Here is a 227609-nt window from a genome sequence, read left to right on the forward strand (position 1 = left end):
CAAGCGATAATACAGGTCTTCACGAAACAGCTTGTGCTCGATGGCTGCTTCCAGATCCACATGGGTGGCGGCCAAAATCCGCACATCGACGGCGATCGGCTGGCTGCCTCCGACCCGCTCGATGTGTTTCTCCTGCAGGAAACGCAACAGATTGGCCTGTAGCTCCAACGGCAGGTCGCCAATTTCATCCAGAAACAACGTGCCGCCGTGAGCCGCTTCGATCCGCCCGATCTTGCGCTGATGGGCACCCGTGAAAGCGCCTTTCTCGTGCCCGAACAATTCCGACTGGATCAAATGCTCCGGTATCGCGCCACAATTGATGGCAATGAACGGTTTGTTGCGCCGATGGGATTGGCGATGCAGCGTGCGCGCCACCAGCTCCTTGCCGGTGCCGCTTTCACCGCGAATCAACACTGGCGATTCAGCAGGTGCCAGCTTGCTCAACAATTTGCGCAGCTCCCGAATGGGTTTGCTGTCGCCCAGTAATTCATGTTCGGGCTCATTGATGTGAATCGAGCCCTGTCCGCGCAAACGCGCCATGCCAAAGGCGCGCCCCAGAGTCACCTGAACCCGGGACACGTCGAATGGCAAGGTATGAAAATCAAAAAACCACTCGCAGACAAAGTCCCCCACATTCTTCAGACGCAACACTTCCTGATTCAGCACGGCGATCCACTCGGTGCCGCTGCGGCTGATCAACTCCTTGACCGCCTCCGGCCGTTCCAGATGAAAAGGTTGAAGTCGCAACAGGCCCACATCGCACGTTCGATCGCCCGCATGTTCAAGGGAACAGCTCTCCACGTCCCAGCCAATGGTGCGTAATCCGGGCAACAGGCGATGGCAATCATCGCAGGGATCAACCACGAGCAGACGACGCGACGTACTGGCTTCGATCATGACTGATCCTTGGCGCCAAAATAAGGAATATGAGGAAAAACAGTCGTTTGGCGAACCTGCATGTAACAGTAGCAAGAAGTTGACACCTGCTTGTATCAATTGATTATCGAGTTCGCTTTAAAGTGGTTATAAGCGCGCGTTTCGTTAGTTGTCGCCCGCTTGAATCTTTCATCAAGCTTTCAAACAAAAGTCCAAAAGCCGGGTCTGAAAGAAAATCGAAATTTATTTAAGGAATGTGTGACCTGCCCCCCCTTACAAGACATCAGTACAAGTAACCAGCCGCCCGGTACGCCCAACCGACGGCACATCATTTGATTGGGCATACTTAAGAGATAACGCCATGAACGCCCCGCTCCGTATCAACGAAGCTCTTTTGATTGCCGACCGCGCCTTTCGTCCTTTTCAATGCGTGGCCTGGGCTCCACAAGACGGTAATGGTGAACTGAGCCTGACCGTCATTGACCGCACCAATACTCATATTGGCCGCACTCAGATTCCAAGCAGTGCCTACACCGACCCGGCCCAACTGGCTGACTGCTTGAAACAGGCCCGTGCCGAGTTGAGCCAGGAAGGCTACACCCTGCAATCCTGGTCCATGCCTGAGTAAATCCTTAGCGGTAAACCTGATGATGGATTGCAGGCTTTGCACTGGATCGAAAAGCCAGTGTTCTGGCACGATTCGCTGCTGTTTCTGCAGCGTCTGATAGTTGTGCATTGTCACATTCAGGGATTGAATGTTGCCCTCATGCAGTCGTCGCCCCTCCGGGCTTATCGACACGCAAGGAGAGGCATGCATGCTCGATCAAACCGCGTTTGCAATGCCGACGGCCGCAGCCTGTGCCGGCCAACTCGACCCAGGCTTTGCCGATAACGGTAAAGCCTGGGTGCATTTTACCGGTAGCTTCGGGAGCCGGACCACGGGCCTGACGGTCGATCATGCCGGAAGGATCCTGGTGGCAGCCCGGATCGAAACGACCGAAGGCAGCCGGTTCGGGCTTGCACGGCTCAACCACGACGGTTCGGCTGACGCGAGCTTCGGACACCATGGCTATGTGATCGGCTCTTTTGAGCGCGGCTTCGAAGCCACGGCAGGCAAGGTGATGGAATTACCCGACGGCCGTATCCTGCTGTCCGGTCTGCACTACGAAAACACCGACCGCACCCTGCCCGCCATCGCGCTGTTCGATCAGCAGGGCCGCGCCGTTCAAAGCTTCGGCAGCGCCGGGCGGCAGGTCATACGGCTGTGCGGCAATCTTTCCCAAGGTCTGCGCGACACCTGGCTCCCACCCGGCGTACCGGGTCTTGAAGCCTGCGACATGCGGGTGCAGGCCGATGGCCGGATCCTCATCCTCGCCAATCATCATTACCAATTATCTGACCATGTCGGCATCCTGATCCGGCTCCTGCCCGACGGCGCATTGGACACTTCGTTCAACAACCGCGGCTTTGTGATGGTCCGGCATCTGTTGAAAAACACTTGGCTGGGTTGTGTGGCGCTTCAGGCCGACGGCAGCATCGTGGTCGGCGGAGTGATTGACTTGCCCCAACAAGGTTTGATGGCCCGCTATGATCCCAGCGGCACACTTGATGACAGCTTTGGCGAGGACGGTTTCCTGTCCATCACGACCCAACAGCACAGCGTGATGGTCAGCCAGATCGTCCAACTTCCAGACGGTGATCTGCAAGCACTGGGCAGCAGCCGCGACCCGATGCATTGCCTGTCGCTAAGAGTGGGCAGGGACGGCAAACCGGACCCTCGCTGCAATCAAGGACAGTGTCAGTTCCTGAAATTTGGCAACAGCGCCAGTCAGTGGACGGCGGCCCAGCTTCAAGCAGACGCAAAGCTGGTGACCGCTGGGGCCACCATCGGCGGTATCGAAACTGACTTCGTTCTGGCCCGGCACTTGCCGGACGCCAGCCTCGATCCGGATTTCGGTGAGGGCAGAGGTTGGGTCCGCACTCGACTGGGCTACAGCCTCGACACCGCCACATCCCTGGCGCTGCAGGCAGACGGGAAGATCCTGGTGGGCGGCTATTCTCTGCATGGCAAGTATCGAGCAGTGGTGGTGCGGTACCGGCCCTGAGGATTTGCTTGGTTCATCGAGCCAGAATGAATCGCTCGATTGCCAGCGCCGCGCCGTCTTCGGTGTTGGCTGCGGTGATGACATCGGCCTGACGCTGAATCGCCTCCTCCGCCTGCCCCATGGCAATCGACAACCCCGCACGGTGAAACATCGCCGGATCGTTGCCACCGTCGCCCATGGCGGCAGTCTGTTCCAACGGCACCCCCAGGAACGCTGCCAGGGTCGCCAGCGCTTCACCCTTGTTTGCCCGCATCGCCGTCACATCCAGATAGATCGGTTGCGAACGCGAGACCTGAGCCTGGCCCTTGAGCAGCGGATGCAAACGCGCCTCCAGCTCAACCAGTAGCTGCGTATTGGCGCTGGTGGCGACGATCTTGTCGATACGTTCCAGGTAAGGCTCGAAACTCTCGACTTGCACCGGCGGATAGCCAAGCCCACGCGTCTCCACCGGCACCATCGGACCGTTGGCGTCGCGCACCAGCCAGTCACCGTCGGCAAACACCCAGACCTCGATATCAGGCTGGTCGGCGTACAAGGCCAGCGTCGCCAAAGCCGCCTCAGGTGGCAGGTAGTGCACGGCGAGGAAACTGCCGTCCGGGTGGACCAGCGTACCGCCATTGAACGCGGCGGTAGGCAGGTCCACGCCCAAGGCTTCGATCTGCTGCAACATCGCCCGGGGCGGCCGCCCGGTGGCGAGGCTGAACATCACGCCCGCCTCGCGCAACGAGCGAACGGCCTCGATGGTGCGCTGGTTGAGACTGTGGTCGGGCAGCAGCAGCGTGCCGTCCATGTCACTGAGTAAAAACCGGATGGGGTGTTTCACCTGATCACTCATCGAGCGCATGCCAAACGCGGCCATCGCGTGTCAGCAGGTCATCTGCGGCCGACGGACCATCTTCACCGGCCTTGTAGAACTGGACCGTCGCGTCCTGTTGCCAGGCATCGAGGAACGGCTGGACCACACGCCAGCCGTTTTCAATGTTGTCGGCACGCTGGAACAAGGTCTGATCGCCGGTCAGGCAGTCATAGATCAAGGTTTCGTAGCCCGTGGACGGTTGCATTTCGAAGAAGTCCTTGTAGGCAAATCCCAGCTCAATATTCGCCATGTCGAGGGTTGGCCCCGGCCGCTTGGCCAGCAGGTCGAACCACATGCCTTCATTGGGCTGGATCTGGATTCTCAAGTACGTAGGTTGCAGTTCATCGACTTCGGTATCGCGAAACTGCGCGTAAGGCGCCGGTTTGAAGCAGATGACAATTTCCGTGTCCCGCACACTCATGCGTTTGCCTGTGCGCAGGTAAAACGGCACCCCGACCCAACGCCAGTTATCGATCATCACCTTGAGGGCGACGTAGGTTTCGGTATTGCTGTCGGGCGCGACATTCGCTTCCTCGCGGTAACCATTGACCGGTCTGTCGCCGACGTGGCCTGCGGTGTACTGGCCACGCACCGAGTTGGCGCGGGCCTGCTCCACCGACCAGGGGCGAATGGCCCCGACCACCTTGGCCTTCTCACCACGCACCGCATCGGCGCCAAAGGCGGCCGGCGGTTCCATGGCCACCATCGCCAGCAACTGGAACAAGTGGTTGGGCACCATGTCCCGCAGGGCGCCGGTGTGTTCATAGAAACTGCCACGGGTTTCCACGCCAACGGTTTCTGCGGCGGTGATTTGTACGTGGTCGATGTAGTGATTGTTCCAGAAGGCCTCGAACAGGCTGTTGGAAAAACGGCTGACCAGAATGTTCTGCACCGTTTCCTTGCCTAGGTAATGGTCGATCCGGTAGATCTGTTTTTCGCTCATGACTTTGAGCAGGCAGGCATTGAGCGCTTCGGCGGTTTGCAGGTCGGAACCGAACGGTTTCTCGATCACCACACGCCGGAAGGCATCATCCTGTTCCTGAAGCAGCCCAGCCGCGCCAAGGCGGCGGACCACTTCACTGAAAAAGCGCGGCGCGGTCGCCAGATAGAAAACCGCGTTGCCGGTGCCACTGGCGGCGATTTTCGCCGTCAGTGCTTGGTAGGTGCTGTCGTCGAGGAAGTCACCCTGAACATAACTGATGCCCCGAGCCAGGCTGGCCCACAGCACCGGGTCGAGCGCCCGGTCGGCATCACCGCCCTTGCTCGCCGCCTGGTGACGGATGAAATCCTCGAGTTTCCGGGCGAAGTCCACATCACTGATAGCATTATGGTCAACGCCAATGATCTGCAGGCCATCCCCCAGCAGCCCGTCGCGACTGAGGTGGTACAGCGCCGGCATCAGCAGACGCTTGACCAGATCACCATGGGCGCCGAACAGAAACAGCGTGGTCGGCGGCGCGGGTTCTGCCTTGGATTTCCTGCCGATCGAGGTCATTTTTTCGGCGTCTCCACGTGACCACCGAAGCCAAAGCGCATGGCCGAGAGCATCTTGTCACCGTAGGTGCTCTGCTGGCGCGAGCGGAAACGGGCGAACAATGAACTGGAGAGCACCGGCACCGGCACCGCTTGCTCAATGGCCGCTTCGATGGTCCAGCGCCCTTCACCACTGTCGGCAACCTCACCGGAGAAGCCGTCCAGCTTCGGATCGCTGGCCAAGGCGTCGGCGGTCAAATCCAGCAGCCAGGACGACACCACACTGCCGCGACGCCAGACTTCGGCGATATCGGCCACGTTCAAGTCAAATCGCTGCTCAGGTGGCAGGCTTTCGCTGGATTTGGTCTTGAGGATGTCAAAGCCCTCGGCGAAGGCCTGCATCATTCCGTATTCAATGCCGTTGTGGATCATCTTCACGAAATGCCCCGAACCGGCCGGGCCCGCGTGGATGTAGCCGCGTTCAGCGCGATCATCGTCGGACTTGCGGTCCCGGGTGCGCGGGATATCGCCCATCCCTGGTGCCAGGCTGTCAAACAAGGGGTCCAGGCGCTTCACCACTTCGGCGTCACCCCCAATCATCATGCAATAACCGCGTTCCAGGCCCCAGACGCCGCCGGAAGTGCCGACGTCGATATAATTCAGGCCCTTGACCGACAACGCCTGCGCGCGACGGATGTCATCCTTGTAGTACGTGTTACCGCCATCAATGATGACGTCGCCCGGCTCCAGCAACTCGCTGAGAGCGTTAATCGTGTCTTCGGTGGGTGCGCCGGCAGGCAACATGACCCAGACAGCCCGTGGTTTTTCCAGACCGGCCACCAGTTGCGGCAGATCCGCGACGCCCGTTGCGCCCTCCTGGCTCAGGTTTTCAACAAAGGCGGCATTGCGATCGTAGACGACGGTGGTATGCCCATTGAGCATCAGGCGCCGCGCAATATTGCCGCCCATGCGGCCCAGTCCAATGATCCCGAGTTGCATGTGCTGATGCTCCCTACTACAAATAAAGGTGTGTCAAAGGTTTAGCTCAATCGACGAGTGGAGGTTAGTCCAGAGCATTGCTGCATAGTTTCCGGGTAATTCGAGCGATCACAAGGGATAACGCTCCAGATCCGGCCAAAGACACAGCGACCATGAAAAATAAAAAAGTTCCAATCACAAGCAAAAGAAATCAGAATCGGCGCCGATAGTAGAGGTGTCGACCAAATACTGGCGACATCTCTATAGTTGATGTACGCCATTTGCGAGGTGAGCAATGGACTCCGTAGTTACCGCACGTCCTCCCCAAACCCTTTACGTGACCATTCGTCGCGACGAATTACGCCTGCTCAAAGAAGAGCGTGATCTGCTGCTTGATGAGGTGACGCAATTGCGCATGCAGTTGCAACACTCCCAGCTGTCCCATCAGAGCCAGGCCCTGGCTCGGTAACCCCCGAGCAGAGGCGCGGCGCCGGAAGTGGCACTGGATAAACCGGTGTCATTTCCATGTGTACCCATTCGTGCCAAGGGCATGTGTTCTTGCCGCAACACGTAGCGGCCAGCCCCTGAGTGCGCGGTTTCAGTGCGTGAGGTTGCAACGCGAACACCGGAAATAAACCTCCTCGCCACAAAAAACGCCTTCGCCACAGCCCCCCGACATTCGTTTTGTAACCAAATATCTAACAAACTTTTCACACCCCCATCGCGATACTCCCGGCCTTTTAGGTAGTTCGGCGCATGTCTGTGGGCATCCATTGGGTGCCAGCGGCTTTGTCGACAGGAAGGCTGGAGCGCTTGATGAGTTTGTTCAAACGCAGCACAACGACTGCGAAAAGTTTTGACTGGGCCGGGTTTGGCTGGTTATTTCTGTTTTTCTGGTATTTCTCGGGCATTACCCAACTGCTCATACTGGTGACCGACACCTCTGGGTTCACCGGGTTTCGCCAGGCATTCGTGATGAGCGCGCTGTGGCTTGCGCCCATGCTGCTCTTTCCTGCCCGGACCCGTTTACTTGCTGCGCTGATCGGCGTGGTCCTGTGGGCTTGCTCCATGGCCAGCCTGGGCTACTTCTTCATCTATCAGCAGGAGTTTTCCCAGAGCGTCATCTTCATCATGTTCGAATCGAACGTTTCCGAAGCCGGCGAGTACATGACGCAGTATTTTGCCTGGTGGATGGTGGCGGCCTTCCTGGCCCATACCGCCGTCGGATATTGGCTCTGGACACGTCTGCGCCCGGTGTACCTGCCCCGCGGCCAAGCCATGGTCGCGGCGACTGCGATTGTGGTGGCAGTTGCCGGCTATCCGCTGGTCAAGCACACCCTGCGTGCAGGTACATTTGCCGGTGGCCTGGAGAAATTCGAAAGTCGCATCGAGCCGGCCGTGCCGTGGCAGATGCTGGTTGCTTACCGGCGCTATGGCGAACAACTGGAAAACATGCAGGGCATGCTTCACAGCGCCAGCAAGATCGCCCCCCTGGGCCACCTGAAGGACGCCATGGCCGACCAGCCCGCCACTCTGGTGCTGGTCATCGGCGAGTCCACCAACCGCCAGCGCATGAGCCTGTACGGTTACCCAAGGAAAACCACGCCGGAACTGGACAAGCTCAAGGACCAGCTCTCGGTTTTCGACAATGTCATCACCCCGCGCCCCTACACCATCGAAGCGCTGCAGCAGGTGCTGACGTTCGCCGATGAACAGAACCCAGACCTTTACCTGAGCACACCGTCCCTGGTGAGCATGATGAAGCAGGCCGGTTACAAGACCTTCTGGATCACTAACCAGCAGACCATGACCAAGCGCAACACCATGCTCACGACCTTCTCTCAACAAGCCGATGCGCAGGTATACCTGAACAACAACCGCAACCAGAACGCGGCGCAATACGACGGCGATGTGATCGCCCCGTTCAACCAGGCCCTGGCAGACAGCGCTGCGCGCAAACTGATCGTGGTGCACCTGCTCGGCACCCACATGAGCTATCAATACCGGTATCCGCCCAGCTTCAAGACGTTCACCGACCGCCAGGGCGTACCGGCGGGGGTACGTGACGACCAGGTCCCGACCTACAACAGTTACGACAACGCGGTGCTGTACAACGACTTCGTAGTGTCCAGCCTGATCAAGGACTACGCCAAAACCGACCCCAACGGCTTTTTGCTGTACCTGTCGGACCATGGCGAAGACGTGTTCGATTCGCCGGGCCACAGCACGCTTGGCCGCAACGAAGGCAAGCCGACCGCGCCGATGTACACCGTTCCGTTCATCGCCTGGGCCTCGCCCAAGTGGCGTGAAACTCATGACTGGAACTTCAGCGCTGACCTGTCACGCCCCTACAGCAGCGCTCACTTGATCCACACCTGGGCAGACCTGGCCGGTTTGAGTTTTGATGAACTGGACCGCAGTAAAAGCCTGGTGAGCGATGACTTCAAGGCCCGCCCGCTGTTGATCGGCAACCCTTATGAACACCAGCGCAAAGCCTTGATCGACTTCAGCCTGATGCAGCCCAAGGCGCCTGCGGTGCGGGTCGTGCAAAAATAACCGCACTGCCCTCGCCCGCTACCACAGGGGCGGCCTCTACAGGGGCTTTGTCCAGAACAGCATACGGCCATGGGCCGGGTCGAACATGCCAGGGGCAAAGCCAAACCTGGTATAGCTGGCCTGGGCGATGGCATTGCCTTCAAGCACTTCCAGGGTGATTTTGCAGCAACCACGCTGGCGGGCGATATCCTCGACCTTCTGCAGCATCTTCTGGCTCAACCCCAACCCGCGGAACGGCTTCATCACCACAACATCGTGGACATTGACCAGCGGTCTGCAGGCGAAGGTCGAAAAACCTTCGAAGCAATTGACCAGGCCCGCTGGTTCGCCGTTGACGAAAGCCAGTACGCTGAAGGCATGCGGGCGCTTGGCCAGTTCCTCGGGTAGATGCAGCAGCACTTCCGGCGGCAGCGACTGACCACCGCCCATTGGATCTTCGGCATAGCCGTTCAGCACATAACAGATTGCTTCGGCGTGGACTGCATTGGTGTAGCTGGCTTGCAATACAAGAATGTCCCTGGTTTCTTCCACGGCGTTCCATCTCACTTCGGTAGTACCGACGGCTCCGGTGCCGTCGGCGGGATACGGTCAGGCGGACTGACCAAAACGCTGCATTTGCATTTCCTGCAGGCGGCTGAGCGTACGACGAAACGGGAATTGCAGATAGCCCTCGGTGTACAACCGGTCCATCGGTACCTGTGCCGAAAGGTACAACGGCACCTTGCGGTCGTAGCATTCATCGACCAGGGCAATGAACCGTCGCACACCGTCATCATGAATGGACAACTGCGGCAACTCACGATCACCGGCCTCGACCCTTTCAACCCCGTCTTCGGTTCCACGGGCAATGCGCCCCTCGCGCTGCTCGGCGCTCAGATTGGGTACGTCGCTGATCAGAATGGCCTTGAAACGGTCGCACAGTGCCATGAAATCCATGGCTGAGAACGGCTGTTCGCACATATCCGCGTAACGACTCCAGAGCACCGTATCGCTGGCCCGCACGGGCTGAAGCAGACGATGGCCAACTTCAATCGGCAAACTGTTGGACGCCTGTCCTGCGGTCAACTGGGCAAAAACAGCCTCCAACGGATCGGGTTGTCCGCCGTCGCGTAGCCAGTAGCGCTGCTGCAATGCTCCCGGATGCTGGCGATGATCTTGCCATCCGTTCACCGGCACGACCCGCATGTGCTGCTTGATCGCCGTGATGGTGGGCAGGAATCGCTCGCGGTTGTGGCCGTTGGCATAAAGCTCCTCGGGCGGCAGGTTGGAGGTGCTGACCACCACCATGCCCCGCTCGAACATGACCTGAAACAGACGACCCAGAATAATGGCATCGCCAATGTCGGTGACGAACAACTCGTCGAAACACAACACCCTGACCTCTTGGCTCAGTTCTGCAGCCAATGCCTGCAAAGGGTCCGGCGTGCCCGTAAGCTGGAACGAGCGCTGATGCACCCAGGCCATGAAATGATGGAAATGCTGACGACGGGCCGGCACCCTCAGGCTTTCGTAGAAACGGTCCATCAACCAGGTCTTGCCGCGGCCGACCGGCCCCCAGAGATAAACGCCCTGGATCGACTTGCGCCCCTCGTGCAGTGCCTGGTGGCACTCTTGCAGAGCCATGATGGCCAGTTCCTGGGCTTCATCCTGGACAAAGCCATGGTGTTCGATGGCATGCTGCCAGGCGCTCAAGGGGGAGTCGAAAGTCATACGGCCCGGATCCGGAAAACGAGGTCGGGGAGTATGCCATGTCGGCGGCTTTGAGTGAGTGATCTCACCTGTCTGTGAACCCAAACAAAACCCTGTGGCGAGGGCGATTTATCCCCTCCCCACAGGTGTTGACGATCCAACGTGCAAACATCTAGATCGAGATATCCAGCCGACTGATCTTCCCCTGCTCGTCGAGCCGGAAGGTGTAGCGCAACTCCAGCGGGCTGCCGGGGAAAGTTCCGGAGATCAGGTTATGCACCAGCACCTTGCCGGTGCGTTGCTGCACATTGAGCACCTCGACCCGAGGCTGTAAACGCCGGGCGGTGTCTTCCATCCATTGAGCGATGGCCTGGGTGCCGGCGCGGTGCTGGCCTTCATCGAACACGTTGGCATCCTCGGCGAAAAAACGCGTCACCGCCGAACTGTCACGAGCATTGGCGGCTGCAATGTAGCCGGCAATGGCCGGGGCCAGGGAAGAGACGGGATTGGACATGGTAGGGCTCCTTGTTTTATCGATCTGACACCATGCTAGAACAGCCTTGTGTCAGTTTTTGTCAGGAGTGAAACGCCCCATTTCGTCCAGTTCCATCAGCTTGAACCAGGCGCGCAACAAGTCGCTGCGCCGGCCAGGATAGCGCTCGCCCTGCTCGGTGGCAGAAGCAATCCGGTCAGTGCGAAAGGTCCGATAGGCGCCGCGTAGTTCACACCAGGCAACCACTACCCGCGCCTCATTGAAAAAACCCAGGGCCAACGGCCAGATCAGGCGCTGGCTGGGGGTTTTGTTCACGTCGGCGTAATCGATATGCAGCTTGGCTTGGGCGCGAATGGCCTGGCGGTACACATTCAGCTCCACCGTATTCTGTGGATAGCCATAGCCAGGAGGCCCGGGCAATACCGTGGGGTTGCGCAGGGCATCCCGGACGTCAGGCGCCAGCACTGCGGCCACCTTGGCCAAAGCGTCGGCAGCAGCCTTGCCCAGCACCTCGTCGCCACGCTGATCAACGTAGCGCAGCCCCAGCACAATGGCTTCGATTTCATCAGCCGTGAACATCAATGGCGGCAGGAACAGGCCGCTGCGCAACACATAGCCAATGCCCGCCTCGCCCTGGATCGGCGCCCCCAGGGCCGAGAGTTCGGCGATATCGCGGTAGAGCGTGCGCTCGGACACTTTCAACTCGGCCGCCAATGTCGCAGCGGTAACCGGGCAGCGCTTGCCTCGCAAGACTTGCAATAATGTGAGCAGTCGAGTGGTACGCGACACGATGGACGATCCGGAAAAAAGATTGACGCAGATTAGCAGAGCCTGGTGTCAGAAACTGTCAGGAGCCATGAGCCCTGCCTGGATTGAACTGGACGGGAAACCGCGTGATGTGCGGTGGTTTGAGAGAAATGTGGGTTATCGTGCTCAACAGCTCGCCCGTTTGCCCTACCTATTATCGTGAGAGTTTATCCATGCGCAGAGCCCTCGGTGTGTCCCTTTTCCTGATGTTGCTCAGCCTGAGCGCCTGCGCCCTCTTCCCGCACCGCGATCCGCTGAACATCACCGTGGTGGGCATCGAACCGTTGCCCAGCCAGGAGCTGGAGATGCGCTTTGCCGTGAAACTGCGATTGCAGAACCCTAACGAAACCGCCATCGATTACAACGGTGTCGCGCTCGACCTCGAGGTTAATGGCCGGACACTGGCATCGGGGGTCAGCGATCAGACCGGATCCATCCCACGGTTCTCCGAGGCGGTACTGAGCGTGCCAGTGAGCATCTCGGCTTTCTCCGTGCTGCGCCAGACGCTGGGCCTGAGCCAGACCCAAAGCCTGGACAACCTGCCTTACGTACTCAAAGGCAAACTGGCCGGTGGACTGTTCGGCACCCTGCGCTTCGTGGATCGCGGCACCCTGGACTTGCCGGGTACCGCGGCCACTTGGTAAATCAGCGAGTGAAACGCACGCCGGGTTTGGCCCGCTCGTCCACCACCAGTTCGAACACATCTGGCCTGGCGTAATGGCCGACCACGTCATAGTCGTAGCGCGCCGGTACCAGTTCATCGGTATCGATTTCGGCGGTCAACAACCCGCTTGTGCCTTTAAGCGGACCGGCCAGGACGTCCCCCATGGGGCCGACAATTACACTGCCGCCGGCAATCAAGGGACGCTCGGCGGGCCAGTTCGCCACTTCAATGCCCAGCGCCTGAGGCGAGGCCTGAACCTGACAGGCGCTGACCACGAAACAACGACCTTCGTGGGCGATATGACGCATGGTCACCTGCCACATCTCCCGCTCATCCACCGTCGGCGCACACCAGACCTGCACCCCTTTGGCGTACATCGCGGTGCGCAACAGCGGCATCATGTTCTCCCAACACACCGCAGCGCCTACACGACCGACCTGGCTGTCGATCACCGGTAAAGTCGAGCCGTCGCCCTTACCCCAAATCAGACGCTCAGTGCCAGTGGGCATCAGCTTGCGATGCTTGGCCACCAGGCCGGCATCGGGCTCGAAATACAGGGCGGTGCAGTACAAGGTACTGCCGTCACGCTCAATGACCCCCACTACCAGACTTGCCCCCGTGCGCGCCGAAAACCCGGCCAAGGCCTCGGTTTCACTGCCCGGCACGTCGATGGCGTTGGCAAAATAACGAGCAAAGGCCTCGCGCCCCTCGGGCAACCGGTACCCCAGCTGTGTACCGAAGCGTTCTCCCTTCGGATACCCACCCAGCAGCGCTTCGGGCATCACCACCAAGCGTGCTCCGGCCTGGCGTACGGCATCTTCATAGGAAAGGATCTGCGCCAGGGTGTCAGCTTTGCCTCCGGGCAACGAGCCGATCTGCAGGGCAGCCACAATGGATTTGGGCATGGTTTTCAACTCCTCGATCATCTGGGGTTGCTGATTTTCAGGTGCCAGACGATCATGAATAAAGCCCCATACGCTGCTAAATGATATGAGTGTTATGAATATCGCGGATGTCGACCTTAATCTGCTCAAGACCTTCGAAGCCCTGCACGATGAATCCAGCGCCAGCCGCGCCGCGCTACGCCTGGGCGTGACCCAGTCGGCCATCAGCGCGGCGCTGCGCAGGCTTCGAAACCTGTATGACGATCAATTGTTTGTGCGCACTGGCCGCGGCCTGGCGCCGACCTTACGGGCCAATCAGCTCAAACCGGTGATCAGCGACGCACTGAATAAATGTCGCCAGAGCCTGGCGATGGTTGACCCCGATGCCAGTCACTACGAAGGTCGCTCGGTCATCGTCGGGTTGTCCGATGATTTCGAAATTGCCCATGGCCGGCGCTTGATCGAGGACGTGGCACGACGCGCGCCGGGGCTGCGATTGATTTTTCGCCAGACCCATAGCCAGATCGTCGGCCGGGCGCTGATGGAGCGCAGTTTCGATCTGGCGATCACGGCGGGAGGGTTTACCGAACGCTTGCTCAGCCGTCAGGTACTGGGCGAAGGCGACTACGCCTGTCTCGTCGACCCGGCCAGCCTGACGCAGGACCAGCAGACGCTGACCCTAGAGGCGTTCGTGGCCCGTGAGCATCTGCTCGTGTCTTCCGGTGGGTTCATCGGCATCACCGACGAAGGGTTGGCCGGCCTTGGGCTGAGCCGGCGGGTGTGTGCCTCGACCACCCACTTTGCCGCCCTGCCGTTCCTGCTCAAGGGCAGCCAGGCCGTGGCGACCATTCCGCTGCATGCCGCCGCGGCGATCGCCTCCCTCAGTGGCCTGGCGTTGCTGCCCTGCCCGCTGGACCTGCCCCGCTACCCGATCGAACTGGGCTGGCGAACCCATACGCAGATGGACCCGGCCGTGGTCAAGGTGCGTGAGGCTATCATCGCGACCTTTGCCTGAGGTTTATTTGTTGGCTGCCATCAGACGATTGACTTCACTGCGCACCATGTTGGCGTACTCAGGCGGCGACATGCCGTCCAGTTCGGCACGTACCCATTCGGACCACTTGCCCTTGCGCTTGGAACGCTCGCCGAACAACCGGGCCGCGTCACCCTTGGCCTTGCCCAGATTGTTTTGCCACAGTTCAAAAAGTCGGGACTTTTCGTCTTCCAGTGCCGCGCGCTCGGCCAGGGGCTTGTCAGCCAGATTGAAACTCATGGGAATTACCTGTTGCGTAAATATGCGCCATCTTACACCTTGAAGAGGCGCGTCTTAACCACGTTTTATGATCCACAGTGCTGCCGCTGCCAGACGCTGCAACTTTTGCTCAAGGGCAGCACTCCATTGTTCACTGCCATCATCAGCAAGGAGTACCTCAATGGCTCGCAAAAGCACGCTGCAAGGGAATGGAGAGCAAATCAAGGATCAAGCCTTCAGTGAACTGAAGGCTTTGATTGAGGAATCGGAAAAGCTGCTCAAAAGCAGCGCCTCACTGGTCGGCGAAGACGCTGAAAACCTGCGCGACCAGATCTCGCAGAAGCTGCAACAAGCCCTGGATTCGGTTGCCAGCGCACGGGAGCGGACCCGGCCGATGGTCGATGCCACCGAAGTCTATATCGGCGGACATCCATGGCAGACCGTGGCCATTTCCGCAGGCTTCGGCCTGGTGGTGGGGTTGTTGCTCGGACGCCGTTAAGCCCTTGGCAAAAACCTGTTTGAATGATCACTGATAGTGTGGCGAGGAGATTTATTTCCTCGCCACAGATGCGTGAACCGCCAGAGCCTCATCCGAAGCCGGCTTTACAAACCCGCCAACTCCCGCAACTGCGCCAATGTCTGCCCGTCCAGTGCGATCCCCCGCTCATTGGATTTGCTGCGCTCGTTGTGTCGACGATCACCCGGCAGCCGTCGCAACCCGACACCATGCATCTGCCTGACCAGCTCCTGGCTGCGCTCGGCGAAGTTCTGCCCGGCGGCCTTGCTCGGGTCGATCACGATCAACAACTGACCGGTCCAGGGTGTCTTGGCCCCAGGATGGTTGTGCCAATCGAACTCGAAGGAAAAGTTGCCACCGGTCAGGGCGGCCGCCAGCAGCTCGACCATCATCGACAACGCCGAGCCCTTGTGTCCGCCAAAAGGCAGGAGCGCCCCGCCTTCGAGAATCGCCTTCGGATCGCAGGTCGGCTGACCGAGGCTGTCCACCCCCATTCCTGGCGGTAGTGACTCGCCCTTGCGTGCAGCAATCTGCACATCTCCGTGAGCAATCGCGCTGGTGGCCAGGTCGAAGACAATCGGCTCACCATCGGCCCGTGGCGCAGCGAAGGCAATGGGATTGGTACCAAAGAGTGGACGGTCAGCACCGTGAGGCACCACGCACGTCATGCTGTTGACCACGCTCAATGCCACGAGACCTTCATAGGCAAACGGCTCGACATCCGGCCACAGGGCAGCGAAGTGATGGGAGTTGCGGATCGCCAACACTGCAATCCCGGCGCTGCGGGCCTTGGCCACCAGCAACGGACGTGCGGCGGCCAGGGCCGGCTGGGCGAAGCCGTTACCAGCGTCCACCCGTACAAACCCTGATGCCACATCTTCGACCGTGGGTACTGCCTGACCATTGACCCAACCACTTTTCAGCGTCGAGACATAACCGGGAATGCGAAACACCCCATGACTGTGGGCGCCATCACGTTCGGCTCCGGCGCAGTTTTCGGCCAGGGCCCGGGCGACCTCGGCCGACGTGCCGTGTCGCAGGAATATTTTCTCCAGCAAGCTCACCAAAGCGGAAAAAGACAGGGTGCTTGAACCGGCATGATCGGATAGCGCAGACATCTGAAGCTCCAGAGTGATTGTTGGAGGTAGCAACAGCGTAAGGGGAACCAGCCGGCTGATTAAACACCGCTTCACTGTCGGAGCAAAGCTTGCTCGTGCCGGATTACGCTGATCACCGCGCTTGGGTGCGGTAACTATGTACCACCTTGGCTCATTGATCGTTGCCTAGTCTGGCCGCTCATCCACCAAACGTGCCGCCTCGCGGCGCCTTGAGCGAGAAGCAACGATGACCACTGCAACTACGCCGTTATTATTTCCCGAGGTATTGGCCGCCAATAACCTGGAGGACTTGAACGCCCCCCACGGATTGACCCAGGCCGACCTCGACTGGCTGCACCACGTGTCCCTGTCCAACCACACGCTGCGCGCCGCACAGACGCCCCCCATGTCTGCCGAAACGATTCGCTTGCAGGTCGACGCAAACGCGCCGATCCCGCTGGCCGGCTGCCTTGTGCTCAAAGCGCTGACAGACGCAGACGCAGCGCAGACCCAGCCTGCGTTCCTCTACACGCCCTACGGCGGAATCAGAAAATTCGACAGCCCCGAAGCTCTCGAAGAGAAGATGGAAGCAATGCTGGACAGTCCAGCCGAGCGTGACGATCTTTTTCGGCTGTTATCGATTTCCCAGCGCGCCGAACTCAACAGCACCTCCGCGATCAGAACGACCCGGCAACGTATCGACGGTGACGTCTTCAACACCCTGGTCGAGTCCATCGAGTTCGCTCAAAGCCTCAACGCCCGAACAATGGTGGATGAACTGATCAAGTTACCCTCCCTCAGTACGATGCTTGACGCGATCTTGAATGAGGTGCTGTCCAACTTTGATCATCGACAGACCCGCGTAACCATGAGCACGTGGAGTAGCGTGGGGAGTCAGAAGGCAAGCCAGTTGACCAGAAGCATGACACTCAGCGAGGCGGTCCTGGCCTACTTCCACAGCCAGGGTCGGCCCGCCGGGCAAGACGTTGACTTCATTCATCCAGGCATCACCGTATCACCGCAAAACAAGCGTCAATGGGAGAGCGTGTTGAAGGTGACCGCCAGCAACCTGATCCCCAGCCTTGCCCACTGTATCGACGCTTATTGGGACGCCACCGGCCCGTTCAATACCTCGCGCCGGCGCTTTCTTTCCCAAGTTCTCAGCGATGCGCTACAAGCCACGATTCTGATCAAGCGGGAGAAAAGACAACTCACCGAGGCCCACGCCCAGGAACTGCTGCGGCTGTACAGGCCATCTCGCCCGGACGAACCGCTGCTGTTTATCGAAACCCTGCGTCTTTGGGAATATGAGCCGCTCTACGTAGAGCTGGCGGGTTCTTTGATGATCAGCGCCAAGGGACACTATCTCTATACCCCCAGTCACGGCCTTGAGAAAGTCGACAACTACCTGGGTTTCAAGGATGCACTGCTCAATACCCCCACCGGCGCAGGGCGAAAGGAAGAACTCTACAGTCTGCTCAGCCTGGAGGAGCGCAACCGCTTCCTGCGCTTTGACGATCCCCAGGTGTCAGGTAAGGCGGTGACGTGGCCGGTATTCGAGTCTCTGGCTGATGCGATCATCGGCAAACAGTCGAAAAACCTTCATTTCGCAATGGAGATGTCCCGCCAGGGGGACGTGGACGTCCACGCGCTCGTTGACAAGGCCCTGGACATACGCAGCCTGATCGGCAAAAACCTGCTGACGCAAAAAACCGCTGGACACTGGGGCACGCAGCCGGTTTTTTACGGGGACCTGCGCCCGTCCAATTTCATGGCTGATCAACTGGAGAGAAAGATCAAGAGCTACGCCAGTGTCGAAGAGGCCTTGAATGCCGAACTGAGCCGATTGCCACTCTCCAGCGACACCTCGCTGCGTCACGCATTGAAAGGCCTTCTTCCTAAACTGACCAACGTCTTTTCCCTGGGAATACGTGCAGAAGCCGAACTCAGAGAACTCAACGCAACCCTGTCTCCCGCCGCGCGCGACCTTATCGCCGCGGTCTTTGCCTTTGATGCCGAATATCCGGACCGCACTCAACGCATCGGGGTAAAGGGCTTCCGGCCCGATGTCTATTCGCTGAGGCTGGCATGTACCGAGGACGGCAAAACCGTCTCTTTGCCGCTGGCCAATTGTTTCCTGCTGACCGAACGCGGCGGGCTGGATACGCCTCATTCCGGCCTGGCAATTCTCTGGACACCGGCCGACGGTTTACAAGTGTTTGCCTCAGTCGAACTTGCCACCCAGCAATTGAATCGCCACCTGCTCGACTCACGAAAGCGCTCTGGTCTGCTCGCCAACCTCTGGCCCGCCCAACGCAAGCCCCATGGACGTTATCAACTGGATGTGTTTGAGCTGATCGAAGACAACGTGCTGCTCAATCGGATGAAGTCGTTCAACGCACTGTTCGAGGCCCAATACAGGTATCTGAGCACGCTAAAGAGCGGGGACTGGCAACTGACAGGGCCTGAACGGGTAAAAAGCCTGGGCACATTGCTTGAAAAGGCCGCGCCTACCAATCTGACACACGCCACACGTATCGCCCAGGCGATCCGCTTGCAACAGAAACTCCCCGCCTGGCTTGGCGCCGCACCACTTGAAGAACAGCGCCTACAGGTTGACCTGCTTGAGCAATACAGAAGCAGTGTCGACGATGACGAGGATTATCTGGACGGTATCGAGCCCCTGCACACCTATGTGAGCAAAAAGCTCAAAGCGCTCCTGGATGCGCGTTTCGCCGTAAAAGACCTGGATCCTGCCACCCTGTTGATCACCCCGAACCATGCGTTGGCGGGGCCCGCCAGCAGCTTGACCGAGTTCGCCCTCAATCATGCCGACTTCACTCAAAAGACAGGCTTCAGGGTGTCCTCGACCTCCGGGCGCGCGTTGCCCGACAGCCTGAACGAGACGGCTGTCAGACAAATGCTGCTGTCGTTGGACATACCCTCTGCCTATAAAAAGATCGTACTGGACGAACTCTCCACTACCTCGACCGATGGCCAGAAAAGAAAGCAGCGATTTCGCCGGCAGTTGCCCTGGCAACTGTTGCAACATGCCCACGCACTGCATCTACAACAGCACCTTTCTCCCACAGGGTTTGACTTGATTCGCCAGGTACTGGACATGCCGGATGCCATCGCACGCCAGGCAGTGGACGGCGCCAGCGCGTTGATTCGTCCACTGGAGCTGATCAAAACCCGGGGAGCTGCGGCGATCAAGGCACTGGGGCTCTACCTGATCGGATCAAGCACCGATGATACTGCCCCCCATGTGCTGTATTCCCCCTACCATGCGGGCCACAACTTCACCGAGTTCAAGGACCAGGGCAGCCTCATTGCAGCCTTCAACACGCCGGGCGCGTTGCAGGACCTGCTGATTCGTCGACTTCCCGAAAGCCAGCAAGCCACGTTCAAGAACCTGTTCGCCGCCACGGTCGGTTCTCTATCGGAAATCACCCTGGCTTCCAATCCGATCAAGACCAACCTGTTCGATGTATTGTTCAACGACAATACAACCCTGTTATCGGACATGCTGAGCGCACAAACAGAAAAAAACCGCCAGTTTGACTGGGAAACGGCCCTGCATTTGTTCAGCGCCGGCGTCAAACTGGTGGGGCGGCAGTTGCAAGGCAAACTGACGTTTATCGAAACGCTTTGGGAAAGTTACCAAGACTTCAAGGCCTCTTCTGAATCCCTGCAGCAGCATGACTGGAAAGCAGGCTTGCACGACTTCATCGCCGGCGCGGCAGAGATGGTCTCACTTGGCTTCCTGAATCGCGACGACACCTTCGGCCTGCTCGACCCGATAAGTCCCGGCACGCAGAACGCCTCCATGGCGACCCCGCCCCGCTGGAAAGACATCGCCTCCACCGCCCCGACGCGCACCAACCTGCGGGCCTTCGAAGCCACGGAGGTGAGCCTGCACAACCTGCAGAAGAACCGGATCGACGGAACCTACAGGGCCCCAGGGTCCGACAAGCTTTACGCACCTGTTGCCGGCATGGTTTTTCAGGTGGCCAAAGCCAATCAGGTCTGGCGCGTGGTCCATGAACAGGGAGAGGGCCCAATACTGAGGCAGTCGCCTGATAACCAGCAATGGACCGTAGACCCACAACGGCAGACCATTCGCTACGGCAAAGTGATGTCAACGCTGGCCAATTCCTACAGCGACTACAAGGCTTCAACGTCGCTCAACATTGAGGCTCGGGGCATGGCGCAAATACGCCGCAAATACCCGGCTTACGCAAACATGATCGAGCAGGCCCTGGAGGTGGCCAGGTATTACTCATTCAACGCCCTGCATAATCTGGATCAGATCAAACATCAGGTCCCGCCGGGCTCTCGGCTGGATACCTTCCTGAAGACGTTTTTTGGGGTGAGGACAGTCGACGCCAGCCTGATCAAGAAAATACACACCGCCGTCTCGCCGCTGTGCCGGGCATTGGCTGATCCGTCCTGGGAAACCCGCAACGCCAAGCGCCTTGTAATCGGCCGTTTGAAATACATGGACGATAGAGCCACCGCATTCGTGCTCGAACCGGAAAAGGCAGGAAGAATCTATCTGACCCAGTATTTCTTCGAGGTCGGATTGGATTGGTACAAGGACGCGGTCCCGGATTCCTTCAATGTCGATGCCCACGCCCAGGCCGCGGTGCTTATCCACGAAGTTTCTCATCAGCTTTTCGACACGCTCGATATTGTCTATCTGGACGCGGCACTGCCGTTTCTGGACCTGATTTCCAATGCCACTCAGTTCGGACATTCAAAATACAATTATCAAAAGGACCAGCAACGCAACGGGCTGTCGTTGACCACGCCACGATCCAAACTGTTCATGGGCTGGGACAGTGCAGCCGGCGGGCTCAAGAGCCTGGAGCTTTTCCCCGAGCATCGGGATATGGCCCGGGAAATCCTGAAGATGACCGGCGCCAGAAGCATGAGCGAGGCGCGCAGTATCTTTCTGGATCCAGGTTCACCGACAGCACGCATCGACGTGATCTTGCGAAACGCCGACTCCATGACGCTACTCATCTGTGAGCTGGGTCGACAGCTGGACTCCCCACCCTTGAGTCCCGCTGCCACGTTTTAAACGGTCTCTGCGAACGCTGCGCGCGGACGGGTCTTGATCTTTTTTTCACGAGATGTATGCCACGCTATAACCACGACATACCGGTGTTCGAGCCTTTGACCGGAAAAAACAGGCTTATTTTGATGTGCAAACGCCATGATGGCGGTTCTCGACAGGTCATGCCGAAGGTTAGAATGCGGCAAACCAGGAAGAGTCAATGACCGAACATACACTCTCGGAAGCCGAATACGACGCCATTACCGATGCGGCCGCGCATTGGTGCATGCGTTTGCACGCCGTCGACTGCACCGACGCCGAACGGCTGGCATTCAAACAATGGCACGATGCCGATCCCCTGCACGCTTTCGAATACCAAGCCATGCTGGAGATCTGGGCCGTGGCCGATCATCTTCCGCGTGTCGAAGCGGCACCATCTCCCGCGCCAATACCGCGACCTCGGTCCCGCTGGAGTCGGATGGCTGTCGCAGCCGCAGTGCTTGTGCTGGGCATACCCCTGGCCGCCTACACGGGCTGGAACCTGGGCTGGGTTGCCAACTCCTACGAACGATTCGAAGCGGATACAAGCGTGCGTCACATCACCCTGGGTGACGGCAGCCAGGTAGAACTGAACCTGGGCAGTGAACTGGTATTTGCCAATTACAAGAATGAGCGTCGGGTGACGCTGAAAAAGGGCGAGGCGTTTTTCGACGTCAGCCATGACACACAACACCCATTCGTTGTACGGGCCGGCCAGGGCCAGGTGCGCGTGACCGGCACTCGCTTCAATGTATGGATGTATCAGGATCAGGTCCGGGTGACGCTGGTGGAGGGCTCAGTATGGGTGACCAGCAACCAGGCACTTGCCAGTAACGGCTCGCAACTGTCGCCGGGCATGCAGGCCAGCTACAAAGCTGGCGACTACCAACCGCAAATCCGTGAAGTCGATGCCAACGACAGCTCGCTGGCGTGGCGCAACGGCAAGCTGGTGCTGGACAACCTTGCCCTCAGCGATGCACTCCCGCTGATCAATCGTTATCTCGAGCATCCCGTCATGCTGGCCGACAACAGCACGGGCGCCCTGCGTATCGGTGGTATCTACAACCTCAACGAAGTGAAGAACCTGGTGCCTTCGTTGCCCAAAGTCCTGCCGGTTTACCTGACGCAGAACCAGGACGGCAATCCAGTCCTCAACTCCATCGGTCAACGGCCGTCCAACTGAAAAAGCCGCGACCTGATCAGGTCGCGGCTTTTGTGTAAAACAACAGCGATCAGTGCGCGGCCACCCTGCCCGCCTCATCACGCTCACGGATGATCACCGCCTGATAGTGCGGATCGGCTTTGATCTGCTGTTCGGTGAACGGTAGCGCACTCCATTGCTTCTTCGAGAATGCCTGGGTCTGGTCGGCCGAATACGGCGATGCGGGGTCGCTGGAAATGGAAAATGCCAACAGACCTTCAGCCCGAGGTCCTTTGCCATCAAAACTCACCACTTGCAGATAGCTGGTGCCGCTGACCACTTCCCGTTTACCGTTGGCCCCTGGCACGCTCTGAATCGCGTTATAGATCCCCAGCTCACCGGGGCCGCCGTGGATTGGCGTCTGCCGGCTGCCACTGCTGGCAACCTGGATGTCCTGCCAGCGGCTATCCTTCGGCAATCCGGCGGCCTTCACAGAGGCCTGCGAGGCCAGCATGGCTTGACGCACAGCCTTGTGCACCGGGGCACGCTCAATCGCCAGGCCGTTTGGAGTATGTCGCGGGTCTTGCGGATCGAACGGGACACGCCATGAATCAGGCACCCCCTGCAACTGCGCCATGATGCGCTGGAAATGAATGAAGCCCAATCCGCTGTCCAGGCCAGCGGTTCGATCCCAGACCCTGAGATCGTTGCACACCTGGGTCAACGTCACGGCATCGGCCCCCAGGTCACCGGCACAAAAGCCCAGCAGGTCGGGCATCACCTGATCAGCAAGGTAGACCTGGTCGTCCATGACCATACGCTGCAAGTCATCGACCTTCACCGGCCCGTCCTTGGCCAGTTGACCCAGCCGCTGCAGAGCAAAACGCGCACGCAGGCCCAGCGGTTGGTCTTGCTGGCTGATCAAGGGCGAATAACCGGACAAGGGTTGTGAAGGGTTGACCATCCAGGCCGAATCGTTGGAATTTTGCACATAATCGCGGCGCAACAACTGCGGTAGCTTGTCGGCGGCGTAAATGCCTTTCTGCACGGCCTCGGGATCGATATCCCAGGCGCATTCGCCGCGTGAGCCGTCCAGTACGATGAGTTGCAGCCCTGCCCGCGGGTCGCTGCAGCGGGCCAACTTGTCGGCATCGACGTTCGGTACCACCGACACGTTCATGTAGAGACTTTGCCCCTGATCGTCCACCGCCAGGGTGTTGACCCATGGAATACCGTGGATCTCATGGACCGCACTCTGCAAGTCCGTGAGCGTGACGGCTTTGTTCATGGCGTACCACTGGGCGAGCACCCGATCATTTTCCCGGTTCGCATCGCGCAGGCTGTAGGCGAACTTGTCATCCCAGTCCAGCCGGCCGGGCCATTGCACGATCGGACCGAACTGCGAGCCGTAGACCACCCGCGAAACGCTCTGCACCTGGCCATCGGGTTGTTTGATGTCCACCGTCACCGTCTGTTGGCTCATCGGTACGGATTGACCATCGAGCAGGTAGCGGGTCGGGTCTTTCGGGTCGAGTTGCAGACGGTACAGCGTGAAATGTTTAGAGGTGTCGACGGTGTGGGTCCAGGCCAGGTGCTGGCTGAAACCGATGTTGATCACGGGCAAGCCTGGCAGGGCCGCGCCCATGACGTCCAGTTTGCCGGGAATGGTCAGGTGCATCTGGTAAAAACGCATGCCCCCCAGCCATGGGAAGTGCGGGTTCGCCAGCAACATCCCACGCCCGTTGAAGGAGCGCTCACTGCCGATGGCGACCGCGTTACTACCACGCTCCAGGGCGAAACGCTGCTGCCGGGTCGCAGCGCCTGCGAAACCTGTCCTCGGCTCGCCAGCGTCCGCCGTCGCTTGTGGCGGCTGAGCGCCCGCCAGGGCTTCGGCGAACTGGCCGACGCCACCTTCCACCAACAGGCGCCGGGTCAGTTTGACCAGGTCCAGCGCGGTGATCGGCCGCACCCACTCACTGGCACATTGCTCGGGCAGGCCGATGGCCTTGCGTTCGGCCAGCGCGCGGTTGAAACCCGCCACATAGCCTTCGACCAGTTGCTGTACTTGAGGCGTCTGGGCTTGCCAGAAACCGGAAACGGCTTGCGGCGTGTTGAGCCAGTTGAAAAATACATCGCTGACGCGGTTCTCCCGCTGTTCGAGCGTGACCTGCTCCGGGCCGAAGTAGCGCGAGCGTTGACCATTGACCGTGACGATCTCATTGGCCAGCAGGCATAAATTATCCTCAGCGTACGCATACCCGATGCCGTAGCCCAACCCGCGCTCATCCTGAGCCCGGATATGTGGCACGCCAAAACTGGTGCGGCGGATCTCGGCACTGGCCTGTTCTTTATCACTTTGAGCGCTGGCGACGCAGCTGAACCCCAGGCTCACTGCGAAAAACACACCTGCGAGGCCAAACCTCGATAACTGCCCGGACATTCTCACGTTCACTCCTGATCCAATACTTTCTAAAACCAGGACGGCTGCCTGGGAATTCACATACCGCGTGCCTGGCCGGAATGTGCCTCCCTTGAAAACGAATGGGATGAAAAAAAATTAATGGCCTGGCACCGCCTGACTACGGGCGTTTGATCGCCTCCAGACAAATTTTTCAGCTTTTTGCCTTCATGATTGGCCGCGTTCGTTCGTCCTATTACAGGAGAGTATCCGTGACCTTTTCTGAACAGGCTGGTAAGGAGTTTTTGCATGCATGACGCGCGTCAGCCCATGGAGGGCAAGCCCAGGTCGACCGGCGTTCCGGCGACAGCCACTCACAACCTGTTCGACAGGCCGGCAGAACGAGGTAGCAATGAACACATCAGGCTTTTGCTCAAGAGCTTCGGCCTCAGAACCAGCCTGATTCGCCTCAAGGTCATCGATGCATTGCTCAAGGCCGCCGATGAAAACCGCAGCCTGGGTGTGCGGGGCGTACACAGTCAACTGCTGGGGCTGGACATTCCATTGTCCTTCCTCAGCGTGCGCGAGGTGTTGAAGCGCCTGTGCAGCGAGGGTGTCGTCACCCTTAACCCCGATAAGACCTACAGTTTGCACCGCAAGGCCATGCACGTGCTCCAGGGCGGGGAGTGACGCCTGCGCTCAGGGCTTGACCTTGCGTCGCATCACGCCGTTGATCACGACCACGATGACCGCGACGGCAATCGCGATGTATTGAAACAGCTGCTCGCTGATCATGCCGTTGTTCTGCATCCAGGTCAGTCCCAGCATGATCGCCAGAACCACGAGGACCACCAGAATCGAGTATTTCAAACGTTGCGATTGAGTCATTGCCAATTTCCTGAATGTATCCGCTCTGTATCCCCGTGCTTGCCAGCCCCATACCGTGTTTTGGAAATAGCGGGCAGCAGACGGGGTCTCATGGTACAGCCGAACGGGCGTACTCACGCAACCGAAGCCCATCAGATTAATTACCTGCATCACCACAGAAGTCCGCCCCTGGCGGACTTTTGTCTTACAGAATTAACTCATATTTCTGCCACAAACAAAGGGGAAGACTTCTTTCGGCCCTGAATTCCCCCAACGTATTCTCGAATAAGAGGCGCTTACCTCCTTACCGAAAATCGACGTTGGAAATCATGCAAACCTTGCTGGCAACTCTTTCGCCAATACGATTGACAGGTTTTTGCCTGGCTATCGCTCTTTTCGAACTATTGACTTATCTGGCCAGCGACCTGGTCATGCCGGCCATGCTCGCGGTGACCCGGGAACTGGATGCGCCCGCGGATCAAATCCCCTACGCCTTCAATCTGTATCTATTGGGCGGTGTTCTGCTGCCGTGGCTGATCGGTCCGTTATCCGATCGCTATGGGCGTCGTGCATTCATGCTCGCCGGTTGTGCCGGTTTTGTCCTGGCTTGCGCAGCGATCACCCTGGTCACCCACATGCAGGGATTCAACGGGCTTCGTTTGATCCAGGGTATGGGGCTGGGTTTCGTGATCGCGGTCAGCTACCCGGCCATACAGGAAGTATTCAACGAGTCGGACGCTGTGAAGGTCATGGCGTTGCTGGGCAATCTCGCCCTCCTCTCGCCCTTGCTGGGGCCGCTGCTGGGTGGCTTGCTGCTGCAATGGCTGTCCTGGCGCGAGCTGTTCATGTTGCTGGCAGGCCTGGGGGCAGTGAGCTGGCTGGCCTTATGGACATTCATGCCCCGAAGCCCCGGTCTGGCGCACTCCTGCCCCCGGCAACCGGCCCTGGAGCCGTTCGAACTGCGCACACTCATCAGGCGCTATGGCGCGCTGCTGAGTCACTCCGGCTTCATGGCCGCGTGCGTGGCGCTGGGGTTGATGAGCCTGCCGCTGATTGCCTGGATCGGTCTGTCCCCCCTGTTGCTGATCCAGGACCAGGGCCTGTCGCCCCTGGTCTATGGCCTGTGGCAAATCCCGGTGTTCTCGGGCGTGATCCTTGGCAATCTCCTGCTCAATCACCTGGTGGAGCGGGTGGGCGTGCGCGGGGTATTGCGCTACAGCCTGTGGCCCTTGTCTACCGGCCTCATCGCACTGGTGATCGCCAGCCCGTTCAACCTTGGCGTACCCGCGCTGGTCAGCGGCCTGGCGCTCTACGCCCTGGGGCTGGGCATGGGCAACGCGGCCTTGTATCGATTGGCGCTGTTCGCCAGCGACGACAGCAAAGGGCTGGTCTCGGCCATGGTCGGGATGATTTCCATCGCAGTGATGAGCACCGCCGGCTCACTGCTCGCGCTGCTGGGCGCCGGAACAAGCCTGAACGCCTTTGCCTTGATGGTCGGCATTGCCGGGCTCAGCTGCCTTGTGGCGCTGCGTCTGTTCATGTCGCAACCGGCCGCTCACGTCTGAAAATCCCCTCCCTGAGGAACGTTACCCATGATTCATTTTCCCCACGCCGATGCGCTGTGTGCATTGGCGCAGCCTTACGATCCCGATTCGGTACCTGCTGGTCTGTTTGATCGGGCCATGGCCCAGATCAGCCTGTTCCATTGCCACCACACCCCCGGCTACGAACACTGGCTCAACGCCAACGGCCTGGCGGTAGAGGATCTGGAGCATTTGACTGACTGGTCGCGCTTGCCGCCCATCTACGCCAATTACTTCAAACAGCGCTTGTTGCTCAGCCCCACCGGCGAGAACGCGCTAGAGCTGACATCCTCCGGCACCAGCGGCCAGAAAAGCCGCATGCGCTACGACGAGCGCAGCATGGCCGCGGCCCAGGGCATGGTGGCGCGTATCTTTGAACATTACGGCTGGTTCACGCCGGATTCGCCCTGCAACTACCTGTTGTTCAGTCACGAACCGGAGAAGGTCAATCACGTCGGCACCGCTCATACAGACCAGTTCTTGCGCAGCTTCGCGCCGGCCAATCGGATTTTTCATGCGCTGCGGCGCACCGGAAAAGGTCATGAGTTCGATGTCTTTGGCGCGATCCGGGCCCTTCAGGAGTTCGCCGAAGAGGGCCTGCCGGTGCGGATCTTTGGCTTCCCGGCGCTGCTGTGTCATGCGCTTGAGCGCATGCGTGAAACCGCGACGCCGAACCTCAAACTTGCCCCCGACTCCCTGGTATTTCTGGGAGGCGGCTGGAAAAAACAGGCCGCCCAGGAGATCCCCCGCCACGAGGTCTATGAACACATCACCCGGCAACTGGGCATTGAGGCGCACCGCTGCCGCGACGGTTACGGTGCCGTCGAGCACGCCGTGCCGTACATCGAATGTGCGCATCACAGGTTTCATGTGCCGGTCTATTCGAAAGCTTTCATACGTCACCCCTCGAACTTCAGCGTCCAGCCCTTCGGCGAGGCGGGATTGTTGTCGTTCGTCTCGCCTTACATCTCTTCCAGTCCCGCCCATGCCGTGGTGATGAGCGACCTGGCGACCCTGCATCCGGCCAATTGTGAGTGCGGCCTGAACACCCAATGGTTCGAGCTGCACGGCCGGGCCGGCACCAGTGCCAGCCGAAGCTGCGCCATGGCCGCTTCCGAATTGATCAAGGAGAATTGATATGTATCTCATCAATGGCCAACTGCACGCTGATCTGCCCCTCGATACAGCCCTTGAACGCCTGCAGACGCAACTGCCTGCTCTTCTGGACGCACCGCCCCCCAGTGATAGCGTGCTCGATTGTGCGCAGGCGTTCGCACAGATGCTGCGGGCCCCAGAACAAACTCCGCTCCTGGACGACGACCAGCGCCAGGCACTGATCGCCTTCTGCGAACGCAAGCATTTGAGCCGCAAACTCGAACGGGAGCTGGGGGCGGACGCGCGCTCGCTGCGCCGAATCGACTATAGCGATGGCCCTTTCGAAAGCTGGCAACCCCTGGGGCTGGTGGTGCATGTCACCCCCGGCAATGCTCCGCTGCTGGGGTTCTTCGCGGCACTGGAAAGCCTGCTGGCGGGCAACGTCAACTGGCTGCGACCCAGCACGCGCGATGCAGACCTGACGGCGCGGGTGCTGGCGACGTTCCTCGATTGCGACCCAAGCGGCCAGTTGCGCGATTACGTTGCGGTGCTGCCAGTGCCCTACCACGAGTGCCGGCGTCTCTTCGCGCTGGCCCAGGGCGTCAGCGCCTGGGGTGGCGAGACAGCACTCAAGGCCATGCGTGACCAGCTTCCAAGCGGCTGCCGCTGGATCGATTGGGGACATCGCATCAGCTTCGCCTATGTCACGCCGCAAGCCGCCAACGAGCAGGCGCTGGACAGTCTTGTGGATGAGGTCTGCCGCCACGATCAGCAAGCCTGTTCCAGTCCCCAGTGGCTGTTGGTGGACAGCGATGAGCCGGTTCAGATGCAGGCACTGGGTGACGCCCTGGCTGACGCATTTGAACGACGCGCCGGACAATGGCCAGCGTTGGAAACCAGTGCAGCCGAAGCGTGCGAGATCACCACCCGCACGGCACTTGCCCGACTCGACCACAGCTTTACAGGACAAACCGGCCAGATTTGGGAAGGCCACGGTTGGCGCATTATTTGGGAGCATCACCGCGACCTGTTGCCATCGCCGCTGTTTCGCACGCTTTTGTTACGACCGGTGCCCCAAGGGCTGATCACACAAACCCTGCTGCCCTGGCGAAACGTGTTGCAGAGCTGCGCGCTGATCTGTGAACCGCAACGGGCGCCTGAACTGGCACGTTGCGTATTAGCCGCCGGCGTGACCCGCATCTCGGCAACCGCAGACATCCAGCAAGGCTACGAGGGCGAGCCTCACGACGGCGTCTACGCGCTGCAACGATTGAGTCGTCGGGTATCGGTCGGTCTTGAACCTGGTGTCGCCAGTCATCGTGTGACACTGGACGCCCCGCCGACCACAACACCCATTTCACCCTCGACGCCGATCATGAACAAAGCGGCATTCCTGGCGCTGCCTGCCGCCCCCCAGGCCCAGCTGTTTTTCCGTTCAGGTGGTAGCAGCGGCGCACCGGTGCTGTCGCCCTACAGCTACCGCGATTTTGATCGTCACATGCGGGCCGCCGCCGACGGACTGCGCGCGGCCGGCCTGGATCCGGCGAAGGATCGGGTCATGAACCTGTTTTATGGCGGCAACCTCTACGGCGGCTTCTTCAGTTTCTCGAAAATACTGGAGCACATGAACGCCGTGCATTACCCCATGGGCGCGACGTCAGATGCGGACTTCGAAGAGATCGCACGGATGATCGTCGCTCACAAGGTCAATACCCTGGTGGGCATGCCAAGTACCTTGCAGCGCCTGTTTTCCAGCCAGCGAGAAACCCTTCAAGGCTACGGCGGCGTGCGCAAAGTCATGCTGGGCGGCGAGCACCTGGGGCCAGGCTGCCGTCAGTTGCTTGAGGACTGCGGCGTGACAAGTATTCGCTCAGCCATCTATGGCAGCGTCGACGCGGGTCCCCTTGGCCATGCCTGCACTGCCAGCGGCGAGGGTGTATTCCACCTCATGGAGGACATTCAACACCTGGAGATCGTACAGCTGGAACTGGACGCTCCGGTCGCGTCGGGGGAAACCGGACGGCTGCTGTTCACTTCGCGCAGACGCCAAGCGCAGCCCCTTCACCGCTACGAAGTTGGTGATTGCGGGCGCTGGCTCACCGCTCCCTGCCCGTGTGGCCTGGAGTCACCCCGGTTCGAGTTGCGCCAGCGCCACGGCGCCCTGATACGCATCGTGACGTACCTGATCAATACCCACGAGCTGGCTGAGCAGGCACAAACGGCCATTCAGATCGTACTCGATTACCACAGCAGCGGCTGCGAACGCCTGTTGATTCGCGCCGATGGCGATGCACAAACGGTCCGGAGCCAGGTCATGGGCCTCGAACTGCTGTCCACGCTGGTGGAGTCCGAAATGCTCGTACTGGACGTGCAATCCTGTCCGGCGACAAGTTTCGAACATAACAAACACAGCGGCAAAGTACCGCTGGTGATTGATCGCAGAATCACCGCTTGATTGTTTTCCCGTGTAATTGAATAAGCGGACGTTAGAGTCCGAGAGAACCCTGATGAGCACCTCTTTACCATTCGAACAATGGCTCGCCCATATTCGTACGCATTCAACGTTCTACCGCAAGTCTTTACGGCATTTACCCGCGCAGAATTGCGCTCTGGAGGATTTCCCCATTGTCGACGTCGCCGACTATTGGGCCGGCAGTCATGACCTGGACCATTGGGACGTACTGACCGGCAAAGTCGAAGACGCGCTGATCTACAAAACCGGCGGCACGACCAGTCAGGGGAAACTGTCGGTGTACACCCGCGCTGAATGGCAGCGGATGCTCAACTGCTTCGGTCAGAGCCTGTCAGCGCAATTGAGGGCTGGTGATCGAATCGCCAACCTGTTCTTTTCCGGAGACCTGTACGCCAGTTTCCTGTTCATTCATGGCGCCCTTGGCAAAGTCGATGTAGCCATCACCGAATTCCCGTTCACCGGGGCGGTGGATCTCGACGTGCTGACCGAGGCGGTGACCGGCCACCGCATCAATGTGCTGGCCGGTGTGCCTGCGCACCTGCTGGCGTTTGCCGACCATTTGGATCAACAGGGACGAACGCTGCCCGGCATCACCACCGTGCTGTTCGGCGGAGAAAACCTGTTCGACAGCCAGTTGCCCGCGTTGCAGCGCGCCTTCCCACAGGCACGCTTCGCCTCCATCGGCTATGCCAGCGTCGACGCCGGGCTGGTGGGCGCCAGCGCACCGGACTGCAACCTGGGCGAGCACCGCGTGTTCGGCGAACAGATACGGGTAGAGATCATCGATGAACTGAGCGGTGAGGTCATCCAGGCGTGCGATCGGCCCGGCAATCTGGTGGTGACCAACCTCACCCGGACCCTGATGCCCATCGTGCGGTATCCGGTGGGCGACCGAGCGTGCTGGCGCGAGCCGGTTGGCACCCCGCGACGCAAGTTCGCGCTTCAGGGCCGCAGCGCGAAAAGCCAGCGAGTGCGGGTAGGCGTTTTCTCGCTGTTTTCGCAGGAAATCAGCGACATCATCCGCAGCATTGGCGGTGACCTTCAGTGGCAATTGATCATCGAGCACGCACAGAACAACGACCGCGTGTTGCTCAAGTGGGTGCCTGGCGGGCAAACCCAGGCTTGCCAGTCACTCTCCAACACATTGAAAGCTGCCTTGACCGCACAGTATCCGGGTATCGACCAACTCGACCTGAACGTCCAGGCCTGCGCCTTGCAAGCGTTGGAACGCCATCCACGCTCTGGCAAGCACCTGTCGATCATCGACCGCCGCACCTACGCTCCGTTGACAGCGAGGCACGCCGGATGAGCAGCGTGGTCATCCGAGCGTTCAGGCCCACGGATGGCGTCGGAACCAGCGAATTGTTCCGCCGGGTTTACGGCGATCACTACGTCTCACCAGACGTCTACCTGCCACACYTGATTGGCCTGCACAACCTGCTGAACCGTTGGCACTCCATGGTCGCCGTGGAGGATGAGCGCGTGGTCGGTCATGCCGCATTGTGTCGGCAGACGGCCGATGGTGAAGACGCGGAACTGGCCCTGATCGCGGTGGACCCCGCGGTGCAGGGCGGCCAGATTGCGACGCGCCTGGGGCAGCAATTACTCGACAGCTGCCAGGACCTCGGACTTGCCAGGCTGTCGATCAAGCAAGTCACCAGCCATTGCTACAGCCAGCGTCTGGCACAACGCCTGGGGTTCCATGACACCGGGCTGCTGCCTGACCATGTGCCCTCACCTTTCGCCACGGTCCACGCCGAAACCATCGTGGTCGGCAGCCAAGTGGTCAGCGGCCATCGCCGCCCGCTGCCGCACCTCAAATGGCCCGCGGCATGCCAATGGCTGACGCAACCCTTGGCATCGCTGTTTGGTACCTCGCTCGAGGCGCCCTTGCCTTCGGTACAGCCTTTTCAAATCCGACAGCTGCCCGGAAGAATCGACATTGTGGCCGGGTACATAGGCCTTCGCCTGGCCGGGCAACTGCTGCGCTTGCCGGCCCATTGGTCACTTTCAGTGCGACTCGGACTGCGTCAGCAATTCGCCGACGATTACCAACGATTGATGGACGCCGGATTCATCTTCACCGGGATCATGCCTGCCGAAGGCGACCCCGGCTGGCAGGCGCTGTTTCACCGTGGCGCCCTGGATCGCCCGCTCACCTTGCATTCGGAGCCGATGCAACGGCTCCACGAACAAGTGCAAGCCCAAGGGCACATCTGGAGGAGCGTCCAGGCAGGTTCGGCGGCGTAAAAACGGAGTATTCGGCGCTGTGGCCACGCAAAAAAGTCGCGCTGAAATGCTGGAAGATCGCGGCGTTCACGCTGCGATCTTTCCCGATCAGCGGTAATGTTTGCTATGTGGGCACCCCTCAAGCTGTCCAGCGACGGGCCGATAAAAATAAGTCAGGCCATTGCGCCAGCTCCCGAAAAACGCCTTCGAGCAAGGATTCCCACATGCCCGCATTTCGCACCATTCAGGCGCGCTACACGCTGTTCCTGATTTCATTCATCCTGTTGTTGTCCATCCTGACCGTCGTGGGTATCAGCTATCTCGTCGCGCCCAAACTGCGCCACACCGAAGAGCAAGTGGCGCTTAATCGCATCAGCGAAGTGGCCGAGCAGATCCAGGGGGAATTGAACAAGGTCCAGGCGCAGCAACGCAGCATCACCCAGACCATCCCGCTGCTCGACAGCGATGCCATAGACAGGGTCCTGCCTGGCTTGGTGGATCAGTACGGCGAGCTGAAAGTCTTTGGTGGCGGGATCTGGCCGCTGCCTAATCAGCGGGCCGAAGGGCGTAGCAAATTCAGCACGTTCTGGCACCGCGACGCCTCGGGCAAACTGGTGGTCAATACCTTCTGGAACAGCGACGCGGCGCCAAATTATTACGATCAACCCTGGCACAAGGGCGGCATGGCCACACCCGCCGGCAAGTGCGCCTGGGCCGCCGCCTATAAAGACGACGCCAGCGCTGAGCCGCGGACCAACTGCGCCATGTCCATCCAGAAGAACGGCGCGCCTTATGGCGTTTCCACCATCGACGTGACCCTGGGCTTCTTCAATGAGCTGGTGGCACGCAAGGAAGCCGAGCTGAGCGCCGAGATGCTGATCGTGGAAGGCGATGGCAAGATCATCAGCAACAGTTCGCGCATCAGCGGCCCCATCGTGCTGAAGAACATCAGCGAACTGGCGGCAACCTCGCCCTTCGCCGCACAGGTCAAGGCCGGCCTGGCCCAGCGAGACCAACCGCTGCAGCGGGTCGAATTTGATAACAAGGGTGAGGCCAGTACCTTTTTCATGCGGCCTATCGAAGGTTCGCCGTGGTTCCTGGCTACCGCCTTGCCAACCCGCCTGATCACCGCCCAGCGCGACGATGTACTGAGCACGTTAAGCCTGCTGCAGATCCCGATGGTGATCCTGCTGGTGTTGATGCAGTTGTACGCGATCCGTCAGTTGACCAACCGCATGAAGACACTCAAGAGCAACATCGATGCGCTGTCCACCGGCGATGCCGACCTGACCCGGCGCATCACCATCCGCGCCGAGGATGAACTGGGGGCGATCGGTCATTCGGTCAACGGCTTCATCGTTTACCTGCAAAACATGATCGGCGAAGTCACCCAGGCGACCGGCGCCATGGCGACAAGCCTGGACAACCTGCAACGGACCTCAGCCCACACCAGCGAAATCCTGATGCGCCACGCCTCGGAAACCGATCAGACCGTCACGGCCATCACCGAGATGAGTTCCACCGCCGAAAGCGTCGCGCAGAACGCCGCCGAAACCGCTGCGTTCACCCAACGCGCCAATGAACATGCCGACCATTCTCGGGTGGTTGTCGCAGAGGCGTCCAACAGTGTGGTGGCCTTGATCGATGAAGTCGCCAGTGCTACCCGCAAAGTCGAAAGCATGCAGCAGGACGCTCAACGCATCACCGAGATTCTCGGCGTAATCGGCGCCATTGCCGGGCAGACCAACTTGCTGGCCCTTAACGCCGCCATCGAAGCCGCCCGGGCCGGTGAGCAGGGTCGAGGCTTCGCAGTGGTGGCCGACGAGGTACGCGCCCTCGCCGCCCGCACCCAGGCCAGCACCTCGGAAATCAACGAAATGCTGACGCGCTTGACCCAGGGCGTGAGTTCATCGGTTTCGGCCATGGAAAACACCCAGGCCAGCTGCCAGTCGGCCGCCGACGCCACGTCCAGAGTCAATTCAGGACTGGATGAAATGGCCGGTTCCGTCAGCCAGATCAACAGCCTGAGCACTCAGATCGCCACCGCTGCCGAACAGCAGAGCGCCGTGACCGAGGAAATCAATCGCAGCATGGTGCAGATCCGCCATATGGTGGAAGAGCTGGTGGAAAGTGGCCTGGCCAGCGAGAACAACACCCGCCAGTTGCTGGAAGCCAACAGCCGGGTGAATGCGATCATGGGGCGGTTCAAGGTGCGCTGAAACGCCCCAGGCTGTTTGCATATGAACCTGAGGGAGCGAGCCTGCATGCGATGACGGCGGCAAGGTCGACACTGGCCAAGCTGAACCACCGCGATCGCGAGCAGGCTCGCTCCCGCAGGGTTCTGCGGTGGCGGGTGAATTTGCGCCGAACTTCGAATCAGCATCGCCCCCAACCTGACAACTCTGTAATCCGCCCCTCAGCCCACTGTCAGCTCACGCTCGCTACTCTGTTATCCTCCTCCCAAACTGTTCGACACGAGACTGTCCCCATGGCCAATCCCCTGCACCTGCTCGCCCTGAGCGCGTTTTTTGTCACCACCCTGGCCCAGGCCGCCGAACCGATCACCATTGACGTACACCGCGATGCCAATTGCGGTTGCTGTAAAAAATGGATTTCACATCTGCAAGAAAACGGCTTCAAGGTCAACGACCATGTTGAAACCGACATGAGTTCAGTCAAACAACGCCTGGGTGTTGCGCCAAACCTGCGCTCCTGCCACACCGCCCAGATCAATGGCAAATTCGTTGAGGGGCATGTCCCGGCCGACCAGGTCCTGGCGTTGAGCAAACGGAACGACCTGCTCGGTGTGGCCGCGCCTGGCATGCCCATGGGTTCGCCCGGTATGGAAACGGACGGCATGAGTGATGCGTATCAGGTGATCGGCCTGAAAAGCGACGGGACTCAAACCGTGGTGGCGGATTACCCGGCCCACTGATGGGCGAGGCTTACATCGGCTTGTTCCTGGCGGCATTCGGTGCCGCCACCTTGTTACCGCTGCAATCCGAAGCACTGCTGGTTGGGCTGTTGCTCAGCGAACGCTATGAAACCTGGCTGTTGCTGGGGGTCGCCACCGTGGGCAACGTACTGGGCTCGCTGGTGAACTGGTGGCTGGGCACACGCCTGGAGCAGTTCAAGGATCGGCGCTGGTTTCCGGTCAGTCCGGCGCATCTGGACAAGGCCCGCGTGCATTATCAGCGTTATGGGCGCTGGTCGCTGCTGCTCAGTTGGATGCCCATCATCGGCGATCCACTGACCTTGGTGGCGGGCGTGATGGGCGAGCCGTGGCGGCGCTTTGTGTTGATCGTGACCCTGGCCAAAGGGTTGCGTTATGGCGCACTCGCCCTCGCGACCCTGGGCTGGATGGGTTGAACGTTCGCGACTTTGGGTTGCCTGTGGTTAATGTCGCCATAATCGGGCCACGCCAGGATCGGCCGGATGCCCAAAGGAGATTGCCCATGTCGCGTTCCACTGCTCGCTGGTTACCCAGCCTGTTTCTGACGGCCGCCCTGCCGCTGTTCGCCCAGGCCGAAAACCCGCCTGAAGGCCCGGCCTATGGCCCGGAACTCCAAGGCTTCGAATACCCCTACACACTCAAGCACTTCCCCCTTCAGTCCCAGGGCCAATCGTTGCAAATGGGCTACATGGACGTGCCGGCCCAAGGCGAGGTCAATGGCCGCACCGTGGTGCTGATGCACGGCAAGAATTTTTGCGCCGCCACCTGGGGCGACTCGATCAAGACCCTCAGCGAGGCCGGTTACCGGGTCATCGCCCCGGATCAGATCGGTTTCTGTACGTCCAGCAAGCCCGCTCATTACCAGTACAGCTTCCACCAACTGGCAACCAACACCCAGGCCCTGCTCAAGGCTCTCGGGGTGCAGAAAAGCATTGTGCTCGGCCACTCCACCGGTGGCATGCTCGCCACCCGTTATGCCTTGCAGTTTCCCGATCAGGTCGAGCGGCTGGCGATGGTCAACCCCATCGGCCTGGAGGACTGGAAAGCCCTCGGCGTGCCCTACCGTACAGTGGACCAGTGGTACGAGCGCGAACTGAAACTCAGCGCCGACGGTATCCGCAACTACGAGCGCAAGACCTACTATGGTGGCCGCTGGAAACCGGAGTTTGAGCGCTGGGTGGACATGCTGGCCGGGCTGAACAAGGGGCCGGGGCACACGCAAGTCGCGTGGAATTCGGCGCTGATCTACGACATGATCTTCACCCAGCCGGTCTACTACGAATTCAAGGACCTGAAAGTACCGACGCTGCTGATGATCGGCACCTCCGACACCACCGCCATCGGCAGCGACATCGCGCCGCCGGCCGTGAAAGCCAAACTGGGCCGGTATGAAGTGCTGGGCAAGCAGGTGGCTCAATTGATTCCCCAGTCGACCCTGGTGGAGTTCGCCCATCTGGGGCATGCCCCACAGATGGAGGAGCCGGACCGGTTCCACCAGGCCTTGCTGGGCTGGCTGAACAAACCCATTCCCTGACGAGGTGTTCCATGGCGGTGCAAATAGCAGTCATCGATGATTGGCAGGACGTAGCGCGGGACGTGGTGGACTGGTCGGTGCTCGATAGCATCGGCCAGGTGACATTTATTCATGAGTACCCTGCCGAGCGCGACACCCTCGCCGCGCGCCTGCACCGCTTCGAAGTGATCTGCGTGATGCGTGAACGCACGCCATTCGACGAAGGCCTGCTGCGCCGCCTGCCCAACCTCAAGCTGTTGCTCACCGGCGGCATGCGCAATGCCGCCCTGGACCTCAAGGCAGCCGCCGAACTGGGTATCCAGGTATGCGGCACCGAAAGCTACAAGCACGCAGCCCCCGAGCTGACCTGGGCGCTGATCATGGCCCTGACCCGCAACCTGGTGCAGGAGGCCAATGCCTTGCGCGCCGGGCTATGGCAGCAAGGCTTGGGCGGCGACCTGCATGGCAAGACCCTGGCAATCCTCGGCCTGGGCAGCATCGGCACACGGGTAGCTCAGTTCGGCCAGGTCTTCGGCATGCGGGTGATCGCCTGGAGCCAGAACCTCACCGCTGAACGGGCCGCAGAAGTGGGTGTGACCTACGTGAGTAAACAGCAACTGTTCGAACAGGCTGACATTCTCTCGGTGCATCTGGTACTCAGCGAGCGCTCCCGCGGTTTGGTGGACGCCCAGGCGCTGGGCTGGATGAAACCCCAGGCGCTATTGGTCAATACCGCACGCGGTCCAATCGTCGATGAAGCCGCCCTGATCGACGCCCTGCGCGACAAACGCCTGGCCGGTGCCGCCCTGGACGTCTTCGCCGAGGAACCCCTGCCATCCGACCACCCGTTCCGATCCCTGGAAAATCTACTGGCCACACCGCACGTGGGTTACGTCACCCGGAACAATTATCAGAAGTTCTATTCCTTGATGATCGAAGACCTGCAAGCCTGGGCGGCCGGCAAACCGATCCGCCTGTTGACCCCCACTGGCGACTGAACACGTTTTAAGTGGGAGCAAGCCTGCTCCCACAGAAACAGCGTATTTCCGGGCCAACAATGGCCACTAAAATGCCTCTATTTCACCCGCCCCCTGATGGTGCATCGCGCCATTGCATCGCGCACGCCGATGAAACACCCCCCTTCCCCATACACCCATTACGTTTCCAGAAACTGCACTTCGTCGGTGCGTATCCCGCTTTGTCGTGTAAGACATTGCCGCCAACAAAGCTGATTGTCGGACAATTCGACGAAGCGCGCCGCACCGCTCTAGGTTCTGACCTAGACTGCCAAACCGGGGAGAAAACCGACCGGTCGTCCAGACGAAAAAAAGTGGAAACTTTTCGCAACGGCGACGGGTCAGGTTAGAGGTAGGGCAACAACGGCTGGTGCAGTCCTTGCAAGTCCTTGAAGCAGCCCCTTCACCTGATTCGCTTAACCGCATTGGGCAGCGCTTTGCTTACCTTGCGTAGCGCTTGTGCGCCTGGCCGCAGGATTCGGCCAATGAAACAACAGCTCTGGCGCTTGCCGGAAACAGATCGAGAAAATGGGAGAAAGTTATGATCAGTGCTGCCTTGGAACCACAGCAAGTCCGTTCTCAACTTCCGCTGGCGACTGACTCGCCGACGGCACCGGTGCTGGCCACCGGCGGCAAGGCACTGCTCCCGGTCGTCAGGCAGAATCCCAATCGCAAGAAGGTATTGTTCGTAACCTCGGAAATTGCCGACCTGGTCAAAACCGGCGGCCTGGGCGATGTTTCTTCCGCCCTGCCCCGGGCCATGGCCGGCCTGCATGACGTGCGAGTGCTGATCCCCGGTTACCCGCAGGTGATGAACAGCGGCAACCCGATCCACATCATCGGTGAACTGGGCGGCCACGCCGCGCTGCCGCCCTGCAAGATCGGGCGGATGGACATGGCCGACGGCCTGGTGATCTACGTACTGATCTGTCCGGAACTCTTTGCCCGTGAAGGCTCACCCTACGGGGCCAACAACGGTCGCGACTGGCCCGACAACCACATTCGCTTCGCCCGGCTGGGCCTGGCCGCAGCTGATATCGCCGCCAACCTCGCCCAAATCCACTGGTGCCCCGATCTGGTCCACGCCCATGACTGGCCGGCCGGTCTGGCGCCGGCCTATATGCACTGGCGTGGGCAACGCACGCCTACCCTGTTCACCATTCACAACCTGGCATACCAGGGCGTAGTGAGCCTGGCCTCATGCCCGGAGCTGGGTATCCCGGAGCACGCGCTGCAGCAGGAAGGCATGGAGTTCTACGGCAAGTTGTCGTTTCTCAAGGCCGGCATGGCCTACTCCAGTCATATCACCACGGTCAGCGCCACCTACGCCCAGGAAATCACTACCCCGGCATTCGGTTGCGGGCTCGACGGTTTTCTTGCGGCTAAAACACAACAAGGCCTGCTCAGCGGCATTCCCAATGGCATCGACGAGAGTTGGGACGCGGCCACCGATACGCACTTGTTCCGCCAGTTCGCCATGGGTGACTGGGATGGCAAAGCCGTGAACGCGGCTCATGTACGCGATCTGTTTGGTCTAGACGACTCCAGCGGCCCGCTGTTCGCCGTGGTTTCGCGCCTGGTGTACCAGAAAGGCCTGGACCTGACCGAAGCCGTCGCCGAGTTCATCGTCGAATCCGGGGGCCAGATCGCGATCATCGGTCGCGGCGAACCGGAGGAAGAGCAAGCCATGCGTGAACTGGCGCTGCGTTTTCCCGGACGGATCGGTGTACGCATCGGCTTCAACGAAACCGACGCGCGGCGGATGTTCGCCGGCAGCGACTTTCTGCTGATGCCTTCACGCTACGAGCCCTGCGGCTTGAGCCAGATGTACGCCCAGCGCTTCGGCTCGCTGCCGGTGGCACGCAATACCGGCGGGCTGGCGGACACCATCGAAGACGGCATCACCGGCTTCCTGTTCGATGAGTCCACCGCCGAAAGTTACAAACAGGCATTGAGCCGGGCCTTCAAGGTCTTCGAGTTCCCTGACCTGCTCAACGCGATGCGCTGCCGGGCTATGTCAGCGCCATTCAACTGGTGCAAGGCCGTGGAACCCTACGCCGAACTCTATGAACAGCTAGTGGCCAAGTCACTGGGTAAATCGGCCAGACAATGAGGTAACAATGCCGTCAAGGACGCCTGAAACCTGGACCCATGGCGCGGTCATGCTCGATGCCGAGCACACCCGCTTCGCCCTCTGGGCCCCGGATGCTTTTTTTGTGAGTGTCGAGCTCGACACTGGAGATTCAATACCGCTACTGCCCCAGGCCGATGGCTGGTTCATGATCCAGACCCGTTGCCCCGCCGGCACTCGTTATCGCTACAACATCGACGGCGAACTGGAGGTTCCCGACCCGGCGTCCCGCGCCCAGGCCGGTGACATTGACCGCCACAGCGTGGTGGTCGACCCTCATGCTTACCGATGGCGCCATACCCAATGGTCCGGGCGCCCCTGGCATGAAGCTGTGATCTATGAGTTGCACGTCGGCGCCCTCGGTGGTTTCCAAGGCGTCGAACAGCACCTGGCGCGACTGGCTGGATTAGGGGTAACCGCCATCGAACTGATGCCGCTGTCGCAGTTTCCCGGTGACCGTAACTGGGGCTACGACGGCGTCCTGCCCTACGCTCCCCAGGCCTCCTACGGCACGCCGGAACAGCTCAAGCACTTGATCGACAGCGCCCACGGCCACGGGCTGGCGGTGATTGTGGACGTGGTCTACAACCATTTCGGCCCCGACGGCAATTATCTGCACCGTTACGCAAAAGGTTTTTTCCGCGAAGACAAGCACACCCCCTGGGGCGCGGCAATTGACTTCCGGCGCCGCGAGGTGCGGGACTTCTTTATCGACAATGCGCTGATGTGGCTGCTGGAATACCGTTTCGACGGCCTGCGCCTGGACGCCGTGCATGCGATCGAAGATCCGGATTTTCTCCAGGAACTGGCCGCCAGGGTGCGCGAACAGGTAGATCCGGTTCGGCATGTCTGGTTGACCGTGGAAAACGAACACAACCAGGCCAGCCTGCTGGAGCACGGCTATGACGCCCAGTGGAACGATGACGGGCACAACGCCCTGCACGTGCTGCTGACCGGCGAAACCGACGCCTATTATGCTGACTATGCCCAAGAGCCGACGGAACAATTGGCACGCTGCCTCAGCCAGGGGTTTGTCTTCCAGGGCCATATCAACCGCCACGGCGAGCCCCGGGGCGAACCCAGCGGTCACCTGCCCCCCAGCGCCTTCGTGCTGTTTCTGCAGAACCACGATCAGATTGGCAACCGGGCACTGGGTGAACGCCTGCACCAACTGGCCCCGCCTCAGGCCGTGCAAGCGGCGACGGTCTTGTTGCTGTTGTCACCGATGATTCCGCTTCTGTTCATGGGCGATGAAGTAGCCGCCCGGCAACCCTTCCTGTTTTTCACCAGCCATCACGGCGAGCTGGCGGAGCTGGTTCGTGAGGGTCGGCGCAACGAGTTCAAGGCGTTCAGTGCCTTTGCCGATCCCGAAAAGCGTGAGCGCATCCCGGATCCTAACGCGGCTGATACCTTCGAGGTGTCGAGGCCTGAGCTGGAGGCGCAGCACGCTGAGCAACTAGCCAGTGAAACACTCTATCGACAACTGCTGAAAATCCGCCGTGAAGTGATCATCCCGCGCTTGCCCGGAGCCCAGGCCTTGGACGCCGAAGTGCTGGGCCATGGCGCAGTCAGCGCACGCTGGCGCATGGGCGACGGCAGCGTGTTGCGCATTGACCTGAACCTCAGCGATCAGCCGGTCAAGCATACCGCTCAAGAAGAGGCCGAGATTCTTTTCGAACATCCGCAGCACGCCATGGGTCTGTTGCAGCAAGGGGCCCTGGCGCCCTACAGCGCGCTGGTCAGTCTGACGCACGCGGCAAACTTGCCCAACATCACTGGAGAGCGCCTATGAGCGATGCGCAACTGGAAATTCTCGCCGGCCGAGCGGGCCTGGCGGTGGACTGGATCGACGCCAACGGCCGGGCGCAGAAAGTCTCGCCCGCCGTCTTGCGTTCAGTCCTCATCGGTCTGGGCCATCCAGCCGGGACCGCCCAGGAAATCGACGCCAGCCTGCTGCAATTGCAGCAGGACCAACAGAATCATCAATTGCCACCGCTGATCACCGCCGATGTCGGCGCCAGCGTGGATCTGAGCCGCTACTTCGAAGCCGCCACGCCCTGCGAAATCCAGCTCGAGGATGGTGCCACACTGAACCTGAAACTCGACGCCGACGCCAGGTTGCCGGGGATGGTTCCGGTGGGTTACCAGCACGTCAGCATCCAGGACCAGCATTTCATCCTGGCGGTCGCGCCAGCACATTGCTATAGCGTGGCCGATGCGGTGGATAATCCGACGCCCCGCGCCTGGGGCCTGAGCGCGCAGTTATATGCGCTGCGCCGCCCCGGCGACGGAGGTTTCGGTGACACCCAGGCCCTGGAGGAGTTGGTACGGGTCGCCGGCGAGCGCGGTGCCGACGCCCTGGCGATCAGCCCGATGCACGCGATGTTCAGCAGCGACACCGGCCGTTACAGCCCCTATTCACCGTCCAGCCGGCTCTTCCTCAACAGTCTCTATGCCGCGCCGGGCACCGTTCTCGGCGAACGCGCGCTGCGCGCGGCCATTGACGCCACCGGTTTGACCAACCAACTGCGCAATCTGGAAGAACAACCGCTGGTGGATTGGCCCGTGGCGGCCCAGGCCAAGCAGAAAGTCCTGCGCGCCCTTTACGACGGCTTCAGCCAGGGCGAGCATCCATTGCATGAGGATTTCAGCAGTTTCCGCCACACCAGCGGCGAACCCCTGGAGAATCATTGCCGCTTCGAAGCCCTGCAGGCCGAACGTGCGGCTCGGGGAGAGAGCCTGGACTGGCGCCATTGGCCCGAAGAATGGCGCAACCCGCGTAGTTCGACGTTGGCGCACTTTGCCGAGGAGAACGCCGACGAAATCGGCTTCTACGCGTTTTGCCAGTGGCTGATTACCCGGTGCCTGGAGCGCGTCCAGAGCGCGGCTAAATCCAGCGGCATGGGCATTGGCCTGATCGCTGACCTGGCAGTAGGCGCCGATGGTGGAGGCAGCCAGGCCTGGAGTCGGCAGGATGAACTGCTCGCCTCGTTGACCGTGGGCGCACCGCCGGACATCCTCAACCGCTCCGGCCAAGGCTGGGGCATCTCGGCATTCTCGCCAGAGGGGTTGGTACGCAATGGTTTTCGCGCGTTCATTGAGATGCTACGGGCCAACTTCGCCCACGCCGGCGGCTTGCGCATCGATCATGTGATGGGCTTGCAGCGCCTGTGGGTGATCCCCAACGACGCCCCGCCCAGCGATGGCGCCTACCTTTATTATCCGGTGGACGACCTGCTGCGTCTGCTGGCCCTTGAATCCCATCGCCATCAAGCCATCGTCCTGGGCGAAGACCTCGGCACCGTGCCCGAGGGGCTTCGCGAGAAGCTCAGCGCCCGATCGATCCTCGGCATGCGCGTGCTGTTGTTCGAACAGGACAATACCCACTTCAAACCCATCCTCGACTGGCCGGACAATGCCCTGGCCACGACCAGTACCCATGACTTGCCGACCCTCAATGGCTGGTGGCACGGTCATGATATCGACTGGAACGCCCGGTTGGACCTGATCGACTCCCACACCGAGATGGACTGGCGCAAACACCGCGAGCGTGAACGCGAAGGCCTAAGCAATGTGTTGAATCAGGACCCGCAGAACTTTCGTGAAGAACACCTGGATACCGACGAGATCCTCGACGCCAGTGTGCGTTTCCTCGGACACACCCGTGCGCCGCTGGTGTTGCTGCCGCTCGAAGACGCCCTAGGCATCGACGAACAGGCCAACCTGCCTGGCACCACCGATACCCACCCCAACTGGCGGCGTCGCCTGGCGTGTGACAGCCAGGTGCTGCTGGATGACCCGGGCGCCGCCCGGCGTCTGGAAATCCTCGCCTGCGCAAGGCTTCAGGCGAACGAGCGTGACCGATGAATCAGACGTTGATCCAACCATTGCGGGCGACCCTTCGCCTGCAATTTCATAAAGGCTTCACCCTGGACGATGCCATCCCCCAGGTGCCGTACTTCGCATCGTTGGGCATCAGCCATATTTACGCCTCGCCACTGCTCAAAGCCCGCGCCGGCTCCATGCATGGCTACGATGTGGTCGATCCGACCCAGGTGAACCCGGAACTGGGCGGCGAAGCGGCGCTTCGACGCCTGGTCGCCAGCCTGCGTGAGCACCGGATGGGGTTGATCCTCGATGTCGTGTCCAACCACATGGCCGTCGGCGGCAATGACAATCCCTGGTGGCAGGACCTGCTGGAATGGGGACGTTTGAGCCCCTTCGGCGAGTTTTTCGATATCCAGTGGCATTCTCCCGACCCCTTGATGGAGGGCCAACTGTTGCTGCCGTTTTTAGGCAGCGACTACGGAGTGGCCTTGCAGGAAGGCACCCTGAAGTTACGCTTCGATGCCACACAAGGCAGCTTCCTGGCCGAGCATTACGAGCATCACTTCCCTATCTGCCCCATGCAGTACGGCGAATTACTCAAACCTGCCGAAACGCTGCCATCCGAACAGGCCGAATCCCTCAAGGCGTTGGCCGAGCGTTTTACCACGCTGAACTACCAGACCGACGCCCATACCCTGGCCCGACCGCTGCAGCAGCAATTGCAAGAGCTGGCCAGCCAGCCAGGTATCCAGGCCACCATCGAAGAGAACTTGCGCGCCTACGACTCCCGGCAACCCGAGGGGTTCGAGCGTCTGCATCAATTGCTGGAGCGCCAGAGTTACCGGCTCGCCAGTTGGCGTACGGCGGCGGACGACATCAACTGGCGGCGCTTTTTCGACGTTAATGAGCTGGGTGGCCTGCGGGTCGAGCGCCCCGCGGTGTTCGAAGCCACCCACGCCAAAATTTTCGAATTGATCGCCGAAGGATTGGTGGACGGCTTGCGGATCGACCACATCGACGGTCTTGCCGATCCTCGCGGCTACTGCCGCAAATTGCGCAGGCGTCTTGATTCGCTTTCGCCCTCGCGGCACCTGCCCATTTTCATTGAGAAAATCCTCGGCGATGGCGAGAGCCTGCGTCGGGACTGGAACATCGACGGCAGTACCGGTTACGAGTTCATGAACCAGATCTCGTTGCTGCAGCATGACCCGGCCGGTGCCGAGCCCCTTGCCGAGTTCTGGAGTCGCCACAGCGAGCGACCGGCGCACTTCATCGAAGAAGCGCGTCTGGCCCGTCAACAGATTCTCAATGGTTCCCTGGCCGGAGACTTCGAAAGCGTCGCCCAAGCCCTGTTGCAAGTCGCGCGGGACGACGTGATGACCCGTGACCTGACCCTCGGCGCCATTCGCCGCGCGTTGCAGGAACTGATCGTGCACTTCCCGGTGTACCGCACCTACATCAACCCGCTCGGCCGCTCCAACGAAGACGATGTGTTTTTTCGTCAGGCCCTGGAAGACGCCCGACAGACCCTCAGCGAAGCCGACTGGCCGGTGCTCGACTACCTGGCCGACTGGCTCGGCGGCATGCCCTGGCGGGATCGCCCACGGGGTGGTCAGCGCAAACGGCTGCGCCATGCTTGCGTGCGCTTCCAGCAACTGACCTCGCCAGCCGCCGCCAAGGCCGTGGAAGACACGGCGCTTTATCGTTCGGCAGTACTGCTGTCGCGCAATGACGTGGGCTACAACACCGAACGGTTCAGCGCCCCGCCGCAAGCGTTTCATGACGCCTGCCTCGAGCGCCTGGAGCATTTCCCTGACAACCTGATGACCACCGCCACCCATGACCATAAGCGCGGCGAAGACACCAGGGCGCGGCTGGCGGTCATCAGCGAACGAGCTGATTGGTACATGGCGTGCGTGGACCAGTGGCGCATTCTTGCGCCATCGCTGCACAGCGACCCCGCCGCTCCTTCAGCCGGTGATGAACTAATTCTGTACCAGGCGCTACTGGGAAGTTGGCCGCTGGACCTGGATGTGCACGACCACACGGCACTGGCCGACTACAACGAGCGCATGTGGCAATGGCAACGCAAGGCTTTGCGCGAAGCCAAGTTGCAAAGCAGTTGGTCGGCCGTCAACGACGCTTATGAGCAGGCGACCCAACTGTTCCTGGAGCGGCTGTTGCTCGGTGATGAGGGGCTGCCTCTGCGCAACGCCCTCGCCGAAGCGGTCCAGGTCATCGCCCCGGCGGGCGCCCTCAACAGTTTGGCGCAAACCTTGCTGCGCATGACTGTGCCTGGTGTACCGGACCTGTACCAGGGTAATGAGTTCTGGGATTTCAGCCTGGTGGATCCGGACAACCGCCGCCCGGTGGATTTCCTGGCGCGCCGCGAGGCGATGCAAGCACCAGGCACCCCAGCGCAACTGGTAAGCACCTGGCGCGATGGCAGGGTCAAGCAAGCGTTGATCGCCAGGACACTGGCCGTACGCACCGAACACTTGCAACTGTTCCAGCAAGGCCGCTATCAGCCATTGCAAGTGGTTGGCGCGCAGGCCAAACGGGTCCTGGCCTTTATGCGTGAGCATGAGCAACAACGGGCAATCATAGTGGTACCGATCCATGCAGCTCGCCTGCTGGAAAACGGTGCCGTGCCGCTGGTGGCTGCATCGGACTGGGGCGACACCCGCGTATCACTACCGTTTGCCCGTGGGGATGAAAAACTGAAGGGACTTTTTTCCAGCGCGGCAGTCACACCCCAAAGGGAGCTGATGGTCAGCGACGCGCTGGGGGATTTCCCGGTCAATGTCTTTATCCAATCTTGAGTTCAGTCAGGAGCACTGCGATGAGTACCGACGATAAACGCATTCGTGAATTCGCCTATCAGATCTGGGAATCCGAGGGTAAGCCTGCCGGGCAGGAAAAACGCCACTGGGAGATGGCTCGCAAACTTGCCGAGGCCGAAGCCCTGGCACCGAGCAAACCCGCCAAGGCCGCCGGTAAACCAGCGGCGAGCAAGCCTGCCGCGACCAAGAGCACCGCAGCCAAGCCTGCCACGAAAAGCACTACGCCCAAGGCCAAGCCTGCAGCTAAACCTGCCGCTGTCAGCACCGCGGCGGAAAAACCTGTGGAGAAAAAGCCACGAGCGCCGCGCAAGCCGCCGGCTAACTGATCCATACCTGACATCCGCCTCAAGGGCATGCGCCCCCGTGCTGACAAGGGCGCGTGCTGACGCCACACCAGGCCGACGCCTGGATACGCGGTGTCGATCAATGGTGCCGCTAGGCGGCACAGCGGGAGCAAGCTGCCTCGCCACAGTGAAACGAATAGATTTTAAGTGAACAGCATTGCCGTATCTGTCTGTCTTTTGCAGGAGCAACTATGACCCATCCAAAAAACACTACGCCGCCGCCCGTTATCGAGGCTTCGCGGATTCGTGAAGGGCTGCCTTTCCCGCTGGGTGCGACGTGGGATGGCCTGGGGGTCAATTTCGCGCTGTTCTCAGCGAACGCCACCAAGGTTGAACTGTGCATTTTCGATGATACCGGCGAAGTCGAGCTCGAGCGTATCGAGCTGCCGGAGTACACCGACGAGATTTACCACGGCTATCTGCCTGACGCCCATCCGGGGATGATCTATGGCTACCGGGTCTATGGCGCTTACGACCCGGAGAATGGCCACCGCTTCAACCCCAACAAACTGCTGATCGACCCCTACGCCAAGCAACTGGTCGGCGAGCTGAAGTGGTCCGAGGCACTGTTTGGCTACACCATCGGCCACCCGGACGGCGACCTGAGTTTCGATGAACGCGACAGCGCGCCCTTCGTACCCAAATGCAAAGTCATCGACCCGGCCCACACCTGGGGCAACGACCAGCGTGTCAGTGTGCCGTGGGACAAGACCATCCTGTATGAAACCCATGTTCGCGGCATCAGCATGCGTCACCCCTCGGTACCGGAAAACCTGCGAGGCACCTTCGCCGGATTGATGGTGGACGATGTGCTCGAACACATCCGCAAGCTGGGAGTTTCATCGGTGGAGCTGCTGCCCGTCCACGCGTTCGTCAATGACCAGCACCTGCTGCACAAGGGCATGACCAACTATTGGGGCTACAACAGCATTGCCTTCTTCGCCCCGGACCCGCGTTACCTGGCCAGCGGCAAAATCGCCGAATTCAAGGAGATGGTTGCGCACCTGCACGAGGCCAACCTGGAAGTCATCCTCGACGTGGTCTACAACCACACCGCTGAAGGCAACGAGCAAGGCCCTACCCTGTCCATGCGCGGCATCGACAATGCCTCGTACTACCGGCTGATGCCGGATGACAAACGTTACTACATCAACGATTCCGGCACCGGCAACACCCTGGACCTGAGTCACCCGTGCGTGCTGCAGATGGTCACCGACTCCCTGCGCTACTGGGCCACGGAGATGCACGTCGACGGCTTCCGTTTCGACCTGGCGACTATTCTGGGTCGATACCACGATGGCTTCGACGAGCGCCACAGTTTCCTCGTCGCCTGTCGCCAGGACCCAGTGTTGCGCCAGGTGAAAATGATCGCCGAGCCGTGGGATTGCGGCCCTGGTGGTTATCAGGTGGGTGGGTTCCCGCCAGGCTGGGTGGAGTGGAACGACAAATTCCGCGACACGGTGCGCGCATTCTGGAAAGGCGACGACGGCCAACTCGCCGACTTTGCCAGCCGCATGACGGCCTCCGGCGAGATGTTCAACCAGCGCGGTCGTCGTCCATACGCCTCGGTGAACTTCGTAACCGCCCATGACGGTTTTACCCTGCACGACCTGGTGTCGTACAACGACAAACACAATGAAGCCAACGACGAAAACAATCAGGACGGCAGCAACAACAACCTGTCCTGGAACCATGGCGTCGAAGGCCCGACAGACGATCCTGAGATCAATGAACTGCGTCAGCGGCAGATGCGCAACTTCTTTGCGACCTTGCTGCTGGCCCAGGGCACGCCGATGATCGTCGCTGGCGATGAGTTCGCTCGGACCCAGCACGGCAACAACAATGCCTATTGCCAGGACAGCGAAATCGGCTGGGTCAATTGGGACCTCAGTGAGGATGGCGAGGCGCTGCTCAAGTTCGTCAAGCGCCTGATCAAACTGCGCCTGACCTACCCGATCCTGCGGCGCGGGCGGTTCCTGGTGGGCAATTACAACGAAGACCTGGGCGTCAAGGATGTCACCTGGCTGGCCCCCGATGGCAGCGAGATGACCACCGAGCAATGGCACGACGGCCACGGTCGGTGCCTGGGCATGCTGATGGACGGGCGCGCCCAGGAAACCGGTATTCGTCGCAAGGGTGGCAACGCGACCCTGCTTCTGGTGGTCAATGCCCATCACGACATCGTCAACTTCCGCCTGCCGGAAGTGCCCGAAGGCAGTTTCTGGACATGCATGGTCGACACTAACCAGCCGAAGGTGCGTGGCCAGGAGCGTTTCGATTTTGACTACGAATACTCCGTCACCGGCCGCTCGCTGTTGTTGTTCGAGTTGCAACGTGAGGAGGAGGAATAAACCTTCGATAAACGGGTGAAAAAACACAACCGCAGGGACGCGGTTTGTTCACCCGCTCAGTCCCCGCGCAGAAAAACAGCATTCGCAACAACATGGGGCGCGACGAATCGCCCAACATGATCAATACTTGGCGAGCGGTAGATTCCAGGATCGGAACATCGCCGCTCGCAGTCAGGCCCTGGTGGGCACCACCGGGCAATCGGCCCGGTGCATGGCTGAAAGATTGAATACAAACAGGGACGTCTCTCATGAAACTCGCTTCTCGCTTGCCAGGTCGACAGCATCCGCAAATATGGAACAGCGCCCCCCAGCTGGCCGACATTCCCATCATCAGTACCCAGACCCTTATTCCCGCTGGCGCACGCGCCGTGATCCTTGCTCCGCATCCGGGTGATGAGGTCGGCGCCTGTGGCGGTCTGCTCCAGTTGCTGAGCAATCTGGGTCATCCCATCTTGCTGATCTCGGTCACCGACGGCAGCATCAGCCATCCCGGCTCACCGCTGTGGACCGATGAGCGCCAGCATGCCTACCGCCCCCATCCCCAGGAAAGCGTGGACGCCCTGCATCGCCTTGGGGTACCGGCCCGTGGCATGCAGTGGGTGCGCGGTGGTTTCCCGGAAAAAACCCTCGCCGACCATGAGGCCCAACTGAGCGCTTTCATCGCTCGGTACTTGAAGCCGGGCGACGTTGTGTTCAGTACCTGGCGCAAGGATGGTGACAGCGACCATGATGCCGTTGGCCGCGCCGGGGCCCTGGCCGCCGAAAGCATCGAGGCAGTGTTCATTGAGCTGCCGGTGTGGGCCTGGCACTGGCCGGTCCGTGAGCAAAACAAGATCCCTTGGCACCGGGCCCGCAAGCTGCGCCTGGATATCTGGACCACCGCCCGCAAACGGCACGCCATGCACGCCTACGCCAGCCAGCTCAACGGTGAGCCCGCCAGCGGCATCGCACCGTTGGTGCCACGGGTCATTCTTGATCGCATGGGTTTGCCCTATGAAATTGTGTTCATCTGACCACCGCCAATCCAGTGTGAGGCATGTCACAAAAGCGATGCCCCCTACCCTGTGGGAGCGAGCCTGCTCGCGATAACGGTGGCTCAGCGGGTGACGTGATTGACCTGGCAACGGGGAAAAATCCGGAACTGCGGCAGCCACTATAAGTCGCATGAACAGGTACGTCTGATTCAGGAGTGAACGTGACTGGCGATCCCAACCGGCAAGCCGCCGAATCAACGCCTTTGGACACGCCCGCGGCGGTCCATCGGCTACGGGTTCTGACGGTCAATACCCACAAGGGTTTTACCGCCCTCAACCGTCGTTTCATACTGCCCGAGCTGCGTGAAGCGGTACGCAGCACCGGTGCCGACCTGGTGTTCCTGCAGGAAGTGCTGGGGGAACACGACCGCCACGCTTCGCGCTACGAGAACTGGCCGCCAATGTCCCAGTACGAGTTCCTCGCCGACAGCATGTGGAGCGATTTTGCCTACGGTCGTAACGCGGTGTATCCCGATGGCCATCATGGCAATGCCTTGCTGTCCAAATACCCGATCCGCGAGTTTCGTAACCTCGACGTTTCCATCACCGGTCCCGAGCGGCGCGGACTGCTGCATTGCGTGCTGGACGTACCCGGTCATGCCGAGGTCCACGGAATCTGCGTGCACCTGAGCCTTCTGGAAAGCCATCGCCAGTTGCAGCTCAAATTGCTCTGCCAATTGCTGGATTCGTTGCCCGAAGACGCCCCGGTGATCATCGCCGGTGATTTCAACGATTGGCAGTTGCGCGGCAATACCGCCCTCGCCCGTCGCCAATACCTGCACGAAGCCTTCGAGCACCACCACGGTCGTCCGGCGAGGACCTACCCGGCCCGCTTCCCCCTGCTGCGTCTGGACCGTATTTACCTGCGCAACGCCACCAGCCATGCCCCGCAAATCCTGGGTAGCAAACCCTGGACACACCTGAGCGATCACCTGCCGCTGTGCGTGGAAGTGCATTTGTGAGGCCAAACACTGCGCGACACCTGGCGTACGAATCAAATGGTGAGTCGGTGAACCAGAGGAGTTGAAACGGTTGATTGACGTCAATTCACTGATCTGGATAACCGAAAAAAATCAGTTATTTATTGGCACTGATTTCAGTTTGCCATTCATCGTTCATTTTCTTGACGCGACGGCACCGGTCTTCTTGACTACAACGTACTACCCCCGGAAATACAGTCAGGGGCAAGCCTCGGAACCCCGCTACAGCGGACGGCCCGAGGTTTGCCTCAATCCATTCGGTCGCCCCTCGTTCGGGGTAGGAGAGACGCCATAAGCGAGAAACGCATGCGATTGCAAGGCAGGCCTCCATGAAAACTTCCCTCCGTCCACAAGAGATCACTACCACTTTCTACACAATCTCGACTTCGTTGTTACTGTGTTCGTCCATGGAGGTATGGGCCTGGCCCGCCGAGCAGACGTCGCAACTCTGGTATGACCGAACACAGTCCGACAGCCAGGGCGCCGCCTCCATAAACGCTGACCCCACCTCCAGCAAGAGCCCCGCCCTCTTCACCTTGCGAAACGACAGCGGCCACACCCAACGCGTGGGCCTGATCAGTGGACAGAACCAGGTCATCACCCGCGTCAATGGCACGCTGGTGACTCCGGCCATGGCCGAGCCCGGCAAAGAAGCACTGAACCTGCAAGGCACCCATCTGGGCGCGTACTGGAGCCTGACCGGTCCGGCAGGCTGGCATGTGGATCTGAGTGCCAGCGGCGGGCGCGTCAACGGTTACAGCCGCACCGAGCAAGGCCAGCGTCAGGCCGCTGAAGGCAATGCCGTCACGTTGTCGGTCGAAGGCGGTTTTCCCATCGGTATCAGCGACCATTGGGTGGTTGAACCCCAGGCGCAACTGATCAACCAGCGCATCACCCTTGACAACCCCAATGCCGAGAACGGCTCCGGCAACGAACTGAGCACCTGGAGCGGGCGCGTCGGGGCACGCCTCAAAGGGACGTATCAGGTCAACGGCCTGGGCGTGGAACCCTACGTGCGCACCAACCTTTGGCACACGGTCCAGAGTGCCGACACCTTGACCCTGGACAAAGTCGACAAGATCAGCAGCAGCCGCAAATCTTCCACCGTCGAGGTAGGGCTGGGGTTGGTGGCACGGGTTACACCGGTGGTGAGCCTCTACATCAGCGCTGACTACAGCAGCGACGTCGACGACAACGACCTCAACGGGCTGATCGGCAGCCTGGGGGTACGGATGCGTTGGTAAACCAGCGCTTCAGGGCGGGTCGCAGCCATGTGTTGGCGACTCGCCATGCCAACCGACAATGAGTCCAGCCTGCCCGCCTCCACACCTGCCTGACGCCGATAAAATCCTGTCCCTCGCCCCCCGGCACTTAAAACGCACCGCCATTTGGGCGTATAACCCTAAAAGCGATTTACGCCTGAAAGCCGTCAGCCCATGGCTCATTTCATTGATGGAGTAACGACATGACCCAAGCCAACCTCTTCGCCAACCTGTTTCCCAGCGCTGCCGATATTCCGCAGGCCTACCGCCTCGAGGGACAGATCGAGCAGCGCGAATACCTGATCGATGGCGTGCTGCAAACCTGGCAAGGGCCACTGGCAGTTGTTCGCAGCCCGGTGTACCTGGCAGGCCCGCAGGGGGACGAACAAGTGATACTGGGCAGCACGCCGCTGCTGGATGCACAGACCGCGCTCACCGCCCTGGACGCAGCCGTCCGCGCGTATGACCGCGGCCAGGGCCAGTGGCCAACGATGCGTGTTGCAGAACGCATCCGCCATGTGGAGGCGTTCCTGGCGCGCATGCGCGAACAACGCGAGGCGGTGGTCAAGTTGCTGATGTGGGAAATCGGCAAGAATCTCAAGGACTCCCAAAAAGAATTCGACCGCACCTGCGATTACATCGTTGACACCATCAACGCCCTCAAGGAACTGGACCGCCGCTCCAGCCGTTTCGAGCTGGAACAGGATACGCTCGGGCAGATCCGCCGCGTGCCGCTGGGCGTGGCCTTGTGCATGGGCCCCTACAACTATCCGCTGAACGAAACCTTCACCACGTTGATTCCGGCATTGATCATGGGCAATACCGTGGTGTTCAAGCCGGCCAAGCTCGGCGTACTGCTGGTGCGGCCGCTGCTGGAGGCATTTCGCGACAGCTTCCCGGCTGGTGTGATCAATGTGATCTACGGCAGTGGCCGGGAAACCGTCAGCGCGCTGATGGCCAGCGGCAAGATCGACATCTTTGCCTTCATCGGCACCAACAAGGCTGCAAGCGATCTGAAAAAACTCCATCCGCGCCCGCACCGTTTGCGTGCCGCCCTGGGCCTGGACGCAAAGAACCCGGGCCTGGTGCTGCCGGATGTGGATCTGGACAACGCCGTCAGCGAGGCGCTGACCGGCTCGCTGTCTTTCAATGGCCAGCGCTGCACCGCATTGAAGATCCTGTTTGTCCACGAAGACCTGGCACCGGCATTCATCGAGAAGTTCAACGCCGGGCTGGCTGCCCTGAAACCTGGCATGCCGTGGGAAGATGGCGTGGCACTGACACCGTTGCCCGAAGCGGGCAAGGTCGATTATCTGCAGGCGCTGGTGGCCGATGCCGCCGCCAAAGGTGCGCAGGTGACGAATGAACACGGTGGCGAATCCCGCGGTTCGTTCTTCTATCCGGCCGTGCTCTATCCGGTGAACACTGCAATGCGGGTCTACCACGAAGAACAGTTTGGCCCGGTCGTCCCCATCGTGCCGTACCGCGACCTCAATACCGTGGTCGATTACGTGCTCGAGTCCGATTTCGGCCAACAGTTGAGCATCTTCGGCAACAACCCGGCCGAAGTCGGCAAACTGGTGGACATCTTCGCCAACCAGGTCGGACGCATCAACATCAACGCCCAATGTCAGCGTGGCCCGGACACGTTCCCGTTCAACGGCCGGAAAAACTCGGCCGAGGGCACGTTGTCGGTCCACGATGCGCTGCGCACCTTTTCGATCCGCACGCTGGTGGCGACCAAGTTCCAGGACAACAACAAGGCGCTGATCAGCGACATCATCCGCGGGCGGGACTCTAACTTCCTGACCACCGACTACATCTTCTGACCCGCGCCGAACGATGGGTTATGGCAGGGCTGGACGGCGCACCTTGATGCCCCAGCCCTGCTGCATTCCGGCGGCCGCCAGCAGGATCGCTGCCACACCCAGCCACTGCAGCAACTCGAGGCGATGACCGAAGGCGAACCAGTCGACGAAAATCGCCGCGATCGGATAGATGAACGACAACGCGCCGGTCACTGCGGTGGGTAGCCGTTGAATCGCGCTGTATAACAACACGTACATCACGCCGGTATGAACCATGCCCAGGGTTACCAGGCTAGCCCAGGCCTCGGGCTGCTGCGGCAACGCTGAAAAGTTCGCCCAGGGTGCCAACAGCAACACACCGGTGCTGACCTGAATCAGCGCGATCAAGTGCGGCGGTGTCCCGGTCAGATGCTTGATGATCAACGCCGCAATGGCGTACAGCAAGGCAGCGCCCAACGCCAGGGCGATACCCGTCAGATAGTCGCCGCCACCCTGCCCTTGCTCACCGTGGGCGCTGACGATGGCCAACATGCCGAGAAACGACACCGCCAGCCAGAACAGCTTTTGGGCGGTGATTTTTTCCCCCAGCAACAACGCCGCCAATCCCACCAGCATGAACGGCTGAACGTTGTACACCGCGGTACCGATGGCAATCGACGCGCGGGAGTACGAAGCAAACAGCAGCACCCAGTTGCCCACGATCGCCACGCCACTGAGCACCGCCAGCAAGAAGGTGGTACGCGTCAGGAGACCCGGACGCAAGAATCCGAAACCGGCGCAAATCAGCAGCAAGGTCGCAGCACCGAACACGCAGCGCCAGAACACCACGTCCAGCACCGGCACACCGGAAACCAGCACGAACCAGCCGATGGTTCCGGAAATCAACATAGCGGCGGTCATTTCCAGCGAACCGCGACGTAAGGTCTTGTCCATCTTCAGGCTCCTTCAGCAAGTGGGCACAGTATGCCGAGCCAAAGGGGCGCTCCTCCATGGCACGAGAAAGGCTAAACTGGCTTTCGACCTTTTTTATCAAGGCAACTTCGAGCATTGGCCTAACGGAGTGAAAAATGACTGACGACATCGACCAGATCCTCATCAGCGCGCTGATGGAAGACTCCCGACGCTCCCTCAAGGCCTTGGCAAACTTGAGCGGCCTGTCTTCCCCCAGCGTCGCCGAGCGCCTTCGAAGGCTCGAAGAGCGTGGCGTGCTCAGGGCGTACACCGTTGAAGTGGACCCCAAGTGCTTCGGCTACCAGCTCCAGGCGATTGTGCGTATTCGCCCGTTACCGGGGCAGTTGCAAGAAGTGGAACGGCAGATCCAGGCCATCGCTGAATTTACCGAATGTGACAAGGTCACCGGCGATGACTGCTTCATCGCTCGGCTGCATGTGCGTTCGATGGAGCAACTGGACACCTTGCTGGACAAGCTCAATGTTCTGGCAGAAACCAACACCGCCATCGTCAAGAAGACTCCGGTCAAGCGGCGACTGCCACCCATGGCATGAACCTGACCCGGCCTCGGTGTCATCCGAGGCCGGGATTTATGTTACTCGAGGTCTTCCAGCTCAGGACTGCGCTGCACTTTTTGCACCTCATCCTGAGGCGCATTGCTTGCTTTCATCAATTTTAGCGGCACGATTTTTTCGCAAGCATTCTTGCCATCGGCATAGACGCCACTGTGATTACATTTCCAGTCATAGAAGTTGGCCAAGGCCGCGGACAATTGCAGGCTGTAGTCCGTGCTTTGGGTGCCCGGCGTAAAGGGTTGGCCGGCGGGGATGTTCTGGAACCATTTCATCCACTCTTCAGTACCCGGCGCTGGTGGGTTGGCCTGGAAAGTCGGGTTCATGATCGCCAGTTGCTGGTATTCAGCGGTCATGTGACAGCTCAGGCATGAAGCCTGCGGGTTGTCCACCGGCCCATTGAGGCGTCCGTTCCAACCCAGGTGGGTCGGCGGCAGTTCTTTGGTATTGGCATTGATTGCGGTCTGCTTCAACGCAGGGTTGATTTTGGTTTCTGTCGGGGTCGGATTGGTGAACTCGCTGCTGGTCACTTCAGGGTCGTTACCCCACATGATTCCGACCGGCACCAGGTTTTCCCAGTCGCCTTTGCTTTTATCGATGCCGTTGTACTGAAAGGTCCCGAAGAGCCATCCGGTCTCGCTGACACGCGAGTCACGCACGGCAATGTCCATCTGGATCAATGCGACTTTTTTCACGACGCGATCAGTGGATGTAAACGTGACGGCGGTGTAGGCATCCAGCAGCAAGGGATTGGCCAATGACGGCACCGAATTGACATCGATGTCGGCATACAACGCCTTACACACCACGGTGCCGTTGGGGAAGCTCTTGGGCTTTGAAGTGAAGCTCGGGTCAGGGTTCTGCGGATCTTTCCAGACCTGGCCGATGGTAAAGGCACCGATATCGTTATAGATCCCCACCGCATAAGTCTGACCGGACTCCAACTGTGTGTGAGCGAGCTGTTTAGGCTGAATAGGCGCCTCTCGAGTCAGCCCGTGGATGCCTTCACGCCCGCTCGGCCCGTAATGCTGCCAGGGCATGTGATACCACTGGCGGACGGCGTTTTTCTGCACATTCCAGTTGGTCTCGGCGTTGCCCTCCAGACAGTATTGCTTGACGCCCTCCATATAGGCTCGCCAGGTTTCAAAATCATTGCTGCGTGTTGTTGGCAGAATCTTGAAGAACGCTGGCATCGACGCGGCGCCAGGGGCAGTGGTGGGATAGTTCTGGCTGAGCTGGAACGCAGGGCCGGAATATTCACTCTTGGGAGGGGCGAAGCCGAAATCAGGGAAGGTGCCGGCATTGGCCATGGACGACCCGCCGGCCAAGGTCATGAGTACAAGGATCTTTGCGTGGGACTTAATCATCGGTATCTCCTTATAGGGGCAACGCCTGCCAAATCATCGATCTCCTGATTGATGCGCAGGGCTTCCTTTGTTATTGGGCCAGGGCGCGTTGCCCCCGCCGGCTCACGGTTAACGCTCAGTGACGTGCGTACACCTCCTTGGCGCCTGAAAAACGGGCGCAATCAGACCTGGCTCGGATAGCCGAATGCGAACGATATTGGGGGGAACGTGGCGAAGATTTCGCGCGGTGGTTGACCGGTTTACCTCATGCCGCCCCTGGCAATGCAATCCCTTGTCATAGTTGTAGATCAATTATTCAAAGCCGCCATCACGATTCGGCTTTTTTGCGGGCAATTGGCCATAACGAAAAATCGGGGACGAAAAAAAGCCCGCCGAAGCGGGCTTTTCATATCACGCATGCAATCAGTCGTCGCGACCCATCAGGCCGAACAGCTGCAACAGGCTGACGAACAGGTTGTAGATCGATACATACAGGCTGATGGTCGCCATGATGTAGTTGCGCTCGCCGCCGTGGATGATGGCGCTGGTCTGATACAGGATGCAGACCGACGAGAACAGCACGAAGCCGGCGCTGATTGCCAGTTGCAGGCCGCTGATCTGGAAGAAGAAGCTGGCAACTACCGCACCGAGCAACACGAAGAAGCCTGCGGTGATGAAACCGCTCAGGAAGCTCATGTCCTTGCGGGAGATCAGCACGTAGGCCGACAGACCACCGAACACCAGCGCGGTCATGGCGAATGCCGAGCTGACCACTTCGGCGCCACCCTGCATTCCCAGGTAACGGTTGAGGATCGGGCCGAGCAAAAAGCCCATGAAGCCGGTCAGGGCGAAGGCCGAAACCAGGCCCCAGGCCGAATCGCGGAGCTTGTTGGTGAGGAAGAAAAGGCCGTAGAAACCGATCAGCACCACGAAGATGTTCGGGTAGCCGACGCGCATCTGTTGTGCAACGAAGGCCATCACACCGCTGAAAGCGAGCGTGAGTGCCAGCAGGCCATAAGTGTTGCGCAGGACGCGGCTAACCTCTAGCTGCTCAGCCTGCACGCTGTTGTTCACTGCGTAATCCTGTTCGCGCATGGCGACACTCCTCCGGTTTTGAAACATTCAGTGGCAAGGATGATAACAGACGCTCTGTAACAAGCTACGTAGAGAGTTTGACAGTGTGTTTCATTCGGGTATTATGGCGCCCGCAACGCAATACGGAGGTGTGGCCGAGTGGTTTAAGGCAACGGTCTTGAAAACCGTCGACTGTAACAGGTCCATGAGTTCGAATCCCATCGCCTCCGCCATCTTTATACGACAAAGCCCTGATTAATCAGGGCTTTGTCGTTTCTGGCGCATGCGTTTTCTGTTGTGCCACCCCGGTTCTCCCGACAGAAAACTACGCACCTGAGTTGGCGCTAGCGGTTATCCAATCGATCAGGCGCGAGGATCTCCTCAAGAAAATCAATGAACACATTGATCCGGCTGGAGCCCCGGTGATTGGGTAAATACAGGGCATTGATACAACTGCTCGCGCTGCCGGGATTGACTTCATAATGCTCCAGCAACCGTGCCAGCCGGCCGGCGGCGACGTCGTCACGTACCAGCCAGTCGGCCAGCAAGGCCACCCCGCCGCTGGCGATCGCCGCTTCACGCAGGATATCGGCGTTGTTGCTTTGCAGGCGACCGTGGACGTTGAGCTGGATGCTTTCGTCCTCGCCCTGGAACGTCCAGTGGTGGTGCGAACCACCGTAATCGAAGCGCAGGCATTGTAGCTCCAGCAAGTCACGGGGATGAGACGGCACCGCGTGACGACTCAGATAGTCCGGGCTGGCCACCACCCAGCGCTGGAAGGCCCCTACCCGTTTGCTGACGATATCCTCACTGACCACCGACGATCCGAGACGCACCGACACATCGATCTGTTCGCTCAGCAGGTCGCTGACCTGATCGCTCAACGACACGCTGATTTCCAGTCCTGGATGACGAGCAAGCAATCGACCCAGATGCGGCGCGATGATTCGTCGACCAAACTCCACCGGGACGCTGATCCGTAGGCGTCCCTGGGCCTCGATGCCACGGTCGGCGACTACGGCATCGGCTTGATCAATGGCATCGAGAATGGCGACGGCCTTCTCGAAATAGGTTTGCCCAGCGACGGTAACGCTGGTGTTGCGAGTCGTACGGTTAAGAAGACTGGCGCCCAACTCATTTTCGAGTCCTGCCACCTGGCGTGTCACCGAAGATGTCGAGATGCCGAGTTTGCGTGCCGCGGCGGAATAACCACCACAACGCACGGTTTCAACAAACATCTTCAATGCCAGCAGCTTGTCCATAGGTGCAATCCGGTCGAAAAGGAACGCAGACGATTGTGCATCACTCGTCTCGCGCCGTCTTGTACGAACGCACCTCACACCTTTCACCGACGCCTGGCGCTCAGGCCTCTGCCTTACGTCCCAGAAACATTAGCAAAGCCAGAGCAGGCAACAATGCCACCGTCACGGCAGACAGGTTCCAGCCGAAATGTTCATACAGTGGGCTCGCCACCAACGAGCCCAAGGCACCCCCCACGAAGATGCTGGTCATGTAAACCGCATTCAGGCGCGCGCGACTGTGCGGGTCGATGGCATACACCTCTCGTTGGCCCAGCACCATGTTCAGTTGCACGGCGAAATCCAGCAGCACTGCACACACCACCAGCCAGAGGTAACTGCTGCCAGGCAGCGCCGCGATCAATAGCGAGACGGGTGCCAACAGCAGTGCAGCCAGCGTCCCGCGGCGGCCATGCCCAGCATCGGCCAAGCGCCCGGCAATCGGTGCTGCCACTGCACCGACGGCTCCGACCAGCGCAAAAATCGCAACCTGCGCCTGACTGAACGCGTGGTTACGTATCAGCTCGATGGGCGCGAGGGTCCAGAAGAGGCTGAAGCTGGCGAACAATAAGCCCTGATACAACGAACGTTGCCGCAGAACCGGGTGGCGACGGGCAAGCGCAAACACCGAACCGATCAACGCCGGGTACGTGGCCTGATGAGTCGGCACACGCCGCGGCAGCGCAGTCGCCATAATCACGGCGATGACGGCCATCAGTGCCGCGGCGCTGAAAAACACCCCGCGCCAGCCGAACACTTCCACCAGCAGGCTCGACAGCGGACGTGACAGCAGAATGCCCAGCAACAGCCCGCTCATGATGTTGCCAACAACGCGCCCACGCGTTGCTTCCGGCGCCAGATGCGCCGCCAGCGGCACAAGAATCTGCACCGCCACTGAGGTAAGACCGATCAGCAAGGACAATATGAGGAACATCGACGGCGAATGCGTCAGACCGGCACACAACAGGGTCACGCTCGCAGCGAGGGTAAAACCCACGACAAGGCGTCGGTTTTCCATCAGGTCGGCCAGTGGCACCAGCAACAGCAGGCCCAACGCATAACCAAACTGTGTGAGCGAAACAATCAGACTGGCATTGGCGCTGGACAGGCCGATCTGCGGCGCGATCAGTTCGACAATTGGCTGAGCGTAATAAAGGTTGGCAACGACCGCGCCGCAGCAAAACGCCAGGAACGCGACCATCAGGCCAGAGAGTGAAGCAGATTGTTCGGCCTTGGCCGTTGCCGCCGGGTTACCCGTGAGCATGATGACACCTCGTTGAGTTCGAGAAAGTGGCGTCAAGGCTAAAGGCAGCGGTCGATCCGCAGAATCCACCCCATGAGCAATTGAGTGATGCGCCATATGCAACGCGCACTCGCCTTGCGCTTGGCGCAACAGGCTATTGCGCGATCCGCGGATACTCCAACAGCCACACCTTCCTTACCTTCGGCACTTGGCGCAGAGGTCTCTCCTCCGGCGCCCTTCCCAGGCTGACCGAGGAGCTGTTCATGACCCCCAACTCATCATCACTTGCGACCGCGCGTCTGCGGCACCGGGCATTTTCATGAAGGGCAGTTTCATCAGAGCCAAGCCGTTATGGATCAGCGCCGTGGTCCTGGCTTCGGTAGGCGCGATCGGGGCCGTGATGCTGATGTGGCGTCCGGCGATAGCTCCCATCGAGCGTCCGCGAACCTTCGATTCCGCACAATTGCAACGCGGTGCTCGCGTTGTCGAGGCGGGCGATTGTGCGGTGTGCCATACACGACCCGGGGGCCAATACATGGCGGGGGGCCTGCCGCTAAGAACGCCGTTTGGCACGCTCTACAGCACCAATATCACTGCGGATCCGCAGACCGGAATTGGCCAATGGTCGCTGCCGGCATTCGAGCGGGCGATGCGCGAAGGGATCTCACGCGATGGTCACTTCCTTTACCCGGCCTTTCCATACGTACATTACCGGCGCATGACCACAGACGACATCGCTGACGCCTATGCGTACTTGATGAGCGGCCCTGCCGTGGACTCACCGGCCATGCAAAACGACATGAACTTCCCGATGAACATCCGCCCGCTAGTCTCATTCTGGAATCTGCTGTTCCTGCACGCCAAGCCACTCACGCCAGTAGCACGACAATCTGAAGCCTGGAATCGCGGGCGTTATCTGGTCCAAGGGCCCGGCCACTGCGCAGGGTGTCATTCACCTCTGAACTTACTCGGTGCCCAGAAGAGCGGCGAAAGCCTGGCGGGCGGTTCCGTGGAGGGTTGGCAAGCGCCTTCGCTACTCGGCATGGCCCGTGGTGCAAACGCATGGAGCACTGAGCAATTGGTGCGCTACCTTCGCGCGGAAATCGTGGAGGGGCATGGCACCGCGGCTGGACCGATGCGTGCGGTCAGTCTTGGCCTGGCACGCATGCCGGTGGCCGATGCAGAGGCGATTGCCGAGTACTTGCTGAGTCTGCCCGGCAGGGCTGTGATCAGGGAAATCCATCCCGATGCTGCCAGCGCCGAGCCCGCCGCCCAAGCCAGTGGCGCCATGCTCTTCGCCAGCGCCTGTGCCGGTTGCCATGGCGCGGCGGCACCGATGCGCGAAATCGACGGGCGTCCGGCGTTGAATCGTACGTCAGCATTACAAGCCTCAAGCGCGCGCAACTTCCTGAAAACCGTACTCGATGGCATCCCGGCCATCCCGGGCGTGCCGGGTCCGGTGATGCCGCCGTTTGCCGCCAGCCTCGACAACGCCCAACTCTCAGCCCTGGCGTCATACCTGCGCCACCAGGCCAGTCCCGACCAACCCTGGACTGACCTTTCTGCCACCCTTGAAGCGATACGCCAGGAGACGAAATGACCCAAGTCACTCTCAATGTCAACGGCTCGCCCCAGACACTGGAGCTGGAACCTGACATGCCGCTGCTCTACGCGCTGCGCAATCACCTGGGGCTCAATGGCGCCAAATACGGGTGCGGCTTGGGCCAATGCGGTGCCTGTACCGTCATTGTCGATGACAAGCCTGTGTTTTCCTGCGTGACACCCTGCGCGGGCCTTGACGGCAAACAGGTTAGAACGGTTGAAAGCCTCGGCACCGTCGAGCGCCCCGGCCCTTTACAGAAGGCCTTCATCGATAAACAGGCGGCCCAGTGCGGCTACTGCATCGCCGGTATGTTGATGCGCGCCCAGGCATTGCTGGAAAGCAATCCGTCCCCGGACGAACAGACCATACGCCAGTACATGGCAGGCAACCTGTGTCGGTGCGGAACCCACCTGCGAATTATCGACGCGATCAGCCTTGTAGCCAGGCAAAACCGGAGTTCGCTATGACGCAGGTTAAAGAGATGACTCACAGTCGCCGCGCCTTCTTGAAGGGCGGCGCCTTGTTGATGGCATTCACCCTCGCGCCGATGACCCGACGCGCATGGGCAGACACCGAAGTTGATACGCTTGGCACGGTAGTGCGGGCGCCGGACCTGCCCGGCAGCCTGCGCACCAACCCCTATCTCGATGCCTGGATCCGGGTCGGCGCAGATGGCATCACCGTCTACACCGGCAAGGTTGAGTTGGGCACCGGCGTCAAGACAGCCCTATTGCAAATAGCCGCGGAACGCCTGGAAGTCTCCCCGGCGGCGATCAATTTGCTTACCGCCGATACGGCTCTGACACCTAACGAAGGCTACACCGCCGGTAGCCACAGTATTTTCGACAGTGGGACCGCGCTGTACAACGCGGCGGCGCAGGTACGTGAGTTACTGCTGGAGTCGGCCGGGCGTAGCTGGGAGGTATTGCCGGCACTGCTGAGCACCGAGCAAGGCATCATTCTCGGCCCCACCGGGCAGCGAATGAGCTATGCCGACGCCGTCAAGAATGTCGATCTGCACCTCTACGCCAAGGCCGAATCGCCGGTCATGCCGGCGACGCAATTCAAGCTGATCGGCCATTCGCTGCAAAGGCTGGATATTGCGGCCAAAGTCAGCGGCGGTGCCGCGTTCGTTCAAGACATTCGTCTGCCAGGCATGGTGCATGCGCGAGTCATCCGCCCGCCGCGTCCCGGCAGCAGGCTGGAGGTCTTCGATGCGAAATCGATCAAGATGCTGCCCGGGGTCGTGCAAGTGATTCGTGATGGTAATTATCTGGCCGTGGTGGCGCTTGATGAATGGCAAGCGATCAAGGCCATGCGCAGCGGATACGAATCGGCCTATTGGAGTGGTGGTCAGGCAATCCCCGAGTCTGGATCGATCCATACCTTGCTCGAACGGCTCCCCTCACGCCGTTATCCAATCAGTCATGAAGGTACCCCGCAAGACGTGCCCCACCATAGCTACCGCGCGCGCGTAACCAAACAGTATTTGATGCACGGCTCCATCGGCCCGTCATGCGCCGTGGCCTGGCTCAAGGACGGCACCCTCACGGTCTGGACCCACACACAGGGTGTGTACCCCCTGCGCGCCGGGATTGCCGAAATGACAGGACTGCCACCCGAGCGCGTTCGTTGTATCCACACCGAAGGCTCGGGTTGCTATGGTCACAACGGCGCGGACGATGCAGCGGCCGACGCGGCGCTAATTGCCATGCGACTACCGGGCACCCCGGTTCGGGTGCAGTGGATGCGCGAACAGGAAAATCTCTGGGAGCCCTACAGCTCGGCGATGATTACCGAGGTCCAGGCCAACCTTGATGCGCAGGGTCGACTGCAGGACTGGAACTGCGAGCTATGGACCACGCCTCATAACGAACGCATCGTCAATGCCGGACGCTTGCTGCCGGCGCGGCTGCTGGCCCGCCCTTTCATCTCTGCGCCTTCGGTGCCTATCGCACAACCCGAAGGCGACGGCGATCGCAACGCGGTGCCCCTGTACACATTGGGCTCGACGCGCATCGACATGAACTTCGTTACCGAGATGCCATTTCGCACATCGGCCATGCGTTCACTCGGCGCGCACATCAACATTTTCGCAATCGAGGCCTGCATGGATGAGCTGGCCATCAAGGCCGAAGTCGATCCAGTTGCCTTGCGCCTTGCCCATCTGACCGATCCCAGGGCGCGAGCCGTGGTGGAGCGAGTTCGCGACGCCATTGCCTGGCCGCAAAGAAGCAGCGCTCCTGGCGCGGGCATAGGTTTCGCGTTCGCCCGCTACAAAAACATCATGGGGTATTGCGCCATCGCGGTGCGCCTTCAGGTGCACCCTCAGACTGGCGAAGTGCAGATCGATCACGTCGTCACAGCCGTGGACGTTGGGCAGATCGTCAATCCCGACGGCTTGCGCAACCAAGTGCAAGGGGGGGTCGTCCAGTCAACCAGTTGGACGCTGTATGAAAAAGTCGCCTATGACCCCGGAGGCATTCGCAGCTACGACTGGAGTGGTTACCCGATCCTGCGCTTTTCGCAAGTGCCCAAAAAGGTCGACGTCCATCTGCTCGATCAACCGGGACAACCGTTTCTCGGCGCCGCCGAGATCGTCCAGGGACCAATGGCTGCGGCCATTGGCAATGCCATCGCGAATGCCACAGGGCGGCGCTGGTTGAACCTTCCCCTGACTCGCTCGCAGCAGCCGTCATGAACCCACGCTGCATTGCAAATCACGCAATGCAGCGTGGCGAAGTGTGTGGATTATCAGGCGTCATCGCGCCGTTTAACTTAAGTACAGCCAGTGCCTGGCCCAGGTCAGACGCCACCCTGCCTGCACTTTTCGATTATTGGAGAACACCATGACGCCACATCTGTTTCGTCCCATCGCATTAGGTCCGTACACACTTGCCCACCGTGTGGCGATGGCACCGCTGACACGCTCTCGCGCCGGGCAACCGGGCGACACTCCGACAGCGATGAATGCCGAGTACTACCGCCAACGTGCAAGCGCCGCCTTGATCATCACCGAAGCGACGCAAATATCCCGACAGGGCCAGGGTTATGCCTGGACGCCGGGCATCTACAGCGATGAACAGGTGCAGGCCTGGGGCGAAGTCAGCGACGCCGTGCATGAGGCGGGTGGTTTGATCTTCATGCAGCTTTGGCATGTGGGCCGCGTATCGCACCCCAGTTTTCAGCCCGACAACGCGCTGCCGGTTGCCCCGAGTGCATTACCCGTACCTGGCAAGACGTTCATTGTCGATACCGATGGTCACGGCGTCTGGGGTGATGTGCCGGTGCCACGAGCGCTGCAAACCTCGGAGCTCGCCGGCATTATCAGCGACTACCGCAAGGCTGCACGCAATGCGATGAACGCCGGAATGGATGGTGTGGAAATTCACGCGGGCAATGGTTATCTGCTGGATCAATTTATCAACAGTAACAGTAACCAGCGCACTGACCGTTACGGCGGCAGCCTGGAAAATCGTGCTCGCCTGTTACTGGAAGTGGTGGCTGCCGTAGTCGATGAGGTCGGTCCAGAACGCGTGGGCGTGCGTCTGACACCCATGGGGCGCTTCATGGGCATGGGTGATGAAACCCCTGAGGCTACATTCGGCCATATCGTGCGTTCGTTGAACCACTGGAACTTGGCCTACCTGCACCTCGTCGAGCCCGCCGTCGTCGGCACTGTAAAAGATGAGAACTTCGATCCGCGCTGGGATGCCATTATCGGTCAGTTGCGTGCAGCCTGGGACGGCGTACTGATGATCGCCGGCGGCTACGATCCAAAGACGGCAGAACAGGCGCTGATCGACGGCCGCGCGGACATCATCGCGTTCGGCAGGCCGTTTCTGGCCAATCCTGATCTGCCACGGCGAATTCGCGAAGGGTTGTCACTCAATGCGCCGGATCCGAGCACATTCTTTGGTGGCGACCAGCGTGGATATGTGGATTATCCGGTTCATTCCTGAGCTGTGACCGTTGTAATAGACCAAGCCAAAAGTCGGCCGCCACTGTGGCGGCTGACTTAATCTACGCCCGCCGCTAGCCTCCCACATCGCCCCGCCTCCTTAGCGCTACACTCACGTCATTGACGTACCACGCCATCGTTAGCAGGGAGCTCGACGTGCACCCAGGCAAAAGCAGACCCACGCCACCTATACAACACCAAACAAACACCCCACCCATCGTCCCATGCTGCGCAATCCTGCCTTATCTTGGGAACTCACCGATCTGCCCGGCCAATAGCCTTGACGGGAGGACCGTGTGACCACTCTCATCAAAAAATATAAATGGCCCGCCTTGTTGGCTGTCGCGCTTGCTGTGTTTTCGGCCTTGATATTCTTTTTAGTCAAATCCTACACCTACGACGCCTCCACCTATTTCGAATCCCGGGACTTCATCCGCCAACTCAAACAATCCGACGCCAACTGGAACGTCAAAATCCTGCGAAAGAAGATCGGCATCAATAACAACCTGTCGCTGACCCCGCCACCTGAAGCGGCCAGTCGATGGGCGCAGTTGGAGCAGCTCAACAATTCTGGTCCTTTGGCGGCCCTTTGGGCATCCAGGCGCCAGGGCTATGTGGAGGCGGTGAGGAACAAAAGCCTGCTGGTGGAGCAGTTCCAGCAACACAACACCCGCTTACGCACCGCTCTGGATGCGCTGCCACTTGCCGAGGACGACATCCAGACACGGCTCAGGGAGATGGACGCCGACACTCCGATAAACCGCCTAGAGATTGCCTCCAGTGTCCTTGACCTGACTCTGACAACGCTTGAGTACGCCCTTTATGTCACCTCGGACAAGGCCGAAGAAGTAAGGAGCCAGCTCAATGCGCTGGAGCAATACATGGCCCAACTGCCCCAGCCCTACCAGCCGTCCTTTACCACGCTGACACAACATGTCGAATCCATTATCCAGGAACAACCGATCGTCAATGACCTCATTGACCGCATCAGTGTGATCCCGGTCGCTCAAGAGCTGGACAGTATTAACGAGCTGTTGAACGAAACCCAACGCAGGACCGCCGAGACCGAACGCCAATATCACATCTATCTGGCTGTATGCGCCGGCCTCATGGCCATTTTGATGATCTACCTTGCTGCGCGGTTGGTTCGCAGTTCCGCGCTCATCACTCAGATTAACCAGGAACTGCAATTCTCCAATGAACGGCTGGAAGAACGGGTGGAAGATCGCACTCGCGAGTTGATGCAGGCCGAACGTGAGCTGGTGGAGGCGGCGCGAATGGCGGGAATGGCCGAGATTGCGACCAACGTGTTGCATAACGTGGGGAACGTTCTCAACAGCGTGAATATTTCGGCGGACCTGGTGACCCGCAAGTTGAAAAACAGCAAGACGCTCGGTCTGGGCAAAGCGGTAAAAATGATGAATGAGCATGCCGAGGATTTGGGCCGTTTCATTACCCTGGATGAAAAAGGCAAATTGTTGCCTCGTTATTTCAATGAGCTGGTCGAGTCCATCAATGCCGAACAGGGACTGCTCATTGACGAGCTGGCACAACTGACCAAGAGCATTGACCACATCAAGGAAATCGTCGCCACCCAACAAACCTACGCTGGCGCCGCGAGATTGATCGAGCCGCTCAATGTCAAGGATCTGTTCGAAGATGCGTTACGCATGAACGCAGGCGCGCTGAGCCGGCACCATGTCACGGTCATCAAGGATTTTCAGGACATCCCCACCATCCTGGGAGACAAGCACAGGTTGCTGTTGATCCTGATCAACCTGATCAGCAACGCCAAGTTCGCAATGTCGAATGTTTCCGGGCATCCGCGGGAAATCACGCTGGGGATCCAGATCGTCGCTGAGAGTACGTTACGCCTAAGCGTCAAGGATCGAGGCGAGGGTATTGCGCCGCAGAACCAGGCTCGAATCTTTAACCACGGGTTCACGACCCGCAAGGACGGCCATGGATTTGGCTTGCACAGCTGTGCTCTGGCCGCGGTTGAAATGAATGGTCGTCTCTACGCCCAGAGCGATGGGCCTGGTCAAGGGGCCTTGTTCACTCTGGAGATCCCGTTGGAACTGGCCAATACCTGAACCACTGGGGCGAGTTGGCTGCGTGCATAGCATCTTTCGGGTTGCGTGCGTGCAGCCAACTCGCCCCAGCGAACACGACCTTCTAGCGCTGCTATTTAGTGTTAGCCGATCGCTCGCTTCGGTTTCTGCGTACCGGCAACGCCGCCGCGTAAGCCAGCGCTTCCTCACGGGAAGCAAAGGAGCCAAGCCGGTCCACTTGGGTGCAGACCCGCCATGGGCCGCTGTTCACACTGAGTACGTCATAACCGTTGATGTGCACTTTCGTTAGCATCGCAGCACTCATAGTTACCTCCTGCCAGATAAACCTAAGGTACGCCCCTTACCTTACACTCAGTTGGCACCAGGGCATCAACCGGGCGTCGCAATTTCCCGGGAGCGGCATACTCGTCAGGGTGAGCCCGAACCCCACAACCTGTTCCACAACCCAGGCAGTTGCACCGGCTCGGTGCCGTCTTTGACGGTGCGAGCCAGCGCTGCTCGCTCAAGCGCCTGACGGTCGTCATAAAATGGCTTGGTGTCGGTCTTCACCCCAGTCGCCTGGGCAGCGTCGATCAGAATCTGCAGGTACTCCCGGGCGTGTCGCGCGGTGTAGCGATTGAGATCATGAAAGGTCACCACCACCGGAATGACCCCATCAACGGCAGGTATCTGCCCGACGGCGATACGTTCACGCACTTCGCTGAGCTGACGTATGAGGTTGATTCGCCGTCTCGGACTCGCCGTGATGCCCCAGACTTTGCCGTCGTTGGCACTCAGATCAGTGAGCAACATGTGCAGGCCATGGCGCCGATAGGCCTCGAAGGTGCGGGTGTCGAAGCTCCAGAACGGCGGCCTCACCAGCCTGGGAGCCGCCCCCGTGATAGCGGCAATGTCGGCGCTCCCATTGAGCAGCGACTGTTCCAGTTCATCTGGGCTGAGGAACCGGTGGTTGCTGTGCCCGGAGGTCGCGGTATGAAAGCCCAGCACATGCCCTTCCTGCTGTTCACGACGCATCACCGAACGCCCGATATCACTGCCACCGGCCCGCGACGCTCGAGTCTGCACAAAAAATACCGCCTTGATCCCCGGCTGCACCGGGTTTTGCGCCAGGGCATCGAGCACGCCCATGCTCGGGTTCCAGAAAGATGATGCGCTGGGCCCGTCATCGAACGTCAGCAGAAAGCGGATCGGCGGCTGCGTGCGAAGGCGCTGTTCGGTTTGCGCAGTCAGCTCGATAGGAGCGCCAATGCATCCCAGCAAAGCGCTGGCAAGGGCTACGAGAGACAACACCCTGGCGAAGATTTTCATTGTGTGCCTTTTATGGTGATCGCACTGACTCGCCTTCGATCCATGGCCCTTGGTGCCCAAGCCCAGCTTGGAGAAGGTTAACCGGGTTTGGTTCCCGGCCGCGAGCCTCGCCGCGCCCCCGATTTTGACCGTCTGGAGATCCGATGGAATTTTCCGCCCGCCTCTGCATCCATCCGTATAGAACTAATTAGGGAGGATTTATGGGCGGGCCATCGCTTTACATCATCGACTACATGCTCCATGGCGAGCCCAAGTCATTCATCATTCGTGCAGAAGTGATGAACAATTCCGAAGCCTGGCATTGGGCCAGTTGCGACGCGGGTGTCGGGCGCATCCCCAAATTCGGAAGGGAAAAGGTTAAGCGGGTGTCAAAACCACTGGCAGAAAAATACGGTATTACCGACGTGCGCTGGCGAGCCAGTGTCGCGCCGGCCTGGGTAAAAGAGTCAGGCTGAGTCCGCAACCCCTCTTTGGCGCACCGGCCGTCCGGCCGTGCGCCGTTTTCTTCGCCAGACCCGAAATAACTCAACTACGCTTAATTATCGGTACAACCCGCTGCTGGCGGGTTTTGTGCTGCCCTATACACACTCAATGGAGGTGCGACATGTCTGAAAAAGAGTCCATCACCACCGTGCTCACCTTGCTGGAATCGCGTCAGGCGCGATTGGCGGCAGCCTGCAAAGAAATCGCTGACTGGGTCGACCATCAGGGCGGGCACCCTACCGCCGTGCGCATCCGGGATCGTCTCAATGACATCGAAAAAGACGCCCCCTCTATCCAGAGCGCGCTGACGTCCCTCAAGCCCGCCGAGCGACCATTGCCCAAGTTCCGCTAACGCATTGCGCTGCACAGATTCTTCCCCACGCTCTACCGGTTGGAAAACCGATGGAACGCGGGCGTTCTTTGCGCCTCGATATGGATATGTATCGGAGCAAAGCCGCTAGAGGGAGAACACCATGTACGCCAGAATCCTGCTGTTGATCGCCTGTGCCTGCCCTGCCGTCGCCATGGCGCAAGGCTGCGATGTAATCACTCGGTCCCAGAGCCAGGCGATACCGAAGATCGAAACCCATAGTTGTTACGAATACAAAGGCGTGCCAGCCGAGGCGATTGGCTGGTCGTGCAGCAACGAAAGCAAAGGTGCACTGAGCACTGAAAAGAACCAGGTCGAACGTTGCGCCCAAGGCTATGTAGCGACGTGCCAGGCCCGGCTGACTCAGGAATCCCTGGCCAATCCGCACTCAACCAGCAAGGACCGTGGCGGCGAGTCAGCCAACATCCCTGACGATGCGCAAGTCACCCGGTACTACTACAACACCGAGCAACTGGCGCAAGCACAGAAAGATTGCGAAACCACCGGTGGGCGCTGGAAAAACCAATGAAGGGTCCCTAACCTTTGCTGTGCTCTGGCGACGACGGGCCTTCCTTCACACCGCGAGGGCCGGCAACGCCCCAGATGACCAGGCCCACCACAGGCAAGATGATCAACACCAGCGCCCATCCCGCCTTGGTCCCGACAGTCTTGTCACTGCGAAAGACACTGATGATCGCCCACAGATCCACAAGCAGCAAAAGCACCACAACGCCGATCCAGAAATAGCTGGCTAGTTCAGACATGGTCCAATCCTCTTAAGGTCTATGGTTTAGGCACACCCCCTGACGGTCCGTTCAAAGAATCTGCCATCGCGTCCCCCCGCCCGAACTTGCGTCTATCCACGCTCATTCAGATAGGCGACCCACCGTTCATAAGCGTCATGCTGGCGTTGGACGGCCTGCTCCCAAATCACCCCGCTCGTTTGATGTGCGTCGACGAGCGCCATCATTTCTGAGGTGGCCGCGTCCAGTTCCACGAGAAGCTCGTGGGATTTGATTTTGAAGTCTTCAACCGTGGTCATGTCTTCTCACTTCCCCTCTACCCGAGGTTGGCTATCCACCCAACATGGATACGTTTTTTCCAAGCTGATTCAGTCGAGGCGATGATCGGTTTAATGCCCAGTCCTGACAGATAGCGAGTGCAGGCTTGAAATGAAGTTCAGTCTTTCGCCGATTGCCGCGGTCGTACAGAGAGGCCCCGGTAAAAACTGTAGTGGACAGTCCGTATGACATCGGGCTCAAATATTGCAGTTATATTTCAATTTAATGACAGTCACGGATTGAGCAAGGCCATGAAAATTCGAGCGACCGTCATCTGCGAGGAAGATCGCCACATCTTGCTCGTGCGCAAGGCCAACAGCCGCTGGACATTGCCTGGTGGAACCGTTGAGCGCGGCGAAACCCATGCTGGGGCGGCACTACGCGAGTTGGCAGAAGAGACCGGGCTGGACGCGCACAACCTGCTTTATCTGATGCGCATCAGCGACGGTGAAACCGAACACCACGTGTTCGAAGCCGCGGTCACCGATTCAAAGACCGCCCGGCCACAGAATGAAATCAGCGACTGCCTCTGGCATCCGCTGGACGCTATCGCGCAACTGCAAATGAAAAAGGGCACCCGGGAGATTCTCGAGGCATTTCGGCGCAGGTTGTGAGCGCAGCTTGGATAAGGTGGTTTGACGGAGCAGAAACAAACAAGGGTTTGCATTAGCTTTCGCTCGCAAACCCTTGATTTTAGATGGTGCCCGAAGCCGGAATCGAACCGGCACGCCCTTACGAGCGGGGGATTTTAAGTCCTTAGTGGAAGTCAATCAGGCCGTGGCGTGCAATAGGTTTTCTGGTCCGCAATTAACCTAAAATCATTGCTATATCAGCCAATGTTTCCGCATCCCCTAAAATGATTGCGGACCGGAAATTACCCCCATTGCATCCCGAAACAGCCTAAATTTTATTAGCCATCTGGCCATTCCTTTATGCCGATCTTGCATAAATCCCCACCCTCCTGCGGCGTTCTGCCGACCGAACACCCTTACCCCGAACTGCTACGCTTATTTCTCCGAAGTAGGAGTCGCCAATGCAAAATCTCGACCTGCTCCCATCATTGCTTTCGAAGATCAACGAAAACCAGCGTGCCCTGGAAGCAGCCATCATGGAGCTGACCAATTGGGTAGATAGGCAAGGATCGAATCAGGTGGCCGCCAATGTGCGGGGAGCCTTGGCGACCTTGGACCTAAATGAAGAATTCATCAAAATGAGCCTGGCAGTAATGATGTCATCCGACTGAAAGGCCGCAGCTCGTCGCCCAGCCCTCGCCCGAATCATCGCCCCTCGATTACTGTATATCCAAACAGTATTCAGCAAGCGAACCCCAACCATGAACTTCGAACAGGCGAAAGCGCTAAGGCTCAAGCATTGGCGAGACACCCTCGATGACCACGATTTTCGGATGCAGTCTCCGGAGAGACATAGATCCACGCTACATGAGATATCAGCCCGACTGGTTGAAGAAGGCCTGATCGACCAGCTAGACCAGTTCGACATGGACGAGATGGCGAACGCTGCCTATTGGCTGGCCGTGGAGGAGTTGCAGGCATGTCCGATCCTCTACCGTCCGTCCTACGGCTATGACGTGGTGCCGAAAGGCGGCGGCCCTAGGTTTGGGAAAGTCTTTCATTCCATTTTGACGCTCGACAACAACCGGGGAAGCAAACTTCAACCCTATGACGGCAAGGTATGCCGGGATGGGACGGGCTTAATGCTGAAGTTCAGCTACGCCAATACCACTGGTCGCATCGATGGGCTGACCCTTACCCTGGATGACGGTCGGCAATTCGATCTGGTTGCGACAGAACGGATGGTCGAGGGCGTGGTGTACCCGGTCACACAGGACCCAGATGTGTACCGCTGGATGCTAGATGTGGTCCAGGTGGCTATGGAGAACAAGCACTTTTCAATTATGGAAAAGGTCAGGCCGTTTTTTGAGATGGCAAAGTTCCTTCCGTGCTCGGCATGCCAGGACCACTTTGGTAAGCGGGACGACTGTGCGGCTTGCGGTGGACTCGGCTTCACGCCGAAGCCTGAACCGCCCAGCTACACTCTAAAGCCGGAGGAATGAACATGTGCGGACGACTCTCCCAGTACACGGGCATTCACGACTTCGTGGCGGCACTGAGCATGCCGAACGCGGTGGTGAACGCAGTCGGTGACCAGCCGCTGGAACGGTATAACGGCGCACCGTCGCAACAGCTCGCTCTATTCCACCAGGAAGGCGACATCCTGCATGCCGACCTGGTCCGCTGGGGTTGGCGACCACACTGGGCCAAGGACCGCGCCGCACCAATCAATGCCCGGGTCGAGAAAGTCGCCCACGGCCCCTTCTACCGGGCGATCTGGCCGAACCGCGCTATCACGCCGATCAATAACTGGTTCGAGTGGGTCGATGAGGGTGGGCCGAAGAAACAGCCCTACCTGATCCGCAGGCGGGATCATGCCCCCATATTCTGCGCGGCCATCGGCCAGTACCCCACCGGTGACCATGAGCCAGATGAGCACGACGGCTTCGTGATCATCACCGCCGACAGCCAGGGCGGTATGGTCGACATCCATGATCGGCGACCGGTTGTGCTGGACGCAGACCTTGCCCGGGAATGGCTCGACCCGGCCACGCCCAAGGAGCGGGCTGAGCAAATTGTCTTGCAGCAGGGTGAGCCGGCCGAGGCCTTCGAGTGGTTCAAGGTGGACCGCGCCGTGGGCAACGTGCGCAACCAGGGCCCTGAACTGATCCGCCCTATCGCTGATTCACTTCCCTGACATACGCCTGGCAGGCTGCCAGGGCAATCAACCCCCGGTCGCCGGCGTCGGTGATGGCGATAATTCTTTGAGCATGCGCTGGGTCAAGTTGGGCTCGACGGGCTCCATGAACCATGCCGACGGCGCCGGCGGTGGCAGGCACTCCGTTGCAACTGGCTGGATCCTCGGCAAGGAGGACTGACAGCCGCAAATCAGCAGTGGCAAGGCGATCGCGCAGGCGAGTCTGGTTCGTTTGAGCATCGCTCAGTTCCTTGTGGTGGGTTTGGTCGTTGGCGGTCAGCCGCTGTTCCAGGGCTAGACGCTTGCCCTGCTCCGCCTGAACCTGGGCTGAGGCCGCGCTGCCGATTTTGTCCAGGTCGGATTGATGCAGGCCGGCCTGCTCCGCCAGTTTCATCCCGTAGCGCCAGTCCTGAACCTTCCATGTCGCGCTCATGGCCAGGATCATCGCCACCGCCACACCGGCGATCAGCAGCTTCAGCGTGGCGGGATTCATGGGACGTCCTTGAAGAAGATGTGGTTGCCCAGGCGGAAGGTCTCGGTTGCGTCCTTCGCCCAGGCCGGCGGCTTCGGCATGGTAGTGGCGTAGTAGTGGGTCGCGCCTTTGGTGATGTCGGGCTCCTGGCCGGAGATCACCAGGTCCGCCGCCCGCTGGGCCTGGGCGAACTGCTTCGGCGGGATCGGCTTGGCGCCGCTGAGGTGCGGATAGTTCGCGTCGTTCTTGTTCCAGCAACTGAACTGGTACGGCTTCAGGCAGACGCCGGCATAGCCTTCACCCCACCAGGACTTGGCCTTACCATCGTTCACGCGGTTGCGGATGACGCAGGCCACGGCCACCTGGCCAGCAAAACTCTCACCACGAGCCTCACCCCACAGCGTGCGCGCGAGGATGTCCCGATCTTTCTCGGTTGCAGTCATAACTGTTCTCCGGGCAAAAAAAATCCCGCTCGATGGCGGGTTACTGTGTTGGGTGAGCGCTAAATGGCTTCTGCCACAAGGCTCTCTGGCATTGGCGGTTGCTCAGCAGCTGGCATATTGAGTCGAACATCGATCCAGCTGTTGAGGGGAACGTCCATTGGCGCGCCTGGGCCCGGGATCATTTCCCCGTCGTCAGAGAGCGTCCAGCGCTGCTTGAACAGCTTTATTGTGACAGTACCGTCTGTGGCCTCTTCACTGACGCTCATCCCCAAGGTACGCCCCCCATCTGGCGAGCAAGGGTCCTGTGTACGCCACCCTTCCAACGCCAGGCCCAGGGCACCGGTGATGCGATATTCGCCGATGGATATACGCTGCACGTTCACACCCCGCGCCTCGTCGTTCGCCACGCCCCAATCCCCAGCGGCCTCGAAAGTCTGCTCCAACAAGTCGCCGCGCAGACTTCCCGAGACGCTGGCAACACGGACGATGGGCGAAGCAGCGGACAGCGCACCTCCCGATCCTCGAGTGGTATTCGCCGTATGGTAAATCTCATTCCAGGTGCTCCAGCCAGAAGCGCCGGTGATACGACGGAAACCTATTTTATCGGCGGCATAATCGATGGCGAGCTGCGTGCCATAGTTGCCATTGGCATCGTTGGCTAATGCCAAATTTAACAGCGAGCCGAAGTTACTAAAGGTCGGACGACCTACCGTGCTGCTGGTGTATCGATAGATGCCAGTCTGAGAGATCGGCGTGCCGTTAATGTCGGATGTCGCGGGAATCCCAGTGGTGAAACTGGCACCAAGACCAAACGCCCCCACTAACATTACGTTGCCTACGGCGGTACCGGTGTTTGCTGTTGCGGATGTCCCCAGGCCCAAGCCAGTTCGAGCCAATGCCTGCGTGTTACCGCCGGTGCCGCCCTTTTCCACTGGCACGACGTTTTCCACCGCCACAGCACCGAGACCAAGGCCGCCCCGTGCCGTCGCCTGAGTAGATCCTCCTGTGCCGCCCTGCGCTACGCTGAGCGCAGTGGTGAGCGCGGACAGTGAGGTGATATCGGAATTCGACCCGGACTTGGCTGCATTCAAGGTGGCTCTGGCGGCGTCATCGTCAGCGTCGTTAAGCATTCCCTGGATGAAGACTGAAAGATCATCGATCCCTGTTCCGCCCTTGCTCGTCGGCAAAATGTCGTAGTTCCCAGTCGTACCCAGCGCCGACAACTTAGCGCCGTAGGTATTCACGATCGCTCGCAATTGATCGGCAGAATCCTTGACATAGCCCTGCATCGGCGCCAATGCGTAGGCGCCAGCCGCTTCGGATGCACCTTGATACGGAGGATCTATAGCGAGCGCGGTGTCACTTGCCACGTTGATAATTTCGTACCAGCCGCCGTCGGGCCCTCGGAACGCATCACCGACCCGGCAATTAACGATAAACGCGGTGCCGGAACCGATCACGGAATTGGAATTTAGGGTGACGGAAACCGTCCCAGCTTTATACCAGGGCATAGAAAATCATCCTTTAAAGTTTTGCAAATACGGCGGGGAGAAAGAAGGAGAACGGATTGTTTGAACCTACAGTTAGCGCGTAAAGATTCCCGCCAGAAAAATCCCACCAGCAAGAAAGGGACCTGCTGAAAGGGTCATCATTAAGCATCGGCATGCTGAAAGTGTTTATCAGCATGTACTCACCAGCCGGAAAATTGAAGTTAACTCGATAATAATTCCGGGGCTGGCCTTGAGCCGTGGCATCTGTTTTTACGTAGGTCCAGTTCTGAAACGACCGGGTGAACCTGGCATAGGGAGTGCCGCTATCGAACAGCAACTTCGAGTTTCCATCCCACAACCTCATGCCGAAGCTGGCAAGCGCGGTGGCTGCGAAGCCGCAGGCGAAGTAAGCCCCGTTTGGCTGCAGCGTGTTCTCGTCATAAGCTCGAACATAGAAGCCGGTCCAGGCCCCAGGCGATCCAAGTACACGCATTAAACACAGGCCGGCAATCCCGCTGCTGCCAGCGGGGCGGATGAAAACAAGCGGTGGCTCTTGGCTTGTGATTGTTCGCGGAAACGAGGTGACCGACCCAAGCCCGGATTCCTGAGTGGGTTGGTAGGTTCCCTTGGCCAAAACTACGAGCCGCGTAAACTCAGAATCAACGGTCACTACGTTGCTGTCGTTTGTGAACTCCAATCCATATGCCATTAGGAAAACCTTATTACAATTAACCGCATTGTCGAACTGGTCGTGCTGCTGAACTGCTCCCTGCCTCGCATATAGCTATAGACCCGTACCGCGCCTGCTATAACTTCGGTCTCCAGTTGCATATCTACGCTCACGTTATAGCTACCAATTGGCACAACGAACGCGGCGCCATTCGTAGGCGTAAGCCCGGGCACAGAGATGGTCTGATAAGTCGCAGCGTTCGACCCTGTGACCACTCCGCTATATACAACCCGCATCGTGAATGACGACGGATCGAGAGTGACATTGCCATTCTCGTCCCGGATTTCCAGCCCAAAGCTCATGCGGATAGATCTCCAAGCTGGACCCGTTTCACACCGTTCTGGTCGTAGACCTTGATCGCACGGTTGGTCATGGTCAGGCGTCCGCCACCAGGTGCAGGACCGTTGAACTCGAGGTTGCCGGCCTTATCCAGTCGCCAGCCCTGCGTTCCAGCAACGTAGTTATCGGATTGCAGGTACTGGCCGATCTTCAGCATCGTGATGCTGCCGTCCTGGATGAATGCCGAGTTCATGAACACCTGGCCGCCCTGCACTGCAAACGGCACCGAAATGGCGCCGCCGGCTATGGTATTGACGATCGCGAACCGATCAGCGCTGACAAGGAACTGGCTTTGCAGTCCGGCGGCAGTGTTCTCGATACCCAGCCCGATACCAGCAGCCACGTACTTTCCGTCAGCCGTTAGCTGCATCTTCACGGACCACATCGTGCTCAGCTTGCCGCTAGTGTCCGCATAAGCCGTGGCCGTTTCCTGTATCGCCGCCGTGTTGTCGCCGACGGTGGCGGTGAGCTGATCAATCTTGGTCGCCGTGGCTGACTCGTTTGTGGCAACTACCTGCTCAAGCGTGGTCAGATTTGCTGAGTTCTCACCTATCCGCGCATCGAAAGTGGTCACCCGACGGGCCATGGCCTCATTTTCAGAAGCCCGAACACTGCTCTCCGAAGCAATCGCCGCCGTGCTGGTCCATCCCTTCAGCGCATCTGCGAGCTCACCCTCTCCGTTATCATCACGGTAGGAAGCCCTCAGAGCTTGGAAAGCCGTGGCCTGAGCTGTGACAACACCGTCAATTTCGGTGATGTCAGCGGTGTTAGTGGCCACCTGCTGCGCCAGACCGTTTGCCGTCTCGACCGACTGGCCGACATCAATCCAGTAGGCGGTGTTCGGTGGTGGCGTCTCGATCGGAACCTGGACTTTCGCCTGATAGATGCGGCCATCTCCGACAACCATTTCTCCTGGCTCATACACTTCAGCCGGCTTGTAGGCCGACAACCCATCAAGCGCATTGATCTGGTCCTGAAGGCCGGGAATCTTATTGATTTCATCCAGAATGTCCTGACCGAGCTCTGTCTCGCCGATTTGACCGGCGATCATGTCCAGGATCGGCCCCGCCTCCGAGCTCGACTGCCCCTGGACCCCAATCCCAACCGGATACCATGGTCCGATGTTGCCGATCCGATCCACCAGGCGCGCCCAGAAATAGAAGGTCACGCCAGCGGCCAGGCCCAGCAGGGAGAAATCGCTTTGTGGGTATGCCAGATCAGTGAGCTCGGTCGATGCCTCCTGATCCGTGGTTGGCCCGTACCAAATCTCCGTGCGCTGGGTGTCGCTCGATCCCTCGGGGAAACCCCATTTGAGATATATCCCGAACAGCAGCGGCGTTGCCGTCAAGAACGACACTGCCGGCGGCAGGCCATCCTTGCCCGCGAGTTCGGTCAGCACAGAGTTACGCCAGATCGACGAGATGTCGAACGCACTCACGGCACGGACCCGGGCAACGTAAGCACCCGCATAGATGCCCACCACGTCTACGTTGGTCGAGCCGGTGCGCTGCACCTTGATCCAGTTACCGCTGTCCTTACGCCATTCGATGTCATAGGCAACAGCCCCCTCCACCGCCGGCCAACTGATTGTCATAGTGGCCACCGCCAACCCCTGAACAACAGAGGAGACCGAGGCGACTGTAACGCTCGCAGGCGCCGGGACCACGGTGATAGGGATCACGCTGATTGGCCGGTCCTCAAGGCGTGCGCCGGTGTCGATGTGCGCAAACTTGCTCGGCTCGTACTGCAGGGCACTGATTTCAAAGTCGCCCTCGGTGGTGCGCTTGGTCCGCAGCACGCGGTAGAGCGGAATCGCCAGGTCGTCAGCGTCGAGCGCCCACTGAAGCTGCGCCCGCGGCGCTTCGCTGTAGGCGACGGTCACGGTCACGGCGCGGCCGGCGACACTCTGTACTGTGCGACCTTCGGCGCGGCCGCCGGGCAGGTTGATGATCAGTCGGTCGCCAACCTTCGCCAGGGTGTCACGGTCCAGCGTCACAACGCGACCGGCAACGGCTGAGATACGCCCGCCAATCTCCCGGCCAGCCAGCAGCGAATCGGCCACAGGGATGATGTGGCCCGGGAGCGGAAGTACGCCCTCCATACCTGTCTTGAAGGTGACGGTGCGGTCCAGGTTGTTGCTCAGGATCGCCCACTTGCCCCGGCGCTGGGCCTCGGATGCGCGGGTGCAACCGATGGCGCTCAGCTCGGTTGGCCGGTCCCCGTAGCGGCGCTGGAGGTCCAGATCCGAAAACGGAATGACGTCGGTGTCGTAGTTGTTCGCCGGGTTGTCGTAGCTGACCAGGGCCCGGGTGTAGCGGGTCTTAGCCGAGGCGCTGCCGTAGGAGAATTTCCCGTCGATGACGTTCGCCCGGGTGAAGACATAGTCGAAGTCCTGGGCGCGCGGCATGTCGGCCTGCATGATGAGCTGGCCCTGGGCCCAATAGGTCATCCCGCGGTAGATGCCGGAGATATCCCGCAGCAGCGTCCAGGCGTCGGCCTTGCCCTGCAGGTTCATGTCACAGAGGAAGCGCGGCTCGGTACCGCCCAGGCCATCGGGCACCAACTGGTCGCAGTACTGGGCGATCCGGTACAGCTCCCACTTGTCGACCATGAACGTCTTGATGCGCTTGCCCAGGCCGAAACGATCCTCGGTGCAGATGCCGTAGGTGATCCACGCAGGGTTGTTGGTCCAGGCCAGCTTCATGCTGCCGTCCCAGGTGCCGGTGTAGGTGCGGCTGATCGGGTCGTAGTTGCTCGGCACCTGCCATTTCCGGGCCTTGCACTTCACGGTGACGGCCGGAATGTTGGTGAACTGCTCGGCGTCGAACTCGATGTACAGCAGCGCGGTGTTCGGATACCGAAGCTTGGCGTCAATCACCTCAGTGAAGCCAGCGATCAGCATGGTGTCTGCGATCTTGTTGCTGTTCTGGTTGGCTGTCAGACGGCGCACGCGGATCTGCCAGCCGGTGGTGGCCTCGGGCAGGTCAACACGCTTGGAGCGCTCATATCGGGTGGTGGTCTTGCCGTCCACAGCATCGGTCAGAACTTGCTGATAGGCTCCGCCGTCGGTAGCCACGTCGATGGCGTACTCGATCCGGTAGCCGCCAATGTTGCCTTGGTCGTCCTGGCGCTGGAGCGCGGGCCAGGCGAACCGCAGGCGCACGGCAGACAGTTGGATGTTCGTGACAGAGCGAACCCAGGCCGCATCGCTGCGAAGCTCGATGTTCAGCGAGGTCTCGTTCTCTACCGACGGAATCCCCGGGATGTAAGTCTGATCGACCGATCCGGAGCGCCAATCCCACTTCACGTTCGGGAAGTTGACGTTGCCGCTGGCATCGTTGATGGGGGTGTTGTCGAGAAAGATGTTCGCTGCAGTGGGAGCCTCCTCAAACTCGCCCTCGCCCACGGCGATCAGCAGCTTGGCAATGTTCGTGGAGCGCAGGTTGTCGCTGGCCTCGGTCGGGGACTTGGGCTTTTTGTCTCCGCCTTTCGCGCCGTGAATATCGATCTTGCGTGCTGCGCCCATGCTTTCCTCCAGGCGAAAAAAACCACCTCATGGGTGGTCTGTGTATCTGTACAGCGTGGATGAAATGTCAGTAACCCCACGGCTCTCAGCGGTAGTAGCGTTGCGCTTTCAAAAACAAGGAGCGGTCATGTCAATCAGAAGCCTCGCTGGAAACCTTCCGAAAGACCCAGATAACGCTGGTTCCGTACTCGGCTGGGGTGTCGTGCAAGGCTCTCCGTGGCGGTTCGTCGATATCTACGCCTCGAAGGATGCGGCTGAAGCCGAGGCCAAATCACGCGGGCCTAGATATCGAGTCGAATACGGCTCTCACCGGCTGGGCTCTGACGATTTTATGGGTGGCTTGGAAGAGCCTTTGCTGGGTCATTCAAGCTGAAACCCATGCGGCAGTTGCCGGATATCAGGGCAGCGGTAAGCCCGGGCTTGCCGCGATACTTCCTCGTGTAGCCGCCTGGCGATATGCATTTGCCAAAGAAGCGCTCGCGGTGGATCTCATGCCCGTCATCCAGAACCGAAACCACCGCTTCGTCGCTGCAAATCAATCCGCCTTCAAGCCGGTGCAGGCCGTGGATCGTGATGCTGTAGGTGACTTTGCTCATGCCTTGTCCTCCGCGTAGATGCTCGCGCTGATGATCATCCCGCCCCACCGGCGCTCGCCAATGCAGATCGGCACGGGGTTACCGCTTGCCGTGGTGTTCTTGGCGCTGCCAAAGGCGTAGGACGGAGCATTCTCGGGGCCGGCGCTTTGCTTGAGTCCAGAGGCCTGGGGGCTGAGCATCTGGATGACGCCGCCGGCAACGAGAGCAATACCGACTGGCGCCAGCGCCTGGAAGCCAGGGATAAACGACGCGGCAATTAATACGGCGCCGATGATGGTCTGGAGAAGTCCGGCGCGCTTGCTGCCAGAAATAACAGGGACAATCCTGATTTCCTCGGTACCGCCCAGCGCGAACTCCTTCTCAGCCACGTTCTTCCGATTGCGGAAAATGGCAAACCGCATTCCTCTCCGCTCAAGATCCTTGATGGCCGTCTCGAAGCCTTCGATTGTGCATTTCAGCGCCTTGAAGGCCTCGCCTACCGATTTACTACCAAGCTCGCGCCGGTGGACCCTGCCAAACAATTTGATCAGCGGACCTGACAACAGGATGGTGGTCATTGTTTGATGGCTGGAAGTGATTGCTGACATGGTTTTCTCCGGGCATGAAAAAGCCGCCCGGAGGCGGCCTTGTGTACTTCGTTTCGATTTACAGACAGCTTTTCACCGCCTGCTCCATATCGCTACGCCCATAACCTGGCGCCCAGGCCATGCGCTGGTACAGCTTTACAGCGCTGCCCTTGGACGTCTTGCGGATGCTCAGCAATTCGTCGGTCATGTTGTTGGTCGCAGCAATCAGCCGATAGCCATACTCCGTCTCGGACATGGTCACGTCGCTGCGCGCGTCCTGCCATCTCGGGAGAACGCAAAGCGCGTACCGCTTCGGGTCCTTCCCTGTACTGGCCGAAATGCTGGGATCCTTCGACTCCAGTTCGCCAGGGGAAACACACCCCGCCAGCAAAGCAATAGCTACCGCGCCTACGAACAATCTCATGAGGTCACTCCTGTGGAAGATGGCTACAAGATATCACTGTTTGCCGCTGTACGAATCCGCAGTAACGCCTCGCCTCGCTCCGATAGTAGCCTCTTGCCCTCATGCAACGGATTTCCCAGTCCTTCGCCTGCAAGCCCAAGGACTGGGATTGCGCCAATCTCGGCGCGTTTATGACCTGGAGGTCACCGATGAGCAAGATCCCACTATCGTCGTTTGAGGCTGGCGTTATGTCCGCTCTTGGAGCGATATCCCTCTACCTGCGGTCTCGTCCTGATTACGACCAAGCCGAACTTACCAAGTATGTCGACTTTTTCAAAAATACCCGCCAACCAGACGCGGAGTCTTCGGCATTCAATCTGCCGCTTGACGCGGTTGGCGGCGACCTGAGCAATGTGCAGGAAGCGATAAAAGCAGGCGCTGGCTCTAAGCCGATGTAATTTCCGGCAGCGCATTGTCGCGAATCGCAACCCCGACAATGCGCACTTTACCGTCCTCCGTCACTTCAAATGGCTGACTCATAACTATCTCCCGCGGCCATGCCGCTTTATGTGGTTGGTGGTGCATCTTTGTGCCTGAGAATCAGGCGTGTTCGGTCGAGCCAGGGCCCGCCGAAGACGATGATCTCGCTCGGGCGCCCGTACAAATGGTGAAGCAAGAACGGCCCGGGACCGAAGGTCTCGGACTCTTCGCCGGACAGCGCCGGATCCGCGCCGAGGAATATCCCTGCATGGTTCGGGTGAACCGTCCGGCCCACCTCCATCACGATCATGTCGCCGCGCTGTGGCTGGTCGACCCGGCAAAAGCCTGCGGCCTCGTAGTTCGCCTCGTATAGGCTGGCGTTGTCCCTATTCTCCCACCAGCCGTCGGAACGCTTGAAGGCTTCGAACTCAAGCCCCCACTCGCGCTTGTACCAGTCGGCGCAGACCTGCCAGCAGTCCCAGGCGCCGTGGACAAACGGGCGCTTGAGCAAAGGTGTATCACCGGTGGGCACCACTGTCCGCAAGTCACCCTCCGGCCAGCTCAGGATGTGCCAGGGCAAGGCCGTGGCCTCGCACATCGCGAGGTCCCGTGGCGATGGCCGGCTGGTGGCGTCCGGATGGGAGTGAACGATGCCGATGATCTCGCCCAGGTCTTCCGCCGCGGCATAATCCTCTGGAGCGATGCAAAACTCCTCGTTGGGCTCGGTCGCGGTGTTCTTGCATGGGAAGTACTGCTGTTTTCGGCCCAGGGCCAGCAGAAGCCCGCAGCACTCTTTCGGATATTCGGCTGCCGCGTGCGCCTGGATCGCGCTCAAAATGTGTTTGCGCATGGTCAGCTCCGGGCGATCAGGGAAACGGCAGGGAACCCACCAAATGGCAAGGCATTGCCCTCGCCAAAGCGCGGAATGCATCCACGGCCCAGCGTGGCATCGCATTCGTCGAGCTCTGGGTTATCGGTGACCACTCCATCCTTCGTCACATAGGGGCCGGTGTAGCCGCAGTTCGGCCCACGGTAGCCGCCGGTCAGGCACCAATGGCACAGCGTCGTAGCCTGGCGCCCGATGGACTCCCCGCCCACGTCGCCCGGGCTGGCAAGCTCCCAGGTGACCGTCTCCCCGTCCTCGTTCGTTTTCTGGTCGATGTACCAGACCTCGATCGTCTCCTGGGTTGGGTCCGCCTGCGGATTGCCGCCGGGGAAGTTCTCGGCGTCCAGGTATTTGCCCAGCGTGTGGCGCATGGTCAGCTTGAAATCCGCCAAGTCCTGGAATGCCAGGCAAAGCGCGGTGATCCGGCCGTTGACATTGCCCACCGATAGCGAGGGTCGAACCGCAGTGCCGTCGCCGTTCGCCTCTATGCCGTCGATTTGCATCGGCCAGGCGCTGTACTCGTTGCCCTGCCAGTAGATCGGCTTGGCCGGTAGCTCATCGGCTGCGGCGCCGGCGGCGATCAGCTCGGCCTCGGTGTGCGGGATCGCGTGCCCATGGAAGCGCAGCACGTCAGCACCGTAGTCGGAGCCGTCCAATTCGAAGAGCAGCACTTCGCTGCCAGGTTCGAGAACCTGGATATCACTGATCAGCGGCATGGTTGCCCCTTATGGTTGGAAGGCCCGGTTGAATGTGGCCGTGAGCTTGAAGACTCCGCCCCCAACAGGGGTGGGAGTGGGATTCACGCAGGAAAATAGGCCAAGCTGACCCAGTGGCGTTGTCCAGAGGAAAGCCTTGGCGCCGGCATGGCGGTCGAGAAAGTCCATGATCTCCTGCACCCTGGCGCGTGACCCGGTGTAGGTGATCGGATAGGAGTCTTCCTTGTTATTCGGCCCATCGCCGGCGATCTGCTTGTAGCCGTCGCCGAACTGCGCAGTACGCACCCGATAAGTGATCTCGGGTGCGTCTCCGTGCTGGGTGGGCCAGGTGAACATTTCGATAGCCATCAGCCCCTCCCGTTGATAACGCGCCAGATGGCGCCGCCTGGCTGCAGGCCCCTGGAGATAGCCGTTTCGGCTTCAACCTTGGCTGCCTGCTGGATACCCTTGCCCAGTTGCGTGGTGTCTTCCGTGGTGGTCGCGCCGCCGTCACCGGTGGTCTGCACGGAAACAGCCACTGGGAAGTTGTAAACGTTCCCACCGCCACTGCCGCCACCACTGATTGCTCGGACACCCAACTGGCCGCCGGCCGTTCGGGTTAGCGGCATGATCGCCTCCTCGCCGGCCTCACCCATCACGCCAATACCACCGCCGGCCATGCCGAACGCTGTCGGCTTGCTGACGATGGAGTTCGTGAAGGCAGCGCCATTGGCAAACATCTGCACGCCGCCCGACCATGCCCCGCCCTTGGCCTGAATGCTGCCAGGGGTGAAGCCTGATAGGTCGCCGGAATACCCGGCCTGGGTTGAGCCAGCAGATGACGCGCCACCGCCGAAGTAGGACCCGGCAGCCGAGGCAGCCAGACCGAACAGAGCACTGAGCCCTTCGGATGCCGCGGTCCTTGTCGCAATTCGCGCCATGTCAGCCAGAACCGACTTGGTGAAATCCCCGAAAGAACCCTTGCCCGTAATGGCGAAGTTGACGATCGAATCCTCCATGGAGCTGAAGGCGTTGGTGAACAGGTCCCGCGTCTGTCCGGCGACGTTGCGCGCGCTTTCCAAGTAGTTGCTGAAGGCCGAAGTTGCACCCTTGCGCCAGTCGCCTTGAGCCTCAGACATCTGCTCGTAGTTGCTGAGCACTGTTTCGCTCAGGTCCTTCTCGCTTTTATTGATGGCGTCCAGCTTGGCCTGGTATTCCTCGGCGCTCATGTTGCGCGACTTGTCCGCCTTGTCGCGCGCCAGGTCCAGGCGCTGCTGGTTGGCACGATCGGCAATGCCGTTGAGTTCGCCGTTGATGGCGTTCTCCCGGTCACCACGGCCCACACCGTCCGCTGCACGGCTGCCAGCACGGCGCAGGGCGACGTTCTGCTGGTCCAGGGCATCGGTGTAGCTCTTGATGGCCTGGGCCTGCTTGGCGAGCCTGCCCTGCTCGTTGGTGGCGATTACTTCGAGTTCGCTATCGGCCTGCTTCTGCGCCTTGACCATGTTGGCCCGGGCGTCGGCGATCTTCTGGTCCAGCTGGATGCGCTGGGCCGCAGATGTGCTGGCCTTGCCCTTTGTCGACTCGAGCGCAGCGATTTCGGCCTGGTAGGCCGCCGTGACCTCATCCCGCTCATTGCCGATCAAGGCTTGGCGCTTGAGCAGGTAGTCTTCCTGGGTGACCAGGCCGGCCTTTTGAGCCGCCTCCAGTTGCTTCTGGGCGTTCTTGTACTCACCGAGGATCAGCGAAAGCTGGTTCTTCGAGTCGTTGAACTCGGTCAGGTTGACAGCGGTAGTCGCCGCTTTGGGATCCTTGTTCTTGTCCCGGATGTTCTGAATCGTCTTCGTGACGACTGCTTCCTGGACCAGCGGGTCATTCGGATTGGCCTTGCGCAGCGCCTCGACGTCCCGCTTGTACTCCTTGATCAGCTTGTTTCGCTTCTCCTCGTTGGTGAGGTTGGAATCGCTGATAGCTTTCAGGCGGATACTGGCGTCGATGCCGTCTCGGTCAATCTTCGCCCGGTCACCCTGAGCCTTGCTGTTCGCGTCGATCTGCGCCTTTTCACGCTTCAGTGCCGCGATTTGGCTTTCGATGAACTTGGTGGATTGGCTTCCGCCACCCAAGTCATCCGGGAAAAGCTGGGCAAGAACTCCTGTTCTCCGTCCGGCGACGATCTTTTCCAGGTTCTTGATCTGGCTGTCGATCGATTGGGCCCGGCCAACATCCAAGGTTGCGTCAATTGCCTCGGATGCGGCGGATTTGATCTTGCGCCAGGCTCCCTCGATCAATCCAAGGTTGGCAGTGACCTCGCCAGTCCGGGACCGGATCGTCTCGGCGTAGGTATCGGTCAGGAGATTGGCCGCGCCAATGGTGTCGCCCTGCTCCTTCAGGGCCACGATCTGCGAATAGACCGAGGCGGTGAGGAAGTTGTACTGGTCGTTGAGCTCTTTGGCAGCAGCCACCGGGTCTTTCGCGATCTTCGCGAACTCAGCAACAGTGTCGTCGATAGCGCGCCCAGTCGCCTTCTCCCACTCCAGCGTAGCCTCGGTGATTTCCTCGAAGCTGCTGCTCGCGATCCTTCCGTTTCCGGCCAACTTCGCCAGAACCTCAGCCGCCGCACCAGTTGTGCCAACGGTTGCAGATACCTGGTCGGCCATCGAGCGCAATTGATTTGTGCTGGTGCCTGCCGAGTTGCCAGTGAAGATGATCGCCTTGTTGTATTCGTCAGCCTCCTGGCTGCCCTTGTAGTAGGCCAGGCCGAGCGCTGCTGCAGCGGCTGCGGCGACGGTGAACGGATTCACCAAGCCCAGGATGTAGCCGCCCATGGCGCGCGCCGCCGGCCCGATACCGCCGAACATATCCTTCAACTGCCCGCCCTGCTGGAGCAGCACAGTCAGTGGAGCCTGTCCGCCTTGCAGCGAAACAGCGATGTCCGTGAACTGAGCGGGCACGCCGCGCAACGCGTTTGCTGTTTGCTTAGCGGTGTTGCCCGTGCGGGTCAGCGAATCATCGAATCGGCCCAGGTTCGTCCGGGACTGATCGATTTTCGCCTGATACTCGCTGAAGGTCGACGCATCCAGCGCGCCGAGCTTCTTCTGCTTCGCCAGCTTGCTTTCGAGTTCGTCCAGTCGCCCCAGGGCTTTGACAGTCGGATCGATCTCGCCCAGCAGGTCAGAAAGCTCTTCCTTCTGCTTCTTGATCGACACCGAAGCCTTGTCGGCGCCCTTGGCAACCCTTTCGGCAGCCTTCTCCGCCCGGCCACCCGCCGCGGTGAGTTTGTCGAGGTCGGAGCTCGCCTGCGCAGCATCGGTCGAGTCGACCTTGATGCCGAGTTCAGCAATAGAAGTCATGCGGGCTCCGTTATTTCGATTCGCTCATCACGAGCAAGGCTTCTGCTTCCATGACGCGGACGTCGTGAAAGGCTTCTGAGAGTTCTCGCCGCTTGATGCCCAGCATGCTGGCGACCGGCGGGAGCGCGTTGTAGTCCAGGCCCGAGGCCCCGCCCATGCCGGTGCGCCACTGCGTCGACATTGCTTCGAAGAGACGGAAGGCGGGCCAGTTATCTGGCCATACCTCGTACTCTTCATCCGGGATATCGGCTAGCGTCATGCCGAAGGCCGCCAGGTCCGCCTCGGACGGCCCCGGCTCGTACATGACGCGGGCGGCGGCTATCAGTTTCCCAGGCGGGCCGGGTTGTAGGCGCTCTGGTAGGCATCCAGAACGGCTTGAGGCGCGCCAATGCAAGTGGTGACCAGCGCCGTCAGGGATTCATCCGAAAGCTTCTCGTCGAAGGCCCAGCCCGCAACGATATCGCGGAGTTGGGCGACCTGGATGCCGATCTCCGATGCCGTGGCCTCCTGCCAGCTCAAGCCATCCTCCTTGACCTTGTTGGCGTGCTCGTCGCGTGCGCTGTTCCATTTGTCAAAGAGCGCGGAAAGAGCCAGCCGGTCCAGGTACTTGAATTCGAACTCCACGTCTTCGGGCTTACCGCCCACGCGGGGAATGGCAACCTTCGTCTTGAAGGTAGGGTTCTGGGAAATCTTGATCTTCGCCATGGGTTACACCACCGCCGAGTAGCGGGTTGGGCGACCGGCCAGCGACAGGCTGATGACGCGGGTCATCAGGTTGTTACGGGACAGGGCCGGGGTCGACGTGATGGTCACGTAGGCGTTGTAGAGGATGCTGTCGCCGTTCGGCAGGTTCAGTCGCAGAACGCGGGTAGCCTTGTCCTCGTCGGCAGTTTCAACCACTGCCACGTACGCCAGCGCCGGGTCATCCGCCACCGTCACCGACATGCTGATCGGGTTCTTGGTGGTCGGAATCTGGCGGTCATCGTCGTCAGCCAGGAAGCCGAAGGTCAGGAACTGCTGGTCGCCGCCGCTGGTGGCCACGTCGGTGATTTGCGAAATCTCGACAAAACCGGTCACTTCGCGAACCGAGCCGATGCCGGAACCCGCCGGGTATGGCTGCAGGTTGGTGGTGTTAATGTTTTCCAGTGCGAAGGTGCCACTCAGGCTGTCCGAGACGCGGGCGGCGCGATCATTGAGACGAGTCCAGCCCGAGGTCACGGCAAGGATGTCGCCGTCGGCCAGTCCGTGCGCCGCAGCAGTCGCCACGGCCGGGTTGGCGTTGCTCAGCGCCGTCACCGGGATGGCAGTGCCATAAGCCGCAGCGATTTCAAGGGTTGCGCCGTTGGGGAGTCGAAAGCCCATGGTTGTGTTTCCTCTGTGCAGAAATGACAAAACCCGCTCAATGGCGGGTTCAGGGGTTGCCCAACGGGCGAATTAGGTTGTGGTGTCGGCTCGGTACTGGAACGACACAGGCAATACGAATGATGTGTCCTCGGTCAGTTCTGGCCCTGGCTCAACCGGCGTCATGATCAAGGCCGTGAGACCATTGCGAACCAGCCGGTCGTTGAGCGGGTACAGCGCTGCAAGCTCATCAGCGATCGTTTCGGCGCCGGATGGGCCATTGCCTGTTGGCGTCACGATGGTGACTTGAAACACGCCAGTGAAGAGGCGGTGCGCGCCCGCCAGGTCGTTGCTGTCGGTGCCAGCCGGTATGAGGAATGCTCGCAGGTACGTCTCATCATTGTTCGGGGTGAACGCCACGTTCTGGTAGGCGATGCGCAATGCTGGCGTTCGAGCGTCAGCCCAAGCCTTGAGGCGCGCCTCCAGCAGGGATCGAATGATTCGGTGGCTCATGGCCCAGCCCTCGAAACGAGAGTCGGCGATGACTCCTGCAAGTATTTCTCCGCGCCGCATGCTTGGCACTTGTTCAAATACCAGGGAGGCAAGCTCAGCGACACAGGGGATCCTTCAACATACTTCAGGCGCCCGCCACAATCGCAAAGCGCGTAACGCTGAAAGGTCCGCACCGGAACTTCTTCGTATTTCATACCTGGTTGTTCCTGATGGCTTCGAGGACGATCTGCTGGAAGCGGGCAAGCGTTACCCGGACCATCCCATTCGGCGCTTGCGTGCTATGCCCAAATTCCAAAGCGATCGCATAAGGCAGGTTGTTGACGATGTAAGCTGTCTGCCCGGCCTTGAACTCGACCACCCCACCGAGAAGCCTGGCCGTAGCTGCTTCGCCTGTCGGGTCCGGTTGAATTCGAAAGCTGTTGTCCGGATAGCCAATTGAGAAATTCCAGTTCCCGCGGAATCGTCCGCCGACGTAGCCCTGACCGGACACCAAACCGTTCACGTTGAAGTTCTGATCGCGCTCTGTTTTTGTCAGGGGCTTTGCGTACTTCACGCCGCGCTTCAGCTTTCCAGCCTTGGTGAAATTGCTGTCGGTCAGGTTGATGACAGTGTTTCTCACGGCAACCTTGAAGTCGTAATCATCTGCGGCTCGGGTATTGGCCTGACGATGGGCGATGTTTGCTGCCCAAAGCTCAGGGTTGCCAACCGGAGACATTCGAATCAGCGACCCTCCGATCTCGATCAAGATCTCCCGAAGGCTAGCGTCTATGGCTCCTTCGGCCTTCTCGGCGAACTCAGCCAACTGAGCAGCAAAACTACCACTCAGGCCGCCGTAGCGCTCCGTCATGTGCGATCCGCGGGCCATGGCTACTTCCTCAGTTGAACAGTCCAGGTTGCTTTGGCTGGGTCCTGACTGACGTTCATTGCGCGCTTATCGCCGATGACGTCACCGATTTCAGGGATGGCCAGGGTTTCGGTGGACTCACCCAGCAGCGTGATAAACAGTTCGTTCTGCAGGATGGTGAGCTTTTCGTCGGTAGCCTGGATCAGCGATCCATCAATCTCTTTGGCGAGATATTTTCCAAACACTCCCCGTCCGGCGTAATTCGTGATGGTCTCGGGCGTAGTGCCTGAGTCCGGGTCGTACTCACCCTGAACCTTGCGCACGCCCACAACTGGGTTCACAGCATCGGCCAGGTCTGTGTCGAAGGCTTCGGCCAGATCCCTCTGCAGGTCGTCGCGCAGTCCCATTTCAGCCCCTCACAACTTTGACCTGGCCTGAGCCGAGGTAATGGGCCAGCAGCGCCAGGGCGAAAGACTCGCCGGCGCTGATGGTCCGGGATGATTCGGAGAACGACTTGCTGCTAGACACGCCGACGGCGCTCACAGATTTCTCCGTAACGCCGGTTTCCTTCGATCCGTAGATCCTGCCGGCGGCTGCCTCCATGGCAACCTCGGCGCCGGCCTGGACAACATCATCCGGGACCGGGTCGAACACTGGCAGACCGAGATTGGTAAGCCAGGTGTTCGCCATCAGCACCGCGCGCGGCTTCTTGTCTTCCGTGGTCCAGTTGGCACCCAGCAAGGCATCCACCTGCGCAACACTGATGTAGGTCGTCACGGGGCTTTACTCCTGAGCCGATTTGTCGAGCAGCTCGGCCAGGGCTGGACGCTCGGCGCTATCGTCGAACGGGATGCCTTTTTCGGTCAGCTTCGCCTTGATATCTTCGATCCGCAGGCCCTTGGACGGCTTATCACCGCCAGAGCCCCCCTTCTTCATCGGCTCAGGGTGTTTGTAGTCATCCGGTGCGAACTTGGCGTCGATGATCTTGTAGCCCTTCTGACGCAGTTCAGCCTTGCGCTCAGCGGTTACTGGGTGTTTCTCGTAAATGACTTTCTCGTCCATGGTGGACTCCTGGTAGGTGGATCAGGCGACCCGAAGGCCGCCGTCTCGATTACTGAGCGGCGTCGCCGATGGTGAGAACGCCAGCCGAGGCCTTGATGCTGTTCGCAACCAGGTCCCAGTTGGTGCCGGTGGCCAGCTCGGCGCTGGTTGGCGACTTGCCGCCGTTGGCGGTGTCCCAGGTGTAACCCTTCATAGCCAGTCCGAAGGTGTAGTCGGCCTGCATGGTGGTTTCGATGCGCTCCTTGCCGTTGGAGGTCTCGATGTTGGTGATCAGGTCGGAACCGTCCATCACCACCGCCGCACCATCAGCCAGGCTCAACACCTTCTGCTTGTTCGGCGTGCCGGCCTCGTACAGAGCCGCGGCATCGGTGATGATCACGGCCTTGCCGAGGATGTCGACCACCTGCACACCGCTGAACTGGAACAGGCGCTCGGCGTTCGCCAAGTTCTGACCCAGCAGCTTGTGGTACATCGCGCCGGTCATCACCTGGGCAACCAGGCGCTGAGAGGCGTCACCGAACAGCGCGTGGGCGTTGTTGATGGCGATATAGTTCACGCCGCCGGTAGCGGACACGTCGTTGGTGGCGGACGGCTGGTTACCAATAGCAGCCACCAGGGCGGCAATAGAGGTGTTCAGTTGGTCCGACATGATGGCTTCGGACAGGTTGCGGCTGATGACTTCCAGCGCCTCTTCCGGGTTCTTCTGCACCCACGACAACTGCGCCGGCTCCCACAGGATGGGACCGAAGCCGCCCGCGATCTTCACGGAGTCGTACTGCTTTTGGGCCAGAGGGGTTGCGGCCTGGTCACCGTTGGCGGCGTAACGGTCAACACGGCGCTGAGCACCATGCAGGCCAGCCCAGAACGACTCTTGCAGGAAGTCGCCGTCAATGCCCTGAGTGGTCAGGCGGATGGCACCTGCCGAAGCAGCGTTGAATTTCTCAACGTCTTGCGCCAGGGTCTCGATGGTGACGCGTTTGAGGTATTCGTTGAATACCTTCATGTTCGAAAGGGCCATTGGGCCTCCTTATTCGCTAGCGGTCAGGCCTTTGATAGCAGCGACTCGATCTTCCTTGCTGCCACCAAAATTGCCCTTGGATTGGGTGTTCGATCCACCGCCGTTCGGAGCGCCGCCGCCATTGGCGCCGGAACTCTTCAGGATGTGGTCGCGATGGGGGTACTGTGAAACGAGGGTTTCAAGCGCTTCGTTGAAGTCAGCCAACTCACCCGGGCGCGCACGGCTGAAGACCTTCTGGCCCTGGCCGTCATAAGCGACAACCTTGCCTTCTTCGATCTTGAAGTTACCGCCGAACGCGGCCTGAACCATGTCAGCCGGAATGGCCATCTTCTCGGCGATGAACTGCGAGCGGGCGAAGCTGCCACCGATCTTCTCGGAGTACAGTTGCTGCTCGAGTGTCTGCGCCTTTACGTTGGCTTCATCCAGTTGAGCCTGGAAGGCCTTGCTGATCTCGCCCTTCACCTTCTCGATCTCACCGGCATCCACCAGTGTCTTAGCGTCGAGATTTGCAACGATACCCAGAGCTTTTTTGGCCGCCGCGGGGTCGTCGATGCCTTCGAAGGTCTTAACGATCTTCTCGGCGGATTCGGCGCGTACACGGTGGTCTTTGGCTTCTGCGTTCAGGCGGGTGATGGTGCTGCGAGTTCCCACTGCATCAAAGGCGACTTCTTTACCGTCGTCTTCAACATAAACAGGCTTGCCATCCTGGATCTCAGCGTATTGCTTGCCATCCACTTCAACAGTCTTCAGTTTCATCTCGTCTCTCTGGGCCATCCGGCCAGTTGGTGAGCCATCCGGCCCTGTCGCGCCCCGTCCATCCGAACCGCAGGCAGAAAAAAGCCCCGCACATGGCGAGGCCTGGGTTGCGACACAAAATCGAATGTCGGCATTTCGTGTCGCAGGAAATTACAGGCGCTCCCTGAGCTCATCGAGCGTCAAGAAGCGTCCACGGTCGTTGTAAAAGTCATCCAGCTTGAGCTTTTCCTGTCTCAGCAACTTGCCACGCTCAGGCCCCAGGATTTCGTCCTGACGCGCCGCTGACTGCCGGCCCAGCCATTCGGCATAGGTCGTCGACTGCGGCACCTGGCCGTCCATGGAGGCCCGCGTGGCTCCATCGCTGAATCCGAGCTTTGCCGCGCTCTTGAGAATCGGCAGCTTGGTCGAGCGGCAGCACCAGTGGATTCTCCCGGGCCCCGCCAGCCATGGAATTTTGTGCCCTATCGGCAGGTAGGTCCCAAGGGTGTAACGCAAGCGGTCCCTGATCCGGCAGTCGGTCGAAGTGCGATTGTCGAGGGTGCTGATCCACTCAACATGGCTAATGATGTCGGCGTTGGCCTCATAGGCTTTGTCGCTGGCGGCCTCGGCGGTGCTGGAAACCGCAGACCGGACAACGGCCTCAATCTCCCTGCGCGACTTCTGCAGGATGCCATCGGCGTACTTCTCTGCCCGGGTGCCCATGATGTTGCGGACGATTTCGGCAGTAGTTCGCCCCTCGACCACCCCGGCACGCACAGCATCACGAACCGAAGCAGCGCGAGACGCCTCGATTCCACTCATCCACTCCCTGAGCAAGCGCCCCTGGAATGGCCGGGCTTGGGCAATCGCCTTGACCTGACTGAACTGTGCGGCGGCAATCGGGAAGGTCTCCTGCACGACGGCAGGTATCACAGCCTGGAGCGCGCCTTGCTGGAAGGCGATCTCATAGCTGATCAAGCCGTCGGTGGCCTGATCCAGTGCCTGGCGGATCTCCACGAAAGTGGACTGATTCAGGCGCAGGACCGTGGACAGAGCCGCGTCCACCGAGGCCGCCGACAGATTTGGGCCAAGGTTGTCGATTGCCGCGATCAACGCAGCACGCAGCTCGGCATCCTTACTGTTGAGGATCTTGATGATTGCAACGACCTGGGCATTGCTCAGGTGTTGCAGGTCAACCTCGTGCCCGATCAGCTTGTCGAGTAGCTTCTCGTTGGCGGTCTTCATCACATCGTACCGAGTGCGGGGCCCTGGGCTTCGATCTTCGCAAACTCCTTGGCCCAGTCGTATTCGTCGCTGATGACGCCGCGGCGCTGCATCTCGGCGAACAGCGTTTCCTTGGACAGCATCCCGGCATTGGCCATGGCCACCAGCGTCGGCAGCGACACCTCTGGCATGTAGTCCACGTCGAAGTTGCCGCGCATCTCGACCGTGCCGCCATCGCCCAAACCACGGTAATCGGCCATGAACTGGAGAAGCTGGGCCAGGCAGTCAGCGAAGTGGCTTGCCATGCGGGCCAGCGGAGACAACTCCTGCGCCGCCTCCTCGTCCGCCTGGGTGGCAGTTTTGGTGGCGCTCTTCTCCGGCGTTAGCAGCTTGGCACCGGCCATGCGCATCTCATCAATGAGGTCTTGCAGGGCTTCCCGGCCAGCCTTTACCGCTGCCCCGGTGTGCTCGACGTACTTGAGGTCGCCGTCCTTGGGCAGATCAGTCAGCGATCCGGTGCCCACCTTGAATTCAGGCGGAACAGGCTTGCCCTGGTTGTCGAAAGTAGCCTGAACACCGATGCGCACCAGGATCGGTACGCGGATGACGTGAAGGATGTTGTCCTGGTCGCTCTGGCTTTGCCAGTGCTTGACGTTGAGGTGGGCCAGCTCCAGGAGTGGCGGCTTGGCAGTCATGAAGCCCGTGCGGCCCGTGTAGAACGTCACCAGTGAGATTTTCTTTAGGCTGTTGGTGCCTTCGTCATGCAAGGCCCAAGCGCCGCCGTTGGAGCCCATGCGGTAGGTGCGCCAGGATCCAGGCTCAAGCACGCGGATCTGATCAACGCACTTGGCGCCGAACTCGCCATCCTCTTCCTCGACAGACTCGATGTAGCGAAACATCGTTAGCTGACCGCCTTTCGACCTCCAACCCAGAACCTGCTCAGGCTTGACCATGACGGCGTACGGGCGAACCCCTGCTGCCGCTTCCTCAGCCTGGGTGCGCACACCATCCACCGTAGGGTGATCGATGAACGCATGGCACAGACCGTGGCTCAGGCCCTCACGGAAGAATTCTACAGCCCAAGAGTTCAGGTCATTGCCAGCATGGTCAATGTCCTTGGTCATCTCCTTGAGCTGATCCGGCACATCGTCGCCGACCTGCAAAGGCTCAGCGAACACCCGGGAGGTCATGTTGCCGACCGTCTCCGAGTAGGCAGGCAGCAGCGTAGATAGACTCAGGCGCTCCTTGTACGATTCGTCAGCCTCGGCTGGATACTGGGGAAGAAGGCTTTTGCCTGCCGCCCTCATCGCCATCGTCCCACCCATGAGCGGAGTGATCACATCCCAGTACTTGCGCATGGCGTCAACGGCCGGGAGCGTGTCGCTGGGGTTGTTACTCATGGCTACATTCTCAGTGGTTGGGTCATCGTGAATGGTCTGATGATCGGGTAGTCGTAGTGGATGAAGTAGCCGCCGGCGTCGTTCGCGTGGTCATTGCCTGACTTCTTGTCCGGCTCCCCATTGGGCGACCACACCTGCTGTTCCAGGCCGTCGGCATAGGTCGGGCAGGTAAACGGATTCACCAGGTAGCGCCGCTCGCCCTGCGCATTGCAGAACATGGCGTTCATGGCGTTGATACGGTCTTTCACAGGCGGGTTTGCAGCAGGTGCAATCACCGAGAACCCGGCCTGGCTGAGGATCGCGATATCGGTTTCGCTCGCGTTGACCGATTTCCTCGATCCGCCCGAGGCATCCGGGTAAATCCGGATCTCACACGTCTTCTCGAAGGTGTTGCCGTTGTGGCGCCAGTACCGCTCTTTGATGCGTCTGATCATGTCGGGCGTGTCGTAGCCATCCACCAACTCATCGACGGCCCGGGGCATGCCATGCTCGCGCTTGACGTGAGTGATCGCAGCCATCTTGCCGACGTTGAAGTCCATGCCGATAAACAGGGGCTCTCCAGGCTGAACGGTGTCGAAGCACTGGTTCAGCTTGCGGTCATAGGCCGTGTAGATGGTGCCGGACGTCAGGTTGACGAACTGGCCTTTCAGGTACGCCAGGATCAACTGAGGCGGATACGACTCCATCAGCGATTCGATGTAGTCGTCCGGCAGGTTCAACTCGTTATCGAACGTGCTCGCCTGGACCAGGCCATACATGTCTTTCAGCGACGGCTTGTCGCGCAACTGCTTCACGAACTGCTGGAAGACGAACTTGAAGCCTTCCGGCGTCGTGGTGACGTCTACCCCGTTTTTCAGCCCGGGCAAGTTGTAGCGCATCCGGGCGATGATCTTGCGCCAGGCTTGCTGCGCCTTGATGGCGGTCAGCACGTCCAGCTCATCCACCAGGGCGTGGCCGATCTTGAAGCCGACGATGGTCTGCGGCTTTTCCATCGACCGGCAAATCACAGTGCCGCGGTACTGCCGGCCGCTGTAGATGTGAACCTCATGGTTCGCCTGGTTGATCTTTGTCTTCAGCCCCCAGTCATAGGCCACCTCATCCATGGTCGGATAGAAGATGTCCCGAATCTGCGGGTATGTCGGCGCGAAGTACCCAGCGTTGACGCCAGGCCACTCCATGAAGTGCTTGCTCAGTGCCGAGCAGCCCACCCAGGTCTTGCCCGAGCCGAACCCGGCCACGAACGCGCGGAACTTGTGGGGCAGCGTGAGGAACTGAGCCTGGGGAACGTTAAGGCTCGGCATTCGGCTTCCTCGCATCCACTACATCGACCTGGATGCGGGTCGGGATCACCGGCTCGTCGCCAGGCTCCTCCTTGCGGGAGCGGTTGACGAACATATCGCCGGTTTCTTTCGCAGCCTGCTCCAGGATCTGCATGGCGAGACCGATGTTCTTCATCGACTCCGCCCGCTCGACGAATCGATTCATGGCGCGCAGTCGGTAGGCGCGGTTGGCGATCGGGATGTCAGAAGTCTCCTCGCGGAAACGCTTGCGGGTATCTTCGAACATCGTTACCCAGCGCTTTGCCAGGCCCTTACCCGATGTCTTCGTAGGGTCGTGCGTCTCAACCTGCTGACGGGTAACCGACACCCCGTATTCTTTCTGGACAGCCTCAACAACCTGTGACGGCGTGTCGAAGCACGCCAGGGCCTGAACGATAAAGGCCTTCACGTCGTTTTGAAGGGCTGCCATAGATTCTCATCCGTCCAGAGCCTGTCCAGAATCAGGCCAGCTTTAGCAGACAGGTTCCGCAGGCCCTCGCAATGTTCAATTTCCCCACCTCGGCAGGATTGTTTGCAGCCGAATCAACGGCTAGCAGGTGGGTCCAATTACGGCCATGCACTACGTCTTGGATTGCTGCATGGCTAACCCCATAGCGGCGCGCAAACGACGCGCACTGGCCGTATGTTCCGGTGTATTCCGAACGTATGGCTAGCACTTCATCTTCAGTTAGGACGGCCTTGCTGTTTCGCGCCCCCTTCCGTGAAAGGAGCCCGGTGCGGAATGCGTGTCGCATGTTTCCGCTGTGCGTGACGTATTCAAGATTATCAAGTCGCGGGTTCTGCTTGTTCCCGTCGATATGATTGACCTCGCGCCCCTCTGGACATGGCCCGATAAAGACATGGGCGACAAGACGATGTACATACCAATTCATGACATCGCCGTTACAGGCGAGCGCAACGGCTGGATACGCCCCTCCACCCGGAATGCGGGGCTTGAGGATTGCCCCAACTCGGCCGCGACCGCGCTTCGGTTTTACTATGCGTTTGACCTCGCCGTAGTTGCTAACCGCATAATCAGGATGGCTTTCAATAACCTTCCATTGCTCAATCATTACGCAGACCTCATAAGACATGTGCCACATGCACTGGCGATAGATGCGTGACTTACCGATGGGGACTTCTTGGCGGCTTCAACCATGCGAGCCAAATCACCGTCGGGATGCCCTACGCCGTATCGCTCAACAACCGAAACGAACTCGCTGACGTCATGGCCACGCAGGTAGAGCTTGGGCAGGCCTTCCTGGGTGAACTTGGGTGCCCCGTACTGATCTGTCGCCTGGGCGATGTGAAATAACTCATGCTCAACCAGTCGCAAAAAATCCACATCGCTGCACTCGGCGCAGTAGTCAGCAGCCAAGGTGATGATGAAGCTCGGTACATCGCCGAACCAATCACGCATCTGTTGTTCCATCCGGGCCTTCTGCCAGCCGCCAGCGCGGAAGGCTACCTGTTCGGCCTGGCCAAGGACTGTGCGGCCCTGCTTGTTGAAGCTCGACGACGCCCACATGACCCGGATGTCTGCATCCAGTAGATGGGCATGGTCTTCGTTGTGGATGCTGCCGGTGTCGGCAAGGATCTCGGTCTGGAGCCACTCCCATACCTCTGGCGCGGGAGCAAGGCGAATACCGAAACTGGACAATTCGGATAGCTCCGCGAGCGCTGTCGGCGGGTACGGGCGATTCATCGAAATTCCTACGATTACTGCGTGATGGACTATGTTTTGATCTCACCTAACGGAGGCCAAATCATGCGCATTACTGAAGATGACGTCGTCCAAGCTGCAAAAGAATGGGCTGTACGCTCTCACAAGGATTCTTTCGAAGCTGAATCAACCGCCTTGGAAGCGATTTCAGCACTTCAAGCAACTCTGAATAGCGATGACTACGACCAAGCACTGAAGAGCCTTTACGAGCAGTACCAGCAGTCGTGAGGAATTCTACTGAACCACCATGATGTGTGTTTGAGCGTGCGCATGTCCGTGCAGCTCGGCGACGATCAGGCCCTGGGGAAGGCCGGCGGACTTCGCAGCGTCAACTGCTTTGGCAATCGCCACATCCAGATCGGTCAGCGCCTTGTTGATGTCCTGGCTCATCGGGAGAGCATGGCGAAGGCGGGTTACGTTGGTCATGCCAGCACCACGCGGAAGTGAGAGGCGATCCATATCAGACCCTCAATCACAGCCCAGCCTCCAACTGCACAAAGGACACCAAGCATGATGAATGCGCCGGTCATATCGGGTAACTGACCCATAAGGATTCCTCTCCAGTGTCGCGACACAATTTGCTGATGCGCGAAACGTGTCGCGCTTTACCGCTTCTTCTCGCAGCCCATGCAATGCTCACAGTTCAGGTGCCGACATAGCCAGGCTTTGACCCGCTGCCAGTACGTGACCATGAACAGATGGCGGATGCCGGCCAAGGCCAGGGCAATGTGCAGCGTCAGCCCCACTACAGTCGGACCGAACAGGAAGCTGTTGTGCCCAGTGGTGACCACGTAGGCGCTGATGGCGATGGCCGAGTAGATCAGCTTCCCAAGGATGCCGTCCCTCACCTTTCCACTCACCACGCACCAGAACGCCCACAAGGCGATCATGCCGCAGGCGATGGAGTTGATCAGTTCAAGATTCATGGTGGGTTGCCTCCCCCGAACCGCTGGCGGATGAACGCCCAGAGGTCAGCGGCTTTGATGGCCCGGGTGATGGCGGCAATGAGTGAGCCACCAAAGGTCCCCAAGAGGAAGCCGACACCGGCAACGCTGCGCGGCTCGACCACCCCGAAATAGGAGCTGATCAGGCCCGTCAGGTAATGGGCGCAGACAGCACCCGAGAAAATGAAGATGGCCCAGGCCTTTCGGTCTACCAGGTCGTCTCGGTGCCAGAAGCTGGCGGCAATCGCGCCAATCAATCCGGCCAGTGCCCAGTCAAGCTTGTCGAGCAGGCGATGCAGGAATTCCATGCGCTCAACTCCGTAGGCATGACTGAATTTGAATCAGCCCCAACAGCACTCCCAGCTCAGAGCAATGGGTGTGGTGGGGCCGAAAACGAAAAGACCCCGATCAATGTCGAGGCCCTGAATAGGGTCGCTGTCTTTCCAGCAGTCAGCCAAAGACCATCACAGCGTCAACGCCCCAATGCATCGATCTCGCTGATCCTGTCTCGCGCCACTCTGGAAGTCAGGTGTGAGCAGAGCGCACGGGCTGCCGGTGTTCTTTCGTGACGCGTGACTTCCGGCGATACCGCGTCCAGGGGTCCCGTAGGCTGTCCTGGCTACAGGTGAAATCGGAGCAATAAAAAACCCGGCGCTTGGCCGGGTTCAGGGTTTCGTGTGCATTCGCTGGGCCTACTTCGCGCCGCCGTTCCCGCGATCCGTCTGAGCGTCCTGACCAGACCCAGGATTGCCGGGCGGCGGATCCCAATCTACAGGTCTTTCGCCAGTGCCCTGCTTGGGCTCAGATTCAGCCTGATCCAGTCCGGAATCATGACCTTCGCCTGTATCAGGCGCTTCTTCGTCTGGCCCAGGGTATGGCGCTTCCGGACCGTTGTTGTCATCCACCATGGCGTGTCTCCTCTCTGGAGCGCAGGATCTGCGCATAATTTTGAGAGGACCTGATCAGACGGAAAGTGCAACGGCGGCGACGAGCGGAAAACAAAAAACCCGGCACAGTGGCCGGGCTTTTTATGTCAATCCCTAACGCGCAAGATCGACAGGATGGGTAAATATTCTCTCACTTTCTCACCCATTGCAATGGCTTTTTGCTACGCCGCGCAACTTTCGATCAAGCCCTCTGTATCCAACAACTCTTGGCAGGCGGTCAGCGCTTCGTTGACCTGGTCATCTAACGCCTTGCGGATGTTCGATCGCCACCGGTACCGGGTTGATTCAGGCTTGCCGTCATTGTCCCAGTTGGTGATGTCGTACCAGGCTGCCGGCAAGACGGTCGCAGACCGCTTGCCCTCGGCACCGGCCACCTGGGGAATCGCCCAAGTCAGAATCGCGCATTCGCGGAACCGCTGCGGCGCCGGCGACTTCACCGAGTTGAGCAGCTCCAGGATTGCACCATGCTTGCGCTCGTCGTGAGTCGAGTACTTCGCAACCAGAGCCCGCCAGTGAGCCGGCGACAGTGACTTGTGCAGCCGGCCGAACACCCAGCAATCCTGGAGAAACGCCGCCTCCTTACCGACGATCTCCCCCTTCTGCTTGGCGCACTGGACCTTGGGTTCAAAGTCGCAGCCGCCGGCGGAGTTGATGGTCTCGGCAGCCAGGGCCCGAACCACTGCTGAAACAACGTTGCGATAGGTCATGCTGCGGTCCTCTTGAGTTCGCGGGTCTTGGCCCGGTATTCGGCGGTCATCACCTTCAGTTGCTCGACGGTGTATTTCTTGGGCTCATGAGGCCCTTCCAGCCACTCGACCAGGTCGGCGCCGATACGCTTCACCAGCTCGATTCGGTAGTTCACGATATTCCCGGAAAGCCGCGTGTTGCAGGGCGAACACTGGCGATGGCAATTCAGCGGCTCGAAGCGCAAGGCAGGATTGCTCCCAACAGTCCGGTAATGGCCGGCGTCATACTTGCCTTGGTGGTTTCGACCACAGCTCACGCAAGGCAGGTGCGCATCCCTAGCGCGCACCCAGGTATTGAACGCCATTTGGGTATCCTTCATGTGTTCCGCCCTGCTCTTCAGCTTTTCCTTGCGGACCTTGATCTCTCGGCGCTCGACCTGGGCCAGGGCCTTGCGCTTCTTCTCCTGCTTTGCCCGGGCAATGAGGACGCCACAGTCTGGTGAGCACCAGGTCTGGAAGCTTGCCCGAGGCACGAAAAAGGATCTGCAGGTTTGTACGGCGCACTTCTTCGGGCGGGGCTGCTTGGCTGGAAGACTCATGCCGCCACCTCGCTCAGCAGGTCACTGAAAACCACGCCCTGCCCGGTGAAGTACGCGGCCATGCGGTCCGTGTACTGGATGCCCTGGGCGCGATTGAACAGGCTGGTCACCGGGAAGCCATCCGGGCCGAACAGCTTGTGCTCCCCCATCATCGCCAGCTTCTCCTCGTAGGGCAGATGGCGCATTACCCGGTACCACGCCGCCTGAAATCCTGAATCCTCGTTCAGCAGGATCTGCACACCAAAGTGGAGTTTGCAGTAACGCCGGGCGTCGGCCGGGTCGCCAATCTGCGTCATTTCAGAGATTCGCTTGTACATCGCGAACCACAGAGCGTTTTGATCGAGCGTGCGGTCCTTGCCCGGGCGCAGGGAGACCACCACGAACTTCTGGTCGCGGTACATCGTGTTCAGTGCTGTGATGGCCTCGGAGAGCTTGGACTGGCTGTTGACGGAGATCTTGTCAGTCATAGGCACCCCGCGAAGTCTTCGAGCAACCCTTGTTTGTCCTCGGCCAGCTTGTCGCGCTCCTTGCGCAGCGCCTCGTTCTCGGCCAGCAATTCCAGCGCTACCTCCTCGATGGTCTTCTCGCCCAGGAACTCTTGGAGGGCCTCGGTGTTGCGCTTCCAGTCTGCACAGTCAGTGCGGAATGACGCGGCCTCAGCCCAGAGCAGTTTTTGAAGTTGTCGTTTGTCGATGATCATTGCACCGGCCTCTTCTCTTCCAGTTCCTGGGCCTGCCGGATAAGCAGCGCCCGGCGATCCGCCAACTCGGTGGCCGCTTCGATCCGCATTTCTGTTTTCCTTTCGGCACTTGCCTTCCGCATTTCCAACATCGAGCTCTTTACGTTTTCGAGTTTTTCGCGAAACGCTGGAGCTGGACGAGCTACCGTTCCCGTGAGCAGGCCGGCAATGGCACGGCCGTCTTCACTGATCGGTTCCACGCTCAGGTCTGCCAAGTACTTCTGGCCGTGTTCGCGGGGGATGCGCTTCAACTCCATCGCCTTGGTGACAGCCTGGATGCGGCTGTTGGCGTCGAACCCCACGGAGACATGCCAGTTGACCGGTTTGGTTTCTTCCCTGGCCTGGGCGACGAAACGTTCGTACGCGCTGATGAAGGCCATCCGCGCCCCAACTTTGTCGCCAGCGTCGAGAACAGGCTTGGCAGCGGCCAGGGCCAGCTGGATCTCGTCAGTCAGCACCACGGTTTCGAATTCATCGTTCGTGGTCATCGCGATGGCCCAGGCTTCGTCCTTGCCGGGCCGACCGTCGGAGGCTTGAACGCGCTGCAGGATGTCGGCCATTGCCAGCTTGCCCTTCACTTCGAAGCGGCATCCCTTCAACGCGGCTTTGACGACAGGAACCGAGTAGGCGCAGAGGTCTTCGGCCATCATCGCCGCGGTGCCGGGGTTCATCTCTTGGCCCATTGCCTCGGCCGTAGCGCAGATAGCGGCAGCCAGTCCGGCCACCTGCTGATCGTTCATTTCAGAGGTATTCATTGCGCTCCCCCGCTTGGCGCTTGGCCAAGACCATTTGCGCAGCCTGCTCGGCAGCGGAGACGTTCGCCTCGGTACGCTCCATCTGGCGGGCGGTTGTGCCGTTGACGCGCTGCCCGGTCACCCACTGGGTGTGGTAGCTCTCCGCGTTCGCCAGTAGCTCGTTGAGGCTGTGGCACTTGCGCAGCACTGCCGCATCGCTGGTCTTCAGGAAGTGGGCAGCGACATGGTGAGCGACGTCGACGCCGAGGCGATCAACAAGCAGCGCCATCTGCTTTCCTGCCTTAGCGTTCCATACCGGCCAGGCGCTGTAGCGTTTGCGGTAAGCCATGGCGTAATTGGCCCAGACTTTAAAGGTCTTGCAGGCCTGGTCCTTCGGCCCTGGCATGTCGGCGGGAATCTCAACCCGTGGCTGCTGGGGAGCGAATGGCACAACCTGCCCCGTCGCGGCCTTGGCGGAAGCCTGGGTCGCAAATGGTTCAATGACCGGTTCAATGACTGGTTCAGAAGAGTGACTGGTTCTGGGTGCAGCTCCTGCACTACCCCCTGGTGCAGGAGATTCACTAGGGGGTGAACCTGCTGCACTACCCTGGTGAATCTGCTGCACTACCCCTGGTGCAGGAGGTGCACCACCATCGAGGGTGAGGAAGTAAACGTTTGACGAGTTCCCTTTTGGACCACCCTTGCGGATTTCCTTGCGCAATAGTCCCGCCTCACAAAGCGCGGTGATGTGGTTCATGACTGAGCGCTTGCTGATCTCGCACTGGTCAGCAACGTGCTGATAGGACGGCCAACACTCGCCTATATCGCTCGCATTGTCGGCCAGTTTGATCAGAACCAGTTTCCGTAGTGGATTGCCGACGCGAAGCTTCATCGCGGCAACCATAAGGCCCATGCTCACGCCGCACCTCGCAGAGCCTTGTCATGCGTGTACAGCCCATCCCAGGTCTTCTTCATGGGCAGCTCGCCGGCCAGGTACAGGTCGTATAGGCGGATGGCACCCTTCTTCAGCAGGACAGGCGTGAAGGAAATGAACGGCTCTTTGCCGTGGGGAGTTACTTCTTGCTGGTGCTCGGTCATGTACTTGTCGCGGGCGTAGGAAGCCACGCGCAGACGCAGGCCGGACTTGCTCTCGTTGTAGAGCCAGTTACGGGTTTCCAGGTACTTGCCCACCTGCATGACGTTGACCCCATTCAGGCCCTTGCAGAATTGGGTGTGGGTCATGCCTTCCTTGAACAGGCGTTCCAAGGAATGGATCTTGGTGGCCTGGGCTTCGACCTGGATGGTCAGTTGCAGACGCTGCTGCTCGGCCTCGAATGCGAGCTGGATGAGATCCATGCGGGAGAGTTCGCGGGGCTGGGCGACTTGCCCTTCCAGCTCCTGCCAGCGGTCCACCAGCGCGGCGGTGAATTCCGGGCTGAGCTGAGCAACGACGACAAAACTGTCGCGCTTGCCGATGCTGTATTGCTTGAGAAGAAGCGGTCCGGGGCCGGAGTTTGGTACTTCCTCAAAATGAGGAAGTCCGATAGTGCCCCGCTCGTGCAGCGTTTCAATGGTTCGCATAACGTTGTCGTGACGCTTGTCGACCAGCTCGGCGATCTCGCGCGAAGACATGGTTGCACGCGACACATTTTCACCGTTGCCAAATTGTGTCGCGACACTGGCCGGGGTATTGATCGTTTGGCTGGATTGGTGCATGATTTGCTCCAGTTGTTTCTCGCTGTTGAAAAAGCCACCCTCGTCCGGTGGTTTTTTTATGCCTGTCGAAAAGCGGGACCTTCTTCAGTCCCTGCGTGAGGGCCTCACCTATCCGGTAGAGGGCCTCTTGAGTCCCACCAGCGTCAGAACTGGTGCCTTATGCCTGCCAACGAAGACCGTTGCTCCTGAGGTGATTGCCTCAAGAAGGATCTCGTTTACCGCTTCTTCAAACGTCCACCCTCTTGCCTCCATAAGCTGGTGAACCTTGACGCGGGTCTCTGGCGGCACGTTTTCTTCTGTGAATTGCATTCGTGCCCTCCTGAGGGGCTCTAGCCCGCGATATTCTTGAGGTCCTTGAGATCCTCGGGCATGAGTGCCTCGATGGCGCCGTTAACCGCTGCCCACTCGAGCATCTCGAAGAGATAGGTGGCGTACTCGCGGCGGCTTTTGTCGGCGGCGCGCTGCAGTTGTCGATCAAGCAACGGATAGAGACGGATCTTGCGGGCGATGTCTCGGCGCTGATTGAGGGGGTCTTTAAAGCCCATACGGGGTTTGCTCCTTGGTTGTTCGAAGGGTTATGCAGCGGATTTCTGAGACGGAAACGGACGCTGCTCCTGGGCCTGGAAGGTGCCGTCAGGCAGCTCCAAGACGCGGATGTCCCGTTTCGCGATGAGCGCTTTGTGAATTGCCGGGGCAGTGACACGAAGAAGCCTTGCGGCTTCGGACTGCCCTTTTTCAGCAACAAACTTGTCGAGGGGGGTCTCGTTCATGATCAGGCCTCGGTTGTAGATGAGGCCGATATTAACCATCTGTTAATTTTTAATCAATACCGATGGTTTCTTCTTATTTTTAACCGTTGGTATACATTCGCGCGATGACGAAAAAACGAATCCTGTCTCCTGACCGCCTGGCTGAGTGCGAAGCCGCGCACACGCTGTTCCTCTCGAAGAAGAACGAGCTGAAGCTGAGTCAGAAAAAAATCGCAGATGCCGCAGGCATGACGCCCGCTGCGGTAAACCTGTATTTCAAAGGGATCAACCCGCTCAACGCTCAATTTGCGGCGGTTCTGGCACGGATGATTCAGGAGCCGGTAGAGGCGTTCAGCCCGCGCCTGGCGGAAGAGATTCGGAGCATGACAAGTGCACCAGTCGTGCGTGAAGACAGCGCCAGCTACTCGGTTGGCGGGACGGCAGCCGATGTCGTCCGCGACATGCTGAGTCGAAGTGGAAAAAACCTTTCTGAGGATGCTCGCAGACGATTGCTAGCCGCTGCCCAGGCAGAGGACGGCGGCGGCGTAATTGAGCTGGACTACTACCGCCCAGGCGTGGTGGGTGATGAGGTATGGATCGCGCACTACGACGTCCGGGCGGCGATGGGTGGCGGACAGATCCCGCACGACTATCCTGAAATGCTCCAGGACATCCGGGTGAGCCCTCAGCATCTACGTGAGATGGGTGTCGAGTTCAAAGAGCACTTCCACCTCAAGATGGTGACGGGCTGGGGCCAGTCCATGGCGCCGACAATCAAGCACCGCGACCCACTACTGGTAGACATCAGTATCAGGGAGTTCGTTGGGGATGGGATCTACATGTTTTCTTGGGAGGGGCACTTGTACATCAAGCGTCTGCAGTGGATAGGCGATGGCCATATCAAAATGATCTCAGACAACGAGAGACACCAACCACTGGAGATCAGGGCGGACGATACCTACATCCAAGCCCGCGTCCTGCTGGTTTGGAATGCAAATCTTGTCTAGTCGCCACTGCGGCAAGCAAGGATCTAGAATCCAAAGTGGATTTTTGGCATGGATGAATGGGGCGATATATGACTGATGAACCAAAGGCTCCGCTAAAACGGATGACCATGTTTTCTGTCAAATCTGAAGACTTTATTAGGTTTCTCGTGGAGAAAGGCGACGGGGAGGAGAAGTGCCCAGTCTGCCAAGGTCCCGAGTGGACGGTGATATGTCCCGACGATGATGGCCCTGTACTCAGGCTAGGTCTTCCCGTACGGAACAGAGAAAAAATGTTCTATCTGTCCACATTTGGTTACTTCTGTGTGAACTGTGGATATGTCCGCACACATATGGCATCGGTTGTGCACCGATGGGTAGAGAGTAATCCTGCCACGGATTCAGACCCTGTAGACGATGAATCGCCGGAACAGGGTCAAAGCGATGTTTAAAATATCGAAATACAAATCACCCGAAGAAATGAAGGCTCATTTAGACGTTTGCACAAGCTTCCCCTCAATCAATCCGAAATCCCCAGCGCTTAGCCCGGACCTGATTGATGACAACAGGCTACCAAAGAGCGATACTCGAGCCATGAACGATGTAACCCGTGAAGAGCTGAGATCTACCCTGTCCGATATCGAAAATCGGATGGATAAGCGTATCGAACGCATGGAGAGAGACAGCGAGCGTCGATCCGATGACTATCGGAAAGAGCTAGCGCTTCGTGACGAGCAACTCAAGCGCGAATTTGATTTGAGGCAAGAATCTTTTCGTCACGAGCAAGCGGCTCGTGATGCTGCTTTAGCGGAAAAATTCACCGGCTTCCTTGCCGCTCAAGCAGAGCGTGACAAAGCTCTAGAAAAAATTTCAGAGTCTAGGTTTGATCGCATAGAGAAAGATGTCAGTAGTATCAAAACCGATACGAAAAAAGTCGGCGAAGACGTTAATGGCATCAAAGTCACAATGGGTAAGTACCTGGGTGGCGCGATTGTGATTGGCGCAATCGTTTCTGCACTGCTCGGTGTAGCTTTGAAGTATGCGTTTTCGCTAGCGGGCTCCTAGTATCAGACCAAGCAAATGGAGCCCGCCGCAGAGCGGGCTTTTTTTTGCCTATTAGAATGGTTCTGGCTCTGCCAAAGAAATTTCAGATGCGTTATCCATGTCGACCGCGCGGCCATCCTCCGGCCGAAACTCCCACCTCAGCGTCACCGAACCATCGTCATTGAACGTCATGTCTATGCCGTCTGTTTCGGATAGCACGCCTATCACCTCCTCCCACTCCCGATCCCCGTCGCTGTCCAGGCGATGGATAGTCACCCAGCGCTGAATCTGCGCGACCGGGTGATTGATCATGTTCGACACCCTCAAGCCCAGCCGCTCTATTCCCGTGATCTCGTACCGCCCGTGCGGCTCCTGTTTTTGTTTTTCGCTCATAACCACCTCCCAATTACTGTACATACATCCAGTATTTGGCGAAGCATATCTCACACCCATCGAAAATAAATTAACCATCGGTATTGACGTTAAAATATACCGATGGTTAACTGAATCCATCGAGACGCCACAGCGACTCGCCAGGGCCTCAACAGACCCGCCACACGACTGGTGAAGCCGCCAGGTAGCACGGGATCAGCGAAATGATCTCCCAGCCCCCGATAAGGGGACCGACTGGACCAAGTTCTTTAAGCAAGACGGAAAGTTGAGCTGGGGTGACCGGGGAGCCGACACCAATGGTGAGACGCGACAACTTGATTGAGCCGGTGACCGACGCCAGTAGCGGGTCACGGCGGAATTTTTCACTGATGCACCTGGGCGACCGGGTGCATTGGGAAAACAACCGGAGCGACGCAGATGGCAAGACAGAACGACATTGTTCACCTGCAAGACCTGATGCAGCGCGGCGAGCTGACGGCGGACCAGGCCAACGTTCAGATGGTTCGCAATGATCGCTTCAGAATGGTGGTTAACAGCCTCCCGGCCAACGTGCGGAAAGCCCTCAACGCTGCGGTTCGTAGCGGCGAGCTGGGGCATATGAAAAAAGACGGTCACAAGCCTGAATGCTACTTCCATCCAACGTTTGAATATCTTGCAAAGGCCGAGCGCATCAAGCGCGAGCGAGAAGTGCTCAGCCTGCGCGGAACCGTAACAACGTGCATGAGCGACATCGCCCGAGCAGCTGGCTTTGATGAGTAGCTGCTCACGGCATGTGCAGATGGCTCCCTGCTGTTTCAGGTCGGCCATCTGGCTTTACAAATGCCTCTCACACCCCGGGAGGTATTTGAAAGCCAACGCAGGAGAAAAGCGACGTGACCATCATCGAAGACGACTTCACAAGCGGCGCACAGGTAAGCATGCAGATGGACAAAGATGCGGGCGAGCTATTCGTCTTCCACTGCCCGGCCGGCCAAGGCTGCAAAGTCAACAAGTGGCCTCTGGATAGTTACCACATGCCGATCGCGATGGCGCATTACGAAGAATGCTGCGAGCTGGAACGCGCAGTCTGAACAACCAGCGCCACGACAGCCCTGTCGTTAACTGCCCGATCCTCTCTATGAGAGCGCATCGGAGTGTGCCCGGCCCAGACCCATTGCCCCGATGAAAGCCAGGGGCCGCCAGCGGCGACCGGACACACCCCGATGCGGACGAAACCGCGGCCTATAACCGCCCACCTGCATCAATCGGCGAATAGCTCAACCCGCATTGCGCAGGGTCAGCGCCAACCTGGTATTGGCGAGCTACCTTGATCTGGCACAAGCGCCGTGACAGCCGGGAAAGACCGGCACCCACCCTCCCCCGACCAATCCCGCATGCACATGACGCCGCGCCCAACGGCAACCAGCGGAAGGATCGTGCGCAGCCGGAATTTGTTGGATCAACCAGATGGAGAGAGTCATGAGCGAGCAACGAGCTCCTTATCCACGGTCGGCGGACAACGCTGATCAGATGAACCTGCCAGAGGGCAAGACCTGCGGCGACTGCGTGCATTGCAAGCGCTGCACCGCGATGTTCGGCCACATCCCTGCGGATGAGTCTTGCGACTGGAGCCCGTCGCGCTTTCGTGAGGCTGTTCCGGTTACCGCCTAACCCCAAACACTGGAGGTCGCCATGAGCGAACAAATGACATTGGACGGTCAGCCGGTCGTCAAACAGCTCCGCGTTTTCATCGTAGAAGACCACGACTACTACGCAGCCAGCACCGCCGAAGAAGCCATCCGACTTCATGCCGAGACGTGCGAGCGAGACATCGAGGATGTCGACGCCAACGACTGCGAAGAAGTGACCGGCGACCTCCTGGAGAAACCGTGGGCGGATGAGGATGGCGCGCCACTTGGCATATTGCGCCAATGGCTCTCTGAGGCAAAAGGCCCTGAGTGGCTGACCGGAACAGAATAACGCCACCCTGGAGGCAACCATGGCAACCAGCTATGCAGACAGTGCCCAGGCCAGGGCATGGGATCGACAGTTCGACGAAATGGGCCGTCCGCGCCCAACCCACAAAGACCTCTTTCACGATTACGACGCCTTGCAGGCCCAGGCCAAGCTGACGGCCGAGCAGCGAGCTTTTGAGGCCGCTCACAGAAAGGAAATGGCGATTCGCATAAACGCGGCGGTGGATCAGATCGCTGAATTTTGGGGCCTGGAGGTAAAGAAATCGTGAACGCTCATTCTATTGCGACACACCGGATTGAGGTTGAGCTGTCTGCAATCCCTGCCTCCTTGATCCCTTCGCTAACCGCAGACAGAGCGCGTATGGCGGCGATTCTGGCGGAAGAGCTTTCCGCGATCACCACCAGCGAGCGCGACTCCTATCTCAAGGAAATTGGCGCTGCTGAGCTGACAAGGTTTGTCGAGCTTTTGCCAAGGGCTGCAGCATGAGCCCTCACATCCTGATCGACGAGGCGCTGGAAAGCCTGGAGCACCCCGACAGCCCTCCAGGTGCCGGAAAGGTTGTGCTGCGCATGATCACCAAAATGATGGAAGGCAGCGCCATCACAGTTGAAGAGTTCAACCACTACTGCAAGCGCCTCCTGAAAATCACCAGGCAGCGCAAGGAGGCGTCATGAGTACTGCACCGGTTAAAACGCTGCTGGATGAGCAGCTCGAAGAGATTGAGCGCAGCCTTGCGATAGTAGGCGCTGGCATTCCGCGTGAGCTGCCTGTTGTCGTGCTCCCGCCCAAGCTGGTAGCGGCGATCAAGTCGGGGCGTATCGCAGTGAGGGCCAAACAATGAAGTGCCTCTACTGGATCCTCGGCGCCTCCATCCTCATGACCATGCTCGCCTACACCGTGGTCAGCGAAAGGTCGGCATCCTGCAGCGTACCGCAACTGTCCCCGGCGCTTGCTGATCTGGCGCGGGTCGTTCTCGGCCATCACCTTCTGCACTCTCATGATGCTGCTCAGCGCCCTCGCCGATCGCATCACCCAATAAACAACACCGCCACAAGCTGCGCTCGGCGCAGCAAGGAATCGTCATGTCCGCAAAAGCCAAACAAGCCGCCGTATTGACCGACCTGGAAGCGAGTGAAACCGGCGACACAAAGAATGCTGTTGCTCCTGCAGTTGCCGTCACCGATATCGCCGAGTATCGGCCACATGAAGAACAGATTGTCCGTCTGGAAACGACCTACGCGAACCTGGTTGTCGACTGCTCTACCAGTGAAGGCCTGGCGAATGCGAAGGAGGTTCGCGTTGATATTCGCGATGTCCGCTATGCCCTGGCCAATACCACGAAAACGGCACTGATTCCCTATCAGCAGGCGGTCAAGGACGCCCAGGCTCGCGTCAACCAAGTGAAGGAATTCGGTGAAGCGCTGAAGGATCGCGTGCTGGCGATCGAGGCGCCTGTTGACGAAGCGATTAAGGCTGAAGAGAAACGCATAGCTGATGCCAAAGCCGAGCGCGAGCGTGTCGAAGCTGAGCGTATCGAAACCATCAGAGCAAAGATTGCCCGCTTCAGCTCTGTTGCTGGCGCATATGCAAGTCGTAGCGCTGCCGACGTCTCCGGCATTCTGCAAAGCGTCAAGGAGTCGGTGATCCTGCCAGAGGAATATGCCGAGTTCGAAGCGGAAGGCACGATTGCTCGCGACAACGCTATTGAACAGCTTGAAACGTTGCACAGGGCTGCTGTTGACCGCGAGGAAGCTGCCACCAAGCTGGCGGCTCAACAGAAAGAACTCGATGATCTGCGCGAGAAGCAACGTATTGCTGACGCCGAAGCCGAGGAATTGCGCAAGCAGCGCGCCGAAGAAGACCGCCTGCGCCTGAAAAAGCAGCAGGATGAGCTCGACCAGCAGCGTCGAGATATGGAAGCGCAGCAACGCCAACAGCGTGAGCGCGACGCACAGTATCAGCGTGACCAAGAAGAACTTGCTCGCCTGCGCGCACAGGCTGCTGCACCTACAGCAGTCGCAGAAGTCGTCGCGACTCCAGTAGCAGTCCAAACAGCACCAGCGGTGGTGACAGAAGCTGACCCCGCGCCCCTGGAAGACGTACCCGCTGACTCGAACATGCCGAGCGCCAGCGAAGTGGTCGAGGTCGTGGCCATGGCCTTCTGTGTCACCAATGACGAGGCTTCGGCCTGGCTGCGCACCCTGTCGTTCTAAAGAACCTGAAACCACCCCGGAGGCCGACCACAGTCGTCGGCTATGGAGTAAGTAATGAACGCATCTACCCAGCTGTCCGCAATTTCAACGGATTTCGCCAGCCCGACTGCGCTGATCCTCAACCGCGAAAGCATGCAGTCGATGACAGACCTTGCCGTGATGATGGCGGGCGGGAAAACCGCTGTTCCTCAGCACTTCCGAGGAAACCAAGCAGACTGTATGGCCATCGTCATGCAGTCGATGCAGTGGGGCATCAGCCCCTTCGCCGTAGCTCAGAAAACCCACGTTACACAGGGAGGCTCCCTCGGATATGAGGCGCAGCTCATCAACGCTGTCGTGATTTCCCGGGCCCCTATTCAAGGCCGCCCCGAATACGAGTACCTGGGCGACTGGGACAAAATCCTGGGTCGCGTGAACGAAAACAAGTCCGACAAGGGCGGAAAATACTACACAGCAGCCTGGAAGAAAGAGGATGAACAGGGTCTCGGCATCATCGTTCGCCTGACCATGATCGGCGAGACCGTGCCGCGCGAGGTCAAGGTGATGATGACGCAGGCCTACCCGCGCTTTTCTACCCAGTGGGCCACGGACCCCAAGCAGCAGATAGCCTACCTGGCGATTCGAAAATGGGCTCGGCTCCATGCCCCTGACGTAATCCTCGGGGTCTACACCAGCGACGAGATGCCGTCCGCCGAGGAAATAGACATTACACCGCAGGCTGGAAATCCCTCAGCCACATCGAACAAGCCTGCCGATGTAGGTGCGGCAGCGGTGCCGCAGGGCGACACTACCGACGCAACCGTAGACTTGTTCGAGAACCTGAAAAAAATCGCCCAAGAGCAAGGGATTGAAGGCTACGAAAAGGCCTGGAAGGCGCTGAAACCTCAGCAGCGTGGCGCCATTGGCGTAACTCGTCACGGCGAACTGAAGACGATTGCGCAGACCATAGATGCGGAGTTCACGACCGTCAACGAGAGCGCCGACGTTAATGCTGAAAGCGATCAGCAAGGAGGCAATCAATGAGCGCCGCCGTAGACCTTCAGCGCACCGAGCAATGGCATCAAGACCGCAGCGGTCGCCTAACGGCAAGCAGGTTCAAGGATGTGATTGCTTGGGGAGATCGTGACAAGCACGGCAAGCGCAAACCACTCGCTGCCCGCACCACCTACATGCGCGAGCTGGCCTTTGAGCGCCTGGCTAACAGGTCAAAGCATTCAGTCAGCAGTAAGTCGATGGCCTGGGGCACGGAAGTCGAGCAGTCGAGTCACGACTTTTACGAAATCCTGACCGGCAATAGCGTCATCAAGTCGGGCTTTGTTGTTCACCCAAAATACGACTGGCTGGGTTGCTCGCCGGACGGCTTGATTGGTGATGACGGGGGCATTGAATCGAAGTGCCCATTCAATGAGGCCGTCCACGTCCGCACCTGGCTCGAAGGAATGCCCGAGGAACACAAGCCGCAGGTTCAGGGCTGCATGTTCGTCACGGGCCGTGAGTGGTGGGATTTCCTGTCATTCGATCCGCGCCAAGATGAAGACTGCCGCTTGTATATCGAGACCATTAAACGCGATGACGAGTACATCGCGATGCTTCATCAAGAACTGGTCCAGTTCAATCTGGAGCTTGGCCGGATGGTTGATGAAGTCGCAGACAAAGCAAGGGCGCAGGCCCATAGATTGGGAGCTTGAGCATGATCAGCAACCACCTCAACCTCGTCGAGCAGCACCGGCCAGATGCCGAGTCGATCGCAGAGCGAATCGCGCAGTACCTGGCCGCCGGCGGCCAGATCGACGAACTGCAAAGCCCGCCGCGCAACCCGATACCGCCGCCCCGCTCCACTCGGATAGACCCTGAAACGGTCCTCAAGCGACGGCCAAAGAAGCTGACCTTGGCCGAGCGCAGGGCGCTTCGCAAAATGGCGGACGCACTATGAGCAAGCGCAAACCATGTAATCGGCGGGTCCAAATCGAGCGCAGCATGCGTGCCCTGGTCAACACCAACCACGCCGCCGTGATCAACATCGACCCGAGCGGGTTGCAGGTGATGATCAACTGGAAGAACGGCAAGCAGATCCTTTCAAAGCCGGTGTCTGACGCGCTCTGCGATGTCGCGCACCGCTGGACGATCTACATCGCCGGCATCTGCGTTCGCCAAGACGGAGCCCAGTACATCAAGTCAATCGACATCAGGCCGGACGGCGTCCACATGGTGGAGAGGCTTTCAGATGTCCTCGAACATTTCTACGAAGAGGTGAAGGCCGACTGCAATCCGAATCACCGGATCGGCATGGGCTGGCTGGCCGTGCCCGGCGACACGCCAGTACCAGAGGCGCGATTGTCTGCGCTACTGGATGCCGTCGGCGCATGGGGCCAAATCAAGGAAGCAGCGTGAGACGTTTACGCACCCAACAACGCAAACGACAGACCTGGCTGGCACTGCCGGCCAGTGGAATAAAACCCAACCCGGAGAAAACCCCATGTCCACAGCAACCGACACAGCCGAGTTTCTGGAAGAACTCAACGGTGGAGCATTTGCCAGCCAAATCGGCCACGCCATTTCAGAGGTAGCCGCTGGGGTTGTTGACCACGGAAAGGCCGGAAAGCTGGTCATTACCTTGGATTTCAGCCAGATCGGCGAATCTCACCAGGTGAAGATCAAGCACAAGCTTGACTACAAGGTGCCGACCAAGCGCGGTACCCGAAGCGAAAACACCAGCCTCGACACGCCCATGCACGTGGGTACCGGCGGCCGCGTGACGCTTTTCGCGGAGAAGCACGACCAGCTGTTCAGCCGCGACGACGCGCCGATCCCTAAGCGCACCTGATCTACCCCGCTCACCCTCCCTCCGCAATCCAAGGAAATACGCGATGTCACTTACCAAAGATGCAATTCAGCTGATCACCGATACGGCGCTGGAAGCCAACGGCAAGAAGCTGGAGACACTGGTCCCTACCGTGGTGCTGCCGGAAAGCTCGAAAGTCATTGACTTGGAGAAGTTCCAGGCCGGCCGCAGCCGCTTCCGTGGCACCTACAGCACGCACTCCCTGGCAGATTTCAGCGCCTACGTGGTTGAGCGCGCAGCGCTTGGCGCCCGCGGCTTTATCGATCAAGACGCAATGAGCTGTGTCCTTCTGTTCAACCTGGGCACGGCCGACGTACCTGGTCATGCCGATGACCGCGCCGTTCTCAAGTTGAAGGCGACCGCAGGCTACACAGCAGCCCAGCAAATCGGTGGACGCGGCATCAGCCAGAAGGATCTGAGCGATTGGATCGAAGATTGGCACCAGTACCTCACCCCGGTTGACGAGGCAGGCAACGCCATTCCGGTGGCCAAGGCCATTGCAGCCGTGCGAACCATCACCATCAAGGCTTCCAGCGAGTCGGAAACCACCGTGGGTGAGACCAGCGCCAGCCGTAGCGCCATGGATCAAATCGAAGCGCGCAGCAAAGAAACCCTACCGGTGTCCCTGCAGTTCAGCACTATCCCGTTCGAGGGCCTTACCGAACAAGTCATCACCCTTCGGCTGTCGGTCATCACCAGCGGCTCGCAGCCAGTACTGAAGCTACGGTGGGTCGGCGAAGAAGCTCAGCGCGAAGACATCGCCCAAGAGTTCAAGACCGTACTTCAAAGTAGCATTGGCGATGCCGCCTTGTTGTCGCTAGGTGCATTCGATCCGAAGTAAAACCGTCCGTTAATCAACACCACCGGGCGTCTATGGGCGCCCTTCTCTTAGTTTACTTGGATAGCTTTTTTGCGAAGGACATCATCTGCTGCCGAAGTAAGTTTATCAATTTCGGCGAATCTTTTTCCTTCTAAATGGAGCCAGCCATTTGCTTCGAACAAAGCATATTGTCGTTCAAGTGAAATTTTGTATCCATCAATATTCCCTCCAGAAACAGACCAGTCAATAAAAGCGCGAACGACAGAATTGCAATGCTCTGAAAAACTCAGTAGATCGTCGAACTTGTCGGATATTTCAGATTTCCATGCTGCCCTTCCCTCCTGAAGGGCAAGCAAGAACTCAGATCGCCGGACGATGCTCGACTCAAGTTTAGCCTTAATACTGGGAATCAGCTTATCAAGCAAATCTGGAGGCAAGCCTCCAAGATGAAAATTCAAAAGTACGAACGCCGCATCGGCGTGCGCTACCGCTACCGTTTCTTTAAACCGCAAAGATGCAGCCATAAGTCGCTTTGAAAGATCATGGTCCGATTGAGCGACATGCTGTTTCCTCCATGCATTTACCTGTGAAAATGCAAGTCCAACCGCTAATACAGTTGCAAGCGAGGAGGCCATCTCAAAGAGATCGTGAACATCTTTTATTTTGAAGAAGTTGTTTCCTATCGGAATCATTCCCCAGAGCATTCCGGAGACAAACAGCAGCAAGCACCCTAGCCAAACAACCCAATCCTTATTCAACTTGCTCTCCAAATTTAGAAATTCTGACGATTATGCCGAAGCTAGACGCTGCCGGCGAGGATCCCCTATGTCCGCTCACCAGAAGAAACACCCCTTCGATTTCAAAACCCAATACGGACTCGGCTTCAACCCCCAGGATGACGAGATCGTGGTCGACTTCTTCTGCGGTGGCGGCGGCGCCGGTACCGGCCTGGAGATTGGCCTGGGCCGGGCTGTAACGGTGGCAAAGAACCACAGCCCCGCGGCCATCAGCATGCACACGGTAAACCACCCCGCCGCCCGGCACTTCACCACCGACGTTTTCGAGGGTGATCCCGATACCGAATGCGGTGGCCGGCCGGTGGGCTGGTTTCACATGTCGCCGGACTGCACTCACCACAGCCAGGCCGCCGGCGGCCAGCCGCGCAAGCGCGAGATCCGCAACCTGTCGTGGATTGGTCTGAAGTGGGCAGGCATGAAGCGCCCCCGGGTGATCAGCCTGGAGAACGTGAAACAGATCCTTCAATGGGGCCGCCTCATTGCCAAGCGAGACAAAGCCACCGGCTGCGTGGTGAAACTCAGCGGTGAGATTGCTGCACCTGGTGAGGTCGTGCCGGTGGACCAGCAGTTCCTGATCCCTGACCCGAAGCAGCGCGGCAGGACCTGGCGCCGCTTTGTAGCGCTGCTGGAAGGCATGGGCTACGTCGTCGAATGGAAGGTGATCAAAGCCTGTGACTTCGGCGCCCCAACCAGCCGGGAACGCCTGTTCATGATTGCCCGGTGCGATGGCCAGCCGATCGTGTGGCCGGAGCCAACCCACGCGAAGAACCCGGTCAAAGGTCAGCAGAAGTGGAAGACCGCCGCCGACTGTATCGACTTCAGCGACCTGGGCAAAAGCATCTTCGGCCGCAAGAAGGACTTGGCCCCGGCAACCCTGCGACGCGTTGCCAAGGGCATGAAGAAGTTCGTCATCGACAACCCGGCGCCATTCATCGTACCGATCGCGAACTGGTCTGGTGAACTGGCGCAATCGTCCGCGGAGCCCCTGCGCACCATCACCAGCTGGCCCCGCGGCGGATCGTTCGCCATGGCGAGCCCGGTTATTGCACCCGCCACGCATCAAGGCAGCGTCAGGGTTAACGACCCGATGGACCCGTTACCTACCGTGACATGCGCCAACCGAGGTGAGCTGACGCTTATCAGTCCGGTGATGGTAGGCGCAGGCGGGCCGGCATACGGGGGCAAGCCCACGACAGCCGATCAGCCAGCCGGAACGCTGATGACGCAGAACCACCGCGCGATCGCCGCGGCGCACCTGGTGAAGTTTCGCTTCAACGATGCCGGCAAAGCTCTGGATGAGCCATTGCCGACAATAACCAGTGGCGGCAACTACCAGCGCCCAGCCGGTGCAGCCCACGCCATGGGCATCTCCACGGTGTTCATGGCCCAGATGAATGGCGGCTTCAACACCACCTACGCGAAGGGCATGGATGAGCCGCTGACCACCGTGACCAACACGGGCAGTCAGCAGCAACTGGTGTCGGCCAACCTGGTGCACCTGCGCGGCAATTGTGATGCCCGGGCCGCAGATGAACCGCTGCGGACCATCAGTGCAGGCGGTGAACATCACGGCCTGGTCAGTGCATTCATGGAGAGAGCCTTCGGTGCCAGCGTCGGCCAGGGCCTGGAAGAGCCCGCGCCAACAATCACAGCCGGTGGCGGCGGGAAAAGCTCCCTGGTTTCACTCAAGCTGTCGCCGGAGCATGAAGCCGGCGCGCTGCGAGTGGCCGCGTTCCTGGTCAGCTACTACGGCACCGAGAACATTAGCGCCTGTGATGCGCCAGCGCCAACGATCACCACCAAGGATCGCTTGGCGATGGTCACGGTGATGGTCAAGGGCACGCCCTACGTGATCGTCGACATCTGCCTGCGGATGCTGAAGCCGTCCGAGTTGTACAAGGCCCAGGGCTTCCCTGCCGACTACGTGATCAGTCACGGCGCCGACGGCAAGCCGTTCACCAAGACCCAGCAAGTCCACATGTGCGGAAACAGCGTCAGCCCGCCGCCGATGGCGGCACTGGCCCGGGCTAACGATCCGTGGCGCGCAGCAGAGCGCCAAGCCGAAGCGGCGTAGCTCACAACCACGTTGCAGCCGCCAGCCACTCAGCCAAGCGCATCAGAATCTGGCTCAGCAGCTCAACAAGGATTTGATACATCAGGTCTGCGACGACTTGTTTCATGCGGTAGAACTCCGGTTTGGCTGATAACCAAAATGTAATGGTGTCCACCGTTCCGTCCTGAAGCACTACAACGATAAAGCGCCATAGACCAAGCCATCCAATGCACGGGCAAATCACCCCAGCAAAAAAATTTATCCACTCTGCAAGTCGTTTCATGCGGTATCGCTCCAGTCGATTGATACCGGAATCATCGGGACGCACAGGACCTGCCCTATGGTCATGCGTTCCATACCGCGATAGCCGATCTCCCCGAAACTCCACCGCCCGGGCATGCCCCGGCAAGGACACAGCCATGCCCGCAGAAAAGAAAACCCTCGGCCAGTTGCGCCAGGAACGACTCGCAGCCGCCAACGAGTTCATGCAGGTAATTGCCCGATGCGGCCGGCGCTTTTTCCGCAACAAAGGCTCAGGCCATGACGCCTACCTGTCGATGAACACCCGCGGGAGAGTCGTCTGGCTTCACGACGACTACACCGGCGCTCGCATCAACGTCGCCAAGGAAGGCAATTGGGACGGTTTCTCGCACGGCGGCACACTAAAGAGCCTGGTGGGGTCCATCGGGAAATTCGTCCTCCATGGCTCGACGATGCGCTACGGGTACTTCCAGCCAAAGATGGATAACGGCTTTGAAAACCCGTGGGGATACGGCGACGACATCCTGATTGTGCGCGATGAAGGTGTCCGCCTTGGGTTGGTCCGCAAGCCAGTCGAAGTCCGGGAGGTCGCATGAAGCGCATCTACCTCAGCGGTCCCATGACCAACATGCTGGACCTGAACTTTCCACTGTTCCACACCTTGACGGCCGCCCTGCGCAACGCCGGGCACACCGTCATCAACCCCGCCGAACTCAACCCAGACCCGGGCACCTGGAGCGAATGCATGCGCCGCGACATCAAAGCGCTGATGGATTGCGACACCGTGGCCACCCTGCCCGGCTGGCAGGATTCCCGCGGCGCCAGCCTTGAGGTGCACATCGGCAAGGCGCTCGGGATGCGGGTTGTGAATGCCCATGATTTGGTAAAAACCACTAGTGAATCGGCGGCGCCGGTTCATCCAAAAGGCTTTCAGGGGAGTTAAGAAAAGCGCTCCAAGCCTCGAAGGCGTCGTGGTGGCGCACGGTGGCAGCGTCCCAGCCAGCCCCAACCACTTCCTTAGATGAAACAAGTTGCATCATCATGCTTGTCGCTGCATCTAGCTCGATCAAAAGGTGGTGGGACTTAAATCTGAAGTCATCTATCCCGCTCATAAATTCGCCTTGCGGCGGGTATTGCCGGAGGTCCCGGAATATTCCCACCAAAGCAGTGACATCCAATTACATGTGCGCATTCAAATAGAGCGATGAGCGGTCACGTGGACTGATCAGATATTGATTGAGGGAGCTTTGAAAACTTACGGGTATTCGAGGCTTTTTCCTTGGAGATACACCACAGTTCTTTCGCTCTGGAAATTCCCCACTCCATCGCTTGCGTCATGGTTTGGCCAGGCCGCGAGTCAAATGACTCCTCAAAAATCATAATTCCTTTCGGAGCGTATAACCCAAGAAACAGCTGCACAACGCCTGTGCTTGAAGTCCGCACCTGTACGTTTACCTGAGAGCCGTCAGCAAGACGCTCATCTTTGGTTCGACAATGAAGGTGCGGATTTGCCCACACCCAAAAAGTTCTACCGCGAGTGAACATTTCCGAGCCCCCAAATCGCTGGAGTATGGGCCTATTTCGCAACCTTTAGTGTGACGTAACCATAAATACCTGCTAATCCCCCCCTTCAAAGTCAGCCGCTATAGCGGCAAGGACGACTCATGTCTCAAATAAAGGAACGGCCGATCCTGTTCTCGGCGCCGATGGTGCGCGCCATCCTGGAGGACCGGAAGACGGTCACGCGGCGGGCAATCAAGGTTCAGCCGCATATCGATGCCAGTGGTAATTTCTGCGTAGGGCGCTCCAACTACGGCCAGGACGGTTACGGAAGACCTGTGACCAAGCACTTCATCAACGGCTACTGCCCCTATGGCAAGCCCGGCGACCGGCTGTGGGTGCGCGAGACCTGGGCAGAAATTAGAGTCGCGCAAGCACCTGATCAGGAATGGATCGTCTACCGCGAGTGTGACAATCGCACCGACTACGGCGGCCCATGGAAGCCGAGCATTTTCATGCCGCGGCGAGCCTGCCGCATTCTGCTGGAGATCACCGACGTCCGCGTTGAGCGGTTGCAGGACATCAGTGAAGAGCAGGCCAAGGCCGAAGGGATCGTCGGTGTCGCCTTTCGCCCTGATGACGGCTGGCCGATCTGCACCGGCTACATGGTCGGCCCAGACGATGGGAAGTCGCAGCTGCAAACGACCGCTGCCGGGGCATTCGCCGGACTTTGGTCGTCCATCAACGGCCAGGAAAACTGGGACGCCAACCCCTGGGTCTGGGTCGTCGAGTTCAAGCGGGTGACGCCATGATCCTCCCCCTGCTCTATATGGCCTGGCTTGTGTATCGAGGGCCGAGGCGATGAGGACCGTAACTCGCATCGTTGACGACTCCTCCGCGAAGTGGGGCTTTCGGAGGGAGCCCGCTACGTATGAGGACGCCGAAAAAATCACAGGCTTTCGCCTGGACCGACGCTCCAGTTTCCTCATTACCCGTGATGGCGTAGTCGAGCAAGAGGCCCTTTGCACCGTTGAATGCTCCGGCTGTAGCTGTGATTGCTCAAGCTGCAGTTACGGGTATGCCACGCATAAGGCCGGCGGCTGTCGCGAGTGTGGCGGCACCGGAAAGCGCCGCATGTACTTCGGCTTCCCGCCATCCCCGCCAAAACGCAAGACCCCCTAACCCCAATCCACCTACAGCCTGCCGGTGAACGGCGGGCGGAGCTATGCCATGAACAAAGAAGAACTCGCGGACCGGATATGCGGGATCGCTTACCCCTGCCGCATCCACAAGGACTTGATCCAGATCGCCAAGGAAAGTGGTCTGGTCATCGTCTATGGCGCCAGCGACGACCTGATGGAATTCGAAGGCGCCGCCCAGGAAGAGATCGGCTGCTACAACGGTGGCACCGCGCTGGTGGACGCCCAAGGCGTGCTGCCCGACCGGGACAGCATCGATGATGACGACCAGCTGCAGCAGTACTTCCAGCGCAAGGCCCAGGCAAAACCCATCGAGGCGCTATGGTGCAAAGAGGATGGCTACTCCTGGACCTACAAGACAGATATCCCCCACGCCACCTTCGAAGTGATGGACGACGTTGACCGCTATTGCCGGGGCATTGTCTTCGCGCTGGCGGATCTGGCCTAACAGCTAACCATTTATGCCTGCCGGTTTACGGCAGCCGAGGAATTCCTATGAGCAAATGGTCGCCAACCACCATGTTCCAGGCCCAGCCATGCCCCACGTCTTGCATGAGCGCCTGCGTTGCAATGGCTCTAAATATCCCGGTCGGCATGGTCCGGCGGGAGCACCACGACACCTACCATGAGGGCGGAAGTCTTCGAGACGTACTTCAGGCATACGGGGTTGGCTTTGAATCATTCGACTCCGCCGACAGGCATAGCATCAACCGGTCCGGACTTTGGCTGCTCGCTGTACCAAGCCTGAACATTGAGGGTGGTCTCCACCAGATACTCGTTGAGTTCGACAAGGATTCAGGAACCTGGGTGGTCTTTGACCCCAACAGAACCGTCGGCGAACGGAAATTCTATTCGGCAGCGCCTGACGATGAAGGGCCGTTGGCAAGGGCCCTGTCCGGCTTCTCAACAGATGCATTCATTCCGATAGAAGAAGTTGCGCGCATACGAGCCCGCAAAGCCGCGTAATCCCTGACCACTTGATGCCCGCTGAACAGCGGCGGGCGAGGAATTCCTATGCCTGATCAAAAATCTTTGCTCCGTGACGTGGCGATCGATGCGATTTCAGATATCGCCCAGCACCTGCCGCTGGACTGCCAGATGTTTCTGGTGGTGTGCCGCCCAGACAAGGCCGACTTCGACCTGGTGCTGCCATCGCCCGAGGCGAACCTGAACAACGCCCTCGATGCGTTGCGCCGCCAGGGCCTGAGCATCGACGGCGACAACGCCTACAAGCGCGACCTGCTGGACGCAGCGGTCGGAGCGCTGGCCATGGGCGCGCAAAACTCCAACCCGCCACCAGTCGGGCACTGGGGCCAGCGCTTATGGGATATCGGCCGGGAGGAGCGCGGGATGCACGAAGAAATGGTCGCGACGCTTCGTGAGTCTCGGCAAGTAATCGCCATGGCGCTCAAGACTGGGGCGCCCGACTGGTTCGATACCGATGAAAAGGTTGCTCTGCACGTCACCGTGCAAAGGATCGACGCCGCCATCGCCAAAGCCACCCAATAACCACCTTCTGCCGCCACGCGCGGCATGGAGCACACCTATGTCTGCAAAAAAACTGTTCGAAGTCATGATTGGCGCCCTGCTGTACCTGCTGGTGACCCTACTCTGGTTCGCCTATGCCTTCCCAGAAATGCTCGATCACGGCACCGACGCAGCGCTGATCACCGCGGGCTTCGGTACGATGGTCTGGCTCTGTGCCACCGGCTGCATCGTAATTTACATCATCCAGAAGGCGCGCCCGTAACCGCGCGCCACCAATGCCGCCACGCGCGGCTCGGAGCAGCTCATGAGCATCCAGTTTCTATCCCACGAGGAGGTTTGCGAGCTGACCGGCGCGCGAACCAAGGCAGGGCAGATCCAAAATCTGAAAAAGAACGGCGTTCGGCACACGATCAAAGTGAACGGGTGGCCGAGTGTTACGGCCATGGCCGTGACCGCAGTCGGCATTTTTGAAGCAGAAAAACCAGTGTGGACACCACGTAAGGCTGGCTGAAATGGGACGACGACCAAGCAAACCCGGCTCTATAGCCCGGCTGCGTGAGCGCAAGAAGCGCAGCGGCCGGGTGTATTACTACTACGACACAGGAGGAAAAGATCGCAAAGAAATTCCGCTGGGCAGTGACTACGGGCTGGCAATCATGGAGTACGCCAAGCTTGAGCGCGATCGCACTGCGACTGACCTCGTGTCCAAGGTGATCACCTTCCGCTACGTCGCCGAGAAATACATGGTCGACGTAGTTCCGACGAAAGGGAAGCTCACGCAGCTCGACAATAAACGGGAGCTGAAAAACCTGATCGCGTTTTTCGACGATCCGCCGGCGTCTCTGGAAACTATCGAACCCCTTCACGTCAGACAATACCTAACCTGGCGCAAGGCCGCACCGGTAAGGGCAAACCGTGAGAAGGCTTTGCTCAGCGCGATATGGAACTTCGCCAGGGATAAAGGCTACACAGCCCTGGCCAACCCGTGCGCAGGCATCAAGGGCAACAAGGAAACCGGCCGGAACACTTACGTCGAGGATGAGCTGTTCAAGCGCGTCTACGAGAAAGCCGACGTCGGCTTGCAGGATGCGATGGACCTTGCCTACCTAACGAGCCAACGGGTGACCGACACCAGATTGATGGACGAGCGAGACCTTCGCGGCGGACAGCTGTGGGTGCTGCAGGGCAAGACGAAAGCGAAGCTCCGGATTGAGGTAACGGGCGAGCTGAAGGTTTTGATTGATCGAATCATGTCCAGGAAGTCAGAACACAAGGTCCGCTCGACGCGGCTGATCGTTACAGAGGATGGCAAACCGATGACGGTGGCAATGTTGCGCAGGAGGTTTGACTTGGCCAGGGAAGCGGCCGGAGTGCCTAAGGCTGAGTTTCAGATGCGCGACTTGCGCGCCAAGGCAGGTACAGATAAAGCAGAGTCCAGCGGTGATATCTTGCAAGCCAGAGATCAACTTGGGCATACGACCGTGGTGATGACCGAGCAATACATCAGGAATCGCAAGGGCAAAAAAGTAATGCCTACCAAGTGAATTGCGGACCAGCATCAAAATTGCGGACCGGAAACAAACAAGGGTTTGCATCAGCTTTCGCTCACAAACCCTTGATTTTAGATGGTGCCCGAAGCCGGAATCGAACCGGCACGCCCTTACGAGCGGGGGATTTTAAGTCCCATGCGTCTACCAGTTTCGCCATTCGGGCGGTAGCGCGGTCAACCTTATGGACATCAGCGTGGAGCAGATATGCCAGTCGAGGCTGGTGCAGCAAGAGGGGGAATATATACATCCCTTCCCGGCGAAGCAAGGTTGCTTCTGTCCTTTTCAAGACAAAACCTGTCGTTGCTCCGAAAATAAAAAAGCTCCGTAAATCATGGATCTACGGAGCTGTTTTAAAGTGGAGGCCGAAGTCGGAATCGAACCGGCGTAGGTGGATTTGCAATCCACTGCATAACCATTTTGCTATTCGGCCTCAAGACGCTTGATGCAAGAAAGCTACATCAACCGTGTACAAACCTGATCAGGAAACAAGACGCTTACGAAGCTCTATCTCCTTGAAAACATTGAGATTTTTTACGTCCCAGTGCGTTCGATGGGCGCAATTATGTACTCATTTGCCTAGGCTGACAACCCCTTGATTTCAAAAAAAATTCGTCCAAAGGCCAGCTTCCGCCCGACAACCACATAGGTGTGCGAAGGCTTCTGGGCCTGCGTCGCAACCCAGCGGAGCCAGCTCCCTCGCCACGGAGAACTTCAGGGACCCGTGGAGGCAGTCGCAGCCCTGCCCCATTTATGGGTAACATACCGGCCTTCCCCGCAGCCACCTGCGCCCTGCCAAATAAGCCCATTTCATGCCTTTCGAACTCAGCGTTGACCTTACCACCCTCGCTATCCTGATCGTCGTCGCCTTCATTGCCGGTTTCATCGATGCCATTGCCGGCGGAGGTGGCCTGTTGACCACCCCGGCCCTGCTGACCGCCGGCTTGCCTCCCCATCTGGTCCTGGGCACCAACAAACTCAGCTCGACCTTTGGTTCGGCCACGGCCAGTTTCACGTTCTACAAGCGCAAGCTGTTCCATCCAAGGCAATGGACCCATGCCCTCGTCGGCACGCTGGTCGGTGCCTTGGCCGGCGCCATCGTCGCCCATTACCTGCCCGCCGAGTGGCTGAACAAGATGCTGCCGGTGATCGTCTTCGCCTGTGGCCTGTACCTGTTGTTCGGTGGCACGCCCAAGGCGCCGCTGGACAGCGATGCGCCGATCAAGAAGACCTGGCAAGCGCCCCAGGGGTTCAGCCTGGGCTTCTACGACGGCGTGGCCGGTCCTGGGACGGGTGCATTCTGGACTGTCAGCAGCCTGCTGCTCTATCCCATCGATCTGGTCAAGGCCAGTGGTGTGGCCCGCAGCATGAATTTCGTCAGCAACATCGCGGCGCTGTCGGTGTTCATTTTTTCGGGGCAAGTGGATTGGATCATCGGCCTGAGCATGGGGCTGTCAGTGATGGTAGGGGCATTCTTCGGCGCGCGCACCGCCATCAGCGGCGGCGCGAAATTCATCCGACCTGTATTTATCACCGTGGTACTGGGCTTGACCGTGCGTCTAGCCTGGCAGCACTGGTTCAGCGTGGCCTAAGCGCCGCGCCACATAGAGGTCGATCAGGTAGCGGGCGATGGAACGCGAGGCCGGCAGCGGCGGCAGGTTGTGCACGTTGAACCACTGGGCATCTTCGATTTCATCTTCCTGCCTGACGATGTCGCCACCGGCATATTCGGCATGGAAGCCGAGCATCATCGAATGGGGAAACGGCCAGCATTGACTGCCGACATACTGAATGTTCTTCACCTCGATGCTGACTTCTTCGCGCACCTCACGAACCAGGCAATCCTCGGCGGACTCACCTGGCTCGGCGAACCCGGCCAGCGTGCTGTAGACCCCCGTGACGAAGCGAGGCGAACGGGCCAGCAGGACTTCATCGCCACGGGTGATCAGCACGATCATGCTTGGTGAGATTCGCGGGTAATGCCGCAAATCACAGGCATCGCAATACATCGCCCGTTCCCGGGCAATCTGGCCCATGCGTTTGCCACAGCTGCCACAGAAACGGCACTCCCGAGCCCAGGTGCCGATCTGCGCGGCATAGCCCAGGACCTTGTACAGCGTGTGGTCATCCTCGAGCATGAAGGCCCGCAGCCCCTTCCAGCTGCAGCCGGGGATGTCCTGTGAGCTGTGCAGCTCCAGCAGATAGACCGGCTCGCCATCCAGGTGGCCAATGCCATGCTCGGCGAGGATCGACAGGTCCTGGCGCTTGAGCCAGTCGCGGGGAAACAGCGCGCCGTTGTCATCGAACAGAAAGCCTTCCGGGCTGCGGGCCACGGCCCAGCCCCCCGGGAGATCGGTATCGAGTACTGCGGTGGTCCAGCGTGAAATCATGATCAATCAATCCTGAAATTCAGGTTTCTGTTTGCTCATATGGGCGGCCATGGCCACGCGCAGGTCGGTCGATTGCAGCATGGCGGCGTTCCAGGTGGCGACGTATTCCAGCCCGTCGTCGATGCGGTGGTCGCGCATGTAGCTGATCATTTCCTTGGTACCGGTCACGGCGATCGGCGACTTGGCGGCGATTTCCCGAGCGATGCCCATGACACCGTCAAGCAGGCTGGCGGTATCACTGTAGACACGATTGACCAGGCCGATGCTGCGCGCTTCGTCGGCACCAAAGGTGCGCCCCGTATAAGCGAGTTCACGCAGCATGCCGTCCCCGATGATCCGGGGCAAGCGTTGCAATGTGCCAACATCGGCCGCCATGCCGATATCGATTTCCTTGATGGAGAACTGTGCATCTTCGGCGGCATAACGCATGTCGCAGGCTGAAATCAGGTCGATGGCGCCGCCCAGGCAATAACCCTGGATAGCGGCAAGCACCGGTTTGCGACAGTTGTCCACGGCGTTGAACGAGGCTTGCAGTTGCAGGATCTTGCGGCGCAACAGGCGTGCGTTGCGGCCCACGTCCTTGCCCAGCTCATTGGCGACGGCGGCCAGCATCATCAGGTCGATGCCCGAGGAGAAGTGTTTGCCGGCCCCGCTCAATACCACCACGCGCGCTTCGTCGGTGTCGTCGATCCATTGGAAGATTTCGACGATCTCGCTCCAGAACGCGGCGTTCATTGCATTGATCTTGTCCGGTCGATTGATCTGCACATGGGCGATATTGTCTGCAAGTTCGACGGTGAACGCTTGGTATTGCAACATGGCAGTGATCCTTTACCGGCTGAAAAAGAGGCCTGAACTATAACAAGTCAACGCACCGGGTCGTAGACAGTGCATCGGCCAAAAGCGGGACCTGGCGACCGGTCAGGTAAAGATGTCTCTGTGGCGAGGGGATTTATCCCCGTTGGGGCGCGAAGCGGCCCCTGCATCCCGACAGAGGTATCTGGGGTCTGCTGCGCAGCCCAGCGGGGATAAATCCCTCGCCACAGGGATCACCTTCAATCACGGATTATTCACTCACCTGCATCTGCCCATCCCACCCACCACCCAACGCGGCGATCAGTTGCACACTCGCGATCAACCGGCTCTGCTGCAAGGTCAGCACACTGCGTTCATTACTCAGCGCGGTGGCCTGGACCGTGACGACATCCAGGTAGGCGATCAGCCCTGCCCTGTACTGGTTTTGGGTCAGGCGCAAGGATTCGCGGGCGGCATCCAGGGCCTCCTGGCGCACGCGGGCTTCGTCTTCCAGGACTTTGAGCTGGATCATGTAATTTTCCACTTCGCGAAAACCGTCGAGCACCGTCTGGCGATAGGTGGCGACCGTCTGGTCGTAGGCCGCAACGGTGCGGTCGACTTCCGCCGAACGCTGGCCGCCATCGAACAGCGTCATCGCCAGCTGCGGTCCCACCGACCAGAAGCGATTCGGCACACTCACCCAGTTGTCGTAGGTACTGCTGCTGTAACCGCCGCTCAAGCTCAGGGTCAGGTCCGGGTAATAGGCGGCCTTGGCCACGCCGATGTTGGCGTTGGCGGCCATCACCGAACGCTCCGCCGAGGCAATGTCCGGCCGGCGCTCAAGCAACTGCGAGGGCAGCGCCACGGGGATTTGCGGAAGGGTCGGGATGTCCTGGGTTTCTGCCAGGCTGAATTCGGCCGGCGGCAGGCCGATCAGCACGGCGATGGCGTTTTCAAATTGAGCGCGTTGCCAGATCAGGTCGATCAACTCGGCCTGGGTAGTCTTGAGCTGAGTCTGCGCCTGGGCCACCGCATCCCTGCCGGATACGCCAGCGCGGTATTGGTTTTCGGTCATCTTCAGCGAACGCTGATAGTTGTCCACGGTGGTCTGCAACAGGCGCTTCTGCTCATCGATCACCCGCAATTGCAGGTAGTTTTGCACCAGTTCCGATTGCTGGCTCAGGCGCATGGCGGCCAGATCGGCGAAGCTGGCTTCGGCGCTGGCTTCATTGGCTTGCAGAGTGCGACGCAACTTGCCCCAGACGTCCGCCTCCCAACTGACACCGGCCTGGGCGCTGTAGGTGTCGCGGATGCCACTGGCCGAACTGCTCAGGCTCGAATTACTGCTGCCGGTGCCCTGGCTGGAGCGGTTCTTGCCGACGGTCAGGTCAACGGAGGGGAAGAACGCGCCCCGGGCACTGCGAACCAAGGCCTGGGCCTGACGGTACTGGGCTTCGGCCTGGGCCACGGTCTGGTTGGAGGTGTTGAGTTTCTCCACCAGGCCATTGAGCCGGGCATCGCCGTACAACTCCCACCAGGCACCCCGAGCCAAGGCGTCGCTAGGATTGGCCTGGCGCCAACCCTCAGCCTCCTTGTACTGCACGGGCGCCGCGGCCACCGGGCGCTGGTAATCCGGGCCGATGGCGCAGGCGCTGAGCATCGCCACGCACAGCGTCAGGCTCAGCAGCCGCGAGCCACGGGCGGTCGCCAGCGGTGCGACAAGATTGAAAAGCGAACGGTCGGTCATAGCGGAGTTTCCAGGGCAGCATCAGTGCGCACGCCGCGCCAGCGGTTGAAGCGATGGCGCAGTTTGTCGAGATAAAGGTAAACCACAGGCGTGGTATAGAGGGTCAGGATCTGGCTGAACACCAGTCCGCCGATGATGGTCAGGCCCAGCGGCTGGCGCATCTCCGAGCCTTCGGCACCGCCAAGCAATAGCGGCAAGGCACCGAGGATCGCCGCCAGCGTAGTCATCAGAATCGGCCGCAAGCGCAGCAGGCAGGCGTTGCGGATCGAGTCCTGCGGCGACTGCCCGCCGCGCTCCAGTTGCAACGCCAGGTCGATCATCAGGATCGCGTTTTTCTTCACCACGCCAATCAGCAGGAACAACCCCAACAACGAGATCAGGCTGAACTCGCCGCCCAACAAATAAATCGACAGCAGTGCGCCGACACCGGCCGACGGTAAGGTGGACAGGATGGTCAGCGGGTGAATGTAGCTCTCGTACAACACACCCAGCACCAGGTACACCGCCAGCAATGCACCCAGGATCATGAACGGCTGGCTTTTCTGGGTTGCCGCGAACGCATCGGCGGTGCCGGCCATTTTTGCGATGATGTCTTCGGGCATCCCGAGCCTGGCAATTGCCCGCTCGATGGCGGCCGTGCCCTGCTCCACCGTCACACCCTCGGCCAAATCGAACGATATGTCCTCGGAGGCGAACTGACCCTCATGGCTGACCCGATCATCCTCCAGGCTGCTCTCATAATGCGCGATGGTCGACAGGGGCACCCGCGCGCCGTCAGCGGTAATGACCTGGACCTGCTCGAGGGTGCTCGGGTCCTGGGCGTACTTGGGGTTGACCTCCATCACCACCTGATACTGGTTGAGGCTGTCATAGATGGTGGATATCTGCCGCTGGCTGTAGGCGTTGTTCAACACCGAGGTGACCATATCCATGTCGATGCCCAGGCGCTTGGCCTGGTCACGGTCCACCACCAGCGTGATCTGCTGGGCGCCGCCGCCGTCGCGAGCGTCGATAGCGGTCAGCTCCGGCAAGGCCCTGAAGGCCGCCGCGACTTTGGGGTACCACTGACGTAGCGACGCCAGGTCACCGCTCTGCAGGATGTAGGAATACTGCGAGGTGGTCTGCTCACGTCCACCACCAAACTGCAGATCCTGGTCGGCCATCAGCATCAAGCGGCCACCCGGCACCAGGGGCATCTCCTTGCGCAAGCGCTCGATGACTTTCTGCGCGGAGATACCACGCTCGTTGATCGGTTTGAGGCGTACCAGCATGAAGGCATTGTTGGTGCCGTTGTTGCCGCCGATGAACCCCGCCACGCTTTCTACGGCTTCATCCTTCAGCACGGCGCGACGAAAGATTTCCATCTTCGGCTGCATGACGTTGAACGAGAGTCCGTCGTCGCCGCGCACGAAACCGATCAACTGGCCGGTGTCCTGCTGAGGCATGAAGGTTTTCGGCACCACCACGTAGAGCGCGATGTTCACCCCTATGGTCACCAGCAGGCTCAGCAAGGTCAGGCGCCGATGGCGCAGCACCCAGTCCAGGCTGCGCGCGTAACCACGCACCATCCGCTCGTTGAGGCGCCGGCTCCAGCGCTGCAAGCGATTCTCCTGCCCCGGCACGTGGGGCTTGAGCCAGCGAGCGCAGAGCATCGGCGTGAGGGTCAGCGACACCACCAGCGAGACCACGATGGCCGCCGCCAGGGTGATGGAGAACTCGCGAAACAGGCTCTCGATAATCCCGCCCATGAACAGGATCGAGAGAAACACCGCCACCAGTGAGACGTTCATCGACAGCAGCGTAAAGCCCACCTCTTCGGCGCCCAGGTAGGCCGCCTTCATCGGCGGGACGCCTTCGTCGATGTGCCGGGAAATGTTCTCCAGCACCACGATGGCGTCGTCCACCACCAGGCCGGTGGCGAGGATCAACGCCATCAACGACAGGTTGTTCAGGGAGAAGCCGTAGAGGTACATCACCGCAAACGTACCCACCAGGGACACCGGTACCGCCAGGGTCGGGATCAGTGAGGCGCGAAAGTTGCCCAGGAACAGGAACACCACCAACACCACCAGGGCCACGGCAATCAGCAGGGTCATTTCCGCCTCGTGCAGCGTGGCCTTGATCACCGGTGAGCGGTCCATGGCCAGGTTCAGCTTGACGCTGGCCGGCAGCACGGCCTGCAACGCCGGCAGCTGGTTCTTGATCTCATTGACCGTCTCGATGATGTTGGCGCCAGCCTGACGGTTGATCACCAGCAGCACGGCTGCGTCATCGTTGAAGAAACCGCTGTTGTAGCGGTCTTCGACGCCGTCGGTGACTTTTGCTACGTCCTTGAGCCGCAGCACCGAGCCGTCCTGGTAACGGATGATCAGCGTTTCGTAGTCCTTGGCCTTCTCCAACTGATCGTTGGCCTGGATTTGCCACATGCGCTGTGCGTCCTCGACCGAACCCTTGGGCCGGCGAACGTTGCTGTCGGCAATGGCGCTGCGCACATCATCCAGGGCTACGCCGTACTGGTTGAGCAGTTGCGGCTCCAGTTCGATGCGCACCGCCGGCAAGGAACTGCCACCAATCTGTACCTCGCCCACGCCCGACACTTGGGACAGGCTCTGGGAAAGGATGGTTGAAGCCAAATCGTAGAGCTGGCCCTTCTCCAGCACATCCGAGGTCAGCGACAGCACCATGATCGGCGCCTGGGACGGGTTGACCTTCTTGTACGTGGGCATGCTGCGCATGCCGCTGGGCAACAGGTTGCGCGAGGCATTGATGGCCGCCTGCACTTCCCGCGCCGCGCCGTTGATGTCGCGGTCCAGGTCAAATTGCAGGATCACCCGGGTAGAGCCCTGGCTGGACCGGCTGCTCATGGTGTTGACCCCGGCGATGGCGCCAAAGGAACGCTCAAGCGGCGTTGCTACCGTCGACGCCATCACCTCGGGGCTGGCCCCCGGCAAGTTGGCCTGGACCACGATCACCGGAAAATCCATCTGCGGCAACGGTGCAACCGGCAGCAAGCCAAAGCTCACGCCACCGAGCAGCATGATTGCAAAGCTCAGCAGCATGGTCGCTACGGGGCGGCGGATGAAAGGGCCGGAGAGGTTCATGGGTGACCGCTCCAAGCTTCAAGCTGCAAGCTGCAAGAGAAAAGCAAGTGGTGCACAGGCTTTAGCTTGTCGCTTGCTGCTGGAAGCTTGCCGCTAGATACCGTCATACCCGCACCTCTTCCCCATCAGGCTTGGCAAAGCGGCGCCCCAGGCGGTCGAAATACAGGTAAATCACCGGCGTGGTGAACAACGTCAGCACCTGGCTCACCAACAACCCACCCACCATCACCAGCCCCAAAGGCTGGCGCAGTTCGGCGCCGGAGCCAGTGGCGAGCATCAGTGGCACCGCACCGAACAGGGCCGCCAGTGTGGTCATCAGGATCGGCCTGAAACGCAGCAACGCGGCCTGGTAGATGGCCGTCTGCGGGTCCATGCCTTGGTTGCGCTCGGCGTCGAGGGCGAAGTCGATCATCATGATCGCGTTTTTCTTGACGATGCCGATCAGCAGGATGATGCCGATGATCGCGATCATGCCCAGGTCATTGCCGCTGATGATCAGCGCCAGCAAGGCGCCGATGGCCGCCGAGGGCAATGTGGAGAGAATCGTGATCGGGTGGATGTAGCTCTCGTACAGAACGCCGAGCACGATGTACATGGTCACCACCGCCGCCAGGATCAGCAGCAAGGTACTCGACAGCGAGGCCTGGAACGCCTGGGCCGCGCCCTGGAATTGGGTCTGCACCCCGACCGGCATGCCAATGTCCTGCTGGACCTTCTCGATCACGTCCACCGCGTGCCCGAGGGCTACATCGGGCGCCAGGTTGAACGACATCATCACCGCCGGGAACTGGCCGATGTGAGCAATGGCCAACTGGGCCTGACGCTCCTCGACGCGGGCCAGACTCGACAGCCGCACCTGGCCGCCATCGGTGGTCTTGACGTGAATCTGATCCAGCGCCTGCGGCCCGATGCGCTCCCCGGCCTGGGCCTGCAACACCACCCGATACTGGCTGGCCTGGGTGTAGATGGTGGAAATCTGCCGCTGGCCGAAAGCGTCATACAGTGCATCAGTGATGTCCGCCACCGACACGCCCAGGCGAGACGCGGCGTCGCGGTCGATCACCAGGTAGACCTGCAGACCTTTGTCCTGCAAGTCGCTGGCGACGTCGGTCAACTCCGGCTGCCGGGCCAAGGCTTCGACAAGGCGATCGCTCCAGAGGCTAAGCAACTCGGCATCCGGCGAAGACAGGCTGAACTGGTACTGGGTGCGGCTGACCCGGTCTTCGATGGTCAGGTCCTGCACCGGTTGCATGAACAGGCGGATGCCCACCAGCCGGTCCAGTTGCGGCTGCAAGCGGGCGATGATTTCGGTGGCGCTGTCATCCCGTTCGCTGTGGGGCTTGAGATTGATCAGCAAGCGACCACTGTTGAGCGTGGCGTTGTCACCGTCCACGCCGATGTAGGAAGACAGGCTCTGCACCGCTGGATCGGCCAGGATCACCTTGGCCAGCTGCTGTTGGCGCTCGCTCATGGCGGCGAAGGAAATCGACTGTGGCGCCTGGGAAATACCCTGGATCACCCCGGTGTCCTGCACCGGGAAAAACCCCTTGGGCACGGCCAGGTACAACACCACCGTCAACACCAGGCTGCCCACGGCAACCAGCAGGGTCAGCGGCTGATGCTTGAGCACCCACTGCAACTTGCGACCGTAGGCGGCGATCATCCAGTCGATCCAGGCGCCGCTGGCGCGGTAGAAACGCCCCTGCTCCTGCTCTTTGGGTTCGCGCTTGAGCAACCGGGCACACATCATCGGCGTCAGGGTCAGCGACACCACAAGAGAGATCAGGATCGCCACCGCCAGGGTGATGGCGAACTCGCGGAACAAGCGCCCAACCACGTCGGCCATGAACAGCAACGGGATCAGCACCGCGATCAGCGACAGCGTCAGCGAAATCAAAGTGAAGCCAATCTGCTTCGCGCCCTTGAGCGCGGCCTGCATGGGGCTTTCGCCCTCCTCGATGTAGCGGGCAATGTTTTCCAGCATGACGATGGCATCGTCCACCACAAAACCGGTGGCAATGGTCAGGGCCATCAGCGTCAGGTTGTTGATGGAAAAACCGGCCAGGTACATCACGCCGAACGTGCCGATCAGCGACAACGGTACAGCCACCGACGGAATGATCGTGGCGCTGACCCGACGCAGGAACAGGAACGTCACCATGACCACCAGGGCGATGGCGATCAGCAGTTCATGCTGTACGTCGGTGACCGAAGCGCGAATGGTCTGGGTGCGGTCAGTCAGCACCGTAACGTCCAGGCCGGCCGGCAGGTTGTCGGTAATGCTCGGCAGCAAGGCCTTGATCCGGTCTACCACCTCGATGACGTTGGCCCCCGGCTGGCGCTGGATGTTCAACAACACGGCCTGATTTTCGTTGGCCCAGGCGGCAAGGCGTTCATTCTCGGCGCCATCGACGATCTGCGCGACATCCTTGAGGCGCAACGGAGCGCCGTTGGCATAGGCGAGGATCAGCTCGGCGTAGTCCTTGGGTGAGGTCAACTGATCGTTGGCATCGAGCATCGAGACCCGGGTCGGTCCGTCGATTTTGCCCTTGGGCTGGTTGACGTTGGAGGCGCCGACCAGGGTGCGCACGTCCGCCAGGTTCAGACCTGCGGCTGCCAGGGCCTCGGGATTGACCTTGATCCGCACAGCCTGGCGCTGACCGCCGGCGATCGAAACCATGCCGACCCCGCTGATCTGGGCGATTTTCTGCGCCATGCGGGTGTCCACCAGGTCATTGAGCTTGGGCAGCAGCATGGTCTTGGAGGTGATCGCCAGGGTCAGCACCGGGGTGTCGGCCGGGTTGACCTTGTTGTACACCGGCGGGGCCGGCAGATCGTTGGGCAGCAGGTTGGTGGCCGCGTTGATCGCCGCCTGCACCTGTTGCTCGGCGACATCCATGTTGATGTCGAGGCTGAAACGCAGGGTAATCACCGACGCGCCGCCGGAGCTGGTGGACGCCATTTGCGTGAGGCCCGGCATCTGCCCGAACTGCCGTTCCAGGGGGGCGGTCACGGCACTGGTCATCACATCGGGACTGGCGCCCGGGTACAGGGTCATCACACGGATGGTCGGGTAATCGACCTGGGGCAATGCCGACACCGGCAGCAACCGATAGGCGATCAGACCGGCCAGCACGATGGCCAGCATGCTCAGGGTGGTGGCGACCGGGCGAAGGATGAACAGACGCGAGAGGTTCATGCGCCGCCCTTTTTCGCCTTGTCGGCCACGGCCGGTTCAGCCGGGGCCGCCGCCGTTTTGCCCTGCAGGTGTTCGGTCGGCGTGGTGGGCACGTCCTGGCTGTCGTTGACCACATCCACCTCACTGCCTTCCTTCAGGCGATCGGTGCCTTCTAGCACTACTCGATCACCTGCGGCCAGGCCTTCGGTGACTACGGTGTGTTCGCCGTCGCTGGCGCCGATCTTCAGCTTTCTGATGGTGACTTTTTTATCGCCATCCAGGGCGTAGACGAAGGTGCCGTTGGTGCCGAACTGAATCGCAGCGGTCGGCGCCAGGACTACATTTTTGAGGGTGTCGGCCAACAGATGCACATTGACGAACTGGTTGGGGAACAGCGACTGGTCGCGGTTATCGTAGCGAGCCTTGAACTTCAGGGTGCCGGTGGTGATGTCGATCTGGTTGTCCAGGCTTTGCAGTACACCGCTGGCCTGCAGCTTCAGGTCACTACGGTCCCAGGCTTCCACTGGCAGCTTCGCCCCGCTGCGATAGCGGGCAAGCACGGTATCCAGATTGGTTTCCGGCAGCGTAAACACGACGCTGATGGGTTGCGTCTGAGTGATGACCGCCAGCGCGGTAGTGTCGTTGGCGGCCACCAGATTGCCAACGTCCAGTTGCCGCAAACCGACCCGGCCGGAGATCGGCGCCCGGATCCTGGTGAACTCCAGATTGAGCTTGGCGTCGTTGACTGCCGCCTGGTTGGTCTTGACCGTGCCCTGGTACTGGCCCACCAAGGCGGCGGCGGTATCGAGGGTCTGTTTGGCGATGCTGTCCTCGGCATACAGGCCACGATAACGCTCGAGGTCTACCTGGGCATTTTTCAGTTGGGCCTGATTCTGCAGCAGCGTGCCTTCGGCCTGGAGCAAGGCGTTCTGGTATGGACGCGGGTCGATTTCAGCCAGCAGGTCTCCAGCCTTGACCATTTGCCCTTCTTCAAAGGCGATCTTGACCAGCTCGCCACCCACCCGGCTGCGCACGTTGATGGTATTGAGGGCCGTGACGGTGCCCAACGCCTTGTAGTAAAGCGGAAAATCACCGGTGACTGCCGGCGCTACCCGAACCGGTACCGGCCCTGTCGCCCCCCCAAACCCTGGCCGCATCCCGCCCGACCGCCCCGCCTGTTCAGCAGGCGCTTTTTGTCCTGCTCCGGGCTTTTGGTCCGCCCCGGCGGGCCAGAACTTCCAGGCCAGCGCCGCGACGATCAATACGACGACAAGGCCAAACAGCCAGCGACGGGATTTGTGGGAAACAGAGGATTGCATGGAATGATCAACCATTGGGCGCGTGGGCTTCTTTTACGGGAGGCTGAACGATAAGCACTGGCGGGTATTTAGCAAAGCGCCTTTACCGGCAATTTACCTTGGGCTTACCTATCGCGTAGTTGGCTAAGGTCTTGAAGCACAAATGAAAACGGCCTGGACAAGGCCAGGCCGTTAACAATTGTAATAAATACTTTATTTCAGTACAGCTAGAGCAGCGTCGTAGTTGGGCTCTTCAGCGATTTCCTTGACCAGCTCGCTGTGCAGCACGTTGTCGTTTTCGTCGAGCACCACCACGGCACGGGCGGTCAAGCCTTTGAGCGGGCCATCAGCAATCGCCACGCCATAATTCTCGATGAACTCACTGCCGCGCAGGGTGGACAGGTTCTGGACATTTTCCAGGCCTTCGGCACCGCAGAAACGCGCCTGGGCGAACGGCAGGTCAGCCGAGATGCACAGCACCACGGTGTTGCTCAGTTCGTTGGCCTGGGCGTTGAACTTGCGCACGGAGGTGGCGCAGGTCGGGGTATCGACGCTTGGGAAAATGTTCAGCACTTTGCGCTTGCCGGCGAAATCCTTCAGGGAAACGTCGGACAGATTGCCGGCTACCAGGGAAAAGGCTGGCGCCTTGGAACCGGCTTGTGGCAATTGGCCGTTGACTTGAACCGGGTTGCCTTTGAGGGTGACTTGAGCCATGAACGGATTCCTTCTGACAGGTTTGAAAATGGTGAGGCCGGAGTTAACCATGAAATGGTTCTGCGACCTATGGTTGGACATAAAAAGTCATGGCTTGGCGGTGTAGGAGCTATCGAGTGCAACGAGTCTGCGATCTTTGCCCTGCTAATTGAGTCTAGAGCGAAAGATCGCAGGCTTCGCCAGCGCCTACAGCGACGCCTGTGCGCTATTTAGCCTTGAGCTTCAGAAACGACTGATGCAAGTCCGCCGCCCAACCATCGATCACACCTTTGACATCATCGGGCTTCATCACCTGGGCTTCGTTGGACAACGGCTTACCCGTGCCCTTGCGCACCACCTGGGCGACCACTGCATTGTTGCCGCCGTCGAGAAATACCGCTTCAGTGCCCAAGGTGGTTTCCTGGTCGCGAATACCGCTGGCGGTACTGACCGCGGCCGCCACCAGCGCGATCGGAATCACTTCATAAGGTTTCAGGCCCTCGGTCTTGCTGCTTACGGCGGTGATGGCCGCGCGCATCACCAGTACTCCGGGCCCAGGGCCGGTCGCCAGGGGCAGGGATTTGCCCGCTTCCCGCTTGAGCGCCTGATCGTAGTAACCGGTAATGCCGGACAAGGTGGCCTGGGGGATCTTCACGGTCGGCTGCGGCTTGGGGTAAAGCTGTGTCGGCTCGACGTAAAGGCTGGTGTATTTGCTCAGGTCTGCCGTGGGATCAACCCAGCGCATCACTTCGGCCCCCGACGGCGACTTCTCCTCCTTGAGCCGGCTGTAATCACCCAGAAAGCCGGAGTACTCATCCGGTTGGGTGATCTTGCTGGAGCAACCCGCCAGGGCAAGCGAGGCCATGCACACGGTGCCAATCATTGACGCAAACTTCATGCTGTCACTCCTGTAAGCCACACGAAACGGGGCCGGGAATTACAGGTATAGCCAATGGGCGCGGTTTTGCCTGCTCCGACAGGAACAAGTCACTGGGCAAGCCCTTTGCTCGCCACCGCCTTCAGCCGCGCTCGCGGGGTATCAGGCTCTGCAATTGCTGCGCGAGGAAGTCCGCGTCGAAGGTAAAAGTATCCGGATCCTTCAACCCGTTGGTTCGACGCCATTGCCACTGCAACGAAGGCGGCAGGCAAACCAGCGAGATGCTGCCGTAACGCGTTGCAGTCAGCCCCATGATCGCCAGGGAAATCTGCCCGCCGGCCCCCATTACATCGGGTATGAATTCCACCGGCTTGCCAGTGATGGACAGTGTCAGCTTTTCTGTCTTGAAGCCGGAGGTTTCTGCCGGAACACTCGGCCCGTGGGCCACATACGCCTCACGGGTCAGCGTCAGAAGGCCGGGGGCCAGGACCGGCGCCAGCCATTGCTCGATCTGCCCGTACAACGCCTCGATCTGTGCGGCCCACACCGCCGCTTGCGCCTCGTGCTGTTGCTTCTTGTGCGCTTCGCTGTCTGCGTAGTGACGAAGCATCTCACCCAATTGCTTTACATCGTCCATGCGCTGTTCCTCGATTCAAGGGGTGCTGCCAAGCTGGATGATGACAGGTTCAAGACGCAGGCGTACGCAAAACCCGCCTGGCCCGTCACGCGCGGCATACATAGTCGTGCGTCAGCACCTTTGCCGCAGATAAGGAATACCTCCGGGAAATCCGATGAGTGGAGAGGTTTTTCTCTGGTTTTTTCGCCTCACCTGTCAGGAATGACAGTAGTCAAAGCCGCGGGCGGGAGGTTTGATGAAGCGAACCGCCAAGACGATAACTCCGACGACGCTTGGCAAGAGGAGGACGCGCCATGACCAGCCTGAGCCCGGACAATGAAATCGAAGTCATCAACCGTGTCATCATCATCGGGATGGTGACGGTTGAACACCCAGCAAACCCGCACGGCGGTATCCCGCTTCGTTTGCTCGCCAATGGATTGCTGCCATTGCTGGTGGAACCCTGGACCCAACAGGCCGAATATGACGACGCCCGCATCTTGCTGAGCAATTCCGACATCCCCGTGCTGAACAAGACCATTATGCCGGGTGAAGTGAATCAGCCATTCACGCTGAACCTGCCGGAAGCCCTGTTGAGCAACGGCATCAACCAGATACGCCTGAGCGTACTGCGTGTAGGTCAGACGATTCCCGAAACATCACAGTCATTGGACGTGCTCTTCCACCGGCCACGGCCGGGGGGCGAAGTCTCAACCCCAGGCGACAATCCCAACCTGACCCTCACCCTGCCCTCCGAGGTCATCACCAAGGGGGTGGATGCGGCAATGGCCAGCCAAGGGGTGATCCTTACCATCCGCTATCCCTACATGAGGGAAAAAGACGTTATCACAGTGGACCGTGACAGCCAGGAAATGACGCGCACCGTAAGCGCTACCGAGGCCGCTGCCGGCAGCGTGGACATCATTCTGCGGACCGCCGACTTCTGGCAAGACAATCCCCGGTTCGCTTTGCGGTTCAGAGTAACTGACCTGCTGGGCAACTCCAGCGGCCCGCAGGCGATATGGTCAAGGGCCACCTACATCGATGTGCACATTCGCCAACCGGCACTCGACCTCACCAAACCCAGGGTCCTGGAGGCCAGGGAGCTCAATGGCGAGCGCCTGAATTTCGAGAGGGATTTCTATGACGCGCAATTCGCCAACGTCGAAGTGAACTACATCGGTTCGGCTCCGGGGCAGGACGTAAAAGTGTATTGGGTTGGGCGTAACTCCACCTGGGGCAGTGAGATCCAGACGGTATCGGTTGCTGGTCAAACGTTGAGATTCCAGGTGCCCAGAAACGAAGTGGTGGATTGCATCGGCACCGGTGCGGAGGTCTATTACACCGTCAGAGCGCCTGGCACCACTACGGATATTCCATCGAGAGACCTGGACATTACGGTCACGCCACAAAAATACACGCTACGGGAACCGACGCTGGACGGCAGCAAAACCAATCTCCGGGCCTATCATCCAGCCCTGCTCACCGCGCATACCGCACGAATGGCGCTGTTTGGCGTGACGGCCCGCTACGGTGAGGAAATTCGGATAACAGCCGGTACCAGCCAAACCGACCTGTCCGTGCCCCCTGCCTGGATAGCGGAAAACCGCGGGAAGCCCATCATGGTCAACTGGACACTCCGGGAAACCGGCACCGGCACGCCGATCATCTTTTCATGGTTTCTGAGATTGATCGCCTGACTCGGTTTTTCAGCTAACCAACGGTTTTGACGCTGCTTTTCCATTGCAGGAGGACGTACCGTGCGTAAATTAATGGGGTTGCTGTTAATCACGTTGATGGTCGGGTGCGCACAAGTCACGACAGCACCGCCTGCCCCCATCACAATCAACGGAGTCCAGGTACTCGATGGGCCTGAGACCGCCAGTTTCCTGACCACGCTTTACCATCGCAAATTTCCCAACTGCAACAATTCCGACTCGCAACCCTCGTTCCTCTGCTCGGGTGTCACCCTCAGGGTGACGGTAAAAGACCCCGAAGAACAATACAAAGTCTGGGACCCCAGCCCAACCTCAATAACCAGTGGCGGAGTGTCTTTCTCTTATCTACGGGCAGACGCCAATTTCGGGCGGCTGGCGTGGGGCCACGGCAACGGCCTTATCCTCTACCCCATCTTCGGCGCACCGCCTGACAAGATTGACCTGGACTATCTGTGCTCATACCCGATGGATGCCTGGACCTGGCACCGTACCAGCCCTTGTGGCCACCACGTGGACTATCCCGCGTTAAGCCAACTCTGCCATCTGGCCGGCGTGACCACTGCGCAACAATGGCTGGGCATATGGACAATGCCGGGGGGTAATGAACACCTGCGCCAATGCGGATTCGATGTCAACGATGACCGCAATCAACTGGCCGGACCGGCGTTCTACGCCTCGGTGCTGGGCAAGGTTCTGATAGGGGCGAGAGGATTCGCTGAGCATAACGAGATCATCATCAAGACCTGGACACCAGGACGGCCAAACACTTTCCCCATCATGGCGTTCTTCTTTGTTGCAGGAGGCACCAACGAGGGGTTGCCCGACGCTCGCTACAACCAACGCGACTTTTATAACTCCACCAATCCGAAAATTGTCGTGCCGATCATTCGTCTGACACCTGCCAACAGTGCCACCGAAAGCGCCACGTTCACCTACGTCGCGTCCGATCAGGCGGTGACTCAGTGATTCGTTCGTGCTGGGACCTACTCAGCGCAACCGCGCCATCGCCAGGGTGTCCACCCATCGCCCGTCACGCACGGCGTAGTCGCGCAGCAGGCCTTCGGTTTCGAAGCAACATCTGAGGGGCGACCCCGGGTCGTTGTAGAGCGCGGTGACCCCACCGATATGAGCTTCATTGAAGCGAGTGAGGCTGATCGAATGCTCGGACATGCGGCTCCTCCCTGGAGACCTGAAAAGGCCGTTCACTATAAGCCAGCGAACATTCAGGTATCCAGGGCCAAGCCTGTGGGAGCAAAGCTTGCTCGCGATTGCGGTGACCCGCTTGTATCAATACTGACTGTGCCGCCGTCTTCGCGAGCAAGCTTTGCTCCCACATGGGCTTGGGTCTCAGTGCTCTCCTCGCCTACTGATGCTGCACCTGAACCATTGAGTTCACCTGCACCCGCGCGTGCATCTGCTCTGCCCCGCCACCGCGGCGCATGCCGCGTACCGGACAGGCGTCGAGGTAGTCCAGGCCGACCGCCAGTTTCAAATGCCGATCCGGACAGGTCAGGCGATTGGTCACGTCGAAGCTGTACCAGCCGTCCTCCAGCCAGGCTTCAGCCCAGGCGTGGCTCGCCAGATGACTTTCATCTTCGGTGCACAGGTAACCGGAGACATAGCGCGCCGGAACCCCCAGGCTACGCGCGCAGGCCAGAAATGCGTGGGTATGATCCTGACAAACCCCCACGCCCCCGGCGAAGGCTTCGGCGGCGGTACTGCTGACCTCGGTCGTGCCCGGGCTGTAGGGCATGCGGGCAGCCAGGCCGTTCATCAAATCGGTCAGTGCCGAGCGATCACGTCGGGCTGCGCATTGCTCCACAGCAAAGGCCGCGAGAGCATCATCGGCCTGGGTGAGGCGGCTGGGGCGCAGAAATGGCAGCGGTGACTGGCTGTCCGGCTCCATCTGCACCGCCTGATGGATTTCCACCTCGCCATAAGCCGTGAGCACCAGAGCGCCATGGGGCTCGTCCATGGTCATCACATGCAGGATATTGCCGTAGGGATCGAGCTGGCTGCGCACCAGACGTGGCAATTCCAGATGCCATTGCAGGATGCGTTGACGCTGAGTGTCCTTGGGGGTCAAGCGCAGGAACTGGATGCTGGTGCACACTTCATCGGCATAGCTATAGGTCGTGTCGTGGCGTATGGAAAGTTTCATACCACCTCCAGATAAGACTCGTGAACGGTCTGGCCCAGGTGGCGAATCTGGCCAATGAGGTCGGTCAGCCATTGATGCAGGCCCGATGCCAGGATCTCGTCGATGCCGGAGTAACGCAGCCGCGCGTTCAGTTCAGCGGCCAGGCGTTGGGCCGGGCGGCCATTGTTGCCCGGCAGGCTGGAGAGGATCTGGTCCAGCTCCTCAATACAGGCATGCAACGAGCGCGGAACGTCGGCGCGCAGCAGCAACATTTCCGAGACCTGCTCGGCGTTGGGCGCATTGCGGTAGATCTCGTTGAACGCTTCAAACGAAGACAACGCCCGCAGCAAGGCGCTCCACTGGTAATAACCGCGTGCCGAGTTGTCGCTGACCTCTTCCGACTCCTCACCAAACATTTCGTAGCGGGCGTCCAGCAGACGCAGGGTGTTGTCCGCCCGCTCGATAAAGGTTCCCAGACGAATGAATCTATAGGCATCGTTGCGCATGATGGTGCCCGACGTCGCGCCACGGAACAGGTGCGAGCGCTCCTTGACCCATTCACAGAAGTGGCTGATGCCGTAGCGGCCCAGACCATTGCTGGCAATGTTGCGCATCTCCAGCCAGGTGGCGTTGATGTTCTCCCACATATCGGCGGTGATGCGTCCACGCACCGCATGGGCATTGGTCCGCGCCGCCCGCAGACAGCTGTAGATGCTTCCGGGGTTGGTTTCGTCCAGTGCGAAAAAATGCAACATGCGTTCGGTGTTCAGCGCGTCATAACGGGCGTTGTAATCGTCCAGCGTGCCGGCCGCCAGCAACGACATCGCCAGCTCGGCATGCCCGTCGCTGCGCCCGGCCTGGGGCATGAGCGACAGCGAGTAACTGACTTCGAGCATGCGCGCCAGGTTCTCGGCGCGCTCCAGGTAGCGGGACATCCAGTAGAGGTCCGAAGCGGTTCTTGAAAGCATGTCTTAGTCCTCCACTACCCAAGTGTCTTTGGTGCCGCCACCCTGGGACGAATTGACCACCAGCGAGCCGTCGCGAAGTGCCACGCGGGTCAGCCCGCCGGGCACCAGGCGGGTTTCCTTGCCCGACAACACGAACGGACGCAAATCGATGTGGCGCGGGGCGATACCGCTCTCGACGAAGGTCGGGCAGGTGGAAAGGCTCAACGTCGGTTGGGCGATGTAGGCTTCGGGGCGGGCCTTGAGGCGTGCGCGGAAGTCTTCGATCTGCGCCGCTGTAGCTGCCGGCCCTACCAGCATGCCGTAACCGCCGGAACCCTGGGTTTCCTTGACCACCAGGTCAGGCAGGTTGGCCAGCACGTGGGACAGATCCTGAGGCTTGCGGCACTGCCAGGTCGGCACGTTCTTCAGAATCGGTTCTTCGGTGAGGTAAAAGCGGATCATCTCGTCGACGTAAGGGTAGATCGATTTGTCATCAGCCACGCCCGTGCCCACCGCATTCGCCAGCACCACGTTGCCTGACCGGTAAACGGCGATCAGTCCGGGAACGCCCAACATGGAGTCTGGGTTGAACGACAGCGGATCGAGGTAATCGTCGTCAAGGCGGCGATAGATCACATCCACCTGCTGGGGGCCTGCGGTGGTGCGCATGTAGACATGGTCGTCGCGCACGAACAGATCGGCGCCCTCCACCAGTTCCACCCCCATTTCACGGGCCAGGAACGCATGTTCGAAATAGGCACTGTTGAAACGACCGGGGGTCAGCACCACGGCGGTCGGGTTGTCCAGGGGGCTTGAACTCTTGAGGGTGTCGAGCAACAGATTCGGGTAGTGATCGATGGGCGCCACGCGCTGGGCGGCGAAGAGCTCGGGGAACAGGCGCATCATCATCTTGCGGTCTTCGAGCATGTAGCTCACGCCGCTGGGCGTACGCAGGTTGTCCTCCAGCACGTAATAACTGCCATCACCGTCGCGAACCAGGTCAACACCGGCGATGTGGGCATAAATGCCTCGGTGCAAGTCCAGGCCTTGCATCGCGATTTGATAACCCTCATTGGCGAGCACCTGCTCGGCCGGAATGATTTTTTCCTTGAGGATCCGCTGCCCATGGTAGATGTCGGCCAGAAACATGTTCAGGGCCTGGACCCGCTGAATGCAGCCACGCTCGACCATCTTCCATTCGCTGGCCTTGATGCTGCGAGGAATAATGTCGAACGGAATCAATCGTTCGGTACCCTGCTCGTCACCGTAAAGGGTGAAGGTGATACCGGCTCGATGAAACAGCAGATCGGCTTCGCGACGCCGCTGTTCCAGCAGCTCCAGCGGCGTGTCCGCCAGCCAGCGTGAGAAGGCTTGATAGTGCGGGCGGCAGTCACCCTTTGCATCATACATTTCATTAAAAAAAGCTTGGGGCATAGCCAACTCCCAGCCGCGTTCTACACGGCATTTTTTATCACTTCGTCATTCCAATGGTCCGGCCTTGCTTTGTTTTAATGAGCCCTGTTTTTCTGAGTACCTCGATTGCACCGGTCTCTGATCTGGCCTTTGCGTCTGGATGACGTGCGCCCCCTGATTAAATCTGCGCCGTGAATGCTCCTCTGATAACCCCGCGCTGTAGTGGCCTACTTTCTTGAGCTCTAGCAAAGGCTGTGCCTAAGCCCGGTGCACCAGGACATTGCTGGAGAAACCGTCGTAGATGTACGCCCCCGCGATATTTAGTTTCATTTTTGCGACATACGCTCCTTTATACGCTGAAACGTTTATTTCAGCTTTTTCCTACATGCGCCCGAACGAGTCGAATCGGTGCAATAAGTCAGGTAACAGGTCGGTAATGCCCCGAAAGAGGGAAATTTATACTCACCGCCCTTCAGAGCGCTCAAAAGCGACTCTCCTTTTTAAGCAAGAGACTTATCCCGCACTCAGGATTAAAGCACTCATCAGGCAGAGCGCTCAGCGATCACAGCCCCCCCCACGCCCCTCACTATCCGGCTCGGCCATTTGTCGCCTCCCTGCGAACAAACTCAAAGCAGACACTTGCGCCAGTAGTATTATGGTATACCATCATACGCACAGACCAATTCCACCCTCCTACGGAGCAGCTCATGAGTTTCGAAATTCGCAAGATCGTCAGCTATGTCGAAGAAACCTTTATCGAAGGCGGCAAGGCCACCGACAAGCCGGTGACCATGGTCGGGTTGGCGGTGGTGATGAAAAACCCTTGGCTGGGCCGTGGCTTCGTTGAAGACCTGAAACCGGAAATCCGCGCCAACTGCTCCGACCTCGGTGCGCTGATGGTCGAGCGTCTGGTGGGCATCATCGGTGGCGCGGAAAAAATCGAAGCCTATGGCAAGGCCGCGGTGGTGGGTGCCGACGGTGAAATCGAGCACGCCTCCGCCGTGATCCACACCCTGCGCTTTGGCAACCATTACCGTGAAGCGGTGAAAGCCAAGAGCTACCTGAGCTTCACCAATAAACGTGGCGGCCCCGGCACCTCGATCCAGATCCCGATGATGCACAAGGACGACGAAGGTCTGCGCTCGCACTACATCACCCTGGAAATGCAGATCGAGGATGCACCACGCGCCGACGAAATTGTTGTGGTGCTGGGTTGCGCCGATGGCGGTCGCCTGCACCCGCGCATCGGCAATCGCTACATCGATCTGGAAGAACTGGCCGCCGAGAAGGCGCAGTGATCCAGCCTGGGCAACCACTATAAAAAAGGCATGCAGGAGCGCTCCATGATTCGGCTCACCGCTGAACTCACCCCGGCCGGCACCAGTTATCTGGCGACCGGCCAAGGCCAGCCCGTGGTCTTGATCCACGGCGTGGGCCTGAACAAAGAAATGTGGGGCGGCCAGATCGTTGGCCTGGCCACAAAATACCGCGTGATTGCCTATGACATGCTTGGTCACGGGGCCAGTCCGCGTCCCGAAAGCGGCACCGGCCTGCTGGGTTACGCCGACCAGTTAGTGGAGCTGCTCGACCACCTGCAAGTGCCCCAGTCGACAGTGATCGGTTTCTCCATGGGCGGCCTGGTGGCCCGTGCGTTTGCCTTGCATTATCCGCAACGCCTGCAAGGCCTGGTGGTCCTTAACAGCGTATTCAACCGCAGCGCCGAGCAGCGTGCCGGGGTCATCGCCCGCACCGCCCAGGCCGCCGAACATGGCCCGGACGCTAACGCCGAGGCCGCGCTGTCACGCTGGTTCAGCCGCGAGTATCAGGCCGCCAACCCGGCGCAGATTGCCGCCCTGCGCCAGACCCTGGCAGGAAATGATCCTCAGGGTTACCTGACCACCTATGAACTGTTTGCCACCCAGGATATGTACCGCGCCGACGACCTGGGCAGCATCACGGTGCCAACGTTGATTGCCACCGGCGAACTGGACCCGGGCTCGACGCCGGAAATGGCCCGTGAACTGGCCGAGCGAATTCCCGGTGCAACGGTTGCCGTGCTTGACGAGCAGCGGCATATGATGCCGGTAGAATCGCCGCGCCTGGTCAACCAGTTGCTGCTGGAATTTCTCGACAGCGCAAATACCCGACAAAATCCAATAAAGGGGATCGTTGCATGACACTCGCACGCTTTTCGATGTGCATCGGCGGTGAATGGGTCGATGCCCTGTCCGGCAAGACTTTCGAAAGCCTGAACCCGGCCCTGGCCAAGCCCTGGGCCGAGTTGCCCGATGCCGACGAAGCCGATGTCGAGCGCGCCGTGCAGGCTGCACAGACGGCGTTCGAAAGTCCTGCCTGGCGTGGCTTGACCGCCACCGCTCGCGGCAAACTGCTGCGGCGTCTGGGCGACCTGATCGCTGAAAACAAAGAACAACTGGCCCAACTGGAAAGCCGCGACAACGGCAAGCTGATCCGTGAAACCCGCGGGCAGGTCGGTTACCTGCCGGAGTTTTTCCATTACACCGCGGGTCTGGCCGACAAACTTGAGGGCGGCACCCTGCCCCTCGACAAACCGGACCTGTTTGCCTACACCGTGCACGAAGCGATGGGCGTCGTTGCAGCGATCATTCCCTGGAACAGTCCGCTGTACCTGACCGCGATCAAGCTAGCCCCGGCGCTGGCGGCCGGCAACACCATCGTGATCAAACCCTCCGAGCACGCTTCGGCCACCATCCTGGAGCTGGCTCGCCTGGCCTTGGAAGCCGGAATACCGCCGGGAGTGGTCAATGTCGTCACCGGCTACGGCCCGAGCACCGGCGCCGCCCTCACCCGTCATCCGCTGGTGCGCAAGATCGCCTTCACCGGTGGCGCCGCCACGGCCCGGCATGTGGTGCGCAGCAGTGCTGAAAACTTCGCCAAGCTGTCGCTGGAGCTGGGCGGAAAATCACCCAATATCATCTTCGCCGACGCCGACCTGGACAGCGCCATCAATGGCGCGATAGCCGGGATCTACGCCGCATCGGGACAGAGTTGCGTCTCTGGTTCGCGACTGCTGGTGCAGGATGAAATCTACGATGAGTTCGTCTCGCGCCTGGTAGAGCGGGCCCAGCGCATCCGCATCGGCAACCCTCAGGAAGATGCCAGTGAGATGGGCCCGATGGCCACCGCGCAGCAACTGGCAGTGGTCGAAGGTCTGGTGGCCGACGCTATCGCTGAGGGCGCTCGTCTTCGCTTGGGCGGCAAGCGCCCAGCGAACCTGGGCGAAGGCTGGTTCTACGAGCCGACCCTGTTCGAATGCGACCGCAACTCCATGAAGATCATGCAGGAAGAAGTGTTCGGCCCGGTGGCGTCGGTCATTCGTTTCAAGGATGAAGCCGAGGCATTGGCGATTGCCAACGACTCGCAGTTCGGCCTCGCCGCCGGTATCTGGACCCGCGACCTGGGCCGCGCCCATCGCCTGGCCCGGGACGTGCGTTCGGGGATCATTTGGGTCAACACTTACCGCGCGGTCTCGGCCATGGCGCCCATTGGCGGCTTCAAGAACAGCGGCTACGGACGCGAGAGCGGCATCGATTCGGTGCTCGCTTATACCGAACTCAAAACGGTGTGGATCAATCTCTCTCAGGCGCCCATGCCTGACCCGTTCGTGATGCGCTAGGAGTCCTGAGAAATGATCGAGCCCGGCATTTACAAAGAAGTCATGAGTTCGTTCCCATCCGGCGTCACGGTGGTGACCACCCTGGACCCAGACGGCAATATCGTCGGCATCACCGCCAGCGCCTTCAGCGCGCTGTCGATCGACCCGGCGCTGGTGCTGTTTTGCCCCAACTACGCCTCCGACACCTACCCGATCCTGCGTGACAGCAAACAGTTCGCGATCCACCTGCTGTCCGCCGACCAGACCGCCGAAGCCTATGCCTTCGCCGGAAAAGGCAAGGACAAGGCCAAGGGTATCGACTGGCACCTGAGCGAGCGCGGTAACCCGCTGCTGAGCAAAGCCACAGCGATCATCGAGTGTGAACTGTGGCGCGAATACGATGGTGGTGACCACGCGATCATCGTCGGCGCGGTGAAAAACCTGATCCTGCCCGAGCAGCCGGTGACGCCGATGATCTACCACAAAGGCAAGCTCGGCCCACTGCCGGTGCTGGCCTGAGTCTTCCGGGCGCAGATCCAATGTGGGAGCGCCCCATTTTCTCAGGAGCCGGCATGAGCCAAGCAGACGTGCAACTGCACAACCAACCTCTATCGACGATGTTGAGAGCCACCACGATGAGCAACGACAAATATGAACAAGGCCTGAAGATCCGCACCCAAGTGCTGGGCGAGGACTACGTCAACCGCTCCATCGAGAACGCCGACGATTTCACTCGCCCCTTGCAGGAAATGGTCACCGAATACTGCTGGGGCCATGTCTGGGGCCGTGAGGGTTTATCGCTCAAGGAACGCAGCATGATTAATCTGGCCATGATCTCGGCGCTCAATCGTCCGCACGAACTCAAGCTGCATGTGCGTGGCGCCTTGCGTAACGGCCTGAGTCGTGAGCAAATACGCGAAATTCTGCTTCAGGTCGGCATCTATTGCGGCGTCCCTGCTGCCGTAGACAGTTTCCGGCTCGCCCGTGAAGCCTTCGCCGAAGCCGATGCCGAGGCCTCCAGTTAACCCTCGGCTGTTTGATCTGAGCGGGCAAGCCTCTTGCCCCTTCTGCATGGACAGCCACATTACAGAGCGGACCCGATGAAACGCCTGCCACTCGACGACAGCTTCAAGGTCAATCGCAACCCCGTTACCCTGCGCGAAATCGTGCTGGATAAACTGCGAAGCGCCATCATGAATTTCCAGCTTCTGCCGGGAGATCGTCTGGTCGAACGCGATCTGTGCGATCGCCTGGGCGTGAGCCGCACGTCGGTGCGCGAAGCCTTGCGTCACCTCGAATCCGAAGGGCTGGTGGAATTCGCCGATGCCAAGGGCCCACGAGTCGCGATCATCACGTTGGCCGATGCCGGCGACATCTATGAACTGCGCTGTGTACTCGAGGGTTTGATCGTTCAGCTGTTCACCCTGCGGGCCAAGGCCAAGGACATCAAAGCGCTGGAAAAAGCCCTGGAGGAGAACCGCAAGGCCCTCAAGGACGGCGAACTGCAACAGGTCATCGATTCAGTACAGGGCTTCTACGATGTGCTGCTGGAAGGCTCCGGCAACCATGTTGCCGCCACTCAGTTGCGCCAGTTGCAGGCCCGGATCAGCTATCTGCGGGCGACCTCGGTGTCCCAGCAGAACCGTCGCGGTAGCAGCAACCAGGAAATGGAACGCATGGTCGAGGCAATCAAGAGTGGCGATCCGCTGGCCGCCCACCAGGCTTGTGTCGACCATGTGCGCGCCGCCGCCAAGGTCGCCCTGGAGTACCTCAAGCGCCAGCAGGAAGAAACCGGCGACATCCCTGAAATCACGGCGCCCATCGCCCTCAAAGAACCTCGCATAGGTCGCTGATCATGTTCAGCCCCAGCTTTTGTCCAAGGTGCGGCGGCAGCGACTTGAGTCACCGCCTGCCAGCGGGCGATACCCACGAACGCCTGATGTGCGGTGGCTGTGGCTATATCCATTATGTGAATCCGAAGATCATTGCCGGCTGCATCATCGAGCAGGACGGCAAGTACCTGCTGTGCCAGCGCGCAATTCCTCCGCGCCCCGGCACCTGGACGCTGCCGGCGGGCTTCATGGAGGGCGGTGAGACCACCGAGCAGGCGGCACTGCGCGAAGTCTGGGAAGAGACCGGCGTTCGCGCGGACATTCTCTCGCCCTACTCGATCTTCAGCGTGCCGAAAATCAGCGAGGTGTACATCATCTTTCGCGCCATCGCGCTGGAGATCACTGGCCAGTTCGGCCCGGAAACCCTCGCTTGCCAGTTCTTCGCCCCTGAAGATATTCCGTGGGACAGTATTTACTACCCGGCCATCCGCCAGATCCTCGAACGCTACATCGAGGAACGCCAGGCCGGGGTCTACGGCATCTACATTGGCAACGACGACAGCGGCAAGATTCATTTCATCCGCTGACAGGCCTCAGGGCGCAATACCCTCGACGATGATCACCTCAGCCTTGGCTACGTCCAGGCGATAGCGCTTGGCCGCCTGATACTGCTGCGAGTGATAACAGGCCAGCGCCTGCTCGTAAGAATCGAACTCGATCACCACGCTGCGTTGCGGCGTGGCCCTGCCTTCCATCGCCTCGCTACGCCCGCCCCGGGCCAGCATCCGTCCGCCATACAGAGCAAACGCCGCTGGCGCCCGCTGGGTGTATTGGCTGTATTGATCGGGGTCGGTGACATCTACATGAGCAATCCAGTATGCCTTCATGGTGACCTCTCGGTTTATTTTGTATTATGGTATACCACAGGTATTTTAACCTGACACCGAGAATTCCAGCATGGCCTTCAACAGCATCGAAGAAATCATCGAAGACTACCGACAAGGCAAGATGGTGCTCCTGGTTGACGACGAGGATCGGGAGAACGAAGGCGACCTGTTGCTGGCCGCCGACCGCTGCAGCGCCGAAGCCATCAGCTTCATGGCTCGCGAAGCGCGCGGATTGATCTGCCTGACCTTGACCGACGAACACTGTCAGCGCTTGGGCCTGGAGCAAATGGTGCCCAGCAATGGCAGTGTCTTCAGCACCGCCTTCACCATATCCATCGAGGCGGCCGTTGGCGTGACCACCGGCATATCCGCTGCCGACCGCGCGCGCACCGTTGCCGCGGCGGTCGCTGTCGGCGCCGGTCCCGCAGACCTGGTGCAGCCGGGCCATATCTTTCCGTTGCGCGCCAAGGAAGGTGGCGTGCTGACCCGCGCCGGTCACACCGAAGCCGGTTGCGACCTGGCGCGCCTGGCAGGCTTCACACCGGCGTCGGTGATCGTCGAAGTGATGAACGACGACGGCACCATGGCCCGCCGTCCTGACCTTGAGATTTTTGCCCACAGGCACGGGATCAAGATCGGCACCATCGCCGACCTGATCCACTACCGCTTGAGCACCGAGCACACCGTGGTGCGCATCGGTGAACGCGAATTGCCCACGGTGCACGGTACCTTTCGCTTATTCACCTTCGAAGACCGCATCGAAGGCGGTGTGCACATGGCGATGGTGATGGGCGATATTCGCCGGGAAGAACCGACCTTGGTGCGAGTGCACGTGATCGACCCGCTGCGGGACCTGGTGGGTGCCGAATACAACGGGCCTTCCAATTGGACGCTGTGGGCGGCCCTGCAACGGGTCGCCGAAGAAGGCTGCGGCGTGGTGGTCGTACTGGCCAATCACGAATCGTCCCAGGCGTTGCTCGAGCGCGTCCCGCAGCTGACTCAGCCGCCACGCCAGTTCAGCCGGTCGCAATCGCGCATCTATTCTGAAGTAGGCACCGGTGCGCAGATTCTCCAGGACCTGGGCGTCGGCAAGTTGCGGCACCTGGGGCCGCCGCTCAAATACGCGGGGTTGACGGGGTATGACCTGGAGGTGGTGGAGAGTATTCCCTTTACCGGATAAGCATGAGGCATCACCGTCCTCTGTGGGAGCGAGCCTGCTCGCGATAGCGGTGTGTCAGTCAACATTTGAGACCGATAGGTCTACCGCTATCGCGAGCAGGCTCGCTCCCACAGAGATTGCAGAAATCCCGGCCAGACAGATAGCCGGTACGGCAAAATGCTTGCAGAAAGTTTGGAATACCATAATATGATATTCCATAGACCGACCACTCCAGCCAAGTGCGCCCAGCGGGCAAGCACACAAAACCAGCCCTTGGCCCGGTCGCCTGCAAGGCCAGATGGACCTGAAGCTCCCGATAAGCGGGTAAACACAAGCCCGCTCAATAAACACAACAATGAGGGCGTGAAAATGGTGTTGAAGAAAAGTGCAGCCGCAATTTTTTTTGCAGGTCTGCTGAGCGTTACCAGCCAGGCATCGATGGCGGCCGAAAGCATCAACTTCGTCAGTTGGGGCGGCAGCACCCAGGACGCCCAGAAGCAGGCTTGGGCCGCCCCGTTCAGCAAGGCCAGCGGCATCACCGTGGTCCAGGATGGTCCGACCGACTACGGCAAACTCAAGGCCATGGTCGAAAGCGGTAACGTGCAGTGGGACGTGGTAGATGTCGAAGCTGACTTCGCCTTGCGCGCCGCCGCTGAGGGTTTGCTCGAACCCCTGGACTTCTCGGTCATCGAACGCGACAAGATCGATCCACGCTTCGTGTCCGATCACGGCGTCGGCTCGTTCTACTTCTCGTTCGTCCTCGGCTACAACGAAGACAAGCTCGGTTCCGGTAAACCTGAGGACTGGTCCGCGCTGTTCGACACCAAGACCTACCCTGGCAAACGCGCCCTGTACAAGTGGCCAAGCCCTGGCGTGCTTGAACTGGCTCTGCTGGCCGACGGCGTTGCAGCGGACAAGCTTTACCCGCTGGACCTGGACCGCGCCTTCAAAAAACTCGACACCATCAAAAAAGACATCGTCTGGTGGGGCGGCGGTGCCCAGTCCCAGCAACTGCTTGCCTCCGGCGAAGCCAGCATCGGGCAGTTCTGGAACGGCCGGATCTATGCGCTGCAGCAGGACGACGCCCCCGTCGGCGTAAGCTGGAAACAAAACCTGGTCATGGCCGACATCCTGGTCATTCCAAAAGGCTCGAAAAACAAGGCCGCAGCCATGAAGTTCCTGGCCAACGCCAGCAGCGCCAAGGGCCAGGCGGACTTTTCCAACCTGACCGCTTACGCGCCGGTCAACGTCGACAGCATCGCACGCCTGGATTCGGTGCTCGCTCCCAACTTGCCGACCGCCCACGCCAAGGATCAGATCACACTTGATTACGCGTACTGGGCCAAGAACGGTCAGGACATCGCGACACGGTGGAACGAATGGCTGGTGAAATGAAAATTTCGGCAACGGCAACTCCTCGCACCGGGAGCGCCCCTGGCGCTGCCGGCGCGGCAACCGCCAAGGCAGCGATGGTCGCGCAAACGCCGTCGCTGGCACAGCGCTGGCGCGGGGCCGGCAATCTGCTCCCCGCCCTGCTGTTCCTGGGCCTGTTCTTCCTGGCGCCGTTGATTGGGTTGCTGCTGCGTGGCGTGCTGGAACCGGTGCCCGGGCTGGGCAACTACGAGCAATTGTTCGCCAATTCGGCCTATGCAAGGGTGTTGTTCAACACCTTTTCGGTAGCCGGGCTGGTGACGCTGTTCAGCCTGTTGCTGGGCTTCCCCCTGGCCTGGGCCATCACCCTGGTGCCTCGAGGCTGGGGCCGCTGGATGCTGAACATTGTCTTGCTGTCGATGTGGACCAGCCTGCTGGCCCGTACTTATTCCTGGCTGGTGCTGCTGCAAGCCTCCGGGGTGATCAACAAGACGCTGATGGCGCTGGGCATCATCGACCAACCGCTGGAGATGGTGCACAACCTCACCGGCGTGGTCATCGGCATGAGCTACATCATGATCCCATTCATTGTCCTGCCGTTACAGGCGACCATGCAGGCCATCGACCCGATGATCCTGCAAGCCGGCTCCATCTGCGGCGCTAGCCCGTGGACCAACTTCTTCCGGGTGTTCCTGCCGCTGTGCCGGCCGGGTCTGTTCTCCGGCGGGTTGATGGTGTTCGTGATGTCGCTCGGTTACTACGTGACCCCGGCGTTGCTGGGCGGTGCGCAGAACATGATGCTGCCCGAATTCATCATCCAGCAGGTGCAGTCGTTCCTCAACTGGGGCCTGGCCAGTGCCGGCGCTGCCTTGTTGGTGGTGATCACCCTGGTGTTGTTCTACTTCTACCTGAAGCTCCAGCCGGAATCCCCGGTGGGTGCCAGCAACGCGAGGTAAGCCGTCATGCTCCTGACCCCCAATGCCATGAGCCGGCGCATGCGGTTCGGTCTGTACTTCACCACTGGCCTGATTGCGCTGTTCCTGCTGTTGCCGATCGTGTTCATCGTGCTGCTGTCGTTCGGTTCGTCCCAGTGGCTGGTCTTCCCGCCACCGGGCTGGACATTGAAATGGTACGGCCAGTTTTTCTCCAATCCCGACTGGATGAGCTCGGCATTGACCAGCCTCAAGGTCGCGGTACTGACCACCGTCTGCGCTGTCGCCCTGGGCCTGCCGACCGCATTTGCCCTTGTACGTGGACGCTTCCCCGGCCGGGAAATGCTCTACGGCCTGTTCACCCTGCCGATGATCGTGCCACTGGTGATCATCGCAGTGGCGGTGTACGCGCTGTTTCTCAAACTCGGCTACACCGGCACGATGTTCGCGTTCGTGGTCAGCCACGTCATCGTCGCGCTGCCGTTCACCATCATTTCGATCATCAATTCGTTGAAGCTGTTCGACCAGTCCATTGAGGACGCTGCGGTGATCTGCGGCGCCTCACGCCTGCAAGCGGTGTTCAAGGTGACCTTCCCGGCGATCCGCCCAGGCATGGTCGCCGGTGCCCTGTTCGCGTTCCTGGTGTCGTGGGACGAGGTGGTGCTGAGCGTCATGATGGCCAGCCCGACCTTGCAAACCCTGCCAGTAAAGATGTGGACCACCCTGCGCCAGGACCTGACGCCTGTGATCGCCGTCGCTTCGACGCTGCTGATCGGCCTCTCGGTTTTGGTGATGGGGATCGCCGCCGCCCTGCGCCGGCGCAATGAAATCAGCGCCTGAGCGCCTAGGAGAACACGATGAGTGCCGTCAAAGACCCCGCACAACAGAACAACAAGACTCTGGTCAGCCTGCGCAACCTGAACAAGCACTACGGCGACTTTGCTGCCGTGGACGACATCTCCCTGGACATCCAGGACGGTGAATTCCTGACTTTTCTGGGCTCCAGCGGCTCGGGCAAAAGTACCACGCTGTCGATGCTGGCCGGGTTCGAGACCCCCAGCAGTGGCGAGATCCTGGTGGACGGCAAATCCCTGGTAAACGTTCCACCCCACAAACGCGACATCGGCATGGTGTTCCAACGGTATTCGCTGTTCCCGCATTTGTCGGTGCGTGACAACATTGCCTTCCCGCTGGCGATCCGCAAACTGGCCGCTGCTGAACGTGATCGTCGCGTCGACGCCATGCTCAAGCTGGTGCAGCTTGAGCAATTTGCCCACCGCCGCCCTTCGCAACTGTCCGGCGGCCAGCAGCAGCGCGTGGCGATTGCCCGGGCGCTGGTCTACGAACCACGCATTTTGTTGATGGACGAGCCTCTCGGCGCCTTGGACAAAAAGCTTCGCGAAGACCTGCAGGATGAACTGCGTCAGTTGCATCGTCGCCTGGGCATCACCATCGTCTACGTCACGCACGACCAGGAAGAAGCCATGCGCCTGTCCCAACGCATTGCCATCTTCAGCCACGGCAAGATCGTCGGCCTGGGCAGCGGCTACGACCTCTATCAGAACCCGCCGAATGCCTTTGTCGCCTCGTTTCTAGGCAATTCCAACTTTCTCAAGCTCAAGGCCCAGGGCAACGCGGTGGCGACGTTTGAAGACCAGTCCTTGTCTATTCGCCTGACCGCCGGTCTGCAAAGCGATCAGGCTGTATTGCTGATGGTGCGCCCGGAAAAAGCCTTGGCCCTGAGCGTCGAACAAGCCGCCCAGGAGCCCTTGGCGGCCGGCTGGAATGAGGTCTCGGCCAAGGTCGTCGAGGTGCTGTTTCTCGGTGAGAGCCAGACCTGCAGCGTGGTGACTTCGGGCGGCACTGCCATGACGGTCAAAGCGCTTTCCGCCGCCGGCATGCCCCTCAAGACCGGCGACCCGGTGCGCGTGCGCTGGGCCACGACCGATGCGTGCGTCTACACCCAATGGGCCGAAAGCGACCTCAACAAGGCCGCCGGGGCTCATTGAGGAACCGCGTCATAACCGAATTGCGTACGAGGACTGCTAAATGATCGATGCCAGCGTTTACAAACAAGTCATGGGCTCGTTTCCGTCCGGTGTGACAGTGATCACCACACTTGATGACGACGGGCACATCGTGGGCCTCACCGCCAGTGCCTTCAGCTCATTGTCGATGGAGCCGGCCCTGGTGCTGTTTTGCCCCAACTACAGCTCCGATTCCTATCCGGTGCTGATCAAGAACAAGCGCTTCGCCATTCACCTGCTCTCCGGTGGGCAACAGAACGAAGCCTACGCATTCGCCCGCAAAGGCAAGGACAAGGCCCAGGGCATCGAATGGACCCTGAGCGAGTTGGGTAACCCCCTGCTGAGCAACGCCACCGCCATCATCGAATGTGAACTGTGGCGCGAATACGAAGGCGGCGACCACGCCATTATGGTCGGGGCCGTGAAGAACCTGATCGTGCCGCAACACACACCAGGGCCGCTGGTTTACTGCCACGGCAAGATGGGCGCCCTGCCCGTCCTCGCCTGAACCGATCGCCAACCATAAGAGAAAGCGCCATGAAATTTTCCCTGTTCGTACACATGGAGCGCTGGGACGAAAGCGTCAGCCATCGCCAGTTGTTCGAAAACCTGAGCGAGCTGACCCTGATGGCCGAGGCCGGCGGTTTCAGCACCGTGTGGATCGGCGAGCACCACGCCATGGAGTACACCATCTCGCCAAGCCCGATGCCATTGCTGGCGTACCTGGCCGGCAAGACCACCACGATTCACCTGGGCGCAGGCACCATCATCGCGCCGTTCTGGCACCCGCTGCGGGTGGCCGGCGAATGTGCGCTGCTGGATGTGATCAGCAATGGCCGCATGGAAGTCGGTCTGGCCCGGGGCGCCTATCAAGTGGAATTCGACCGCATGGCGGGCGGCATGCCCGCCTCCTCCGGCGGTCAGGCTCTGCGGGAAATGGTCCCGGTGGTGCGTGCCCTGTGGCAAGGCGACTACGCCCATGACGGCGAAATCTGGAAATTCCCCACCTCCACCAGCGTGCCCAAGCCGATTCGCAAACCCCACCCACCGATGTGGATCGCCGCCCGCGACCCGGATTCCCACAACTTTGCCGTCGCCAATGGCTGCAACGTCATGGTTACGCCGCTGATGAAGGGTGATGAAGAAGTCCTGGACCTGAAGAACAAGTTCCAGGCTGCCCTGGACAACAACCCTGACGTGCCGCGTCCACAACTGATGGTGCTGCGTCACACCCACGTGCATGCCGCCGACGATCCCGAAGGCTGGAAAATCGGCGCCCAGGCAATCTCCAAGTTCTACCGCACCTTCGATGCCTGGTTCGGCAACAAGCAAGTTCCGGTCAACGGCTTTCTGGCACCAAGCCCGGAAAAAAAATTCGCCGAGCGTCCGGAGTTCCAGCTGGAGAACATTCGCAAGAACACCATGATCGGCACCCCGCAGCAGATCATCGAACGGATCAAGTATTACCAGGAACTGGGTGTGGATGAGTTCAGCTTCTGGTGTGACAACAGCCTGTCCCATGCCGAGAAGAAGAAGTCCCTGGAGCTGTTTATCCAGCAGGTGGTGCCGGCCTTCAATTGATATCCAACCCTGGAACCCACGGGGTCAGTTCCACCGTCATCGCGAGCAGGCTCGCTCCCACAGGGGGGCTATGGCGTTCACATAATGAGTGAACACCCGCGGCCAATGTGGGAGCGAGCCTGATCGCGATGGCGGCCTGACTGAGACAACGATGTCATATCTGCCAAATTCCCCCACTTCCCCGTCGCCGCCCCGCAAACCTCTGTTCAGCGCCGATAAACCCCAATAACTTAACCGTTCAACGGATCAACTCTGATTAAGGATGATGGGCGTGGGGAGTTATCGGTTGCTGCTGGCCATGCTCGTGGCGATTTCCCACATGGGCGTGATGTTCGTAGGCTTCAACCCCGGCGTTGTTGCCGTGGTGTCGTTTCTGATTATCAGCGGTTTTGTGATGACGCCCTTGATCGACAGGAGCTACAACGTCCCAGGGAAAATCGGCCTGTTCTACCTTGACCGATTGTTGAGACTTTACCCGCAGTTCCTTCTGTATTTCGTCCTCTCCTGCGCGGTGATCCATTTCCTGCTGCCGGGCACGCCACAGGCAGCGGCGCTGACAATCGAAAACATCGCCACCAGCCTGCCCATCGTGCCGCTGGGTTTCTATATGTTCGGCATCACTGTGCCGGAGATCCTGCCACCTGGCTGGTCTCTGGGGCTGGAGATGTGCTTTTACCTGCTGATCCCGTTTCTGATCCTTTATAAGGCCCGAGGCATTGCGTTCGCGGTGTCCGTAACGGTTTTCCTGGTCGCCTCGCTGGGCTACGTCAACACCGACATCTACGGCTACCGTCTACTGCCGGGCGTATTGTTCATCTTCCTGTGTGGCAGCTACCTGTACCACGCCCAGGCCAAAGGACTATGGGTCGCCTCCATCACCACGGTCGTGGCAGCGATAATGTTCCTGGCCATTGTTGTCGGGTTCATTCCCCGCCGCCCCTTCAACGCAGAAGTAACCTTGGGCATAGTCTTGGGTGTGCCGGCGGTGCATGTGCTCAGCAGGCTCAAGCATCACTGGATGGATGAGTTTCTGGGGAATATCAGCTATGGCGTGTTCCTCAACCATTTTGTGGTGATGTACGTGTTGCGGGCGTTCTGGCCGGTTGAGTACAGCGCCCTGATGATTACACTGGTGCTGGTGTTGTCGCTGGCATTGAGTGGCTTGTCGTATTACTGCGTTGAGCGACCGGCGCTGAAGCTGCGCCACGCGTTGAGGGCGGGCGCTAAACGTGAGATCGCACAGATACCCGTGGGCCGCACACCGGCGTAGCCGCTGACCCCGAATAAAAAAATGCCCGGATTAGTTTCCGGGCATTTTTTGTTTTCAGAACAGCGCACTCAGAACGTCACGCTGGCACTCAGGCGGGCGGTACGCGGTTCGCCGACATTGACCTGCAATTGGCTGCCGGTGGAAGACGGGTAGTAATGTTTATCGAACAGGTTGTCCACGTTCAACTGCAACGAGGTCTTGTGCCCCAATACCGGTGACTCCCAGCGCAGGAAGGCATCAGCCACGGTGTAGCTGCTGAGCCAGAAATCGTTGGCGTTGTTGGCGGCGCGCTCGCCGACGTAACGGGCACCGGCGCCGGCGTGCCAGGCGCCGAATTCGGCAGGCACGTTCAGGTGGTGGGTCAGGTACAGGCTGGCGGTGTGCTTGGGTGCGTTGGCCAGGCGGTGGCCTTCGTCATCCGGATCGTCGAGGATTTCCGTGTGGGTGTAGGCGTAGGTGCCGATCAGATCCCAACGCTCGGCCAGACGACCGGTGACGTCGAGTTCCAGACCTTGGGAGCCGACTTTGCCGGCGGCTTCTGCCAACGTGACGCCATTGACCGTGGAGGACGTTACGACGTTCTTCTTCACGATGTCATACAGCGCAAGGTTGATGTTCAGGCCCGGTAGCGGGTCGTATTTGGCGCCGATTTCATAACTGCGGCCCTCCTCTGGATCGAAGGTGTTGCCGGCATCGTCCACGTCATCGTTGGGTTTGAAGGAGCGACTGTAGTTGCCATACAGCGACAGGTTGTCGGTGGCTTTGTAGACCAGCCCCAGGAACGGTACAAAAGCGTCGCCGTTGTCATCGCGGTTGACCACATAACGGCTGCCCAAACCTTGGTCGCTGTATTGATCGTAATGCTGGTAGCGGCCACCCAAGACTAGAATCCAGTGGTCGTCGAGGTGCCAGTTGTCCTTGAGATAAACGGAGCTGGAGGTCAACTGGTTACTCAGGTCGCTTTGGGGAGCACTGATCTGGCTTGGCTCTGGCAGGTTGCCGTAGATCGGCGAAGTGATGTCGAAACCACCCTGAGCAGTATTGCGGTAGGTCTTGCCACGAAATTGGTCAGACACTTGATTGTCAGCCCCAACCAGCAGGTCATGACGCTGACCAAACAATTGCTGCCTGCCGATGAAATCCCAGCTGGCGTAGCGGGTTTCATCGTCATAGTGAGCACCGTTGGCGGCACGGCGCAAATTATTACCCGTCAGCGAATTGGGCTGCGCAATCGAAAGACTATACCGATCATTGTTCCAACCATAGGTCACGCGGGTCTTCCACGCTTCACTCAGCTCATACTCAAACCGCGCTGTCGCCGTTTCGCGAATCCCCACGCTTTTGGCCCAAGGCTCATCAAGGCGCTTGTTGTAGTCAATGTCGGCCGGATGCCCGTCGGTGAATACGGTGCCGCGGTCGAAGGGATTGGAATATTCGTTGTACTCATAACTGAGGTTCAACGAGGCCCGCTCACCCGTCCAGGTCAGGGACGGCGCCACCAGCGTGCTCTCGTTGACGCCATAGTTGCGCCAATAATCCTCATGCCCACGCTCGGCGATCAACCGATACGCCAGGCCGGTATCGCCCAACGGCCCGGTGGTATCCAGGGCCATGGTGCCGCCACCTTCGCTGTAGGCCGAGCCGCTCAGTGTGGTGCTCTGGGTGTATTCGGGTTTCTTGCTGATGATGTTGACCAGGCCGCCGGGCTCCAGCGCGCCGTATAACATCGAGGCCGGGCCCTTGAGCACTTCGACCCGCTCGGTGGTGGCGCTGAAGTTACGTCCCAGGTTCGAACGCACACCATCGCGCAGGATCGAGCCGTCATCGTTGGTGCCGAAACCGCGCTTGACCAGCGAATCCCGCGAACCGCCCAGGGTATTGCCCTGGCTGACGCCGCTGACAAATTTCATCGCATCGCCCAGCGAGCGCACCTGATAGTCCGCCAGGGTCTGCCGGGTCACCACGTTGATCGACTGCGCCTCTTCCTTGATCGGTACATCGCTTTTGCTCGCGGTGCTGGCTTGCGACGCCGTGTACCCTTCGTCCTGAGTGATGCGACTGCCCTGGATGTCCGTGGTTGGCAGTTCGAGAATGTCCTGCGCCCACAAAGGGCTTGCAATGAAACAGCAGGACAGCGTTGGCAACACGCGTTTAAAAAAGGCGTTGCGGGTAGCGAGAGGGGTGGAACGATTCAAGACGCAGCACTCACAGAGGGATGTTAATGAGAGAGAATATACTTTGAGAATGATTCCCAGTAAATATTTCTAACGCTTTCCCGCTTGACCCGCGCAAAAAAAAGACGCCGGATCACTCCGGCGCCTTTGTTCGTTTCCCACCCCTGTTATCAGGGCTTACCGCACATCAATGATCGATGGCCGCACCCGCCCCCCTTGGAACCCGGATATCTTCCACCAGGTGCTGAATGTGCTCCGGCGGCGGCGCGGTAAAGCGTGACACCACCACCGCGGCTACGAAGTTGAAGAGCATCCCCAGGGTGCCGATGCCTTCGGGCGATACGCCCAGCCACCAGTGCTCGGCAGTGTTCATCGCCGGATTGATGAATTTGAAGTAGACGATGTAGGTGAATGTAAACGTCAGCCCCACAATCATCCCCGCGATCGCGCCTTCGCGGTTCATGCGTTTGGAGAAGATCCCCATGACAATCACCGGGAAGAACGAGGACGCCGCCAGTCCAAAGGCGAACGCCACCACCTGGGCCACGAATGCCGGCGGGTAGATACCGAACAACCCGGCAATCAGCACCGCCACGCCAGCGGCGATCCGGGCGGCCAGCAACTCTTGCTTTTCAGTGATCCTGGGCATGATGTTGCTTTTGAGCAGGTCATGGGAGACCGATGTGGAAATCACCAGCAGCAACCCCGCTGCCGTCGACAGCGCCGCCGCCAGGCCACCGGCGGCAATCAGGGCGATGACCCAGCCTGGCAACCCGGCAATCTCCGGGTTGGCCAGAACCATGATGTCGTTGTCGACATACAGTTCGTTGGCCACCGGTGAAACCTGGTTGCTCAGCAGCCGCTGCTCGTTCGCCCCGCGTTCACCCGTGAAGCTCGGCGCGCCGACCAGGGCTGCCCCCGGGCCATACTGGATGATGCCGTCGTTGTTCTTGTCCGCCCAGGCGATCAGCCCCGAATTTTCCCAGGTCTTGAACCATGTTGGCGCGGTGGCGTAGCTGACGTTGGGGATCGAGGTCAGCAGATTGGTGCGCGCGAAAGCCGCCACGGCCGGCGCGGTGGTGTAGAGGACAGCGATGAACAGCAGTGCGTAACCTGCTGACTTGCGCGCATCACGCACTGTCGGGGTGGTGAAGAAACGCACGATCACATGAGGCAGGCCCGCAGTCCCGACCATCAGCGCCATGGTGATGAAAAACACGTCGGTGGTCGATTTGGTGCCGTCGGTATAGGCCGTGAAACCCAGCTCCGCACCCAGCCCGTTGAGCCGCTCGATCACACTCTGGCCGGAGCCGGTGACCTCGCTGATGAAGCCCAGTTGCGGGATCGGATTACCGGTGATCATGATCGAGATGTAGATAGCCGGCACCATGTAGGCAAAAATCATCACGCAGTACTGCGCCACCTGCGTGTAGGTGATGCCCTTCATGCCGCCCAGCACGGAATAGAAGAACACGATGGCCATACCGATCATCACGCCGGTATTGATATCCACTTCCAGGTAACGGGAGAACACGATGCCCACACCGCGCATCTGCCCTGCCACATACGTGAAGGAAATGAAGATCACGCAGATCACCGCCACCACCCGCGCCGTCTGCGAGTAGTAACGCGCGCCGACGAACTCCGGGACAGTGAACTTGCCGAACTTGCGCAGATACGGCGCCAGACACATCGCCAGCAGCACATAGCCGCCGGTCCAGCCCATCAGGTAGACCGAGCCGTCATAGCCGGCGAAGGCGATGATCCCGGCCATGGAGATGAACGAGGCGGCCGACATCCAGTCGGCCCCGGTGGCCATGCCGTTGAGTACCGGGTGCACGCCTTTGCTGGCGACGTAGTACTCGCTGGTGGAGCCGGCGCGCGTCCAGATGGCAATGGCGATATAGAGCGCAAAGGACGCACCGACGAACAGGTAGATCAGGGTTTGGGTATCCATGCTCGTCGGCCTCAGTCTTCGTGGACGTCATATTTGCGATCGAGCTGATTCATCTTCCAGACATAGAAGAAGATCTCGAGCACAAAGACGTAGATGGACCCCTGCTGGGCGAACCAGAATCCCAGGGGCGTACCGAAGAAGCTGATGGTGTTGAGCTGGTCAACCAGCAAAATGCCAAAGCCGAACGACACCAAGAACCAGATTGCCAGCAATACCAGCATCCAGCGTAGGTTCTCCGTCCAGTAGGCACGCGCAGCCTGTTGCTTTTGAGTGGACATGGAAATCAACTCCCGTTGTTTTTATTGTTTTCCACTCAAACCGTAGCAGTCGCTGGGCAGAGCGCTAGTACGACTTTCGTCTACCTTCGCCACTCTGGATATTGACATCCGCGTTCCCTCACTTACTGGGACGGGTTAAAGATCGCGGAAACCGCCGCAGTGATATCAAATCGCCCATTTCCCTAAAGCTTTGCCGTGCGCGGTCGAATGTATGCAATCAAAGTGATTTTTTACCCGGGAGCAACGGATGCAGACGCTAAAGGCCTTGTACGAGTCTATCGAGATGCAGTTTTTCGATACGCTCACCAAAAAGCTGTCGAGCCTTTTCCTGCTGGTCGTGGTCAGTGGCTTGCTTTACTGGGTGGCAGTCAGTGCCCGCGCCGACATTGTGCTGCAGTTGCACACTGCGCAACTGGACCCCGCGCTGCTGGGGCAAGTCGAAGGCCGGCTCGACAGCCTCACCCATGCCCTGCTCTTCGGCGCGCTGCTGACGCTGTGCATGATCAGCTTCATGGTCTGGTACTTTCGCCACCTCATCGTGCGCCCCGTCACGGCCATGACCAAGGCCCTCGAGGAGATCGCCAGCGGCGAAGGCGACCTGTCCAAAGACCTGCCCCTGGTGACCCACGACGAAATCCGCGTGCTGGCCGACACTTGCAACCGCTTCCTGGCCAAGCAGCGGGAGATCATCAGTAATGTCCAGGCGCTGACCGTGCACATTGCGGTCGAATCGGCCCGCTCGTTGAAAAACATCAGCGACTCCAGCGACAGCGCTACTCACCAGGCCCGCTTCGCCAAGGAAGTGATGGACCAGAGCAACACCGCCGTAGGTCGCATCGAAGAAGTCTCGCGCCAGACTCAGGGCATTTCCAGCACCACTGCGCAGAACCTGAGCATGGCTCGCGACTCCTATGCAGAACTGCTGGAAGTGACGGGCAACATCAGTGAAATCTCCAGCAGCCTCAATGAATTCGCCACGCTGGTAGGCGCCCTGAACCAACGTTCTTCGAGCATCAAGTCCATCGTTGGGCTGATCCAGCAGATCTCTGCCCAAACCAACCTGCTGGCCCTCAACGCGGCCATCGAAGCCGCCCGGGCCGGTGAAAGCGGTCGGGGGTTTGCCGTGGTGGCCGATGAGGTGCGCACCTTGGCGCAGAATGTCAGCCGGGCTACCGACGACATCTCACGAAACATCGACGCCATGCTCGAAGAAGTCAGTTCCACACATGAACAGACCAACCAGATCAGCCACAGCGCCCGGGAAACCCAGAAAGTCGTGGAGCGTGCCTCGGGCCATTTCGAAAGCATGATCGGCGACTTCGAATCCACCAATGGCAAGTTGGCCGATATCGCGTCCCATATCCAGCTTTTCGCCGAATCCAACACGGGTATCAACGAACGGGTTACGCAGATCCATGCCGACAGCCAGTCGATTGACCAGCGCATGCAACATTCGGCAACGGCTACCCGTGACTTGTCCGGTGTCGCTGAAAAGGTCCAGGCATTGTTGGGCCGGTTCGTGCTCGGCCATGGCAAGCTGGATGCCGCCATCACCCGGGCCAGCCAGTGCCGCGACAACCTCCAGGTCCAATTGGAGGCGCTGCAGCAGGATGGCCTCAACCTGTTCGATCAGAACTACCAACTGATCCCCGGCACCGATCCCAAGCAATACATGACCAGCTACACCGAGCGTTTTGCCCAAGTCTGCCAGGAAGAATGCGACAAACTCACCCGCAGCACCCCGGGCGGCAAAGTCTCATTCATCGTCGACACCAAGGGTTATTGCCCAGTGAACAACAGCTGGGTTTCGAAACAACCGACCGGTGACCGCGCCGTCGACCTGCCGGTGTGCCGCAACAAGCGCATCTTCAACGACCCGATCGGCCTGCGCGCGGCGGGCAACACCCAACGCTTCCTGCTCCAGACCTACCTGCGCGATACCGGGGAAATCATGACCGAGATCGACGTACCGTTCTTCTTCGGCGGCCGCCATTGGGGCAACTTGCGGGTCGGGTTCGATGCGGCGGTGCTGCTGGCGGAGTGATGCATTGCACCTGGCTCGGTGGTGATGCACATCCCGAGGCCATCCTAAAACAACTGTGGGAGCGAGCCTGCTCGCGAAAGCGGTGGATCAGCAAACATCAATGCTGCTGACCTGATGCCATCGCGAGCAGGCTCGCTCCCACAAGGGGATCGGTGGTGTATGCAAATCCCGAGGCRGCCCCAAAARAACTGTGGGAGCGYGCRTGCTCGCGAWYGCGGTGGATCAGCAAACATCAATGCTGCTGACCTGATGCCATCGCGAGCAGGCTCGCTCCCACAAGGGGGATCGGTGGTGGTTTGCGCAGATGGACAGCCGCTACACCTGGGGCGAGGACGGGCAGGTCACGGTCCAGCACCTTGATGGCAGCCAGGAGGTGTACGTCCACGACGAGCGGGCACGGCTGGTGCGCAAGGTCGAGCCCGATGGCGGCGAGCACCTCAAGGCCTATGACCCCCAGGGCCGGCTGATCGCCGAACAGGACCCGCTGGGCGCCGTCACCGAATACCGCCACGGTTTCCTGCACGCCCGCTCACGCGGCAAGGCCGTGTGGCAATACCGGCGCAACGCCCAGGGCGATGTGATCGAGGCCATCGATCCGCACGGCCAGAGCACCGGCTATGACTACGATGCCCAGGGGCAGTTGCTGGCGATCCGTTACCCCGACGGTAGCGAGCATCGGTTTACCCGCAATCAACTGGGCCAACTGACCGAAGAAACCCTGCCTGACACGGGGCGCCGGTGTTTTTCCTACGACGCCRTGGGGCGTTTGCTGACCCGCCAGGACGAACACGGCGCCCTCACGCACTACCAGTGGGACGCGGTGGGCCGSCTGCTCGAAACCACCTTGCCYGGTGGTYCGACCCGCGCCTGGCYCTACAACGCCTACGGCAAGGTCACCGCCGAGCGCGATGAGCTGGGGCGGACCACCCGCTATGAATACGCCGACGACCTGCACCTGATCAGCCGTCGSCTCAACCCCGACGGCAGCGAACTGAAYTATCGCTACGARTCGGCGCGGCTGTTGCTGACTGAAATCGAAAACGAATCCGGCGAAAAATATCAGCTGGACTACACGCCMAACGGATTGATCCGACAGCAGATCGGCTTTGACGGCCAACGCACCGCCTACGCCTACGACCTCAATGGCCACCTGCTGGAGAAAACCGAGCACGGCGCGGACGGCGCCCAATGGGTCACCCGCTACCAGCGCGACGGGGCCGGGCGGCTGCTGGTCAAGACCTTGCCCGACGGCCAGGCCATCGAATACCGCTACGACGGGCTGGGCCGGCTGGTCCACGTCAACGARGGCACCGATCACCCGCTGGCCTTCGAATACGACGCCCAGGACCGGCTGATCAGCGAACACCAGGGCTGGGGCACCCTGCGTTATCGCTACGACGCCTGCGGACGCCTCAACCACCTGCGRCTGCCGGACAACAGCCAGCTCGACTACCACCACGCCCGGGGCGGCGCGCTGACGGCCATCGACCTGAACGGCTCACGCCTCACCGAACACCAGCTCAGCGGCGGGCGCGAACGCCAGCGCCGCCAAGGCCTGCTGCTCAGCCAGTACGACTACGACGAACYYGGRCGGCTCAAGGCCCAGACGGTGTGGCAGAACCAGCAGCAACTGTTCTGGCGCGATTATGCCTACAGCGCCAATGGCAACCTGCAGTCCATTTCCGACAAGCGCAACCGCCGCCATTACCAATACGACCCGCTGGATCGCCTGATCGGCATCGACTATTCCCACAGCGAGCCGCCGGAACACTTCGCCCACGACCCGGCCGGCAACCTGCTGATGCAGGACCGCCCCGGCCCSACSKSCCTCAAGGGCAARCGCCTGCTGATGGAGGGCGACCGCCACTACGACTACGACGCCTTCGGCAACCTGATCCGCGAACGGCGCGGCAAGGCCCAGTGCCTCGTCAGCGAATACCGCTACGACAGCCAACACCGACTGATCGGCGTCACCACGGCGCACGGGCGCGAAACGTCCTACCGCTACGACGCCTTCGGCCGACGCATCAGCAAGACCGTGGACGGCCTGACCACGGAATTTTTCTGGCAGGGCGACCAGGTCGTCTCTGAAAGCAGCCCGCGCCACCACCGCAGCTACGTCTACGAACCGGGCACCTTCCGCCCACTGGCCCTGCTCGACGGCAAAGGCCCGAACGCCTGCCCGTTCTACTACCACCTCGATCACCTGGGCACACCCCAGGAACTGACCAACTACGGCGGCACCATCGTCTGGTCGGCACGCTACAGCGGCTACGGCAAAACCACCGAACTGGTCCACGGCGGCGGCGAACAGCTGGAACAACCGCTGCGCTTCCAGGGCCAATACTTCGACCCCGAAAGCGGCCTGCACTACAACCGGCACCGCTACTACAATCCCGCAACCGGCCGCTACCTGACGCCTGACCCGAGCAAACTGGCGGGCGGCCTCAACGGGTATCGCTACACCCTGAACCCGACGGGGTGGGTGGATCCGTTGGGATTGGTGGATTGTCCGGGGAAGGGTGGGTGCCGGTCGGCGGTTGGTAGTCAGGATCCGGCGGCTAAGGTTGGGGTGGATGAGGGTGAAAAATCGCTACCCAAACCTACCTACCTTTATCGTGGAGATTTGAGGGGGCCGGAGGTCATTTTTAAAGAAGGTTTTATGAGCTTGGGAAAAAGTACTGACCTACTGCTTCATATTTGGGATAACAGAAATCCACCGAGTAATTTTGTCAGCACAACAACTAGCGTTGAAGTGGGGCTTGATTTTGGAACAAAATATGGAACGCGGAAAGGGTATCTGTATGTTCTGAAAAAAATTCCTGGGCGTGATGTTAATAAGGAGCTTCCGCCAGAGGACGTTCCCTATAGCTATGAGTATGAGATTGCAATTCCAGATCGAGTAAGAACGGAAGATATTATTGGCGTTACGCCGCTTAAAAGAGATGGTTCCTACGTAGGGTATTCTTTGCCCAACCCCCAGAGGAAATAACACATGAAAAGACAGCTTGTTCCAGTTATTAAAGATGGCCAGAGGGAAGAGGTGGTGCTGGACGTGAACGCACAAAAATCCACTATTCTGCTGACTTTTAAAAGTGGCTGGTCAAAGAAATACTCGGGAGCGGATGTGTATGAGTGTCTAGGGAAAATTATTAAGGAGCATACGGATATAAAATTTTTGTGCAAAGGAGCCAAGCTTAGTGTGCGTCCTTCAAGTATGTCCTCGCAAATGTCATCAGGAATAGCGGCTTATGAGCATGTTCTAGGTAAGCGTGCATCGAGAGCAGATCTAGTTAATATATTTGATTATGAGGATCGGGATATAGTGAGTGATCCTCAGCTGCAGAAAGATTATTTTTTTCTATGGCTGGAATCTATAAAAAATGTGGATGAGTAAGTTGTGGTCGTATGGGAAGTTAGGCCTGCTTGCAGCGGGGTGGTTCATGTAGATGCTTTCCTGATGTCACGGCAATCATTCTGAACTATGCTCCGCTTTTTTCTTCCCCCTCTGGAGTCCGCTCCCATGCCCAACCTAACCCCATTCCCCATCACCCAAAAATGGCCCGCCCAGTTCCCGGAGTGGATCCAGCTCTACTCCCTGCCGACCCCCAACGGCGTGAAAGTCTCGATCATGCTGGAAGAAATCGGCCTGCCCTACGAACCCCACAAAGTGGACTTCGGCAGCAATGACCAGCTGTCCCCAGAGTTCCTCTCCTTGAACCCCAACAACAAGATCCCGGCGATTCTCGACCCCCATGGGCCGGGGGATCAGCCGTTGGCGTTGTTCGAGTCGGGGGCGATTCTGATTTATCTGGCGGACAAGAGCGGGCAGTTGCTGGCCCAGGAGTCGGCGGCGCGCTACGAGACGATTCAATGGCTGATGTTCCAGATGGGCGGGATCGGGCCGATGTTCGGGCAGTTGGGTTTCTTCAACAAGTTTGCGGGCAAGGACTATGAAGACAAGCGACCTCGTGATCGTTACGTCGAGGAAAGCAAGCGCCTGCTCAAGGTGCTGGATGGTCGTCTTGAAGGCCGGGACTGGATCATGGGCGAGCGCTACACCATCGCCGATATCGCCACGTTTCCCTGGGTGCGCAACTTGATCGGTTTTTATGAAGCGGGGGATCTGGTGGGTATCCAGAATTTCCCGAATGTAACGCGGGTGTTGGAGCGTTTCCTGGCGCGGCCGGCAGTGGCACGCGGGTTGAAAATTCCGGAATGAGTGGACTGATGACGAGCTGTTTCAATTTCAAGCAATTGGACGTGTTCAGCGAAGTGCCGCTCAAGGGGAATCCGCTGGCGGTGGTGCTCGGGGCGGACGAGATCAGTGACGAGCGCATGGCCGCTTTTGCCAACTGGACCAACCTCAGCGAAACCACTTTCCTGCTGGCGCCGCAGCATCCGGAGGCGGATTACCGGGTGCGCATTTTCACCACCTCGACTGAACTGCCGTTTGCCGGTCATCCGACTTTGGGCAGCTGTCATGCCTGGCTGGAGGCCGGAGGCGTGCCGAAAGGGCCGCAGATCGTGCAGGAATGTGGCGTTGGCCTGGTAAGAATTCGCCGCAGCGATTTCGGGTTGGCTTTTCAGGCGCCGCCCTTGCTCAAGTCCGGCCCGCTGGAGGCTCAAGTGCTGGAGCGAGTGCGCAAGGGACTGGGGTTGCAGGCCGAGGCGATTGTCGAGACGCAGTGGGTTGATAATGGTGCCGGCTGGCTGGCATTGATGCTCAAGAATCGCCAGCAAGTGTTGGCACTCAAGCCCGATTACCAGCAGTTGCGGGATCTGGCCGTGGGCGTCATCGCGCCGTGGGAACCGGCCGTGGATGGCGCTGAGGCGCAATTTGAAGTGCGCGGTTTCATTGCCGGTGACGGCATGCCGGAGGATCCTGCCACCGGCAGCCTGAACGCCGGGCTGGCCCAGTGGATGCTGGCCAAGGGGCTGGCACCGTCGCGCTATGTGGTCAGCCAGGGCTTGACCATGGGCCGGGCGGGGCGGATTCATGTTGAGCAGGTGGGCGAGGACGTCTGGATTGGTGGTGCGGTGGTGACCTGCGTCAATGGCTCACTGACCTTGTAAGCCGATTATTGCCCGGCCGGTAAAACTCTGTTTTCCGGTCGGCGTTTGTGCCCAGGCGGGTGAGGGCATAAGCTTTGTCCCCTGCGATCGAGCACCCATTTTTCAGGAGTCCCATGTCCAGTCAGTTCCCCGAAGCACGTCCACGCCGTCTGCGTCGCAATGCGAGCCTGCGCAGTCTGTTCCAGGAAACCGAGTTCACCCTGAACGACCTGGTGCTGCCGATTTTCGTCGAAGAAGAAATCGATGACTTTGTACCGATCAAGAGTATGCCGGGCGTGGCGCGCATTCCTGAATCGAAACTGGCCGGTGAGATCGAGCGGTATGCCCGTGCCGGTATCAAGTCAGTGATGACCTTTGGCGTGTCCCATCATCTGGATAGCGATGGCAGCGACACCTGGAACGAGCGCGGCCTGGTGTCGCGCATGGCCGGGATCTGCAAGGACGCGGTGCCGGAAATGATCGTGATGTCTGACACCTGTTTTTGTGAGTACACCGATCACGGCCATTGCGGGGTGCTTCACGGGCATGAAGTGGACAATGACCGGACCTTGCTCAACCTGGGTAAACAGGCCGTTGCGGCGGCCCGTGCCGGGGCCGATGTGATCGCGCCGTCCGCCGCCATGGACGGGCAGGTCCAGGCCATTCGCAAAGCCCTGGACGAAGCCGGTTTCAGCCAGACGGCAATCATGGCGTATTCAACCAAGTTCGCTTCAGCGCTCTACGGTCCGTTCCGCGAGGCGGGCGGCAGTGCCTTGAAAGGCGACCGCAAAAGCTACCAGATGAACCCGATGAACCGCCGCGAAGCACTGCGCGAGTCCTTGCTTGATGAGCAGGAAGGGGCCGATGCACTGATGGTCAAACCTGCCGGCGCGTACCTGGATATCATCCGCGATATTCGCCAGGCTTCGAACCTGCCCCTGTCGGCCTATCAGGTCAGCGGCGAGTACGCGATGATCAAATTCGCCGCCCAGGCCGGCGCCATCGACGAAGCCCGCGTCGTGCGAGAAAGTCTCGGCGCGATAAAACGAGCAGGGGCGGACCTGATCTTCACCTATTTTGCGATGGATCTGGCGCTGAGCGGGATCTGATCGACGCTGGATTTCCTGTGGGAGCCTGCTCGCGATAGTGGGGCCAGCTGGCTTCAATGCCGAATGTGCCACCGTCATCGCGAGCAGGCTCGCTCCCACATTGGACTTGTGGCGTGGACTGAAACTGTGAGCATCCGCGGTCAACCCTGTGGGAGCGAGCTTGCTCCCGATAGTGGTAGGCCAGCTTGCATCAATGTCGGATGTGCCGCCGTCATCGCGGGCAAGCCTTGCTCCCACAGACTTCACCCACCCAAAATCTACTGTGGAGTCTTGCTCCCACACTGATGGTGTTAGGCCACCCATCTCTCACGTCAGCTTTTTGCTGCTGTCGAGCCTTCTTTGCTCTCAAGACCCCTTTTGGTTCTGATGAACAGAACATAGCCTGTACCGGCTTTTGATCGTATGGTTGCTGCGCAATAACAGACTTGATGGAGCAACATGCAACTCAATCGATTGATGATCAGCCTCACCGCGTTGTTGACCCTGGCCGGCTGCGGCAGCCGTCAGGCCCAGGAACCGGAACGCCAGCCTGCCGAGGTCAAGGCGCAGATTGTGCGGTTGTTGCCGGCCAAGACTGTGGATCGCGAGGGCTGGGCGACGGATATCTACGTGGCTTTTGCCGCTCAGCAAATCTCACCCACGACGCAGAATATCTGTTCCGTCCTGGCGGTGACCGAACAGGAATCGACGTTCCAGGCTGATCCGGCGGTACAGGGGTTGGGCAAGATCGCCCGGCAGGAAATCGATCGTCGCGCGGCAAAGATGCACATTCCGGGTCTGTTGATCAGCGGCGCCCTCCAGGTGCGTTCGCCCAATGGCAAAAGCTACAGTGATCGGCTCAATGCCGCGCGCAGCGAGAAGGAGTTGAGTGCGATTTTCGATGACTTCATTGGCATGGTGCCCTTGGGCAAGACACTGTTCGGCAGCTTCAACCCCGTGCACACCGGCGGGCCGATGCAGGTCAGCATCGCGTTTGCCCAGGCTAATGCCCGGGATTATCCCTATGCGGTGGATGGGTCGATTCGTCGGGAGGTGTTCAGTCGTCGCGGCGGGATGTATTTCGGTATTGCGCATCTGCTGGGGTATCCGGTGAGCTACACCGAACCGCTGTATCGTTTCGCCGATTTCAATGCCGGATGGTACGCCAGCCGCAACGCGGCATTCCAGCATGCAGTGAGTCGTGCCTCAGGCATTCCCCTGGCTCTGGACGGCGATTTGATCTTGCATGGTTCCATCATGCCAGGCAGCACCGAGTTGGCGGTGCGCACCTTGGGCCGGTCGCTGGGGATGCGCAACCCGACCATTCGCGACCAGTTGGAGCAGGGCGACAGCCTGGCGTTCGAGGACAGCAAACTGTACAAGCGGGTCTTCGAATTGGCTGAGAAGGCCGAGGGCAAGCAATTACCTCGGGCGGTGTTGCCGGGAATCGTGCTCAAGAGCCCGAAAATCACGCGCAAGCTGACCACGGCGTGGTTCGCCAAGCGAGTGGATGAGCGTTACCGGCGTTGTATGACGCGGGCTGCGGGACGCTAGGCAATCGGTGGGCAATGAAAAAGCCCGGCGGATAAGGCCGGGCTTTCATGGTGATGCGTTAGGTTCCAGAGGTGTTTGAAGCATTGTGGCGAGGGGGCTCCTTCGCCACACATTGAGTTGGGTTTCGTCACGCATTTGGATTGAACAACTCATACACGATTCTGAGTCAGACGATCGGAACCACCTTCAGCAACGCGGTTCTGTTGCAGGCGATCGGAACCACCTTCAGCAACGCGGTTCTGTTGCAGGCGATCGGAACCACCTTCAGCAACGCGGTTCTGTTGCAGGCGATCGGAACCACCTTCAGCGACGCGATTCTGTTGCAGACGATCGGAACCACCTTCAGCAACGCGGTTCTGTTGCAGACGATCGGAGCCACCTTCAGCAACGCGGTTCTGTTGCAGACGATCGGAACCACCTTCAGCGACGCGATTCTGTTGCAGACGATCAGAGCCACCTTCGGCAACGCGGTTCTGGATCAGACGATCAGAGCCACCTTCGGCAACGCGGTTCTGGATCAGGCGATCGGAGCCGCCTTCGGCAACACGTTTTTCGATCAGTCGATCAGAACCACCTTCGGCAACGACCGGGTGGGAGGAGGCGGCGAATGCGTTGGCTGCCAGTACCGAGAAAGCGAGGCTGAGGATGATTTGGCGTTTCATGATGGTGTGCTCCGGGGATGCAGTGGGTTGGTGTGGAGCCATTGTTGTCCGGAGCGACAATCAAGAGAACTTCATTGGCCTGATGGTGAATATCGACGGCGGTGATACCTCGCCGAGCGGTTGGCAAGCAATATTGATGTTGACTGATCCGCCGACATCGCGGGCAGGCTCGCTTCCATGGAGAGTGCGTGTCGTCTGCCGGGTGGAACACTGGCGGGCCCGCGGGTTCTACCGGCTACCCCCCAAGCGCAGGAGGCAAGTTCATGTATCAGTTATTCGGCTACAGGCAATCCGGCTCTTCGGCTGTGGAGATCGCCCTGTGCCTGTGTGGCGTGCCTTATCGCCGTGTCGATGCCTATTCGACCGAAGACAACGAGGCGTCGAAAGAGCTACAGGCATTGAACCCTCAGAAGCAGGTCCCGACCTTGCAATTGCCGGACGGTTCGGTGCTGACCGAAGCCGCGGCGATTCTGATCCATCTCGGGCTGGTGTTTCCTGAATCGAAGTTGCTGCCGGACGATCCGACCCAACGTGCTCAAGCCATACGGGGCCTGGTCTATATCGTCGCCAATTGCTACACGCCCATCGGCATCATCGATTTTCCAGAGCGCTGGCTGGTCGACGCGGATGAAGCGACCCGGCAGCAATTGGTGTCGGGCACCCGACAGCGGCTACATCGCAACTGGGCGCTGTTTGCCGACCAGTTTGCGGCCCGTCCTTTTCTCAGCGGTGCCGAGCCGGGAGCGCTGGATATCCTGGCCGCCGTGGTCACGAAGTGGGAAGACACGCGGGAGGCCATGCTGAATGCCCGACCGCCGTTCTACGAGCTACTGGAGCGCATCGACCGCCATCCGCGCATTGCGCCGGTGCTGTCGCTGCACTGGCCCTTGTAGGCGCTGTCGAGCGCAGCGAGGCTGCGGTTTTTCTGAGTAGCAAACGAAAGATTAAAACCGAAAGATCGTCCAAACGCGGCCCGAGCCTTCGGCAGCGCCTACGGGTCAAGGGCATCTCATTTTGGTGGCGGCTTGCTCAACGAGGCCGACAAACTGTCGGACATTCTGCTGATGGGCCGTCACCAGCTCATCGATGCTGCTCCCCGCCGGCGTTTGCAGGCTGTTACGGCAGGTCAGGGTATGGGCTTCGTTGCCCAGCTCGCGCAGGCGCCACTGCACGTCCATGCGGGCATATTGGCCGGGGATCGAATCGAAGCGCTGCACATCCACCCGCAGCAGTAGCTTCGCTGCGCCTGGGTTGCTCAGTTGTTCGTCCAGGCTGCTGCGCAGTTCATCGGCCAGACTGGCGCCCCACCATTGCGTTTCCAGGATCGCCAGCCCGCTGTTGCCTTGGCGGATGACCATTTGCGCGCGGTCCACCTGAGGCGGAACGCTCACCTGCTCGAGCTGGATGTCCATGTTCGTGCGTGGCTGGCCGGCAGGTTGAGCCGGGCTCAGGGTGTGGTACTGGATCGGATCGCCGCGGCAGGCAGCAAGCAGCAGCACCAAGGCAACCAGGGGGAGTTTCAGCATCAGCGGCATGGGGCGTGCTCCTGTGGTCATTCGTTCGCCGGCAATGTGAGGTTTTGCGCCGGTGCATCCTTGGGACGGCCGCGAAGCAATGATTCGGGATGGCGGCTCAGGTAGTCGGACAGCTCGCGCAACGAACGCGACATGCGCCCAAGATCGTCCAGGGTCTGCGTCAGTTGTTCGCGTTGCGGCGAATCTTCGGCCAGGGTCGAGTTGGCCGATTGCAGGGTCTTGCTCACGTCCTGCAACGTGTTTTGCACGCTTGGCAGGGTCTTGCTGTTGAACTGGGCCAGACCTTTGCGCAATTCAACCAGGTTGCCGTTCAGGTTGTTGGCAACGCTTTCCAGGGGCAGCTTGTTGATTCGCTCGACCATCGCCTGCAGTTGTTCCTGCAGTTGCTGGAGACTGCCCGGGATGGTCGGTATACGGACCGGGCGGGCGTTGGCGTCGAAAGTGACTTTTTCAGCCTTGGGGTAGAAGTCCAGCGAGATGTACAACTGCCCGGTCAGCAGGTTGCCGCTACGGGCCTGGGCACGCAGGCCGCGTTCGACGAAACTGCCGATCAGGCGAGCGCCGGCAGCTTCGTCATCCGGGTTGTGATTGAGCGCCTTGAGCAGTTTTTCATGGGCCTTGCCCAGGCGCTGAGGGTAGAACACCACACCGACATTGACCGGGAAGCTGCGCAGCTTCTCGTCAAAATCCAGATTGATGGCGACGACCCTGCCCACTTCGATGCCCAGGAATTCGACCGGCGCTCCGACCCGCAATCCGCGCAATGCCTGATCGAAGCGTAAAGCCAGGTATTGCGCTTTGCCATCCGGCGGGGCCAGGGCGCTCTGCTGGTCGGCAAACAGCTCGAACGTCTTGTCCTCGCTAGCGGGGCTGTCGTTGGGGCTGTATTCCGGTGCCCGAAATGCGATGCCGCCCACCAGCAGCGCCGAGAGTGACTCGGTCTTGACCGCAAAGCCGTTGGCACCGACGTTCACGTCCACGCCGCTGACGTTCCAGAACCGGGTGTTTTCGGTGACGTAGACATCGTTGGGGGCATTGACGAATACGTCGATGTTGACCCCTTTGCCATCGGCATCCAGCGCATAGGACACCACTTGGCCCACCGGAATCTTGCGCAGGTACACCGGCGAGCCGATGTCCAGTGAACCGAGGTCCTGGGAATGCAGGGTGAAGCGCTTGCCCGGTTCACCGTAGGTGATCGGTGGCGGGGCTTCCAGGCCGGTAAAGGACTTGGCACGAACCTTCGATTGACCGGCGTCGGCCCCGATGAAATCCCCTGACAGCAGGGTATCGATCCCGGAAATTCCGCCGGCTCCGATGCGCGGGCGTACGACCCAGAACACCGAGTCCTCGTGCGTGAAGGTCTCCGCCGTCTTGGCCAGCTTGACCGTGGCGGTGACGTTCTTCTGGTCGTCGCTCAATTGCACGTCGGTGACCTGGCCGATGACCACGTTGCGATATTTGACCGGTGTCTTGTTGGCGGTCAGGCCCTGGCCGGTCTTGAAGGTGATGGTGATGGTCGGACCTTCCTGCAGCCAGTTGTTGACCACCAGGGACAGCCCTACCAGCACCGCGATGATCGGCACTATCCATACCAGCGACACCGTCCAGCGGCGGCTGGTGACATGGGCGCGACCTGGTGCCGGTTGCTGCCCGTCAGTGGCTTGCGACTTCATCCATGGCCTCCTCGGATGGTTGGGTGTCCCAGATCAGGCGCGGGTCGAAGCTCATGGCCGACAGCATGGTGAACAGCACCACGAGGCCGAAAAACAGGATGCCCGGTCGCGGTTCGATATCGCTCAGTGCCTGGAATTTCACCAGCGCCGCGACCAGCGCCACCACCAGCACGTCGAGCATCGACCAGTAGCCGATGACTTCCACCAGCCGATACAGTTTCGCCCGCTGGACCTGGGCCCAGGTGCTGCGCCGCTGCACGGTGACCAACAGCAAGGTCAGTACCACGAACTTGATGCCTGGTACCGCGATGCTGGCGATGAAAATGATCAGGGCGATGTCCCAGGCGCCGCCCTGCCAGAATTCGATGACGCCACTGATGATGGTGCTGTCGGCGCCATCCCCGAGCATCTGGGTATTCATCACCGGCAGCAGGTTGGCCGGAATGTAGAACACCAATGCCGCCAGCATGTAGGCCCAGGTACGGGTGAGGGTGTCGGGTTTGCGCCGGTGCAACGGGGCGTCGCAGCGGGGGCAGGTCTCGGGCTCGTCGCTCATGTCACAGGCCAGGCCACAGCTGTGGCACAGGCACAGGTTCAGGTCGCGGGCCAAGGGCGGGGGAGGCAACGGTTCGCGGTTCATAGGTTGTCCCACAAATCGCGCACGTCGCGTCCGGCGATGCGGATCATCAGCAGGCTCAGGGCGGCCAGGGCAAACAGGCCGATGCCCGGCAGCACGTCCAGCAGCCCGGCGAGTTTGATCACCGCCACCAGCGCACCCAACAGGCACACCTCCAGCATGCTCCACGGCCGCAGTGCTTCCAGGCTGCGCATGCACAGACTGAACCCCGGCGCCCGTTGATTGGCGTAGGCGTAGGCCAGCACCCAGATCAGCAATACCAACTGAAAGACCGGGGCAATGATGATCGCCACCGCGGCCACCAGGGCGATGAAGGTGATGGGGCCCTGGCTCAGGGCCACGATGGAATCCCACAGCGTCGCGCTGTTGCTCAGCCCCTGGAGACGGATGCTCATCACTGGATAGATGTTGGCGAAAGCCCACAACACCGCTGCCGTCACACTCAAGGCCAGGCGCTGTTCAATGGTCAGGCCGTTGTAGCGCTGAATCACCGCGCCACACCGCACGCACGAGGCTTTCTGATGCGCAGCGAGCACCATCGGCTCGTACACCGCATCACAATGTTCGCAAATGATCAGTCGGTCGGTATCGGCCATCGGGATGCTCGGCAGGACAACTCCTTCAATATAGAAGGAGGTTGGGATTGAGCAACCCGCCCGAACGGGTCATTCGCCGCGAATGTATTGCTCCAGTTGTCGGATCAGGTCCGCCTGCTCGGCAATCGCTTCCTTGACCAGGTCACCAATGGACAGCAGACCGACGAGTTTGCCGTCTTCGACCACCGGCAAATGCCGCAAATGTTTTTCGGTCATGATGCTCAGGCAGGTTTCGACATTCTGGTGGGGGTCTATCGTAATCACGGGTGACACCATGATGTCGCTCACTTTGGTGCCTACTGAGGAGCGGCCATGCAAGACCATTTTGCGCGCGTAGTCGCGCTCACTGATGATCCCCAGTACTTCGCCGTTCTTCACCACCAGCAGGGCACCGACGTTTTTCTCGGCCATGCGCATCAGGGCCTGCAGCACCATGTCGTCCGGTGAAATGGTGTGCACTTGCTGGTTTTTCTCGTCTTTGATCCGGAGCAACTGCGCGACGGTTTTCATGGGGAAGCCTCAGGTGTTGTTTTTGCAGGTGGTTTAAGAATCGTAGACCCAACGGCGCAGAGCAAGCGGTAAAGCGGCAGTCAGTCGTCCAAAAACGTCATTGTCGGTGAGTTCACCACCGAAGTGAGGCCATGCACTGTTGGGGCGAGGGATTTATCGCCACTGTGGGGGCAGGCCTTGCTCCCACAGATAAATCCCCTCACCACAGGTAGAATCGTCGCTTACGCAAAAAATCGAGGTTGCAGCGGTGGATCTACAGCAGGGCTTCGTCCTGACCCGGCATTGGCGCGATACCCCGGCCGGCACCGAAGTCGAATTCTGGCTGGCGACCGACACCGGCCCCCGGCGCGTGCGCTTGCCGGTGCAGCCGTCGGTGGCATTCGTGCCACAGATTCAGCGCGGTCAGGTCGAAGCCTTGCTGCAAGGGGAGAAGGACGTTGAATTGCGACCCCTGGACCTGCTGGATTTCGAGCATCGACCGGTGCTGGGCCTGTATTGCCGGCAACATGCCCAACTGATGCGCCTGGACACCACCTTGCGCCGTGCCGGCGTGGAGGTGTTCGAAGCTGACATCCGTCCACCGGAACGCTACCTGATGGAGCGTTTCATCACCGCGCCGGTCTGGTTCGGTGGCACAAAGGCCGCTGAGGGCCTGCTGCTGGACGCCCAGATGAAACCGGCGCCCGAGTATCGTCCGCCTTTGCGTCTGGTGTCCCTGGACATCGAAACCACCGCCCAGGGCGATTTGTACTCCATTGCCCTTGAAGGCTGCGGCGAGCGTCAGGTGTATATGCTCGGCCCGCCCAATGGCGACGATACTGCCGTGGATTTCCAGCTCGAATATTGTGAATCGCGCACTTTGCTGCTGAAGAAACTCAACGATTGGTTCGCCCGTTTCGACCCTGACGCGATCATTGGCTGGAACCTGGTGCAGTTCGATTTGCGCGTGTTGCATGAGCATGCCCGGCGCCTGGCTGTGCCGCTACGCCTGGGGCGAGGCGGGGAGGAGATGCAGTGGCGCGAGCATGGCGCGCGCAACAATCACTTTTTCGCCTCGGCGGCAGGCCGGCTGATCATCGACGGCATTGAGTCGCTGCGTTCGGCGACCTGGAGTTTCCCTTCGTTCAGCCTGGAAAATGTCGCCCAGACGTTGTTGGGAGAGGGTAAGTCCATCGACAACCCGTACCAGCGCATGGACGAGATCAATCGCATGTTTGCCGAGGACAAACCGGCCCTGGCTCGTTACAACCTCAAGGACTGTGAGCTGGTGACGCGGATCTTCGCCAAGACCGAGCTGCTCAAGTTCCTGCTGGAGCGGGCCAGCGTTACCGGTCTGCCGGCGGACCGCAGCGGTGGTTCGGTGGCGGCCTTCACACACTTGTACATGCCACTGATGCACCGCCAGGGTTTCGTTGCGCCGAACCTTGGCCAGCGCCCGCCCGAGGCCAGCCCGGGTGGTTTTGTCATGGATTCCCAGCCGGGACTCTACGAGTCGGTGCTGGTGCTGGACTACAAGAGCCTGTATCCGTCGATCATCCGCACCTTCCTGATCGACCCGGTGGGCTTGATCGAAGGCTTGCGCCACCCGGACGAAAGCCAGTCGGTGCCCGGTTTTCGCGGGGCACGTTTCTCCCGCACGCGGCATTGCCTGCCAGCCATCGTGGCGCGGGTGGCCGAAGGCCGGGAAACCGCCAAGCGGGAACACAATGCACCGCTGTCCCAGGCACTGAAAATCATCATGAACGCCTTCTATGGCGTACTCGGTTCCAGTGGCTGTCGTTTCTTCGATCCGCGGCTGGCGTCCTCCATCACCCTGCGGGGTCACCAGATCATGCAGCGTACCCGGCAGTTGGTCGAAGCCCGGGGGCATGTGGTGATTTACGGTGATACCGACTCCACGTTCGTCTGGTTGCGCCGGGCCCACGGCCAGGAAGAGGCGGCGTCCATCGGCCAGGAACTGGTGGCATACGTCAATCAGTGGTGGCGCGAACACGTGCGTGATGAGTTCGGGCTGGAGAGCGCACTGGAGTTGCAGTTCGAAACCCATTTCAAACGTTTTCTGATGCCCACCATTCGTGGCGCGGAAGAGGGCAGCAAGAAGCGCTATGCCGGGCTGGTAACCCGCGCCGACGGCAGCGACGAGATCGTCTATAAGGGCCTGGAAACCGTGCGCACCGACTGGTCGCCGCTGGCCCGGCAGTTCCAGCAGGAGCTGTATGGGCGGATCTTCCACCGCAAGCCTTACCAGGATTATGTGCGCGATTATGTGCACCAGACCCTGGCCGGAGCGTTCGATGATCGGCTGGTCTACCGCAAGCGCTTGCGCCGGCCTCTGGAAGACTACGAACGCAACGTACCGCCGCACGTGCGCGCCGCGCGGCTGGCTGACGAGTTCAACCAGCGCCAGGGCCGTGCGCGGCAATACCAGAACGGCGGGTGGATCAGCTACGTGATCACTGTCGCCGGCCCCGAGCCGCTGGAAACCCGCAGCGCACCGATCGATTACGACCATTACGTGACCAAACAGCTGCAACCGGTGGCGGACGCGATTCTGCCGTTTGTGGATGACGATTTCTCGACCCTGGTGGGGGGGCAGATGGGCTTGTTCTGACGGATGCGCCAGTGTTGCGGGCGGGAGGCTTTTGTGGCGAGGGAGCTTGCTCCCGCTGGGGCGCGTAGCGGCCCCTTCTGGCGGTTGCTGCGCAACCGAGCGGGAGCAAGCTCCCTCGCCACAAAAGCGCTTTGCTCGTGAGAACTAGACCATCGCCAAGCGCTGCTTGCCTTCGGGCTGCGGGAATATCAAATCCAGCGCCGCCAGATCCTGGGGTGCGAGCTTCAGGTTGGCCGCTTCGGCGTTCAAGCGCACATGTTCAGTCTGAACGGCTTTGGGGATGGCAATGACATTGTCCTGACGCAACAGCCAGGCCAGGGCGATCTGCGCTGGGGTTGCGCCATGGCGTTCGGCGATCTGGCCCAAGGTGTGGTCCTTGAGCAGTTGCCCGCCCTGGCCGACCGGGCAGTAAGCCATGACTGGCATGCGCTGCTGTTGGCACCAGGGCAGCAGGTCGAATTCGATGCCACGCTCCTGCAGGTTGTACAGCACCTGGTTGGTGGCGCAGGCCGGTGAAGCCAGTTCTTCAAGGTCCGCGACATCAAAGTTCGACACGCCCCAGCGGCCGATCTTGCCTTCTTGGCGCAGGCGTTCGAACGCTTCGACGGTTTCTTCCAGCGGGTATTGCCCGCGCCAATGCAGCAGATAGAGATCGATGTAATCGGTGTCCAGTCGGCGCAAACTGCGTTCGCAGGCAAGCGCAATGCCTTTGCGGCTGGCATTGTGGGGATACACCTTGCTCACCAGGAAAACCTGGTCCCGCAGGCCGGTGATCACTTCCCCAACGACCTCTTCGGCGCCGCCCTCGGCGTACATCTCCGCCGTGTCGATCAGCGTCATGCCCAATTCAATGCCCAGGCGCAGGGCCGCCACTTCCTTCTTGTGAAGGGACGGTTCTTCCCCCATGCGCCAGGTGCCCTGGCCAATCACCGGTACGGCCTCGCCAGCCAGTTCCAGAGTCCTCATGTCTACCTCCTGTTTGCAGAACATCAGACGTGTGGCAGCAGGATAGACCAGGTGTTCAAGGTTGATCGTCCCCACCGCCGTGGGAACGATCTTTTCGAAGGGCAGGATTTATTGCGCGGAGAACTTCAACACCATGGTCTGGGTGTAGGTCTGGCCGGGGTCAAGCCGGGTCGACGGGAAGTTCGGCTGGTTTGGCGAGTCGGGGTAGTGTTGGGTTTCCAGAGTGAACGCGCCCCAATGCGGATAGACCTTGCCGTGCTTGCCCTTGATCGTGCCGTCGAGGAAGTTGCTGGTATAGAACTGCACGCCAGGCTCGGTGGTGTAGAGCTCCAAGCGCCGTCCGGACTGTGGGTCGTAGACATCAGCGGCCAGTTTGCTCACGTCACCCTTGGCGTCAAGTGCCCAGTTGAAATCGAAACCGCCCTGTTTGGGTTCGGCGAATTTGAGCTGCGGGTGATCGGCCTTGATATGGGTGCCGATGGCGGTGGGCTTGGTGAAGTCCATCGGCGTACCGGCCACGGGGGCCAACTCACCGGTGGGGATAAGCTTGTCGGTCACCGGGGTGTAATGGGCGGCATGCAGGGTCGCGACCTGTTTGAGTATGTCGCCGTTACCGGCACCGGCGAGGTTGAAATAGCTGTGGTTGGTCAGGTTCAGCACCGTGGGTTTGTCGGTGGTGGCTTGGTACTCGATACGTAATTCGTTCCGTTCATTGAGGCTGTAGGTGACATCTGTTTTCAGTGCGCCTGGGAAACCCATCTCGCCATCCGCCGACAGGTAGGTCAGGGTCACGCCCACCGAGTCCTTGCCGTCATGGGGTTCGGCCTTCCAGACGCGCTTGTCGAAACCTTGCGGTCCGCCGTGCAGGGAGTTGCTCTTGTCGTTCTGCGGCACCTGGTAGCGCTTGCCGTCCAACTCGAATGCGCCGCCAGCCAGGCGATTGCCGAAGCGGCCAATGGTTGCGCCGAAATACACATTGCCGTTCTTCTGGTAACCCTGCACATCGTCGAAGCCCAGCACAACATCGGCGGCCATACCGTTCTTGTCCGGCACGATCAGTGACTGGAGGATCCCGCCGTACGTGATGACAGTAGCCTCCATGCCGTGGCTGTTGCGCAGGACGAATTTTTCCACCGCGGTACCGTCGCTGGTCTTGCCGAACGCTGCGCGTTCATTGCTCAGGCCGGCGGCCTGGGATGCAGAGGTGGCGATCATCAGAGACACTCCGAGAGCCGTGAGCAGATGTCTGGATTCAAGCATGGTGTGACCTTCCTTCCTGTCTTGTTGTTGTTTGGAACGCGGGTCGAGTCCGGTGTTTAGTCGGACAGCGATGAAGGTATATTCGGTTAGTAGTCTTTCTATTTGAAAGGCTAGAAGGGATATATAGCCATTAATCGCGATTAATCAATTAAAAAGTCATACTAATTGAGCGCGGCGGATCTTCCCCATCTGTGTGGTTTTCCCTCGTCCATCGCACTTTTACGTTTTTTGCCGCTCTATCCATGGCCAGGAAGCGGCGACCCCCACCGCCTCCCCAAGCCCAGACCGAGACTCGATGGCCGGTGTTTTTCATTTCGTGATGGTGTCGCGACGTCGCTGTTCAGCGCTGTTGGCCGGCGTGTTGATGTTGCTTGGCGGCGGTTGCAGTCATCAGCAGGGGCAAGACATGGTCACGCAGTTCAGCAACACCAGGCCTCAGGAACTGCTGCAGACCAGCGTTGACCGCATGGCCACACTGGCGATGCATGACAACCTGCAAAGCCTCTATCTGCTGATGAACAAGCTTTATCTGCGCAACCCCGAAGAGTTGCGCAAGTCCGGATTTCTCGACGCCCGTGCCGCGGAAAAGCAGGTGCGCCTGGCCATCGAGCAGCAACAGCCGTTACCGACCCTGGGCGGCAAGAAGGACCTGGCCGCCCTGAGCTATGCCATGAGCCCTGAGTTCCTGGGGGATCGGGTGGGGGCGTTCATCTACGCCATTGGCAGCATGCTGGTCACGGCCCATGGCAATCGTCTCGAGTTCTACATGACCGACGCGATCGACCCACGCTTTGTCAGCAACGCGGCGCGCAACATCGAAAAAGCCACTTGGATACTCAGCCAACGACTGGACAAAGACGGCAAACCGCTGCTGTTTTCCAATGAGATTTCGGAGGAGGGCAGCAATCTCAGCTTTGCCGTGGAGTTTGGAAAAATCGTTGCGCGCCTGGACCTGCTGACCCAAATGCTGGACGAGCGCTACCGGCGGATCGGTCTGAACTATGCCCAGAGCCTGCTCTTTCTTAACTTCTTGCCGGTTCAGTAACGTCAGAGGAAAAGGGAATAAAGATAGATCACATTGGTATAGGTGGTTATAAGAAAAATCGCTATGCTCGCGACCAGATTTTATTTCATGCGGTCGCGCTTAATGGATTTCGGTAATGTCGGTTTAGTCATAGCGGGCTTGGTTGTCGGTTTTATCGTCGGGATGACCGGCGTGGGCGGCGGTTCGCTGATGACCCCCATTCTGTTGTGGTTTGGTATCAACCCTGCAACCGCAGTGGGTACCGATCTGCTGTACGCGGCGATTACCAAGTCCGGCGGTGTATTGGTTCACGCCAAGAACCGCAACATCGATTGGGCCATCACCGGCTGGCTGACCTTGGGCAGTGTGCCGGCGGTAGGATTGACGCTGTGGTTTCTCAGCAGTCTGCACAGTTCGCCCGACGCCATGAACGCGATCATCAAGCAAGCCCTGGGTTTTGTGCTGTTCGCCACCGCCCTGGCGATTCTGTTCAAGAAACGCCTCCTGCAATTTGCCCATGATCGTGCGGGCGGCCACTACAATCCCACCGGCTCGCGGCTCAATGTACTCACCGTCGTCACTGGCCTGATATTGGGCGTCATGGTCGCACTGACCTCCATTGGCGCTGGCGCACTGGGCACTGTCGCACTGTTCATTCTCTATCCATTCCTGGTCACCAAGCGCCTGGTGGGCACTGAAATCGCCCACGCCGTACCGCTGACCCTGGTCGCTGGCCTGGGCCACGCCAGCATGGGCAACATGGACTGGCACATCCTGGGTTACCTGCTGGTCGGCTCGTTGCCGGGCATCTACCTGGGCAGTCACTTGTCGGGCCGCATTTCCGATGAGGTGCTGCGCCCATGCCTGGCAGTGATGCTGGCGATGATCGGGTTCAAGTTGGCGTTCTAACTAACCTGCGCACCAATCAATGTGGGAGCGAGCCTGCTCGCGATGAGGCCGGTACAGCAGAACATCTGCTTGATTGACTGTGCGCCATCGCGAGCAGGCTCGCTCCCACATAAGTTGTGCCCGACTCCTGTCACGAAATTGTTCATCTCCCACGCCACGGTTGCGCAATGACCCCTCTGGCCTAAGCTTCAAGGCAGGCAGGCGCGGTATTGGGCGACTGTCGCGGAACAATCGCCGCCATGCGCAATCAGTACAGCGTAGATATCAAAAGGAGAGGCGCATGCTCATTCGGTCGTTGACCTTCGCTACCTTGTTGGCCATTGCAGGTCCCTTGTTCGCCGCGGATGGCGACTCACCCTTGGCCGCGGACAAGGGCAAATCCCGCCCCTTGATTGTCATCGCGCCGAGCACCGTCGATCCTGCATGGGTCAGCCTGAAAAAAGCATTGGAGGAACCGGCCGGCAAACAGGGTTTTTCCGAGCGCAACCTGGTGCTTTACACCGTGCTCAACACGATGGGGCAGCGCGATGGCAAAGACCTGGACCCGCAAAGCACCATGGCGCTGATCCGGTCACTCAGGTTGGGGGCCGGTGCCCAGACCAAGATCATCCTGGTGGGCAAGGACGGAGAAAAGAAGCTTGAGCACTCGGGAGCGATTGAGCTGAAGGACATCTTCGACACCGTCGATAAACTGCCTCCAGCAGAAAAGGAAGCGGCGGCGCCAGCCCCGACTCCCGCGCCTGAAGCTGCGCCGGCCCAGGAAGGCAAGGGTGCCAAGGCAGGCAAGACGGGCAAACCGGTGACTGCGCCGAAGCCGCTGGAGGATTGATCGGGCAGGCGATGAGCTCCCTTTGTGGCGAGGGAGCAAGCTTCCTCGCCACAGTAATTTGCGTAGCCTATTGTTTCTCCAGCGCCGTCAGGATCTTGTGCGCGGCCTTCACCCGTTCCTCGATCGGGTAGTTTTTGTTTGCCAGCATCACAATCCCCATATCCTTTCCAGGAACGAACGCCGCATAGGCACCAAAGCCACCGGTCGAGCCAGTCTTGTTGATCCAGCTGTCGGCCGGCGCAGGCAGGGGTGGGTTGAGCGGCTCCACTTTTTGTGGCATCAGGGCCATCTGCGGTGCATTGCCGGCCAATAGCGCGTCAAGCGTGACGGGGTAGGGGTAGAACTCCCAACCCAACCCCTGGGTCATGCCATTGGCCTTGTAGAACCCGGTATGCGTCGTAGCGATGGCCTGTCGCAGATCGGCGTCCAGCTTTTCAGGCCGCAGGTTAGCCTCGATGAAGCGGATCAGGTCCGATGAACTGGTTTTCACGCCATAGGCCTCGGCGTCCAGCGCTCCCGGTCCGACCCGCACAGGCTTGCCGTCCTTCGCGTAGCCTTGGGCGTAACGGCTCAATTGATCCTTGGGCACCCGTACATAACTGTGCTTGAGGCCTAATCCCGGCATCAGTGTCTGTTCCATCACCTCATCGAACGGTCGTTCCAGGCTGCGGGCCGCCAGGTAGCCGAACAGGCCGATGCTCGGGTTTGAATAGAGCCGCTGGGTACCGGCCGGATAGAGTGGTTTCCAGGTCTTGTAGTAACTGAACATCCGGTCCGGATGGTCCGCTTCGCCAGGAAACTGCAACGGCAGGCCACCCGGCGTGTAGGTGGCAAGGTTGAGCAGGCTGATGCCTTGCAGGGCGCTGCCGCTCAGCTCGGGGGCGAAGCGACCGGCCGGGTCCGACAGCGACAGCTTGCCTTGGGCCTGGGCGTAGGCACCGAGGGTGGCGGTGAAGGTCTTGCTGACCGAGCCGATTTCGAACAGCGTCTGGTCGGTCACTGCCTGCTTCGTGTCCTTGGAGGCCACCCCGTAATTGAAGTAATGACGTTCACCGTTGTGAGTGATTGCCACGGCCATGCCGGCGATGTCCTGTTGTTTCATCAAGGGCTGGATCACGGCATTGACGGTGTCTTCAACGCGCTCCTGGGCAAAGCCCGTTGTCGTGCCGCAGGCGATGAAAAAAGCGCCCGTAAGTATCGATTTGGCAATGTGCATGTCTGACCGTTCTCCATGAGTCCTGAGGGTGCCAGCCGCTCTGCCAGCAGCTTTGGGGGCACCCAATCTAGGGAGTTTTCCGATGTCCGGCAATCGGGATCCTTGCAGTTCGAACCGGGTTCCGAGTCATCTGACCGGGTTGCAAGAGACTTCCTACGAAAATCTTTAGCGTCCTGGCCTTCGACAGCCCATGGCAAACCACACAAACCACTGGTCGCCGGGTAAACTTGCGCTCTTTCTAAAGGAGTCCACATGAGCTACTACCAGCCCGGCATTCTCGCCACCCCTGTTCCGCCTCAGGCCCGTCACTTGTTTTTTGCCCTGGAATCGGTCGAGGCGCTGCCGGCTGCGATCGATAAGCTTTTGTTGCAAGTCGATGATCGAGTAGTGATCGGCCTGGGCGAGTCGCTGGTCCAGGCGCTGGGTGCGCAGGTCGAAGGCCTGCGGGCGTTTCCGGCCCTGGCCGGCGTGGGCGTGGACAACCCTTCGACCCAGCACGCGCTGTGGTGCTGGCTACACGGCGAAGACCGTGGCGAGCTGCTGCACCGCAGCCGTGCCATCGAGGCCGCTCTGGCCCCGGCGTTGCGCCTGGTGCAGATGAACGAAACTTTCCGTCATATGACCGGCCATGACCTGACCGGTTATGAAGACGGCACTGAGAACCCTCACGATGAAGCGGCCATCGCCGCTGCCCTGGCTCAAGGTGTCGATGGAGTGCGCGGTGGCAGTTTTGCGGCGATCCAGCAGTGGCAACACGATCTGGATGGTTTCGCCGCCATGCAACCCCATGAGCGCGACAACATCATGGGCCGGCGCCTGAGCGACAACGAGGAAATCGACGATGCCCCGGAGTCGGCCCACGTCAAACGCACCGCCCAGGAAAGCTTCGCCCCGCAAGCCTTCGTCGTACGCCGTTCCATGCCGTGGATTGAAGGGGATCGCGCAGGCCTGATGTTCCTGGCGTTCGGTTTCTCCCTCGACGCTTTCGAGGCTCAACTGCGGCGCATGAGCGGCCTGGAGGACGGTATCACCGACGGCCTGTATCGCATGAGCCGGCCGATCACGGGGGGCTACTACTGGTGCCCGCCGTTGCTGGATGGACGTCTGGATCTGCGGGCCTTGAGCCGCTGAGGCCGGCGCCACGCGCAATGGCTTGTGCAAAAGCGCAGCGTGAACGCTATTCTTGGGCCGGACGTCTATCCGTGCAATGGGGAGAGCAAACGTGGATAAAGTCATCGTCATCACCGGTGGCGGCCGCGGGATCGGGGCGGCCACGGCGCTGTTGGCTGCCGACCTGGGCTATCGGATCTGCATCAATTACCAGTCTGATGAAGGCGCCGCGCAGGATGTGCTCGGACAGGTCCGGGCCAAGAGTGCCCAGGCGATTGCCGTGCGGGCGGATGTCAGCATCGAAGACGAAGTGGTCGCGCTGTTCGATCGTGTGGACGCTGAGTTGGGTCGCGTCACCGCTTTGGTGAACAACGCCGGCACGGTCGCTCACAAGTCCCGACTCGACGAAATGTCCGAGTTCCGCATTCTCAAGATCATGAAGACCAACGTGCTGGGGCCAATCCTCTGCGCCAAGCACGCGGTGTTGCGCATGTCGCCCAGGCATGGCGGGCAAGGTGGCAGTATTGTGAACGTCTCCTCGGTGGCCGCCCGCCTGGGCGCGCCGGGCGAGTATGTCGACTACGCGGCCTCCAAAGGCGCGCTGGACACGTTCACCATTGGCCTGTCCAAGGAAGTCGCTGGAGAAGGTATCCGCGTCAATGCGGTTCGCCCAGGTTATATCTACACCGATTTTCATGCCCTCAGCGGCGACCCGGACCGGGTCAGCAAGCTGGAGTCGGCAATCCCCATGGCCCGTGGCGGCCGTCCCGATGAAGTGGCTGAAGCGATTATCTGGTTGCTGTCGGACAAGGCTTCGTATGCGACCGGGACGTTTGTGGATTTGGGGGGCGGGCGCTGAGCTTTGAAATATCAGTTGTCTGTTCTGCCGCCATCGCGAGCAGGCTCGCTCCCACACGAGATCTGCTGAGTAGCTGAGAGATTCGTCTCGCCGCAAACCCACTGTGGGAGCGAGCCTGCTCGCGATGGGGCAATAACAGACAACCCCATATCAAAACGACCGAATAATCCGCCCCAACGTCTCCATGGCCTTCTCTGACACTTCGGTCCACGGGCTGCCGTAGTTCAAACGGATGCAATTGCCGAAACGCCGGGTCGGTGAAAAGATCGGCCCAGGAGCGATGCTGATGCCTTGGGCCAAGGCCATCTGGAACAGTTTCAGCGAGTCCATCTGCTCCGGCAGTTCCAGCCACAGGAAATACCCACCCGCCGGCTGGCTGACGCGGGTCTGTGCGGGGAAGTAGCGGGCGATGGCGGCGAGCATGGCGCTTTGCTGTTCTTCCAAGGCGTAGCGCAGTTTGCGCAGATGACGATCATAACCACCGTGTTGCAGGTAATCGGCGATGGCCGCCTGGGCCGGCATCGAGGCGCACAGTGACGTCATGAGTTTGAGCCGTTCGATCTTCTGAGCGTAACGCCCGGCGGCGACCCAGCCGATGCGATAGCCCGGCGCCAGGCTCTTGGCGAACGAACCGCAATGCATCACCAACCCTTCGGTGTCGAACGCCTTGGCCGGCTTGGGTGCCTGCTGGCTGTAATAGAGTTCTGCGTACACGTCGTCCTCGATCAGCGGCACCTGATGACGGCGTAGCAACTCCACCAACGCCTGTTTTCTTTCCTCGGGCATGGTCGCGCCCATGGGGTTCTGGAAACTGGTCATGCACCAGCATGCTTTGATCGGGTGGCGCTCCAGCGTCTGCTCCAATACATCCAGATCGATGCCGTCGCGTGGGTGTACCGGAATTTCCACTGCCTTGAGCTTGAGCCGCTCCAGCACTTGCAGGCTGGCGTAGAACGCCGGCGCCTCGATGGCCACCAGGTCGCCGGGCTCGGTGACGGCTTGCAGGCACAGGTTCAAGGCTTCCAGGGCGCCATTGGTGACCAGCAGTTCTTCCATGGGCAGCATCAGCCCGCCGACCATGTAGCGCAGGGCGATCTGTCGGCGCAATTGCGGATTGCCCGGTGACATGTCTGTGACCACCATTCGGGGGTCCATATCCCGCGTTGCGCTGGACAGCGAGCGGGACAGTCGTTGCAGGGGAAACAGGGTCGGGCTGGGGAACGCCGAACCGAACGGTACGGTGGCTGGATCCTTGATCGAGTCCAACACCGAAAACACCAGCTCGCTGACGTCGACTTCGGTGCTGTCGTGCACCTGGGTGCTGATCACCGGCTCGGCGAACGGATTCGGTGTATGGGCGTTGACGAAGTAGCCGGAGCGCGGACGAGCCCGGATCAGGCCACGACGCTCCAGCAGGTAGTAGGCCTGGAACACCGTGGACGGGCTGACGCCGTAGGTCTGGCTGGCATAACGCACCGATGGCACACGCTGCCCTGGGCCCAGCACGCCGGAGCGGATCAGCTCAGCGATGTCGTCGGCGAATTTCTCGTAGCGTTTCATAGCGGGCCCGCTCTTGAACAATTCAGGGGGTAACGCACGGCTTGCGCAGTTACCTGTGGGAGCGAGCCTGCTCGCGATGGGGCCGGTACATTCAATGTTGATATTGTTTGACCGTCCGCCATCGCGAGCAGGCTCGCTCCCACAAAGGTTCGGCATCTTAAGCCTCAACGATTTATCGGCGCCACAAAGCGGCTCGTGGCCTCACTGAAAGTCCCAGGCTCATCACTGTCGGCCACCTTGAAGACCATTTCCCGGGAGCCGCTACGGGGCCGTTCGCTGAGCATTGCCACCGACACCGGTACGTCGAGGATTTCCCCCGGCGCCAGGCTCAGTTGCGTTTTGCCCTGCAGGACAAAACCTTCGGCGTCCGCCAGGGACAGCTGATAATCCTGGCGCTGCTGGGTCTTGTTGATGATTTTCAGGCTGTAGATGTTCTCGATCTGGCCCAGGCTGTTTTCGCGGAACAGCCCACGGTCCTTGGTCACGTCCAGCGACACCATGGGGCGTTCTGCCAGCGCCACGGCCAAGGCCCCGATCATCACCAGCAGCACGGCGGTATAGCCAATCAACCGCGGTCGCAGCAGGCGAGTCCTGCCACCTTGCAACTGATGTTCAGAGGTGTACTTGATCAGGCCACGGGCATAACCCATCTTGTCCATGATCGAATCGCAGGCATCGATGCAGGCGGCGCACCCGATGCACTCCATTTGCAGGCCGTCGCGAATGTCGATGCCGGTGGGGCAGACCTGCACGCACATCTGGCAATCGATGCAATCGCCCAAACCCACATTGGCCGGGTTCACTTCGCGCTTGCGCGGGCCCCGGATTTCGCCACGTGCGGTGTCATAGGAAATGGTCAGGGTGTCTTTATCGAACATCACGCTCTGAAACCGTGCATAGGGGCACATGTGCATGCACACCGCTTCACGCAGCCAGCCGGCGTTGAGGTAGGTGGCGCCGGTAAAGAACAGCACCCAGAACAGACTGACACCGGCCATTTGCAGGGTCAGAAGTTCTTCGGCCAGCGGGCGGATCGGCGTGAAATAACCGACGAAGGTCAAGCCGGTGAGCAGGCTGATTGCCAGCCACAACGTATGTTTGGCTGAGCGACGCAGCAGCTTGTTCAAGGTCCAGGGCGCCGCCTGCAGCTTGATCCGCTGGTGCCGTTCGCCTTCGGTGATTTTCTCGCACCACATGAAAATCCAGGTCCAGGAACTCTGCGGGCAGGTGTAGCCGCACCACACCCGACCGGCAAATACGGTGATCGCGAACAGGCCGAAGGCGGCGATAATCAGCAGTGCCGACAGCAGGATGAAATCCTGGGGCCAGAAGGTCGCGCCAAAAATGTGGAATTTGCTTTCGGCGAGGTCCCAGAGCACCGCCTGGCGGTCGCCCCAGTTCAGCCATACAGTGCCGAAAAACAGCAGAAACAGAAGCCCTGCACCGCTGATGCGCAAGGTGCGGAATAAGCCGGTGAAGCTGCGGGTGTGGATCAGGTTATCGGTGGTCCGGGCCTTTATCTTCGTCGGCGCGGGTTCGAAGTGCTGTATCAACTGGACGGGGATTCTTTCGCTCATGGTCGGTCGCTCCTCAGCCTGTAACTGGCCGGCGCACTATGACCATCGAACTGTTTTCATAACAGACTCAGGTATCACGATAAAAACCGGATCAGATGCCGTGAGGCCCTGGCCCTGCGACACTTTGATGCATCCAGATCAGGCGAACAGATCTCGTTGGCGAAGACCGCAGTGGGAGCAAGGCTTGCTCCCACGCAGCCTCTTTGCACAGAGGACGATTTTCTTCAATCAAAGGGACAAAGGGATTCAGATCACCGAATCGCTATCAGTCGCCTTGAGGTTCTTACGCCCATCGACCGCCCCGGCCACGGTCAGGGCATCGGCTTGCGCCTCGGTGATGTACACCCGGCCACCGTTGAGATCCACCGCCGACATGGCTTTTTCCGCATCAGTGATAACGGTCAACTCGCTGGCGGGTCGCTGTTCGTTGAACTCTTCGGTGTCGAAGGTGCAGATGTGGTTGCTATCGATATTGAAACTCATGGTTAGGTTTCCTTCTGGATGTCCTGAACGTTAGGCGTCGGCCCGCAGCCGCGGTTCGTTGCGTCTGATCAGCGGTCGAGCGCACCTCTGGCCTGGCTTGCGGTCCATCGTTTATCGACCGGAAAGAGGACCGTTCATGGACGCCTGGTGGCATGAAGTCTGGATAACCCTGCAATCGGAATTCGCCGATATCACCGATGCGCAGCAGATGACGCGGGTAACCGTACGCCTGCTGATGGCTGCGTTGTTGGGCGGCATCCTGGGTTTTGAGCGTGAACACAAGGGCAAGGCCGCCGGGGTCCGGACCCATATGCTGGTGGCCTTGGGGGCGGCGCTGTTTGTGCTGGTGCCGCAGATGTCCGGCTCCGAGGCTGACGCCATGAGCCGTGTGGTGCAGGGTGTTATCGCCGGCATCGGTTTCCTGGGCGCGGGCACTATCCTCAAGGGCAACGATGGTGACGAAAGCCATGTAAAAGGCCTGACCACCGCCGCCGGCCTGTGGATGACCGCCGCCATCGGTGTCGCCGCCGGGCTGGGGCGCGAGTCCACGGCAGTGCTCAGTACGGTATTGGCGCTGGCGATCTTCAGTGTGATGCCACTGATTGTCCGGGCGCTGGAGAAGGAGGAAAAACCGTGACCGCGATCTCCAGCCAGAACACATAATCCTGTGTGGGAGCGAGCAAGCCCGCTCCCACAGGTTTTATCCACTAGGCTGTTGGTTCAAACCCGCTCCGGCGCCTCGCTCGGCGGGTCGCCCAGAGGAGGCTGGGGATCAAGCGGCGGGTCTTTTTCCGGAATCGGTTCCGGCTCGGGGCCGGGTGGCGGCAGGGTGGGGTCGTCAATGTTGGGGTCGGGTGTTTCAGCCGGGATGGGAATATTCATCAGGACGGGTCTCCGTGACGCACATGGCTTGAGTCGTGCTTAACCTTGTTGACCACCCTGCGCCTGGTTTGATCCCGCTGCCATCGGGGCAAATCACTCTGAACTTTTAACCGTCGGTTCGGTTCGGAGTTTAAGTGAGTTTTTTCAGGGATCCATCCTTTCAAGGACTACTGGGCCTTTACCGCCACAACGTCCATGGGGCGTAAAAGGAGCGATGCTCGATGACTGCTGAACAACACCCGACTGACCTGTCGTACAACCCGCATTTGCCATTGTCCCAGGCCCTGTTACTGCCGCGTATTGCCATTGAAAGCACCATGCCGGTCATCGAAGGCGGGCAATTCGCCGCCAAGGCCGTGGCCGGGCAGGACGTGACGGTGACCAGCAAAGTCTTCGCCGACGGTCATGACAAATTAGCCGTGCATATCCTTTGGCGCGCGCTGAAGGATGAGTCGTGGAACAGCGCGGTCATGACCGAGCTGGGCAATAACGGCTGGCTAGGCCAGTTCAATGTGCCCGAGCAGGGCTTCTATGTGTTCCGCATCGAGGCCTGGATCGACCAGTTCGCCAGTTTCCGCTACGAGCTGGAGAAAAAATTCGCGGCCGGCGTGCCCATCAGCCTGGAATTGCAGGAAGGACGCAATCAGGTGCAGATGGCGGCCGAGCGCAGCGAAGGTGAGCTGAGGGAGCAATTGACCGCGTTGCACCATGAGCTTTCCGGCCTGTTGCCAGCTGAGCAGGTGGCATTGTTCCTGGCACCCCGCAGTGCCGGTCTCATGTCCCAGGCCGATCATCGCCCCTATTTGAGTATCAGCCCGCAATACCCTCTGGACGTCGAACGCAAGTTGGCCGAGTTCGCCAGTTGGTACGAGCTTTTTCCCCGCTCGATCACCGATGATCCCAAGCGTCATGGCACCTTCAATGACGTGCATTCGCGTCTGGCGGTGATCCAGGACATGGGGTTCGATGTGCTGTACTTCCCGCCGATCCACCCCATCGGTCGCAGCTTTCGCAAGGGCCCGAACAACTCCCTCACCGCCGGTCCCGACGATCCGGGCAGCCCTTATGCCATCGGGAGCGAGGAGGGCGGTCACGAAGCGATTCACCCGCAGTTGGGCTCGCGCGAGGATTTTCGGCGTCTGGTGGCCGCGGCGGCCGACCATGGCCTGGAGATCGCGTTGGACTTTGCTATCCAGTGTTCCCAGGACCACCCGTGGCTCAAGCAGCATCCGGGCTGGTTCAGCTGGCGGCCGGACGGCACGATCAAATATGCGGAAAACCCGCCGAAGAAATACCAGGACATCGTCAACGTCGATTTCTACGCCGCGGATGCGATTCCCAGCCTGTGGCTGGAGCTGCGGGACGTGGTGGTGGGGTGGGTCAATGAGGGCGTGAAGATCTTCCGTGTCGACAATCCCCACACCAAGCCGTTGCCGTTCTGGCAGTGGTTGATTGCCGATGTGCGGGCCCAGCACCCTGAAGTGATGTTCCTCGCCGAAGCCTTCACCACGCCGGCCATGATGGCGCGCCTGGGCAAGGTCGGTTATTCCCAGAGCTACACCTATTTCACCTGGCGCAATACCAAGACCGAACTGGCGACGTATTTCACCGAGCTCAACGAATCTCCGTTACGCGAGTGCTACCGGCCGAACTTTTTCGTCAACACGCCGGACATCAACCCGGCGTTTCTCCATGAGTCGGGGCGCGCCGGGTTTCTGATCCGCGCGGCCCTGGCGACCATGGGCTCGGGCCTGTGGGGCATGTACTCGGGGTTTGAATTGTGCGAATCGGCGCCAGTGCCGGGCAAGGAGGAATACCTCGACTCGGAGAAGTATGAGATCCGCCCCCGGGACTTCACCGCGCCGGGCAACATCATTGCCGAAATCGCCCAGCTCAATCGCATCCGCCGGCAAAACCCGGCGCTGCATACGCACTTGGGCCTGACGATCTACAACGCCTGGAACGACAACATCCTGTACTTCGGCAAACGCACCGCCGATGGCAGCAATTTCATTCTGGTGGCAGTGAGTCTCGACCCGCATACCCCGCAGGAAGCCAATTTCGAGTTGCCGCTGTGGGAGATGGGGCTGCCGGACGATGCCCAGACCCAAGGCGAGGATTTGATGAGCGGGCATCGTTGGACGTGGTATGGCAAGTACCAGTTCATGCGTATCGACCCGGCCTACCAACCGTTCGGGATATGGCGGATCAGCGTGGCGTAAGGCTGTGGGAGCAAGGCTTGCCCGCGATGAAGTTGACGCGCTCTTCAGGGGAATCGAGGCGCCTGCATCGCGAGCAAGCTTTGCTCCCACAAAGTGAGGATAAATCCCCTCGCCACAAAAAGGCCCCACGACACAAAAAGACCTTACAAGCCTGTTTCAGCGGCTTTACAGAATTTCTCAGGAGTTGCAAATGGCGAAGAAACCCCGGTCTGCCACCTTTATCAAAGACCCGCTCTGGTACAAGGACGCGGTGATTTATCAGGTCCACGTCAAATCCTATTTCGATTCCAATAACGACGGGATCGGTGACTTTCCCGGATTGATCGAAAAGCTCGACTACATCGCCGATCTGGGCGTCAACACGATCTGGCTGCTGCCGTTCTATCCTTCGCCCAGGCGCGATGATGGCTACGACATCGCCGAGTACCGAGGTGTCAGCCCCGACTACGGCACCATGGCCGATGCGCGGCGTTTCATCGCCGAAGCTCACAAGCGTAATCTGCGGGTGATCACCGAGCTGGTCATCAACCACACCTCCGACCAGCATCCATGGTTCCAGCGCGCGCGCAAAGCCAAGCCGGGTTCGAAGGCGCGGGATTTCTACGTCTGGTCCGACGACGATCACAAGTACGATGGCACGCGGATCATTTTCCTCGACACCGAGAAATCCAACTGGACTTGGGATCCGGTAGCCGGCCAATACTTCTGGCACCGTTTCTATTCCCACCAGCCGGACCTCAACTTCGATAACCCCCAAGTGATCAAAGCCGTACTGTCGGTGATGCGTTACTGGCTGGACATGGGCATCGACGGCCTGCGTCTGGATGCGATCCCGTACCTGATCGAGCGCGACGGCACCAACAACGAGAACCTGCCCGAGACCCACGACGTCCTCAAGCAGATCCGCGCCGAGATCGATGCCAATTACCCCGACCGTATGCTGTTGGCCGAGGCCAACCAGTGGCCGGAAGACACCCAGTTGTACTTCGGCGATGTCGACGCCCAGGGTTTGAACGGTGACGAATGCCACATGGCGTTCCATTTCCCGCTGATGCCGCGCATGTACATGGCGCTGGCCCAGGAAGACCGCTTCCCCATCACCGACATTCTCCGCCAGACCCCGGAAATTCCGGCCAATTGCCAGTGGGCGATTTTCCTGCGCAACCACGATGAGTTGACCCTGGAGATGGTCACCGACAAGGAGCGCGACTACCTGTGGAATTACTACGCGGCCGACCGTCGGGCGCGGATTAACCTGGGGATCCGCCGACGTCTGGCGCCGCTGATGGAGCGCGACCGCCGCCGTGTCGAGTTGCTCAACAGCCTGCTGCTGTCGATGCCCGGCACGCCGACCTTGTACTACGGCGATGAAATCGGCATGGGCGACAACATCTACCTGGGCGACCGCGACGGCGTGCGCACGCCGATGCAGTGGTCGATCGACCGCAACGGTGGTTTCTCCCGCGCCGACCCGGCCAGCCTGGTACTGCCGCCGATCATGGACCCGCAATACGGTTACCAGTCGGTCAACGTCGAGACCCAGGCCGGCGATCCTCATTCATTGCTGAACTGGACCCGGCGGATGCTGGCGGTGCGCAAGCAGTCCAAGGCCTTTGGCCGTGGCACGCTGAAGATGCTCTCGCCAAGCAACCGCCGGATCCTGGCTTATACCCGCGAATACACCGGCCCCGATGGCAAGCACGAAATCATCCTGTGCGTGGCCAACGTGTCTCGTAGCGCCCAGGCCGCCGAACTGGACCTGTCGGCCTATGCCGGGATGGTCCCGGTGGAAATGCTGGGGGGCAATGCCTTCCCGCCCATCGGCCAGCTGAATTTCCTGCTGACCCTGCCGCCGTATGGGTTCTACTGGTTTGCCCTGGCAACAGAAAACCAGATGCCAAGCTGGCATGTGGAGCCGGCCCAGAGCCTGCCGGACTTCACCACCCTGGTGCTGAAGAAACGCCTGGAAGAGCTGCTCGAAGCACCGTCGCGCACCACGCTGGAGCAGACTATCCTGCCGAGTTGGCTGCAAAATCGTCGCTGGTTTGCCGGCAAAGACAGCGCGATCGAGAAGGTCAATATTGTCTATGGCGTGCGTTTCGGCGATCCGCAGCACCCGGTGCTGCTCAGCGAAATCGACGTCACCAGCGCTGGCCAGACACTGCGTTACCAACTGCCCTTCGGTCTGCTGGCCGAAGACCAGGTGGGCGCGGCGTTGCCGCAGCAATTGGCACTGTCTCGGGTTCGCCGGGTTCGTCAGGTCGGTTTGATCACCGATGCGTTCAGCCTGGAAAGTTTCGTGCGGGCGGTTCTGCAAAGTATGCAGGCCAATACGGTGCTGCCTTGCAGCGAAGGCGAGCTGCGGTTTGAACCCACCGAAGGCCTGGCCCCATTGAACTTGGGAGACGAGCCGGAGGTGCGTTACCTGTCCGCCGAGCAGTCCAACAGTTCGGTGGTGGTGGGCGGCAGTCTGGTGCTCAAACTGATCCGCAAAGTGGCGTCGGGCGTACACCCGGAGCTGGAAATGAGTGCCTACCTGACAGCCGCAGGTTTCAGCAATATTTCGCCGCTGCTCGGTTCGGTGATTCGCCGTGACACCGAGGGCGAAGATGCGCTGCTGATGATCGCCCAAGGCTACCTGAGCAATCAGGGCGACGCCTGGGAATGGACCCAGAACAACCTCGAACGCGCCCTGCGTGATGAGCTGGCCGATGCCGTGTCCGAGCAGGAACAGCACTACAACGCCTTGGGCGAACTCAAGGACTTCGCCGGCATGCTCGGCCAGCGCCTGGGGGAAATGCACGAGGTACTGGCTCAGGCCACCGATAACCCGGACTTCGCGCCCCAGGCCACCAACGCCAAGGAGGCCCAGGCCATCGGCAAGGATGTGGCCGCGCAGGTTGAGAACGCCTTGCGCCTGCTCAAGCAGAACCAGGGCCAATTGAACCCGGCGGACCAGGCCTTGGTCGCCCGCTTGCTGGAACACAAGAAGACCGTTCTGGCGCACATCCAGGAACTGGCCGGCAAGGCTGTCGGTGGCTTGCGCATCCGCGTCCACGGCGACCTGCACCTGGGGCAGGTACTGGTGATCAAGGGCGACGCCTACCTGATCGACTTCGAGGGCGAGCCGGCACGACCACTGCATGAGCGCCGCGGCAAGCACAGCCCGTACAAGGACGTCAGCGGCGTGCTGCGCTCCTTCGATTACGCAGCCGCCATGGCGATCCACCTGAACACCGTCGACAGCACCGCCGACGCCGACGCGGCGCGGCAACGGGTGGCTGATCGTTATTTGAAAGAGGCCCGTCAGGCATTTGTTGAGGCATATCGGCTGGCGGCAGCTAGTCTTGCCCATGAGTGGAAGGATGCTGAAGGCGAAGACGCCGCACTGGCGTTGTTCGGCCTGGAGAAGGCGGCCTATGAAGTGGCCTATGAAGCCGAGAATCGCCCCGCCTGGCTGCCCGTGCCATTGCACGGTCTGTACGGGTTATTGAGCGGGCTGAAACCCTTTTCCGACTTAGCCGGACCGATTTAGTGGAGAGAATCATGAGTGTCTCGAACAAAGAACCACAGGGGCAGGCCAAAGAGTCGTTGCTGCCGTCCCCCCATGACATCGACGCGCTGGTGCGCGCAGAACATCAGGACCCGTTTTCCATCCTTGGTCCCCACGGCGATGGTGCCGGCGGGCAGTTCATCCGGGCGTACCTGCCCGGCGCCTTGAGCGTGCAAGTGTTGGCCCGCGATGGCGACGAAGTCCTGGGCGATTTGCAGCTCAGCGAAACCCCGGGGCTGTTTGTCGGCCATTTCGACCGCGCCCAACCCTACCTGTTGCGCACCCGCTGGGCCGGCGGTGAGCAGGTGGCCGAAGACCCCTACAGCTTCGGGCCACTGCTGGGGGAAATGGACCTTTATCTGTTTGCCGAAGGCAATCATCGCGACCTCAGTTCCTGTCTGGGGGCGCAGTTGACCACTGTCGATGGCGTCGACGGCGTGCGCTTTGCTGTATGGGCACCGAATGCGCGGCGAGTCTCGGTGGTGGGCGATTTCAACGTCTGGGACGGGCGCCGGCATCCAATGCGCATCCGTTATCCGTCCGGGGTGTGGGAGTTGTTCATCCCGCGGCTTGGCGCGGGCGAGGGTTACAAATATGAAATCCTCGGCGCCCACGGCATTTTGCCGCTCAAGGCTGACCCGGTGGCGCTGGCCACTCAAATGCCGCCGGATACCGCTTCCAAGGTCGCCGCGCCGCTGAAAATCGAGTGGCAGGATGGGCAATGGATGCAAGATCGTCGCGAGCGGCAGTTGCCTGGCGCACCGCTGTCGATCTACGAATTGCACGCCGGCTCCTGGCAGTGCGAAATCGACGAGGCGGGAGAAGTTGCCCGGCAGTACACCTGGCACGAAATGGCCGAACGCCTGATTCCGTACGTCAAGGACCTGGGGTTCACCCACATCGAGCTGATGCCGATCATGGAGCATCCGTTCGGGGGGTCCTGGGGTTACCAGCCGCTTTCACAGTTTGCCCCGACGGCGCGTTTCGGCTCGCCGGACGATTTCGCGGCGTTCGTCAATGCCTGTCACCAGGCCGACATCGGCGTGATTCTCGATTGGGTGCCGGCGCATTTCCCCACCGATACCCACGGTCTGGCCCAGTTCGACGGCACCGCGCTGTACGAATACGGCAACCCGCTGGAAGGCTTTCACCAGGATTGGGACACCCTGATCTACAACCTGGGACGCACCGAAGTCCATGGTTTCATGCTCGCTTCGGCGCTGCATTGGCTGAAGCACTTCCACATCGACGGCCTGCGTGTGGATGCCGTCGCCTCGATGTTGTATCGCGACTATTCACGCAAGGCCGGCGAATGGGTGCCCAATCGCCACGGTGGACGGGAGAACCTGGAAGCCATCGACTTCCTGCGGCACCTCAATGACGTGGTGGCGCTGGAAACCCCCGGTGCGTTGGTTATCGCCGAAGAGTCCACCGCCTGGCCCGGCGTCAGTCAGAGCACGCAACAGGGCGGCCTGGGTTTCGCCTATAAGTGGAACATGGGCTGGATGCACGATTCGCTGCATTACATCCAGCAGGACCCGGTGTACCGCGCCCACCATCACAACGAACTGAGTTTCGGCCTGATGTACGCGTGGTCCGAGCGCTTTGTCCTGCCGATTTCCCATGACGAAGTGGTGCATGGCAAACGCTCGCTGATCGACAAGATGCCGGGCGATCGCTGGCAGAAATTCGCCAACTTGCGGGCCTATCTGAGTTTCATGTGGGGCCATCCCGGCAAGAAGCTTCTGTTCATGGGCTGCGAGTTCGGCCAATGGCGCGAGTGGAACCACGACCAGCAGCTGGACTGGTACCTGTTGCAATACCCGGAGCACCGTGGGGTGCAGAAGCTGGTGAGCGACCTGAACCGTCTCTATCGCGAAGAGCCGGCGCTGCACGATCAGGACGACGCGCCTCAGGGGTTCCAGTGGCTGATTGGTGATGATGCGGTGAACAGCGTCTACGCCTGGTTGCGTTGGAGCAAGGAAGGTCGACCGGTGCTGGTGGTTGCCAACTTCACGCCCGTGCCGCGCGCGGCATACCGCATCGGCGTGCCGTTTGCCGGGCGCTGGGTGGAATTGCTCAACAGTGACGCCGACACCTATGCCGGTTCCAACTACGGCAACAGCGGTGGTGCCTTCACCGAAGAAGTGCCCAGCCATGGCCAGGCGCTGTCGCTGGAACTCAACTTGCCGCCATTGGCGGTGTTGATTCTGCGGCCGGAGGGTTAGGAGCAGGTCCTATCATGCACTAACCCTGTGGGAGCGAGCCTGCTCGCGATGCGGTTGCGATGTTGGATGTGCCGCCTTCATCGCGAGCAGGCTCGCTCCCACCTGGATAGGTGCTCAGCCAGAAGGTTCGTTCAGCGCACCAGGCACGGCTGCTTGTTGTTGAACGTCCAGCCCGGAATCAGATACTGCATTGCAACCGCATCATCCCGCGCGCCAAGCCCCATCCCTTTGTACAGTTCATGAGCCTTGGCCAATTGGTCGGTGTCCAGCTCGATCCCCAGTCCCGGTTTTTTCGGCACCTGCACGCAGCCACCCTGGATCTGCAACGGAGCCTTGGTCAGCCGCTGGCCATCCTGCCAGATCCAGTGCGTGTCGATCGCCGTGATGTCACCCGGTGCGGCCGCAGCTACGTGGGTGAACATCGCCAGGGAAATGTCGAAGTGGTTGTTGGAGTGCGAGCCCCAGGTCAGGCCCCATTCGTTGCACATCTGCGCCACTCGAACCGAACCTTGCATGGTCCAGAAGTGTGGGTCGGCCAGGGGAATGTCCACCGATTGCAAGGTGATGGCATGGCCCATTTCGCGCCAATCGGTGGCGATCATGTTAGTGGCGGTTTTAAGACCGGTGGCGCGGCGGAACTCGGCCATCACCTCACGGCCCGAATAACCGTTCTCGGCACCACAAGGATCTTCGGCGTATGCCAGGACCTTGTGCTGGTCCCGGCAGAGGCGGATGGCCTCCTTGAGTGACCAGGCGCCGTTCGGGTCCAGGGTGATACGTGCCTGAGGGAAGCGTTCGGCCAGGGCGGTGACGGCTTCGATTTCTTCGTCGCCCTTGAGCACGCCGCCCTTGAGCTTGAAGTCCTGGAAGCCGTAACGCGAATGAGCGGCTTCGGCCAGGCGCACCACGGCGTCGGCGTCCAGGGCTTTTTCGTGGCGTACGCGGAACCAGTCGTTGTCGGCGTCCGGCTCGCTGCGGTAGGGCAGGTCAGTTTGCTGGCGATCACCCACATAAAACAGATAACCGAGCATTTTCACTTCATCACGCTGCTGGCCTTCGCCGAGCAGTGCGGCTACCGGTACATCCAGGTGCTGGCCCAGCAGGTCCAGCAACGCCGCTTCCAGGCCGGTGACCGCGTGAATGGTGATGCGCAGGTCGAACGTCTGCAAGCCACGACCACCGGCATCCCGGTCGGCGAAGGCCTGGCGTACGGTGTTGAGAATCTTCTGATAGGTGCCGATGGGGCTGCCGACCACCAGCGAGCGGGCGTCTTCGAGGGTCTGGCGAATGCGCTCGCCGCCGGGCACTTCGCCCACGCCGGTGTGGCCGGCGTTGTCTTTGAGAATGACGATGTTGCGGGTAAAGAACGGGCCATGGGCGCCACTGAGATTCAGCAGCATGCCGTCATGACCGGCCACCGGCACGACCTGCATGCTGGTGATGATGGGGGCTTTGGTGGCTTCTTGGGTCTGCATGTTTTTCCCACTCGTTGTTTTTATGCGGGGCATCGCAGGAGGGCGATGTTGATAGACATCATACAACTTGATTTTTTTATCTTACAAGGGAGGCTGGTCGGTTTTTTTGGATGGTTTGCCTTAAAAAACTCGGAAATACCTTTATTTGCTGGATTTTTTAGCAAGGAAAAGAAACATGGGGAAGATCAGTTTAGCGCTGGCGGAACCGTTCGATGACTGAGATGATTGCACTTGTCATACAAGCTAAGGGGCGTGGAGTTTTTACCTCACGGCCCGCCTGCTCCGTTTCGAGGACCCACGGCCCATGCACCCAGACATCGAGGCAACGCCGCGCAAACGCACCCACAACCTGGCCCATGACCTGGTGGCGAAGCTAAGCCAGAGCATTTTGCTGGGGCAGTTGAAACCGGGGGAAAAACTGCCGTCGGAAGGTGCCATTGTGCAGGCCCATGGTGTCAGCCGCACGGTGGTGCGCGAGGCGATATCCAAGCTGCAGGCCTCGGGGCTGGTGGAAACTCGCCACGGCATCGGCACCTTTGTGCTGGAGCAGACCGGTGAGCCGGGCCTGAGGCTCAATGTCGACACCGCCGCAGGTGTGCGGGGGATCTTGGAACTGCGCCTGGGCCTGGAAACCCAGGCAGCGGCCCTGGCGGCCTTACGGCGCAATGAACGCCAACTGCAGCAGATGCGCCAGGCCCTGGATGATTACCAGCGGTTGCTCAGCAATAACGACAGTTGCGTCGACGCCGACCGGCGCTTTCATTTGCTCATCGCTGAAGCCACGGACAACACCTGTTTTGTCGAAATCATGCAGCATCTGGGCAGTGCGATGATTCCCCGAACCCGAGTGAACGTGGTCGAACGCGGTCAAGCGGACCTAGGGAAACTGGCGCAGTTGGCTAATTTGGAGCACGAGGCCATTTTCAATGCCATCAAACGCCAGGATCCGGACGCCGCCCGCGCCGCCATGTGGCTGCACCTGACCAACAGTCGCGACCGGTTTGGCGCGGGGGCCTGAAGGCTCATCGTCGCCTGACCCACCYCCATCGCGAGCAGGCTCGCTCCCACAGTGGATCGGTGGTGTMCTTCGATTTTGTGCTTAAAACCCAATCCCCCTGTGGGAGCGGGCTTGCTCGCGAATGGGCCGGCACATTCAGCATCGATGCAAGCTGACCCACCACCATCGCGAGCAGGCTCGCTCCCACAYTGGATCGGTGGTGGACGCCAATCTTGCAACCGCCCGAGATCCCTGTGGGAGCGAGCCTGCTCGCGATGAGGCCGGCAGATCATGCTCAAAACCAGCAGGCAAAAAAAACCGGCGCAACCCAGGTTGCGCCGGTTGTGTTGCCAGTGGATGGGCGGATGTTCGTGGGTCCGCTCAACCACTGTTGAACCCTTTGCCGGTTACGCTCGTTCCAGCGCCAAGGCCACGCCTTGTCCGCCGCCGATGCACAGCGTGGCGAGGCCTTTCTTGGCGTCGCGCTTGATCATTTCATGGAGCAGCGACACCAGCACTCGGCAACCCGAGGCACCGATCGGGTGGCCCAGGGCGATGGCGCCGCCATTGACGTTGACCTTCTCCATGTCCCATTTCAGCTCTCTGGCCACGGCCAGTGACTGGGCGGCGAAGGCTTCGTTGGCTTCGATCAGGTCCAGTTGGTCCAAAGACCAGCCGGCCTTGTCCAGGCAGCGGCGGGTAGCCGACACCGGGCCGATGCCCATGATTGCCGGGTCTACCCCCGCATTGGCATAGGCGCTGATTTTCGCCAGTACCGGCAAGCCCAATGCCTTGGCTTTTTCCGCGCTCATCAGCAGCACGGCGGCGGCGCCATCGTTCAGCGACGAGGCATTGCCGGCGGTAACGCTGCCGTCCTTCTTGAACGCCGGCTTGAGCTTGCCCAGGGATTCGGCGGTGGTGCCGGCCCGGGGTTGTTCGTCGGTGGCGAAGGCCACAGGATCGCCTTTGCGCTGGGGAATCAGGATCGGCGTGATCTCATCGGCAAACCGGCCACCTTCAATCGCCGCCACGGCCTTCTGCTGGGAAGCGGCGGCAAAGGCGTCCTGCTCCTCGCGGCTGATCTCGTACTTGTCCACCAGGTTTTCGGCGGTGATGCCCATGTGGTAATCGTTGAACGCATCCCACAGACCATCGGTAATCATGCTATCGATCATCTGCGCATGGCCCATGCGCAGGCCAGTGCGGGCAGCCGGCAGTACGTACGGAGCCAGGCTCATGTTTTCCATGCCGCCGGCAATGATCACCTCGGCATCGCCACAGCGGATCGCCTGGGCACCCAGGTGCAAGGCCTTGAGCCCCGAGCCGCAGACCTTGTTCAGGGTCAGCGCCGGCACCGCGTGGGGTAGGCCGGCGAGGATCGACGCCTGGCGCGCCGGATTTTGTCCGGAACCTGCGGTCAGCACTTGGCCAAGAATCACTTCATCGACCTGCTCGCCGGACAAACCGGTCTGTTCCAGCAACCGACGAATCACCGCGGCACCGAGTTGCGGTGCGGGAATGGAGGCCAGCGAACCCTGGAAACTGCCAATGGCGGTACGGGTGGCGGCGACAATCACGACTTCTTGCATCGAATCTCTCCTCACTGGGCAGCGAACTGCATTTCAGGCACGTGGTCCGGCACGATCAGTTTGCCGGCAGTCTTGGCGACGATTTCCTCGACGCTGACGCCTGGGGCACGTTCTTTGAGAATGAAGGCGCCGTCCTGGATTTCCAGGTAGGCCAGGTCGGTCAGCACGCGCTTGATGCAACCGGCACCGGTCAGCGGCAGGCTGCACCGGGGCAGCAGTTTCGACTCACCGTCCTTGGACGCGTGAGTCATGGTGACGATGATGTTCTCGGCACCGGCCACCAGGTCCATCGCGCCGCCCATGCCCTTGACCAGCTTGCCAGGGATCATCCACGAGGCAATGTTACCTTCCACGTCTACCTCGAAGGCGCCCAGCACGGTCAGGTCGATGTGCCCGCCACGGATCATGGCAAAGGATTCTGCCGAAGAGAAGATCGAGGCGCCGATGCGTGCGGTGACGGTCTGCTTGCCGGCGTTGATCATGTCGGCATCGACCTCGGCTTCGGTAGGGAACGCGCCCATGCCGAGCAGGCCGTTTTCCGACTGCAGCATGACTTCCATGCCTTCGGGGATGTAGTTGGCGACCAGGGTCGGAATGCCGATGCCCAGGTTCACGTAGTAGCCGTCCTGCATTTCGCGGGCGACGCGTTGAGCCATTTGTTCGCGGGAAAGTGCCATGTTGTTATTCCTTCATTCGGGCCGGGGGCAGGGGATCACTTACGCACGGTGCGCTGTTCGATGCGCTTTTCGAACGTGCCGCAAATGATCCGGTCGACGTAGATGCCTGGGGTATGGATCTGCGTCGGGTCCAGCTCGCCGGGTTCGACGATTTCTTCGACTTCAACCACAGTGATCTTGCCGGCTGTGGCCGCCAACGGGTTGAAATTCTGGGCGGTGTGGCGATAGACCACGTTGCCGAAATGGTCGGCTTTCCAGCCTTTGACGATGGCGAAGTCGCCCGTGATGGATTCTTCCATCAGGTACTGGCGGCCATGGAATTCACGCACTTCCTTGCCTTCGGCCACTGGCGTGCCGACCCCGGTGGCGGTGAAGAAGGCCGGAATGCCCGCGCCGCCGGCGCGCATTTTTTCGGCGAGGGTGCCTTGGGGGGTGAGGACGACTTCGATTTCGCCGCTCAGCAGCTGCTTTTCGAAAAGAGCGTTTTCGCCGACGTAAGAGGCAACCACCTTGCGGATCTGCCGATCTTCCAGCAATACACCCAGACCGAAACCGTCTACGCCGCAGTTATTGGAAACCACGGTGAGGTCGCGGATACCCTTGCGCTTGATCTCGGCGATCAGGTTCTCCGGGATGCCGCAGAGGCCGAAGCCGCCAGCGATTACCGTCATGCCGTCTTGCAAGCCTTCCAGCGCTTCTTCGTAGCTACTCACACGTTTGTCGAAACCTGCCATAGACACCTCTTTTATTCTTGATGGGGTCGCAATGAAACGCAGTGTTGCGCCAAGTCATATATTTGTTAAGTTGATTTTTAGGTTGGATTGATTGATAAAACTCACTAATTGCCGATATCCGTTTGCGGCTTGAAACTGACCGCTTGCCGCCGGGAGCACAGCGACCCATGACCCTCAAGCAAATCCGCGCTTTTCTCGCCGTGGCCCAAAGCCTGAGCTTCGCCGTGGCCTGCGAGCGGCTGCACCTGTCCCAGTCGGCCCTGAGCTTGACCATCAAGGCCTTGGAAGAAGGCTTGGGCGGGCGTCTGTTCAGTCGCAATACTCGCAACGTGGCGCTGACGCCTGAAGGCGAATCGCTGCTGCCCCTGGCCCGGCGCCTGGTTGCCGATTGGGACAACGCCGAGGATGAAATGCGCCAACGCTTCACCTTGCAACGCGGCCGCGTCACCTTGGCGGCGATGCCGTCCTTTGCCGGCAACCTGCTGCCGCCGATCCTCAAGACCTTCCGCGCCCGCTATCCGAATGTCAACGTCACGGTCAACGATGTGATCAACGAACAGGTGCTGGAAATGGTTCGTGATCGGCACGTTGAACTGGGGGTCGCGTTCGAGCCGATGCAGAGCTCGTCGCTGGCCTTTACCCCGTTGTATCTGGACCGCTTCGTCGCGGTGGTGCCGCTGGACTCGCCACTGGCGCAGCGCAGTGAGATCCAGTGGCAGACGCTGCTGGAGCAGCCGTTTATCACGCTGCAAAGGCCCTCCACCGTGCGGGTGATGCTGGAGGAGCATTTGCAAAGCCGAGGCATGAAACTGCCGGTGGAATTCGAGAGCCATCAGTTGGCGACGGTTGGACGGATGGTCGCCAGCGGGTTGGGGGTGAGTGCGGTCCCGGCGCTGTGTGTCGGGCAGATGCATGAGTTGGGCGCCCGCTGCATCACCCTCAGCGATCCAGTGATAGAACGGGCCATCGGTGTGCTGACCAAGCCGGGGCATGAACTGTCGGCGGCGGCGCAGGCGTTGTTCGATACGCTCAGGGATCAGGACATCGGTGCGCAGTTGACCACGCGGTAAACCACGGTTCCCTTGTGGGAGCGAGCCTGCTCGCGATTGCGGTGGTTCAGCTAGCCTCTATGCTGGATGTGCCGCCGCAATCGCGAGCAGGCTCGCTCCCACAGGGGGGGCTGCGGTGCTGTTAGAACTGGCGTTGAGTCAGCAGCGGCAGCAGTTGCTCACAAGGCTCTTCAAGCTTGAGATCCAGCAACTCATCGGCCCGTGTCTTGCCTCTGTTGATCGCCAGCAGCGGCTTGCCCTGTTCCTTGATCGCCCGGCACAGGCGAAACGCCGACCAGGCCATCAGCGACGAGCCCACCACCAGCAGGCCGTCGGCCTGTTCGACGGCTTGCATGGCGCGAGCGGCGGTGACGGCGGCGACGTTTTCGCCGAAAAACACCACGTCGGGTTTCAAGCGCTCGCCGTCGCAATGAGGGCAGCGGGGCACCTGGAAGCGCGCCTCGAACGCGGCATCCAGCAGGGTATCGCCGTCCGGCGCCTGAACCGCGTCGACACCGGCCAGGTAAGGATTCTGCGCTTGCATCAACAGCTGGATCTGCTGGCGCTCACTGCGCTGCTCGCAATCCAGACACAACACCCGATGCAGGCTTCCGTGAAGTTCGATCACGTCGTGGCTGCCAGCCTGGTCATGCAGGGTGTCGACATTCTGGGTGATCAGACCGCTGATGCGTTGGTGCGCCTGCAACTTTGCCAACGCCTCGTGGGCCACGTTCGGCCGGGCCTGACGGACCCGCGGCCAGCCCAGCATCGCCCGCGCCCAGTAGCGCCGCCGTGCTTCGGGTTTGGCGAGAAACTCCTGGTACATCATGGGTTGCCGACCCCGTCGCACACCCTCGCTGTCCCGGTAGTCGGGAATGCCCGACGGGGTGCTGATGCCGGCACCGGTGAGCACCAGAAAACGGCGCCCGGCCATATGCTCCAGCAATTGATCGATCGGTTGACGGTGAAAGTCGTCGGGCATAGATGTCGCTCCGCTGGCCTGGAGTCGTTGAGGTTAGCACCGTGGTTCGTCGAGAGGGCGGTGGGAATGCCTTTCGTCGCACTGCGTTGTTGTTTCTTCAAACTTTCCCCGGCTGCGCGACATCCACCTCTATGTACGGCACTCAAAACTGTCGTGTTGCAATGCTGTGTCGACCCAAGCGCTGAGCGTGACACATGCGGCCGCTGACGTGCTTCGGCATCTAACGCACCGAGAAGAGGAGGCGTATGAAACAGACCACCGGTGAAGTACGGGCCATCAATCGACAGAGAGCAATGGTCGGTGTGTACGTCGAGGAAGAAGACAACCACACAGTCCTTGAGCTCGATTCCGCCAACGACATCGATATTGGTGACGTCATGGAGTGGGACAGTGGCAAGGCCTTGGGCACCCAGTCTTATCGCAACCTGACCAAAGGCTGGACCGCCGAGGTTTATGTGGCGAACCATGGCGTTGCGGCGGCGAACCTTGAGGTTCAATTGCTGGTGTGATCCTGACGACAGCTTTAAAACCGGAACCCAGGAGAACGAACATGAGCGAGTTAAAGTGCGGTTGCCCCGATTGCCAATGCGATGTGGACCCGCAACAGGTGTTCAATCGCGATGGCGAGGCCTATTGCAGTCAAGCCTGCGCCGACCAACATCCAAACGGTGAACCTTGTCCGGCACCGGATTGCCATTGCGAACGCAGCGGCAAGAATGGCGGGCCAGACATGGATGGAAATTAACGGGATGAAGCGCTGGAGGACACCTTTGCGCCCAGCTATCCCATTTCATCCTGAATATAAACCGAGATTGCGGCCCGCTAACGATGGGTATCGCTCAAGTTGAGTAGTTGAATTCATTATTGGGCGTCATTTCTTTGAAAGGCCGTTGTAACTCGACGCCGCAGTGAGAGTGTGGGATTGCATGAGCCGTTCGTCGCTGTTTTCAAGATGTGTTTAAAACCTTGTCGGCGCCAGACTTTCAGATTGTTAGGAGTCAGCAGGTTCGCAACATCAACTAACGAGGTGAATGAAATGGCTAACACAGGAAATAAGAATCCTGGCAATTTCGCTAACGATCGTGAAAAGGCATCGCAAGCGGGGAAGAAGGGCGGCCACGTGTCAGGTGGTAACTTCGCGAATGATCCGCAGCGCGCATCCGAGGCCGGGCGCAAGGGGGGGCAAGCTTCGGGCGGCAATTTTGCCAATGACCCGGAACGAGCCGCCGCCGCCGGCCGAAAAGGTGGCCAAGCCTCGGGTGGCAATTTTGCCAAAGACCCTGAGCGGGCCTCCGAGGCCGGTCGAAAGGGCGGTCAGGCATCCGGCGACAACGTTACCAGCGACCGCTAGACAGTTTCCGAAACAAGTCAAAAAGGCCCTGGAAACAGCCAGGATCATGGGCGCAACTCTGAATACTCAATGACGTTACGGGCCCTGTGTTAATCGCATGGGGCCTGTCGGATTTATATACAACGGGATCGCGGCAAGGAATGTCTTCAAGCGTGAGGGGAGGGTAAGTTGTTCAGTTACCTGGCATTTCTGCAAGTGCGCCTTACCGATTACCGTTCGTCTCGTTTATTAAATAAAAGATAAATTTTAACTGTTTAACTTCTTCAGATTTTCTGTGGGCCTGCCCCCGGCAGTGTCCCTTTGGCTTGTGTCCTGAACGAGGAGTTTCATCATGTTCTTACATAACAAAAGACTGCAGTACACCGTACGTGTCGCCGAGCCTAACCCAGGGCTGGCTAATCTGTTGCTTGAACAGTTCGGCGGTGCCCAGGGCGAGTTGGCGGCGGCGTCGCGCTACTTCACCCAGGCCCTGTCCGAGGATGATCCCGGCCGCAAGGATTTGTTGATGGACATTGCCACCGAAGAGCTCAGTCATCTGGAGGTGATCGGCTCGATCATCGTGATGCTCAATAAAGGCGCCAAGGGCCGAATGGCCGAGGGTGTGGAAAAGGAAGGCCAGCTATACCGGGACATCAACGGTGCCGGCAACGACTCTCACATCACCAGCCTGCTTTATGGCGCCGGTTCCCCGCTGACCAATTCGGCCGGTGTACCTTGGACAGCCGCTTACGTCGACACCATAGGTGAGCCGACAGCGGACATGCGGTCCAACATCGCCGCCGAGGCACGGGCGAAAATCATCTATGAGCGCCTGATGAATCTCACCGATGATCCTGGGGTAAAAGAAGCGCTGGGCTTTTTGATGACCCGTGAAATCGCGCACCAGATGTCCTTCGAGAAAGCCCTGCACTCGATCCAGCCGAATTTCCCTCAAGGTAAACTGCCAGGCATGCCAGAGTTCACCAACGTGTACTTCAACATGTCCCAAGGCGAGCCTTCGGTGCGTGGCCCATGGAACCAGGGCGATGAGTGGGAATTCGTCGAGAACCCAACGCCGGCGGTGGATGGCGGCGATGGTCTGGCGAGTGTGCAACTGAGCAAGAAAGACGAAGCGCTGCTGATGGACATGAAGGCGCGGACCATGTCCAACCCGGAAAGCGACCCCATGACAGGTGCCGACTTGGGTTCAGGGATGCAAGGTGACAAACTGTAGGAAACCGGCGAGGGGGCCTGGCTCCTTCGCCTGAAAATTGCGTTTGAGCGTACCCCTCGTTGCGGGAACGATCAGACATGACCTGGCGCAAAACCAGTAAGGATATTCGATGGACCAGCCCACCTCCCGGATCCGATCGCCCTGGCGTACCTGGCTGGATCCTGTGCAAAACAACCTGCTGCTGGGGGTGAGCTTCTGGCTGGGGCTGGCGGTGATCGCCGCGTTGTTGCTCTACAGCGGTTACAACGCATTGGTGGGGGCCGACCGGCACAACCTGGGCTACGCCGTTCTGGGCGGCACCGCCGGTTTCGCCGCCACGGCCCTGGGCGCGTTGATGGCGGTGGTGCTGCGTGATATCTCCTCGCGGACCCAGGACATCATGCTCGGTTTTGCTGCGGGCATGATGCTCGCCGCCAGTTCGTTTTCGCTGATCCTGCCGGGTATCGAAGCGGCACAAAGTATCGTGGGCAATCAACTGCTCGCCGCGTTTGTCGTTGTGGTCGGCCTGGGGCTGGGCGTGCTCCTGATGATCGGCCTTGACCGTTTCGTGCCCCACGAACATGAAGTGAGTGGCCGGCGCGGTCCGCAATCGGAACGCATCAACCGTGTCTGGTTGTTCGTGCTGGCCATCACCTTGCACAATTTGCCCGAGGGCATGGCCATCGGCGTCAGTTTTGCTAACGGTGATCTGCGGGTCGGCATGCCCCTGACCACTGCCATTGCGATCCAGGACATCCCCGAAGGGCTTGCCATCGCCATGGCGCTGCGAGTCACCGGGATCAGTGCGCTGCGTGCCGCGCTGATCGCGGTGGGCTCGGGGCTGATGGAGCCGCTGGGTGCGGTGATCGGGTTGGGCATGTCCTCGGGCGTGGCCGTGGCGTATCCCATCAGCCTGGGGCTGGCGGCGGGGGCCATGATCTTCGTGGTGTCCCACGAAGTGATTCCGGAAACCCACCGCAACGGCCACGAAACGCCAGCCACGCTGGGGTTGATGATGGGGTTTGCGGTGATGATGTTCCTCGACACGGCACTGGGTTAGCAGGCCGTCGAGCACTGAACCACGAAGGGTATCAGCAGGATCGAAATCGGGCCTGGCGAATGCGCCAGCGCCCGATTTTTTTGTGCCCGCAGACAAACCAGCGGCCTGTGATACCGCACGGCGTCCCGCAGTGAAACTCGTTTGAACTACGCCTCAACCTGCTCCGTCATCTGTACTGAGAGGCACGTAGTCGGGCACCCCTCGGGGCTTCCCGGTATCGAGTATTCATCACGGAGGCGATGGGCAGACATGACTATCCCGGACAACAACCCCGAGCGAGAAAACGGCACGTCGGGCCAGGCCCGACCCGAGGATCACCTGAACCACATCAAGGAGGACGTGAGCGAGGCCATCGGCAGCGCTCGTGAGCAGGCCGATGCGCATTTCGGCCAATACCGCGATACGGCAGCGGATCAGATCGATGCACTGGCGCGTGGTGCCAAGTCAGCCGTGTCGGAAATCGAAGCCAACGACACCCTGGGCCTGTCCCACTATTTGGCAGACATGGCCGATTCGATGAGCGGCCTGTCCAGCAAATTACGCCACATGAGCGCCGAGCAATTGCTGCACGATGGTTCTCGACTGGCTCGGGAAAACCCGGGTCTGTTCCTGGTCGGCAGCGTAGCGGTGGGGTTTGGCCTGTCGCGGTTTCTGAAGGCCGGCAGCTCGCCTGTCCCGGCCGAAGTAGTCGATCCCGCCGCCGGCCACTCAAGCCCGCCAAGCGGAGGATTTGCCGCCCGTGGACCCTTTGATCCGAACCCGGATCCTATCGCACCGGGCGTCAATTCTGCCGGCGGCCACGCCACCGCCAGCACTCCCGCTGCGTCCGGCACCCAGGACCAGCCCAGTGATGCCACTACCGGCTCGTTGCCCGGTTCGGCCAATACCCGAGGAGAATTGCAATGAACCGACCAGACCCAGATATTCAGCGTCCCGTCGGGACGTCGGTGCCCGATAACGATGCGTCAGTGATGGGGCTGTTAAAGCAATTGACCCATGAAGTCCCCTCGCTTTTTACCAAGGAGCTGGCACTGGCCAAGGCCGAATTCCAAGCGAGCCTGAACACTTTGAAAGCGGGTATCGCCGGGGTGGCCGGTGGCGCGATGGTGCTGCTGGCCGGTTTTATCATCTTGCTGATGGCGGTGGTCTATGGCTTGAGCACGATCATGCAGCCCTGGCTCGCGGCGTTGATCGTCGGCGCAGTGGTCATGATCATTGGTTTCATCATGGTGCAGTCGGGCAAGAAGCAATTCGAACCGTCCCACTTCAAGCCTGAGCGAACGCTCGATGCGTTGAACAAAGACCAGGAAGCCCTGCGGAGGAAAGTCTCATGAAGGATGAATTCAAAACCGAATCCCAGAAGAGCCCGGAAACCATCGAGCGCGAGATCGACGAGCAACGGGCCCACATCAGCCATATCGTCGACGCCCTGGGCAGCAAGTTCACGCCGGGGCAGATGCTCGACCAGGCGCTGACCCTGGCCAAAGGCAACGGGTCGCAGTTTTTTGGCAACCTGGGTACCACCGTGCGCAACAACCCAGTGCCCACCGTGCTGACCACCGTGGGGCTGTGCTGGCTGATGCTGGGTCAGAACCGTCCGCCACGGGTCGGTTATCGCGTCGGGCCGGACCAGGATGCCAGCGGCTGGAGCGAAGGGCTTGCCGGTGGCCTGGACAGTGCCAAGGAGCATCTGCACAGCACCACCGACTCGTTGCGCGACGGGTTTCATCATCTCAAGGACAAGGCTTCGCATCTGGCCGACGGTTTGGGCGCCAGCGCCAGCCATGCCCGGAGCAAAGCTCACGAGACGGGTGAGCGCGTGGCCCATGGCTCGCAGGACCTGGGTGATCAATTCAGCCGTCTGCTCAAGGAGCAACCGTTGATGATGGCGGCCGCGGGAATCGCGCTGGGCGCCATGCTCGGCGCCGCACTGCCCAGTACTGCCACTGAGCAGCGGGTGATGGGCAAGACCAGCGCCGATCTGGCCGACAAGGCCAGGCAAGCGGCACGCGAGGGGTATGCAACGGTGCGCGATAGCGTGAGCAAGACCACCGAGCATCGTGACGAAACTTCACCGCGTGCTCAGGCGCGTTCCGGTACGGACCTGTCTGAGGGGCTGGGCACGTCTTAAGTTGAACGCGGTCCACGGCGCAGGGCCGGCAACGCCTGCGCCGGGTGCCTGTCGAGCCTGACAGTAGCCAAAGTCCGGTGACCGGTATTTCATGGCTCCATCGTCAACGTTCCGGGGAGACTGCACATGAAGCACCGGGTCAGGTTTTCGGGCCATCTGATCTTCATCGGATTTGGCTCCATTACCCGGGCCACGCTGCCGCTGCTGTTGCGGCAGGATCACGTCCCGGTCAATCAGATCACGGTCATTGCGCCCGTGATCGAGAAAAATATCTGGTTCAAGGAGCGGGGCATTTGCTTTGTCCGCAAAGCGCTGACTGAACACACCTTCACGCAGACCCTGGACCGCTTCATCAAACCTGGCGACTTCATCGTCAACCTGTCGGTGGAAGTCAGTTCGCTGGCCCTGATGACTTATGCCTTCGGCAAGGGCGCGCTGTACCTGGATACCTGCATTGAGCCTTGGGCCGGCGGCTACGATGACCCTTCATTGGATTTATCGCATCGCACCAATTACGCGTTGCGCTACCAGATGCTGGGCCTGCGCAAAAAACTGGGCCATGGCCCGACCGCCGTCGTGGCCCATGGCGCCAACCCCGGTTTGATCACTCATCTGCTCAAGGCTGGCCTGGTGGAACTGGCCGTGCAATTGAACCATCGCTTGCCACAGAACCGCGAAGGCGTGGACTGGGCCAGGCTGTGCATGGAGACCGGCATCAAGGTGATTCATTTTGCCGAGCGCGACACTCAGCGCTCCAGCCGCCTCAAGCAGGACGATGAGTTCGTCAATACGTGGTCGGTGGAAGGCTTGATCAGCGAGGGCCACCAACCGGCCGAGTTGGGCTGGGGCACCCACGAGCGCACCTGGCCAACGTCTGCCAGGCGCCACCGCTTCGGCAGTCGCAATGCCATCTACCTCGAGCGCCCGAGCGCCACTGTGCCGGTCAAGACCTGGACACCGTTGGGCGGGCCGTGCCTGGGGCTGATGATCACCCATCACGAAACCGCCTCTACAGCGGATCTGCTAACACTCAAGGACCAGCAGAAACTGATCTATCGCCCCACACTGCATTACGCCTATCACCCGTGCAACGATGCTTTGCTGTCGATCCATGAGTTGATCGGTCGAGACTGGCAGAGCCAACAGCAGCAACGCATTCTCAACGGTGAAATCGACAGCATCGGAGCCGATGCGCTGGGCGTCTTGCTGATGGGGCATGAACTCAATGCCTACTGGTTCGGCTCGGTATTGACCATCGATGAAGCCCGGGCGCTCTTGCCCTTCAACAATGCCACCAGTTTGCAAGTGGCGGCGGGGGTTTTGTCGGGGATTGTCTGGGCGGTGGAAAACCCGGATCGCGGCATCGTCGAGCCAGAGCACATGGACTACGAACGTGTGCTGGAAGTGGCCAGGCCTTACCTCGGTACCTTGGTGGGCAAGCAGACCGACTGGAGACCGACCGGCGCGGTGCACACGTGTTCCCTGGACGGGGCGGCGGATGATTGGCAGTTCGAGCATTTCACGCGGTTTTGAGCCGCCATCGCGAGCAGGCTCGCTCCCACATGGGTTGTGTGTATTCCTTCTAAGCCCGTGTTCCTCGCGACCTATACTCAACCCCGTGGATGACTTGACCTCGGGATGGCGCAATCGTGCTGCGTTCACTGATGCTGGCCGTTTTGTTGGTTCTGGCGGGGTGCGCCACGTCGCCGCGCGAGCAGCAGGTCGCCACCGTGGCGGTTTCCCAGGATACCTGGCGGCAGGTTGACCGGCAGATCGTCGCCGCGTCGAAAAGCGCTATCGAACAGGCCGGGCTCTACGCTCGTGGTTCGATGGAGCATTGGCGCCGGCTCGTGTATGAACGGACCGAGATTCAATTCATCCCCTGGTTCAGCAGCTACTGGACCCAGGAATGGCTGGCGGTGAAGGTCAGTTGGTATGCCGCCAGTGCCGAAGGCGAAGAGGACTCCGCGGCCAGACGTCTGGCCGTTTACCTGCAAGAGCAGTACCGCGAGCAGGTGCTGGCACCTGTGGCGGTGGAAATCGACCCCGAGGCGATCAGGGCCAACGCGACGGGCTACTACGTGCGCCTGCTCAATCAACAGGTCCAAGTGATTGCCCGCCAGCACCGAATCCCGCCGGAGCTGATGAGTCGGCGCCTGCACGGCATTCCTGCCATCAGCCTGGGGCCGCCAGCGGCGCGTAACGCTTCGTTGTATGAGATGGCGCATACCGAGCCCCTCAATACATTGCCGGCGTACGCCGCGCTGATCGACCACGTCAACAAAGCCGCTGTGACAGGTTCGGGGCCATCGGATGCGGTGATCGCCACGGTGGCACAACGCACCAGTGAAAAAATCGAAGCGCAATTTGCCACGCGAGGTGCGGCCGGGGCGGCGGCGGCCGTGGCCGGGAAAGCGGCGGGGGCGTTGATCTCAGTTGGCGTGGCGGGGATTCGCGCGATCATTCATGAGGGCGAGCGTCCGGAAATGGAGACTCAAATCCGCAAGAGCCTCAGCGCAGCGTTCGACGAAGCCTGGTTCCAGTCGCTCAAGCATCCCCTCAGCGGGGTGATGGCACCGGTGTACTACCTGGCCGAGGAAATCGAAGGCAGCCTGGTGGCGGCGGACCTGGCCAATCGCGCGGTGGAGTTGCCAGCCATCAAACCGTGACGGACGGTTCATTCTGCCCCGAGGGTGACGCGGCAACCCTTGCGATGACGGATCTGTTCGTCCGAGGGCCGCTCCTTGATGAATTCGAAGCGCGGCTCTCCTTCGCTGTAGATCACCAGCCAGCCCCATTCCAGCTCACTTTCATCTTGACCGGGTCTGGGGGGCGAGGCCCACCAGGGTTCCTTCTGCATGATCTGTCGCATCGATGTCTCCTGCCGATTGATCCCTTCAACTATAGACCGCTCGATTGGATGACAAGCGCCCATGAAATCTCTTGAATTCTGTGGGAGCAAGGCTTGCCCGCGAAGCAGGCGATTCGGTTACAGACAGACCGCGTGAGCTTGATCGCGAGCAAGCTTTGCTCCCACGGATCGCCTCGCAACAGATGTTGCTGGTCTATTGAGTGTGCTCTGATCGCACCCATCAGCGTCTAGCGTCTGTATCCCCGCACTCGAACGGGGAATGATTGGACCCATGCGCATATGCAAGCATTGTTGAACGAGATCCTCGATGCGGTTCGCCCCCTGATCGGTCAGGGCAAGGTGGCCGACTACATTCCCGCCCTTGGCACCGTTGCGGCCAACCAGTTGGGCATTGCCGTCTACGGCAACGATGGCGAAATGTATTGCTCAGGTGACGCTGAAACGCCGTTTTCGGTGCAGAGTATTTCCAAGGTTTTCAGCCTGGTGCAGGCCATCGGCCATTCCGGCGAGGCAATCTGGGAGCGTTTGGGCCATGAGCCCTCCGGCCAGCCCTTCAATTCTCTGGTGCAGCTGGAATTTGAACGCGGTCGGCCGCGCAACCCGTTCATCAACGCCGGCGCCTTGGTGATCTGCGACATCAATCAGTCGCGTTTTGCCGCGCCAGCGCTTTCGATGCGTGATTTCGTACGGCGCCTGTCGGGCAATCCACAAGTCATGGTGGACGGCAAGGTCGCTGAGTCGGAATACCAGCACCGCGCCCGCAATGCGGCGATGGCCTACCTGATGCAGTCCTTCGGTAATTTTCATAACGACGTGGAAGCGGTGCTGCGCAGCTATTTCAGTCACTGCGCGTTGCGCATGAGCTGCATCGATCTGGCCCGGGCGTTCTGCTTCCTGGCCAACGACGGCTTCTGCAAGCACAGTGGCGAACAGATCCTGAGCGCCCGCCAGACCCAGCAGGTCAACTCCATCATGGCCACCAGCGGGCTGTACGATGAAGCCGGCAATTTTGCCTATCGCGTTGGCCTGCCGGGCAAGAGCGGGGTGGGCGGCGGGATTGTTGCCGTGGTGCCGGGGCGTTTCACGGTGTGCGTCTGGTCGCCGGAACTCAATGTCGCGGGCAATTCCCTAGCAGGCATGGCGGCGCTGGAATTGCTCAGCCAACGAATCGGCTGGTCGGTGTTCTAACGCCCAAAAAAAGGGCCCGTTCCAATCAGGAACGGGCCCTTTGTTTTAAGCGCGATCAGCAGAGGCGGTCGATGACCCGAACTTCAGAGGTGTTCTGCATCGACTGCCACGCCTGGGTCAGCGTTTGCAGCACGCGACCCATGAAGTCTTTGTCGGCCGCGGCCTTCTTGCCGACGTAGCCCTGGCCACGACGGTACATCTTCAACCGGGCACACAGGTCCTGCTGATTCTTCTCGAATTCGTCTTCCTGGGTGAACGGCGACAGGCAGTCCATATGGACCTGGCCATTCTTGCTGATCCACAGGATATGGCTGTCCAGGGTGTCTTTGTGTGCTGCGAACATGCGAGCCAGTTCATCAATAGATGGTTGATTATTCAGATTCATGTGTAAGCCCCTTGACCATTTGGTTGATCTGTCTGGTGGTTCGCAAAAACTTCGCTTCTTTCGGTAAGTGCCTGTCCAGTGCTGCATGGCTAGCACCGAAACCAGGCCGTCAGCACCCGGCCGTCTGACTTCGACGGGGTCGTGCATCGGTTGTGTAGTGTTATCGAAGGGCTGCTACGCAAATGCGCTACAACGAAGAGAAACAGCGAAGAACCTTCAGGCATTGTCAACTTTCGAGGGTCGACCACGCGCGTCATGAGGATCGTCGCCGACGTTTCTCGTCCTTGTCACCGGACGGTCATGCCAGGTCAGCACCTTCAATCTGCCTTGTGGGCAGTCCCTTATCCAAAAAACAGCTCGGCGGTCAGACGAGCTTGCTCAAGCATTTACCTGTACTCCCGATCGGGGAGACGTCTGCATCATGCAAGGCCAAATCGGAGGCGTCAACGGTTTTGTAGTGATTATTTTTGGTCACTACATATTGTCGGACAAAATGGTTTTGTTATGAAAATTCTGGATCAGGGCAGATATCCCTGTGGGAGCGAGCCTGCTCGCGATGGCGGTGTATCAGTCGGTATCCATGGTGACTAACATAACGCTATCGCGAGCAGGCTCGCTCCCACAGGGCGACGCGTCGAACATGTATTTATCAGGTCGTCTTGGCTTTGCTCGCCTTGCGAGGTGTACCGCTGGCCTTGCGCTTGGCCGGCTTGCGTTTGCTTTTCCATGGGGTGGCCCCACGGCCGGCAGGGCTGGCCGGGCCGTTGATGGTCAGGCTCATGCCCTGGCAGCGGGCGATGTGTTTGCTCATCCAGGCGGCCTGGCGGGTCACGAACTCTTCCAGGCTCATCTCTCCGCTTTGCACCATGTCCAGCGCCTGCTCCCAGATGGCGGTAGTGCCTGGATCGGCGATGGCGCGGGGCACCGCATCGATCAGGCTGAAGGCCGCCGGTGTGGCGGACAGGGCCTTGCCGTTTTTCACCAGGTAACCCCGGTCGAGCAGGCCCTGGATGATCGAGGCCCGGGTCGCTTCGGTGCCGATGCCGGTGGTGTCCTTGAGCTTTTGCTTGAGCAGCGGATCCTCCACCAGCCGGGCAACGTTCTTCATCGCCTTGATCAGGTCGCCCTCGGTGAACGGTTTGGGGGGCTGGGTCCACAGGTCCTTGAGTTTGACCTCGTCCACGGCGCAGTCGCGACCTTCGACCAGGGCCGGCAAGGTTTGTGGTACCGGTGCTTCACGGCCTCGTGCCGGAGCCAGCGCTTCGGGCAGGGCGCGTTTCCAGCCGGGTTCGACGATTTGCTTGCCAACGGCCCGCAATGCCTGGGCGGCGCAGTCGAAGTCGGCCTGGGTCCGGTCGTATTCGTGGGTGGGCAGGAACTGCGCCAGATACCGCGCCCGTATCAGCGTATAGACGGCCCGCTGCTTGCCGGCGAGCTTGTCGAGGTTCTTCGCCGCAGCGGTAGGGATGATGCCGTGGTGGGCGCTGACCTTGGCGTCGTTCCAGGCCCGGGATTTGCGTTGGGGCTGCAAGTGCTCGCGCAGCGGCGCCAGACCCGGGTCGGCCTGGGCGAGGGCGGCGAGGATGGCCGCAGCTTCGCTGTGCTGGCTCAAAGGCAGGAAACCGCAATCGCTGCGCGGATAGGTAATGAGCTTGTAGGTCTCATAGAGCGACTGGGCAATGTCCAGGGTTTCCTGGGCGCCGAGGCCGAGTTTCTTCGAGCAGACTTCCTGCAGGGTGCCCAGGTCGAACGGCAACGGCGCCGCTTCGCGCAAGCGCTCGGTGCGCACTTTCATCACCCGGGCGGTGGCAGCGTTGCCCATGGCTTGGGCGGCGTCCTGGGCGAGGGCCTGGTTCAAACAACGTTCCTGATCGTCGCAGGCATCCGGGTCGGCGCGCCACTGGGCGGTGAACACAGTGCCGTCGTGGCGCAGTTGCACGTCGATGGCCCAATAGGCGACCGGTACGAAATCCGCGATGCTGCGGTCGCGATCCACCACCAGGCGCAGGGTGGGGGTCTGCACGCGGCCCACCGGCAGCACGCCCTGATAACCGGACTGACGCCCCAGCAGCGTGAACAGGCGGCTCATGTTCATGCCGATCAGCCAGTCGGCCCGGGAGCGGCCGAGGGCCGAATGGTAGAGGTTGAAGGTTTCGGCGCCCGGCTTGAGTGCGGCCAGGGCCTTGCGGATCGACGCTTCGTCCAGGGCCGACAGCCACAGACGCTGGATCGGTCCACGGTAGCGGCAATGCTCCACCAGTTCCCGGGCAATCATTTCGCCTTCACGGTCGGCGTCGGTGGCGATGACCAGCGTCTTGGCTTCCCCCAACAGGCGCTTGACCGCCTTGTACTGGCCCGCGGTTTTCGGCTTGACCGTCATTTTCCACTGCGTCGGCACGATAGGCAGGTCTGCCAGTACCCAGCGCTTGTAGCGGGCATCGTAGGCGTCGGGCGGGGCGGTCTCCAGCAGATGGCCGATGCACCAGGTGACTGTGATGTTCGCGCCCAGCCAGCAACCGTCACCGCGGCGCGTGGCACCAAGCACGGCAGCGATGTCTTTGGCCTGGGACGGTTTTTCACACAGGTACAGCTGCATAGCGCCCTTTTCCTAAGCAGATTTCATGGGGCTGTAGCATGGTCATGGATGGGCGTCGGAGCAAGTTTTATCTGTATGGATATACAGATAAAGCGTTGCGATGCGTTGCTCCAGGGCGGTTATCGCAACGTTTGGCGGTGTATTTGCACGCAGAATGAATTTCTCGCAAGGGCATCGCTCATAACTTGCAGAGCGGTTGAAACCGCAAAGAACGTTTATGGGGTCAAGGAGAGTCACTTACATGAATTCGATGCCAAAGGGCAACGGACAGGCGGCCGCGCGTTTGATTCTCGTCGTTGAAGATGATCAGACCATTCTGGAGTTCCTCTGTGAGATCCTGCAAGACGAGGGCTTTGCCGTGGAGCCCCGGGAAAGCGCCGACGCGGCGCTGGAATTCCTCAAGCAGAGCGCTGACGATGTGGACTTGTTACTCACCGATATCACCATGCCCGGCAAACTGAACGGCGCGGACCTGGCCAATTTGACCGGCGACCGGTGGCCACAGATACCCTTGTTGATCATGTCCGGTTTCGAAACCCCGGAAAGCGCCGGGATCAAGCATCATGCCTCGTTCATCGCTAAGCCCTGGGCGCTGGGGCAGATGCTGGATCTGGTGGAGAGCACGGTGAAAAATCACTCTGTGCATTGAGCAATGCCAAGAGGGTGAGGTGGCAGGCCTGGGACTGTGCATGTTTGGGTTGCAAGCGGCGATGCGCTCCATGACAATGCGAGTCATTATCAGTCGCGAATTATTCCATTGCCATGCCCGCCAACGATCTGTCCTTACGCAGTGCCGTCGACGTTCTGTACAGTGATCATCACAGTTGGCTCCAAGGCTGGCTGCGCAAGCGTTTGGGCAATGCTTTCGATGCCGCGGACCTGACCCAGGATACCTTCGTGCGTGTCATTAAGGCTCGCTCCGCGTTGGATATTCGTGAGCCGCGACCGTACCTGTCGATGATCGCCAAGGGGCTGTTGATCGATCTGTTTCGCCGCCGTTCGTTGGAACAGTCCTACCTCGAAGCCTTGGCCGCCATGCCGCAAGAGCAGCACCCGTCGCTGGAAGAACAGGCCATCCTGCTCCAGGCCCTGATGGAGATCGACCGCTTGCTGCTAGGGTTGGGGCCGCGTGTCAGGCAGGCGTTCATCCTGTCGCAGTTCGACGGCCTGACTTACCCGCAAATTGCCGAGCGCCTGGGCGTCAGCGTACGTACGGTGAATAACCACATGGCCAAGGCCATGGAACATTGCTGCCTGATGCAGATTCAATTACAACTTTCATGAACCTGCCAGCCGAAGAGTTGCAAGCCATCCGTGTGGCGGCGCAGTGGTACGCCCGGCTTCACTCCGGCATCACGACCGACGCGGATCGAGCCGGGTGGAATGCCTGGCTGAGTGCAGACCCGCTGCATAGCCAGGCCTGGCAACGAATGACAGCGGTGGCTGAACAGATGGCGAGTGTGCCGGGCGCCCTGGCGGCACCGACCTTGAGCGAACGCCACAATCGATCCCGTCGCCAGGTATTGCGCAGCGTCTTGTTACTAACGTCCGCCAGCGGCCTGGGTTGGTTGGGCTGGCGCAGCCAGGCTACGCAGAACCTGCTTTGCGATTACCGCACCGCAGTGGGCGAGCGCCGCGAGTTTCAGCTGGCGGACGGCAGCACCGTGCTGCTCAACACCGACACCTCGGTCAATGTTCGTTTCGATGGGCGCCAGCGGCTACTGGAGCTGTTGTGGGGGGAGATCCTCGTCACGACGGCGATCGATCCCTTGCAGCGGCCTTTCAAGGTCATCACCGGTCATGTCGAAGTGCTTGCGCTGGGCACGCGTTTTATCGTCCGAGGCCAGGCGCGGGGCGGTGAGGTGGCGGTGCTTGAAAAAGCGGTCGAGGTGAGTCTCCCGACGATTGGCTCGAGGATGCGCGTCGAAGCCGGCCAGCGCCTGGATTTCAATGACCGGTCGCTGGGTACGCTGCGCGGCAACGATGTGTCGGTCGGT

At 59.9% G+C, this 227609-nt stretch carries 227 protein-coding genes, 3 tRNA genes and 2 pseudogenes (2 of these 232 only partly in view); 126 read left to right on the plus strand and 106 right to left on the minus strand.

Going from position 1 to position 227609, the window contains the following annotated elements; all coding sequences use genetic code 11:
* Positions 1–897, minus strand: the 5' portion of a protein-coding gene (locus CRX69_RS18345; protein WP_047226543.1) for a sigma-54 dependent transcriptional regulator. Its footprint begins 429 nt before the window's first position; 897 of the gene's 1326 nt are visible here — the first part of the coding sequence; it begins with the start codon at positions 895–897; its stop codon lies off the left edge, out of view.
* Positions 898–1237: 340 nt separating this feature from the next.
* Between CRX69_RS18345 and CRX69_RS18350 the strand changes: the two genes are divergently transcribed.
* Together CRX69_RS18350 and CRX69_RS18355 are read left to right on the plus strand one after the other, a co-directional pair.
* Entirely contained in the window at positions 1238–1504 is a 267-nt protein-coding gene (locus CRX69_RS18350) for a hypothetical protein (RefSeq protein ID WP_047226544.1), read from the plus strand.
* Between the two features lie 187 nt (positions 1505–1691).
* Positions 1692–2981, plus strand: coding sequence for an NHL repeat-containing protein (locus CRX69_RS18355; RefSeq protein WP_076384971.1), 1290 nt, complete (start codon positions 1692–1694; stop codon positions 2979–2981).
* Positions 2982–2994: 13 nt separating this feature from the next.
* On the opposite strand, the gene CRX69_RS18360 is transcribed toward CRX69_RS18355, so the two are convergent.
* Genes CRX69_RS18360 through gnd form a run of 3 tightly spaced genes read right to left on the minus strand, consistent with a single transcriptional unit; the run spans position 2995 to position 6333 of the window.
* Positions 2995–3816 carry an HAD family hydrolase gene (locus tag CRX69_RS18360; RefSeq protein WP_047226638.1) on the minus strand — a complete coding sequence of 274 codons (822 nt, stop codon included), beginning with the start codon at positions 3814–3816 and terminating at the stop codon, positions 2995–2997.
* Positions 3809–5332 (minus strand): glucose-6-phosphate dehydrogenase, encoded by a 1524-nt coding sequence (gene zwf, locus CRX69_RS18365; RefSeq protein WP_107322511.1) that lies wholly within the window; start codon positions 5330–5332, stop codon positions 3809–3811. The genes CRX69_RS18360 and zwf overlap by 8 nt, the downstream gene beginning before the upstream one ends.
* Positions 5329–6333, minus strand: coding sequence for a phosphogluconate dehydrogenase (NAD(+)-dependent, decarboxylating) (gnd, locus tag CRX69_RS18370; RefSeq protein WP_260990091.1), 1005 nt, complete (start codon positions 6331–6333; stop codon positions 5329–5331). The genes zwf and gnd overlap by 4 nt, the downstream gene beginning before the upstream one ends.
* 250 nt (positions 6334–6583) lie before the next feature.
* On the opposite strand from gnd, the gene CRX69_RS27705 reads away from it, so the two are divergent.
* Together CRX69_RS27705 and CRX69_RS18375 are read left to right on the plus strand one after the other, a co-directional pair.
* Positions 6584–6757 carry a DUF6026 family protein gene (locus CRX69_RS27705; RefSeq protein ID WP_171061379.1) on the plus strand — a complete coding sequence of 58 codons (174 nt, stop codon included), beginning with the start codon at positions 6584–6586 and terminating at the stop codon, positions 6755–6757.
* Positions 6758–7104: 347 nt separating this feature from the next.
* Complete coding sequence (locus CRX69_RS18375) at positions 7105–8844, plus strand: phosphoethanolamine transferase CptA (RefSeq protein WP_107322513.1); 1740 nt, start codon at positions 7105–7107, stop codon at positions 8842–8844.
* Positions 8845–8880: 36 nt separating this feature from the next.
* Here CRX69_RS18375 and CRX69_RS18380 read toward each other — a convergent pair whose 3' ends face one another.
* The 4 genes from CRX69_RS18380 to CRX69_RS18395 form a co-directional block, all read right to left on the minus strand.
* The gene (locus CRX69_RS18380) at positions 8881–9375 is read right to left on the minus strand and encodes a GNAT family N-acetyltransferase (protein ID WP_047226549.1); all 495 of its coding nucleotides are present in this window, start codon (positions 9373–9375) and stop codon (positions 8881–8883) included.
* Positions 9376–9432: 57 nt separating this feature from the next.
* Positions 9433–10554 (minus strand): cell division protein ZapE, encoded by a 1122-nt coding sequence (gene zapE, locus CRX69_RS18385; RefSeq protein ID WP_107322514.1) that lies wholly within the window; start codon positions 10552–10554, stop codon positions 9433–9435.
* Between the two features lie 151 nt (positions 10555–10705).
* The gene (locus tag CRX69_RS18390) at positions 10706–11047 is read right to left on the minus strand and encodes a nuclear transport factor 2 family protein (protein ID WP_047226551.1); all 342 of its coding nucleotides are present in this window, start codon (positions 11045–11047) and stop codon (positions 10706–10708) included.
* Positions 11048–11098: 51 nt separating this feature from the next.
* Positions 11099–11815 carry a helix-turn-helix transcriptional regulator gene (locus CRX69_RS18395; protein WP_047226552.1) on the minus strand — a complete coding sequence of 239 codons (717 nt, stop codon included), beginning with the start codon at positions 11813–11815 and terminating at the stop codon, positions 11099–11101.
* Between the two features lie 191 nt (positions 11816–12006).
* Between CRX69_RS18395 and CRX69_RS18400 the strand changes: the two genes are divergently transcribed.
* Positions 12007–12477, plus strand: coding sequence for an LEA/WHy family protein (locus CRX69_RS18400; protein WP_047226553.1), 471 nt, complete (start codon positions 12007–12009; stop codon positions 12475–12477).
* A 1-nt stretch (position 12478) separates the two neighbouring features.
* On the opposite strand, the gene CRX69_RS18405 is transcribed toward CRX69_RS18400, so the two are convergent.
* Entirely contained in the window at positions 12479–13402 is a 924-nt protein-coding gene (locus CRX69_RS18405) for a carbon-nitrogen hydrolase family protein (protein ID WP_107323276.1), read from the minus strand.
* Positions 13403–13496: 94 nt separating this feature from the next.
* Here CRX69_RS18405 and CRX69_RS18410 point away from each other — a divergent pair, with 94 nt between their 5' ends.
* Positions 13497–14396: a LysR family transcriptional regulator gene (locus CRX69_RS18410; RefSeq protein WP_172833799.1), complete on the plus strand. Its 900-nt coding sequence runs from the start codon at positions 13497–13499 to the stop codon at positions 14394–14396.
* 3 nt (positions 14397–14399) lie between these two features.
* Here the strand turns inward: CRX69_RS18410 and CRX69_RS18415 are convergent, their stop codons facing one another.
* Positions 14400–14654 (minus strand): hypothetical protein, encoded by a 255-nt coding sequence (locus CRX69_RS18415; RefSeq protein WP_076384979.1) that lies wholly within the window; start codon positions 14652–14654, stop codon positions 14400–14402.
* A gap of 160 nt (positions 14655–14814) precedes the next feature.
* On the opposite strand from CRX69_RS18415, the gene CRX69_RS18420 reads away from it, so the two are divergent.
* Complete coding sequence (locus tag CRX69_RS18420; protein ID WP_047226556.1) at positions 14815–15132, plus strand: ElaB/YgaM/YqjD family protein; 318 nt, start codon at positions 14815–14817, stop codon at positions 15130–15132.
* Positions 15133–15236: 104 nt separating this feature from the next.
* Here CRX69_RS18420 and CRX69_RS18425 read toward each other — a convergent pair whose 3' ends face one another.
* Entirely contained in the window at positions 15237–16268 is a 1032-nt protein-coding gene (locus tag CRX69_RS18425; RefSeq protein WP_076384981.1) for an Ldh family oxidoreductase, read from the minus strand.
* A gap of 307 nt (positions 16269–16575) precedes the next feature.
* Between CRX69_RS18425 and CRX69_RS18430 the strand changes: the two genes are divergently transcribed.
* Both CRX69_RS18430 and CRX69_RS18435 read left to right on the plus strand, forming a co-directional pair.
* The gene (locus tag CRX69_RS18430; RefSeq protein WP_240539546.1) at positions 16576–21333 is read left to right on the plus strand and encodes a dermonecrotic toxin domain-containing protein; all 4758 of its coding nucleotides are present in this window, start codon (positions 16576–16578) and stop codon (positions 21331–21333) included.
* A 196-nt stretch (positions 21334–21529) separates the two neighbouring features.
* On the plus strand, positions 21530–22531 hold the full coding sequence (locus tag CRX69_RS18435) for a FecR family protein (RefSeq protein WP_107322516.1): 1002 nt from the start codon (positions 21530–21532) through the stop codon (positions 22529–22531).
* 49 nt (positions 22532–22580) lie between these two features.
* Here the strand turns inward: CRX69_RS18435 and pvdQ are convergent, their stop codons facing one another.
* On the minus strand, positions 22581–24929 hold the full coding sequence (pvdQ, locus tag CRX69_RS18440; protein ID WP_107322517.1) for a bifunctional acylase PvdQ: 2349 nt from the start codon (positions 24927–24929) through the stop codon (positions 22581–22583).
* 267 nt (positions 24930–25196) lie between these two features.
* Here pvdQ and CRX69_RS18445 point away from each other — a divergent pair, with 267 nt between their 5' ends.
* Positions 25197–25577 (plus strand): fe2+ zn2+ uptake regulation protein, encoded by a 381-nt coding sequence (locus tag CRX69_RS18445; protein ID WP_047226560.1) that lies wholly within the window; start codon positions 25197–25199, stop codon positions 25575–25577.
* Between the two features lie 9 nt (positions 25578–25586).
* On the opposite strand, the gene CRX69_RS18450 is transcribed toward CRX69_RS18445, so the two are convergent.
* Positions 25587–25775 carry a hypothetical protein gene (locus CRX69_RS18450; RefSeq protein WP_047226561.1) on the minus strand — a complete coding sequence of 63 codons (189 nt, stop codon included), beginning with the start codon at positions 25773–25775 and terminating at the stop codon, positions 25587–25589.
* A gap of 308 nt (positions 25776–26083) precedes the next feature.
* Here CRX69_RS18450 and CRX69_RS18455 point away from each other — a divergent pair, with 308 nt between their 5' ends.
* The 20 genes from CRX69_RS18455 to CRX69_RS18550 all read left to right on the plus strand — a co-directional run bounded on the left by CRX69_RS18455 (position 26084) and on the right by CRX69_RS18550 (position 55218).
* Positions 26084–27319, plus strand: a complete 1236-nt coding sequence (locus tag CRX69_RS18455; RefSeq protein WP_107322518.1) for an MdfA family multidrug efflux MFS transporter — start codon at positions 26084–26086, stop codon at positions 27317–27319.
* A gap of 27 nt (positions 27320–27346) precedes the next feature.
* Entirely contained in the window at positions 27347–28474 is a 1128-nt protein-coding gene (locus CRX69_RS18460) for a LuxE/PaaK family acyltransferase (RefSeq protein WP_107322519.1), read from the plus strand.
* 1 nt (position 28475) lies between these two features.
* Entirely contained in the window at positions 28476–30887 is a 2412-nt protein-coding gene (locus CRX69_RS18465) for an acyl-CoA reductase (protein ID WP_107322520.1), read from the plus strand.
* A 52-nt stretch (positions 30888–30939) separates the two neighbouring features.
* Positions 30940–32214, plus strand: a complete 1275-nt coding sequence (locus CRX69_RS18470) for a phenylacetate--CoA ligase family protein (protein WP_107322521.1) — start codon at positions 30940–30942, stop codon at positions 32212–32214.
* The gene (locus CRX69_RS18475; RefSeq protein ID WP_107322522.1) at positions 32211–33155 is read left to right on the plus strand and encodes a GNAT family N-acetyltransferase; all 945 of its coding nucleotides are present in this window, start codon (positions 32211–32213) and stop codon (positions 33153–33155) included. Before CRX69_RS18470 ends, CRX69_RS18475 begins: the two co-directional genes overlap by 4 nt.
* 203 nt (positions 33156–33358) lie before the next feature.
* Positions 33359–35353 (plus strand): methyl-accepting chemotaxis protein, encoded by a 1995-nt coding sequence (locus CRX69_RS18480; RefSeq protein ID WP_047226567.1) that lies wholly within the window; start codon positions 33359–33361, stop codon positions 35351–35353.
* Positions 35354–35622: 269 nt separating this feature from the next.
* On the plus strand, positions 35623–36069 hold the full coding sequence (locus CRX69_RS18485; RefSeq protein ID WP_076385001.1) for a DUF411 domain-containing protein: 447 nt from the start codon (positions 35623–35625) through the stop codon (positions 36067–36069).
* Positions 36069–36503 carry a YqaA family protein gene (locus tag CRX69_RS18490; RefSeq protein WP_076385003.1) on the plus strand — a complete coding sequence of 145 codons (435 nt, stop codon included), beginning with the start codon at positions 36069–36071 and terminating at the stop codon, positions 36501–36503. The genes CRX69_RS18485 and CRX69_RS18490 overlap by 1 nt, the downstream gene beginning before the upstream one ends.
* Positions 36504–36589: 86 nt before the next feature.
* Entirely contained in the window at positions 36590–37621 is a 1032-nt protein-coding gene (locus CRX69_RS18495) for an alpha/beta fold hydrolase (RefSeq protein ID WP_107322523.1), read from the plus strand.
* An 11-nt stretch (positions 37622–37632) separates the two neighbouring features.
* The gene (locus CRX69_RS18500; RefSeq protein ID WP_107322524.1) at positions 37633–38598 is read left to right on the plus strand and encodes a D-2-hydroxyacid dehydrogenase family protein; all 966 of its coding nucleotides are present in this window, start codon (positions 37633–37635) and stop codon (positions 38596–38598) included.
* Between the two features lie 559 nt (positions 38599–39157).
* On the plus strand, positions 39158–40729 hold the full coding sequence (gene glgA / locus CRX69_RS18505) for a glycogen synthase GlgA (protein ID WP_107322525.1): 1572 nt from the start codon (positions 39158–39160) through the stop codon (positions 40727–40729).
* Between the two features lie 7 nt (positions 40730–40736).
* Positions 40737–42539: a malto-oligosyltrehalose trehalohydrolase gene (gene treZ / locus CRX69_RS18510; RefSeq protein WP_107322526.1), complete on the plus strand. Its 1803-nt coding sequence runs from the start codon at positions 40737–40739 to the stop codon at positions 42537–42539.
* Positions 42536–44614 carry a 4-alpha-glucanotransferase gene (gene malQ / locus CRX69_RS18515; RefSeq protein ID WP_107322527.1) on the plus strand — a complete coding sequence of 693 codons (2079 nt, stop codon included), beginning with the start codon at positions 42536–42538 and terminating at the stop codon, positions 44612–44614. Before treZ ends, malQ begins: the two co-directional genes overlap by 4 nt.
* Positions 44611–47397 (plus strand): malto-oligosyltrehalose synthase, encoded by a 2787-nt coding sequence (locus CRX69_RS18520; RefSeq protein WP_107322528.1) that lies wholly within the window; start codon positions 44611–44613, stop codon positions 47395–47397. The genes malQ and CRX69_RS18520 overlap by 4 nt, the downstream gene beginning before the upstream one ends.
* A 20-nt stretch (positions 47398–47417) precedes the next feature.
* The gene (locus CRX69_RS18525; RefSeq protein ID WP_107322529.1) at positions 47418–47744 is read left to right on the plus strand and encodes a DUF2934 domain-containing protein; all 327 of its coding nucleotides are present in this window, start codon (positions 47418–47420) and stop codon (positions 47742–47744) included.
* A 209-nt stretch (positions 47745–47953) separates the two neighbouring features.
* Complete coding sequence (glgX, locus tag CRX69_RS18530) at positions 47954–50113, plus strand: glycogen debranching protein GlgX (RefSeq protein WP_047226577.1); 2160 nt, start codon at positions 47954–47956, stop codon at positions 50111–50113.
* Between the two features lie 248 nt (positions 50114–50361).
* On the plus strand, positions 50362–51126 hold the full coding sequence (locus CRX69_RS18535; protein WP_047226578.1) for a PIG-L deacetylase family protein: 765 nt from the start codon (positions 50362–50364) through the stop codon (positions 51124–51126).
* 182 nt (positions 51127–51308) lie between these two features.
* Positions 51309–52109, plus strand: a complete 801-nt coding sequence (locus CRX69_RS18540) for an endonuclease/exonuclease/phosphatase family protein (protein WP_047226579.1) — start codon at positions 51309–51311, stop codon at positions 52107–52109.
* Between the two features lie 347 nt (positions 52110–52456).
* Entirely contained in the window at positions 52457–53371 is a 915-nt protein-coding gene (locus CRX69_RS18545) for an autotransporter domain-containing protein (RefSeq protein WP_107322530.1), read from the plus strand.
* A 221-nt stretch (positions 53372–53592) separates the two neighbouring features.
* Positions 53593–55218 carry an NADP-dependent glyceraldehyde-3-phosphate dehydrogenase gene (locus CRX69_RS18550; RefSeq protein WP_107322531.1) on the plus strand — a complete coding sequence of 542 codons (1626 nt, stop codon included), beginning with the start codon at positions 53593–53595 and terminating at the stop codon, positions 55216–55218.
* Between the two features lie 18 nt (positions 55219–55236).
* Here CRX69_RS18550 and CRX69_RS18555 read toward each other — a convergent pair whose 3' ends face one another.
* Positions 55237–56130 carry a DMT family transporter gene (locus CRX69_RS18555; protein WP_107322532.1) on the minus strand — a complete coding sequence of 298 codons (894 nt, stop codon included), beginning with the start codon at positions 56128–56130 and terminating at the stop codon, positions 55237–55239.
* 134 nt (positions 56131–56264) lie between these two features.
* Between CRX69_RS18555 and CRX69_RS18560 the strand changes: the two genes are divergently transcribed.
* Complete coding sequence (locus CRX69_RS18560; RefSeq protein WP_047226583.1) at positions 56265–56702, plus strand: Lrp/AsnC family transcriptional regulator; 438 nt, start codon at positions 56265–56267, stop codon at positions 56700–56702.
* Between the two features lie 41 nt (positions 56703–56743).
* Here CRX69_RS18560 and CRX69_RS18565 read toward each other — a convergent pair whose 3' ends face one another.
* Both CRX69_RS18565 and CRX69_RS18570 read right to left on the minus strand, forming a co-directional pair.
* Positions 56744–58087: a hypothetical protein gene (locus CRX69_RS18565; RefSeq protein ID WP_047226584.1), complete on the minus strand. Its 1344-nt coding sequence runs from the start codon at positions 58085–58087 to the stop codon at positions 56744–56746.
* 402 nt (positions 58088–58489) lie between these two features.
* Positions 58490–59161, minus strand: a complete 672-nt coding sequence (locus CRX69_RS18570) for a Bax inhibitor-1/YccA family protein (RefSeq protein WP_039588756.1) — start codon at positions 59159–59161, stop codon at positions 58490–58492.
* A gap of 124 nt (positions 59162–59285) precedes the next feature.
* Between CRX69_RS18570 and CRX69_RS18575 the strand changes: the two genes are divergently transcribed.
* Positions 59286–59373, plus strand: a tRNA-Ser gene (locus CRX69_RS18575).
* Positions 59374–59484: 111 nt separating this feature from the next.
* Here the strand turns inward: CRX69_RS18575 and CRX69_RS18580 are convergent.
* Entirely contained in the window at positions 59485–60402 is a 918-nt protein-coding gene (locus CRX69_RS18580; protein ID WP_107322533.1) for a LysR family transcriptional regulator, read from the minus strand.
* A 100-nt stretch (positions 60403–60502) separates the two neighbouring features.
* On the minus strand, positions 60503–61702 hold the full coding sequence (locus tag CRX69_RS18585; protein WP_047226640.1) for an MFS transporter: 1200 nt from the start codon (positions 61700–61702) through the stop codon (positions 60503–60505).
* A 298-nt stretch (positions 61703–62000) separates the two neighbouring features.
* On the opposite strand from CRX69_RS18585, the gene CRX69_RS18590 reads away from it, so the two are divergent.
* The 5 genes from CRX69_RS18590 to CRX69_RS18610 all read left to right on the plus strand — a co-directional run bounded on the left by CRX69_RS18590 (position 62001) and on the right by CRX69_RS18610 (position 69338).
* Positions 62001–63281 carry a c-type cytochrome gene (locus CRX69_RS18590; RefSeq protein WP_080962871.1) on the plus strand — a complete coding sequence of 427 codons (1281 nt, stop codon included), beginning with the start codon at positions 62001–62003 and terminating at the stop codon, positions 63279–63281.
* Entirely contained in the window at positions 63278–63751 is a 474-nt protein-coding gene (locus CRX69_RS18595; RefSeq protein WP_047226586.1) for a (2Fe-2S)-binding protein, read from the plus strand. Before CRX69_RS18590 ends, CRX69_RS18595 begins: the two co-directional genes overlap by 4 nt.
* Positions 63748–65985 (plus strand): xanthine dehydrogenase family protein molybdopterin-binding subunit, encoded by a 2238-nt coding sequence (locus tag CRX69_RS18600; RefSeq protein WP_047226587.1) that lies wholly within the window; start codon positions 63748–63750, stop codon positions 65983–65985. Before CRX69_RS18595 ends, CRX69_RS18600 begins: the two co-directional genes overlap by 4 nt.
* Before the next feature lie 148 nt (positions 65986–66133).
* On the plus strand, positions 66134–67246 hold the full coding sequence (locus tag CRX69_RS18605; RefSeq protein WP_047226588.1) for an alkene reductase: 1113 nt from the start codon (positions 66134–66136) through the stop codon (positions 67244–67246).
* A gap of 295 nt (positions 67247–67541) precedes the next feature.
* Entirely contained in the window at positions 67542–69338 is a 1797-nt protein-coding gene (locus CRX69_RS18610) for a DAHL domain-containing protein (protein ID WP_107322534.1), read from the plus strand.
* 387 nt (positions 69339–69725) lie between these two features.
* On the opposite strand, the gene CRX69_RS18620 is transcribed toward CRX69_RS18610, so the two are convergent.
* A complete protein-coding gene (locus tag CRX69_RS18620) occupies positions 69726–70625 on the minus strand; it encodes a polysaccharide deacetylase family protein (protein ID WP_107322535.1) in 900 nt (299 codons plus the stop codon).
* Positions 70626–70825: 200 nt separating this feature from the next.
* Between CRX69_RS18620 and CRX69_RS18625 the strand changes: the two genes are divergently transcribed.
* From CRX69_RS18625 to CRX69_RS18635, 3 genes are all read left to right on the plus strand, one after another.
* The gene (locus tag CRX69_RS18625) at positions 70826–71080 is read left to right on the plus strand and encodes a DUF6555 family protein (RefSeq protein ID WP_047226592.1); all 255 of its coding nucleotides are present in this window, start codon (positions 70826–70828) and stop codon (positions 71078–71080) included.
* A 149-nt stretch (positions 71081–71229) separates the two neighbouring features.
* Positions 71230–71460, plus strand: coding sequence for a hypothetical protein (locus tag CRX69_RS18630; protein WP_047226593.1), 231 nt, complete (start codon positions 71230–71232; stop codon positions 71458–71460).
* Positions 71461–71581: 121 nt separating this feature from the next.
* A complete protein-coding gene (locus CRX69_RS18635) occupies positions 71582–72007 on the plus strand; it encodes a hypothetical protein (RefSeq protein WP_047226594.1) in 426 nt (141 codons plus the stop codon).
* 7 nt (positions 72008–72014) lie between these two features.
* On the opposite strand, the gene CRX69_RS18640 is transcribed toward CRX69_RS18635, so the two are convergent.
* Together CRX69_RS18640 and CRX69_RS18645 are read right to left on the minus strand one after the other, a co-directional pair.
* Positions 72015–72242: a PLD nuclease N-terminal domain-containing protein gene (locus CRX69_RS18640; protein WP_047226595.1), complete on the minus strand. Its 228-nt coding sequence runs from the start codon at positions 72240–72242 to the stop codon at positions 72015–72017.
* A 92-nt stretch (positions 72243–72334) separates the two neighbouring features.
* Positions 72335–72520, minus strand: a complete 186-nt coding sequence (locus CRX69_RS18645; protein ID WP_047226596.1) for a hypothetical protein — start codon at positions 72518–72520, stop codon at positions 72335–72337.
* A 270-nt stretch (positions 72521–72790) separates the two neighbouring features.
* Here CRX69_RS18645 and CRX69_RS18650 point away from each other — a divergent pair, with 270 nt between their 5' ends.
* The 4 genes from CRX69_RS18650 to CRX69_RS18665 all read left to right on the plus strand — a co-directional run bounded on the left by CRX69_RS18650 (position 72791) and on the right by CRX69_RS18665 (position 75308).
* Positions 72791–73153: an NUDIX hydrolase gene (locus tag CRX69_RS18650; RefSeq protein ID WP_047226597.1), complete on the plus strand. Its 363-nt coding sequence runs from the start codon at positions 72791–72793 to the stop codon at positions 73151–73153.
* 419 nt (positions 73154–73572) lie between these two features.
* Positions 73573–73782: a hypothetical protein gene (locus CRX69_RS18655; RefSeq protein WP_107322536.1), complete on the plus strand. Its 210-nt coding sequence runs from the start codon at positions 73573–73575 to the stop codon at positions 73780–73782.
* 90 nt (positions 73783–73872) lie between these two features.
* Positions 73873–74613, plus strand: coding sequence for a hypothetical protein (locus CRX69_RS18660; protein WP_107322537.1), 741 nt, complete (start codon positions 73873–73875; stop codon positions 74611–74613).
* A gap of 2 nt (positions 74614–74615) precedes the next feature.
* Complete coding sequence (locus CRX69_RS18665) at positions 74616–75308, plus strand: SOS response-associated peptidase (protein ID WP_107322538.1); 693 nt, start codon at positions 74616–74618, stop codon at positions 75306–75308.
* On the opposite strand, the gene CRX69_RS18670 is transcribed toward CRX69_RS18665, so the two are convergent.
* From CRX69_RS18670 to CRX69_RS18720, 8 genes are all read right to left on the minus strand, one after another.
* A complete protein-coding gene (locus tag CRX69_RS18670) occupies positions 75286–75801 on the minus strand; it encodes a lysis system spanin subunit (RefSeq protein WP_107322539.1) in 516 nt (171 codons plus the stop codon). The two genes, CRX69_RS18665 and CRX69_RS18670, sit on opposite strands and share 23 nt — an antisense overlap.
* Entirely contained in the window at positions 75798–76223 is a 426-nt protein-coding gene (locus CRX69_RS18675; RefSeq protein WP_107322540.1) for a cell wall hydrolase, read from the minus strand. The genes CRX69_RS18670 and CRX69_RS18675 overlap by 4 nt, the downstream gene beginning before the upstream one ends.
* A gap of 59 nt (positions 76224–76282) precedes the next feature.
* The gene (locus CRX69_RS27930) at positions 76283–77734 is read right to left on the minus strand and encodes a pyocin knob domain-containing protein (RefSeq protein WP_240539547.1); all 1452 of its coding nucleotides are present in this window, start codon (positions 77732–77734) and stop codon (positions 76283–76285) included.
* A 13-nt stretch (positions 77735–77747) separates the two neighbouring features.
* Positions 77748–78422, minus strand: coding sequence for a hypothetical protein (locus CRX69_RS18690; protein ID WP_107322541.1), 675 nt, complete (start codon positions 78420–78422; stop codon positions 77748–77750).
* A 319-nt stretch (positions 78423–78741) separates the two neighbouring features.
* A complete protein-coding gene (locus CRX69_RS18700; protein ID WP_107322543.1) occupies positions 78742–82308 on the minus strand; it encodes a TipJ family phage tail tip protein in 3567 nt (1188 codons plus the stop codon).
* A gap of 329 nt (positions 82309–82637) precedes the next feature.
* Positions 82638–82904 (minus strand): hypothetical protein, encoded by a 267-nt coding sequence (locus CRX69_RS18710; RefSeq protein ID WP_107322545.1) that lies wholly within the window; start codon positions 82902–82904, stop codon positions 82638–82640.
* Complete coding sequence (locus tag CRX69_RS18715; RefSeq protein WP_107322546.1) at positions 82901–83491, minus strand: tail assembly protein; 591 nt, start codon at positions 83489–83491, stop codon at positions 82901–82903. The genes CRX69_RS18710 and CRX69_RS18715 overlap by 4 nt, the downstream gene beginning before the upstream one ends.
* Positions 83492–83549: 58 nt before the next feature.
* Positions 83550–83894, minus strand: coding sequence for a hypothetical protein (locus tag CRX69_RS18720; protein WP_107322547.1), 345 nt, complete (start codon positions 83892–83894; stop codon positions 83550–83552).
* Between the two features lie 188 nt (positions 83895–84082).
* Here CRX69_RS18720 and CRX69_RS18725 point away from each other — a divergent pair, with 188 nt between their 5' ends.
* Positions 84083–84331 (plus strand): hypothetical protein, encoded by a 249-nt coding sequence (locus CRX69_RS18725; protein WP_107322548.1) that lies wholly within the window; start codon positions 84083–84085, stop codon positions 84329–84331.
* A gap of 107 nt (positions 84332–84438) precedes the next feature.
* Here the strand turns inward: CRX69_RS18725 and CRX69_RS18730 are convergent, their stop codons facing one another.
* The 20 genes from CRX69_RS18730 to CRX69_RS18825 all read right to left on the minus strand — a co-directional run bounded on the left by CRX69_RS18730 (position 84439) and on the right by CRX69_RS18825 (position 100445).
* Complete coding sequence (locus tag CRX69_RS18730; protein ID WP_107322549.1) at positions 84439–85203, minus strand: C40 family peptidase; 765 nt, start codon at positions 85201–85203, stop codon at positions 84439–84441.
* Between the two features lie 2 nt (positions 85204–85205).
* Positions 85206–85955, minus strand: coding sequence for a phage minor tail protein L (locus CRX69_RS18735; protein WP_107322550.1), 750 nt, complete (start codon positions 85953–85955; stop codon positions 85206–85208).
* A 9-nt stretch (positions 85956–85964) separates the two neighbouring features.
* Positions 85965–86303 (minus strand): phage tail protein, encoded by a 339-nt coding sequence (locus tag CRX69_RS18740; protein ID WP_107322551.1) that lies wholly within the window; start codon positions 86301–86303, stop codon positions 85965–85967.
* Positions 86303–89284, minus strand: a complete 2982-nt coding sequence (locus CRX69_RS18745) for a phage tail tape measure protein (protein WP_107322552.1) — start codon at positions 89282–89284, stop codon at positions 86303–86305. The genes CRX69_RS18740 and CRX69_RS18745 overlap by 1 nt, the downstream gene beginning before the upstream one ends.
* 10 nt (positions 89285–89294) lie before the next feature.
* A complete protein-coding gene (locus tag CRX69_RS18750) occupies positions 89295–89543 on the minus strand; it encodes a DUF1799 domain-containing protein (protein WP_107323278.1) in 249 nt (82 codons plus the stop codon).
* A 62-nt stretch (positions 89544–89605) separates the two neighbouring features.
* Complete coding sequence (locus CRX69_RS18755; RefSeq protein WP_107322553.1) at positions 89606–89989, minus strand: phage tail assembly chaperone; 384 nt, start codon at positions 89987–89989, stop codon at positions 89606–89608.
* A 3-nt stretch (positions 89990–89992) separates the two neighbouring features.
* Entirely contained in the window at positions 89993–90646 is a 654-nt protein-coding gene (locus CRX69_RS18760; RefSeq protein ID WP_107322554.1) for a phage tail protein, read from the minus strand.
* A 72-nt stretch (positions 90647–90718) separates the two neighbouring features.
* Positions 90719–91138: a phage tail terminator-like protein gene (locus CRX69_RS18765; protein WP_107322555.1), complete on the minus strand. Its 420-nt coding sequence runs from the start codon at positions 91136–91138 to the stop codon at positions 90719–90721.
* 190 nt (positions 91139–91328) lie between these two features.
* Complete coding sequence (locus CRX69_RS18770) at positions 91329–92003, minus strand: hypothetical protein (RefSeq protein WP_420821193.1); 675 nt, start codon at positions 92001–92003, stop codon at positions 91329–91331.
* Positions 92004–92005: 2 nt separating this feature from the next.
* On the minus strand, positions 92006–92389 hold the full coding sequence (locus CRX69_RS18775) for a hypothetical protein (RefSeq protein WP_107322556.1): 384 nt from the start codon (positions 92387–92389) through the stop codon (positions 92006–92008).
* Position 92390: 1 nt separating this feature from the next.
* The gene (locus CRX69_RS18780; protein WP_107322557.1) at positions 92391–92759 is read right to left on the minus strand and encodes a hypothetical protein; all 369 of its coding nucleotides are present in this window, start codon (positions 92757–92759) and stop codon (positions 92391–92393) included.
* 6 nt (positions 92760–92765) lie between these two features.
* Positions 92766–93044: a hypothetical protein gene (locus CRX69_RS18785; protein WP_107322558.1), complete on the minus strand. Its 279-nt coding sequence runs from the start codon at positions 93042–93044 to the stop codon at positions 92766–92768.
* A gap of 49 nt (positions 93045–93093) precedes the next feature.
* Positions 93094–94062 (minus strand): major capsid protein, encoded by a 969-nt coding sequence (locus CRX69_RS18790; protein WP_107322559.1) that lies wholly within the window; start codon positions 94060–94062, stop codon positions 93094–93096.
* Positions 94063–94071: 9 nt separating this feature from the next.
* Positions 94072–94818: a DUF6651 domain-containing protein gene (locus CRX69_RS18795; RefSeq protein ID WP_107322560.1), complete on the minus strand. Its 747-nt coding sequence runs from the start codon at positions 94816–94818 to the stop codon at positions 94072–94074.
* Positions 94819–94968: 150 nt separating this feature from the next.
* The gene (locus CRX69_RS18800) at positions 94969–96042 is read right to left on the minus strand and encodes a structural protein (protein ID WP_107322561.1); all 1074 of its coding nucleotides are present in this window, start codon (positions 96040–96042) and stop codon (positions 94969–94971) included.
* Positions 96042–97421 carry a DUF4055 domain-containing protein gene (locus tag CRX69_RS18805; RefSeq protein WP_107322562.1) on the minus strand — a complete coding sequence of 460 codons (1380 nt, stop codon included), beginning with the start codon at positions 97419–97421 and terminating at the stop codon, positions 96042–96044. The genes CRX69_RS18800 and CRX69_RS18805 overlap by 1 nt, the downstream gene beginning before the upstream one ends.
* Positions 97422–97423: 2 nt before the next feature.
* Positions 97424–98722 (minus strand): terminase large subunit domain-containing protein, encoded by a 1299-nt coding sequence (locus CRX69_RS18810; protein ID WP_107322563.1) that lies wholly within the window; start codon positions 98720–98722, stop codon positions 97424–97426.
* On the minus strand, positions 98709–99170 hold the full coding sequence (locus CRX69_RS18815) for a DUF2280 domain-containing protein (protein WP_107322564.1): 462 nt from the start codon (positions 99168–99170) through the stop codon (positions 98709–98711). The genes CRX69_RS18810 and CRX69_RS18815 overlap by 14 nt, the downstream gene beginning before the upstream one ends.
* A 31-nt stretch (positions 99171–99201) precedes the next feature.
* Entirely contained in the window at positions 99202–99813 is a 612-nt protein-coding gene (locus tag CRX69_RS18820; protein WP_177513915.1) for an NUMOD4 motif-containing HNH endonuclease, read from the minus strand.
* Entirely contained in the window at positions 99813–100445 is a 633-nt protein-coding gene (locus CRX69_RS18825; RefSeq protein ID WP_107322566.1) for a putative metallopeptidase, read from the minus strand. Before CRX69_RS18825 ends, CRX69_RS18820 begins: the two co-directional genes overlap by 1 nt.
* Positions 100446–100508: 63 nt before the next feature.
* Here CRX69_RS18825 and CRX69_RS18830 point away from each other — a divergent pair, with 63 nt between their 5' ends.
* Positions 100509–100691: a hypothetical protein gene (locus tag CRX69_RS18830; RefSeq protein WP_107322567.1), complete on the plus strand. Its 183-nt coding sequence runs from the start codon at positions 100509–100511 to the stop codon at positions 100689–100691.
* Between the two features lie 6 nt (positions 100692–100697).
* On the opposite strand, the gene CRX69_RS18835 is transcribed toward CRX69_RS18830, so the two are convergent.
* The 13 genes from CRX69_RS18835 to CRX69_RS18900 all read right to left on the minus strand — a co-directional run bounded on the left by CRX69_RS18835 (position 100698) and on the right by CRX69_RS18900 (position 107598).
* Entirely contained in the window at positions 100698–100889 is a 192-nt protein-coding gene (locus CRX69_RS18835) for a hypothetical protein (RefSeq protein WP_107322568.1), read from the minus strand.
* A 179-nt stretch (positions 100890–101068) separates the two neighbouring features.
* Positions 101069–101389, minus strand: coding sequence for a hypothetical protein (locus tag CRX69_RS18840; protein ID WP_107322569.1), 321 nt, complete (start codon positions 101387–101389; stop codon positions 101069–101071).
* Complete coding sequence (locus CRX69_RS18845) at positions 101386–101715, minus strand: MFS transporter (RefSeq protein ID WP_107322570.1); 330 nt, start codon at positions 101713–101715, stop codon at positions 101386–101388. Before CRX69_RS18845 ends, CRX69_RS18840 begins: the two co-directional genes overlap by 4 nt.
* 800 nt (positions 101716–102515) lie before the next feature.
* Positions 102516–103061: a hypothetical protein gene (locus CRX69_RS18855; protein WP_107322572.1), complete on the minus strand. Its 546-nt coding sequence runs from the start codon at positions 103059–103061 to the stop codon at positions 102516–102518.
* Positions 103058–103639 carry a recombination protein NinG gene (locus CRX69_RS18860; RefSeq protein WP_107322573.1) on the minus strand — a complete coding sequence of 194 codons (582 nt, stop codon included), beginning with the start codon at positions 103637–103639 and terminating at the stop codon, positions 103058–103060. The genes CRX69_RS18855 and CRX69_RS18860 overlap by 4 nt, the downstream gene beginning before the upstream one ends.
* Complete coding sequence (locus tag CRX69_RS18865; protein ID WP_107322574.1) at positions 103636–104106, minus strand: hypothetical protein; 471 nt, start codon at positions 104104–104106, stop codon at positions 103636–103638. The genes CRX69_RS18860 and CRX69_RS18865 overlap by 4 nt, the downstream gene beginning before the upstream one ends.
* Complete coding sequence (locus CRX69_RS18870; protein WP_013693880.1) at positions 104103–104339, minus strand: hypothetical protein; 237 nt, start codon at positions 104337–104339, stop codon at positions 104103–104105. The genes CRX69_RS18865 and CRX69_RS18870 overlap by 4 nt, the downstream gene beginning before the upstream one ends.
* Positions 104336–105133: a hypothetical protein gene (locus CRX69_RS18875; protein WP_107322575.1), complete on the minus strand. Its 798-nt coding sequence runs from the start codon at positions 105131–105133 to the stop codon at positions 104336–104338. The genes CRX69_RS18870 and CRX69_RS18875 overlap by 4 nt, the downstream gene beginning before the upstream one ends.
* A complete protein-coding gene (locus CRX69_RS18880) occupies positions 105120–106031 on the minus strand; it encodes a helix-turn-helix domain-containing protein (RefSeq protein ID WP_107322576.1) in 912 nt (303 codons plus the stop codon). Before CRX69_RS18880 ends, CRX69_RS18875 begins: the two co-directional genes overlap by 14 nt.
* Positions 106028–106828: a Rha family transcriptional regulator gene (locus CRX69_RS18885; RefSeq protein ID WP_240539548.1), complete on the minus strand. Its 801-nt coding sequence runs from the start codon at positions 106826–106828 to the stop codon at positions 106028–106030. Before CRX69_RS18885 ends, CRX69_RS18880 begins: the two co-directional genes overlap by 4 nt.
* Positions 106829–106936: 108 nt before the next feature.
* A complete protein-coding gene (locus tag CRX69_RS18890) occupies positions 106937–107137 on the minus strand; it encodes a hypothetical protein (protein WP_107322577.1) in 201 nt (66 codons plus the stop codon).
* Between the two features lie 20 nt (positions 107138–107157).
* On the minus strand, positions 107158–107373 hold the full coding sequence (locus tag CRX69_RS18895) for a hypothetical protein (protein WP_064588254.1): 216 nt from the start codon (positions 107371–107373) through the stop codon (positions 107158–107160).
* Positions 107374–107403: 30 nt separating this feature from the next.
* On the minus strand, positions 107404–107598 hold the full coding sequence (locus CRX69_RS18900) for a Cro/CI family transcriptional regulator (RefSeq protein ID WP_107323281.1): 195 nt from the start codon (positions 107596–107598) through the stop codon (positions 107404–107406).
* Between the two features lie 104 nt (positions 107599–107702).
* Between CRX69_RS18900 and CRX69_RS18905 the strand changes: the two genes are divergently transcribed.
* Positions 107703–108584: a LexA family transcriptional regulator gene (locus CRX69_RS18905; protein ID WP_107322578.1), complete on the plus strand. Its 882-nt coding sequence runs from the start codon at positions 107703–107705 to the stop codon at positions 108582–108584.
* Positions 108585–109004: 420 nt separating this feature from the next.
* Positions 109005–109625 carry a hypothetical protein gene (locus CRX69_RS18910; RefSeq protein WP_157952135.1) on the plus strand — a complete coding sequence of 207 codons (621 nt, stop codon included), beginning with the start codon at positions 109005–109007 and terminating at the stop codon, positions 109623–109625.
* Between the two features lie 51 nt (positions 109626–109676).
* Here CRX69_RS18910 and CRX69_RS18915 read toward each other — a convergent pair whose 3' ends face one another.
* A complete protein-coding gene (locus tag CRX69_RS18915) occupies positions 109677–109997 on the minus strand; it encodes a DUF1654 domain-containing protein (RefSeq protein ID WP_107323282.1) in 321 nt (106 codons plus the stop codon).
* Between the two features lie 417 nt (positions 109998–110414).
* Here CRX69_RS18915 and CRX69_RS18920 point away from each other — a divergent pair, with 417 nt between their 5' ends.
* The 15 genes from CRX69_RS18920 to CRX69_RS18985 all read left to right on the plus strand — a co-directional run bounded on the left by CRX69_RS18920 (position 110415) and on the right by CRX69_RS18985 (position 117849).
* On the plus strand, positions 110415–110756 hold the full coding sequence (locus CRX69_RS18920; RefSeq protein ID WP_107322580.1) for a hypothetical protein: 342 nt from the start codon (positions 110415–110417) through the stop codon (positions 110754–110756).
* Between the two features lie 113 nt (positions 110757–110869).
* Positions 110870–111067 carry a hypothetical protein gene (locus CRX69_RS18925; RefSeq protein ID WP_107322581.1) on the plus strand — a complete coding sequence of 66 codons (198 nt, stop codon included), beginning with the start codon at positions 110870–110872 and terminating at the stop codon, positions 111065–111067.
* 388 nt (positions 111068–111455) lie between these two features.
* Positions 111456–111647: a hypothetical protein gene (locus CRX69_RS18930; RefSeq protein WP_107322582.1), complete on the plus strand. Its 192-nt coding sequence runs from the start codon at positions 111456–111458 to the stop codon at positions 111645–111647.
* A 21-nt stretch (positions 111648–111668) separates the two neighbouring features.
* Positions 111669–111956: a hypothetical protein gene (locus tag CRX69_RS18935; RefSeq protein ID WP_107322583.1), complete on the plus strand. Its 288-nt coding sequence runs from the start codon at positions 111669–111671 to the stop codon at positions 111954–111956.
* 19 nt (positions 111957–111975) lie between these two features.
* The gene (locus CRX69_RS18940) at positions 111976–112221 is read left to right on the plus strand and encodes a hypothetical protein (RefSeq protein WP_107322584.1); all 246 of its coding nucleotides are present in this window, start codon (positions 111976–111978) and stop codon (positions 112219–112221) included.
* Between the two features lie 92 nt (positions 112222–112313).
* Entirely contained in the window at positions 112314–112439 is a 126-nt protein-coding gene (locus tag CRX69_RS28090; RefSeq protein WP_275112850.1) for a hypothetical protein, read from the plus strand.
* Positions 112436–112627: a hypothetical protein gene (locus tag CRX69_RS18950; protein WP_107322586.1), complete on the plus strand. Its 192-nt coding sequence runs from the start codon at positions 112436–112438 to the stop codon at positions 112625–112627. The genes CRX69_RS28090 and CRX69_RS18950 overlap by 4 nt, the downstream gene beginning before the upstream one ends.
* Entirely contained in the window at positions 112624–112794 is a 171-nt protein-coding gene (locus CRX69_RS27710) for a hypothetical protein (RefSeq protein ID WP_177513918.1), read from the plus strand. The genes CRX69_RS18950 and CRX69_RS27710 overlap by 4 nt, the downstream gene beginning before the upstream one ends.
* Positions 112795–113035: 241 nt before the next feature.
* A complete protein-coding gene (locus tag CRX69_RS18955; protein ID WP_107322587.1) occupies positions 113036–114166 on the plus strand; it encodes a coiled-coil domain-containing protein in 1131 nt (376 codons plus the stop codon).
* A 54-nt stretch (positions 114167–114220) separates the two neighbouring features.
* The gene (locus CRX69_RS18960; RefSeq protein ID WP_107322588.1) at positions 114221–115189 is read left to right on the plus strand and encodes a RecT family recombinase; all 969 of its coding nucleotides are present in this window, start codon (positions 114221–114223) and stop codon (positions 115187–115189) included.
* Entirely contained in the window at positions 115186–115854 is a 669-nt protein-coding gene (locus CRX69_RS18965; protein ID WP_107322589.1) for a lambda exonuclease family protein, read from the plus strand. Before CRX69_RS18960 ends, CRX69_RS18965 begins: the two co-directional genes overlap by 4 nt.
* Before the next feature lie 2 nt (positions 115855–115856).
* On the plus strand, positions 115857–116099 hold the full coding sequence (locus CRX69_RS18970; protein ID WP_107322590.1) for a hypothetical protein: 243 nt from the start codon (positions 115857–115859) through the stop codon (positions 116097–116099).
* Between the two features lie 44 nt (positions 116100–116143).
* Positions 116144–116557, plus strand: a complete 414-nt coding sequence (locus CRX69_RS18975; RefSeq protein ID WP_240539549.1) for a hypothetical protein — start codon at positions 116144–116146, stop codon at positions 116555–116557.
* 85 nt (positions 116558–116642) lie between these two features.
* Positions 116643–116990, plus strand: a complete 348-nt coding sequence (locus tag CRX69_RS18980) for a hypothetical protein (RefSeq protein WP_028619156.1) — start codon at positions 116643–116645, stop codon at positions 116988–116990.
* A gap of 43 nt (positions 116991–117033) precedes the next feature.
* Positions 117034–117849 (plus strand): YfdQ family protein, encoded by an 816-nt coding sequence (locus CRX69_RS18985; protein ID WP_107322592.1) that lies wholly within the window; start codon positions 117034–117036, stop codon positions 117847–117849.
* A 47-nt stretch (positions 117850–117896) separates the two neighbouring features.
* Here CRX69_RS18985 and CRX69_RS18990 read toward each other — a convergent pair whose 3' ends face one another.
* A complete protein-coding gene (locus CRX69_RS18990) occupies positions 117897–118586 on the minus strand; it encodes a hypothetical protein (protein ID WP_107322593.1) in 690 nt (229 codons plus the stop codon).
* Between the two features lie 67 nt (positions 118587–118653).
* Here CRX69_RS18990 and CRX69_RS18995 point away from each other — a divergent pair, with 67 nt between their 5' ends.
* Complete coding sequence (locus CRX69_RS18995) at positions 118654–120699, plus strand: DNA cytosine methyltransferase (protein ID WP_107322594.1); 2046 nt, start codon at positions 118654–118656, stop codon at positions 120697–120699.
* Between the two features lies 1 nt (position 120700).
* Here the strand turns inward: CRX69_RS18995 and CRX69_RS19000 are convergent, their stop codons facing one another.
* On the minus strand, positions 120701–120961 hold the full coding sequence (locus CRX69_RS19000; protein WP_107322595.1) for a hypothetical protein: 261 nt from the start codon (positions 120959–120961) through the stop codon (positions 120701–120703).
* A gap of 136 nt (positions 120962–121097) precedes the next feature.
* On the opposite strand from CRX69_RS19000, the gene CRX69_RS19005 reads away from it, so the two are divergent.
* Both CRX69_RS19005 and CRX69_RS19010 read left to right on the plus strand, forming a co-directional pair.
* Positions 121098–121535 (plus strand): hypothetical protein, encoded by a 438-nt coding sequence (locus tag CRX69_RS19005; protein WP_107322596.1) that lies wholly within the window; start codon positions 121098–121100, stop codon positions 121533–121535.
* On the plus strand, positions 121532–121882 hold the full coding sequence (locus CRX69_RS19010; RefSeq protein ID WP_107322597.1) for a DUF4406 domain-containing protein: 351 nt from the start codon (positions 121532–121534) through the stop codon (positions 121880–121882). The genes CRX69_RS19005 and CRX69_RS19010 overlap by 4 nt, the downstream gene beginning before the upstream one ends.
* 269 nt (positions 121883–122151) lie before the next feature.
* Here the strand turns inward: CRX69_RS19010 and CRX69_RS27945 are convergent, their stop codons facing one another.
* Positions 122152–122484: a hypothetical protein gene (locus CRX69_RS27945; RefSeq protein ID WP_107322599.1), complete on the minus strand. Its 333-nt coding sequence runs from the start codon at positions 122482–122484 to the stop codon at positions 122152–122154.
* Between the two features lie 119 nt (positions 122485–122603).
* Between CRX69_RS27945 and CRX69_RS19025 the strand changes: the two genes are divergently transcribed.
* The 7 genes from CRX69_RS19025 to CRX69_RS19055 all read left to right on the plus strand — a co-directional run bounded on the left by CRX69_RS19025 (position 122604) and on the right by CRX69_RS19055 (position 126670).
* On the plus strand, positions 122604–123251 hold the full coding sequence (locus CRX69_RS19025; RefSeq protein ID WP_107322600.1) for a hypothetical protein: 648 nt from the start codon (positions 122604–122606) through the stop codon (positions 123249–123251).
* Positions 123252–123669: 418 nt separating this feature from the next.
* Positions 123670–124086 carry a hypothetical protein gene (locus tag CRX69_RS19030; protein ID WP_107322601.1) on the plus strand — a complete coding sequence of 139 codons (417 nt, stop codon included), beginning with the start codon at positions 123670–123672 and terminating at the stop codon, positions 124084–124086.
* Positions 124087–124133: 47 nt separating this feature from the next.
* Positions 124134–124604: a hypothetical protein gene (locus tag CRX69_RS19035; RefSeq protein WP_107322602.1), complete on the plus strand. Its 471-nt coding sequence runs from the start codon at positions 124134–124136 to the stop codon at positions 124602–124604.
* Between the two features lie 48 nt (positions 124605–124652).
* Entirely contained in the window at positions 124653–125147 is a 495-nt protein-coding gene (locus CRX69_RS19040) for a hypothetical protein (RefSeq protein WP_240539550.1), read from the plus strand.
* Positions 125148–125184: 37 nt separating this feature from the next.
* Complete coding sequence (locus CRX69_RS19045; protein WP_107322603.1) at positions 125185–125388, plus strand: hypothetical protein; 204 nt, start codon at positions 125185–125187, stop codon at positions 125386–125388.
* Between the two features lie 42 nt (positions 125389–125430).
* Positions 125431–125637 carry a DUF4224 domain-containing protein gene (locus tag CRX69_RS19050; protein WP_107322604.1) on the plus strand — a complete coding sequence of 69 codons (207 nt, stop codon included), beginning with the start codon at positions 125431–125433 and terminating at the stop codon, positions 125635–125637.
* A gap of 1 nt (position 125638) precedes the next feature.
* Positions 125639–126670 carry a tyrosine-type recombinase/integrase gene (locus CRX69_RS19055; protein WP_107322605.1) on the plus strand — a complete coding sequence of 344 codons (1032 nt, stop codon included), beginning with the start codon at positions 125639–125641 and terminating at the stop codon, positions 126668–126670.
* Positions 126671–126752: 82 nt separating this feature from the next.
* On the opposite strand, the gene CRX69_RS19060 is transcribed toward CRX69_RS19055, so the two are convergent.
* Together CRX69_RS19060 and CRX69_RS19065 are read right to left on the minus strand one after the other, a co-directional pair.
* Positions 126753–126839, minus strand: a tRNA-Leu gene (locus CRX69_RS19060).
* Positions 126840–127032: 193 nt separating this feature from the next.
* Positions 127033–127106, minus strand: a tRNA-Cys gene (locus tag CRX69_RS19065).
* Positions 127107–127485: 379 nt separating this feature from the next.
* Between CRX69_RS19065 and CRX69_RS19070 the strand changes: the two genes are divergently transcribed.
* A complete protein-coding gene (locus tag CRX69_RS19070) occupies positions 127486–128265 on the plus strand; it encodes a TSUP family transporter (protein WP_047226598.1) in 780 nt (259 codons plus the stop codon).
* Here CRX69_RS19070 and nudC read toward each other — a convergent pair.
* The 9 genes from nudC to CRX69_RS19115 all read right to left on the minus strand — a co-directional run bounded on the left by nudC (position 128233) and on the right by CRX69_RS19115 (position 141389).
* Positions 128233–129063 (minus strand): NAD(+) diphosphatase, encoded by an 831-nt coding sequence (nudC, locus tag CRX69_RS19075; RefSeq protein ID WP_107322606.1) that lies wholly within the window; start codon positions 129061–129063, stop codon positions 128233–128235. The genes CRX69_RS19070 and nudC overlap by 33 nt on opposite strands.
* A 6-nt stretch (positions 129064–129069) precedes the next feature.
* The gene (locus tag CRX69_RS19080) at positions 129070–129882 is read right to left on the minus strand and encodes a crotonase/enoyl-CoA hydratase family protein (protein ID WP_107322607.1); all 813 of its coding nucleotides are present in this window, start codon (positions 129880–129882) and stop codon (positions 129070–129072) included.
* 247 nt (positions 129883–130129) lie between these two features.
* Complete coding sequence (locus tag CRX69_RS19085) at positions 130130–131605, minus strand: efflux transporter outer membrane subunit (RefSeq protein ID WP_107322608.1); 1476 nt, start codon at positions 131603–131605, stop codon at positions 130130–130132.
* On the minus strand, positions 131602–134706 hold the full coding sequence (locus CRX69_RS19090) for an efflux RND transporter permease subunit (RefSeq protein WP_107322609.1): 3105 nt from the start codon (positions 134704–134706) through the stop codon (positions 131602–131604). Before CRX69_RS19090 ends, CRX69_RS19085 begins: the two co-directional genes overlap by 4 nt.
* A 103-nt stretch (positions 134707–134809) precedes the next feature.
* Positions 134810–137905 (minus strand): MdtB/MuxB family multidrug efflux RND transporter permease subunit, encoded by a 3096-nt coding sequence (locus tag CRX69_RS19095; RefSeq protein WP_107322610.1) that lies wholly within the window; start codon positions 137903–137905, stop codon positions 134810–134812.
* Positions 137902–139218, minus strand: a complete 1317-nt coding sequence (locus CRX69_RS19100) for an MdtA/MuxA family multidrug efflux RND transporter periplasmic adaptor subunit (protein ID WP_107322611.1) — start codon at positions 139216–139218, stop codon at positions 137902–137904. Before CRX69_RS19100 ends, CRX69_RS19095 begins: the two co-directional genes overlap by 4 nt.
* Positions 139219–139395: 177 nt before the next feature.
* Positions 139396–139896: a thiol peroxidase gene (tpx, locus tag CRX69_RS19105; RefSeq protein ID WP_047226605.1), complete on the minus strand. Its 501-nt coding sequence runs from the start codon at positions 139894–139896 to the stop codon at positions 139396–139398.
* Between the two features lie 205 nt (positions 139897–140101).
* Positions 140102–140773: a DUF3313 domain-containing protein gene (locus tag CRX69_RS19110; protein WP_047226606.1), complete on the minus strand. Its 672-nt coding sequence runs from the start codon at positions 140771–140773 to the stop codon at positions 140102–140104.
* 121 nt (positions 140774–140894) lie between these two features.
* Positions 140895–141389 (minus strand): hypothetical protein, encoded by a 495-nt coding sequence (locus CRX69_RS19115; RefSeq protein ID WP_047226607.1) that lies wholly within the window; start codon positions 141387–141389, stop codon positions 140895–140897.
* Positions 141390–141682: 293 nt separating this feature from the next.
* Between CRX69_RS19115 and CRX69_RS19120 the strand changes: the two genes are divergently transcribed.
* A complete protein-coding gene (locus CRX69_RS19120; RefSeq protein ID WP_047226608.1) occupies positions 141683–143068 on the plus strand; it encodes a hypothetical protein in 1386 nt (461 codons plus the stop codon).
* A 60-nt stretch (positions 143069–143128) separates the two neighbouring features.
* The gene (locus CRX69_RS19125; protein WP_052915293.1) at positions 143129–144052 is read left to right on the plus strand and encodes a hypothetical protein; all 924 of its coding nucleotides are present in this window, start codon (positions 143129–143131) and stop codon (positions 144050–144052) included.
* Positions 144053–144073: 21 nt separating this feature from the next.
* On the opposite strand, the pseudogene CRX69_RS27950 reads toward CRX69_RS19125, so the two are convergent.
* The 4 genes and pseudogenes from CRX69_RS27950 to CRX69_RS19145 form a co-directional block, all read right to left on the minus strand.
* A pseudogene (locus CRX69_RS27950) lies at positions 144074–144157 on the minus strand (GNAT family N-acetyltransferase); the annotation flags it as partial.
* Positions 144158–144449: 292 nt separating this feature from the next.
* Complete coding sequence (locus CRX69_RS19135) at positions 144450–145247, minus strand: transglutaminase family protein (RefSeq protein WP_047226610.1); 798 nt, start codon at positions 145245–145247, stop codon at positions 144450–144452.
* Positions 145244–146194, minus strand: coding sequence for an alpha-E domain-containing protein (locus tag CRX69_RS19140; protein WP_047226611.1), 951 nt, complete (start codon positions 146192–146194; stop codon positions 145244–145246). Before CRX69_RS19140 ends, CRX69_RS19135 begins: the two co-directional genes overlap by 4 nt.
* 3 nt (positions 146195–146197) lie before the next feature.
* Complete coding sequence (locus CRX69_RS19145) at positions 146198–147607, minus strand: circularly permuted type 2 ATP-grasp protein (RefSeq protein WP_076385079.1); 1410 nt, start codon at positions 147605–147607, stop codon at positions 146198–146200.
* 686 nt (positions 147608–148293) lie between these two features.
* Between CRX69_RS19145 and CRX69_RS19150 the strand changes: the two genes are divergently transcribed.
* The 7 genes from CRX69_RS19150 to CRX69_RS19180 all read left to right on the plus strand — a co-directional run bounded on the left by CRX69_RS19150 (position 148294) and on the right by CRX69_RS19180 (position 153639).
* A complete protein-coding gene (locus CRX69_RS19150; protein ID WP_047226613.1) occupies positions 148294–148884 on the plus strand; it encodes an amino acid synthesis family protein in 591 nt (196 codons plus the stop codon).
* A 45-nt stretch (positions 148885–148929) separates the two neighbouring features.
* Positions 148930–149763, plus strand: a complete 834-nt coding sequence (locus CRX69_RS19155) for an alpha/beta fold hydrolase (RefSeq protein ID WP_107322612.1) — start codon at positions 148930–148932, stop codon at positions 149761–149763.
* On the plus strand, positions 149760–151241 hold the full coding sequence (locus CRX69_RS19160) for an aldehyde dehydrogenase (RefSeq protein ID WP_107322613.1): 1482 nt from the start codon (positions 149760–149762) through the stop codon (positions 151239–151241). Before CRX69_RS19155 ends, CRX69_RS19160 begins: the two co-directional genes overlap by 4 nt.
* Positions 151242–151253: 12 nt before the next feature.
* Complete coding sequence (locus tag CRX69_RS19165; protein ID WP_047226616.1) at positions 151254–151739, plus strand: flavin reductase family protein; 486 nt, start codon at positions 151254–151256, stop codon at positions 151737–151739.
* Positions 151740–151855: 116 nt separating this feature from the next.
* Complete coding sequence (locus tag CRX69_RS19170; RefSeq protein ID WP_047226643.1) at positions 151856–152245, plus strand: carboxymuconolactone decarboxylase family protein; 390 nt, start codon at positions 151856–151858, stop codon at positions 152243–152245.
* Positions 152246–152320: 75 nt separating this feature from the next.
* On the plus strand, positions 152321–153073 hold the full coding sequence (locus CRX69_RS19175) for a GntR family transcriptional regulator (RefSeq protein ID WP_047226617.1): 753 nt from the start codon (positions 152321–152323) through the stop codon (positions 153071–153073).
* A gap of 2 nt (positions 153074–153075) precedes the next feature.
* Positions 153076–153639 carry an NUDIX hydrolase gene (locus CRX69_RS19180; protein WP_047226618.1) on the plus strand — a complete coding sequence of 188 codons (564 nt, stop codon included), beginning with the start codon at positions 153076–153078 and terminating at the stop codon, positions 153637–153639.
* A 6-nt stretch (positions 153640–153645) separates the two neighbouring features.
* Here the strand turns inward: CRX69_RS19180 and CRX69_RS19185 are convergent, their stop codons facing one another.
* Positions 153646–153939: a DUF1330 domain-containing protein gene (locus tag CRX69_RS19185; RefSeq protein WP_107322614.1), complete on the minus strand. Its 294-nt coding sequence runs from the start codon at positions 153937–153939 to the stop codon at positions 153646–153648.
* 70 nt (positions 153940–154009) lie between these two features.
* Between CRX69_RS19185 and ribBA the strand changes: the two genes are divergently transcribed.
* The 8 genes from ribBA to CRX69_RS19225 all read left to right on the plus strand — a co-directional run bounded on the left by ribBA (position 154010) and on the right by CRX69_RS19225 (position 162279).
* Complete coding sequence (gene ribBA / locus CRX69_RS19190; protein ID WP_047226620.1) at positions 154010–155119, plus strand: bifunctional 3,4-dihydroxy-2-butanone-4-phosphate synthase/GTP cyclohydrolase II; 1110 nt, start codon at positions 154010–154012, stop codon at positions 155117–155119.
* A 348-nt stretch (positions 155120–155467) separates the two neighbouring features.
* Positions 155468–156493: an ABC transporter substrate-binding protein gene (locus CRX69_RS19195; RefSeq protein WP_047226621.1), complete on the plus strand. Its 1026-nt coding sequence runs from the start codon at positions 155468–155470 to the stop codon at positions 156491–156493.
* Positions 156490–157425 (plus strand): ABC transporter permease, encoded by a 936-nt coding sequence (locus tag CRX69_RS19200; protein ID WP_047226622.1) that lies wholly within the window; start codon positions 156490–156492, stop codon positions 157423–157425. The genes CRX69_RS19195 and CRX69_RS19200 overlap by 4 nt, the downstream gene beginning before the upstream one ends.
* A 6-nt stretch (positions 157426–157431) precedes the next feature.
* Positions 157432–158241, plus strand: a complete 810-nt coding sequence (locus tag CRX69_RS19205; RefSeq protein WP_107322615.1) for an ABC transporter permease — start codon at positions 157432–157434, stop codon at positions 158239–158241.
* A 17-nt stretch (positions 158242–158258) separates the two neighbouring features.
* Positions 158259–159410, plus strand: coding sequence for an ABC transporter ATP-binding protein (locus CRX69_RS19210; RefSeq protein WP_047226624.1), 1152 nt, complete (start codon positions 158259–158261; stop codon positions 159408–159410).
* 40 nt (positions 159411–159450) lie between these two features.
* Positions 159451–159936 (plus strand): flavin reductase family protein, encoded by a 486-nt coding sequence (locus CRX69_RS19215; protein WP_047226625.1) that lies wholly within the window; start codon positions 159451–159453, stop codon positions 159934–159936.
* Positions 159937–159965: 29 nt separating this feature from the next.
* Complete coding sequence (locus tag CRX69_RS19220) at positions 159966–161009, plus strand: LLM class flavin-dependent oxidoreductase (protein ID WP_107322616.1); 1044 nt, start codon at positions 159966–159968, stop codon at positions 161007–161009.
* 262 nt (positions 161010–161271) lie between these two features.
* A complete protein-coding gene (locus tag CRX69_RS19225) occupies positions 161272–162279 on the plus strand; it encodes an acyltransferase family protein (RefSeq protein WP_177513920.1) in 1008 nt (335 codons plus the stop codon).
* Positions 162280–162347: 68 nt separating this feature from the next.
* Here CRX69_RS19225 and CRX69_RS19230 read toward each other — a convergent pair whose 3' ends face one another.
* The 3 genes from CRX69_RS19230 to CRX69_RS19240 form a co-directional block, all read right to left on the minus strand.
* The gene (locus CRX69_RS19230) at positions 162348–164474 is read right to left on the minus strand and encodes a TonB-dependent siderophore receptor (RefSeq protein WP_107322617.1); all 2127 of its coding nucleotides are present in this window, start codon (positions 164472–164474) and stop codon (positions 162348–162350) included.
* A 166-nt stretch (positions 164475–164640) separates the two neighbouring features.
* A complete protein-coding gene (locus CRX69_RS19235; RefSeq protein ID WP_107322618.1) occupies positions 164641–166410 on the minus strand; it encodes a sodium:solute symporter family protein in 1770 nt (589 codons plus the stop codon).
* Positions 166411–166421: 11 nt separating this feature from the next.
* The gene (locus tag CRX69_RS19240; RefSeq protein ID WP_047230535.1) at positions 166422–166688 is read right to left on the minus strand and encodes a DUF4212 domain-containing protein; all 267 of its coding nucleotides are present in this window, start codon (positions 166686–166688) and stop codon (positions 166422–166424) included.
* 247 nt (positions 166689–166935) lie between these two features.
* Between CRX69_RS19240 and CRX69_RS19245 the strand changes: the two genes are divergently transcribed.
* From CRX69_RS19245 to CRX69_RS19280, 7 genes and pseudogenes are all read left to right on the plus strand, one after another.
* Positions 166936–168732 (plus strand): methyl-accepting chemotaxis protein, encoded by a 1797-nt coding sequence (locus CRX69_RS19245; RefSeq protein WP_107322619.1) that lies wholly within the window; start codon positions 166936–166938, stop codon positions 168730–168732.
* 286 nt (positions 168733–169018) lie between these two features.
* Positions 169019–171724, plus strand: a pseudogene (locus CRX69_RS19255) (RHS repeat-associated core domain-containing protein); the annotation flags it as partial.
* Between the two features lie 3 nt (positions 171725–171727).
* Entirely contained in the window at positions 171728–172129 is a 402-nt protein-coding gene (locus CRX69_RS19260) for a hypothetical protein (protein WP_107322621.1), read from the plus strand.
* A 126-nt stretch (positions 172130–172255) separates the two neighbouring features.
* On the plus strand, positions 172256–172954 hold the full coding sequence (locus CRX69_RS19265) for a glutathione binding-like protein (protein ID WP_076383995.1): 699 nt from the start codon (positions 172256–172258) through the stop codon (positions 172952–172954).
* A gap of 8 nt (positions 172955–172962) precedes the next feature.
* Entirely contained in the window at positions 172963–173808 is an 846-nt protein-coding gene (locus tag CRX69_RS19270; protein WP_107322622.1) for a PhzF family phenazine biosynthesis protein, read from the plus strand.
* A gap of 113 nt (positions 173809–173921) precedes the next feature.
* Positions 173922–174896 (plus strand): porphobilinogen synthase, encoded by a 975-nt coding sequence (gene hemB, locus CRX69_RS19275; RefSeq protein WP_047230550.1) that lies wholly within the window; start codon positions 173922–173924, stop codon positions 174894–174896.
* Positions 174897–175334: 438 nt separating this feature from the next.
* Positions 175335–176429 (plus strand): DUF1615 domain-containing protein, encoded by a 1095-nt coding sequence (locus tag CRX69_RS19280; protein ID WP_107322623.1) that lies wholly within the window; start codon positions 175335–175337, stop codon positions 176427–176429.
* 149 nt (positions 176430–176578) lie between these two features.
* Here CRX69_RS19280 and CRX69_RS19285 read toward each other — a convergent pair whose 3' ends face one another.
* Positions 176579–177091 carry a phage infection protein gene (locus CRX69_RS19285; RefSeq protein WP_107322624.1) on the minus strand — a complete coding sequence of 171 codons (513 nt, stop codon included), beginning with the start codon at positions 177089–177091 and terminating at the stop codon, positions 176579–176581.
* Between the two features lie 263 nt (positions 177092–177354).
* Between CRX69_RS19285 and CRX69_RS19290 the strand changes: the two genes are divergently transcribed.
* Entirely contained in the window at positions 177355–177984 is a 630-nt protein-coding gene (locus CRX69_RS19290; protein WP_076384000.1) for a glutathione S-transferase family protein, read from the plus strand.
* A 105-nt stretch (positions 177985–178089) separates the two neighbouring features.
* On the opposite strand, the gene CRX69_RS19295 is transcribed toward CRX69_RS19290, so the two are convergent.
* The 5 genes from CRX69_RS19295 to CRX69_RS19315 form a co-directional block, all read right to left on the minus strand.
* On the minus strand, positions 178090–178626 hold the full coding sequence (locus CRX69_RS19295; protein ID WP_107322625.1) for a PqiC family protein: 537 nt from the start codon (positions 178624–178626) through the stop codon (positions 178090–178092).
* A gap of 17 nt (positions 178627–178643) precedes the next feature.
* The gene (locus CRX69_RS19300) at positions 178644–180302 is read right to left on the minus strand and encodes a PqiB family protein (protein ID WP_107322626.1); all 1659 of its coding nucleotides are present in this window, start codon (positions 180300–180302) and stop codon (positions 178644–178646) included.
* Complete coding sequence (locus CRX69_RS19305; RefSeq protein WP_047227758.1) at positions 180283–180942, minus strand: paraquat-inducible protein A; 660 nt, start codon at positions 180940–180942, stop codon at positions 180283–180285. Before CRX69_RS19305 ends, CRX69_RS19300 begins: the two co-directional genes overlap by 20 nt.
* Positions 180939–181535: a paraquat-inducible protein A gene (locus CRX69_RS19310; RefSeq protein WP_047227759.1), complete on the minus strand. Its 597-nt coding sequence runs from the start codon at positions 181533–181535 to the stop codon at positions 180939–180941. The genes CRX69_RS19305 and CRX69_RS19310 overlap by 4 nt, the downstream gene beginning before the upstream one ends.
* 69 nt (positions 181536–181604) lie before the next feature.
* Entirely contained in the window at positions 181605–182045 is a 441-nt protein-coding gene (locus CRX69_RS19315; protein WP_047227760.1) for a CBS domain-containing protein, read from the minus strand.
* Between the two features lie 247 nt (positions 182046–182292).
* On the opposite strand from CRX69_RS19315, the gene CRX69_RS19320 reads away from it, so the two are divergent.
* Positions 182293–184656: a DNA polymerase II gene (locus CRX69_RS19320; protein WP_076384003.1), complete on the plus strand. Its 2364-nt coding sequence runs from the start codon at positions 182293–182295 to the stop codon at positions 184654–184656.
* Positions 184657–184800: 144 nt separating this feature from the next.
* On the opposite strand, the gene CRX69_RS19325 is transcribed toward CRX69_RS19320, so the two are convergent.
* Positions 184801–185622, minus strand: a complete 822-nt coding sequence (locus CRX69_RS19325) for an aldo/keto reductase (RefSeq protein ID WP_107322627.1) — start codon at positions 185620–185622, stop codon at positions 184801–184803.
* A gap of 108 nt (positions 185623–185730) precedes the next feature.
* Positions 185731–186882: an aldose epimerase family protein gene (locus CRX69_RS19330; RefSeq protein WP_047227763.1), complete on the minus strand. Its 1152-nt coding sequence runs from the start codon at positions 186880–186882 to the stop codon at positions 185731–185733.
* A 295-nt stretch (positions 186883–187177) separates the two neighbouring features.
* On the opposite strand from CRX69_RS19330, the gene CRX69_RS19335 reads away from it, so the two are divergent.
* The 3 genes from CRX69_RS19335 (at position 187178) to CRX69_RS19345 (ending at position 189644) form a co-directional block, all read left to right on the plus strand.
* On the plus strand, positions 187178–187927 hold the full coding sequence (locus CRX69_RS19335; RefSeq protein WP_047227764.1) for a hypothetical protein: 750 nt from the start codon (positions 187178–187180) through the stop codon (positions 187925–187927).
* Positions 187928–188029: 102 nt separating this feature from the next.
* Complete coding sequence (locus tag CRX69_RS19340; protein WP_047227884.1) at positions 188030–188815, plus strand: sulfite exporter TauE/SafE family protein; 786 nt, start codon at positions 188030–188032, stop codon at positions 188813–188815.
* Between the two features lie 280 nt (positions 188816–189095).
* On the plus strand, positions 189096–189644 hold the full coding sequence (locus tag CRX69_RS19345) for a DUF4174 domain-containing protein (RefSeq protein WP_076384005.1): 549 nt from the start codon (positions 189096–189098) through the stop codon (positions 189642–189644).
* Between the two features lie 67 nt (positions 189645–189711).
* Here the strand turns inward: CRX69_RS19345 and ampC are convergent, their stop codons facing one another.
* Positions 189712–190860 carry a class C beta-lactamase gene (ampC, locus tag CRX69_RS19350; protein WP_047227766.1) on the minus strand — a complete coding sequence of 383 codons (1149 nt, stop codon included), beginning with the start codon at positions 190858–190860 and terminating at the stop codon, positions 189712–189714.
* 252 nt (positions 190861–191112) lie between these two features.
* Between ampC and CRX69_RS19355 the strand changes: the two genes are divergently transcribed.
* Positions 191113–191991, plus strand: coding sequence for a Dyp-type peroxidase (locus CRX69_RS19355; protein WP_107322628.1), 879 nt, complete (start codon positions 191113–191115; stop codon positions 191989–191991).
* A 91-nt stretch (positions 191992–192082) separates the two neighbouring features.
* Complete coding sequence (locus tag CRX69_RS19360) at positions 192083–192829, plus strand: SDR family oxidoreductase (protein ID WP_107322629.1); 747 nt, start codon at positions 192083–192085, stop codon at positions 192827–192829.
* 150 nt (positions 192830–192979) lie between these two features.
* On the opposite strand, the gene mapR is transcribed toward CRX69_RS19360, so the two are convergent.
* The 3 genes from mapR to CRX69_RS19375 all read right to left on the minus strand — a co-directional run bounded on the left by mapR (position 192980) and on the right by CRX69_RS19375 (position 196449).
* The gene (gene mapR, locus CRX69_RS19365; RefSeq protein ID WP_107322630.1) at positions 192980–194389 is read right to left on the minus strand and encodes a GntR family transcriptional regulator MpaR; all 1410 of its coding nucleotides are present in this window, start codon (positions 194387–194389) and stop codon (positions 192980–192982) included.
* A 164-nt stretch (positions 194390–194553) separates the two neighbouring features.
* Positions 194554–195966 (minus strand): cytochrome c oxidase accessory protein CcoG, encoded by a 1413-nt coding sequence (ccoG, locus tag CRX69_RS19370; protein ID WP_047227770.1) that lies wholly within the window; start codon positions 195964–195966, stop codon positions 194554–194556.
* A 246-nt stretch (positions 195967–196212) separates the two neighbouring features.
* Positions 196213–196449, minus strand: a complete 237-nt coding sequence (locus tag CRX69_RS19375) for a DUF3203 family protein (RefSeq protein WP_047227771.1) — start codon at positions 196447–196449, stop codon at positions 196213–196215.
* Positions 196450–196585: 136 nt separating this feature from the next.
* On the opposite strand from CRX69_RS19375, the gene CRX69_RS19380 reads away from it, so the two are divergent.
* Positions 196586–197086, plus strand: coding sequence for an MgtC/SapB family protein (locus tag CRX69_RS19380; RefSeq protein WP_047227772.1), 501 nt, complete (start codon positions 196586–196588; stop codon positions 197084–197086).
* 83 nt (positions 197087–197169) lie between these two features.
* Here the strand turns inward: CRX69_RS19380 and CRX69_RS27715 are convergent, their stop codons facing one another.
* The gene (locus CRX69_RS27715; protein WP_172833790.1) at positions 197170–197331 is read right to left on the minus strand and encodes a hypothetical protein; all 162 of its coding nucleotides are present in this window, start codon (positions 197329–197331) and stop codon (positions 197170–197172) included.
* A gap of 221 nt (positions 197332–197552) precedes the next feature.
* On the opposite strand from CRX69_RS27715, the gene CRX69_RS19385 reads away from it, so the two are divergent.
* The 3 genes from CRX69_RS19385 (at position 197553) to glgB (ending at position 205334) form a co-directional block, all read left to right on the plus strand.
* The gene (locus tag CRX69_RS19385) at positions 197553–199553 is read left to right on the plus strand and encodes an alpha-1,4-glucan--maltose-1-phosphate maltosyltransferase (RefSeq protein WP_076384011.1); all 2001 of its coding nucleotides are present in this window, start codon (positions 197553–197555) and stop codon (positions 199551–199553) included.
* Positions 199554–199743: 190 nt separating this feature from the next.
* Positions 199744–203088, plus strand: a complete 3345-nt coding sequence (gene treS, locus CRX69_RS19390) for a maltose alpha-D-glucosyltransferase (RefSeq protein WP_107322631.1) — start codon at positions 199744–199746, stop codon at positions 203086–203088.
* Between the two features lie 11 nt (positions 203089–203099).
* The gene (glgB, locus tag CRX69_RS19395) at positions 203100–205334 is read left to right on the plus strand and encodes a 1,4-alpha-glucan branching protein GlgB (protein ID WP_107322632.1); all 2235 of its coding nucleotides are present in this window, start codon (positions 203100–203102) and stop codon (positions 205332–205334) included.
* Between the two features lie 131 nt (positions 205335–205465).
* Here glgB and gudD read toward each other — a convergent pair whose 3' ends face one another.
* Entirely contained in the window at positions 205466–206809 is a 1344-nt protein-coding gene (gene gudD / locus CRX69_RS19400; RefSeq protein ID WP_047227776.1) for a glucarate dehydratase, read from the minus strand.
* A 45-nt stretch (positions 206810–206854) separates the two neighbouring features.
* Here gudD and CRX69_RS27605 point away from each other — a divergent pair, with 45 nt between their 5' ends.
* Positions 206855–207025: a hypothetical protein gene (locus CRX69_RS27605; RefSeq protein WP_157952136.1), complete on the plus strand. Its 171-nt coding sequence runs from the start codon at positions 206855–206857 to the stop codon at positions 207023–207025.
* 88 nt (positions 207026–207113) lie between these two features.
* Complete coding sequence (locus tag CRX69_RS19405) at positions 207114–207827, plus strand: FadR/GntR family transcriptional regulator (protein ID WP_047227777.1); 714 nt, start codon at positions 207114–207116, stop codon at positions 207825–207827.
* 386 nt (positions 207828–208213) lie between these two features.
* Here CRX69_RS19405 and CRX69_RS19415 read toward each other — a convergent pair whose 3' ends face one another.
* The 3 genes from CRX69_RS19415 to CRX69_RS19425 are packed head-to-tail and all read right to left on the minus strand — an operon-like array spanning position 208214 to position 210806.
* Positions 208214–209395 carry an acetyl-CoA C-acetyltransferase gene (locus CRX69_RS19415; protein WP_047227778.1) on the minus strand — a complete coding sequence of 394 codons (1182 nt, stop codon included), beginning with the start codon at positions 209393–209395 and terminating at the stop codon, positions 208214–208216.
* A gap of 11 nt (positions 209396–209406) precedes the next feature.
* Complete coding sequence (locus CRX69_RS19420; RefSeq protein WP_003180355.1) at positions 209407–210072, minus strand: CoA transferase subunit B; 666 nt, start codon at positions 210070–210072, stop codon at positions 209407–209409.
* A gap of 35 nt (positions 210073–210107) precedes the next feature.
* Entirely contained in the window at positions 210108–210806 is a 699-nt protein-coding gene (locus CRX69_RS19425; protein ID WP_047227779.1) for a CoA transferase subunit A, read from the minus strand.
* Between the two features lie 167 nt (positions 210807–210973).
* Between CRX69_RS19425 and CRX69_RS19430 the strand changes: the two genes are divergently transcribed.
* Positions 210974–211876, plus strand: a complete 903-nt coding sequence (locus tag CRX69_RS19430; protein WP_047227780.1) for a LysR family transcriptional regulator — start codon at positions 210974–210976, stop codon at positions 211874–211876.
* A 121-nt stretch (positions 211877–211997) separates the two neighbouring features.
* On the opposite strand, the gene CRX69_RS19435 is transcribed toward CRX69_RS19430, so the two are convergent.
* Entirely contained in the window at positions 211998–212837 is an 840-nt protein-coding gene (locus CRX69_RS19435) for an NAD-dependent protein deacetylase (RefSeq protein ID WP_107322634.1), read from the minus strand.
* 245 nt (positions 212838–213082) lie between these two features.
* On the opposite strand from CRX69_RS19435, the gene CRX69_RS19440 reads away from it, so the two are divergent.
* The 10 genes from CRX69_RS19440 (at position 213083) to CRX69_RS19485 (ending at position 221240) form a co-directional block, all read left to right on the plus strand.
* Positions 213083–213346 carry a hypothetical protein gene (locus CRX69_RS19440; protein ID WP_047227782.1) on the plus strand — a complete coding sequence of 88 codons (264 nt, stop codon included), beginning with the start codon at positions 213083–213085 and terminating at the stop codon, positions 213344–213346.
* Between the two features lie 41 nt (positions 213347–213387).
* On the plus strand, positions 213388–213582 hold the full coding sequence (locus CRX69_RS19445) for a metallothionein (RefSeq protein WP_047227783.1): 195 nt from the start codon (positions 213388–213390) through the stop codon (positions 213580–213582).
* Between the two features lie 291 nt (positions 213583–213873).
* On the plus strand, positions 213874–214188 hold the full coding sequence (locus tag CRX69_RS19450) for a con-10 family general stress protein (protein ID WP_047227784.1): 315 nt from the start codon (positions 213874–213876) through the stop codon (positions 214186–214188).
* Positions 214189–214519: 331 nt separating this feature from the next.
* Positions 214520–215401, plus strand: coding sequence for a manganese catalase family protein (locus CRX69_RS19455; RefSeq protein WP_047227785.1), 882 nt, complete (start codon positions 214520–214522; stop codon positions 215399–215401).
* Between the two features lie 109 nt (positions 215402–215510).
* Positions 215511–216440, plus strand: a complete 930-nt coding sequence (locus CRX69_RS19460) for a ZIP family metal transporter (protein ID WP_047227786.1) — start codon at positions 215511–215513, stop codon at positions 216438–216440.
* A 249-nt stretch (positions 216441–216689) separates the two neighbouring features.
* Entirely contained in the window at positions 216690–217346 is a 657-nt protein-coding gene (locus tag CRX69_RS19465) for a hypothetical protein (protein WP_107322635.1), read from the plus strand.
* The gene (locus CRX69_RS19470) at positions 217343–217774 is read left to right on the plus strand and encodes a phage holin family protein (RefSeq protein WP_076384020.1); all 432 of its coding nucleotides are present in this window, start codon (positions 217343–217345) and stop codon (positions 217772–217774) included. The genes CRX69_RS19465 and CRX69_RS19470 overlap by 4 nt, the downstream gene beginning before the upstream one ends.
* Complete coding sequence (locus CRX69_RS19475; protein ID WP_047227789.1) at positions 217771–218571, plus strand: DUF3618 domain-containing protein; 801 nt, start codon at positions 217771–217773, stop codon at positions 218569–218571. Before CRX69_RS19470 ends, CRX69_RS19475 begins: the two co-directional genes overlap by 4 nt.
* Positions 218572–218697: 126 nt before the next feature.
* Complete coding sequence (locus CRX69_RS19480) at positions 218698–220104, plus strand: saccharopine dehydrogenase C-terminal domain-containing protein (protein ID WP_076384021.1); 1407 nt, start codon at positions 218698–218700, stop codon at positions 220102–220104.
* A gap of 116 nt (positions 220105–220220) precedes the next feature.
* A complete protein-coding gene (locus CRX69_RS19485; RefSeq protein WP_107322636.1) occupies positions 220221–221240 on the plus strand; it encodes a hypothetical protein in 1020 nt (339 codons plus the stop codon).
* An 8-nt stretch (positions 221241–221248) separates the two neighbouring features.
* On the opposite strand, the gene CRX69_RS19490 is transcribed toward CRX69_RS19485, so the two are convergent.
* Complete coding sequence (locus CRX69_RS19490) at positions 221249–221443, minus strand: hypothetical protein (RefSeq protein ID WP_047227792.1); 195 nt, start codon at positions 221441–221443, stop codon at positions 221249–221251.
* Between the two features lie 279 nt (positions 221444–221722).
* Here CRX69_RS19490 and glsB point away from each other — a divergent pair, with 279 nt between their 5' ends.
* Positions 221723–222631: a glutaminase B gene (gene glsB, locus CRX69_RS19500; protein ID WP_047227793.1), complete on the plus strand. Its 909-nt coding sequence runs from the start codon at positions 221723–221725 to the stop codon at positions 222629–222631.
* Positions 222632–222686: 55 nt separating this feature from the next.
* Here the strand turns inward: glsB and CRX69_RS19505 are convergent, their stop codons facing one another.
* Together CRX69_RS19505 and CRX69_RS19510 are read right to left on the minus strand one after the other, a co-directional pair.
* Complete coding sequence (locus tag CRX69_RS19505) at positions 222687–223016, minus strand: hypothetical protein (protein ID WP_047227794.1); 330 nt, start codon at positions 223014–223016, stop codon at positions 222687–222689.
* 649 nt (positions 223017–223665) lie between these two features.
* Entirely contained in the window at positions 223666–225612 is a 1947-nt protein-coding gene (locus CRX69_RS19510) for a DNA topoisomerase III (RefSeq protein ID WP_107322638.1), read from the minus strand.
* Positions 225613–225853: 241 nt separating this feature from the next.
* Between CRX69_RS19510 and CRX69_RS19515 the strand changes: the two genes are divergently transcribed.
* The 3 genes from CRX69_RS19515 to CRX69_RS19525 all read left to right on the plus strand — a co-directional run.
* On the plus strand, positions 225854–226261 hold the full coding sequence (locus CRX69_RS19515) for a response regulator (protein ID WP_047227796.1): 408 nt from the start codon (positions 225854–225856) through the stop codon (positions 226259–226261).
* Between the two features lie 113 nt (positions 226262–226374).
* On the plus strand, positions 226375–226896 hold the full coding sequence (locus tag CRX69_RS19520) for a sigma-70 family RNA polymerase sigma factor (protein WP_047227797.1): 522 nt from the start codon (positions 226375–226377) through the stop codon (positions 226894–226896).
* Positions 226893–227609: the 5' portion of a FecR domain-containing protein gene (locus tag CRX69_RS19525; protein ID WP_107322639.1), read on the plus strand. Its footprint extends 243 nt past the window's final position; only the first 717 of its 960 coding nucleotides appear in the window; it begins with the start codon at positions 226893–226895; the stop codon falls past the right edge of the window. The genes CRX69_RS19520 and CRX69_RS19525 overlap by 4 nt, the downstream gene beginning before the upstream one ends.

The sequence above is a fragment of the Pseudomonas rhizophila genome (assembly GCF_003033885.1).
Lineage (GTDB): Bacteria > Pseudomonadota > Gammaproteobacteria > Pseudomonadales > Pseudomonadaceae > Aquipseudomonas > Aquipseudomonas rhizophila.

Coding starts and splice junctions, on each gene's coding strand:
- CRX69_RS18355 (WP_076384971.1), top strand. CDS start 1,692: ATGCTCGATCAAACCGCGTTTGCAATGCCGACGGCCGCAGCCTGTGCC.
- CRX69_RS18460 (WP_107322519.1), top strand. CDS start 27,347: ATGATTCATTTTCCCCACGCCGATGCGCTGTGTGCATTGGCGCAGCCT.
- CRX69_RS18830 (WP_107322567.1), top strand. CDS start 100,509: ATGCGCATTACTGAAGATGACGTCGTCCAAGCTGCAAAAGAATGGGCT.
- CRX69_RS19440 (WP_047227782.1), top strand. CDS start 213,083: ATGAAACAGACCACCGGTGAAGTACGGGCCATCAATCGACAGAGAGCA.
- CRX69_RS18655 (WP_107322536.1), top strand. CDS start 73,573: ATGCAAAATCTCGACCTGCTCCCATCATTGCTTTCGAAGATCAACGAA.
- CRX69_RS19315 (WP_047227760.1), bottom strand. CDS start 182,045: ATGAAAACCGTCGCGCAGTTGCTCCGGATCAAAGACGAGAAAAACCAG.
- CRX69_RS18825 (WP_107322566.1), bottom strand. CDS start 100,445: ATGAATCGCCCGTACCCGCCGACAGCGCTCGCGGAGCTATCCGAATTG.
- CRX69_RS18495 (WP_107322523.1), top strand. CDS start 36,590: ATGTCGCGTTCCACTGCTCGCTGGTTACCCAGCCTGTTTCTGACGGCC.
- CRX69_RS19050 (WP_107322604.1), top strand. CDS start 125,431: ATGAGCATCCAGTTTCTATCCCACGAGGAGGTTTGCGAGCTGACCGGC.
- CRX69_RS19215 (WP_047226625.1), top strand. CDS start 159,451: ATGATCGATGCCAGCGTTTACAAACAAGTCATGGGCTCGTTTCCGTCC.
- CRX69_RS18425 (WP_076384981.1), bottom strand. CDS start 16,268: ATGTCTGCGCTATCCGATCATGCCGGTTCAAGCACCCTGTCTTTTTCC.
- CRX69_RS18775 (WP_107322556.1), bottom strand. CDS start 92,389: ATGGGACTGCGCGACGACCTGCAGAGGGATCTGGCCGAAGCCTTCGAC.
- glgA (WP_107322525.1), top strand. CDS start 39,158: ATGATCAGTGCTGCCTTGGAACCACAGCAAGTCCGTTCTCAACTTCCG.
- CRX69_RS18620 (WP_107322535.1), bottom strand. CDS start 70,625: ATGAAAATCTTCGCCAGGGTGTTGTCTCTCGTAGCCCTTGCCAGCGCT.
- CRX69_RS28090 (WP_275112850.1), top strand. CDS start 112,314: ATGGCGGCGATTCTGGCGGAAGAGCTTTCCGCGATCACCACCAGCGAG.
- CRX69_RS18905 (WP_107322578.1), top strand. CDS start 107,703: ATGACGAAAAAACGAATCCTGTCTCCTGACCGCCTGGCTGAGTGCGAA.
- CRX69_RS18600 (WP_047226587.1), top strand. CDS start 63,748: ATGACGCAGGTTAAAGAGATGACTCACAGTCGCCGCGCCTTCTTGAAG.
- CRX69_RS18605 (WP_047226588.1), top strand. CDS start 66,134: ATGACGCCACATCTGTTTCGTCCCATCGCATTAGGTCCGTACACACTT.
- CRX69_RS18410 (WP_172833799.1), top strand. CDS start 13,497: ATGAATATCGCGGATGTCGACCTTAATCTGCTCAAGACCTTCGAAGCC.
- CRX69_RS19480 (WP_076384021.1), top strand. CDS start 218,698: ATGAAGCACCGGGTCAGGTTTTCGGGCCATCTGATCTTCATCGGATTT.
- CRX69_RS27945 (WP_107322599.1), bottom strand. CDS start 122,484: ATGTTCACTCGCGGTAGAACTTTTTGGGTGTGGGCAAATCCGCACCTT.
- CRX69_RS18800 (WP_107322561.1), bottom strand. CDS start 96,042: ATGAAGACCGCCAACGAGAAGCTACTCGACAAGCTGATCGGGCACGAG.
- CRX69_RS19270 (WP_107322622.1), top strand. CDS start 172,963: ATGACGAGCTGTTTCAATTTCAAGCAATTGGACGTGTTCAGCGAAGTG.
- CRX69_RS19425 (WP_047227779.1), bottom strand. CDS start 210,806: ATGGCAGGTTTCGACAAACGTGTGAGTAGCTACGAAGAAGCGCTGGAA.
- CRX69_RS18975 (WP_240539549.1), top strand. CDS start 116,144: ATGCGTGCCCTGGTCAACACCAACCACGCCGCCGTGATCAACATCGAC.
- CRX69_RS19375 (WP_047227771.1), bottom strand. CDS start 196,449: ATGAGTTTCAATATCGATAGCAACCACATCTGCACCTTCGACACCGAA.
- CRX69_RS18810 (WP_107322563.1), bottom strand. CDS start 98,722: ATGCCGAGCCTTAACGTTCCCCAGGCTCAGTTCCTCACGCTGCCCCAC.
- CRX69_RS19455 (WP_047227785.1), top strand. CDS start 214,520: ATGTTCTTACATAACAAAAGACTGCAGTACACCGTACGTGTCGCCGAG.
- CRX69_RS18700 (WP_107322543.1), bottom strand. CDS start 82,308: ATGGGCGCAGCACGCAAGATCGATATTCACGGCGCGAAAGGCGGAGAC.
- CRX69_RS18445 (WP_047226560.1), top strand. CDS start 25,197: ATGCATGACGCGCGTCAGCCCATGGAGGGCAAGCCCAGGTCGACCGGC.
- CRX69_RS18790 (WP_107322559.1), bottom strand. CDS start 94,062: ATGGCCCTTTCGAACATGAAGGTATTCAACGAATACCTCAAACGCGTC.
- CRX69_RS18570 (WP_039588756.1), bottom strand. CDS start 59,161: ATGCGCGAACAGGATTACGCAGTGAACAACAGCGTGCAGGCTGAGCAG.
- CRX69_RS18885 (WP_240539548.1), bottom strand. CDS start 106,828: ATGCACCAATCCAGCCAAACGATCAATACCCCGGCCAGTGTCGCGACA.
- CRX69_RS19460 (WP_047227786.1), top strand. CDS start 215,511: ATGGACCAGCCCACCTCCCGGATCCGATCGCCCTGGCGTACCTGGCTG.
- CRX69_RS18960 (WP_107322588.1), top strand. CDS start 114,221: ATGAACGCATCTACCCAGCTGTCCGCAATTTCAACGGATTTCGCCAGC.
- CRX69_RS18755 (WP_107322553.1), bottom strand. CDS start 89,989: ATGGCGAAGATCAAGATTTCCCAGAACCCTACCTTCAAGACGAAGGTT.
- CRX69_RS18670 (WP_107322539.1), bottom strand. CDS start 75,801: ATGAATCCCGCCACGCTGAAGCTGCTGATCGCCGGTGTGGCGGTGGCG.
- CRX69_RS18920 (WP_107322580.1), top strand. CDS start 110,415: ATGGCAAGACAGAACGACATTGTTCACCTGCAAGACCTGATGCAGCGC.
- CRX69_RS18715 (WP_107322546.1), bottom strand. CDS start 83,491: ATGTCAGCAATCACTTCCAGCCATCAAACAATGACCACCATCCTGTTG.
- CRX69_RS19330 (WP_047227763.1), bottom strand. CDS start 186,882: ATGCTTGAATCCAGACATCTGCTCACGGCTCTCGGAGTGTCTCTGATG.
- CRX69_RS18555 (WP_107322532.1), bottom strand. CDS start 56,130: ATGGACAAGACCTTACGTCGCGGTTCGCTGGAAATGACCGCCGCTATG.
- treS (WP_107322631.1), top strand. CDS start 199,744: ATGGCGAAGAAACCCCGGTCTGCCACCTTTATCAAAGACCCGCTCTGG.
- CRX69_RS19000 (WP_107322595.1), bottom strand. CDS start 120,961: ATGAAACGACTTGCAGAGTGGATAAATTTTTTTGCTGGGGTGATTTGC.
- CRX69_RS19510 (WP_107322638.1), bottom strand. CDS start 225,612: ATGCAGCTGTACCTGTGTGAAAAACCGTCCCAGGCCAAAGACATCGCT.
- CRX69_RS18535 (WP_047226578.1), top strand. CDS start 50,362: ATGAAACTCGCTTCTCGCTTGCCAGGTCGACAGCATCCGCAAATATGG.
- CRX69_RS18485 (WP_076385001.1), top strand. CDS start 35,623: ATGGCCAATCCCCTGCACCTGCTCGCCCTGAGCGCGTTTTTTGTCACC.
- malQ (WP_107322527.1), top strand. CDS start 42,536: ATGAGCGATGCGCAACTGGAAATTCTCGCCGGCCGAGCGGGCCTGGCG.
- CRX69_RS18795 (WP_107322560.1), bottom strand. CDS start 94,818: ATGAAACTGAAGACTGTTGAAGTGGATGGCAAGCAATACGCTGAGATC.
- CRX69_RS19265 (WP_076383995.1), top strand. CDS start 172,256: ATGCCCAACCTAACCCCATTCCCCATCACCCAAAAATGGCCCGCCCAG.
- CRX69_RS18750 (WP_107323278.1), bottom strand. CDS start 89,543: ATGACGCTAGCCGATATCCCGGATGAAGAGTACGAGGTATGGCCAGAT.
- CRX69_RS19325 (WP_107322627.1), bottom strand. CDS start 185,622: ATGAGGACTCTGGAACTGGCTGGCGAGGCCGTACCGGTGATTGGCCAG.
- CRX69_RS18490 (WP_076385003.1), top strand. CDS start 36,069: ATGGGCGAGGCTTACATCGGCTTGTTCCTGGCGGCATTCGGTGCCGCC.
- CRX69_RS19490 (WP_047227792.1), bottom strand. CDS start 221,443: ATGCGACAGATCATGCAGAAGGAACCCTGGTGGGCCTCGCCCCCCAGA.
- CRX69_RS18865 (WP_107322574.1), bottom strand. CDS start 104,106: ATGACTGACAAGATCTCCGTCAACAGCCAGTCCAAGCTCTCCGAGGCC.
- CRX69_RS18660 (WP_107322537.1), top strand. CDS start 73,873: ATGAACTTCGAACAGGCGAAAGCGCTAAGGCTCAAGCATTGGCGAGAC.
- CRX69_RS19285 (WP_107322624.1), bottom strand. CDS start 177,091: ATGAAACGCCAAATCATCCTCAGCCTCGCTTTCTCGGTACTGGCAGCC.
- CRX69_RS18435 (WP_107322516.1), top strand. CDS start 21,530: ATGACCGAACATACACTCTCGGAAGCCGAATACGACGCCATTACCGAT.
- CRX69_RS19405 (WP_047227777.1), top strand. CDS start 207,114: ATGCACCCAGACATCGAGGCAACGCCGCGCAAACGCACCCACAACCTG.
- CRX69_RS19180 (WP_047226618.1), top strand. CDS start 153,076: ATGTTCAGCCCCAGCTTTTGTCCAAGGTGCGGCGGCAGCGACTTGAGT.
- CRX69_RS19225 (WP_177513920.1), top strand. CDS start 161,272: ATGATGGGCGTGGGGAGTTATCGGTTGCTGCTGGCCATGCTCGTGGCG.
- CRX69_RS19310 (WP_047227759.1), bottom strand. CDS start 181,535: ATGGCCGATACCGACCGACTGATCATTTGCGAACATTGTGATGCGGTG.
- CRX69_RS27605 (WP_157952136.1), top strand. CDS start 206,855: ATGTTGATAGACATCATACAACTTGATTTTTTTATCTTACAAGGGAGG.
- CRX69_RS19170 (WP_047226643.1), top strand. CDS start 151,856: ATGAGCAACGACAAATATGAACAAGGCCTGAAGATCCGCACCCAAGTG.
- CRX69_RS19220 (WP_107322616.1), top strand. CDS start 159,966: ATGAAATTTTCCCTGTTCGTACACATGGAGCGCTGGGACGAAAGCGTC.
- CRX69_RS18910 (WP_157952135.1), top strand. CDS start 109,005: ATGTTTAAAATATCGAAATACAAATCACCCGAAGAAATGAAGGCTCAT.
- CRX69_RS18970 (WP_107322590.1), top strand. CDS start 115,857: ATGATCAGCAACCACCTCAACCTCGTCGAGCAGCACCGGCCAGATGCC.
- CRX69_RS19280 (WP_107322623.1), top strand. CDS start 175,335: ATGCAACTCAATCGATTGATGATCAGCCTCACCGCGTTGTTGACCCTG.
- mapR (WP_107322630.1), bottom strand. CDS start 194,389: ATGAAACGCTACGAGAAATTCGCCGACGACATCGCTGAGCTGATCCGC.
- CRX69_RS27710 (WP_177513918.1), top strand. CDS start 112,624: ATGAGTACTGCACCGGTTAAAACGCTGCTGGATGAGCAGCTCGAAGAG.
- CRX69_RS18640 (WP_047226595.1), bottom strand. CDS start 72,242: ATGTCTGAACTAGCCAGCTATTTCTGGATCGGCGTTGTGGTGCTTTTG.
- CRX69_RS18785 (WP_107322558.1), bottom strand. CDS start 93,044: ATGGACGAGAAAGTCATTTACGAGAAACACCCAGTAACCGCTGAGCGC.
- CRX69_RS18450 (WP_047226561.1), bottom strand. CDS start 25,775: ATGACTCAATCGCAACGTTTGAAATACTCGATTCTGGTGGTCCTCGTG.
- CRX69_RS18835 (WP_107322568.1), bottom strand. CDS start 100,889: ATGACCAACGTAACCCGCCTTCGCCATGCTCTCCCGATGAGCCAGGAC.
- CRX69_RS18840 (WP_107322569.1), bottom strand. CDS start 101,389: ATGAATCTTGAACTGATCAACTCCATCGCCTGCGGCATGATCGCCTTG.
- CRX69_RS18525 (WP_107322529.1), top strand. CDS start 47,418: ATGAGTACCGACGATAAACGCATTCGTGAATTCGCCTATCAGATCTGG.
- CRX69_RS18470 (WP_107322521.1), top strand. CDS start 30,940: ATGAGCACCTCTTTACCATTCGAACAATGGCTCGCCCATATTCGTACG.
- CRX69_RS18740 (WP_107322551.1), bottom strand. CDS start 86,303: ATGGCTATCGAAATGTTCACCTGGCCCACCCAGCACGGAGACGCACCC.
- CRX69_RS19245 (WP_107322619.1), top strand. CDS start 166,936: ATGCAGACGCTAAAGGCCTTGTACGAGTCTATCGAGATGCAGTTTTTC.
- CRX69_RS19340 (WP_047227884.1), top strand. CDS start 188,030: ATGGATTTCGGTAATGTCGGTTTAGTCATAGCGGGCTTGGTTGTCGGT.
- CRX69_RS18955 (WP_107322587.1), top strand. CDS start 113,036: ATGTCCGCAAAAGCCAAACAAGCCGCCGTATTGACCGACCTGGAAGCG.
- CRX69_RS18390 (WP_047226551.1), bottom strand. CDS start 11,047: ATGTCCAATCCCGTCTCTTCCCTGGCCCCGGCCATTGCCGGCTACATT.
- CRX69_RS18845 (WP_107322570.1), bottom strand. CDS start 101,715: ATGGAATTCCTGCATCGCCTGCTCGACAAGCTTGACTGGGCACTGGCC.
- CRX69_RS19030 (WP_107322601.1), top strand. CDS start 123,670: ATGAACAAAGAAGAACTCGCGGACCGGATATGCGGGATCGCTTACCCC.
- CRX69_RS19520 (WP_047227797.1), top strand. CDS start 226,375: ATGCCCGCCAACGATCTGTCCTTACGCAGTGCCGTCGACGTTCTGTAC.
- CRX69_RS19335 (WP_047227764.1), top strand. CDS start 187,178: ATGGCCGGTGTTTTTCATTTCGTGATGGTGTCGCGACGTCGCTGTTCA.
- CRX69_RS18595 (WP_047226586.1), top strand. CDS start 63,278: ATGACCCAAGTCACTCTCAATGTCAACGGCTCGCCCCAGACACTGGAG.
- CRX69_RS19175 (WP_047226617.1), top strand. CDS start 152,321: ATGAAACGCCTGCCACTCGACGACAGCTTCAAGGTCAATCGCAACCCC.
- CRX69_RS18770 (WP_420821193.1), bottom strand. CDS start 92,003: ATGGCCCGCGGATCGCACATGACGGAGCGCTACGGCGGCCTGAGTGGT.
- CRX69_RS19210 (WP_047226624.1), top strand. CDS start 158,259: ATGAGTGCCGTCAAAGACCCCGCACAACAGAACAACAAGACTCTGGTC.
- CRX69_RS18815 (WP_107322564.1), bottom strand. CDS start 99,170: ATGGCAGCCCTTCAAAACGACGTGAAGGCCTTTATCGTTCAGGCCCTG.
- CRX69_RS18745 (WP_107322552.1), bottom strand. CDS start 89,284: ATGACTTCTATTGCTGAACTCGGCATCAAGGTCGACTCGACCGATGCT.
- CRX69_RS19135 (WP_047226610.1), bottom strand. CDS start 145,247: ATGAAACTTTCCATACGCCACGACACGACCTATAGCTATGCCGATGAA.
- CRX69_RS18360 (WP_047226638.1), bottom strand. CDS start 3,816: ATGAGTGATCAGGTGAAACACCCCATCCGGTTTTTACTCAGTGACATG.
- CRX69_RS18400 (WP_047226553.1), top strand. CDS start 12,007: ATGCGCAGAGCCCTCGGTGTGTCCCTTTTCCTGATGTTGCTCAGCCTG.
- CRX69_RS19090 (WP_107322609.1), bottom strand. CDS start 134,706: ATGAACCTCTCCGGCCCTTTCATCCGCCGCCCCGTAGCGACCATGCTG.
- CRX69_RS18915 (WP_107323282.1), bottom strand. CDS start 109,997: ATGAGCGAAAAACAAAAACAGGAGCCGCACGGGCGGTACGAGATCACG.
- CRX69_RS19120 (WP_047226608.1), top strand. CDS start 141,683: ATGACCAGCCTGAGCCCGGACAATGAAATCGAAGTCATCAACCGTGTC.
- CRX69_RS18480 (WP_047226567.1), top strand. CDS start 33,359: ATGCCCGCATTTCGCACCATTCAGGCGCGCTACACGCTGTTCCTGATT.
- CRX69_RS19355 (WP_107322628.1), top strand. CDS start 191,113: ATGAGCTACTACCAGCCCGGCATTCTCGCCACCCCTGTTCCGCCTCAG.
- hemB (WP_047230550.1), top strand. CDS start 173,922: ATGTCCAGTCAGTTCCCCGAAGCACGTCCACGCCGTCTGCGTCGCAAT.
- CRX69_RS19430 (WP_047227780.1), top strand. CDS start 210,974: ATGACCCTCAAGCAAATCCGCGCTTTTCTCGCCGTGGCCCAAAGCCTG.
- ampC (WP_047227766.1), bottom strand. CDS start 190,860: ATGCACATTGCCAAATCGATACTTACGGGCGCTTTTTTCATCGCCTGC.
- CRX69_RS27715 (WP_172833790.1), bottom strand. CDS start 197,331: ATGAATATTCCCATCCCGGCTGAAACACCCGACCCCAACATTGACGAC.
- glgB (WP_107322632.1), top strand. CDS start 203,100: ATGAGTGTCTCGAACAAAGAACCACAGGGGCAGGCCAAAGAGTCGTTG.
- CRX69_RS19470 (WP_076384020.1), top strand. CDS start 217,343: ATGAACCGACCAGACCCAGATATTCAGCGTCCCGTCGGGACGTCGGTG.
- CRX69_RS19235 (WP_107322618.1), bottom strand. CDS start 166,410: ATGGATACCCAAACCCTGATCTACCTGTTCGTCGGTGCGTCCTTTGCG.
- CRX69_RS19345 (WP_076384005.1), top strand. CDS start 189,096: ATGCTCATTCGGTCGTTGACCTTCGCTACCTTGTTGGCCATTGCAGGT.
- CRX69_RS18935 (WP_107322583.1), top strand. CDS start 111,669: ATGAGCGAACAAATGACATTGGACGGTCAGCCGGTCGTCAAACAGCTC.
- CRX69_RS19040 (WP_240539550.1), top strand. CDS start 124,653: ATGCCTGATCAAAAATCTTTGCTCCGTGACGTGGCGATCGATGCGATT.
- CRX69_RS19205 (WP_107322615.1), top strand. CDS start 157,432: ATGCTCCTGACCCCCAATGCCATGAGCCGGCGCATGCGGTTCGGTCTG.
- CRX69_RS18665 (WP_107322538.1), top strand. CDS start 74,616: ATGTGCGGACGACTCTCCCAGTACACGGGCATTCACGACTTCGTGGCG.
- CRX69_RS19445 (WP_047227783.1), top strand. CDS start 213,388: ATGAGCGAGTTAAAGTGCGGTTGCCCCGATTGCCAATGCGATGTGGAC.
- CRX69_RS19475 (WP_047227789.1), top strand. CDS start 217,771: ATGAAGGATGAATTCAAAACCGAATCCCAGAAGAGCCCGGAAACCATC.
- CRX69_RS18930 (WP_107322582.1), top strand. CDS start 111,456: ATGAGCGAGCAACGAGCTCCTTATCCACGGTCGGCGGACAACGCTGAT.
- CRX69_RS18805 (WP_107322562.1), bottom strand. CDS start 97,421: ATGAGTAACAACCCCAGCGACACGCTCCCGGCCGTTGACGCCATGCGC.
- CRX69_RS19295 (WP_107322625.1), bottom strand. CDS start 178,626: ATGCCGCTGATGCTGAAACTCCCCCTGGTTGCCTTGGTGCTGCTGCTT.
- CRX69_RS19300 (WP_107322626.1), bottom strand. CDS start 180,302: ATGAAGTCGCAAGCCACTGACGGGCAGCAACCGGCACCAGGTCGCGCC.
- CRX69_RS18725 (WP_107322548.1), top strand. CDS start 84,083: ATGAGCAAGATCCCACTATCGTCGTTTGAGGCTGGCGTTATGTCCGCT.
- CRX69_RS18375 (WP_107322513.1), top strand. CDS start 7,105: ATGAGTTTGTTCAAACGCAGCACAACGACTGCGAAAAGTTTTGACTGG.
- CRX69_RS19465 (WP_107322635.1), top strand. CDS start 216,690: ATGACTATCCCGGACAACAACCCCGAGCGAGAAAACGGCACGTCGGGC.
- CRX69_RS18465 (WP_107322520.1), top strand. CDS start 28,476: ATGTATCTCATCAATGGCCAACTGCACGCTGATCTGCCCCTCGATACA.
- CRX69_RS18675 (WP_107322540.1), bottom strand. CDS start 76,223: ATGACTGCAACCGAGAAAGATCGGGACATCCTCGCGCGCACGCTGTGG.
- CRX69_RS19100 (WP_107322611.1), bottom strand. CDS start 139,218: ATGGTTGATCATTCCATGCAATCCTCTGTTTCCCACAAATCCCGTCGC.
- CRX69_RS19515 (WP_047227796.1), top strand. CDS start 225,854: ATGAATTCGATGCCAAAGGGCAACGGACAGGCGGCCGCGCGTTTGATT.
- CRX69_RS19035 (WP_107322602.1), top strand. CDS start 124,134: ATGAGCAAATGGTCGCCAACCACCATGTTCCAGGCCCAGCCATGCCCC.
- CRX69_RS18860 (WP_107322573.1), bottom strand. CDS start 103,639: ATGAGTCTTCCAGCCAAGCAGCCCCGCCCGAAGAAGTGCGCCGTACAA.
- CRX69_RS18720 (WP_107322547.1), bottom strand. CDS start 83,894: ATGAGATTGTTCGTAGGCGCGGTAGCTATTGCTTTGCTGGCGGGGTGT.
- CRX69_RS18980 (WP_028619156.1), top strand. CDS start 116,643: ATGTCCACAGCAACCGACACAGCCGAGTTTCTGGAAGAACTCAACGGT.
- CRX69_RS18875 (WP_107322575.1), bottom strand. CDS start 105,133: ATGAATACCTCTGAAATGAACGATCAGCAGGTGGCCGGACTGGCTGCC.
- ribBA (WP_047226620.1), top strand. CDS start 154,010: ATGGCCTTCAACAGCATCGAAGAAATCATCGAAGACTACCGACAAGGC.
- CRX69_RS19070 (WP_047226598.1), top strand. CDS start 127,486: ATGCCTTTCGAACTCAGCGTTGACCTTACCACCCTCGCTATCCTGATC.
- CRX69_RS19420 (WP_003180355.1), bottom strand. CDS start 210,072: ATGGCACTTTCCCGCGAACAAATGGCTCAACGCGTCGCCCGCGAAATG.
- CRX69_RS18950 (WP_107322586.1), top strand. CDS start 112,436: ATGAGCCCTCACATCCTGATCGACGAGGCGCTGGAAAGCCTGGAGCAC.
- CRX69_RS18940 (WP_107322584.1), top strand. CDS start 111,976: ATGGCAACCAGCTATGCAGACAGTGCCCAGGCCAGGGCATGGGATCGA.
- CRX69_RS19160 (WP_107322613.1), top strand. CDS start 149,760: ATGACACTCGCACGCTTTTCGATGTGCATCGGCGGTGAATGGGTCGAT.
- CRX69_RS18550 (WP_107322531.1), top strand. CDS start 53,593: ATGACCCAAGCCAACCTCTTCGCCAACCTGTTTCCCAGCGCTGCCGAT.
- CRX69_RS19085 (WP_107322608.1), bottom strand. CDS start 131,605: ATGACCGACCGTTCGCTTTTCAATCTTGTCGCACCGCTGGCGACCGCC.
- CRX69_RS19200 (WP_047226622.1), top strand. CDS start 156,490: ATGAAAATTTCGGCAACGGCAACTCCTCGCACCGGGAGCGCCCCTGGC.
- CRX69_RS18855 (WP_107322572.1), bottom strand. CDS start 103,061: ATGACCTATCGCAACGTTGTTTCAGCAGTGGTTCGGGCCCTGGCTGCC.
- CRX69_RS18650 (WP_047226597.1), top strand. CDS start 72,791: ATGAAAATTCGAGCGACCGTCATCTGCGAGGAAGATCGCCACATCTTG.
- CRX69_RS18690 (WP_107322541.1), bottom strand. CDS start 78,422: ATGGCATATGGATTGGAGTTCACAAACGACAGCAACGTAGTGACCGTT.
- CRX69_RS19005 (WP_107322596.1), top strand. CDS start 121,098: ATGCCCGCAGAAAAGAAAACCCTCGGCCAGTTGCGCCAGGAACGACTC.
- CRX69_RS18350 (WP_047226544.1), top strand. CDS start 1,238: ATGAACGCCCCGCTCCGTATCAACGAAGCTCTTTTGATTGCCGACCGC.
- CRX69_RS18420 (WP_047226556.1), top strand. CDS start 14,815: ATGGCTCGCAAAAGCACGCTGCAAGGGAATGGAGAGCAAATCAAGGAT.
- CRX69_RS19260 (WP_107322621.1), top strand. CDS start 171,728: ATGAAAAGACAGCTTGTTCCAGTTATTAAAGATGGCCAGAGGGAAGAG.
- gudD (WP_047227776.1), bottom strand. CDS start 206,809: ATGCAGACCCAAGAAGCCACCAAAGCCCCCATCATCACCAGCATGCAG.
- CRX69_RS18565 (WP_047226584.1), bottom strand. CDS start 58,087: ATGATTAAGTCCCACGCAAAGATCCTTGTACTCATGACCTTGGCCGGC.
- CRX69_RS18545 (WP_107322530.1), top strand. CDS start 52,457: ATGAAAACTTCCCTCCGTCCACAAGAGATCACTACCACTTTCTACACA.
- CRX69_RS18820 (WP_177513915.1), bottom strand. CDS start 99,813: ATGATTGAGCAATGGAAGGTTATTGAAAGCCATCCTGATTATGCGGTT.
- CRX69_RS19195 (WP_047226621.1), top strand. CDS start 155,468: ATGGTGTTGAAGAAAAGTGCAGCCGCAATTTTTTTTGCAGGTCTGCTG.
- treZ (WP_107322526.1), top strand. CDS start 40,737: ATGCCGTCAAGGACGCCTGAAACCTGGACCCATGGCGCGGTCATGCTC.
- CRX69_RS19415 (WP_047227778.1), bottom strand. CDS start 209,395: ATGCAAGAAGTCGTGATTGTCGCCGCCACCCGTACCGCCATTGGCAGT.
- CRX69_RS19010 (WP_107322597.1), top strand. CDS start 121,532: ATGAAGCGCATCTACCTCAGCGGTCCCATGACCAACATGCTGGACCTG.
- CRX69_RS19450 (WP_047227784.1), top strand. CDS start 213,874: ATGGCTAACACAGGAAATAAGAATCCTGGCAATTTCGCTAACGATCGT.
- CRX69_RS19045 (WP_107322603.1), top strand. CDS start 125,185: ATGTCTGCAAAAAAACTGTTCGAAGTCATGATTGGCGCCCTGCTGTAC.
- CRX69_RS19110 (WP_047226606.1), bottom strand. CDS start 140,773: ATGAAGTTTGCGTCAATGATTGGCACCGTGTGCATGGCCTCGCTTGCC.
- CRX69_RS18965 (WP_107322589.1), top strand. CDS start 115,186: ATGAGCGCCGCCGTAGACCTTCAGCGCACCGAGCAATGGCATCAAGAC.
- pvdQ (WP_107322517.1), bottom strand. CDS start 24,929: ATGTCCGGGCAGTTATCGAGGTTTGGCCTCGCAGGTGTGTTTTTCGCA.
- CRX69_RS18625 (WP_047226592.1), top strand. CDS start 70,826: ATGGGCGGGCCATCGCTTTACATCATCGACTACATGCTCCATGGCGAG.
- CRX69_RS19380 (WP_047227772.1), top strand. CDS start 196,586: ATGGACGCCTGGTGGCATGAAGTCTGGATAACCCTGCAATCGGAATTC.
- CRX69_RS18635 (WP_047226594.1), top strand. CDS start 71,582: ATGTACGCCAGAATCCTGCTGTTGATCGCCTGTGCCTGCCCTGCCGTC.
- CRX69_RS18765 (WP_107322555.1), bottom strand. CDS start 91,138: ATGAGCCACCGAATCATTCGATCCCTGCTGGAGGCGCGCCTCAAGGCT.
- CRX69_RS19305 (WP_047227758.1), bottom strand. CDS start 180,942: ATGAACCGCGAACCGTTGCCTCCCCCGCCCTTGGCCCGCGACCTGAAC.
- CRX69_RS18580 (WP_107322533.1), bottom strand. CDS start 60,402: ATGGACAAGCTGCTGGCATTGAAGATGTTTGTTGAAACCGTGCGTTGT.
- CRX69_RS19055 (WP_107322605.1), top strand. CDS start 125,639: ATGGGACGACGACCAAGCAAACCCGGCTCTATAGCCCGGCTGCGTGAG.
- CRX69_RS18710 (WP_107322545.1), bottom strand. CDS start 82,904: ATGAGCAAAGTCACCTACAGCATCACGATCCACGGCCTGCACCGGCTT.
- CRX69_RS18985 (WP_107322592.1), top strand. CDS start 117,034: ATGTCACTTACCAAAGATGCAATTCAGCTGATCACCGATACGGCGCTG.
- CRX69_RS18455 (WP_107322518.1), top strand. CDS start 26,084: ATGCAAACCTTGCTGGCAACTCTTTCGCCAATACGATTGACAGGTTTT.
- CRX69_RS19185 (WP_107322614.1), bottom strand. CDS start 153,939: ATGAAGGCATACTGGATTGCTCATGTAGATGTCACCGACCCCGATCAA.
- glsB (WP_047227793.1), top strand. CDS start 221,723: ATGCAAGCATTGTTGAACGAGATCCTCGATGCGGTTCGCCCCCTGATC.
- CRX69_RS27705 (WP_171061379.1), top strand. CDS start 6,584: ATGGACTCCGTAGTTACCGCACGTCCTCCCCAAACCCTTTACGTGACC.
- tpx (WP_047226605.1), bottom strand. CDS start 139,896: ATGGCTCAAGTCACCCTCAAAGGCAACCCGGTTCAAGTCAACGGCCAA.
- CRX69_RS19155 (WP_107322612.1), top strand. CDS start 148,930: ATGATTCGGCTCACCGCTGAACTCACCCCGGCCGGCACCAGTTATCTG.
- CRX69_RS19290 (WP_076384000.1), top strand. CDS start 177,355: ATGTATCAGTTATTCGGCTACAGGCAATCCGGCTCTTCGGCTGTGGAG.
- CRX69_RS18520 (WP_107322528.1), top strand. CDS start 44,611: ATGAATCAGACGTTGATCCAACCATTGCGGGCGACCCTTCGCCTGCAA.
- CRX69_RS18585 (WP_047226640.1), bottom strand. CDS start 61,702: ATGCTCACGGGTAACCCGGCGGCAACGGCCAAGGCCGAACAATCTGCT.
- CRX69_RS18730 (WP_107322549.1), bottom strand. CDS start 85,203: ATGCGCAAACACATTTTGAGCGCGATCCAGGCGCACGCGGCAGCCGAA.
- CRX69_RS19385 (WP_076384011.1), top strand. CDS start 197,553: ATGACTGCTGAACAACACCCGACTGACCTGTCGTACAACCCGCATTTG.
- nudC (WP_107322606.1), bottom strand. CDS start 129,063: ATGATTTCACGCTGGACCACCGCAGTACTCGATACCGATCTCCCGGGG.
- CRX69_RS19095 (WP_107322610.1), bottom strand. CDS start 137,905: ATGAACCTCTCGCGTCTGTTCATCCTTCGCCCGGTCGCCACCACCCTG.
- CRX69_RS19080 (WP_107322607.1), bottom strand. CDS start 129,882: ATGTTGCAATACCAAGCGTTCACCGTCGAACTTGCAGACAATATCGCC.
- CRX69_RS18870 (WP_013693880.1), bottom strand. CDS start 104,339: ATGATCATCGACAAACGACAACTTCAAAAACTGCTCTGGGCTGAGGCC.
- CRX69_RS18645 (WP_047226596.1), bottom strand. CDS start 72,520: ATGACCACGGTTGAAGACTTCAAAATCAAATCCCACGAGCTTCTCGTG.
- zapE (WP_107322514.1), bottom strand. CDS start 10,554: ATGACTTTCGACTCCCCCTTGAGCGCCTGGCAGCATGCCATCGAACAC.
- CRX69_RS18500 (WP_107322524.1), top strand. CDS start 37,633: ATGGCGGTGCAAATAGCAGTCATCGATGATTGGCAGGACGTAGCGCGG.
- CRX69_RS19505 (WP_047227794.1), bottom strand. CDS start 223,016: ATGAATCTGAATAATCAACCATCTATTGATGAACTGGCTCGCATGTTC.
- CRX69_RS19165 (WP_047226616.1), top strand. CDS start 151,254: ATGATCGAGCCCGGCATTTACAAAGAAGTCATGAGTTCGTTCCCATCC.
- CRX69_RS19435 (WP_107322634.1), bottom strand. CDS start 212,837: ATGCCCGACGACTTTCACCGTCAACCGATCGATCAATTGCTGGAGCAT.
- CRX69_RS19115 (WP_047226607.1), bottom strand. CDS start 141,389: ATGGACGATGTAAAGCAATTGGGTGAGATGCTTCGTCACTACGCAGAC.
- CRX69_RS19140 (WP_047226611.1), bottom strand. CDS start 146,194: ATGCTTTCAAGAACCGCTTCGGACCTCTACTGGATGTCCCGCTACCTG.
- CRX69_RS18900 (WP_107323281.1), bottom strand. CDS start 107,598: ATGAACGAGACCCCCCTCGACAAGTTTGTTGCTGAAAAAGGGCAGTCC.
- CRX69_RS18995 (WP_107322594.1), top strand. CDS start 118,654: ATGTCCGCTCACCAGAAGAAACACCCCTTCGATTTCAAAACCCAATAC.
- CRX69_RS19145 (WP_076385079.1), bottom strand. CDS start 147,607: ATGCCCCAAGCTTTTTTTAATGAAATGTATGATGCAAAGGGTGACTGC.
- CRX69_RS18560 (WP_047226583.1), top strand. CDS start 56,265: ATGACTGACGACATCGACCAGATCCTCATCAGCGCGCTGATGGAAGAC.
- CRX69_RS19240 (WP_047230535.1), bottom strand. CDS start 166,688: ATGTCCACTCAAAAGCAACAGGCTGCGCGTGCCTACTGGACGGAGAAC.
- zwf (WP_107322511.1), bottom strand. CDS start 5,332: ATGACCTCGATCGGCAGGAAATCCAAGGCAGAACCCGCGCCGCCGACC.
- CRX69_RS18405 (WP_107323276.1), bottom strand. CDS start 13,402: ATGCCCAAATCCATTGTGGCTGCCCTGCAGATCGGCTCGTTGCCCGGA.
- CRX69_RS19150 (WP_047226613.1), top strand. CDS start 148,294: ATGAGTTTCGAAATTCGCAAGATCGTCAGCTATGTCGAAGAAACCTTT.
- CRX69_RS27930 (WP_240539547.1), bottom strand. CDS start 77,734: ATGCCCTGGTATAAAGCTGGGACGGTTTCCGTCACCCTAAATTCCAAT.
- CRX69_RS18760 (WP_107322554.1), bottom strand. CDS start 90,646: ATGGGCTTTCGACTCCCCAACGGCGCAACCCTTGAAATCGCTGCGGCT.
- CRX69_RS18890 (WP_107322577.1), bottom strand. CDS start 107,137: ATGCAATTCACAGAAGAAAACGTGCCGCCAGAGACCCGCGTCAAGGTT.
- CRX69_RS18590 (WP_080962871.1), top strand. CDS start 62,001: ATGAAGGGCAGTTTCATCAGAGCCAAGCCGTTATGGATCAGCGCCGTG.
- glgX (WP_047226577.1), top strand. CDS start 47,954: ATGACCCATCCAAAAAACACTACGCCGCCGCCCGTTATCGAGGCTTCG.
- CRX69_RS18735 (WP_107322550.1), bottom strand. CDS start 85,955: ATGCCGCTGATCAGTGATATCCAGGTTCTCGAACCTGGCAGCGAAGTG.
- ccoG (WP_047227770.1), bottom strand. CDS start 195,966: ATGAGCGAAAGAATCCCCGTCCAGTTGATACAGCACTTCGAACCCGCG.
- CRX69_RS18415 (WP_076384979.1), bottom strand. CDS start 14,654: ATGAGTTTCAATCTGGCTGACAAGCCCCTGGCCGAGCGCGCGGCACTG.
- CRX69_RS18630 (WP_047226593.1), top strand. CDS start 71,230: ATGTCTGAAAAAGAGTCCATCACCACCGTGCTCACCTTGCTGGAATCG.
- CRX69_RS18895 (WP_064588254.1), bottom strand. CDS start 107,373: ATGGGCTTTAAAGACCCCCTCAATCAGCGCCGAGACATCGCCCGCAAG.
- CRX69_RS19025 (WP_107322600.1), top strand. CDS start 122,604: ATGTCTCAAATAAAGGAACGGCCGATCCTGTTCTCGGCGCCGATGGTG.